The 227,076-nt window shown below is 55.0% G+C and carries 225 protein-coding genes, 4 tRNA genes and 3 pseudogenes (2 of these 232 cut by a window edge); 104 read left to right on the top strand and 128 right to left on the bottom strand.

The genetic code is table 11. From position 1 onward, the window contains the following. From tssI to LT85_RS19210, 5 genes are all read right to left on the bottom strand, one after another. Positions 1-2,910 carry the 5' portion of a type VI secretion system tip protein TssI/VgrG gene (gene tssI, locus LT85_RS19230; RefSeq protein WP_038492094.1) on the bottom strand. It extends 60 nt beyond the left edge of the window, so 2,910 of the gene's 2,970 nt are visible here — the first part of the coding sequence; its start codon is at positions 2,908-2,910; the stop codon falls past the left edge of the window. 926 nt (positions 2,911-3,836) lie between these two features. After that, positions 3,837-4,484, bottom strand: a complete 648-nt coding sequence (locus tag LT85_RS19225) for a hypothetical protein (protein WP_156117584.1) — start codon at positions 4,482-4,484, stop codon at positions 3,837-3,839. A gap of 61 nt (positions 4,485-4,545) precedes the next feature. Then, entirely contained in the window at positions 4,546-4,959 is a 414-nt protein-coding gene (locus tag LT85_RS26720; protein WP_156117583.1) for a hypothetical protein, read from the bottom strand. 2 nt (positions 4,960-4,961) lie between these two features. After that, positions 4,962-6,020: a glycoside hydrolase family 108 protein gene (locus LT85_RS19215; RefSeq protein WP_052135322.1), complete on the bottom strand. Its 1,059-nt coding sequence runs from the start codon at positions 6,018-6,020 to the stop codon at positions 4,962-4,964. Between the two features lie 68 nt (positions 6,021-6,088). Then, a protein-coding gene (locus tag LT85_RS19210; RefSeq protein WP_253273555.1) for an IS3 family transposase occupies positions 6,089-7,230 on the bottom strand; the annotation gives its coding sequence in 2 pieces (ribosomal slippage) (positions 6,089-6,978 and positions 6,978-7,230; 1,143 coding nt in all). Between the two features lie 276 nt (positions 7,231-7,506). On the opposite strand from LT85_RS19210, the gene LT85_RS25595 reads away from it, so the two are divergent. The 3 genes from LT85_RS25595 (at position 7,507) to LT85_RS19185 (ending at position 9,488) form a co-directional block, all read left to right on the top strand. After that, a complete protein-coding gene (locus LT85_RS25595) occupies positions 7,507-7,893 on the top strand; it encodes a hypothetical protein (protein WP_052135321.1) in 387 nt (128 codons plus the stop codon). Positions 7,894-7,941: 48 nt separating this feature from the next. Further along, positions 7,942-9,083, top strand: a protein-coding gene (locus LT85_RS19190; protein WP_253273555.1) for an IS3 family transposase whose coding sequence is annotated in 2 segments (ribosomal slippage) — positions 7,942-8,194 and positions 8,194-9,083 — 1,143 coding nt in all. Because the reading frame shifts where the segments join, the coding sequence is not laid out codon by codon here. Between the two features lie 30 nt (positions 9,084-9,113). Next, complete coding sequence (locus LT85_RS19185) at positions 9,114-9,488, top strand: hypothetical protein (RefSeq protein WP_038492085.1); 375 nt, start codon at positions 9,114-9,116, stop codon at positions 9,486-9,488. 202 nt (positions 9,489-9,690) lie between these two features. Here the strand turns inward: LT85_RS19185 and LT85_RS19180 are convergent. From LT85_RS19180 to LT85_RS19160, 5 genes are all read right to left on the bottom strand, one after another. After that, positions 9,691-9,766, bottom strand: a tRNA-His gene (locus LT85_RS19180). 100 nt (positions 9,767-9,866) lie between these two features. Beyond that, entirely contained in the window at positions 9,867-10,733 is an 867-nt protein-coding gene (gene murI / locus LT85_RS19175) for a glutamate racemase (RefSeq protein WP_038492082.1), read from the bottom strand. Between the two features lie 12 nt (positions 10,734-10,745). Further along, positions 10,746-12,284 (bottom strand): fumarate hydratase, encoded by a 1,539-nt coding sequence (locus LT85_RS19170; protein ID WP_038496836.1) that lies wholly within the window; start codon positions 12,282-12,284, stop codon positions 10,746-10,748. A gap of 78 nt (positions 12,285-12,362) precedes the next feature. Beyond that, positions 12,363-12,971 carry a YqhA family protein gene (locus tag LT85_RS19165; RefSeq protein WP_038492080.1) on the bottom strand — a complete coding sequence of 203 codons (609 nt, stop codon included), beginning with the start codon at positions 12,969-12,971 and terminating at the stop codon, positions 12,363-12,365. 57 nt (positions 12,972-13,028) lie between these two features. After that, positions 13,029-13,928, bottom strand: coding sequence for a DMT family transporter (locus LT85_RS19160; protein ID WP_052135320.1), 900 nt, complete (start codon positions 13,926-13,928; stop codon positions 13,029-13,031). A gap of 158 nt (positions 13,929-14,086) precedes the next feature. Between LT85_RS19160 and acs the strand changes: the two genes are divergently transcribed. Next, positions 14,087-16,069 (top strand): acetate--CoA ligase, encoded by a 1,983-nt coding sequence (gene acs, locus LT85_RS19155; protein WP_038492074.1) that lies wholly within the window; start codon positions 14,087-14,089, stop codon positions 16,067-16,069. 193 nt (positions 16,070-16,262) lie between these two features. Continuing rightward, positions 16,263-16,353: transfer RNA gene (locus LT85_RS19150), tRNA-Ser, on the top strand. Positions 16,354-16,433: 80 nt separating this feature from the next. On the opposite strand, the gene LT85_RS19145 is transcribed toward LT85_RS19150, so the two are convergent. From LT85_RS19145 to LT85_RS19120, 8 genes are all read right to left on the bottom strand, one after another. Then, positions 16,434-17,486 (bottom strand): tyrosine-type recombinase/integrase, encoded by a 1,053-nt coding sequence (locus LT85_RS19145; protein ID WP_081992552.1) that lies wholly within the window; start codon positions 17,484-17,486, stop codon positions 16,434-16,436. Next, a complete protein-coding gene (locus tag LT85_RS26165; protein ID WP_081992819.1) occupies positions 17,470-17,697 on the bottom strand; it encodes a DUF4224 domain-containing protein in 228 nt (75 codons plus the stop codon). The genes LT85_RS19145 and LT85_RS26165 overlap by 17 nt, the downstream gene beginning before the upstream one ends. 2 nt (positions 17,698-17,699) lie before the next feature. Further along, entirely contained in the window at positions 17,700-17,984 is a 285-nt protein-coding gene (locus tag LT85_RS19140; protein WP_038492071.1) for a hypothetical protein, read from the bottom strand. Beyond that, positions 17,977-18,165 carry a hypothetical protein gene (locus LT85_RS26715; RefSeq protein WP_156117582.1) on the bottom strand — a complete coding sequence of 63 codons (189 nt, stop codon included), beginning with the start codon at positions 18,163-18,165 and terminating at the stop codon, positions 17,977-17,979. Before LT85_RS26715 ends, LT85_RS19140 begins: the two co-directional genes overlap by 8 nt. Before the next feature lie 8 nt (positions 18,166-18,173). Then, positions 18,174-18,794 carry a hypothetical protein gene (locus LT85_RS19135; protein ID WP_253273768.1) on the bottom strand — a complete coding sequence of 207 codons (621 nt, stop codon included), beginning with the start codon at positions 18,792-18,794 and terminating at the stop codon, positions 18,174-18,176. A 2-nt stretch (positions 18,795-18,796) separates the two neighbouring features. Then, entirely contained in the window at positions 18,797-20,761 is a 1,965-nt protein-coding gene (locus tag LT85_RS19130; RefSeq protein ID WP_052135319.1) for a replication endonuclease, read from the bottom strand. Continuing rightward, positions 20,758-21,102, bottom strand: coding sequence for a hypothetical protein (locus tag LT85_RS19125; protein ID WP_038492067.1), 345 nt, complete (start codon positions 21,100-21,102; stop codon positions 20,758-20,760). Before LT85_RS19125 ends, LT85_RS19130 begins: the two co-directional genes overlap by 4 nt. Before the next feature lie 98 nt (positions 21,103-21,200). After that, positions 21,201-21,419 (bottom strand): hypothetical protein, encoded by a 219-nt coding sequence (locus LT85_RS19120; protein ID WP_038492064.1) that lies wholly within the window; start codon positions 21,417-21,419, stop codon positions 21,201-21,203. 243 nt (positions 21,420-21,662) lie between these two features. Here LT85_RS19120 and LT85_RS19115 point away from each other — a divergent pair, with 243 nt between their 5' ends. Further along, positions 21,663-21,944 (top strand): hypothetical protein, encoded by a 282-nt coding sequence (locus tag LT85_RS19115; protein WP_038492061.1) that lies wholly within the window; start codon positions 21,663-21,665, stop codon positions 21,942-21,944. A 203-nt stretch (positions 21,945-22,147) separates the two neighbouring features. Here LT85_RS19115 and LT85_RS19110 read toward each other — a convergent pair whose 3' ends face one another. Genes LT85_RS19110 through LT85_RS19095 form a run of 4 tightly spaced genes read right to left on the bottom strand, consistent with a single transcriptional unit; the run spans position 22,148 to position 23,045 of the window. Then, a complete protein-coding gene (locus tag LT85_RS19110) occupies positions 22,148-22,399 on the bottom strand; it encodes an ogr/Delta-like zinc finger family protein (protein ID WP_081992550.1) in 252 nt (83 codons plus the stop codon). Further along, positions 22,390-22,584, bottom strand: coding sequence for a hypothetical protein (locus LT85_RS19105; RefSeq protein ID WP_038492058.1), 195 nt, complete (start codon positions 22,582-22,584; stop codon positions 22,390-22,392). Before LT85_RS19105 ends, LT85_RS19110 begins: the two co-directional genes overlap by 10 nt. A gap of 49 nt (positions 22,585-22,633) precedes the next feature. Next, on the bottom strand, positions 22,634-22,831 hold the full coding sequence (locus LT85_RS19100) for a hypothetical protein (RefSeq protein ID WP_038492056.1): 198 nt from the start codon (positions 22,829-22,831) through the stop codon (positions 22,634-22,636). A gap of 16 nt (positions 22,832-22,847) precedes the next feature. After that, positions 22,848-23,045 (bottom strand): hypothetical protein, encoded by a 198-nt coding sequence (locus LT85_RS19095; RefSeq protein WP_038492053.1) that lies wholly within the window; start codon positions 23,043-23,045, stop codon positions 22,848-22,850. A 73-nt stretch (positions 23,046-23,118) separates the two neighbouring features. Here LT85_RS19095 and LT85_RS25590 point away from each other — a divergent pair, with 73 nt between their 5' ends. From LT85_RS25590 to LT85_RS19085, 3 genes are all read left to right on the top strand, one after another. Further along, positions 23,119-23,604: a helix-turn-helix domain-containing protein gene (locus LT85_RS25590; RefSeq protein WP_172657008.1), complete on the top strand. Its 486-nt coding sequence runs from the start codon at positions 23,119-23,121 to the stop codon at positions 23,602-23,604. A gap of 49 nt (positions 23,605-23,653) precedes the next feature. Then, positions 23,654-24,004, top strand: a complete 351-nt coding sequence (locus LT85_RS26710) for a hypothetical protein (protein ID WP_172657007.1) — start codon at positions 23,654-23,656, stop codon at positions 24,002-24,004. Between the two features lie 105 nt (positions 24,005-24,109). Further along, complete coding sequence (locus LT85_RS19085) at positions 24,110-25,546, top strand: hypothetical protein (protein ID WP_038492050.1); 1,437 nt, start codon at positions 24,110-24,112, stop codon at positions 25,544-25,546. A gap of 130 nt (positions 25,547-25,676) precedes the next feature. Here the strand turns inward: LT85_RS19085 and LT85_RS26980 are convergent, their stop codons facing one another. From LT85_RS26980 to LT85_RS19070, 3 genes are all read right to left on the bottom strand, one after another. Next, positions 25,677-27,452, bottom strand: coding sequence for a hypothetical protein (locus LT85_RS26980; protein ID WP_216595025.1), 1,776 nt, complete (start codon positions 27,450-27,452; stop codon positions 25,677-25,679). 131 nt (positions 27,453-27,583) lie between these two features. After that, a complete protein-coding gene (locus LT85_RS19075; protein WP_038492048.1) occupies positions 27,584-28,480 on the bottom strand; it encodes a hypothetical protein in 897 nt (298 codons plus the stop codon). Positions 28,481-28,560: 80 nt separating this feature from the next. Further along, positions 28,561-29,823, bottom strand: a complete 1,263-nt coding sequence (locus LT85_RS19070) for a contractile injection system protein, VgrG/Pvc8 family (protein WP_038492043.1) — start codon at positions 29,821-29,823, stop codon at positions 28,561-28,563. A gap of 99 nt (positions 29,824-29,922) precedes the next feature. Here LT85_RS19070 and LT85_RS19065 point away from each other — a divergent pair, with 99 nt between their 5' ends. Next, positions 29,923-30,111, top strand: coding sequence for a hypothetical protein (locus LT85_RS19065; RefSeq protein ID WP_038492039.1), 189 nt, complete (start codon positions 29,923-29,925; stop codon positions 30,109-30,111). A 257-nt stretch (positions 30,112-30,368) separates the two neighbouring features. Here the strand turns inward: LT85_RS19065 and LT85_RS19060 are convergent, their stop codons facing one another. From LT85_RS19060 to LT85_RS19000, 12 genes are read right to left on the bottom strand one after another with little or no spacing between them, the layout of a single operon-like run. After that, positions 30,369-30,896 carry a phage tail protein gene (locus LT85_RS19060; RefSeq protein ID WP_038492037.1) on the bottom strand — a complete coding sequence of 176 codons (528 nt, stop codon included), beginning with the start codon at positions 30,894-30,896 and terminating at the stop codon, positions 30,369-30,371. 13 nt (positions 30,897-30,909) lie between these two features. Then, the gene (locus LT85_RS19055) at positions 30,910-33,564 is read right to left on the bottom strand and encodes a phage tail tape measure protein (protein ID WP_038492034.1); all 2,655 of its coding nucleotides are present in this window, start codon (positions 33,562-33,564) and stop codon (positions 30,910-30,912) included. A gap of 3 nt (positions 33,565-33,567) precedes the next feature. Beyond that, positions 33,568-33,684 carry a GpE family phage tail protein gene (locus LT85_RS26160; protein WP_038492031.1) on the bottom strand — a complete coding sequence of 39 codons (117 nt, stop codon included), beginning with the start codon at positions 33,682-33,684 and terminating at the stop codon, positions 33,568-33,570. 8 nt (positions 33,685-33,692) lie between these two features. Further along, complete coding sequence (locus tag LT85_RS19045) at positions 33,693-34,028, bottom strand: phage tail assembly protein (RefSeq protein ID WP_052135317.1); 336 nt, start codon at positions 34,026-34,028, stop codon at positions 33,693-33,695. 57 nt (positions 34,029-34,085) lie between these two features. Next, positions 34,086-34,595: a phage major tail tube protein gene (locus LT85_RS19040; RefSeq protein WP_038492028.1), complete on the bottom strand. Its 510-nt coding sequence runs from the start codon at positions 34,593-34,595 to the stop codon at positions 34,086-34,088. A gap of 27 nt (positions 34,596-34,622) precedes the next feature. Then, entirely contained in the window at positions 34,623-35,795 is a 1,173-nt protein-coding gene (locus LT85_RS19035; RefSeq protein ID WP_038492025.1) for a phage tail sheath protein, read from the bottom strand. 33 nt (positions 35,796-35,828) lie between these two features. Further along, complete coding sequence (locus LT85_RS25585; RefSeq protein WP_052135316.1) at positions 35,829-36,404, bottom strand: tail fiber assembly protein; 576 nt, start codon at positions 36,402-36,404, stop codon at positions 35,829-35,831. Between the two features lie 13 nt (positions 36,405-36,417). Continuing rightward, entirely contained in the window at positions 36,418-37,167 is a 750-nt protein-coding gene (locus tag LT85_RS27215) for a tail fiber protein (protein WP_052135315.1), read from the bottom strand. 10 nt (positions 37,168-37,177) lie between these two features. Continuing rightward, a complete protein-coding gene (locus LT85_RS19015) occupies positions 37,178-37,747 on the bottom strand; it encodes a phage tail protein I (protein WP_038492024.1) in 570 nt (189 codons plus the stop codon). Then, positions 37,744-38,640 carry a baseplate assembly protein gene (locus LT85_RS19010; RefSeq protein WP_038492021.1) on the bottom strand — a complete coding sequence of 299 codons (897 nt, stop codon included), beginning with the start codon at positions 38,638-38,640 and terminating at the stop codon, positions 37,744-37,746. Before LT85_RS19010 ends, LT85_RS19015 begins: the two co-directional genes overlap by 4 nt. Next, the gene (locus LT85_RS19005; protein ID WP_038492019.1) at positions 38,637-38,981 is read right to left on the bottom strand and encodes a GPW/gp25 family protein; all 345 of its coding nucleotides are present in this window, start codon (positions 38,979-38,981) and stop codon (positions 38,637-38,639) included. Before LT85_RS19005 ends, LT85_RS19010 begins: the two co-directional genes overlap by 4 nt. Beyond that, positions 38,978-39,625: a phage baseplate assembly protein V gene (locus tag LT85_RS19000; protein WP_038496801.1), complete on the bottom strand. Its 648-nt coding sequence runs from the start codon at positions 39,623-39,625 to the stop codon at positions 38,978-38,980. The genes LT85_RS19005 and LT85_RS19000 overlap by 4 nt, the downstream gene beginning before the upstream one ends. Positions 39,626-39,966: 341 nt before the next feature. On the opposite strand from LT85_RS19000, the gene LT85_RS18995 reads away from it, so the two are divergent. Both LT85_RS18995 and LT85_RS18990 read left to right on the top strand, forming a co-directional pair. Further along, a complete protein-coding gene (locus LT85_RS18995; protein ID WP_038492017.1) occupies positions 39,967-40,755 on the top strand; it encodes a hypothetical protein in 789 nt (262 codons plus the stop codon). Positions 40,756-40,815: 60 nt separating this feature from the next. After that, on the top strand, positions 40,816-41,304 hold the full coding sequence (locus LT85_RS18990) for a YcxB family protein (protein WP_081992545.1): 489 nt from the start codon (positions 40,816-40,818) through the stop codon (positions 41,302-41,304). A 3-nt stretch (positions 41,305-41,307) separates the two neighbouring features. On the opposite strand, the gene LT85_RS18985 is transcribed toward LT85_RS18990, so the two are convergent. The 12 genes from LT85_RS18985 to LT85_RS18930 all read right to left on the bottom strand — a co-directional run bounded on the left by LT85_RS18985 (position 41,308) and on the right by LT85_RS18930 (position 47,280). Continuing rightward, entirely contained in the window at positions 41,308-41,775 is a 468-nt protein-coding gene (locus LT85_RS18985; RefSeq protein WP_038492011.1) for a phage virion morphogenesis protein, read from the bottom strand. Further along, on the bottom strand, positions 41,772-42,260 hold the full coding sequence (locus LT85_RS18980; RefSeq protein WP_038492008.1) for a phage tail protein: 489 nt from the start codon (positions 42,258-42,260) through the stop codon (positions 41,772-41,774). Before LT85_RS18980 ends, LT85_RS18985 begins: the two co-directional genes overlap by 4 nt. Then, positions 42,238-42,465, bottom strand: coding sequence for an Rz1-like lysis system protein LysC (gene lysC / locus LT85_RS26970; protein ID WP_253273578.1), 228 nt, complete (start codon positions 42,463-42,465; stop codon positions 42,238-42,240). The genes LT85_RS18980 and lysC overlap by 23 nt, the downstream gene beginning before the upstream one ends. Next, positions 42,365-42,775: an Rz-like lysis system protein LysB gene (gene lysB, locus LT85_RS27210; RefSeq protein ID WP_052135313.1), complete on the bottom strand. Its 411-nt coding sequence runs from the start codon at positions 42,773-42,775 to the stop codon at positions 42,365-42,367. Before lysB ends, lysC begins: the two co-directional genes overlap by 101 nt. Then, complete coding sequence (locus tag LT85_RS18965; protein WP_038492002.1) at positions 42,766-43,224, bottom strand: D-Ala-D-Ala carboxypeptidase family metallohydrolase; 459 nt, start codon at positions 43,222-43,224, stop codon at positions 42,766-42,768. The genes lysB and LT85_RS18965 overlap by 10 nt, the downstream gene beginning before the upstream one ends. Next, a complete protein-coding gene (locus tag LT85_RS18960) occupies positions 43,205-43,489 on the bottom strand; it encodes a phage holin family protein (protein ID WP_038491999.1) in 285 nt (94 codons plus the stop codon). The genes LT85_RS18965 and LT85_RS18960 overlap by 20 nt, the downstream gene beginning before the upstream one ends. Further along, entirely contained in the window at positions 43,482-43,838 is a 357-nt protein-coding gene (locus tag LT85_RS18955) for a putative holin (RefSeq protein ID WP_038491996.1), read from the bottom strand. Before LT85_RS18955 ends, LT85_RS18960 begins: the two co-directional genes overlap by 8 nt. Before the next feature lie 16 nt (positions 43,839-43,854). Next, a complete protein-coding gene (locus tag LT85_RS18950) occupies positions 43,855-44,064 on the bottom strand; it encodes a tail protein X (RefSeq protein WP_038491993.1) in 210 nt (69 codons plus the stop codon). Beyond that, on the bottom strand, positions 44,064-44,561 hold the full coding sequence (locus LT85_RS18945; RefSeq protein ID WP_038491989.1) for a head completion/stabilization protein: 498 nt from the start codon (positions 44,559-44,561) through the stop codon (positions 44,064-44,066). The genes LT85_RS18950 and LT85_RS18945 overlap by 1 nt, the downstream gene beginning before the upstream one ends. 99 nt (positions 44,562-44,660) lie before the next feature. Continuing rightward, positions 44,661-45,374 carry a phage terminase small subunit gene (gene gpM, locus LT85_RS18940; RefSeq protein ID WP_038491987.1) on the bottom strand — a complete coding sequence of 238 codons (714 nt, stop codon included), beginning with the start codon at positions 45,372-45,374 and terminating at the stop codon, positions 44,661-44,663. Next, complete coding sequence (locus tag LT85_RS18935; RefSeq protein WP_038491984.1) at positions 45,371-46,381, bottom strand: phage major capsid protein, P2 family; 1,011 nt, start codon at positions 46,379-46,381, stop codon at positions 45,371-45,373. Before LT85_RS18935 ends, gpM begins: the two co-directional genes overlap by 4 nt. A gap of 53 nt (positions 46,382-46,434) precedes the next feature. Then, a complete protein-coding gene (locus LT85_RS18930) occupies positions 46,435-47,280 on the bottom strand; it encodes a GPO family capsid scaffolding protein (protein ID WP_038491981.1) in 846 nt (281 codons plus the stop codon). Positions 47,281-47,421: 141 nt separating this feature from the next. Between LT85_RS18930 and LT85_RS18925 the strand changes: the two genes are divergently transcribed. The 3 genes from LT85_RS18925 to LT85_RS18915 are packed head-to-tail and all read left to right on the top strand — an operon-like array spanning position 47,422 to position 50,506. Next, entirely contained in the window at positions 47,422-49,242 is a 1,821-nt protein-coding gene (locus LT85_RS18925) for a terminase ATPase subunit family protein (RefSeq protein WP_081992544.1), read from the top strand. Further along, positions 49,239-50,300: a phage portal protein gene (locus LT85_RS18920; RefSeq protein WP_038491978.1), complete on the top strand. Its 1,062-nt coding sequence runs from the start codon at positions 49,239-49,241 to the stop codon at positions 50,298-50,300. Before LT85_RS18925 ends, LT85_RS18920 begins: the two co-directional genes overlap by 4 nt. Continuing rightward, positions 50,297-50,506 (top strand): hypothetical protein, encoded by a 210-nt coding sequence (locus tag LT85_RS18915; protein WP_038491974.1) that lies wholly within the window; start codon positions 50,297-50,299, stop codon positions 50,504-50,506. The genes LT85_RS18920 and LT85_RS18915 overlap by 4 nt, the downstream gene beginning before the upstream one ends. Positions 50,507-50,715: 209 nt before the next feature. Here the strand turns inward: LT85_RS18915 and LT85_RS18910 are convergent, their stop codons facing one another. Further along, complete coding sequence (locus LT85_RS18910) at positions 50,716-51,051, bottom strand: hypothetical protein (RefSeq protein WP_156117580.1); 336 nt, start codon at positions 51,049-51,051, stop codon at positions 50,716-50,718. Between the two features lie 111 nt (positions 51,052-51,162). On the opposite strand from LT85_RS18910, the gene LT85_RS18905 reads away from it, so the two are divergent. The 5 genes from LT85_RS18905 (at position 51,163) to LT85_RS18890 (ending at position 55,571) form a co-directional block, all read left to right on the top strand. After that, positions 51,163-53,220 carry a YadA-like family protein gene (locus LT85_RS18905; protein ID WP_081992542.1) on the top strand — a complete coding sequence of 686 codons (2,058 nt, stop codon included), beginning with the start codon at positions 51,163-51,165 and terminating at the stop codon, positions 53,218-53,220. 83 nt (positions 53,221-53,303) lie between these two features. Next, on the top strand, positions 53,304-54,116 hold the full coding sequence (gene bamE, locus LT85_RS18900) for an outer membrane protein assembly factor BamE domain-containing protein (protein ID WP_038491967.1): 813 nt from the start codon (positions 53,304-53,306) through the stop codon (positions 54,114-54,116). A 183-nt stretch (positions 54,117-54,299) separates the two neighbouring features. Further along, positions 54,300-54,578 (top strand): transposase, encoded by a 279-nt coding sequence (locus LT85_RS18895; protein WP_038491964.1) that lies wholly within the window; start codon positions 54,300-54,302, stop codon positions 54,576-54,578. Positions 54,579-54,702: 124 nt separating this feature from the next. Then, on the top strand, positions 54,703-55,185 hold the full coding sequence (locus tag LT85_RS26155) for a lysozyme (protein WP_081992540.1): 483 nt from the start codon (positions 54,703-54,705) through the stop codon (positions 55,183-55,185). A gap of 8 nt (positions 55,186-55,193) precedes the next feature. Then, the gene (locus tag LT85_RS18890) at positions 55,194-55,571 is read left to right on the top strand and encodes a lysozyme inhibitor LprI family protein (protein ID WP_052135311.1); all 378 of its coding nucleotides are present in this window, start codon (positions 55,194-55,196) and stop codon (positions 55,569-55,571) included. Positions 55,572-55,888: 317 nt separating this feature from the next. On the opposite strand, the gene LT85_RS25575 is transcribed toward LT85_RS18890, so the two are convergent. After that, the gene (locus LT85_RS25575) at positions 55,889-56,983 is read right to left on the bottom strand and encodes a toll/interleukin-1 receptor domain-containing protein (RefSeq protein WP_052135310.1); all 1,095 of its coding nucleotides are present in this window, start codon (positions 56,981-56,983) and stop codon (positions 55,889-55,891) included. Between the two features lie 1,309 nt (positions 56,984-58,292). Here LT85_RS25575 and LT85_RS18875 point away from each other — a divergent pair. Both LT85_RS18875 and LT85_RS18870 read left to right on the top strand, forming a co-directional pair. Beyond that, positions 58,293-59,999, top strand: coding sequence for a sensor histidine kinase (locus LT85_RS18875; protein WP_081992538.1), 1,707 nt, complete (start codon positions 58,293-58,295; stop codon positions 59,997-59,999). A gap of 12 nt (positions 60,000-60,011) precedes the next feature. Beyond that, positions 60,012-60,698 (top strand): response regulator, encoded by a 687-nt coding sequence (locus LT85_RS18870; protein ID WP_038491959.1) that lies wholly within the window; start codon positions 60,012-60,014, stop codon positions 60,696-60,698. A 73-nt stretch (positions 60,699-60,771) separates the two neighbouring features. Here LT85_RS18870 and LT85_RS18865 read toward each other — a convergent pair whose 3' ends face one another. The 11 genes from LT85_RS18865 to LT85_RS18815 all read right to left on the bottom strand — a co-directional run bounded on the left by LT85_RS18865 (position 60,772) and on the right by LT85_RS18815 (position 69,670). After that, positions 60,772-61,683, bottom strand: a complete 912-nt coding sequence (locus LT85_RS18865; RefSeq protein ID WP_038491956.1) for a type II secretion system F family protein — start codon at positions 61,681-61,683, stop codon at positions 60,772-60,774. 10 nt (positions 61,684-61,693) lie between these two features. After that, the gene (locus tag LT85_RS18860; protein WP_038491953.1) at positions 61,694-62,686 is read right to left on the bottom strand and encodes a type II secretion system F family protein; all 993 of its coding nucleotides are present in this window, start codon (positions 62,684-62,686) and stop codon (positions 61,694-61,696) included. Positions 62,687-62,699: 13 nt separating this feature from the next. Beyond that, positions 62,700-64,046 (bottom strand): CpaF family protein, encoded by a 1,347-nt coding sequence (locus LT85_RS18855; RefSeq protein WP_038491951.1) that lies wholly within the window; start codon positions 64,044-64,046, stop codon positions 62,700-62,702. Between the two features lie 80 nt (positions 64,047-64,126). Continuing rightward, positions 64,127-65,278, bottom strand: coding sequence for an AAA family ATPase (locus tag LT85_RS18850; RefSeq protein WP_038491946.1), 1,152 nt, complete (start codon positions 65,276-65,278; stop codon positions 64,127-64,129). Positions 65,279-65,295: 17 nt separating this feature from the next. Beyond that, positions 65,296-65,724 carry a TadE/TadG family type IV pilus assembly protein gene (locus LT85_RS18845; protein ID WP_038491943.1) on the bottom strand — a complete coding sequence of 143 codons (429 nt, stop codon included), beginning with the start codon at positions 65,722-65,724 and terminating at the stop codon, positions 65,296-65,298. Continuing rightward, entirely contained in the window at positions 65,721-66,176 is a 456-nt protein-coding gene (locus LT85_RS18840) for a TadE/TadG family type IV pilus assembly protein (protein ID WP_038491940.1), read from the bottom strand. Before LT85_RS18840 ends, LT85_RS18845 begins: the two co-directional genes overlap by 4 nt. Before the next feature lie 8 nt (positions 66,177-66,184). After that, on the bottom strand, positions 66,185-67,372 hold the full coding sequence (locus tag LT85_RS18835) for a pilus assembly protein TadG-related protein (protein ID WP_253273577.1): 1,188 nt from the start codon (positions 67,370-67,372) through the stop codon (positions 66,185-66,187). A gap of 159 nt (positions 67,373-67,531) precedes the next feature. Then, positions 67,532-67,708: a Flp family type IVb pilin gene (locus tag LT85_RS18830; RefSeq protein ID WP_038496783.1), complete on the bottom strand. Its 177-nt coding sequence runs from the start codon at positions 67,706-67,708 to the stop codon at positions 67,532-67,534. Positions 67,709-67,864: 156 nt separating this feature from the next. After that, entirely contained in the window at positions 67,865-68,074 is a 210-nt protein-coding gene (locus tag LT85_RS18825; RefSeq protein WP_038491934.1) for a Flp family type IVb pilin, read from the bottom strand. A 175-nt stretch (positions 68,075-68,249) separates the two neighbouring features. After that, on the bottom strand, positions 68,250-68,522 hold the full coding sequence (locus LT85_RS18820) for a lipoprotein (protein WP_038491931.1): 273 nt from the start codon (positions 68,520-68,522) through the stop codon (positions 68,250-68,252). 11 nt (positions 68,523-68,533) lie between these two features. Beyond that, a complete protein-coding gene (locus LT85_RS18815) occupies positions 68,534-69,670 on the bottom strand; it encodes a type II and III secretion system protein family protein (RefSeq protein ID WP_367379782.1) in 1,137 nt (378 codons plus the stop codon). A 49-nt stretch (positions 69,671-69,719) separates the two neighbouring features. On the opposite strand from LT85_RS18815, the gene LT85_RS27590 reads away from it, so the two are divergent. Continuing rightward, on the top strand, positions 69,720-69,914 hold the full coding sequence (locus tag LT85_RS27590; RefSeq protein ID WP_367379781.1) for a hypothetical protein: 195 nt from the start codon (positions 69,720-69,722) through the stop codon (positions 69,912-69,914). Between the two features lie 172 nt (positions 69,915-70,086). Here LT85_RS27590 and cpaB read toward each other — a convergent pair whose 3' ends face one another. The 6 genes from cpaB to LT85_RS18790 form a co-directional block, all read right to left on the bottom strand. After that, the gene (gene cpaB / locus LT85_RS18810; protein ID WP_038491928.1) at positions 70,087-70,926 is read right to left on the bottom strand and encodes a Flp pilus assembly protein CpaB; all 840 of its coding nucleotides are present in this window, start codon (positions 70,924-70,926) and stop codon (positions 70,087-70,089) included. 30 nt (positions 70,927-70,956) lie between these two features. Beyond that, positions 70,957-71,541, bottom strand: coding sequence for an A24 family peptidase (locus tag LT85_RS18805; protein ID WP_038491925.1), 585 nt, complete (start codon positions 71,539-71,541; stop codon positions 70,957-70,959). A gap of 80 nt (positions 71,542-71,621) precedes the next feature. Next, complete coding sequence (locus LT85_RS26910; RefSeq protein ID WP_172657006.1) at positions 71,622-71,768, bottom strand: hypothetical protein; 147 nt, start codon at positions 71,766-71,768, stop codon at positions 71,622-71,624. A gap of 509 nt (positions 71,769-72,277) precedes the next feature. Further along, the gene (locus tag LT85_RS18800) at positions 72,278-73,207 is read right to left on the bottom strand and encodes an MlaD family protein (protein WP_038491922.1); all 930 of its coding nucleotides are present in this window, start codon (positions 73,205-73,207) and stop codon (positions 72,278-72,280) included. Positions 73,208-73,222: 15 nt separating this feature from the next. Further along, the gene (locus LT85_RS18795; protein WP_081992532.1) at positions 73,223-74,032 is read right to left on the bottom strand and encodes an ABC transporter ATP-binding protein; all 810 of its coding nucleotides are present in this window, start codon (positions 74,030-74,032) and stop codon (positions 73,223-73,225) included. Position 74,033: 1 nt separating this feature from the next. Then, positions 74,034-75,158 (bottom strand): MlaE family ABC transporter permease, encoded by a 1,125-nt coding sequence (locus LT85_RS18790; protein WP_052135309.1) that lies wholly within the window; start codon positions 75,156-75,158, stop codon positions 74,034-74,036. A 602-nt stretch (positions 75,159-75,760) separates the two neighbouring features. Here LT85_RS18790 and LT85_RS18785 point away from each other — a divergent pair. Together LT85_RS18785 and LT85_RS18780 are read left to right on the top strand one after the other, a co-directional pair. Then, positions 75,761-76,192 (top strand): universal stress protein, encoded by a 432-nt coding sequence (locus tag LT85_RS18785; protein WP_038491919.1) that lies wholly within the window; start codon positions 75,761-75,763, stop codon positions 76,190-76,192. Between the two features lie 391 nt (positions 76,193-76,583). Next, positions 76,584-77,840, top strand: coding sequence for an ATP-binding protein (locus tag LT85_RS18780; RefSeq protein WP_367379780.1), 1,257 nt, complete (start codon positions 76,584-76,586; stop codon positions 77,838-77,840). Positions 77,841-77,992: 152 nt separating this feature from the next. Here the strand turns inward: LT85_RS18780 and LT85_RS25570 are convergent, their stop codons facing one another. Beyond that, on the bottom strand, positions 77,993-78,514 hold the full coding sequence (locus LT85_RS25570; RefSeq protein ID WP_052135308.1) for a transposase: 522 nt from the start codon (positions 78,512-78,514) through the stop codon (positions 77,993-77,995). Positions 78,515-79,029: 515 nt separating this feature from the next. Here LT85_RS25570 and LT85_RS18770 point away from each other — a divergent pair. Beyond that, entirely contained in the window at positions 79,030-79,245 is a 216-nt protein-coding gene (locus tag LT85_RS18770) for a hypothetical protein (protein WP_038491914.1), read from the top strand. 283 nt (positions 79,246-79,528) lie between these two features. On the opposite strand, the gene LT85_RS18765 is transcribed toward LT85_RS18770, so the two are convergent. The 8 genes from LT85_RS18765 to LT85_RS18730 all read right to left on the bottom strand — a co-directional run bounded on the left by LT85_RS18765 (position 79,529) and on the right by LT85_RS18730 (position 85,426). Beyond that, on the bottom strand, positions 79,529-80,164 hold the full coding sequence (locus LT85_RS18765; RefSeq protein ID WP_156117578.1) for a hypothetical protein: 636 nt from the start codon (positions 80,162-80,164) through the stop codon (positions 79,529-79,531). 51 nt (positions 80,165-80,215) lie between these two features. Beyond that, on the bottom strand, positions 80,216-80,449 hold the full coding sequence (locus LT85_RS18760; RefSeq protein WP_038491908.1) for a helix-turn-helix domain-containing protein: 234 nt from the start codon (positions 80,447-80,449) through the stop codon (positions 80,216-80,218). 8 nt (positions 80,450-80,457) lie between these two features. Continuing rightward, complete coding sequence (locus LT85_RS18755) at positions 80,458-81,000, bottom strand: DUF2975 domain-containing protein (protein ID WP_038491905.1); 543 nt, start codon at positions 80,998-81,000, stop codon at positions 80,458-80,460. 29 nt (positions 81,001-81,029) lie between these two features. Further along, the gene (locus LT85_RS18750; RefSeq protein WP_038491902.1) at positions 81,030-81,254 is read right to left on the bottom strand and encodes a hypothetical protein; all 225 of its coding nucleotides are present in this window, start codon (positions 81,252-81,254) and stop codon (positions 81,030-81,032) included. Positions 81,255-81,376: 122 nt separating this feature from the next. Beyond that, the gene (locus tag LT85_RS18745; protein ID WP_038491899.1) at positions 81,377-82,258 is read right to left on the bottom strand and encodes a DMT family transporter; all 882 of its coding nucleotides are present in this window, start codon (positions 82,256-82,258) and stop codon (positions 81,377-81,379) included. A 169-nt stretch (positions 82,259-82,427) separates the two neighbouring features. Next, a complete protein-coding gene (locus tag LT85_RS18740) occupies positions 82,428-82,760 on the bottom strand; it encodes an AtuA-related protein (protein ID WP_038491896.1) in 333 nt (110 codons plus the stop codon). 1 nt (position 82,761) lies between these two features. Further along, positions 82,762-84,096 (bottom strand): acyclic terpene utilization AtuA family protein, encoded by a 1,335-nt coding sequence (locus tag LT85_RS18735; protein ID WP_038491894.1) that lies wholly within the window; start codon positions 84,094-84,096, stop codon positions 82,762-82,764. A gap of 31 nt (positions 84,097-84,127) precedes the next feature. Beyond that, positions 84,128-85,426 (bottom strand): CitMHS family transporter, encoded by a 1,299-nt coding sequence (locus LT85_RS18730; RefSeq protein WP_038491891.1) that lies wholly within the window; start codon positions 85,424-85,426, stop codon positions 84,128-84,130. A 162-nt stretch (positions 85,427-85,588) separates the two neighbouring features. Here LT85_RS18730 and LT85_RS18725 point away from each other — a divergent pair, with 162 nt between their 5' ends. Continuing rightward, the gene (locus tag LT85_RS18725; protein ID WP_038491888.1) at positions 85,589-86,512 is read left to right on the top strand and encodes a LysR family transcriptional regulator; all 924 of its coding nucleotides are present in this window, start codon (positions 85,589-85,591) and stop codon (positions 86,510-86,512) included. Between the two features lie 2 nt (positions 86,513-86,514). Here the strand turns inward: LT85_RS18725 and lepB are convergent, their stop codons facing one another. Further along, positions 86,515-87,180, bottom strand: a complete 666-nt coding sequence (lepB, locus tag LT85_RS18720; RefSeq protein ID WP_038491885.1) for a signal peptidase I — start codon at positions 87,178-87,180, stop codon at positions 86,515-86,517. 149 nt (positions 87,181-87,329) lie between these two features. Beyond that, entirely contained in the window at positions 87,330-87,938 is a 609-nt protein-coding gene (locus tag LT85_RS18715; RefSeq protein ID WP_038491882.1) for a cysteine hydrolase family protein, read from the bottom strand. A gap of 175 nt (positions 87,939-88,113) precedes the next feature. Here LT85_RS18715 and LT85_RS18710 point away from each other — a divergent pair, with 175 nt between their 5' ends. From LT85_RS18710 to LT85_RS18690, 5 genes are all read left to right on the top strand, one after another. Next, entirely contained in the window at positions 88,114-89,109 is a 996-nt protein-coding gene (locus tag LT85_RS18710) for a GlxA family transcriptional regulator (protein WP_052135307.1), read from the top strand. Between the two features lie 86 nt (positions 89,110-89,195). Then, on the top strand, positions 89,196-89,714 hold the full coding sequence (locus LT85_RS18705) for a hypothetical protein (protein WP_038491879.1): 519 nt from the start codon (positions 89,196-89,198) through the stop codon (positions 89,712-89,714). 93 nt (positions 89,715-89,807) lie between these two features. Beyond that, a complete protein-coding gene (locus LT85_RS18700; protein ID WP_038491876.1) occupies positions 89,808-90,746 on the top strand; it encodes a DNA/RNA non-specific endonuclease in 939 nt (312 codons plus the stop codon). Then, a complete protein-coding gene (locus tag LT85_RS18695) occupies positions 90,739-90,984 on the top strand; it encodes a hypothetical protein (RefSeq protein ID WP_038491873.1) in 246 nt (81 codons plus the stop codon). The genes LT85_RS18700 and LT85_RS18695 overlap by 8 nt, the downstream gene beginning before the upstream one ends. A 17-nt stretch (positions 90,985-91,001) precedes the next feature. Continuing rightward, positions 91,002-91,589: a hypothetical protein gene (locus LT85_RS18690; RefSeq protein ID WP_038491870.1), complete on the top strand. Its 588-nt coding sequence runs from the start codon at positions 91,002-91,004 to the stop codon at positions 91,587-91,589. Positions 91,590-91,605: 16 nt separating this feature from the next. On the opposite strand, the gene kynA is transcribed toward LT85_RS18690, so the two are convergent. From kynA to kynB, 3 genes are read right to left on the bottom strand one after another with little or no spacing between them, the layout of a single operon-like run. Continuing rightward, complete coding sequence (kynA, locus tag LT85_RS18685; protein ID WP_038491867.1) at positions 91,606-92,448, bottom strand: tryptophan 2,3-dioxygenase; 843 nt, start codon at positions 92,446-92,448, stop codon at positions 91,606-91,608. Between the two features lie 18 nt (positions 92,449-92,466). Beyond that, a complete protein-coding gene (kynU, locus tag LT85_RS18680) occupies positions 92,467-93,729 on the bottom strand; it encodes a kynureninase (RefSeq protein WP_038491864.1) in 1,263 nt (420 codons plus the stop codon). 10 nt (positions 93,730-93,739) lie between these two features. After that, on the bottom strand, positions 93,740-94,372 hold the full coding sequence (gene kynB / locus LT85_RS18675; RefSeq protein WP_052135306.1) for an arylformamidase: 633 nt from the start codon (positions 94,370-94,372) through the stop codon (positions 93,740-93,742). A gap of 135 nt (positions 94,373-94,507) precedes the next feature. Here kynB and LT85_RS18670 point away from each other — a divergent pair, with 135 nt between their 5' ends. Continuing rightward, positions 94,508-94,984 (top strand): Lrp/AsnC family transcriptional regulator, encoded by a 477-nt coding sequence (locus tag LT85_RS18670; RefSeq protein WP_038491858.1) that lies wholly within the window; start codon positions 94,508-94,510, stop codon positions 94,982-94,984. A gap of 63 nt (positions 94,985-95,047) precedes the next feature. Then, the gene (locus LT85_RS18665) at positions 95,048-95,275 is read left to right on the top strand and encodes a hypothetical protein (RefSeq protein WP_038491855.1); all 228 of its coding nucleotides are present in this window, start codon (positions 95,048-95,050) and stop codon (positions 95,273-95,275) included. A gap of 263 nt (positions 95,276-95,538) precedes the next feature. Here LT85_RS18665 and LT85_RS18660 read toward each other — a convergent pair whose 3' ends face one another. The 7 genes from LT85_RS18660 to LT85_RS18630 all read right to left on the bottom strand — a co-directional run bounded on the left by LT85_RS18660 (position 95,539) and on the right by LT85_RS18630 (position 101,440). Further along, entirely contained in the window at positions 95,539-95,955 is a 417-nt protein-coding gene (locus tag LT85_RS18660; protein WP_038491853.1) for a VOC family protein, read from the bottom strand. A gap of 52 nt (positions 95,956-96,007) precedes the next feature. Further along, positions 96,008-96,535 (bottom strand): SRPBCC family protein, encoded by a 528-nt coding sequence (locus LT85_RS18655; protein WP_038491850.1) that lies wholly within the window; start codon positions 96,533-96,535, stop codon positions 96,008-96,010. 51 nt (positions 96,536-96,586) lie between these two features. Then, positions 96,587-97,036 (bottom strand): YciI family protein, encoded by a 450-nt coding sequence (locus LT85_RS18650; protein ID WP_038491847.1) that lies wholly within the window; start codon positions 97,034-97,036, stop codon positions 96,587-96,589. A 514-nt stretch (positions 97,037-97,550) separates the two neighbouring features. Next, on the bottom strand, positions 97,551-97,856 hold the full coding sequence (locus LT85_RS18645; protein WP_038491844.1) for a hypothetical protein: 306 nt from the start codon (positions 97,854-97,856) through the stop codon (positions 97,551-97,553). 27 nt (positions 97,857-97,883) lie between these two features. Next, positions 97,884-99,368: a DegQ family serine endoprotease gene (locus tag LT85_RS18640; RefSeq protein ID WP_038491841.1), complete on the bottom strand. Its 1,485-nt coding sequence runs from the start codon at positions 99,366-99,368 to the stop codon at positions 97,884-97,886. A 96-nt stretch (positions 99,369-99,464) separates the two neighbouring features. After that, a complete protein-coding gene (locus LT85_RS18635; RefSeq protein ID WP_038491838.1) occupies positions 99,465-100,787 on the bottom strand; it encodes a sensor histidine kinase in 1,323 nt (440 codons plus the stop codon). Continuing rightward, on the bottom strand, positions 100,784-101,440 hold the full coding sequence (locus LT85_RS18630; protein WP_038491835.1) for a response regulator: 657 nt from the start codon (positions 101,438-101,440) through the stop codon (positions 100,784-100,786). Before LT85_RS18630 ends, LT85_RS18635 begins: the two co-directional genes overlap by 4 nt. A 667-nt stretch (positions 101,441-102,107) precedes the next feature. Here LT85_RS18630 and LT85_RS18625 point away from each other — a divergent pair. Continuing rightward, complete coding sequence (locus tag LT85_RS18625; RefSeq protein ID WP_253273575.1) at positions 102,108-103,451, top strand: SGNH/GDSL hydrolase family protein; 1,344 nt, start codon at positions 102,108-102,110, stop codon at positions 103,449-103,451. A gap of 45 nt (positions 103,452-103,496) precedes the next feature. Here the strand turns inward: LT85_RS18625 and LT85_RS18620 are convergent, their stop codons facing one another. Continuing rightward, positions 103,497-103,844, bottom strand: coding sequence for a FlxA-like family protein (locus LT85_RS18620; RefSeq protein WP_038491829.1), 348 nt, complete (start codon positions 103,842-103,844; stop codon positions 103,497-103,499). 126 nt (positions 103,845-103,970) lie between these two features. Here LT85_RS18620 and LT85_RS18615 point away from each other — a divergent pair, with 126 nt between their 5' ends. Continuing rightward, the gene (locus LT85_RS18615) at positions 103,971-104,195 is read left to right on the top strand and encodes a VF530 family DNA-binding protein (RefSeq protein WP_038496763.1); all 225 of its coding nucleotides are present in this window, start codon (positions 103,971-103,973) and stop codon (positions 104,193-104,195) included. 153 nt (positions 104,196-104,348) lie between these two features. After that, positions 104,349-104,759 carry an SRPBCC domain-containing protein gene (locus LT85_RS18610; RefSeq protein WP_038491826.1) on the top strand — a complete coding sequence of 137 codons (411 nt, stop codon included), beginning with the start codon at positions 104,349-104,351 and terminating at the stop codon, positions 104,757-104,759. A gap of 16 nt (positions 104,760-104,775) precedes the next feature. Here the strand turns inward: LT85_RS18610 and LT85_RS18605 are convergent, their stop codons facing one another. Further along, positions 104,776-105,843, bottom strand: coding sequence for a zinc-binding dehydrogenase (locus LT85_RS18605; RefSeq protein ID WP_038491823.1), 1,068 nt, complete (start codon positions 105,841-105,843; stop codon positions 104,776-104,778). A gap of 96 nt (positions 105,844-105,939) precedes the next feature. On the opposite strand from LT85_RS18605, the gene LT85_RS18600 reads away from it, so the two are divergent. The 7 genes from LT85_RS18600 to LT85_RS18570 all read left to right on the top strand — a co-directional run bounded on the left by LT85_RS18600 (position 105,940) and on the right by LT85_RS18570 (position 111,159). Further along, positions 105,940-106,878 carry a LysR family transcriptional regulator gene (locus LT85_RS18600; protein ID WP_038491820.1) on the top strand — a complete coding sequence of 313 codons (939 nt, stop codon included), beginning with the start codon at positions 105,940-105,942 and terminating at the stop codon, positions 106,876-106,878. Positions 106,879-107,175: 297 nt separating this feature from the next. After that, positions 107,176-107,331, top strand: coding sequence for a hypothetical protein (locus LT85_RS18595; RefSeq protein ID WP_156117577.1), 156 nt, complete (start codon positions 107,176-107,178; stop codon positions 107,329-107,331). Positions 107,332-107,482: 151 nt separating this feature from the next. Next, a complete protein-coding gene (locus LT85_RS18590) occupies positions 107,483-108,430 on the top strand; it encodes a cupin-like domain-containing protein (protein ID WP_038491813.1) in 948 nt (315 codons plus the stop codon). Positions 108,431-108,484: 54 nt separating this feature from the next. Next, positions 108,485-109,252 carry a helix-turn-helix transcriptional regulator gene (locus LT85_RS25565; RefSeq protein WP_052135305.1) on the top strand — a complete coding sequence of 256 codons (768 nt, stop codon included), beginning with the start codon at positions 108,485-108,487 and terminating at the stop codon, positions 109,250-109,252. 47 nt (positions 109,253-109,299) lie between these two features. Then, the gene (locus LT85_RS18580) at positions 109,300-109,755 is read left to right on the top strand and encodes a DUF962 domain-containing protein (protein WP_038491811.1); all 456 of its coding nucleotides are present in this window, start codon (positions 109,300-109,302) and stop codon (positions 109,753-109,755) included. Positions 109,756-109,778: 23 nt separating this feature from the next. Then, positions 109,779-110,807: a 2-dehydropantoate 2-reductase gene (locus LT85_RS18575; protein ID WP_038491808.1), complete on the top strand. Its 1,029-nt coding sequence runs from the start codon at positions 109,779-109,781 to the stop codon at positions 110,805-110,807. A gap of 106 nt (positions 110,808-110,913) precedes the next feature. Then, positions 110,914-111,159, top strand: a complete 246-nt coding sequence (locus tag LT85_RS18570; protein WP_156117576.1) for a hypothetical protein — start codon at positions 110,914-110,916, stop codon at positions 111,157-111,159. Between the two features lie 430 nt (positions 111,160-111,589). On the opposite strand, the gene LT85_RS18565 is transcribed toward LT85_RS18570, so the two are convergent. Beyond that, entirely contained in the window at positions 111,590-111,796 is a 207-nt protein-coding gene (locus LT85_RS18565; protein ID WP_156117575.1) for a hypothetical protein, read from the bottom strand. Positions 111,797-112,083: 287 nt separating this feature from the next. Between LT85_RS18565 and LT85_RS18560 the strand changes: the two genes are divergently transcribed. Together LT85_RS18560 and LT85_RS18555 are read left to right on the top strand one after the other, a co-directional pair. Next, a complete protein-coding gene (locus tag LT85_RS18560) occupies positions 112,084-112,374 on the top strand; it encodes a PsiF family protein (RefSeq protein WP_038491800.1) in 291 nt (96 codons plus the stop codon). Between the two features lie 158 nt (positions 112,375-112,532). After that, positions 112,533-112,955 carry a surface-adhesin E family protein gene (locus tag LT85_RS18555; protein WP_038491797.1) on the top strand — a complete coding sequence of 141 codons (423 nt, stop codon included), beginning with the start codon at positions 112,533-112,535 and terminating at the stop codon, positions 112,953-112,955. Between the two features lie 171 nt (positions 112,956-113,126). Here the strand turns inward: LT85_RS18555 and LT85_RS18550 are convergent, their stop codons facing one another. Further along, the gene (locus LT85_RS18550; RefSeq protein WP_038491794.1) at positions 113,127-113,756 is read right to left on the bottom strand and encodes a LysE family translocator; all 630 of its coding nucleotides are present in this window, start codon (positions 113,754-113,756) and stop codon (positions 113,127-113,129) included. Positions 113,757-113,886: 130 nt separating this feature from the next. On the opposite strand from LT85_RS18550, the gene LT85_RS18545 reads away from it, so the two are divergent. Further along, on the top strand, positions 113,887-114,351 hold the full coding sequence (locus LT85_RS18545; protein ID WP_038491792.1) for an Lrp/AsnC family transcriptional regulator: 465 nt from the start codon (positions 113,887-113,889) through the stop codon (positions 114,349-114,351). A gap of 96 nt (positions 114,352-114,447) precedes the next feature. On the opposite strand, the gene LT85_RS18540 is transcribed toward LT85_RS18545, so the two are convergent. Continuing rightward, entirely contained in the window at positions 114,448-115,131 is a 684-nt protein-coding gene (locus LT85_RS18540; RefSeq protein WP_038491789.1) for a response regulator transcription factor, read from the bottom strand. Between the two features lie 903 nt (positions 115,132-116,034). Between LT85_RS18540 and LT85_RS18535 the strand changes: the two genes are divergently transcribed. The 6 genes from LT85_RS18535 (at position 116,035) to LT85_RS18510 (ending at position 121,461) form a co-directional block, all read left to right on the top strand. Then, positions 116,035-116,604 carry a TetR/AcrR family transcriptional regulator gene (locus LT85_RS18535; RefSeq protein ID WP_038491786.1) on the top strand — a complete coding sequence of 190 codons (570 nt, stop codon included), beginning with the start codon at positions 116,035-116,037 and terminating at the stop codon, positions 116,602-116,604. 520 nt (positions 116,605-117,124) lie between these two features. After that, positions 117,125-117,790: a DUF3313 domain-containing protein gene (locus LT85_RS18530; RefSeq protein ID WP_038491784.1), complete on the top strand. Its 666-nt coding sequence runs from the start codon at positions 117,125-117,127 to the stop codon at positions 117,788-117,790. Between the two features lie 159 nt (positions 117,791-117,949). Further along, positions 117,950-118,600 carry a paraquat-inducible protein A gene (locus LT85_RS18525; RefSeq protein ID WP_052135304.1) on the top strand — a complete coding sequence of 217 codons (651 nt, stop codon included), beginning with the start codon at positions 117,950-117,952 and terminating at the stop codon, positions 118,598-118,600. Positions 118,601-118,632: 32 nt separating this feature from the next. Beyond that, on the top strand, positions 118,633-119,229 hold the full coding sequence (locus LT85_RS18520) for a paraquat-inducible protein A (RefSeq protein ID WP_052135562.1): 597 nt from the start codon (positions 118,633-118,635) through the stop codon (positions 119,227-119,229). Beyond that, positions 119,213-120,856, top strand: coding sequence for an intermembrane transport protein PqiB (locus LT85_RS18515; RefSeq protein WP_038491779.1), 1,644 nt, complete (start codon positions 119,213-119,215; stop codon positions 120,854-120,856). Before LT85_RS18520 ends, LT85_RS18515 begins: the two co-directional genes overlap by 17 nt. After that, a complete protein-coding gene (locus LT85_RS18510; protein WP_052135303.1) occupies positions 120,853-121,461 on the top strand; it encodes a PqiC family protein in 609 nt (202 codons plus the stop codon). The genes LT85_RS18515 and LT85_RS18510 overlap by 4 nt, the downstream gene beginning before the upstream one ends. Before the next feature lie 62 nt (positions 121,462-121,523). On the opposite strand, the gene LT85_RS18505 is transcribed toward LT85_RS18510, so the two are convergent. Together LT85_RS18505 and LT85_RS27585 are read right to left on the bottom strand one after the other, a co-directional pair. After that, complete coding sequence (locus tag LT85_RS18505) at positions 121,524-122,447, bottom strand: alpha/beta fold hydrolase (RefSeq protein WP_038491776.1); 924 nt, start codon at positions 122,445-122,447, stop codon at positions 121,524-121,526. A 107-nt stretch (positions 122,448-122,554) separates the two neighbouring features. Then, positions 122,555-122,713 carry a SymE family type I addiction module toxin gene (locus LT85_RS27585; protein WP_367379811.1) on the bottom strand — a complete coding sequence of 53 codons (159 nt, stop codon included), beginning with the start codon at positions 122,711-122,713 and terminating at the stop codon, positions 122,555-122,557. A gap of 230 nt (positions 122,714-122,943) precedes the next feature. Between LT85_RS27585 and LT85_RS26140 the strand changes: the two genes are divergently transcribed. Further along, positions 122,944-123,156 carry a helix-turn-helix domain-containing protein gene (locus tag LT85_RS26140; RefSeq protein WP_081992516.1) on the top strand — a complete coding sequence of 71 codons (213 nt, stop codon included), beginning with the start codon at positions 122,944-122,946 and terminating at the stop codon, positions 123,154-123,156. Positions 123,157-123,334: 178 nt separating this feature from the next. Here LT85_RS26140 and LT85_RS18500 read toward each other — a convergent pair whose 3' ends face one another. Together LT85_RS18500 and LT85_RS18495 are read right to left on the bottom strand one after the other, a co-directional pair. Further along, positions 123,335-124,381: an OmpA family protein gene (locus LT85_RS18500; protein ID WP_038491774.1), complete on the bottom strand. Its 1,047-nt coding sequence runs from the start codon at positions 124,379-124,381 to the stop codon at positions 123,335-123,337. Positions 124,382-124,496: 115 nt separating this feature from the next. Next, complete coding sequence (locus LT85_RS18495; protein WP_038491771.1) at positions 124,497-124,856, bottom strand: hypothetical protein; 360 nt, start codon at positions 124,854-124,856, stop codon at positions 124,497-124,499. Positions 124,857-125,510: 654 nt separating this feature from the next. On the opposite strand from LT85_RS18495, the gene LT85_RS26135 reads away from it, so the two are divergent. Further along, positions 125,511-125,831: a hypothetical protein gene (locus LT85_RS26135; RefSeq protein ID WP_081992514.1), complete on the top strand. Its 321-nt coding sequence runs from the start codon at positions 125,511-125,513 to the stop codon at positions 125,829-125,831. 506 nt (positions 125,832-126,337) lie between these two features. Here LT85_RS26135 and LT85_RS18485 read toward each other — a convergent pair. Continuing rightward, positions 126,338-126,520: a hypothetical protein gene (locus LT85_RS18485; RefSeq protein WP_038491765.1), complete on the bottom strand. Its 183-nt coding sequence runs from the start codon at positions 126,518-126,520 to the stop codon at positions 126,338-126,340. 408 nt (positions 126,521-126,928) lie between these two features. Next, positions 126,929-127,969 (bottom strand): AraC family transcriptional regulator, encoded by a 1,041-nt coding sequence (locus LT85_RS18480; RefSeq protein ID WP_038491762.1) that lies wholly within the window; start codon positions 127,967-127,969, stop codon positions 126,929-126,931. A gap of 305 nt (positions 127,970-128,274) precedes the next feature. On the opposite strand from LT85_RS18480, the gene LT85_RS25560 reads away from it, so the two are divergent. The 6 genes from LT85_RS25560 (at position 128,275) to LT85_RS18445 (ending at position 148,905) form a co-directional block, all read left to right on the top strand. Beyond that, positions 128,275-128,727: a transposase gene (locus tag LT85_RS25560; protein WP_052135302.1), complete on the top strand. Its 453-nt coding sequence runs from the start codon at positions 128,275-128,277 to the stop codon at positions 128,725-128,727. 356 nt (positions 128,728-129,083) lie between these two features. Beyond that, entirely contained in the window at positions 129,084-129,743 is a 660-nt protein-coding gene (locus LT85_RS18470) for a hypothetical protein (protein WP_253273573.1), read from the top strand. A 131-nt stretch (positions 129,744-129,874) separates the two neighbouring features. Beyond that, entirely contained in the window at positions 129,875-132,808 is a 2,934-nt protein-coding gene (locus tag LT85_RS18465) for a beta strand repeat-containing protein (protein WP_038491759.1), read from the top strand. Positions 132,809-133,114: 306 nt separating this feature from the next. Then, the gene (locus LT85_RS27370; protein WP_301280471.1) at positions 133,115-140,596 is read left to right on the top strand and encodes an OmpA family protein; all 7,482 of its coding nucleotides are present in this window, start codon (positions 133,115-133,117) and stop codon (positions 140,594-140,596) included. A gap of 170 nt (positions 140,597-140,766) precedes the next feature. Continuing rightward, positions 140,767-148,221, top strand: coding sequence for an Ig-like domain-containing protein (locus tag LT85_RS18450; protein WP_253273766.1), 7,455 nt, complete (start codon positions 140,767-140,769; stop codon positions 148,219-148,221). Between the two features lie 150 nt (positions 148,222-148,371). Then, positions 148,372-148,905 (top strand): hypothetical protein, encoded by a 534-nt coding sequence (locus LT85_RS18445; RefSeq protein ID WP_038491747.1) that lies wholly within the window; start codon positions 148,372-148,374, stop codon positions 148,903-148,905. Positions 148,906-148,953: 48 nt separating this feature from the next. Here the strand turns inward: LT85_RS18445 and LT85_RS18440 are convergent, their stop codons facing one another. Continuing rightward, positions 148,954-149,538 (bottom strand): LysR substrate-binding domain-containing protein, encoded by a 585-nt coding sequence (locus LT85_RS18440; RefSeq protein ID WP_253273572.1) that lies wholly within the window; start codon positions 149,536-149,538, stop codon positions 148,954-148,956. Between the two features lie 1,260 nt (positions 149,539-150,798). Between LT85_RS18440 and LT85_RS18435 the strand changes: the two genes are divergently transcribed. Beyond that, positions 150,799-151,185 carry a hypothetical protein gene (locus LT85_RS18435; RefSeq protein WP_038491744.1) on the top strand — a complete coding sequence of 129 codons (387 nt, stop codon included), beginning with the start codon at positions 150,799-150,801 and terminating at the stop codon, positions 151,183-151,185. A 218-nt stretch (positions 151,186-151,403) separates the two neighbouring features. Here the strand turns inward: LT85_RS18435 and LT85_RS18430 are convergent. From LT85_RS18430 to LT85_RS18420, 3 genes and pseudogenes are all read right to left on the bottom strand, one after another. Further along, positions 151,404-152,341 (bottom strand): annotated as a pseudogene (locus LT85_RS18430) (IS481 family transposase). A 58-nt stretch (positions 152,342-152,399) separates the two neighbouring features. After that, positions 152,400-152,738 (bottom strand): hypothetical protein, encoded by a 339-nt coding sequence (locus tag LT85_RS18425; protein ID WP_038491741.1) that lies wholly within the window; start codon positions 152,736-152,738, stop codon positions 152,400-152,402. 549 nt (positions 152,739-153,287) lie between these two features. Then, the gene (locus LT85_RS18420; protein WP_052135300.1) at positions 153,288-153,668 is read right to left on the bottom strand and encodes a hypothetical protein; all 381 of its coding nucleotides are present in this window, start codon (positions 153,666-153,668) and stop codon (positions 153,288-153,290) included. A gap of 618 nt (positions 153,669-154,286) precedes the next feature. Between LT85_RS18420 and LT85_RS18415 the strand changes: the two genes are divergently transcribed. The 3 genes and pseudogenes from LT85_RS18415 to LT85_RS27690 form a co-directional block, all read left to right on the top strand. Continuing rightward, positions 154,287-154,361: transfer RNA gene (locus LT85_RS18415), tRNA-Arg, on the top strand. A gap of 1,137 nt (positions 154,362-155,498) precedes the next feature. Further along, positions 155,499-155,711: pseudogene (locus LT85_RS27695) on the top strand (ESPR domain-containing protein); the annotation flags it as partial. 495 nt (positions 155,712-156,206) lie between these two features. Beyond that, positions 156,207-158,651 (top strand): annotated as a pseudogene (locus LT85_RS27690) (YadA family autotransporter adhesin); the annotation flags it as partial. 155 nt (positions 158,652-158,806) lie between these two features. Here the strand turns inward: LT85_RS27690 and LT85_RS18400 are convergent. The 8 genes from LT85_RS18400 to LT85_RS18365 form a co-directional block, all read right to left on the bottom strand. After that, positions 158,807-158,882: transfer RNA gene (locus tag LT85_RS18400), tRNA-Thr, on the bottom strand. 74 nt (positions 158,883-158,956) lie between these two features. Next, a complete protein-coding gene (gene xylB / locus LT85_RS18395; protein WP_038491738.1) occupies positions 158,957-160,447 on the bottom strand; it encodes a xylulokinase in 1,491 nt (496 codons plus the stop codon). A gap of 159 nt (positions 160,448-160,606) precedes the next feature. Continuing rightward, complete coding sequence (gene dalD, locus LT85_RS18390) at positions 160,607-162,007, bottom strand: D-arabinitol 4-dehydrogenase (RefSeq protein WP_038491735.1); 1,401 nt, start codon at positions 162,005-162,007, stop codon at positions 160,607-160,609. Positions 162,008-162,029: 22 nt separating this feature from the next. Continuing rightward, complete coding sequence (locus LT85_RS18385) at positions 162,030-163,178, bottom strand: ABC transporter ATP-binding protein (RefSeq protein ID WP_038491732.1); 1,149 nt, start codon at positions 163,176-163,178, stop codon at positions 162,030-162,032. A gap of 92 nt (positions 163,179-163,270) precedes the next feature. After that, complete coding sequence (locus tag LT85_RS18380) at positions 163,271-163,975, bottom strand: HAD family hydrolase (protein ID WP_038491728.1); 705 nt, start codon at positions 163,973-163,975, stop codon at positions 163,271-163,273. A 32-nt stretch (positions 163,976-164,007) separates the two neighbouring features. After that, a complete protein-coding gene (locus LT85_RS18375) occupies positions 164,008-164,823 on the bottom strand; it encodes a carbohydrate ABC transporter permease (protein ID WP_038491725.1) in 816 nt (271 codons plus the stop codon). Next, on the bottom strand, positions 164,820-165,749 hold the full coding sequence (locus LT85_RS18370; RefSeq protein WP_038491723.1) for a carbohydrate ABC transporter permease: 930 nt from the start codon (positions 165,747-165,749) through the stop codon (positions 164,820-164,822). Before LT85_RS18370 ends, LT85_RS18375 begins: the two co-directional genes overlap by 4 nt. 181 nt (positions 165,750-165,930) lie before the next feature. Continuing rightward, complete coding sequence (locus LT85_RS18365) at positions 165,931-167,211, bottom strand: ABC transporter substrate-binding protein (RefSeq protein ID WP_253273765.1); 1,281 nt, start codon at positions 167,209-167,211, stop codon at positions 165,931-165,933. Positions 167,212-167,621: 410 nt separating this feature from the next. On the opposite strand from LT85_RS18365, the gene LT85_RS18355 reads away from it, so the two are divergent. The 3 genes from LT85_RS18355 (at position 167,622) to LT85_RS18345 (ending at position 169,358) form a co-directional block, all read left to right on the top strand. Continuing rightward, positions 167,622-168,587: a sugar-binding transcriptional regulator gene (locus LT85_RS18355; RefSeq protein WP_038491717.1), complete on the top strand. Its 966-nt coding sequence runs from the start codon at positions 167,622-167,624 to the stop codon at positions 168,585-168,587. A 94-nt stretch (positions 168,588-168,681) separates the two neighbouring features. Continuing rightward, complete coding sequence (locus tag LT85_RS18350; RefSeq protein ID WP_038491714.1) at positions 168,682-168,936, top strand: type II toxin-antitoxin system Phd/YefM family antitoxin; 255 nt, start codon at positions 168,682-168,684, stop codon at positions 168,934-168,936. Further along, positions 168,933-169,358, top strand: a complete 426-nt coding sequence (locus tag LT85_RS18345) for a type II toxin-antitoxin system VapC family toxin (protein WP_216595085.1) — start codon at positions 168,933-168,935, stop codon at positions 169,356-169,358. The genes LT85_RS18350 and LT85_RS18345 overlap by 4 nt, the downstream gene beginning before the upstream one ends. Before the next feature lie 50 nt (positions 169,359-169,408). Here LT85_RS18345 and LT85_RS18340 read toward each other — a convergent pair whose 3' ends face one another. From LT85_RS18340 to LT85_RS18330, 3 genes are read right to left on the bottom strand one after another with little or no spacing between them, the layout of a single operon-like run. Further along, positions 169,409-169,705, bottom strand: coding sequence for a DUF6587 family protein (locus tag LT85_RS18340; RefSeq protein ID WP_038491709.1), 297 nt, complete (start codon positions 169,703-169,705; stop codon positions 169,409-169,411). After that, positions 169,702-171,540 (bottom strand): ferrous iron transporter B, encoded by a 1,839-nt coding sequence (gene feoB, locus LT85_RS18335; protein WP_038491706.1) that lies wholly within the window; start codon positions 171,538-171,540, stop codon positions 169,702-169,704. The genes LT85_RS18340 and feoB overlap by 4 nt, the downstream gene beginning before the upstream one ends. A gap of 11 nt (positions 171,541-171,551) precedes the next feature. After that, on the bottom strand, positions 171,552-171,776 hold the full coding sequence (locus LT85_RS18330) for a FeoA family protein (RefSeq protein ID WP_253273571.1): 225 nt from the start codon (positions 171,774-171,776) through the stop codon (positions 171,552-171,554). Positions 171,777-171,911: 135 nt separating this feature from the next. On the opposite strand from LT85_RS18330, the gene LT85_RS18325 reads away from it, so the two are divergent. The 4 genes from LT85_RS18325 to zigA all read left to right on the top strand — a co-directional run bounded on the left by LT85_RS18325 (position 171,912) and on the right by zigA (position 177,556). Then, entirely contained in the window at positions 171,912-172,112 is a 201-nt protein-coding gene (locus LT85_RS18325) for a hypothetical protein (protein WP_038491701.1), read from the top strand. Continuing rightward, complete coding sequence (locus LT85_RS18320; protein WP_038491698.1) at positions 172,112-174,319, top strand: S53 family peptidase; 2,208 nt, start codon at positions 172,112-172,114, stop codon at positions 174,317-174,319. Before LT85_RS18325 ends, LT85_RS18320 begins: the two co-directional genes overlap by 1 nt. A gap of 526 nt (positions 174,320-174,845) precedes the next feature. Further along, positions 174,846-175,973: an ABC transporter substrate-binding protein gene (locus LT85_RS18315; protein ID WP_038491695.1), complete on the top strand. Its 1,128-nt coding sequence runs from the start codon at positions 174,846-174,848 to the stop codon at positions 175,971-175,973. A 353-nt stretch (positions 175,974-176,326) separates the two neighbouring features. Beyond that, positions 176,327-177,556, top strand: coding sequence for a zinc metallochaperone GTPase ZigA (gene zigA, locus LT85_RS18310; protein ID WP_038491693.1), 1,230 nt, complete (start codon positions 176,327-176,329; stop codon positions 177,554-177,556). 16 nt (positions 177,557-177,572) lie between these two features. Here the strand turns inward: zigA and LT85_RS26905 are convergent, their stop codons facing one another. Then, positions 177,573-177,746: a hypothetical protein gene (locus LT85_RS26905; protein ID WP_172656919.1), complete on the bottom strand. Its 174-nt coding sequence runs from the start codon at positions 177,744-177,746 to the stop codon at positions 177,573-177,575. On the opposite strand from LT85_RS26905, the gene LT85_RS18305 reads away from it, so the two are divergent. The 19 genes from LT85_RS18305 (at position 177,723) to LT85_RS18215 (ending at position 200,745) form a co-directional block, all read left to right on the top strand. Next, positions 177,723-178,466 (top strand): metal ABC transporter ATP-binding protein, encoded by a 744-nt coding sequence (locus LT85_RS18305; protein WP_038491690.1) that lies wholly within the window; start codon positions 177,723-177,725, stop codon positions 178,464-178,466. The genes LT85_RS26905 and LT85_RS18305 overlap by 24 nt on opposite strands. Beyond that, positions 178,463-179,356, top strand: coding sequence for a metal ABC transporter permease (locus tag LT85_RS18300; RefSeq protein WP_038491687.1), 894 nt, complete (start codon positions 178,463-178,465; stop codon positions 179,354-179,356). Before LT85_RS18305 ends, LT85_RS18300 begins: the two co-directional genes overlap by 4 nt. 87 nt (positions 179,357-179,443) lie before the next feature. Then, entirely contained in the window at positions 179,444-180,274 is an 831-nt protein-coding gene (locus LT85_RS18295) for a metal ABC transporter substrate-binding protein (protein ID WP_052135558.1), read from the top strand. A gap of 475 nt (positions 180,275-180,749) precedes the next feature. Then, positions 180,750-181,220, top strand: coding sequence for a transposase (locus LT85_RS25545; protein WP_081992509.1), 471 nt, complete (start codon positions 180,750-180,752; stop codon positions 181,218-181,220). A 446-nt stretch (positions 181,221-181,666) separates the two neighbouring features. Then, a complete protein-coding gene (locus LT85_RS18285) occupies positions 181,667-183,325 on the top strand; it encodes a glycosyltransferase (RefSeq protein WP_038491681.1) in 1,659 nt (552 codons plus the stop codon). 39 nt (positions 183,326-183,364) lie between these two features. Beyond that, positions 183,365-184,690, top strand: coding sequence for a glycosyltransferase family 1 protein (locus tag LT85_RS18280; RefSeq protein WP_038496736.1), 1,326 nt, complete (start codon positions 183,365-183,367; stop codon positions 184,688-184,690). Then, the gene (locus LT85_RS18275) at positions 184,687-185,559 is read left to right on the top strand and encodes a class I SAM-dependent methyltransferase (protein ID WP_038491678.1); all 873 of its coding nucleotides are present in this window, start codon (positions 184,687-184,689) and stop codon (positions 185,557-185,559) included. The genes LT85_RS18280 and LT85_RS18275 overlap by 4 nt, the downstream gene beginning before the upstream one ends. Before the next feature lie 19 nt (positions 185,560-185,578). Continuing rightward, a complete protein-coding gene (locus LT85_RS18270; protein ID WP_038491676.1) occupies positions 185,579-186,721 on the top strand; it encodes an acyltransferase family protein in 1,143 nt (380 codons plus the stop codon). Between the two features lie 26 nt (positions 186,722-186,747). Further along, positions 186,748-187,605, top strand: coding sequence for a class I SAM-dependent methyltransferase (locus LT85_RS18265; RefSeq protein ID WP_038491673.1), 858 nt, complete (start codon positions 186,748-186,750; stop codon positions 187,603-187,605). Between the two features lie 54 nt (positions 187,606-187,659). Continuing rightward, positions 187,660-188,601, top strand: coding sequence for a GDP-mannose 4,6-dehydratase (locus LT85_RS18260; RefSeq protein WP_038491670.1), 942 nt, complete (start codon positions 187,660-187,662; stop codon positions 188,599-188,601). Between the two features lie 51 nt (positions 188,602-188,652). Beyond that, entirely contained in the window at positions 188,653-189,624 is a 972-nt protein-coding gene (locus LT85_RS18255) for a GDP-mannose 4,6-dehydratase (RefSeq protein WP_038491667.1), read from the top strand. A 13-nt stretch (positions 189,625-189,637) separates the two neighbouring features. Then, on the top strand, positions 189,638-191,125 hold the full coding sequence (locus LT85_RS18250; RefSeq protein ID WP_052135295.1) for a mannose-1-phosphate guanylyltransferase/mannose-6-phosphate isomerase: 1,488 nt from the start codon (positions 189,638-189,640) through the stop codon (positions 191,123-191,125). Between the two features lie 2 nt (positions 191,126-191,127). Continuing rightward, positions 191,128-191,940, top strand: coding sequence for an ABC transporter permease (locus tag LT85_RS18245; RefSeq protein WP_301280470.1), 813 nt, complete (start codon positions 191,128-191,130; stop codon positions 191,938-191,940). Further along, positions 191,940-193,196 (top strand): ABC transporter ATP-binding protein, encoded by a 1,257-nt coding sequence (locus LT85_RS18240; protein ID WP_038491664.1) that lies wholly within the window; start codon positions 191,940-191,942, stop codon positions 193,194-193,196. The genes LT85_RS18245 and LT85_RS18240 overlap by 1 nt, the downstream gene beginning before the upstream one ends. Next, on the top strand, positions 193,193-194,593 hold the full coding sequence (locus LT85_RS18235; RefSeq protein ID WP_038491661.1) for a glycosyltransferase family 4 protein: 1,401 nt from the start codon (positions 193,193-193,195) through the stop codon (positions 194,591-194,593). The genes LT85_RS18240 and LT85_RS18235 overlap by 4 nt, the downstream gene beginning before the upstream one ends. Then, entirely contained in the window at positions 194,568-195,707 is a 1,140-nt protein-coding gene (locus LT85_RS18230) for a glycosyltransferase family 4 protein (RefSeq protein ID WP_081992507.1), read from the top strand. The genes LT85_RS18235 and LT85_RS18230 overlap by 26 nt, the downstream gene beginning before the upstream one ends. Before the next feature lie 126 nt (positions 195,708-195,833). Then, positions 195,834-196,982, top strand: coding sequence for a glycosyltransferase family 4 protein (locus tag LT85_RS18225; protein ID WP_038496723.1), 1,149 nt, complete (start codon positions 195,834-195,836; stop codon positions 196,980-196,982). Between the two features lie 178 nt (positions 196,983-197,160). After that, positions 197,161-198,882 carry a GGDEF domain-containing protein gene (locus tag LT85_RS18220; protein ID WP_172657004.1) on the top strand — a complete coding sequence of 574 codons (1,722 nt, stop codon included), beginning with the start codon at positions 197,161-197,163 and terminating at the stop codon, positions 198,880-198,882. 111 nt (positions 198,883-198,993) lie between these two features. Continuing rightward, positions 198,994-200,745, top strand: coding sequence for a DUF885 domain-containing protein (locus tag LT85_RS18215; protein ID WP_038491655.1), 1,752 nt, complete (start codon positions 198,994-198,996; stop codon positions 200,743-200,745). 62 nt (positions 200,746-200,807) lie between these two features. Here the strand turns inward: LT85_RS18215 and LT85_RS18210 are convergent, their stop codons facing one another. Beyond that, positions 200,808-201,707 (bottom strand): LysR family transcriptional regulator, encoded by a 900-nt coding sequence (locus tag LT85_RS18210; protein WP_038491652.1) that lies wholly within the window; start codon positions 201,705-201,707, stop codon positions 200,808-200,810. Positions 201,708-201,865: 158 nt separating this feature from the next. Here LT85_RS18210 and LT85_RS18205 point away from each other — a divergent pair, with 158 nt between their 5' ends. Next, entirely contained in the window at positions 201,866-202,873 is a 1,008-nt protein-coding gene (locus LT85_RS18205) for an aldo/keto reductase (RefSeq protein ID WP_038496720.1), read from the top strand. A gap of 31 nt (positions 202,874-202,904) precedes the next feature. On the opposite strand, the gene LT85_RS18200 is transcribed toward LT85_RS18205, so the two are convergent. Both LT85_RS18200 and cadR read right to left on the bottom strand, forming a co-directional pair. Continuing rightward, on the bottom strand, positions 202,905-203,786 hold the full coding sequence (locus LT85_RS18200; protein WP_038496717.1) for a LysR family transcriptional regulator: 882 nt from the start codon (positions 203,784-203,786) through the stop codon (positions 202,905-202,907). Between the two features lie 10 nt (positions 203,787-203,796). Beyond that, positions 203,797-204,264, bottom strand: a complete 468-nt coding sequence (gene cadR / locus LT85_RS18195; RefSeq protein WP_038491649.1) for a Cd(II)/Pb(II)-responsive transcriptional regulator — start codon at positions 204,262-204,264, stop codon at positions 203,797-203,799. Positions 204,265-204,384: 120 nt separating this feature from the next. Here cadR and LT85_RS18190 point away from each other — a divergent pair, with 120 nt between their 5' ends. Then, a complete protein-coding gene (locus tag LT85_RS18190) occupies positions 204,385-206,673 on the top strand; it encodes a heavy metal translocating P-type ATPase (protein WP_038491647.1) in 2,289 nt (762 codons plus the stop codon). A 40-nt stretch (positions 206,674-206,713) separates the two neighbouring features. Here LT85_RS18190 and LT85_RS18185 read toward each other — a convergent pair whose 3' ends face one another. Continuing rightward, positions 206,714-208,327, bottom strand: a complete 1,614-nt coding sequence (locus LT85_RS18185) for a bifunctional protein tyrosine phosphatase family protein/NAD(P)/FAD-dependent oxidoreductase (protein ID WP_172657003.1) — start codon at positions 208,325-208,327, stop codon at positions 206,714-206,716. A 404-nt stretch (positions 208,328-208,731) separates the two neighbouring features. Between LT85_RS18185 and LT85_RS18180 the strand changes: the two genes are divergently transcribed. After that, positions 208,732-209,601, top strand: coding sequence for an MBL fold metallo-hydrolase (locus tag LT85_RS18180; protein ID WP_038491644.1), 870 nt, complete (start codon positions 208,732-208,734; stop codon positions 209,599-209,601). A gap of 5 nt (positions 209,602-209,606) precedes the next feature. Here the strand turns inward: LT85_RS18180 and LT85_RS18175 are convergent, their stop codons facing one another. From LT85_RS18175 to LT85_RS18155, 5 genes are all read right to left on the bottom strand, one after another. After that, positions 209,607-210,209 carry a DUF924 family protein gene (locus LT85_RS18175; RefSeq protein WP_038491641.1) on the bottom strand — a complete coding sequence of 201 codons (603 nt, stop codon included), beginning with the start codon at positions 210,207-210,209 and terminating at the stop codon, positions 209,607-209,609. Between the two features lie 44 nt (positions 210,210-210,253). Beyond that, a complete protein-coding gene (locus LT85_RS18170) occupies positions 210,254-210,484 on the bottom strand; it encodes an RNA-binding S4 domain-containing protein (RefSeq protein WP_038491638.1) in 231 nt (76 codons plus the stop codon). Positions 210,485-210,511: 27 nt separating this feature from the next. Next, positions 210,512-210,811, bottom strand: a complete 300-nt coding sequence (locus LT85_RS18165) for a hypothetical protein (protein WP_038491634.1) — start codon at positions 210,809-210,811, stop codon at positions 210,512-210,514. Between the two features lie 145 nt (positions 210,812-210,956). Then, on the bottom strand, positions 210,957-211,844 hold the full coding sequence (gene ypfJ / locus LT85_RS18160; RefSeq protein ID WP_038491631.1) for a KPN_02809 family neutral zinc metallopeptidase: 888 nt from the start codon (positions 211,842-211,844) through the stop codon (positions 210,957-210,959). 297 nt (positions 211,845-212,141) lie between these two features. Next, positions 212,142-213,260 (bottom strand): SDR family oxidoreductase, encoded by a 1,119-nt coding sequence (locus LT85_RS18155; protein WP_038491628.1) that lies wholly within the window; start codon positions 213,258-213,260, stop codon positions 212,142-212,144. Positions 213,261-213,796: 536 nt separating this feature from the next. Here LT85_RS18155 and LT85_RS18150 point away from each other — a divergent pair. From LT85_RS18150 to LT85_RS18135, 4 genes are all read left to right on the top strand, one after another. Beyond that, positions 213,797-216,292, top strand: a complete 2,496-nt coding sequence (locus LT85_RS18150) for an acyl-CoA dehydrogenase (RefSeq protein WP_038491626.1) — start codon at positions 213,797-213,799, stop codon at positions 216,290-216,292. A 64-nt stretch (positions 216,293-216,356) separates the two neighbouring features. Further along, positions 216,357-216,893, top strand: coding sequence for a spermidine N1-acetyltransferase (gene speG, locus LT85_RS18145; protein ID WP_038491622.1), 537 nt, complete (start codon positions 216,357-216,359; stop codon positions 216,891-216,893). 125 nt (positions 216,894-217,018) lie between these two features. Further along, a complete protein-coding gene (locus LT85_RS18140) occupies positions 217,019-217,588 on the top strand; it encodes a PadR family transcriptional regulator (RefSeq protein WP_038491620.1) in 570 nt (189 codons plus the stop codon). A 34-nt stretch (positions 217,589-217,622) separates the two neighbouring features. Continuing rightward, entirely contained in the window at positions 217,623-217,925 is a 303-nt protein-coding gene (locus tag LT85_RS18135) for a DUF3861 domain-containing protein (RefSeq protein WP_038491617.1), read from the top strand. Between the two features lie 181 nt (positions 217,926-218,106). Here LT85_RS18135 and sbcB read toward each other — a convergent pair whose 3' ends face one another. After that, entirely contained in the window at positions 218,107-219,540 is a 1,434-nt protein-coding gene (gene sbcB / locus LT85_RS18130) for an exodeoxyribonuclease I (protein ID WP_038491614.1), read from the bottom strand. A 355-nt stretch (positions 219,541-219,895) separates the two neighbouring features. On the opposite strand from sbcB, the gene LT85_RS26125 reads away from it, so the two are divergent. Then, complete coding sequence (locus LT85_RS26125) at positions 219,896-220,072, top strand: DUF3563 family protein (RefSeq protein WP_081992808.1); 177 nt, start codon at positions 219,896-219,898, stop codon at positions 220,070-220,072. A 277-nt stretch (positions 220,073-220,349) separates the two neighbouring features. On the opposite strand, the gene LT85_RS18120 is transcribed toward LT85_RS26125, so the two are convergent. Further along, complete coding sequence (locus LT85_RS18120; RefSeq protein WP_038491608.1) at positions 220,350-220,652, bottom strand: antibiotic biosynthesis monooxygenase family protein; 303 nt, start codon at positions 220,650-220,652, stop codon at positions 220,350-220,352. A 149-nt stretch (positions 220,653-220,801) separates the two neighbouring features. Between LT85_RS18120 and LT85_RS18115 the strand changes: the two genes are divergently transcribed. After that, on the top strand, positions 220,802-221,320 hold the full coding sequence (locus LT85_RS18115) for a hypothetical protein (RefSeq protein ID WP_038491605.1): 519 nt from the start codon (positions 220,802-220,804) through the stop codon (positions 221,318-221,320). Between the two features lie 264 nt (positions 221,321-221,584). After that, a complete protein-coding gene (locus tag LT85_RS18110) occupies positions 221,585-222,883 on the top strand; it encodes a solute carrier family 23 protein (RefSeq protein ID WP_038491601.1) in 1,299 nt (432 codons plus the stop codon). 134 nt (positions 222,884-223,017) lie between these two features. Here LT85_RS18110 and LT85_RS18105 read toward each other — a convergent pair whose 3' ends face one another. Then, entirely contained in the window at positions 223,018-224,589 is a 1,572-nt protein-coding gene (locus LT85_RS18105) for a BCCT family transporter (RefSeq protein ID WP_038491597.1), read from the bottom strand. Positions 224,590-224,896: 307 nt separating this feature from the next. Between LT85_RS18105 and betI the strand changes: the two genes are divergently transcribed. The 3 genes in view from betI to betA are tightly spaced (at most 41 nt apart) and all read left to right on the top strand, a layout consistent with a single transcriptional unit that may run on beyond the window. Further along, positions 224,897-225,490 (top strand): transcriptional regulator BetI, encoded by a 594-nt coding sequence (gene betI, locus LT85_RS18100; RefSeq protein WP_038491594.1) that lies wholly within the window; start codon positions 224,897-224,899, stop codon positions 225,488-225,490. Positions 225,491-225,531: 41 nt separating this feature from the next. After that, the gene (betB, locus tag LT85_RS18095; protein WP_038491593.1) at positions 225,532-227,004 is read left to right on the top strand and encodes a betaine-aldehyde dehydrogenase; all 1,473 of its coding nucleotides are present in this window, start codon (positions 225,532-225,534) and stop codon (positions 227,002-227,004) included. Between the two features lie 18 nt (positions 227,005-227,022). Continuing rightward, positions 227,023-227,076 carry the 5' end (the start) of a choline dehydrogenase gene (gene betA / locus LT85_RS18090; RefSeq protein WP_038491590.1) on the top strand. Its footprint extends 1,617 nt past the window's final position, so 54 of the gene's 1,671 nt are visible here — the first part of the coding sequence; it begins with the start codon at positions 227,023-227,025; its stop codon lies off the right edge, out of view.

The raw sequence follows: 227,076 nt of genomic DNA, 5'->3' as shown, positions 1-227,076 counted from the left end.
GCCATTATTAACGTCCGACATCATGTGTCTTCTAACGGGGTCGAAACTCGTTGGCTCCATGGTAACTGGTGTTCCAACCGCCTTCGGCATCATATCCCCGATCAACGACGTAGTTGGACTTGTAATATGATCCATGACAGTAGGCTCTTGCAACCCGGTCAAGACTTCGCCGTCAACACGATAGGCAGTGATCTGGGAAGGATGAACAACGCCACCGTAACGAGTCACTGTTTCTGGATTCAAACCTGCAGCATTAAAGGTGGTTGCTGACGCTCCGCTGGCCTCAGAAAAAGCAGATATCGTCCCACCTCCCAAGGAATGGCCCGTCCCTTCGATATTACCAGCCATACCAGCACGATCGATCTTGGTTCCCAAGTCCACCGCGCGTTTGTAATACGGGGATTCCTCGTTGATACCCTGTGCAAAATTATTCTCCATATCGTCGGACCATGGCGCCAGTTTTTGCGTTCCCTTCATTGCAATCGTTGGCTTCATTGAATCGCCAAACACCGCCGGATCAGGCGTATACATTTGTGCGCCGAAATTGCTGCCTGCAATCTTAAAATCGCTGGGCTTTAGGCCATATGGGGCAAGGGCAGCAGGATCATTGGTAGAGCTTTTCCAGCCAGGCGGCAGAGGTTTCGTCGGGTCATACACAGCTCCCGCCAGTAGTGCCATTTGCTGCGCCTTGCGACTTTCCTGAAGTTTCTTCGCCGCCGCTTGAACCGCCGGATTCTGACTGCGAAGTCCTTCGTCAATAATCGCAGTCTGCGCAGCCCATTGGGCTGCTAACGCTTGTTCTGGGGTCGGTGGCGGTGGCGCAGGATTGATGTTGACCGGCTCACCAAGAATCAAGTTTTCAGCCGTAGCGACAGATGAAACTTTCAGACCTTTAATCGTAATGCCATTTTGATCAATCGTAATGGAGTTGGGCCCCACGACCAGCTTGATTTCAGTCTTGGCCGTAACATGCATATGCTTGTCGTTGACGGTCAAATCATATCCGCCTTCTGCCACGGTAATCGCAACATCCTTTTTGATGTTCTCGGTATGACCGCCGCCAACGTAAGTACTCTTGTCGGCGTGAACCGTGGTGCTCTGGTTATTTTTGACCTTGATGTGCATGTCACGCTGGGCCTGCAATGCCAATTGTTCGGCGCCGTTCGTGTCAACCATCTTGAGTTCGTTAAACCCGCCGCCCTTATGGGTTTTACTCCGTATGCCCATGGTCTCGCCAAGCGCACCGCTGTAGGGATTTTTAGCGTCACCGTTGTACACACGGCCGACAATAATCGGGTTATCCGGATCGCCTTCGATGAAGGAAACAATTACCTCCTGGCCGATCCGCGGAATGGTAGAGCCGCCCCATCCCTGACCGGCCATCGGCTGCGATATCCGCACCGCAATCGTATCATTTCCATCTTTTTTTCCTTGCCGGTCCCAATGGAAATGGATAGGTACACGCCCATCTTTATCAACGTGTATTTCCTCGCCTTTCGGGCCGACAACGATAGCCGTCTGGGTGCCCTGGATAAACGGCTTGGGCGTGACTTTGACCGGCCGATAGGGAATCTCCACTGGCAAGGCGGTGAACGTGTTGCGGTAAGCTAGTTGCCCGTGGTGTTGCGTATAGTCGTTCGCCGCTTCATGCCTGACGCTCAGTAGCGCAAACTCTTTGTTGTTATAGGCTGAGACTTTGTGATTGATCAGTTTAAATTTACCGCCAGCGAACATCGCCCGCGTATAGGCACTACCGGTGAATTCATGTGCGCGGCCTTCCTCTGCCTGCATCGCAAAGGTAGCGTACCGTTCACCCTGGCTGCGACTATCGTACAAGCTCTGATAGTCATAGTGCTCGGTATTGGTAATCTGTTCATGCTGCAACGTCGTAGGCACTTCCACATGCAACAAGGGAGTCGATGGTGTTTGATAATTGAAGTCCCGGAAGGTCATTTTTCCTACCCGGTATTGAAATGCTTCGTCCCACTGCTCAATGCTATCGCGTTTGGCGGATGCCGCCGTGCCATAGTATTCAATCGATTTAAAGCCTTTGATCTCGCTGAAAAAATCGTTGCTGTCTGAAATGACCAGGATATGCTTTCCTTCCTCGTGACGGAACCAATAAGCCAGCCCTTCCTGTTCCATCAACCTGGATACGAAATTAAAATCAGATTCTCTGTATTGAACTATGTATTCAAATTTTTCGTACTTCGATTGCAGGTGAAATTCAACATCGCGAAATCCGTAGCCATCGAATATTTCACTTAGAATTTGCTCCAGAGTCTTGCCAATGAAAATCCTGCTGTCCTTGCTTCGATCCAGAAACCACAGCCAAGGAACTACGTCCGCCGTGTACCGCGTCACGCTGCCGGAATCCCCGACCCGGCCAAAGCGACTGACATAGCCATGAAAGTAGCGCTCTTTCGGCGGCGGCTCAATCCCGGCGCCACTCATGATGGCGCCCAGTCCGGCATCGTCCTTGGTGACCATCAGGCGAAGCAGCACGGGTTTCCCAACAATATCCTTGCCGCTCAAGTCCGTCGAGTACGACATCATGTCAAGCGCAATATGGAACAAACCGTTGACATGTTCATCCGCGATCATGGTATTGACCAGTAACGCATCTTCACCAAATGGCGATTCGAGCCGGACAATACGCTCTCGTTGAGTTAGTTTTCCGCTATTCCCTGTCAGGCTATTGATTGCGTCGGCAATCGCTGACGGGGTTTTACCATCCAGAAGAGACGCTGCGGTTTGCGCCAGCTGGGCTGCTTGCGATGCTTGTCCAAGAGCCTGGGCTGCCGCTGTTCCTGCGCCAAAGGTTCCGGCTAAACCGGCCACCTGTCCAAGCATGCCAGAAGCACCAGATAAACTCGGTCCCGAGCCACCACCGTTCGATGCAAAACTCATTGTTCTATCTCCCGTAAACCCTGTCTGGATTTACCTACGGTCGCCAGGAAGCCCTGGCAGATTCAGAAATATACAAGTGATTGTGGGCGAGGAATGTTTGCCCGTATGCATAGGTCAACGAGTTGCTGCTACTTATATTTTGTCAAACCGTCTACGTTACCTTAATGCATCATCAGGACAATCTTACTTCTTTGCGCGGCGTTTCGCTGCAAACAATTGTGTCGCAGGTATATTTTATTTAGTTGTTGAGTTGCAACATTGTTCTTATTTAGGTATGCGTGGCTAGTCATCCCCCCCCCGCCACGCCTAGCCGTCAAATGGGGCGCTTCCGACTCAAATTTTTGGAATAGACGCACATAGGGAGGAAATCACCCGACGAAGGGTCAAAACACGTTGCAAAAAAGACGCAAAACGACGCACCTGAAGAGGTAAAACGCGGTGTCGTGGGAAATACAAAGGATGAGGATTGGGAGGCATTTTAGGTTCGACCTAGGGGAAAGCATAACCTTTATAAGCTGAGCATTTTTTGTTCTGCAAGCCATTGATTTATATAGCTTTAGGTGGTTATGTTTGAAGTATGACTTTCCATAATCTGAAACATAATAAAATTCTAACTCATTGATTTATATGGATATTAATTATTGAAGAGATTATTTTTATTTTATAACCTAGTTATGCCAAGGTTATGCCGAAGTTATACTTTATCGAATCCTGCAAAGCCTTATGCTGTAAGGCTCTCCGGTGGTTTTCTGAAAAAGGCCGTAAAGGTTATGGTTTTCCCGAGGGGGGGGGCTTTATTTTAGCGCGACACCGTTGACACCGCGATAAATTGGTATTTTCTCGTGCGTTGATTACGACAGGGAGCAAGCGGCATTGCGGCGCATAGGACGTTAGGGGCCGTTCGAAATTTATTTGCAACGTCTTGCTCAGACTAAGGAATTCCCATCGCGATCTTCAGGCACGCGCATCATCTGACCGGCATTTTCAATCACGTCGCCACGTTCATTGTAAGCATACTGATAATCGATTCCTTTGTGATAGCGCAAAAAGTGAGTTGTCATGCCGACTGCTGTTTGAATGTCATGGGAAAACAGATCAGCAGCATCAGGAATATTTTTCACCGAAGATACGGAAAAAGGCTTTACACCTCTAGCATGTGTCGCAGTCATCACATGGCTAACTTCATCATATTCAAAGAAAAGAGAGAGGCAGTTAACTTCCACGAAAGGATCGCCTCGGGCAAAGGAGCAACCCAAAATACCATTACCTCGAAACAGAAACACATGCTTCGTTCTGCCATTAACTTCACTAATTTCGTGGCCCACCACTTCAGCCAAGCTACGAATTTCTAAACGCAATACTTTGGGAAAAGTCGCAATAATTTTATCGTCCGCTGTCCACAGTACGACGCCACCGTCAGGGCGTACAAAATGCGCTCCATCCTTGGTATGCAGAACTTGATCCCCGTTCTTCATGACATAACGGATGGGCCCATTTTCTGGTGACTTGGTGGGGTCGACGACGGTATCTTCTTCCATAGGGCTATTCAATTCTGAGCGTCCGTTCAGGTTCACGTGTATCGCCGGTGACGGCTCGGATTTAACCCATATCCAGTGTTCAAGAGTAAAGGCGGCTCTAATTGCGATTTAATACAGCATCCTTCGGCGCATAAAAATCGCCACCAACAGGATTTTTTATAACATGCCAAATGACATGATTGTTGCGAAGTTCAATTCGAGCTACTCCATCATGAGCGTCAAAAAACGAGGAAAAATTCACCAAAGCTTCGCTCTTCGTCCGTTCAAAATGTCCGTTAATATTTGGGTTGTCTTCGTCGTCGCAATCAATTTTCTGCCCATTTTTTGCAACTGCGCAATATTGCGCAGTCAAGACAAAATTTTTGATGGTTAGTTTAAGAGAAAAAGTTCTGTCAGAAGGCGCATCACTCCAATTCCAATTCCCACTGTATCGACTCAAATTTGATCCACTACTTGCAATAGTGGATGTGCAAAAAATAAATAGTAACCAGCCCAGGAAACGTATTCTCATTTTTATCGTCCGTGATAGTTTAAACAGTCGTCTACACGATTTAACCAACCGTTTAAAAATTTAATATTTTTACCCGGCTTCCCATCCGCTTGGTATGCCAATGACTCGTAATATTTTTTTCTTGTTTTTCCGATTTTTTCAATTAAATTGTCTTGGTCTTCTATGGAATTAACTGCATCTATGGTCTCATCCGTCATGTGGTTGTTGTCCACTATATTTTTTCCAAAGTCTAAATTTAGTAACTCTTGAATTTTTTTAATAGCTTGCCCAGAAGTTATTGACCAGTCGTATATCATTAATGCGGTTTTTTCATTACGAATTTTGCAAAAACCCTTCGGTTCCCAATAGCGATTGAGATAGATTTTGCAAGCTTGATCGTTCGTCAAAGCGATCAGGTTTTCAAGTGTAGGTTCCACTCCCAGATCTTCTTTTGCATAGGCTTGCCATGCATTCCATGCAATACCCTTGTTAGTTGCTCCACCCGAATCCTTAGGATCGTTCACGTATCCACCTTCATGGATAAGTATGATCGATGAGATCTTTAAAAACCGCGCTTTGCAATCCGATTCACCAACATTGAAATTCCCAATGAAACCAATCGGATGAAAGTGAAGTACTGTTGGACTCGGCAAGGATTTCACTGTACTAACCTGCGGCCACCATTGCAATTTTTGGATGCGCTCTAGCTCTTTCGTCCAGACCCCTTCACCATTCTTCATCAGCGGAGTCAACGCGGTCCACCGCGTCATATCGCCGCCCCATTCGCTTTGGTAGCGCCCAATGATCCGGGTTACCCCCTGAGCAATTTCAGGGACCGCCAATGCACTTTTCAATTCGTTAACGTCCAGCTTGCCGTCATGGTTGCGATCCATCGCCTTGTCCAGCGCGAGCATCAGCGCGCTGTTGTTCACCACATCGGCTGATGGCTTGAATTGTTCTTTATCACCAGGTAGCAATCTATCGTTCTGCACTTGCTGGCGCTGAAATGCATCCTTAGGCGTGACCGCCGTCGCGTCGATAATTTCGAAGCCCGGCCAAGCGAACGGGCTTTCCTTGCGCATCTGACCCTGTACCCGAATTAGTCCCGATCAGAAGTAGAGATTTCCGACGTTTTGACCCTGTACCCGAATTAGTCCCGATCAGAAGTAGAGATTTCCGACGTTTTTGTTTGCCCAGAAATGACGCTATCCCTTGCCATCTGGGCATACTCTGCGGGTGTTGCCCATTGTAATGCAGAGTGGGGTCTGCTCTCGTTATACTCCTTGCGCCAGGCTTCAATTTTTTGTTTTGCATCGTCCAACGACATGAACCAGTGCTCGTTCAGGCATTCCTGCCGCAGGCGGCCGTTGAAGCTTTCACACTTGGCATTATCGGTCGGCCGCCCAGGCCGACTGAAATCCAGCTCGACACCACGCTCATAGGCCCAGCGATCCATCACTTTCGAAATGAATTCCGATCCATTATCCGATTTGATCGTCTCAGGTAATCCCCTGGTAGCGGCAATCTGGTTCAGCGTCATGGCAACATTCTCTCCCTTTAGGCTTTGCCCGACCTCAATCGCCAAGCACTCACGCGTATGGTTATCGACGACCGTCAGCATACGGAGTCTTCTGCCGTCAAATAGAGCGTCGGCTACAAAATCCATGCTCCATATTTGATTCATGGCCGTCACCAGACTCTTTGGCTGCCTTAGTCGCGCTGTCCGATTACGGCGGGGGCGTTTGAGGCGTAGCGACAGCCCTTGTTCGCGATATAACCGATAGACGCGTTTGACATTGTCTTGCCAGCCTTCCCGTTTCAACATCACATGCACTCGACGATAGCCATAGTGAATGCGTGTTGCCGTTATTTCCCTAATACGCATTGTCAAGGCAGATGAATCACGCGCCACGGACTGGTACCGATACAACGCCCGAGACGTACGCAACAGTGCACAGACTTTCGTCAGGCTGGCCCGGTAACGGTCGCATAATTCATCGATCAGCGTACGGCGACGGGAAGGCTTCAGAGCTTTTTTGACAGAACATCCTGAAGCATGACTTTGTCCAGACTCAGATCTGCAACCAGCTTCTTGAGCTTCGTGTTCTCTTCTTCCAACTGACGAAGCCGTCGTAGCTCGGAAGGCCCTAGGCCACCATACTTCTTCTTCCAGTTGTAAAACGTCGCCTCAGATATCCCAAGCTTGCGGCATACCTCATCGACCGTCGTTCCCAATTCCGCCTGCTTCAGTGCAAACGCAATCTGCTGTTCTGTAAATTTGCTTCTCTTCACGGCTACTCTCCTGTCTATTGTCAGAAAATTATGCCGGATTCTTTACTTTTAATCGGGACTGTTTATTGGGACAGGGTCAAGTGGCCGCAGTTTGTTGAGGCCGGTCAGCGAAGAAATCTAATGGTTCATTGCGGCGGCCACGTAAGTGACCAATACCTCCAAGTATGTGAGTCGTCCGGATATAAATTTACTGACCGTCCTCGTACAGGACAAAAACTATCGATCGGATATCCTTACTTCAGAGCAACTGCTGGTCTAGTTGCAAGAGTGGCGCTTATGCTCACGCACACTCTTTGGCGAAAAATTTTGCCAGCTGAAGCTGAACAAGCCAACGCTGAATTAAACGATCAGGTGTACAAACTACTTTGCGCACAGAGATGGAAGACAGCCTCAGAAATTGGAATGTTTTCCCTATCGGACGTCATGCTTGTTGGCACAACTGATATGCAGCATAGAATCCGACTTTGCAATACAGCAATTGCGCTTAAAAATCTGGAGCAAGCCGACGATATGAATCGCCTCTTGGGTTCGATTGATTGGAGTGCATCAATTCGAGACTTTCGGTTCGCAGTTGCAATATTGCAGAATAGACATTCTGACGCTATCAAAGTAATGAAAGAAATCGGCAAGAGTGACCCTGTCCCAATAAACAGTCCCGATTAAAAGTAAAGAATCCGGCATAATTTTCTGACAATAGACAGGAGAGTAGCCGTGAAGAGAAGCAAATTTACAGAACAGCAGATTGCGTTTGCACTGAAGCAGGCGGAATTGGGAACGACGGTCGATGAGGTATGCCGCAAGCTTGGGATATCTGAGGCGACGTTTTACAACTGGAAGAAGAAGTATGGTGGCCTAGGGCCTTCCGAGCTACGACGGCTTCGTCAGTTGGAAGAAGAGAACACGAAGCTCAAGAAGCTGGTTGCAGATCTGAGTCTGGACAAAGTCATGCTTCAGGATGTTCTGTCAAAAAAGCTCTGAAGCCTTCCCGTCGCCGTACGCTGATCGATGAATTATGCGACCGTTACCGGGCCAGCCTGACGAAAGTCTGTGCACTGTTGCGTACGTCTCGGGCGTTGTATCGGTACCAGTCCGTGGCGCGTGATTCATCTGCCTTGACAATGCGTATTAGGGAAATAACGGCAACACGCATTCACTATGGCTATCGTCGAGTGCATGTGATGTTGAAACGGGAAGGCTGGCAAGACAATGTCAAACGCGTCTATCGGTTATATCGCGAACAAGGGCTGTCGCTACGCCTCAAACGCCCCCGCCGTAATCGGACAGCGCGACTAAGGCAGCCAAAGAGTCTGGTGACGGCCATGAATCAAATATGGAGCATGGATTTTGTAGCCGACGCTCTATTTGACGGCAGAAGACTCCGTATGCTGACGGTCGTCGATAACCATACGCGTGAGTGCTTGGCGATTGAGGTCGGGCAAAGCCTAAAGGGAGAGAATGTTGCCATGACGCTGAACCAGATTGCCGCTACCAGGGGATTACCTGAGACGATCAAATCGGATAATGGATCGGAATTCATTTCGAAAGTGATGGATCGCTGGGCCTATGAGCGTGGTGTCGAGCTGGATTTCAGTCGGCCTGGGCGGCCGACCGATAATGCCAAGTGTGAAAGCTTCAACGGCCGCCTGCGGCAGGAATGCCTGAACGAGCACTGGTTCATGTCGTTGGACGATGCAAAACAAAAAATTGAAGCCTGGCGCAAGGAGTATAACGAGAGCAGACCCCACTCTGCATTACAATGGGCAACACCCGCAGAGTATGCCCAGATGGCAAGGGATAGCGTCATTTCTGGGCAAACAAAAACGTCGGAAATCTCTACTTCTGATCGGGACTAATTCGGGTACAGGGTCAAGAGAGGAGAGCTTGTGCACGAGGTTGCGTATCATCAATGGCCTCTGTTCGGAGGCTTTCGAGAACGACCAGAGTTTCACGCCGCATACGAAGAAATCTATGGATATCCGTTTTATCTGAAAGCGGAAAAAAGTGCGGAGGAGGCGCGCTCACTATTAAAAACAACAAAGAGCGAAATTGTCCAAGATGAGAATCTTGGACAAGAAGTTATGCAAAGTATCCAAGCTAAGAGAAAAGTTAGACCTAAGTCAGCTACAAACCTCAAAGAGAGTGCGCAACAAGAATTGGCGCAGGCACATGAAGGTAGTCTGCAGAGTCAAGAAGCCGCTGCAACACCTATATTACCGTCTGCCGCTGTAGAAAAAACTAAGGCTAGGCTTAAAGCCTAGCTGTCCAATAATCTGCATCTTAGATGCCATTTCCTGCTGATATAGGAAGTAGAACAGGGTCACACGCCAAGAAATGTACTGAGAATTTTTAAGGTGCAAAGGGGGAAGATTAGGTTTCCGTTGGAAAATTTGTGTTTCCGTTGGAAATTTTACTATGTGAAAAATCAGCGGGGACCTAACTTACTGATTTAAAAGAAGAAACTGGGGTGGCTGACGGGACTCGAACCCGCGACAACAGGAATCACAATCCTGGACTCTACCAACTGAGCTACAGCCACCATTGCATTACTACTGCAACGCCCTAATGCTTATTCAGCATCAAGACAGCTGGCTATTATACAAACTAACCCGCTGCCTGGCAAATCAAATAATGCAGATTTACGATATTCCTTCAGGAAGCGCTATGGCCGCGACTTGTGAGACCGGAGGATGCAGCTGCAGCAGGTTGGCAAATGTCGTTTTCAGCACCGATTGGCTGCCGCTGGCGAAGGCGGTCACACCGCCTGCACGCGCTTGTTGTTGCAACAGGTCTTTTTCACGCAACACCTTGGCTAGCTGGCGGCTGACGGCATCGCCCGTATCGATGATCGCTATCGTGGTGCTGCTCAGCTCGCGCACAATATCTTCGATCAGCGGGCGGACGAAAGGATAGTGGGTGCAACCAAGCACCAGCGTGTCGACGCCTTTTTCCAGCAGCGGCGCGATATAGCGCCGCACCAGTAACGCGGTCTGGGGCGAACGCAATTCACCTTTTTCGATCTGGTCGACCAGGCCGACGCAGGGCTGTAATTCAAAACGCACGCCGGTAGCGGCGCTGATCTCTTCCTGCAAGCCTAGCAGGCGGGTGCTTATCAACGTCGCTTTGGTCGCCAGCACGCCGACAATTTTGCTGCGGGTTTGCGCGGCCGCTGGCTTGAGGCCGGGTTCGATGCCGATTACGGGCAGCGCCGGGTAGGCGGCACGGACCGCCTTGATCGCGGCGGTCGTCGCCGTGTTACAAGCAACCACCAGCGCCTTTGCGCCGGCTTGCAGCAGGAACTCGGTCACGGCCAGGGTGCGCGCCGAAATCGCCGCTTCCGATTTGTCGCCGTAGGGCGCATAGGCGGAATCGGCAAAATATAAAAGATCCTCGGAGGGCAGGTTCTGATGAATATGCCGCAGCACAGACAGGCCGCCGATGCCGGAATCAAAAATGCCGATGGGCGCAGAGTGCGCCATCGGCAAGGAGTTACTACTTGATGTCATGTGATTGACGGATCAGAGGGTGGTTACCGGGATTTTGGAGAGTGCTGCGTGGGCAATCTTTTCCTGCCATTCCTTCGGTCCGGTGTTGTGCACCGAGATGCCGTTGGAATCGACCGCCACCGTTACCGGCATGTCTTTCACATCGAACTCGTAGATCGCTTCCATACCCAGGTCGGCAAAGCCTAGCACTTGCGCCGACTTGATTGCTTTCGACACCAGGTAAGCCGCGCCGCCCACCGCCATCAGGTAAGCCGACTTGTGCTTCTTGATCGATTCGATCGCGGTCGGGCCGCGTTCCGATTTGCCGATCATCGAGATTAGGCCGGTTTGCTCCAGCATCATGTCGGTGAATTTGTCCATGCGGGTAGCGGTAGTCGGGCCGGCTGGTCCCACCACTTCATCACGCACAGGATCGACCGGGCCGACGTAATAGATCACGCGATTGGTGAAATCGACCGGCAGCTTTTCGCCCTTGGCCAGCATCTCCTGGATACGCTTGTGCGCGGCATCGCGACCGGTCAGCATCTTGCCGTTCAAGAGCAAGGTCTGGCCCGGTTTCCAGGATGCGACTTCTTCCTTGGTCAGGGTATTCAAATCAACCCGTTTCGATTTCTCGGTATCCGGCACCCAATGCACTTCCGGCCATTCCGACAACGATGGCGGTTCCATGTAGGCAGGGCCGGAGCCGTCCAGTACAAAGTGGCCGTGACGGGTCGCCGCGCAATTCGGGATCATCGCCACCGGTTTGGAAGCCGCATGGGTTGGATGCATCATGATCTTGACGTCGAGTACAGTGGTCAGGCCGCCTAGGCCCTGTGCGCCGATGCCCAGTGCATTCACCTTCTGGAACAGTTCGATCCGCAGTTCTTCAGTCTTGTTTTGCGGGCCGCGCTTGAGCAAGTCGTACATGTCGATATCTTCCATCAACACTTGCTTGGCCATCAGCATCGCCCGTTCCGCAGTACCGCCGATACCGATACCGAGCATGCCCGGCGGGCACCAGCCGGCGCCCATGGTCGGCACGGTCTTCATGACCCAGTCGACCAGCGAATCGGAAGGATTGAGCATCACGAACTTGGTCTTGTTTTCCGAGCCGCCGCCTTTGGCTGCGATCTGTACATCCACCGTGTTGCCCGGCACCAGTTCCATATGTACGACGGCCGGCGTGTTGTCCTTGGTGTTCTTGCGTTCGAACTGCGGGTCCGCCACGATGGAGGCGCGCAGCATGTTGTCCGGGTTCAGGTAGCCGCGGCGCACGCCTTCATTGACCGCATCGGTGATCGAACCTTTGAAGCCTTCAAAGCGCACGTCCATGCCGATCTTCAGGAAGACGTTGACGATGCCGGTGTCCTGGCAGATCGGCCGCTTGCCTTCGGCGCACATGCGCGAATTGGTCAGGATCTGTGCGATCGCGTCTTTCGCCGCCGGATTCTGTTCTTGCTCGTAGGCGCGGGCCAGATGCTGGATGTAGTCGACGGGATGGTAATAGCTGATGTACTGGAGTGCAGCGGCTACCGACTCGATGAGATCGTCTTGCTTGATCGTGGTCAGGGTGGCTAGGGTGGTCATGGCGGTTCTCTTTAAGATTCTTGGTAAGAAAATGGCAAAGGGGTGGTGCGGGTCATGCGGTTAGTGATCCTGTCCGGCCTGGGTCGCGGTCATGATGCGGTCGCACCAGGCAATCGCCAGCGCCGACAGCAGGAACGTGATGTGGATCCCGGTCTGGGCGACCAGCGTCTTGACGTCGTAGGAGTTGGCGTTGATGAAAGTTTTCAGCAAATGGATCGAGGAGATACCGATGATCGCCATCGCCAGCTTGACCTTCAGCACGGATGCATTCACGTGCGACAGCCACTCAGGCTGGTCCGGATGGTTTTCCAGATTCATGCGCGAGACAAAGGTTTCATAACCACCGACGATCACCATGATCAGCAGGTTGGAAATCATCACCACATCGATCAGGCCCAGCACCACCAGCATGATGGTGGCTTCGGTCAGCTTGGTCGGGCGCACGGCGCCGTCGATGGTGACTGCGTCCAGGATATGCTCCAGCGACGAGGCATTGCCGAACACAGCGCCGATCAGGTCGGTCAGTTCAACCCAGAAATGGAATACGTAGACGCACTGCGCCAGGATCAGGCCCAGATACAGCGGTAACTGCAGCCAGCGACTCATGAAAATCAGGTTCGGCAGGAGACCGATGGTTTTTTTGGCTACAGAAGGTTGAATATTGCTCATTGGTATTATTTGGGAGGTGCAGTGGAATTACGCCGAGATTAATAAGGCGTCGCTATTTTACACTCCCCGGACTGCTTTCATGCCCTGCGGCCAACTGGCCACCGCGATTCCCGTCAATACCAGCCCCAACGCCACAAAGTGCGCCCAGCTCAGGCTCTCATGCAAAAACACCACGCCGATGAAGGCTGCAGCCAGCGGCATCAGGGCGGTAAAGATACCGGCCACGTTGGCCTGCACGTGCTTGGTGCCGGTCAGCCACAGCCAGAACGCGATCACGCTGGCCGCCACCGCATACCAGACGATCAGCGACCACATGCCCACCGTGACCTGGCTGAAATCGTAAGACCAGGCCGCGGCCACGCCAAACGGTAGCATCAGCAGCAAGCCGAACAGATGGCTATAAGCGGTAATCCGCATCGGCGACAGGGTTTGCGTCAGGCGCTTGGACAACACCACGTAGGTGGCTTCGCAGATCACCGCCGCCATCACGAACAGGTTGCCGATCACGGAGGTATCGCCGTCATCGGCCTTGCTCAGGTTAAGCACGGCAATGCCGGCGATCGCCAGCAGGATAGAGGCCAGCGTGCGCGGTTGCAGTCTTTCTTTCAGGATCAGGCGCGACAGGATCGCCACTGCCGCCGGCAAGGTACTGGTAATCACGCCAGCCGCAGTCGCCGTCGTGTGCTGCACGCCATACAGCATGCACAGCGTGAACAGAAAGGTGCCGAAGAATGCCTGGCCGAACAGTGTCAGCCATTCATGCCCCGCCATGCGCGGCGCCCCTTTGAAAAATTGCGGCGCCATGACAATCACCGCAATCACGAAGCGCAGCAGGCCGAACACTACCACCGGCATCACACCGATAATCGCCTTGCCGAAACCGATATTGGCGCCGACCAGCATCATGGCCAGAGCCAGATAGACGTAAGACCGGGTGTGGGATTTTGTGGAATGCATGTGCGCCGCGCGATGATGAATTGAGCCGAATATGCGATGATAGCTGATTGCAGCGCGCTGGTAGCGCTAGCAGCAAAACTGGGACCGGTCGGCATGTAAGGACCGAGTAAGTGAAAACGTATATTTTTACCCGCAACTATTAAAAGCAGGAGACTGGCATGGCCAACATCGAAACCTTTTCGCAGGAAACCCGCGTTTTCCCCACCCCGGCAGAATTTGCCAAGACCGCCGCAATCTCCGGCATGGACGCCTACAGCGCGCTGGTAGCCGAGGCCGAGCAGGACTATGAGGGCTTTTGGGGCCGCCTGGCCCGTGAACACGTGCAATGGCACAAGCCATTCACCAAGGTGCTGGATGAATCAAACGCGCCTTTCTACAAATGGTTCGATGACGGCAAGTTGAACGTCTCCTACAACTGTCTCGATGTGCATTTGCAAAACGGTAATGCCGACAAAGTCGCGGTCATCTTCGAAACCGATGGCGGCGACGTCACCAGAGTCACCTATCGGGAACTGCACAAAAAAGTCTGCCAGTTCGCCAACGGCCTCAAATCGCTGGGCATCAAGAAGGGCGACCGCGTCGTCATCTACATGCCGATGTCAGTCGAAGGCGTCGTCGCCATGCAAGCCTGCGCCCGCATCGGCGCCACCCATTCGGTGGTGTTCGGCGGTTTCTCCGCCAAATCGCTACAAGAGCGCATCATCGATGCCGGCGCAGTCGCCGTGCTTACTGCAGATGAACAGGCGCGTGGCGGCAAACGCCTCCCGTTGAAATCTATCGTCGACGAAGCACTGGCGCTGGGCGGTTGCGACACTATTAAAAACGTAGTGGTCTACAAGCGCACCGGCGGCGACATCAATTTTGTCTCCGGCCGCGATCTCTGGCTGCACGAACTGGTCGCATCGCAAGCCGACACGTGCGAGCCGGAATGGGTTGACGCCGAGCATCCGCTGTTCATCTTGTATACCTCCGGCTCCACCGGCACACCGAAGGGCGTGCAGCACTCGTCCGGCGGCTATTTGCTGTGGGCTGCGCTGACCATGAAGTGGGTATTCGACATCAAGCCCGACGATGTCTACTGGTGCACCGCCGACATCGGCTGGATCACCGGCCACACCTACATCGCCTATGGTCCGACCGCAGTCGGCGCCACGCAAATCATTTTTGAAGGCGTGCCGACTTTCCCAAATGCAGGACGCTTCTGGGATATGGTGCAACGGCACAAGGCCACGATTTTCTACACCGCGCCAACTGCGATCCGCTCCCTGATCAAGGCTGCCGACGCCGACCAGAATATCCATCCATCCAAATACGATCTGTCGTCATTGCGCCTGCTCGGCTCAGTCGGCGAACCCATCAATCCGGAAGCCTGGATGTGGTATCACAAGCATATCGGCGGCGAACGTTGCCCGATCGTCGATACCTTCTGGCAAACCGAAACCGGCGGCCACATGATTTCGCCGCTGCCGGGCGCAACCCCACTGGTGCCGGGTTCATGCACTTTGCCGCTGCCAGGCATCCAGGCTGTGATCGTCGATGAAGCAGGGCACGAACTACCGGACGGCCACGGCGGCATCCTGGTTGTCAAGCGTCCTTGGCCATCCATGATCCGCGCCATCTGGAACAATCCGGAACGCTTCAAGAGCGCCTACTTCCCGCCCGAATTTGGCGGCAAGCTGTATCTCGCCGGCGATGGCGCCATCCGCAACAAAGACACAGGTTATTTCACCATCACCGGCCGCATCGACGATGTGCTGAACGTCTCCGGCCACCGCATGGGCACCATGGAAATCGAATCGGCGCTGGTTGCCAATCCGATAGTGGCCGAAGCCGCAGTTGTCGGCAAGCCGGACGACACCACCGGCGAAGCCATTTGCGCCTTCGTCGTCCTCAAACGCAGCCGCCCCACTGGCGACGAAGCCAAGCAAATCGCCAAGGAGCTGCGCGACTGGGTCGCCAAGGAGATCGGCCCGATCGCCAAACCGCGCGAAATCCGCTTCGGCGACAACCTGCCGAAAACCCGTTCCGGCAAGATCATGCGGCGCTTGTTGCGCGTCCTGGCAAAAGGGGAGGAGATTACCCAGGACATTTCCACCCTGGAAAACCCGGCCATCCTCGATCAGCTCAAGGAAGCGCAATAATTTCTTGCGCGGTAGTTTCTTGATATCAGGAAAAATAGGGAAGTTGGCGGGAGTTGCAGGATAAAGCTGCATTTTATCGATGGATTCAGAGAAATTGACTGCTTGAAACAGAAACTTCGATTTCCTGCCGATTTGTTGCTATAATACGCGGCTTCGTGAAATTCAAATTGCACGAAGCGCTGTTGTACAAGCAGGAGAGATGGATGAGTGGTTGAAGTCGCACGCCTGGAAAGCGTGTATAGGTTCATAGCCTATCGGGGGTTCGAATCCCCCTCTCTCCGCCAAGTGTTTATAAGGCCTCCCGAGCGGGAGGCCTTTTCATTTGTACTATAGATACAGGTTGTACTATTAAATCCTGTATACGTTACCGAAGTGGCGCGACGAATTCAGGCTTTCTACGATAGACACGGTCGGTAAGTCGGCTATCGGCATGAGCCAGCAGCGCCCTAGCGTGTTCAAGGCTTGAGGCGTCACTTGCGCACTTTGCCCGCAAATCGTGTTCCGTAAATTTTTGCTGAACTTTGGTTTCGTCCAGGACGCGTGCACTAAATCCACTCCACATTGAATCCCAACCACCCGCACGTCCGGTTTTTTCGTTGAAGTAACATTTACCCGATCTGTTGCAGAAAATATACGGTGATATTTTTGCCGGGCGTGCGGCGATTGCCATTTCTATGGCTTCTCGTACCTCTTCAGACCAGCCAATAATTAATCGCTTGCCAGTACTGTTTAATGTTTTGTGCGGCGTTACGTGAATACCGTCTTCCTGTAGGTCTGGTAATGTTAGTCGAAGTAGATCTCCGCGGCGCATGCCAGTAAGCAGCTTCAAACGAATGTAGGCCTGGACTGCCAAGACGCTGCCAGTTTTCCGTTTTGACGTAAGGGCAAGACATTCGATCACCTCCCAATCTTCAACATAGCGCGTTCGCGCTTTTTCCCCTTCAAAGCGTACTTCGCCTTTGAATGGATGCCGGTCGATGTATCCCCATTCGACGGCCTTTGTAAACGCATGCGAAAGTAGTTCTATTTCACGACGAGCTGATATTTTGGCGGCACGCCTTTCGATATATTGATAGACGTGGCGTGGCTTTAGATCGAGCAGGGCAGTGTCTGCAAATACAGCGCGCAGCGGCCTGACCGCGACCTTATTGTGCGCTTGCGTCGTTACCCCTTTGCGAGGGACGACTTCTAGCATGTAACGGTCCAGAAGCGCGCCAATGGAGCTGGCGTTTTCGATGACTCCGATGCGTTCCGCCCAAACCTTGTAGGCCTCCGGCAATTTTGAACCCAACTTAAATGTTCGCTTTCCATCCCACGCCGTTTCCTGTCCAGGTGGCACTTGGTAATAATAAGCGCCATGGGTAAAGCGCCAACGAGCGGGCAATCCCCGATTTTCTGGATTACGAGCGCGTGGCATTTAATGCTCCCCAGTTTGGTTCACGAATTTTTTTCTCATTTGTTGTGGTAGTCGACAATCCGAATTCCTTTTCTACGTGTGCTCTAAGGACTGCAAGGCTTCCATCTGGTCGCACCTTGTGTTGAATTCCGAGAGCGTTCATGACTGCACGTTGAGCATGGTTACGTTTTCTATTTGTCAAAGCAGTTAGCTCTGCTGTGCCGAGAAACATGCTCATACGGATAGCGTGGCGATAACTGGTACGCATCCATCGACCCAATCAATCGCGAACCAAGCGGTCGAAGGTGGCCCGACATGCTCAGAAGTCAGGATGGCCGCCACAGGTACGGCGCGGAAGACGCCTGGCCACTGATGGTCGATTTCGACCCAGGCGTGCATTTCGCCGTTACCCACATCCCGGCGCATGCCATTGACGTAGCCAGCCTGGATACCTTCATCGCTGTCGAATGTGACTCTGTCATGTACTGCGACGAGCCTGGCTTGATCTGCCTTAATCATGGAAGGCTCCCAGGATCAATCCGACCAGCAGCACGGCGAAAATCAGTAACGCCAGCGCGAATGACATCACGCGCCGAAAGCGGATATTGACACTTTGGAGGAGCCGCCCCGTAACCTGTTCGATGCCGACGACGGAGGCCAGCAGCAATAGGTTCAAGCATTGATGCATGAGTATTTTCATAGGTCGTCCTAGTTAGGAATAATGTTAAATTTTTGTTGGCTAGAGCAGCGCTTTGCTAGTTCACACAACCAAGTCGCAAGCTCAAATGGTGTTTGCTCTCTTTCGGCCTTGGTAATCTCTCTTTTTGTTTTGCACCGAGAGCCGTCCCGCCGTCGCCCGCTTGTGTCGACGACGAATTGCGCTTCACCGAGAACGAGAGGCAGATCGGGGATTTGAGCCGGCGTACATCCGCAGATATAGAGCAGTGTCGATTTTTCTGCCCTATGGCCGAACCAATGCTGGTGTATTGGTAATGTCCAGCCGCCGAATTTGTCCTGTTTGCCTGGCTCGGGAAGGGGTTTTTCTAGCCATAATCGCGAACCGGTCGGATGTTCTAGTACGCCTCCAAAGGCGCGCACCTGGTCAACTGCCCAAAGTGCCAATTCCTTCTCACCGGCTCTAGGCTTTGCCATATGGCGCAGCCGTCCCCATGCTCGACATGGAGGATGAGCAATAACGGGCGCGCCGCCAGGCCAGCTCAGTGCATCGCGTTCGATGTCCCACACGTCACAGCCGGAAATTGATTTATAGATGCTGTCTGCTCTAGCGAAGAGAACCGCTACGGGGGCCATTTGTATTTCGTTGAGCATCTTCACAAGTCGCTTTCAGTCATAAAAATTCGTGGATAAGGGCAAGCGTGGAGCGCGGCCCAGATCGCAACCAGACGTTTCCTGGCTGTCATGTCGTTGTTGTCGTATGCGGCTGTCTCCAGCTTGCCCATGCGTTCCCGTTCGCCGTTGCTGGCGTCCGCGAAATCCTTGGTTTCCCGCTCCAGATCCTTGGATTTTTTCTCGATAGCGGACCAGTCGGTCGGCTGATAAGCGGGTTGCGGATTCTTTTCGATGAATTTGGCAAGCCGGACGGCAATGGCTGCCGATTCTTCCAGCGTTAAAACCGAAGTGGAAATCCTTTTCTTCGATTTATGCGTACAGTTATTTACACCAGTCCAAGGTACGTCAAAGGCAACAGCACGCGTGGCGCCGACAACGGCCCACTGATAACGGACCGATTCATACACCGCGTTCGGATTCCATGCGTGATAGATCCCGCATGGCTTCTCTGTCTCATAGGTCGCGTATTTGCCTTCTACAATGGTGGTGCGCTTGGCGATCTTGACGATGCCCTTACGTCCGACCAAGGGACCGCCCTGTGCCCGCAGGTAGTCGCGGAAAGAGGCTTGCTTAATGGTCTTGACGATCTCGACGCGCTTGCCGTCCACAATGTTGACCTCGGTGGCCTTGATACTCTGTGCAGCGTCCCACGCCGCTTTAACTGCCTCGGGCGCATGGATCAGCACTTCACTCTTGACCCGCCGCAATTCGCGCCATGGGCCGATAGGTGCGCCGCCGACTTGCTGAAATTGCCGGATGCCCCAGGTCTGCGCCCAATAGCACACGCGCTGGCTCGGCGTGATCAATTCGTCGCCGACCAGATCCTCGGCCACAATGTGATTGCGGCCGTCTTCGATCACATAGTGCTCATTGAGGTTTTCACCATCGACGTTTTTGGACACGTACTTGATGATGTAGCCGGCAGCAGTGCCTTTACCGGCTTCAATGCGTACCAGTTTCACGCGGTTCTTTTCTGCGCCGCGCTCGTTACCATCTTCCAGCAGCGCATAGGCAGTAATGACCGCCTCGTAGCGTTCCTGGTGCTCTGGCGGCACAAACATCAGCATGTGCCAATGCGGGCAACCATCGTGGTGCGGTTCGGCGATGCGAAAGCCATAGGCATGAATACCATCTCGATGCAGCTTGGAGCGTATGCACTTCCACACGTCGCACAGGTATGCCTGGGCATCGCGTGGCGTAGGTTCCCCAAATTCGATGTACTTGGGATTCGCCTGGCCGCTCTTGCTCAATACGGCGTGGTACTTCGACGGTGCTGTAATGGTGGCGAAGACGCCGACGTGGCCCAGATCAAAGGCAATTTCCTCGAAGCCGCGGATGCGCGTCATCAACTCGCCCTTGCGGATTGATTTGTTGGCTGTCCCCAATGCGGCCAGCGCTTCCAGGCTGTAGACCTGGCCCTTCTCGTTCTGCAATTCGATGGAGGCCAGCAACTTGGCATTCTGCGTATTGCGGCGCCGCTGGCGATAAGCCGTTTCGTTGCTGACGTAGGGGCCAGCTCGGTAGTGGGTGAAGCCCAGACGTATCGCCATATGCTCGCAGCGGCGCGCATGCGCCTTGCGGATGCCGCGATGCCACCACGCCTTATCCACGGCGCGACGGATGATCTCGACCTCTTCTTTGCCTGCCGGCGGTGGCACTTGCAGGCGATCACAGACCACGCGTATGGCTGACACTATCGCGTCCAGCGATTGCAGGTCGGCGCAGAGCTGATAGCACTCGCGGGCGGCGCTGTCGGCTGCGCGGTAGATCGCGCCATCGGAGGCATCGAGCGGCAGCAATTGGTCTTCAGTCCAGATCTCGTCAATGACATCGACCTTGTGCTCGTGCTTCTGATAGCCATCGCGGACAAACAGATCGCGCAAAGCGCGGCCCATGCGCCGTGGCAGGCCGGTGATGCCATCGGTGGAGTAAAAGCGGTAACTCATGGCTTTGCGGCGATGCCGTCCGATTCGTGGCCCGGCGCGGGAAACTGGCTAGACACTTCACCACCCTGTGCGCAGCGCAAGACAAGTTCCAGTTCTTTGATGAGGCGGCGCGCCTCGCAATGCATCTTGCCGCGCTCTAAGGCGCTCAACGATTGCAAGGTAGCCTCGCTTTTCTTGGCGTCCAGGTTAGCCATCCACATAATCATCTTGCGTACCCGTGGCGAGATGCGCCGCCAATGCGCAGCGCGGATGCTTTCCTTGTCGCCGGCGAGAACGACATAGGCGTGCTGCAGGTGCGTTTGTGCAATGTCCTGGTGCGCATGTTGAGATAATCCGGCCATGGCTTAGCCTCCAATCACACCAGCGGCGCTCAACAGCGGGCCAGCCATGATCAAGACACAGCCGAGGAAGACAACGCAGAGGTCGAGAAGGAATTTTTTCATGCGTTCACCTCTGCATTGGTGATGCATTCACCCAGTGCAAGGGCGTGCGCGCCGGTTTCAAGGTCCAGCGTCAATTCTTGCGTATTTCCTCCCTCGAAATGGAAGACGATTTTTTGTGTTGAGTAGATCCCGATAGCCGGGTCTGGATGGCGGAGCGTCTTGACCGGCCCGACTTTGATTTGTGTCAGTTGGCAGAAATATAGTCGCTGAGACATGGTTTACCTTTCTTCAGGGTGAGCGAATCCCGCACGCCATGGCGATGGCGTTGTAGGTCGATAACTAGTGAGAATGAAGCGAATTAGAGCGGTGTTACGGCGGCGCCAGGATGGGAGGAATTCTGATCATGATCAGCGCAAACTTTCCACATGACAATTTAACAATGATTTGCGGATATACTTGCGGATGTACCCCGAGATCTGGGGCCAAAACGGAGACTCCGAACCCACCTGAAAGGATTTATGAAGACTGCACTTATTCCCGCCATCGAGATTGGCACCACCGACGAACGTGTGATGCAACGCCTTGAGGCGGAGACCGCAAGCATGAGCGCTGTCAAGAAAGAGCGCATGATTGTTGGCATCTGCAACGAGAAGAACGTGATTTATCGCGTCGTCGGCATCACCGGTTTGACAGAGTTTTTGGACGCTATCGATCAATTGGTTAATCTGGATTTTGTCGACGAACTGGAGGGTCAATCCAACCCAAAGAACGGTTACGACGCCATTTTCCGGAAGCGCTGATACACGGTGCGACGTACTAGTTGCACCAGATAACGGTGTCAATGCGGGGCGATGAAAGTGCTTGTTCATGATGATTTCCTTATTTCAGGGTGAACGAATCCCACACGCCCTGTTTCAGGCGCTGCAGGTAACAACGAGAGGTAAAACGAACTAGCTGGGACTACGGCGGCGACAGGATACGAAGTGTCTTCGTCATAGGCAGCTCACAGCTTCAACGCCAGTTGATTGGCGCAGGCATTGCGCACATGCTGAGAAACATGAATGCGCACATCAGGATTCGGCATCGCCGACATCGACAAGGTACGCAGCACTTCCAGGCTGGCCACAAAGACGTGGCCGCAATCAGGGTTCTGGCACATATAGGTGATCTCTTTCATCATGTCCGACATGGTGCGGCTCTTGGCGGCGCGCACGCGGTGATGGCAATGGGGGCAAGGGATGCTGATTACTCGCATGACGGCTTCCGATCCACCAGATGCATAGCGCGGCCTCTGCCGGTGATGTTGCGGGACTGCTTGCGTATCCGTGATTTCAGCAGCCACTCGGTCACCTGTTCGATATCGCTCAATCCAAGTTTCTGACGAAGCGTCTCCAGAAAATCGACATCTTTGTCTTCGTACGGCGTATGGACTTCTGGCATTTTTCGGCTGCTTTTCGGTTGCTGATAAGTTGCTTGTTGCTGCCTTGGTTTAGGCAACGCGGCGGCTTACACTGTCGTTATCGAATTCGGCCATGATCGCCATTGCTTCCTTCATAACCATCTGCCGGACGATGGTGGAAACAGCCTCGCCCTGGTAGTTGGCGATGGATTCAACGATGGCAAGCTCGTAGTGATCCATGCGCACCATGATGCGGTTATTGCGGATTCTTTTGATGTCGGGATACATGCAACGTCCTTATCGGTTATTGATTGGAGGCAAATTCGCGTTTGTAGTCGGCAAGGCCGCGCAGGATGAGAGAGCGCAGAAAGCGGGCGCGAGATTGCGAGTGACGGGAAGCAAATTGTTCGACTTCCGTCACTTCTGCCGGCGCCAGTCGAATGCCTAGCGGCTGGGACGTGACACCTTTCTCTGTCCGGGTGATTTTGGGCAATATTTGCATGATGTTATGATGTGTAATCGCTATGGGATGGCGTAATTATGTGCACTTAAATGCACAGAGTCAAGGAAATATTGTGTCTTTTAACGCGAATTGTGGTGAGCGACTACGTGAAGAACGAGATCGCCTAGGATTTACCCAGCAGGAAATGGCAGACCAAATGGGTGTGCGCAGAGAAATGTCGAGCAGGTACGAACGTGGTCAGGCAGTACCCGGCGGGGATGCGCTTGCCGCACTCGCACTAGCTGGCGGCGATATTCAGTACGTTTTGACTGGACAGCGTTCGAACAGCGCCATGACACCGGAAGAAATAGAATTGCTGTCCGGTTTTCGCAAACTGGACTTGCGTGGGAAAGTGAATATGCTGGGCATGCTCGATGTTGTCGGCACTACGTCAACGGAAATTAGCAAGCCGACTGCAACGCCTCGAAGTGGTAGTCAGTTTCTTGGGAAGGTCAAAGCAAAACACGTTACCCAGGGCGATCAGCATATTGCCGGCGACCAGAATATTGAAGTTGGCGGCAAGAGCGGCAAGAAGACGAAAAAAAAATTGGGCGAGTAGATTTTGCGGCTGGCGCGAATTTGAAGGCGCGACAATCGGGCAGCTGGTGATGGGCAACGTGCTGTTGGCGTCGCAAGCGTTGGATGCTCTCAAGCCTGCGTTAGAACAAATATCACAGGCGCAGTTATCACACACGTCTCCACGCTTGAGACGGGCCTTTAAGTTGCAAACGATGACGCTTATGGCAGCACTGATGACTGGTAATTGGCCTGTGTTTCAACCGCCAGTAGCAGCCGCAGCAGTGCCAGATAGTTACTGCAGAATCGCCAACCAGTTTTATTCTGTTGGTGCGGTAATCAAAAGACAAAACGGCAGTTATCGAGTATGTTTTTCGAATGGGCCGGGCAAACATTCCTATTGGGGAGAAGAGTCACGACATAGCCGCGATGCTGAAATGTGACCAATTGGGCCGCTGCGACCCAATTGCGACGCGGCTCCACTGAGCGCCCGTAGGGTTGTCAGATACATGGGAATCACCATCCACATCGGATAGGAAAACTGCAACATGGAAAGAATTCCTGACGAACTCCATCTGAGTCAAAGTTATCAATTCATAGTCACGATAGAAAACAATGGAACCCATTTCGCCGGCGAGTTATCGCTTGCTCCGGAGGGGTGTACGCTGATCATTAGGGGGGACATCTCGGAAGATCGCCAGCATACCCTCGATATGGATGGGTTAAGTGAACTCGCTTGCAATAGTTTCTCGGGATCGCTTCTGCTACTAGGTCTTAAGGGTGAAGGGGGCCACATTCATCACATTGCTCGCTACCCGAAATCAGTATCCCATTTCGAAATTCGATACAGAATATCGCATGTCATTTACAGTCGTGCACATATTTCTAGGAATGTTAAATTTCTGGGGATTGAGCTCGACTCTCCATCTATCGCCAAGTGGGTTGGATATACGAACACCCAGGACGAAATAGTTGGCAACCATACTAACAATACGCTCTTTCCATGTTACGGAATTCTTCCCTCAGAATTTCAGAAAACCATAGATGCTCTCGGCGAGTTGCGCGTCATTTATCGTATTTCCACGCACCACTCAGTTGAAGCGTTTAACTTGGGATTGAGATATCCGCCAGCGCTTTCTCTTTCCTTCGAAGAAGAAAAAACCGCAGATCAAATCATTGAAAATGTCAATGAGCTAGAAACCTTGTTTTCATTTTTGCTAGGCAAGGCGCTAGACCTAAACAGGGTTAAGCTCACAACTTTACATGAACGCATACCGGGTCTGTCATTGTATTTTCCACGTGCGATATCAAGAGATAGTAATCGCGACTTCCCGCTATTTCCTTTAGGGAGAAATTTGCGCATCGATCATTTTGGTCTCCCAGAATTTCCACTCGATTCATTTTCAATATATTTCAATTTGGCCGCTGCGGAAAAGATGCACTTTAAAAAATACATCAAGTACCGCGAAATGGAGAATCCGGAAGAGCGATTTTTGGGATTTTTTCGCTTATTGGAAAAACTTTGTTCTCAGGAAGAGTCGTTTTTGTCAGAAAATAAGCTTTTAGCTTTGATTGAACGAGCCACACCATTTCTAGTCAGCCATTTTGGTGATCGAAAGAATGTTGAGCGGCTATTGAACAGATTGGTTGGTCTAAATCGATCAAAGCTGAACACGGAAGGTTGTATAGTTAGGTTTATCAAAAAAATCTCTCCTGATCTTCTCTCGCAATGGATATACGGTCCCTCCAACATCGGCCCCATATGCAAGCTGAGAAATGATTTGACTCATGCCAACGAAGTCGAGCCGGAGGAATGCGAAATTGAAAAAAAAGCGAAGTTTATCGAAACTCTCTTAATAATTTCCTTGCTCACAAAAATTGAAGTTTCCATTGATAGCGCAGCGTTGATTGCGAAAAGAATTAAGAGTCATCATCTAATTGAGACGCCGCCCAAGATTACGTTTTCCACCAGTAATGGCAACTAGTCCTGCTCGATAACGGTGGGAACAGGTTTTGCAATGATAAATAAGATCTCGCAAGCTTGAACCGATGATCTCGATCTGTGATTTCGCCAGCGCATCATTGGAAGGTCTGACCTTTAGCTCTCATTTTTCCTCATTTAATATTGATTGGTGGTGCGACCGGTACGTCAAGGTTCAAATAGTACTTTCGAGGTTCACGGCTCATTCCGTGTCTTGCAGTCAATACCAATCGATTTGGAACATGCACATTCATCGGAAGACCATCCTCGAGATTCACGTAGTCACGTGCCCGTTCAAAACTGATGTCGCCGCATAAAATATTATCGGCAACTGCCGGACACTCTTTCTGCAGCCATAAATAATTCCGGCGGGTCCAAGAATGAATTGTTTTCGTCAATGGGTAACTGACTCTATATATCCCGTTCCTATTTTCAGGCGACGTCAGCCCAAGCATATTGAGACAATAGCCAAGAATAGCAGCCCCCTCGTAGTTGGGAAAGGTCGCAAGATACTCGATTTGGTCGTACAAAAGACGACGGACTTTGCATTGAATGATTTTCCGGACACGTCGATTGTCGAAGCGTTCGAATATAGCACTCCAAACTACCACGTACTGAATTGACCAACTGTCATTTGATGGCGCTTTCATACCGGCTGCGGCGCGGCAAATGTTGTAAAGCAAATCGGCAATGTGATCATAAATGTTCTTGCCAATGTGCTTGTTTTTTCTCTGGCGTATTGGCGTCGGTGGATTGGGTGCTTGCTCGAGGATGTCGATAGCTTTTTTCACAAAATCGACAATTGTTCTAAGCTGTGCACCAACACCACTTTCATATGCAAATGACTTACCATCTAATTGATGCAAATCCCGATAAGCTGACTCCATCGAATTCAGGGCACGATTCAAAACCATCGTAGGTTCTGCTATCGATCCAGTTACAAAGCTTCCTTTCAAAGAAATGAGTGCTGCGCGACAGAAGCCTCCCCATTGTTTGGCATCCCATGTCCATTGTTCGTCATAGTAGATATCTAACGGAGAAGAGCCTGTGCGTCCCACTTGTTCTATCAGTGCATAGTTACTGTAAAGCGCTTGGCTAACTGGTTTTATATACCCAAGAAGCCCGGAGTCATATCCTTCTGTCTCGCCATATAAGAACGAACCCTTTTGGAGAATCGCTTCGCTAGAAATGTTGCGGGAAAATTGCCCCACTGGGACTGAAAATTTTCCAGTCTCAGTTATTGCGCGAAAGAATGCCAGCACGGTGACTGGAGACGTGGCAACAATTTGCCGACAGAATTTGCGATTGGCAATCAGTAGTAAGATATCAAAAGCATAGTCGCATGCCTTAGCCCTTCTTGAAGATGTCGCTGCAGATTCTTTCTCGTTATGCGGGGGAGGGACTATTTCCCTCGAATGTTTAATCAATGCAGCAGCGGATCTCGCCAATTCATTGGCGATCACCTTAAGCTCTTCGTCATTACCCCGCAAAATATATCGATACAGCTCCATCGCGAATCTAGCAGCGTTGCGCCTCCCAAAAATAGGGGGGCGGATAAATGCGTAATACATCCAAGTCAAGAACGTGCCAAGAAACAGAAGTCCAAACGCAGCTTGCCAGGTAGTACGAGTGAGCCAATCAACTGTCTTGGGAACCCACCAGTGAGCGGCCATCCAAACTTCTGTTAGAAGTGTTTGCAAGCCGACGACCCCAATCAAATAGAAAGTGCTGATGTACATCCAACCAGGAGTCACTGCAATTCTGAATTTATAACGCACGTCAGTAATCGTGTAGACCACGGCCAACAACGCCACTGCGGCAATGAATTCTGCGAATCCAAATATCTTCGGCGTGGGGGTTGTCTCTAGCGGAACAAAACATAGCAACCAATAACATTTTTCAGCTATCACTTATCCCTCCCCGGAATTGAAACATTCATAATAGTCGAGTTTAATGCATCAGCGGAATCATCCAACGCTCGTTAATTTACGTTATGTGGAGTGCATATCAAATTGACAGCATTCGGCTTGGCCGACCAACGCTATTTAATATCGGACATTGGACACCTCAGGTCTTGATTACCACCCCGAATGATGTCCACTCCGGTTTTAGGAACAAAAAACTGTCTGCTTTTGAAAATATTTCCCGTGTTTTGATTCACTTGAAATATCTCTAAATAACTCTTATCACCGAAAAAATTCCAAATCACATTCAAGTGCTCGACAACCCAAGTTGATTGCCCGGGAATCTGACATGCCTTGACGGGAATGCCATAGAGTTTAGCTACAGAAATCGTCTTTTTATAACTTTCGCTGTCCAGTAAGATGACGTCTGAAGATTTAGAGCGGATCCCCATTTGACTCATCGTCAAATTGAGTAATGCTGGGTGAATAAGCACTATATACGCTATGGCGACCAGCAGGACAATTAGCACTCCCATTTTTTTTGAGAGGGCATTTTCTGGCTCTGTAATCCTGATACCAAATATGAGACAAACAAAGAATCCAGTAGAAATGAAATAAAAAATTGCTGTGCTGTAGTCAGCATTAAGTCTACCCACAGGATCAACTTTAAGTAAGATTCCTGCAGCCACGGCGAGGACAAATAGAAACAACGAGACAGTGTTGTATCCCGTCAGTAGAGGATAAACAATAGCTTCGCTTTTCTTGTTTTTCCGTCTGTTGAAGAGCCAAGCAAGGCCATTGATGAACCAAAGCGTTGTGAAGCCGCCAAATATAATCCCGATGGTATAAATTGCCGAAAACGAAAATGCGACATAGGTGAACAGAAAAACGTCACTGATACTAAGGCCGGTAATCGAAAACCCCTCAGAAAAACAATATACGAATACGAGAACTACGCCGATTGCCAGTATTAACTTAGCCGAATCAATGACTAACTTTAAAATTGCCTGTATTTCTTCAACAATAGGTTTCATTTTTTCTCCCTGATGATGCGTCCATTATTGAACGAAAAATCATTCTAGCTTGTCGCAGATATATAACTACTGACTCTCCCTTAAGTAGCGTTATTTTCCTTGATGATGTCGCGCCGCGCCACAATGTGTTCCCATTCCCCTTGTGCTGCGCGTCGGGCGGCCTGTTTGCTGGCATAAATGTGATTTAGTGTTTTCGGATTGCCAGTCGCGCCGGCCAACGGCTTCACATGCTTACCCTCACCTGTTAGCGGCGCTATTTCCTGACCGGATTTTTTCGTGACCGCGTTACGCCATTTGGCAATCACGCCGGTAATGCCCGGATCCGGATCTACCGCATCTTCACGCTCGACCTCGGCCTCTTCCGTGCGCGTCTCCAGCTCGATGCGCGTGGTAAAGCCGGCGTCACCGATGCTATGCGTCACCTTGGATGCCAGCCAATCCATGCTATCGATTGCGGCTTTGAATCCCATCACCGTTACCGGCGACTGCGGCATCAATGCCGGAACGCCGAGCGCCAGCGATAGTTCAAAACTGGATGTGCCACGTTGGATGCGGCCCCATTCCGCAAGCGCCGCCGTGCGGGCGTCGGCTTCGTCGGCATAGGTGGTACGCAGCCGCTTGCTGTTGCCTGGCAAGCCCGCAACCACACTGCGGCGCAGGCCGTGCTTTTCGTCATACCAGAACACGCGTACGCCGCTGTAGCTGTCACGCTCGGCGCTATGGAAGCGGTGATTGTCACCCAGCTGGCGCGTGATCTGGATCACCGGCAAATCTTGTCCGGAGGCGGTCTTGCTGCGGCCCGCTGGCACAAAGATCAAGGTGTCGTTTTTGACGGTGGCGGCCGCATCGTATTTTTTGCCAAGACGGCGCAGGAAGGCGGCGTCGCTCTCGCGGGTCTGGTCGATGTGTTTTACAGGGATATTGCGCAGCGCATCGGAGACGCCGGCCATGAGCTGTTGCTTGAATGCGATCAGCTCGATGATGGCGCCAAGGGTGGTGTTGCTGTAGCTGTCCTCGCGTACCTCCCGGAAAGTATCAATCAGACTTGCCGTGCGTGCGCGCAAGGTCAGCACATCCGGCGCGCCGCTATGCTCGATCTCGTCTACGGTAAAGATACCTTTGTCGACCAGGCCGGAATCGGCCCAGCCGATCTGCACATTGATTCTGGCGCCCTTCGGCGGGATGGCGAGTTGGCCGTCTGTATCGGACAAGGTGATGGTCAACTCATCGGCGTTGTCGCTACGGCATTCGGTCAATGAGAGGTTGACCAGGCCCGGTGCAAACTTGGCGGTGATGTCCTGGTCGTCGAGGGTGATTTTAAAGGCGGGTATTGGATAGGTCATTGTGAATTAGGCAATGAAATGCTTTCTGTTTGTTTACAATGGCCTGGCAGACTCTCATTCTGCATTTTTCATTCACCTTACAGAAAGCACTAATCACTAATGGATAGAAACACGGAACTGCTCGAAGCAATATTGGTAGCGCAAGCACTGACCCTGGCACATGAAATTCAAGCCGTCAAAGTGGCGGAAGGCTATGGTCACGATATCGATAAATATCTGTTCATGGCCTACGACATGATGGAGGCTAAGCGGGACAGTATTCTTTCAAGACTTCTTGAAAATCGCTAGATGAACAATCCAGTATCGTTGCATTGTTGAGTACCACGTCCGTCTGTCGCAGGACATGACGGATTTCAGCATGGGTTAATCCGTCCAGTGTTTGCAGCACGCGGATTGCCCATGCGTAGACCTCTCTGTCGTTTAGCGGGTGACGAGTGCCTTGCTTCGAATTGAAAACTTCTACATCAAATTTTTTGTAAGCAATCGCTGGACGTGGTTGCATTTTTGTTCCTCTCTTTTCATAAAAAATCACACTGCGCGGTGCTTTAAAACAAGCTCCGCACGCTGTTGGTGACGTTGTTTAGCGTCGATCTGCCGGTGTTGATGGCGTTGTTCACGCTGTTGCCGATGCCTTCCAGGCTGAGCATGTTTTTGATGCTGCCTAAGTCGCCCAGGGTGTTGAGCAAGCCCAGCACCGATTCGTCGGTACGCTTTAGGGCGATGGTGAATTCGATTCTGCCAGCGTCGCCATCCTGCGCCAGGTGCGTGCGGCCCTCGGTCATGTTGGTGATAATGAAGGAGCCGAGAATGCGGCCCGTCCCCAGAATCAGGATCCACGATTTTCCGGTGTCGGCCATCAGCCGTAACGCGTCGAGCGAATAGACGCTGCCAGTCAGTTCCGGGGCAATCCAACCGGACAAAGTGACCGTGTCGTCACCCTTGCCGGTGAACTGGTGGGCGTCACGGGCGCCGACGCGTGACGTGCTCGCATGCTTCCATTCTGTCTGCCTGTGTAATTCCTGGTAGGCCAGGGTCGGCAGGCTAAAGACGAACATGCCCAGGGCCATCATCATATTGGTGAATTCCTTATTCGTTGTAGTCGGACAGGCTGGAACGGAGCCGCGCCGCTTTCTGCCGGTCGCGCTGTTCCATGGCTTGCGCCACGGCGCGGCCTATGGCACGCTCGTCCATGCTTGGCGTTGTTTGAATCGTGATCTGGATGGTGTCGCCCTGGATCACCATTCCGGCACCCGCTGCACGCGGCGCCATGGGCGGGCGGGTATCGAAGGCCAGCGCCGGCATGGTGGCCGCGCCGATGGCCATGCCGGCGCCGAGCTGGGTCAGGCGCTTGGCCAGTCCGCCGACTTGTCCGAGTGGTTCGCCTTCGCTGCGCTGCAGGCCGACCGTCAAACCTTGCATCGTGAAGTCGCCCAGCTCGGCAAACACGCGGCTTGGACTATGGATGCGCAGCTTTTCTTTGAACCAGCCGACCACGCTGTCGCTGACGTTCGACATGGTTGTCTTGACGGCGCCCATTGCGCCGGTGATGCCGTTGACCAGTCCTTGCATGATGTTCGTGCCAAAGTCGGTGAATTTGGCTGGCATGTCGATGCCGAACCAGCTCATGACGCCGGCAAACGCCTGGTAGAACAGACCAAGCGGCGACCAGTTCAGTAGCAATGCACTGACGCCCAGGATGCCGCCGTCGAATGCTGCTTTGACTTCGGACCAGAGACCGGCAAAGAAGCCTTTGATCGGTTCCCAATAGCGGTAGATCAGATAGGCCGCGACTGCGATGGCAGTGATGGCCAGGCCAATGGGATTGAACAGGAAGGCACGGCCAACAAACAGCAGAACACGGCCCAGCCAGAGGAAAGCTGACCCGATACCGCGCAGGATCGGCGTCAGCACGCCGCCGGAAAGACCCATCTTGGCAAACAATACCGTCAGGATGGCGTAGGGGCCGATCAGGGCGGCCAGGCCCAGCATCAGGGGACCGAGTACCACCAGAATGGCGGCGACGGCGCCCAGGCCCACAATCATCGCTTTGGCGATAGTCGGGTTGCGTTCCATGAAGCTGGTCAGGCGTGTCAGGGCGCCGGTCGCCAGCTCGATGCCCTGGATGTACAGCGGCAGGATCTTCTCACCCATGGTCAGTTTCAAGTTGGCCAGCTTGGCGGCGGCATTGAGTTCTTTGCCGCTGGCTTGTTGTTGGCCCAGGGCGTCGATCTGGTCGATATCGTAGGCGCCGGCGTTCAGTTTCATGTTCTTGTGGATCATGCCGCGCTGCAGCACCATGTTGGCCATCAGATCAGCGGCCTTGCGGTTGGTGTATAGACTGCCGATGGTGTCGAGGATCTGCTTTTCTTCGGTAATGCCGTGCTTGGCCAACTGCGGCAGCAAGACCTGTTCCATCCACTGAAACTGGCTCTTCTTGAACAGATCTGCGCCAAGCAGCGCGCCGGGATTGAGCTGGGAAGTCTGGCCGACCTTGTCGTGTTTGACCTTGGTGTGGTCGCCAATCAGCCCCAGGCGGTCCAGATTCATGGCGGCCCGCTTGCTGGTGCGGCCCTGGTACAGATTGTTGTAGCTCGACATGAGGCCGTTACCGACGCCGAAGCCGCCCAACTCCTGCACCAGCGGCTCCAGCTCGAAGTAAAACGCCTTCTGGTCCAGGCCCTTGGCGGCGATACCGCCGGTTTTAATGAGGTTGAGCCATTCGGTGGGGCCGACGCGGCCGCCTGTCGCAGAGATGACCTTCTGCACCATGTTGGCTTGCTCGTGGAATTTGTCGTAACTGCTGGCGCCACCCCGCGTTTCGATCACTTTCAGCATGTCCATGAACTTGCGGTCGTTCTCTGCGCCGGACTCTTCGCCGTACATGGCCTTGTTGCCGAACTTCATCTTGGCCAGCAAGGGTGCGACCATCTGCGCATGCGGCAGATCGCCAAATACGGACATGGCGTCGCGCACCAGCTCCAGGTTCTCGTTATGGCTGGTGCCGTAGGTTTGCAGGTTGCGGGCGTATTTCTCGGCGTCGGCGCTGACCTTGGGCCCCAGGCCCAGACCGGTGATACGGGCCTGTTCGGTCTGGTAGTGCTTCGCCTCTTTAACGCCGGCCACGATCGGCACGCCCATGACGCCGCCAGCGACTGTGGCGCCAATGCCTGCCGTTGCGACATGGCCGGCGACGGCACGCGCCTTGTCGGCGTGCTGGCGGGCGCCGGCTACGCGTTGTTGATGTGAAGCGATGGAAGACAGACGTTTTTGCTGTTCGGCCAGCTGGAGATTGGTGGCAGCGATATCGGTGCGCAGCCGCCGCTCATGGGTGCCGAGGTTACCGGCACCGATGCCGGCGCCGGATAGCCGGTCACGCAACACCTGTAGTTGTTCGCTTTGCTGCTGGCCGGCGCGTTTCAGATTGCCGGCGGATTTGACGGCGGCGTTGAATTCCCGCGTCATGGCGCGGGTAGGTTGTGCCGTTTGCTGCATCTGGCGGGCAAGTGCATTGACGTGCTGCTGCGCGTCCCGCAATTTGGCTGTGGTGGTGCCGAGGCCGCTATGCAGCTCTCGGAAACGGCCAAGGTCACGCTGCTGCGTATTCAGCTCCTTGAGACGGTCATTGGTCGCCTTCATCGCCTTACCCAGCGCCGTGGATTCGCTGCTGATCTTCTTCAACGGCGCGGTAAGTTTATCCAGGGCGGCAAACACCACTTGTAACCGTAACTGCTTGTCACTCATACATTACTCATCCGCTCCGTTGCGCACCCTGGCGCGTTCGCGCCAGGCCATCAAATCTGTCAACTCCAATTCGTCCATGGCCTGCGGTGGCCAGTGAAACACCACTGCAATGTCGGCCATGGCGTCTTCTACGAATTGAGGTAAGCCGCCTGACGATCTGCTTTCTTCACCAAAAAATAGGCCACCTCGGCGCCCAGCGCCATCAAGTCGGCCAGGTCCAGATTGGCGACGTCCTGTGCGGTGAGCGTCGGCACGGTCACACGCGGCAAGACGCGTTGTAGGGCGGAGACATCGAGGTTGCCGACTTCGGTCAGCGACAGGCCGCGCAGTTCGCCCGCCTTGGGCTTGCGGATCTGGATTTCGGTTATGGTGGTGTCGCCACGCACAATCGGTTCATCCAGTTGTACGGTTTTATAGACGCCGGCGGCGATTGAGGAAATGGCAGCTTGTACTTGTTTGGTCATGGTGTTGTGCTCTTTAAAGTGAAAAATAAAAAGGGGGGTGCTGTTAACGTTGCCGCGTTACAGGCCGATGGCACGGCGGATGCCCGCGTTGCGGTCGACGCCGTCCACGATTTCGACGCCGTTGATGAAGTCGAATTCGAAGATGACTTTGTTGTCGATGGTCAGCTTGTAGTAGCTGCAGGCGGTCGTGTATTTGTGGGTGGTGTCATCACCGACCTTGGCGTTGCCCATGTCGATTTCCTTGTGCCGGCCACGGACGACGATTTCGACGGCCGAGATGGAGCCGTCATCATCATTTTCGTAAGCACCGGCAAAGCGCAGCTGGGTGGCGTTGTGGCTTCTGGCGCCGTATTGGGTCAAGGCGCCGATCAGAATACCGCCGGCGCTCCATTCCAGGTTAATGGCTTCGTTACCAAGATCGACCGACACTGGGCCGCTCATACCGCCGGCGCGGTACTCTTCCATCTTGCGGGAGAGTTTGGGTAGAGTGACTTCCGCCACTTCACCTTTATAGGCGTTGCCGCTGTCGAAGAGAATGAAGTCCTTCAGTTTTTTAGGGAGTCCCATGGATGGTTCCGATGCAGGTCAGATGGATTAGGAATTGACCTGGGCGACGAAGTCGGCCAGGTAACGGTCGGTGATGCGCTGCTGGAACATGAGGTTTTCCAGCGGCGGTACCGGGGTGTAGTCGTAGTCGATGGTCAGCTTGCCGTCTTTTAAATTTTCTTTGCTGTTGAATTGTTCATCGCACCAGGCGCTGCCGCCGATCAGATAACCCTGTTTGACTAAGTCGCGGAATTTGGCATTGATGCTTTCCACCAGATCCTTTACTAACGACGCGTGCAGGGGCTTGTCGGCATAGGACATATGCGCTTCGGCGATGGTGTCGGCCAACACTTGCGCTGTTCTGGTGTAGTTCTCAAAGTAGAAAAATTCCGGCGTTTCGCAAGTGCGCGAACCCCAGAAGCGGAAGCCGCCGCTGTTGATCAGGGTGGTGACTTCCTTGCTGTTCAGGTAGCCGGCATCGGACGCCGGATCCTGCAGATCCCAGAACACATCCGAGGAAATACCGGTCGGGCCGTTGACAACCATGTTCGACAGCGTCTTGTGCCATCCGATCTCCTCATCCAGTTTGGCGCGCAGGCCGAGGGCATAGGCCACCGCCGACATGGACGCTTCGGCATTGGTGGCAGTGTCCCAGTTCACAAAATCGGGCCAGATAAGCATCAGTTCGCGCTGGCCAAAATCCTTGCGGTACAGGACCGCGTCTTCCTTGGTCATGCAGCCGTGTGCGGCCGCATAGACGAAACTGCGCATTTGCTGAGCGACGCTGACCAGAGCGTTTGTGACCGGCTTGGTGTCCAGGCCAGGCGCGCCGAGAATCCGCGGTTTGACTCCGAGGCGGCTTTGCGCAGCCAGCAGCGCTTTGATGCCAGTGTACTTGCCGCTAGCAGTGGTGGTGCCGATCACGTTAGACGTGGTTTCCGCTTCGTCCTTGCCTTCGGCCACGCGCACCACAATCGTGAACGGCTTGGTTTGGGTGCCGATGGCGTCCAGAACCCGGCGCAGGGTTCCCTTCTTGCCGGCCTTTCCCGCTGCAGCGATGACGTTGGTCAAGAGGACCGGCGTGTCTAGCGGGAAAACAGCCGGGTCGGCGTCCTCGGCGGTGGCAATCAAACCGATGACGGCGGTGCTGATGGTGCGGATTGGGCGTGTGCCCTCGTTCTTTTCGATGACGCGCACGCCATGGTGGTAATCGGTAGGCAAATGAGACTCCTGTCGTGTAAGGGGTGAAGAGAATTAGGCGGCGGGCGATACCGGCCAGGCAATCGCTGCCGGAAAGCCGTCTTGCGTGTCGATGCGATTTAAGATCACGCGGTATTGTTTCCAACGCTTGAGCAATGCGGCTTCTGCTTTGGTCGCCTCGTCCAGATCGATGGCGTCTTGCAAGGGGGCCATTTTTGTGGTGGCAAGAACCAGTAATGTGTCGCGCTGCGCCATCGCCTCCAGCATCAGACGGGCGGTTTGCCTGTCCAGGTCGAACTGCCATTGGCCGTTGTTCCAGACGTGATCCTGCGAAGGACGCGGCAATGCTGTCGCTTGTATGCCATCGGGTGTGTCGCCAATATGGGGAATGTCCAACGGACTGCCGTCTACAGTGTGATACAGGGCGACGCCGCGCCAGTCGGGACAGAGCTTCCAGCGACCCTCAGCGAAGACAGCGATTTCCTGCGATCCCGCTTGCGGCGGCTTGCTGTCGGTGGCATGGGCGGGGATCAGGTACACCACCTCGTGATCGAGCGGAGAGATATCCGCCTGGCTGGTGCTCAACAGTTCGCCGGTACTTTGGCTAAAGTTGTAAATCATCTTTGTCATGTCAGCCTCGTTCCTAATATTTGATGCAGGCAAGCAAGGCCAAGTTACGCGGACGCGTCTCCGTCCCGCCTGTTGCTGCCGTGGTGGTGGATTTCCAAAAGTTGGAGCCGCCCAGGGCGATCCCGGCATCGACACTACCTGCCACGCTGCCCGAGGCCGACACAATGCCGCTCGGGCCGTGGTTATGCAGCCGGAAGTCTTCCGCTTGCCCCGATCCGAAAGTACGGCCGACGTCAATCCCGCGCCCGTCATCGAAGCCCCGTATAAACTCGCCGCGCAGATCGGGCAGATGGAATGTTTTATTACCGTCTCCAGCGCCATAGATTGTGCCTATCGCGGCAAACAGATCGGCATAGGTGGTGCGTGAGACGGCCGCGCCGTTGGCCTTCAACCATCCGGCGTGCAATGCCGCACTGGCAAAGTAGGCGACTTCGCCAACGGGAGCGGCATTGGCGGTCTGCATGGCTGTCGCAGTGGATAGCGAAGTAATGTTGCTGCTGGCGGTGCTTAAGCCCGTGCCGGTCGAGGTCGACAGTGCGGCAATGTTGCTTACCGTGGTGCTGAGTGCGGACGATACCGACGTGGAGAGCGTCCCGGTGCTGCTGATGGTCGTACTCAGTCCGGTCGACAAGTGCAATGTCCGGTTTGCCAGCTGGTGCGCCTGCCGGTTGGCGATGCCGCCTGGGCCGCCGACGACATCGTCGGTGGTGGCGATCTCATAGATCGTTTCTTCCCAGATGTCCTGTTCGTTGATGGTTGCCATGTATGTCCTGTTAAACAATGCCGTAGGTATAGGTGCCGTCATACTTGAGAGCGCCGTTGTATTGGTTGGGCGCGGTACTGAAATCCAGCCCGGTCAAATGGCAGCAACTACGCTTGACGCTATGGATGCGTTGCCGGATCAAGGCGGCTTGTTTGATCGTCACCGGCCTGGTCAGGATCACGCTGAAGGTGGCCCATTGGGTTTTACCTCCATAGGTGCGACTGCCGTCGAACCGGGCTTTGCCGTCATAGCGGATGCTGTGCGAGCGCTCGATGACCTGGGCGTTCGGATGGCCCAACGCTGCCAGCGCCCGTTTGATTGCACCTGGCGTACCCTTCTGGCGGCGAATGGCGCGGGAAGTGGCGATGACTTCCCGTTTGAATGCCTCCGGCCAGTCCGCATCCCATTCTTCGACCCCGAGCGCCCAGGCTAACCAGGGCAGCAAATGGGCCGGACACGTGCGCGGGTTCCAGTTCGGGCGCAAGTTCAGCGGCACGGCGGCGAGTCGGGCGGTCGACTGCTCTAGCGCCCGTTCCAATGGGGGGCTGTTCGGCGGCAGGAGGGATTTGACGTGTTTCATTTGCCGGTCCCCGCAAAACGTACGTCTATCGCCTTGCACCAGGTGGCCTGGCTGTCGTCGCAGACCACGTGCTCCAACGGACTATGGAGAATGACTTTGTAGACCCCGGCCACCCGTAGCGCCGCATAGAGACCGTCCAGGGTGATGTCGTAACCCAGTAGCTGGCATTGGGCGATATAGGCAATTACCGCTTTGTACGCGGCTTCCAGCACCAGGCTTTGGTCTGGCCCGCCATAGGTCAGGATATCGGCATCCAGCGCCCATTCCCTGATGATGGCCGGATACACCAGCACTTCTTCGGACTGGGGACGCACGTCATCGGTATTGAGTGCTGCGGCAACCGTCGCCAGCAAGGCCGCATCGGGTGCGCCGTTGCCGCTGCGCGAGAGCACATAGACAATCGTGGTGCCGGGATAAGGGCTGAAGACGGAGGCATCCTTGACCTGGCCGCTGGCCGATAGTGCATGAAAAATATAGGCGTTGTCGGATCCGGCCGTGGAGTAGCCGTCATCCTTGAGTAACAGGCGACGGCGATAGCTATCGTTGTCCTCGTAGACTGCGGCTATCGGCGGTGTTGCGTGCGGATCGGCGGCAGTGACCAGCAATCGCAGTTCGTTGTAATAGGTGATGCCCAGGTGATCCAGATCGGCGTCGACGGCGAAGGCCAGCAATAATGCCTTGCCTTCTTCGTTGATGCGCTGGCGCAGCAGCAATTCCCGATAGGCGGCCACTTCCAACACCTTATAGGCGGGATCGGCTTCGGAGATGTCGGCCAGGGATGGATCGCGCCCGGTCAGGTCGGCAAACATCTCGGCCAGGATGAATTCAAACGACAACGCTTCAACAAACGTAGGCGGTGCCAGTTTGGAGAGGTCAATGGTGGAAGTGCTCATACCGCTCCCGCCTGTTTGACAGGGACCAACATTTGCACGCCCTGGCCGTCAGCTACGCCATCCAGGATCAATGTGGCGTCGCCTTGTTGACCACGCTCCAGCTGGACGCCGGTCAACTGTATGCGCGGCTCCCAGCGCAGAATGGCATACGCCGTGGCGGCATAGAGGCGTAGTACGGTGGCGCCGTTCAAGGGCTGGTCGATCAATTCGGGCACATCGGATCCATAGTCCCGGCGCATGACGCGAGAACCGACAGGCGTCGTAATGATGTCGATCACCGACTGGCCGATATGGGCAATGCGCGTCATGGCGCGGCCGGTGCGGGCGTGCATACCGGTCATTTCGGCCCCTCGGTGTCATCGCCGCCCTTTTTAACGCCACCATGCGGATGCTTGACCAGGCTAATACCGCTGGCAATCACGTCCACGGTCGCTTGCATGATGCCTTGGATCATTGCTGCTGCGCCGCCGGCTTTACCTGCTTTGACGTTCATGCCGGCATTCAAGGCAGCAAAGCCGTTGACGGTGAGATTTTTTTCGACGGTCAGGTTGCCCGTGCAGATCGTGTCTTCGGCGTTGGAGGTCACCTTGCCAGGCGCAAGCGTCACGCTGGTGCCATCCGACAGCGTGGCGGTCAGCGTGTGGCTGCTGCTGTCGTACTGGACAACAGTGCCGTCCATATAGCGGATGGTGTGATGTGCGGGATTGGTGGATGGTGTTTTGAATTTATCGGAATACACGGCTGGCAGTACGGCCGCCTTGTTGAAATCGCCTTCAGGCGACAGCAGGATGACTTGTTCGCCGAGGGATGGCGGGCACCAGATTTGCGTCTCGCCGGCGCGCGCCGTGATCCAGGGGCGCCAAGTGGTGGTGTTTTTGCCGACCTTGACACGCACATGCTGGGCATCGTGATCGATCTCGGCAATGGTGCCGAAACGGATCAGATTCAGGAGTAGGCGCAGCAGTTCGGAGCGGTCAATAGTCATGCGGTGCATGTTGCCGGTTCGCCGGAATCAATGCACCTGGTAGAGGGTTGATATTCGACTTATTGCCTATTGAGTAGCGCACATAAATGCACTCTGAAGGCTCTCGCGGAGTCGCACACGGATCTGAGGAAGGAAAATTTCCCAAATCTGTATCTTATTTGAAAAATATTGCAATACCTGACATAGATTATTGGACAACAGGCTGTCTTCTCAAGGATCATGGCTCAGTATCAATTTTTGAATTTCCACCTGTCATAAACCGTAATTTTAATCAACAGCCACACAGACATTGGTCCCCGACCATTTGAACGTGTTTGATCCAATGAAAAACGGGATTTACTATGCGACGCGTTATTTTATTTTTTATCATCCTGGTTTCTCTGGCTGTCTCCGGTTGTACTACCTTGGCAGATTCACGGTCGGCGAAAGGGACTGGCACAGCTCGCGTTTATGACGCGACTTCGGACGCGATCTGGACCGCGCTACCCAAGATAGTTAAAGACGTCGGCCTAGACTATGTAGGAGATAATAAAAGCGAAGGCTATGCTCTTGCCCAGCGGGGAATAAGTGCATTTAGCTACGGTGAAAACGTTGCAATGTTTATTGAGCCAACTAGCACTAACGATAAGACGAGGGTAGAAGTTGTGTCCAAACGGGCGTTGGCGACAACAGTATTCGCCAAAAACTGGGAGACAGCGATTCTGGATAAATTGGGAACAGTTTTTCCACCACCAGGTTCCGGGATATCTACGGCATCTCACAATGACATTACTCCGTTAGATTCGCCAGGCTTGTCGTCCAAAAAGCAATCTAAATTTGTTCCGCCGGCCTCGTCGTTCGCAAGTATTAACGACGTGTGGGCCATTCCCTTTGTTGGACCTCAGGCACGTTCGCGGTACATGGCCTTTTTATTAGCCCTTCCACCAAAAGCTTTTGCCATCGGTACAAATGGCGCGTGGGGCTGGACTAGCGATGACGCGAAGGCAATGCAGACGGCACTTTCTCTTTGCCTAGCGAGACCAGGCGCTCAGTGTTGGTTGTATGCCGTGGATAGCAACGTGGTATGGCAGTCGGATGAGAATCAACGTATCTCTCTGAAGCAATTGGATGCTGCCAAGACTGGAAATTAATCAATTTAGTTAGCAATCACAATACCAGTATTGCATCAATCAATTTCCCGAACGAACATTATGAAAACTACCTTTCGAATTTCAGAAAAAGAGTATATGCAGGCTATGAATTTGGCTTCAAAGTCCTCCCCGCGACAATGGGGTCTGATTTTCATGATGGTACTAGCGGTGACGGCAGTACTGTCTTCTTTAGGGTCGGGGACGAGGCTTGATATTGCGTTCAATTCCCTATTGATTTTGATTATATTCGGAGTAGTCATTTTTATTTATTTGCCGTACGTTATTCGGAAAGGTTATCGGCAAAACAAAGACATACAGGGAACACATGCCATCGAACTTCTTGACAATGGCATAGAACTTTCTTCACCGACTACCGTTGCAAACGTTCCATGGGATCATATTGTGAAGTGGCGTCAAAAAGGCGACTGGATTTTTTTATATCGCACTTCCAGAGCTTTTCATATGCTGCCAAAGTCCGTCGCAACTAACGGTTTCGACCTACCTCTGTTGATCGATCGGCTAACCCAGAACGTAGGTGACCCCGTCTAGTTCTCAAAATCTGCCAAGATGATGCAATAGTAAATCACGAATCAATGCCTGATCGGTGGCACTGAATCCAAGTAAAGGTCGGGCCGGATAGCGATATGCCGGCCCTTTTTTTGACACCTTGTCTTCCAATCCCTCCTGATGCACGCGGGCGATCCGTACCACCTTCTCAAAAAATCCAACCGACAGCTGGTTTTCATCATTCTCCGTCAGCAGATACTTGGTCTTGCGCAGTTTTTCAAACATCGCCGCCTTCTGCCGCTTTACGCGTCCTTTTTTTCCGCGCAGGTTTTTACGCTGCTTGCGTGCGGTGTAGGGCGCACCGTCTGGCGCCTGTTGGCTTGCAATACGTCGCACCTGGCTGCGGCGCAATTCTTGAGCGATCTTGCGCGTGACTACGCGTCGCTGGCCGGGTTGCAGTTTGGCCAGCAGCACGTCGGCCCACGTTTCAAGAGCGCGTAGGTCATCAGTCATGACGGATCCTGCGGGACATGCCACTCGGCGATGAGAGAGTCACCGGCGTACAGCTTCCAGAATTCGTTTGTATATTCCGGTGTCGGCTGCGGCTCTGCCGGATGCCGGACATCCAGCCGGCCGGCATCACCCCGTTTGACGACGACGCGTTCGGTCAGCGCCAGATTGATCGACAGGTCTATGGTTTCGTGATTATTGAAATCCACATCAAAGCCGATGCCGGTCTTGCGCAGCTCGGCGTTGTCCAGCAAGTCGCGCTGATGGATGGCCACCCATGCCAAGAGCGGCACCATGATGGCGTCCGGATCACCGCTGTAGTCGGTGATGATGATATTGAGCTTGTACCGGTATTCAAACGACAGGGATGCCGTACCGGTGGCCACTGTATTGCCTGCATCGGCAAACACTAGCAGCTTATCGGGATTTTGCTGCAAATCGGGATTCGCCGCGGTTAAGTGTTCTCTAAGACTTTTGGGCTTGTACACGCTCGGTGTCCTCCTGACAATCGACCACGCTATCCACCTTGGCGGCACAAACCGCCCAGGCCGCCTCGGTGCGCTCCAGAGAAAGATTCATCGCGCCATTAGTCCTAGGCGCCGTCGCCGGCAGACTGCACCGGCTGATTGTCGGGCAGGCGTTGATGGTAAGCACCGGTGGCGGCGGGACGCTCCCGCAGCCTGGCAATAGCATCAGGCAAAGGAGTATCGGCCCAGCTACGTATCGTGGCATTGTCATGTTGAAGACTTTCAATCAGATTTTCTCGTTCGGTGAGGGTCGCAGCAATGTGGTCATTGGTGGCTTGCAGTTTGGCGGCAGCGCGCCTGGTTTTGGCTGCCGTATCAGTCAGCGTCTTGATCGTGCTGTCCTGGTCACGGACGGTCTGCTCGGCACGTTTGACGCGTTCCCTGGCCGCGTTCAGGGCGTCACGCTGGATATAGATCACCGCGCCAAGGGCGGTGGCCAATAGCGCCGCGATCAGGCTTTTGACGATCACCGCCATAGGCCGGCCCTTGTACCTTTGCTGTCGATGGTCAGCACCTGGCGCCGGGGTGCTACTCCTTCCGCAGCTATCCCCAGGTGGACCCAGATGGCAGAGCCGGCGCGCTCATAGATCAGCTGATCGAACTGCAGGTAGGACTTTTCCAGCGCCTGGCAGATCTCCATCGGTGTACCAAACGCCGGCGCAGTAAAGTCGTTCGCCAGACCATTCAAGTGTGCGCTGTTGCCGGCGCCGCCAACAACTCGATTCAATGCCGGACAGCGGTAGCCGCTGGAAATCACCATTGGCGCACCGCGTAGTTCCAGACGCACGAGCTCATTAAAGCGTGCCAGGCGCCGCAGGTTGACCACAATGGCCGGCGCTGGCGTGTTGTCGATACCGAGCGTACGCGCTGTATCGCTGCGCGTGAATTCCTCCAATGTGAAATGGTCAGTAAGTGATGTTGTCATTGACGTCCTTGATGATGTTGGCGACGTTGCCCTGGGCGCGCAGCACCAGGACACATAAAGTTAGAGCGATACCGGCCTGGCCGAGCGAAGGGTGACCGTGACCGAGTAGGATCTCCAGGGCGCAGGTGCCGGTGGCCACGATCAGCAGCCATGCGATGAGGGAGATGTGAATCCGGTAGTTGGCTCTGCCGCGCCGGTAGCACAGCAGCCGGATACAAGCACTGGCATAAGACAGCAGCGCCAATACGGTCAGTAATTTAGTCATGGCCGCCTCCCTTGCGCAGCCACGCGGGCAGCTCGATGGTTTTAATTAGCTCGATGCCGTGCAGCGTCAGCGCAATGGCCGCCGCCGACGCGACAAAGGCGGCCACACCGGATTGTTTCAACGGGGTGTTGTTGATGACCTCTGGCGCAGCCAGATAACCAATGGTCAGCGAGATTGCCATATAAGCCAGGCGCTGCAACACTGGCAGGTTTTTGCTGGAAATCGCCACCAGGGTGGCGCCGGCGAATGCGCCGATTAGTGCATTGCCATCAATACCAGGAAAGAGCGTCGTCAACCCAATGCCGGCGGCAGTGGTAGTAATGAGGGTAGTAGTGCTGGGGTCTGCCATAAATAAATGCTCCGTTTCAGTCCCAAAGGCTCACGATTTGGGCGGTTTTAGTGGGGGTTGCGGTAGGTTCTGGCAGGGTGACCAAGAGGCCGTGCGGCAGGATTGGCCCCAGATCGGCCAGGCCGGGATTCAGATCAAGCGCTGCCTCGACCACGTTGGCGGTGGCGCCCAGGTGACGCCAGCACAGCAGATCCAGCGTGTCTTGCTGTTGGGCGCGAACTTGCATCAGATCAGTTCGACCGTGACGTGAGTGCGGCCGAGGATGTCGGCAATCGCCCAATGTGCATTGCGGCGCTGGTCGATAGGCGCCTGGTCCAATGCCTCCATGGTCTTCTTGTCGGAAAGCGACGAGGCGGTGCTGTCGTAATCCCGATAGCGCTCGATCAGATCCGCCTTAGCTGTGCAGTAGACGGCCCGGCGATAATGGGTGATCAGCTCACTTTCACGATTGATACGATCTGCCGGTACGGCGGCCAGCGACAAGAAACCGGCGCCGATCTGCTCCCGCTTCCAGTCGCGCAGTTCGCCATTGACGTGCAAGACGGCGGCGACCAGCGCTTCCGTCAGGCGCGGTGTAGTGACCGTGCCGTCCAGACGTACCGCTTCCCGTGCATGCTGCAAGACGATATCGGGATACCAGCCGTCATTCTCGATGGTGCCGATTTCCGGTAATGGGACATTGCCGCCGCCGGCAGTGGGCGGGGCATTTGCAATAAAGCTCATAGATGGGTTCTCGGTAGTCGGCGGTGGGCGGGCGTCAGAAGGGGCATAACCAGGTTATTTCTTCATCGACCCGCGCCGCCGTGCGCCAGGGGTGCTCGGTTACGGTGCGGCGGCAGCAATGCGCGTGCGCAAACGCTCCATTACCTGTTTTACGCCCACACCAGGGAACAGTTTCAAGGCGCTTTGCAATAGTCCGTGCGCTTGTTCTGCCTGCGGGATCTGCGTCACCGTCAGTTGGTCGCTGCCTGTTAGCTCCATGACGGCGATCATGGCGTAAGCCGTTGCCTTGTAGAGCTTGGCCCGCGCTTGGTCCGGTGCGTCGCAATGGTTAGTCAGTGCGGCGACCTGTGTCAGGACGGCGACCGCCTGTACCGGATCTTCGGCCAGATTGCCGCCGGAATACGCGCTGGCAAATTCATCCATCAGCATGGTGGGAATAGTCCGGCTGTACTGATCCGACAAGGTCAGTTCATGCTCTACCGCATACTGCGCCATGTCCAGCGCACGCGCATAGTCGCCCACGTCGATATGCCACACCAGCAGCGTAGTCAAGACATCATCCTGGCCACCCTTGCCGGCGGCCAGCACGCCGTCGATCCAGTCCTGGTACTCCGGCAGCAATACCGCCTTGCGCTCGATCTTCTTGGACACGGACTGGATCAGCTTCAAATTGCGGCAGTCGTTCGCCAGTTTGTAGAGCATCAACTCGTAGGCCGTGCCGCCCGTAACGCCACCTGGCGAAGCATCGGCGGCGGCGCGTTCAGCCAGGACACGGGCCTTGTGGCGCTGGGCGGGAGAGAGTTCGCGTGTCATGCCGGCACCAGTTCGATGTTTTCGATGACGGCGCCCAGACCGAATTCCTCGACCACATAGGCGTCATTGGACGATTCGTAGTTCTCGATACGGTCACGTTTGGCTTCATCGACCACTCGGCGCCGACGTGCCGACAACTGCCAGTAGATCGACAGATTGTCAAAACGGGTGATCAGGATCGTGTTGTCCGGGAAATACGGGACAGTGACCGCCGGCAAGCCACCGATACGTTTTTGGCTGATGACGATATCTGACGCCAGCGTCTCGGTCGGCGCCTGCTTGGTATTGACCAGGGGGAAATACTTGTCGTGCAGCAGATCGCGGCCCACGATGGCGACCAGGCCGGCGTCTTTCTGATACCAGGGTTCCAGCATGGTGATGGCGTCGTAGACGGCGGCGTCCAGATTGGCGTAGTCACCACCGGTGCCGATGACAACTTTGCCGGGACTCTTTTTGCCTTCGTGCATGACCTGTTGCGGGGCTGCGTCGCGGAAGTGCTGCAGCCAGCCCTTATTCACGTCCTGCAGCATGGGATTCTTGTCGATATCGGTGTCGGCGGCCACGCTGACACCGTGAAAGCCGATCACCATGCGGTCCAGCGCTTGACGTTGCAGGATGTTGTTGGCAATGCGCTGCTGGAAATCGGGAAACTTGGCCCAGGCGTCCAGCATTTGATACTTGATGTGCGTATCGAAATTGGTCTTTTCGCAGCGATAGCGTTGGCTATCCATAGTCGACAGGTCGCGGGTCTTGCGGTCGGCCTTGTCGGTATTGGTGCGGCCGGCAATTGGGCCGGAAATGCCGAGGCCCAGCTTTTCACCCTCCATTTCAGTGACGCCGATGACATTGATTTTACTGAGGAACTCGCTGGATTCCTGGATCTTGTTTTCCAGCTTCTGCTGGACAGACGGCGTAACGCTGTAGGTGTCGGCAACGCTGCCGGTATCGTTCAGTGTCGCCAGGCGTTGCGTGTACTTCTGAAAGGCCAAGCGTGTTTGCTTTTGCATGCGGGGTAACTCCTAACTGTATTGGGAATGGAAACGAAACGGGAAACCGTGGCTTAGAAATCGGTTTCCACGTCGCTGGCGCCGCCGGTGGCGGCTGGGCGCTTTTCTGACTTGGCGTCGGTGACATCGACTTGCTGCTTGAAGGCAGCAAAATCGTCAGTCGATTTCTTGAGGGCGGTTTCCAGCGTGGTGATTTGCTCGAGGGCAGCGGCGAATTGTTCGTCCTGGGTATTGACGTGGGCGGCCAGCGTGGCGACGGCGTCGCTGATGTCAGCGAATTGCGTCTGGTCGGTGTTGCTCTTGGCGGTAAAGCGTTTCAGGATGGATTTGACAGTGTCGGACAATTTGATTCCTTCTGATGGGGTGGTGTCTTCGAATTCCAGTTGTGTTTCGATTGCCGCCGAAAACAAGTTGTCGGGGCTTTGCTTGCGGTTTGCAAAAAGATTGACGCCCGGATGTTGGGCAGAAAAAGACAAGATTTCAGTACCGAGGCTGGCCGGACTGTCGGTGATACCAAGGCCGATCAGATAGGCTTCGCCGGTATCGGAAAACTTTGGATTGATCTCGATGCTGGTGTAGATTTTTTGCCGCGCCTTGTTCATGGCCACCAGTTCGGGCGTGGGCGAGATCTGCGCGAACAACGCCAACTTCTTGGCGCCGCCCAGCTCGACTTCCTCAGCCTTCAGAGCAGTCACATCGCCATAGGCTTTAAATGGACTGTCCGGCAGTGTTCCCCGGATGTGTTCCATCCAAATGCGGGCACCATAGAAGTCCGGGTTAAAGCTGGCCGCCATTTGTTCAATGAAGGCCCGGTCGATGACGCGGCCATCGGTGGTGGATCCTTCCAGGGCGACACGGAAGAACTTCGATTTCTGTGCTGCAGGTTTGGTTGTTGGCATGGTGTCGGTAATTGGGTGGAGAGTTCGAGTACCGCCATGGTCAAGGTTGATGCGCGTGGAAACAATCGGCAGCGGGTTGATAAGGTTGTTACTGACTATCCCGATGAGGAAATGCAAACGTAATCCCCCTACGCTTGCGGCATGCCAGAAACCAGCACATCCAAACGTCCACGCCGCCCCGCCTTGCGCGTACCCAAGCCAGCCACCCTTACAGAAGATCCGGCCGCAGTGCGCAATGTCGCCCGTGGCCTCTACTGGCAGGGCTGGCGCATTTCCTCCATTGCGAAGCACCTGAAGCAGAAGCGCAGCACGATAGCCAGTTGGAAGCAACGCGACCTATGGCATTTGTCCACCGCCATTGACCGCATGGAAGTGACGCTGGAAGCGCGCATGGTCCAACTGGTTAATAAGGAGGTCAAAAGCGGCAGCGATTTCAAGGAAATCGATCTACTCACGCGCTCCCTGGTGCAAATGTCGCGCAAGCGGCGTTATGACGGCGGCGGCAATGAAGCCGATCTGAATCCGAATCTGGACAAGAGAAACGCCGGCCCGAAGAAGAAGCCGACCAAGAACGATTACGGCGACGAGCAGCGCGACAAACTCATAGAGGCGTTCAGCGAATCGCTATTCGATTACCAGAAGGTTTGGTATCGCAATGGCCACGAGCGCACGCGCATGATTCTGAAATCGCGCCAGATCGGCGCGACCTGGTATTTCGCCCGCGAAGCGCTGGTCGACGCGATGCAGACCGGGCGCGATCAAATTTTCTTGTCAGCGAGTAAGGCGCAGGCACACGTCTTTAAACAGTACATCGTGCAGTTTGCCCATGACGCCGCCGGCATTAGCCTGTCTGGCGACCCGATCATCTTGCCGAACGGCGCGCACCTGCGTTTCCTGGGCACGAATTCGCGCACCGCCCAGGGCTACCACGGCAATTTCTACTTTGATGAATTCTTCTGGACCCACAATTTCCAAGAGTTGAACAAAGTGGCGTCCGGTATGGCCTTGCACAGTAAATGGCGTAAAACCTACTTTTCGACGCCATCCTCGACCACGCACCAGGCGTATCCCTTCTGGACCGGAGACCTGTTCAACAAGGGACGGTCCAAGGCTGAACAATTCAAGATCGATGTCAGCCATAAAAAGCTAGTGAACGGCTTTAGGGGTCAGGACGAGATCTGGCGCCAGATTGTGACCATTCTGGACGCCGAGCGCGGCGGCTGCAATCTGTTCGACATTGAGCGCTTGCGCAACTTCGAATACAGCCCCGACCAGTTCGAAAACCTCCTCATGTGTAACTTTATCGATGACACCGCATCGATTTTTACGCTGGGCGAACTGCAGCGCTGCATGGTCGATACCTGGGGGGCGTGGGTAGACGTGAAGCCGTTTGCGGCGCGTCCGTTCGGTTATCGCCCGGTCTGGATCGGCTACGACCCCTCGCTGACTGGCGACAGTGCCGGCTGCGTGGTGCTGGCGCCGCCGCTGGTGGCGGGTGGCAAGTTCCGGGTATTAGAACGGTTCCAGTGGCGCGGCATGGATTTCGCCGCCCAGGCCGAAGCCATCCGGCAAATGACCTTGCGTTACCAGGTCGAATATATCGGCATCGACACCACGGGGATGGGCATCGGCGTCTTTCCGATTGTGCGTCAGTTTTTCCCTGGCACCACGGCCATCAACTATTCGCCCGAGGTCAAGACCCGCATGGTTTTAAAAGCCAAGGACGTGATCAGCAAAGGGCGGCTGGAATTCGACGCCGGTGCCACGGATCTGGCGCAAGCCTTCATGTCCATCCATAAAACCATCACCGCCAGTGGGCGGCAAGTCACCTATGAAGCCGGCCGTACGGATGAGACCGGCCACGCCGACCTGGCCTGGGCCTGCATGCACGCGCTCGATCACGAACCGATTGAGGGCATTTCTGAAAGCACCACATCATTTATGGAGATTTTTACATCGTGAGGAAACAGAAACACAAGCGTCAGTATGCCGCCGCGCCGCCGACAGGCGCACTTGCAGCCCAGGTAGCGCCGGCGCCATCTATGGAAGCGTTCTCGTTTGGCGATCCGACGCCGGTGCTGGACCACGCCGACATCATGGAAAGCCTGGAATGCTGGCGCAATGGTAAGTGGTACGAACCGCCTGTCAGCTGGGCCGGCCTGGCGAAATCGTTTAACGCCAGCGTCCACCACAGCAGCGCGATCCACTTCAAGGCCAACATCCTGACATCGACCTTTGTGCCGAACAAGTATTTGACGCCGGCGACCTTTAAACGCCTGGCACTGGATTTCCTGACGTTCGGCAACGCCTATCCGGAAAAGCGCAGCAGCCGTACCGGCAGGCTGGTGCAGCTAAACCACTCCCTGGCGAAGTACACCCGGCGCGGCGTGGATCTGGACGCCTATTTCTTTGTGCAGGGCTGGAAGCAGGAACATGCCTTTGACAAAGGGACCATCGGCCACGTCATGGATCCGGACGTGAACCAGGAGGTGTACGGCTTGCCGCAATACCTATCTGCCTTGCAGTCGGCCTGGCTCAATGAATCGGCCACGCTGTTCCGCCGCAAGTACTACAAGAACGGCTCCCACGCCGGCTTCATCCTCTACATGACCGACGCCGCGCAGAACGTCAAGGACGTGGACAACCTGCGCACCGCGCTGCGGGAGAGCAAGGGACCGGGCAATTTCCGCAACGTCTTCATGTACGCACCGGGTGGCAAGAAGGACGGCATCCAGATCCTGCCGGTGTCCGAGGTCGCGGCCAAGGATGAGTTTTTCAATATCAAGGGCGTGACCAGGGACGACCTGCTGGCCGCGCACCGCGTGCCGCCGCAGCTGATGGGAATCATGCCCAACAACGCCGGCGGCTTTGGCGCCATCGAACCGGCTGCGCGGGTGTTCGCCCGTAACGAGCTGGTGCCGTTGCAATCGCAATTTTTAATGATCAATGAATGGTGTGGAGAGGAAGTCGTGAAATTTAATGAATACACGTTGGGGAACATGGAAGGGAAAGCAGCATGAGCGACGTAGCCGACCGCGCCGAGTGGCGCATTGCAATGGATCTGACGGTCGCCCAGGCGCATGCGCGCCGCACGCCCCAGCTGGTGGCCGATGGTTACTGCCACTACTGTGATGAGCGAGTCGTCCATGGCGCGCTGTTTTGCAATACGGATTGCCGGGATGACTACCAGAAGGAGCAGGAGGCGTTCAGGCGCGCCGGACGTTAAAGGTATACCTGCCCCGCTGCCATAGTGAGAGGGCAGCGCCTGTATCGCCTCAAGCCGCCTCGTGCGGCTTTTTTTTACGCCCTGCGCCTGGCGCTACCCTCGGTGAAAATGTCCGGTTCCGGCTTTTAAAACGCAGTCCCCCCCACGCCTGGGGGCTTCGTTAAAGGGGCTGCTTTTAACGCATTTCACCAAAACGCCGAACCTTAGCACTACGCGGGGTTCGGCAGGAAATCGGCCGCATTACCGTGACGCAAAATGACGCACTTTTGGACTGAACCCTTGTGCCTGAGCGAAAGCGGGGTGGTGTTTTCGTCCATGTCAGGCGATGGGTGAATCACGATCTGGATTTTGTCGACTTGTACCGCTGTCGGGACAGATGTGCGCGCCGCAACCGGTGGCCGCGTATCGAAAGCCAGCGCGGGAATGGTGACTTTAAAACAACAAATGCTGGCTAAATGTTGGCGAAATTCCGGCGGTCGCAAATAGTAAAGCAACGAATATTGGCGGCTTGTTGACGCATTAGTTAAGCATTGTTTAGTAACCATTTTTTTCCAAAAATCCCTTCTACACTCCAACCTTCAAGTGATCAGGAAGTAACGCTTCTCGGTAAGGGGATCATCCATTGTAAATTAACAAATTATTAAGAAAACTAGGTCATGAATAAGATATTTAGAATTATCTGGAATACGGCCACTGGTAGTTGGTGTGTTGTCGGCGAATTAGCACATGCTCGTGGAAAAACAAAAAGCACGTCCAAAGGGCGTGTCGTCATGGGTATTATTGTCGCGGGTACGGTTTTTTTAGGTGCGAATGAACCTGTGCTTGCCGCCGCAACTGGCGGCTCCGGTGTGTTCACTACAGGTGTAACCCAACAAGATATTGCTAGCAATGTAGCAACGGGCACTGGTTCCAATGCGTCCGGAGGAGGAGCTACCGCGATTGGGCTCAACTCCAATGCACCTGGAATCCAGGCCACTGCCATTGGGATGGGCTCCAATGCGTCAGGACAAAGTGCAACCGCTATTGGAGGATCTACAGCCTCTGGCGCTTACTCATTTGCCATCGGCGTAAACGCCACTGCGTCCGTAAATGGTGGGATTGCTATCGGCGAAAATTCCGCCTCCTCTGACGCTGGAACAATCGCTATTGGACTGAAGGCCATTGCCTCTGGTAATTCAGCAATTGCTTCCGGTGCGGATTCCACCGCCTCTAACCTTTATACAATTGCCACCGGTTTTTTTTCCACCGCTTCTGGTAATTCAGCAATTGCATATGGGGCATTTTCCTCTGCTTCTGGTTATGGATCGATTGCTACCGGTACAAATTCCACCGCCTCTGGCCCTGGAGCAATCGCAACTGGACTTGGTTCCTCTGCCTCTGGTAGTTATGCAAACGCAACTGGATATTATTCCTCTGCCTCTGGTAGTCAAGCGATCGCTAGCGGTACAAATTCAGCTGCCTATGGCGATAATTCGATTGCGCAGGGCGCGTTCGCGCAGGCCAGTCTCAATAGTGTGGCAATCGGCTCTAATGCAGTCGCCAGCATCAATAACTCGGTAGCGCTTGGCGCCAACGCTACGACATCGGCAGCAGTCGCCGTGAGTTCAGTTACCGTTGGAGCGACCACTTTCGGCACGTTCGCTGGTAGTACACCAGTCGGCGTGGTCAGCGTCGGCTCCGCCGGCGCGGAGCGCCAGGTAACGAACGTGGCTGCAGGCCAGATCACGGCAACCAGCACTGACGCAGTGAATGGCAGCCAGTTATATTCGGTGGCCAGCGAACTGAATGCGGCGATCACTAACATCGCTAACATCCCTAAAAATAATCCGAGTGGCCCGACTACGACAGGCAACACTGCTCCAGTGGCTTCGAGCGAAGGTAGTACGTTTGCGGGTAGTGTAGGTGCGGCAGGCAGCAATTCGCTTGCAGTGGGCACCAATGCTGTGGCTACCGGCCAGAATTCGACTGCCACTGGTCAGGGCGCTATGGCGAACGCTGCAGCCACAACGGCGACCGGCGCAGGTGCCTCAGCCACAGCCGCCAACGCTACTGCGGTTGGAGCCGGAACTCAGGCAACGGCGAGCAATTCGGTGGCGTTAGGCGCCAATTCGATGGCCACAGGTCAGAACTCGACTGCCACTGGTCAGGGGGCCGTGGCAAATGCTGCTGGTGCTACGGCGACTGGTGCAGGCGCTTTGGCTACAGCTGCTAATGCAACGGCGGTGGGGGCAGGTGCACAGGTATCGGGAAGCAATTCGGTGGCGCTGGGTGCCAACTCGGTGGCGAATCAGGCAAATTCCGTATCAGTCGGCTCCGCCGGCAATGAACGCGCTATCACGAATGTCGCCGCGGGCGTCAATACAACTGACGCTGTCAATGTCGGACAGTTGAACTCAGGTGTCGCAGGCGCTGTGACACAAGCTAATCAGTACACAAATCAGCAAGTTAATCAACTGCAGAACCAGATCGATCAGAACAACCGAACTGCTGCAGGCGGCATTGCGGCGGCAATGGCTGCGGGAGGTTTGCCGCAACCTACGAGTCCAGGAAAAAGCATGGTGGCTGTCGCCGGCAGTCGCTGGCAAGGACAGACCGGACTTGCCCTAGGGTTGTCTACTGTTTCTGAAAATAACAGATGGGTATACAAGGCGGCGATCACCAGCAGCAGTGTCGGGCAGACCGGCGGCGTTGTCTCTGCGGGCTATCAATGGTAGCTATCTGTTTTAGCTGTGGATTGTTCACTCAGTCGGGCGGCGAGAACATTTTGCCGCAAACAAAAAGTCATTAAAGGAAACAAATGAACAATAAATTGATAGGTATGCTCAGTGGAATGTGCTTGATGTTTGCGAGCGTCAATGCGCTTGCTGCGAATGACGATACGGTAACTTTCCCAGACCGTGACAGCGCCTCGCTGAAGGAAGGCACCTTCGTTAATATCGACAATCTGCGCCAGGTTGCCCCTGGACTAAGCAAAAACCAGCTGTATGCTTTATTGCAGGAGCCGCATTTTAGCGAAGGCGTATTTGGTGTCCGTAAGTGGAATTATATTTTTAACTTCCGCACGGGCAAAGGCGATGAATTTGTCAGCTGCCAATACCAGATACAATTCGATGACCATAAGCTGGTGAAGGCGACGTATTGGAAAGACCCGGCTTGCGCGGATTTCTTGAAGAGGCCGGCTGCGCCTGAAGTGGTTGTCGCACCGGTGGCCATCGCCGCAAATCCGGAAAAATTTGTCCTATCCATGGATACCTTGTTCCCGTTCGCAAAATCTAGCCTGGACAGCATATTGCCGGCCGGCCGGACTGCCCTGGATGATCTGGCTGCCAAAATCAAATCCGGCTATGTCAGCTTAAGCGCGATTGTGGTGACCGGCTATGCTGATCGCATCGGTTCGCCAGAATCGAACCAGACGCTTTCGCTGGCGCGTGCTGCCACCGTACGCGACTATCTGGCGACCCAGGGAATCGATCCGGGTGTATCCAAGATTCAAGGCATGGGCGCCAGCCAGCCAGTGACCCAATGTCCGCCGGGAAAAACCGGAGCAATCATCCATTGCTTGCAACCCGATCGCCGGGTGACCATAGAAGTTTCAGGTGAAAAGCACTAAGTAGGAAAGCAGAACCTGCTTGCATGGTCTCCGAAATCTGAATCTTATCGACGATGCACAGCGTGCCCGGAAGGCTGAGTAGATGCTCTGCGCGCTACGTGCGTCGACGTTCAAGTGGCAATTTGAATCACCACAAGTATCGTAGGCACTCCTCAGCCTATCATTTAGGTCAAAGGAGAAGCAATGAGCAAGAAGCGCTATACAGACGAATTCAGGATTGAGGCTGTTAAGCAGGTGACCGACCGAGGTTATACTGTCGCCGTGGTCGCTGATCGTCTAGGCGTAAGTCACCACAGCCTTTATCAGTGGATCAAACGATTCAGAGTTGTCCCAGCCGAGTACAACGCGATAGACGAGCAACGGGCAGAGATACGCCGTTTGACAGCGGAACTCAAGCGCATCAGCGAGGAACGCGATATCTTTAAAATGGCCGCAACGAACTTAACCAAAGCCGCCGAGTGAAGTACACGTTTGTGCGGGAGCATCAGCAGACCTATCCAATACGGCGCCCCTGCCAGATGCATAGAGATGCACTTCTGCAACTTATGCTACATTTGTTGGTAATTCCACAAGCGCGGAGGTGAGTATGGCAAATGAACACATGAGAACGAGTACTGCCGGGATGGCGGCGCTTCGTACACGGGAAGGTGCGGTGCTTCGTTATTACAACGATAATGCCAATAATTGCACTTATGGCGTAGGGACACTGGCGCATAGCGGAGTGTGTACCCCAGAGGAATTGCAGCGCCCAGTTACGATCCCTCAAGTAAATGCGCAATTGAGTTTGCGCGTTACCGCAGCTGAGGCCACTGTACGGAGGCATGTCAGAGACCACCAGCTTACTCAAGAGCAATTTGATTCCCTTGTTAGTTTCGCCTACAACACTGGCGCAACTGGTGCTGCGGTCACGCTCCGGGCTGCAAATAGAGGTGACGCTCATGCCGTCGTCGGCCATATGAACCAGAACGTCTATGTGCATCCGCGTGACGCCCACGGGCGACGTGGTCGACCAGTGCGCGTACCAGGCTTGGTTACTCGCAGGCGTGACGAAGCGGCACCATTCCGTTGATGCGCCCTATGAAAAGCAACCTATTCCTGGCTCTAATCGCCGCATCGTCCCTGGTCAGTGCTGCCCCTCGGTATGTGCCTGCCGAGGGCGACGTGCTGGTCGAGCTATCTCATCGAAGCAATTTACCTGAGGCTGACCTAAAGCAGAGCCTAGCTAACTGCGATGCGAATCAGACCAACACTAATCTATGCGCATATCGTGACCAAGTTGCCGCCGACTTGACGTTGAAACATGCCGTTGCCGAATGGGAAAAGGCCCGCGATGCAGGCTGTGCAAAGTCGGCAGAGCGGGAGTATGGCGGCGGATCTCTGAAGCCGACCGCTCAGGCCATGTGTGTTACCGCTGAGACGAAGAAAATGATTCAGAGGGTAGAGCGCGCTAAATAGCCCTCTGTACCTTCAACAAACCGCCTACGGGCGGTATTTTTTTATATTCAGATTCACGCGCAAACGAATCCAATATTTCGCGCCGCGTTACACAAAGCCAAAGTTTTGACACGGTCGAGGTTTAAAACGTGGGCGAAATTTGGGCGAAAGTGCAGACCCTTTGAGACTTCCCCAGACCGCGCAGTTTTTGCTACCTCTATTAGCTACGCGGTCTGTGGTGGTCTGGGTTGGTGTGTATTGGTGGAGGCGGCGGGAATCGAACCCGCTTCCCTTTAATATGCGTTCACGTCCAACAAACGGCACGCATTCATCCATGTTTACTTACAAATTACTCTTGCCTCTTGCAGCACGGATATAAGTTTGAGAATTTGATTTGAAGGTAAATTGTCGGAATCAAAAATCACGTGTAGAAATTTTTCCGGGGGGGCCGCGCTATGTTTACGGAAAAAGGAGGACTGGTCAAGCAATGAAAAATCAACGCTTTCAAATTTATAGTGATTCGGATACGACTTCGACATCGAAAGCCCTACTTGATGTAACCGAGAGGACACTTTGAAGTCGGTAGTCTCAAGCTGTATCGGTTCTTGGAAGAAAACGTCGCACCAAAATTTTGCTAGAGTCTTATCCCTGTAGAGAGCCGTGCACAGTCCTTTGATGATCCCAGCGCAATTGGAAAAGTGATACGGATCCATCTTCAACTCGATGGAACCAGGCGAAGGAGGTTGCGTTCCATTTCGCTCGGGATGAAGCAGGAGCGTTATTCCTGCGCACTGTATTTTTTCCTTAGTCGCATAATTAAACTCAATTCCTAGTTGCTCGAAGCACTTTTCGACAGCTTTCAGTGGTTCTTCCACAATGCAAACTGGCTCGCTCTCAGTTACGGCAATTTTTGACGCAAAAGTGAACTGAAAGTAATCGATGAAGGACGGAACTAGCGATGCGATAGTTTCATCATGGAGAGATAATTCGTCGTGATCTTCAGAAGTAAAATCCTCAGCAAAGTCACAGTTAAATTCTCTATTGATGATGGTTACGATATTGTTCATTCCTGCTTCGCTTACGATATTGAATCCCTGTAGGAGATTGATCGGGGGTGACAACTTTCCTACGTCTATGCTTTTGATTCCTATCGGTATTACTTTTACACCTTTTGCGTACGCAAAGCCGGATTCGAAATGAATCCAATTCGAATTGACAGATTGAGGCGACACAAAAACAAGCATTATTTTTGCTTTGTCGAGATTTTCTTCTATTTTGTGAACCCAATTATTTCCAAATGGAATGCTTTCGCCGTCGCTTGATTGAAATATTTCAATAGTTTTTGATGTGGCTTTGAGGACCTTCCGGCGCAGAGCGGAAATATAATTCTTGTCCCGCGAGGAATGGCTAAAGAATATTGTTGGTTTCTGCATGAAGGTACCTTTGGTAATTAGTCAACCTAGTGTAACCATATTCCACTGTGCTACATAGCATTGCACATGCACCAAAAAAATGGGTAGCTTACCGATGCGGAGTTGGCCCGAATTGCTCACATTAGCGGAGGGCCGATGTGCGTGAGGATTCCGAGTACTTTCTACGGCGCTGATTGACGATCTATTTTTGAGCGTCAAAACTGTACTATTCAAAAAATCCACTTCTTTTCAAATCAAGCACTTAGAGAATGTCATCCCGACAAACAATAGTACGCTTGTCATGCTCTAACTCCTTGAATTGAAAAGAAAAATTGACGCTAACGCAATAGCTTCATAGCCTATCCGGGGTTCGAATCCCCGTCTCTCCGCCAAGGATATAAGCCATTGATATTAAATGGATTTTCAAGAAAAGCCGCCTTCATTTATGGGCGGCTTTTTCTTTTAGGGATAACCTAGGAATACTCTGCTTATTGATCCCTCGACCAGCCTTGGTCCAACCAGAGAAGTTCAGTCCATTCGCTGGATAATTTGCATCCCAAATGCCCCACGTTTAGAAAGCAATCCTACTTAGAGGCTGTTGCAAAATTAACCGGGCGTTGTTGCTCCTCCTTGCCGTACTACTCGTACTGTCTTCGTCGGAGCGTCTAGCCATCTTAATTTTGCAATAGCCTCTTACAATCGTGATGAGTAGGGCATCGGAGTGATCGACGTGGCATTGCTAGACGCTATTCGACGCTAGCACATTCGTGACCAGGTCTCGTTGAGAGAGATCACCAGACGATTGCGTATCTCTCGAAACACGGTTCGGCGCTATCTGCGCTCGGAAATCATAGAACCGGCCGACTAGAAGCGACATTCGCCCAGCGCGGTCGACAAATTTGCGTTTCAGCTTTCAGCTTGATTCAAAAACAGAAGCGGTTAAGTCACGCAAGCAGCGGCGAAGCCTAAAACAGATGCATGAAGATCTGCTTGAACCAGGATTTGTGGATTCGTACGAGGGGGACGCAGTATTCGCCAGGCATTGGCGGAGGATTAAAACCGACAGTGGCAATTTAGCTGGCAAACGAACATGCCCAGCTTGCTCTGGGTTAATGACATCCACTAACTGTATTCATTAGAACATTGACATTTTTATATTCAATGTGCACTATATAAAGACGCATCAACAATTTTTGACAATTAATAACAATAGTGGCTTGTATTGTCTGGTGCGTTAAATTTGGCTTGGTGGTTTCCGGATATAAGTGCGTCTCATTGGTATCTCCAATGTTATTGGAACGCGCAGGGAAACGAGGGAGGGCTTCGTTAAATGTCATGGCGCGGAAACATCAAGCCTGCTGACGGGCTGGCTATAAAAAACGAGATTGCATTGAGCTTCGCCACGGACGCGGCTGACGCGTTAATGGTTGCCAGGATGCGGCTGGTATTGGCGATTTCGGTTTTACTGGCGATTTTTATCGACCCCTCGGGCCTGAGCGGTGTTGACCATTTCACCTGGCTCGTCTTTTCCGGGTACGTTCTTCACAGCATTGCTCTTTACATTTTCTCGCAGTTCAGCAAATCGTTCGCGCAGGGAAAACTGATTCACTGGCTGGATGTCTGCTGGTATGCGGCGATCGTACTTTTTACTGGCGGTATCAACAGTTTTTTCTTCTTATTCTTTTTTTTCGCGATTCTTACGTCTTCATTTCGCTGGGGTTTTGAAGAGGGGGCGCGAATTACCATCGTCTCTGCCATATTGCTTGCCGCATGCAGCATGGTGTCGGAGGCAGGACAAGATCTTCCCCGGTTATTGTTGCGCACCACCTTTTTGCTTACGTTCGGCTATATGAGCGCGCGCTGGGGGGAGTCGAAAGTAGAGTTAAAGCGTCGGCTTGCCTTGCTACGCGATGTTAGCCGGCTATCAAATCCGCGCTTCGGGGTTGATCACACCGTTACATCCATCTTGAAAAAGACATTAACTTTTTTTAAGGGCAGCAGCTGTATCTTGGTGGTGCGAGACAAGGATTCCGCTGCTTACTCGTTGCGGACGATCAAGGAGGGCGATGTAAAGCAATCGGTCACTGCCGTGGAAGTCAGGGCAGAAGCGGCGTCACGACTGATGGCGCTTTCGCCTGATCATGCGGTTGCTTACACTCGTCCGTTATGGTCAGCCATGTCTTTACTCGGCGGATCTCTGGCGTACGATAGCGCCAAAGGAAAATGGATCAGGCAAGAAGAACAAACGTGTCAGAACCTGGCCGAGCTTCTGGAGGCGGATTCATTTATCAGCGTTCCTTTGTCATTGCGGAAAGGGGACGGCCGCATTTATGTAGTGTCGCAGGCAAATAGATTCAGCAAAGCGGACGCATTGTTTTTGAGCCATATCACTGAACAAGCGTTTCCTGTTATCGAAAACATCGAATTGCTTGACCACATGGCTTCGGAAGCTGTCTCGCAGGAACGAAAAAAGATTGCGCTGGATATTCATGATACTGCGATCCAGCCATATATTGGCTTGAAAATGGGGCTGAGTGCGGTACGGAACAAAGCGGCGGCCGACAACCCGCTGATCGACGATCTCGATAAATTGACGGCAATGGCGGCGCAGGTTATCGGCGATTTACGTCGCTATGCCGGGACGTTTAAAAACGAAGCCGGGCAGAGTGAACCAATATTCCTGGTAGTCCTACGCCAGCAGGCTGAGCAAGTCAGGGAGTTCTACGGGATCGATATCGCCGTCAGCATGGAGGGCGAGCTGAACTTCAGCGACCGCCTGACTGCGGAAGTATTGCAAGTCGTGCGCGAAGGATTGAGCAATATCTGCAAGCACACTGTCGCGCAACGCGGATTCGTTAAACTGCAATGTACTAATGGCTTGCTCAAGATTCAAATTGAAAACGAAGGAATGGGCGCGCAGCCAATTGAGTTCATACCACGCTCGATTACCGAACGGGCTACCGCGTTGGGCGGAAATACGCAGGTGAGGCAAGGGCCTGGCGGTAGTACGGCCGTGCATATAGAAATACCCGTTTAAAAGGGTGGAACCATGAAGCCGGCGCCAGAAACAATCCGTGTAATGCTTATCGACGATCACCAGACGATGCTGTGGGGATTGAGCAAATTAATCGATGGTGAAAAGCCCAGGATGGAAGTGGTCGGGACAGCGAGAAGCTGCGAAGAGGCGCTTGCGAAAGTCGACCAGCTGATTCCGGACGTTATTTTGCTGGACCTCGACCTTGACGGGAAAAACGCCCTCGACATTCTCCCTGCTCTGGTGTTGAACCAGAAATCACGCGTTCTTATTTTGACCGCCGAGCGCAAGCAAGCGACGCTGGACATGGCGGTTCTGCGTGGCGCCCGTGGCGTGTTGCGCAAAGATGTCGCAGCAGAACAAGTACTGAAGGCGATAGAAAAAACCCATCGGGGCGAGCTGTGGCTTGACCGTGAAACCTTGGGCAGGGTTTTTGGCGAACTCATGAGCCCGGTGGCAGCGCCTAAACCATCTCCTGAAACGGAGAAATACGCTGCCTTGACGGCCAAGGAACAAAAAATCATCCAATCGATTGTCGAGGGAAGTGGAGCGTCGAATAAGGCGCTAGCGCAACGATTATTCATATCCGAACACACCTTGTGCAACCATTTAACATCCATATATCACAAGCTGGATGTGAGCAATCGTCTTGAACTATATGTTTATGCGATCAAGCATCAGCTCGGAAATCCCCAGTCCTGACAGCGATGTAGGCGGCCGAGCTGTTTCTTCGCCGCCAGGCATTTTTGCGTTGTCTCGGGCTATGTCAACGTTCTTAGTGCAGACCATTCAACATGGGCAATATGGTCCGGACGATTTGAATTGCAGCCGGCCCCATGATGACCATGATAATTGACGGGAAAACAAAGACCACCAAAGGAAACAGCATTTTGGTCGGCACCTTCGCAGCCATTTCCTCAGCGCGCATTTGCCGCTTGTGCCGCAGATCATCGGAAAATACCCGAAGCGACTCGCCAATACTGGTTCCAAACCTGTCGGCCTGGGTCAACATGGCGGCAAATGCGCTGATTTCTTCAACGCCGGTGCGCAGCGCGAGATTGCGCAAAGATTTTTCCCTGGTGCCGCCGGCCCTCATTTCCAGATTCGTCAGATGCAGTTCTTCCGCCAGGGCGACACTTTTTATTTTGATTTCTTCAGCGACCTTTGTCAGCCCCGCATCCAATCCCAAGCCTGCTTCCATGCAAACCAGCATCAAGTCAGCTGCATCAGGAAAGCTTTCGAATATTTCTCTCCTGCGGTTTTTGATCTTCCAATACAAAAACATATTGGGCAGGTAGCACCCCAACACCGCGGCCAGGATCAAGTACATCAACAGCGTCAGGTTATCAGTTTGGCCAGTTGCCCTGATTGCCAGAAATGCCATTGCGGCAAAAACCAGGGGCAACAATGTTTTGATGCCAAAATAAATCAGGCGCGCGTCGCTGTGCCGGATACCGGCATTGAGAAACTTGATTTTTAAAGGCGACGTTTCCCAATTGCCGGTTGGCGAAGACAGATGGGCAAAGGGGCCAACCAGATTGACCATGGTTTCCGTCCACTGGGGTCTTTCAGCCGGATTGGACAGGGCTTGCAATCGTTGCTCTGCTTTTGTCGGCGTCAGCCAGAGAAAGAGTCCAGCCAGTCCCAACGTTACAGAGAGGAAAATGAGTACGGTAAGTATGAGCATTTTTCTTCTCCTATACCCGGATTCTGATTATTTTTATCAAGACGAAAATGCCTAAAGCCATCAAGATCAGCATGTATTTTATGATGCCGATACCAATCGGATCGTGCCACAACGGCGCCATGAAATCCGGATTCACGAGGCTCATGACTGCTGCCAGTGCGAATGGCATGAGCCCAAGGATCCAGGCGGATAGCCGCCCCTCCGAGGACAGCACTTTCACTTTGGCAAGCAGTTTCAGGCGGTCGCGGATCAAGCGGCTCAAATTGCCGAGCACTTCAGTCAGGTTGCCGCCTGAATCACGCTGAATCAGCACCGCGACCACGAAATAACGCAAGTCTGTAACCGGTACGCGTTCGCTCAGGTTAGTCAGCGCCTGTTGCAGCGATACGCCGAAATTGACTTCATCGTGGACGATGCGGAATTCTCCGGCGATCGGCTCCGCCATTTCCTCTCCGATCATTTGCAAACCCGAAGAAAATGCGTGCCCGGAACGCAGGGCCCTGGTCACGAGGTCCAGCGCATCGGGCAATTGCTGTTCGATCCTGGCCAGGCGACGACCGCGTTTGCGGAGCACATACAGTAAAGGCAATGTCGCTGCTGAAATGCCGATCACGGCTCCCAGCAGGATGGATTGACGGGCGAACGAAGTCATCAGAATGCATACGATCACTCCTGTTGCCGCGCACGATAACAAGAGTTTCGATACCGTCCAGTCCAAACCTGCCTGGAGGATGAAGCGGTCCAGCCTGCGCGCACGCGGAAGGCTCAGCAATAATCGCTCGAATACCGGTATATCGCTCAGCATCCGCTGCTTCAACAGCTGTGATCGACTGCTCTTGTCATGGGAAGCGGAGAGCGCCTGCAACCGTTTCGAAATTTTCCTGGCTTGCGGTCCCCGATAGGATTTCCACATCATGTAGAACCCTTCCAGGAGCAGCACCACGGCGACAAAGACGAGCACCGATATGATCAGGAAGGCGTTACCGCCGGTTTGTTGTAGCATGATGACGCTCCTTTCATTGGTAGCGTTTGCTGGGGTCGAACATAGTGTCCGGCAAAATCACGCCGAACGAACGCAAGCGCTCCGTGAACTTCGGCCTCACCCCTGTCGCATGAAAATAGCCTTGAACCTCGCCATCGACACCGATCCCGGTTTGCTTGAAGGCGAAAATTTCTTGCATGGTAATAATGTCGCCCTCCATGCCGGTTATCTCTTGGATACTGGTGATTTTCCGCTTACCGTCAATCAGCCTGATGGCTTGCACCACCACCGTAATGGCTGAAGCGATTTGCTGCCGCGAAGCTTTATGCGGCAAGTTGAGATTGGCCATGCCAACCATGTTTTCCAATCTGGACAAGGCGTCGCGCGGGGTATTGGCATGGATCGTGGTGAGCGATCCTTCATGGCCGGTGTTCATCGCTTGCAGCATATCTGCCGCTTCGGCGCCGCGCACTTCGCCAATCACGATCCGGTCGGGACGCATCCGCAGCGCGTTACGCACCAATGCGCGCTGCGCAATCTCGCCTTTACCCTCGATATTCATCGGCCGCGTTTCCATGCGCACCACGTGCGGTTGCTGCATCTGCAGCTCGGCTGCATCTTCGATGGTGACAACCCGCTCCGATACCGGAATATAGCCGGACAGGATGTTCAGCAAGGTGGTCTTGCCGGCGCCGGTGCCGCCCGAGATGATCATGTTGACTTTGGCTTTACTCAGGCCTTCCAGCATGAACGCCATTTCCGGGGTCAGGCTCTTAAGCTCGTTGACCAGATTGTCCATTTTGAGAGGAATATGCGCAAACCGGCGAATCGACATCATGGGGCCGTCCAGCGCTATCGGCGGGATTACTGCGTTCACACGAGAGCCGTCAGGCAACCGGGCGTCCACCATGGGGCTGGATTCATCGATTCGACGTCCTACCAGCGACACGATTTTGTCGATAATGCGCAGCAGATGCTTCTCGTCGGTAAAGGTGACGTTGGTCAATTCCAGCTTGCCCCTGCGCTCCACGTAGATTTGCTCGTAAGAGTTGACCAGGATGTCGGATACGGCCGGATCGGCCATCAACAGTTCAAGCGGGCCGAATCCCAGCATTTCATGCTGGATATCGCGAATCAGCGTGCGCCGTTCCACGTCATTGATCACCGCCTGGTCTTCGTGCAGCAGGCGCTCAACCATCGTGGCGATTTCCTGGCGTAGCGTTTCCGGGGCCAGGGTCTCCAGCGCTTTCAGGTCAAACTTGTCCAGCAGCTGGAGATGCATCCGACCTTTCAATATCTTATATGCATCGCTTGCGACATGGCCCTGCGGTAGGATGGCGGGCTCAGTTCTGACAGCGTTCAATCGTTCTCGAAAAGACATGTTATGTGCTCCGGTTAAACCTGCTGGATCGTGCCTGGATCGCATTGGTAACTCATGACGCTTTGCTGCTCTTGGTCTATTTATGCCCGTCTGAACAGACGTCCTAACAAGCCGCGGCTTTCTTCTTCCCTGGGGCTTAGCGTCAACGCGAACGCCGCCAGGTTCTTGGTTACTGCATTGGAACGGGCCATCGCTATCATCGGATCGCCGTGGTTGATCGATGCATTGACCTCTTTATATGAGTTGGGAACCGTGTGCAGGGTGATCGCTCCTAGCGAGCGCCGCATGTTCTCGATTCCTATTTCTCCGCTCTTTTCAAAACGATTGATAATCAACTCGACCTTGCTGGAGGGATAGCCCAGCGATTTGAAAATCGCCAGCAGCTTGCCGGCATTTCGCAGGTAAGGCAGCCCCGCCTGCAATACCGGGAAGATGCGGTCGGCGCGATCCAATGCCTTGATCGTTAGCGTATCCAGATTCCGTCCTACGTCGAGCAATATGAAGTCATACTGCATTGCAGCCAGATTGAGGATGGGATCAATATGTTCCGGTTTCACTTCCATGGCTTGGGCCGGGTCTTCCGGTGCGGCCAGGATGCTGTAGTTGGGCGCCACCTTGACCGTACTGGCAGCCAGGAACGTGGCGTCCAGCCGGCTGATGTCATGGACGACGTCGGCCAGGGTCGATGCCGGTTCGCCATCGTGCACGAATGACAGCGCCTCGCCGAATTGCAGATTCAGGTCGATCAGCAGGACCGATTTGCTTTGCGCCAGCTGGTAGCCGAGATTGGTCGCCAGGAAAGTGGCGCCACTGCCGCCTTTGCATGGCATGAAAGCGAGGATTCTTCCCTGCGGTTTTCCGCGGCTGCCGGTACACTTGGCTGCAATGCGGCTTACAGCTGCTTCCAGCGCACTGGCGGTTACCGGCGACGGCAACACTTCCCGCACGCCGGCGCGCATCGAGTTGATCAGGAATTCAGGCGTATGGATGGCGCATAGCAGAATGACTGCAATACCCGGGTGATGGGTCGTTATATATTCGACTTGCGCCAGTTCGGAGGGATCGCAGCACATGCCTTCCACTAGCATCAGATCCGGTTGCTCCTGTTCGGCGACGATGCGCATTTTGCTTTTTCCGCCTTCGATGAACGTGGCTGAATGCGTGAACGCGCTCAAGATCTTGCCCATCTCTTTCAGGCTGCTTGCATTGGGTGAAATGACCGCGATTTTCATTTTATTTTCCCTCAGTTTTAAGAGCAAATTGCGGCGCTGTTCGGGTCCTGCCTCATCATTTCCCGAGGCAGATAAGTCGAGAAGACAGGCATCGGAATGCCCGCAAGCTTCACGCTACCGGCGATCGGCGAGATCCATTGGTAGTTCAGGCTGGTAATCGTCACTGTCACGCCAGCGCAGGTGGCTGCGCTACAGCCAGCCGGCGCCCATGCCAAACTGATGGCTGAAATCTGCGGCAACATGGTTTGCATCTTTGTCAGAACTTGCGCCTGCTTGGTGGTGTCGTCGCATACCACTGCGTAGCGTGCGCCGGCGCGCGTGGCCTCGTTTGCCGCCGCCCAGGTAAATAGCATGCGGCTGAAGTCGGTGATTCCTAGCAGGAATGTCAGGAAAATGACTAGCACCAGCGCGAACTCGACGACGGTGGCTCCGGATTGCTTTTTCATATCGAGCTCCGCATGGTCGCGCTGATATTGCTGTAAGTAATCTTGCCGCTCGCATCAGTGAACGCAAGGCCGAATACACTGCTATATAACGGAATGAACTTATAGCCGCTGACCGTCACAGTCACCGTATTAATCAAAGGATTGGCGCCGGCTGTCTGCCAGGTCGGCGTCAACACGTTTGACGTGCTGAGGCCAAGCGCCAGAGGCGTTCCTGTTCCGGCAATATTTCCGTACACCACCAGATTTTGTGCTTCGGTGATGTGAGTTCCCGGCGTCTGCAAAGAGAGATAGCGCACTGCATCGCGTACCGATTTGGTGATCGTGTTGTATTGGTAGATTGCCCGGCCAAATTCGGTCGTAACGAAAGTCAGTAGCAAGAGCAATGGCAGGATCAAGGCAAATTCCACCATCGCCGTGCCTTTTTGACTGACGCCTTTCTGTCTGGTATCCATGGCAGTCCCTATCGCACTAAAACTGGAACAAGCGGACCGGCAGAACCGCCGGCCAATCCATTGGTTGTACATGGACTGGCCTTGTCGCCGGCATTGCCCAGGAACTCTAGTTGCACGTCTACGGTAGGCCCGCTTAACGGTTGCAGCATGAACATGCATGCATAATCAATTACCTTACTAGACGCATCGACGACTGGAGAGGTCACTAGCCTTCTGCTAAAGCCGTACAAATTGTGCTGTCCCCCGGTGCCTGGCGTGGCCAACGTCTTGAAACTGTTCAATTTCAAACCCGTAATGCTATCTCCGCCGCTCAGGCTGCTTCCTGTATCGTCATAGGAAGCAAACGCCGCGCGCTTCGTCGTAAAGTTGGCTGCACTCGGTGCTGAACCTGCTGCAGGCATTCCCGACCACGCATTTTGCGGGACTGCGTTAGTCCAATTGGTAGATGTATATGCGTAACCCGAGAAGTCAGGATGATTAACGCTGGGACCGGGATCAGAATTCTTATAAATGCCAAAGCGCTGGTTCCACGGAGTATCCACCGTGGTTTGTGTTCCAGGCGTTCCTAATGTGTCGCCCAGTTTGGTGCCGCAATATCCCGGTTCGCCAAGTTCCGCTCTGGTTTCACTAGCGCTCGTGGAGCCGTCCAGGTTGTACCAGCCCAGTTCGCCATTGACCTGTGTCCCCTTGCCGATCATGTCGACCCACTCGCCAACCTGAAATCCATAATTCGGCGCAGTGCCGCCGGTCTTAGGTTTGAGCCCGACAGGAATCGGGCAAGTGGTTTGGGAGCTCGCGCGGGTCGCCACCGCCAGCGCCAGGACATTTTGCGTATTCGGATATGCCGCGCCGTTGCCGGAAAAGGCGCCCATGGCTTTCAGCAACCACATGTTGACGCTTGACTGCGTATGCTGGCACTGTGCATACTTGGCGTTCGCCGCAGTGCTGGTTGAGAGATAGCCCGAATCCTTGAAAGTGATATCTGCGCTGACTACCTTGCCTTGACCGCTCCAGGTGGCTGACTGGAAGTTGACATTGTTCAGATTGCCTGCAGTCATGCCAGCGCTGACCGCGCGGGTTAACGCAGTGCTTTCGCCATCGAGTTCTTGCGCTGCCGCCAGGGCACAGCTATCCATCGCCGTTTGCAATTCGGTCTTGACGACGAACAAGTGGCCAAGGTCCAAAGCGATTCCCATGAATCCCATCAGGAATAGCAGGACGAGCGATACGGTGACTATTACTGCCCCGTCCTGGCGATGACACTTGCAATGGCAAAAAGCGCTGTCCACGGTTATGCCCTTATAAGGTATGGCGGTATAAAGAAAGTATTCAAACCGCCATTCTGTAAAAACGGGTCAAGCGCAGGTCCCGCCGGTCAGGCAAGTCGATACGCGCGTGATAAAGCTGGAAAAGCTGGTGCCGGTGGTGAGTGCGTTGAGCGCTATGACCAATGCGATAGATACCACCGCAATGATCAGGGCATATTCAACGACCTGGGCGCCGTCTTCCTCCGCGAGAAATTGAGCGAACATGACATTTCCTTTCTGAAATAAAAATCCGTCTGCTGCGAATACGATCCGATCCGGTTCCGGCAAGTTGACGTGACGGCCTGCTTTAGCATTCAGGCAGGTGGTGCGCGACCGCTGGCAGCCGCGCGACCACAACTTCGGTCAACTTGCCGCTTTCCGTCAGGTGCATGTGGCAGTGGTCAGGCAGTTGGTGACGCGCGTGATAAAAGTCGCGAACCCGCCGCCATTGGCTGTTAGCGCCTTCAATGCCACGACCAGCGCGATTGATACGACAGCGATGATCAGGGCATATTCGACAACCTGGGCGCCGTCCTCATCTTGCGCAAAGGAGCGGAGGGAGTGATTTACTGCGTTGAGAAGCTTGTCCATTTCTTTTACCTTTTGAAGTTAGTGGTGAATCAAAATTTACCGCTCCGATACTGCCTGGATACCAATTACCTCTCCTGCAAAGCAACAACAAATGACTACCTTTTATTTCCGGCTGCTTATCCCGCGGCCTTGATCACCAAGATTGGTGGTGTCTCGTTGTGTCTCGTTTCTGGCGTTATTTGGTTCCGCCAAGGCTGCCGCCGATATTGATCACGTTGACCACGGGTGGCGGCGTCTTATACGTATCCTGATACTGCAGGATGCTCTCCCTGGCCGCCTTGCCGTCCATTCCCGCTACCTGATCAGGATTCTTGCCAGCATCGGGATGGATGATCATCTTGAGTTTGGCTTCGCGCACGGCGTCGCCGAACTTGGTGTCGTAGTTGGGAGTCGTCGTTGAGCAGCCGGCCGTCAGGACGAGCAACAATGTGATTGCGAGCTTGTTCATGAGCGTTCCTTTTATTTGATATCGGGGATTGCTTCTGCAGCAGCAGCGGGGGGCACAGGGTCTGACGCCGGTGCAGCTTTCGGTGCAGGAGCAGGTCCGGAACCTTCCAGGTTGCCATTGATATAGACACCGACGCGGCCCGGCGAAACATGGTTATCCGTTGGCAGCACAGGGACTTCCGCGAGCGGCTTGACCAGATGCGGCGTAATCACAAACAGCAATTCCGTCTGGTCGGTCTGGAACTCGGAACTCCTGAACAGTGCGCCCAAGACCGGCACTTCGCCCAAGCCGGGATAGCGTTTGATGCTTTCAGTGACGTTGTTCTTGATCAGCCCTGCAATGGCGAAGCTTTGTCCGTCATTGAGTTGCACGGTGGTGTCTGCCCGGCGCACTGTCAGTGATGGCAGCACCGCTGTCACGCCGCCGACTGTGGTGAACGGCGAACCGACTTGCGACAGGTCCGACACTTCAGAGACCATCTTCAGGTTGATCCGGGTCCCGTCCAGCACGGTAGGCATGAACTTGACGCCGATCCCGAACTCCTTTTCTTCCAGCGTAATGGTGGGGATGCCTACGTTGTTGGTTTGTGATACCGGAATGAAAATCTTGCCGCCCGACAGGAAGCTGGCTTGTTGCCCGCTGATGGCCATGATGTTTGGCTCTGCCAGTACCCGTACCAGGCCGTCATTCTTCTGCCCGTCGAGATTGACTGCGGTTTTGCCGATTTTCAAGGCTTGCAGCAAACCTCCGCCATTGCTCAGGAAACTCGACAGCAGGGAAAAAGTATTCGTTCCTCCGCCGCTGGACCGCGTCAGGTTGACGCTTGATCCCAGTTGATCTAGCAGTGTCTTGCTCACTTCAGCGATTTTGACTTCCAGCATGACCTGCTGCGGAGTCATGATGCGCAGCATGTTAACCACCTTCTTGCCATCGCCGTAGGCAGTTGCCAGGTTCATCGCTTCATCGAGCTTGACGGCATCGCTGACTTGACCGGTCAATACCAGTGCGTTTTCTGCCCCTCTGACTTTGATCCCGGTTTCCTCAGGCATGAGCTCGTTCAGCTTTGCCTGCAAGCTACCTGGATCGACGGTAACAATGATGTCCTTGATGACACAGCGTCCATCCGAACTCTGCAAGACTACATTCATCGATCCCGCTTTCCGTCCCAGAAAGAACAGTTCGGTAGGGCTGAGGAGCGTGATTTCAACGTCTGCCACGCCATCCGAGCCTGCCGGCGCAGGAGGTGGAGGAGCGTTTCCTGGCGCCGGCGGTGCGCCTTTATCGCTCGACACGGCCGGCTTGCCTGCACGGCTCGACGACTGCCCGCCGATCATCATGCGCGCTGCAGGGGTGCTCAACCTGATGACGCTCGATTTGCCGAGGGTGACATAGGTTAATGGATCAACCGTTACGGATCCGCAGGGCTTCAGGCCCGACGATCCCGCAGGTTGATTGGCGAACGGTTGGCTTGCCGCGAAACTCCCGCCAGACATGGCCAGAGCAGCGCAGAAAATCACATTTCTGTAGTTGTTGTTCACTTGAACTGCTCCCTAGGTTATTTTGGTTAAAAACAGTTGAGCTCGCGGCTGCCGTTCTGGATTACCTCGACGCATGACGAAGCTGGTTTCAGTGCCGGTTTGCTGTGCGGCATTCTTGGTTTGGCGACGGCAACCTTGATCGGGATTGCTTCTTTTTCAACATTTTCTCCAAATAACTGGTTCTTGGTAATGCCTGTGGTTGTTACCGTGTTCTTGTCGATCTGGTTGCGCAACACCAGGGACAAAGTCCCGACGCTGCGGGCCAGATCGAGCTTTTCCGAATCTTCCAAAGTCAGCTCCAGGGTCACGGCGCTGACTACCTTGGGCTTGGTGTCGTCGCGACCAGCCTCCTGGGCCACTGCCAGCACCAGCACATGCTCCAGGACGGTCTTGCTGATCTGCTTGCCTTCTTCGCCTTTGCCTTTGTCTTGCTGCGCATTCACCACGACGTCGACATAATTGCCGGGCAGCGCGAATCCGGCCACGCCAACCACGTCATTGACCCTGACGGTCATTGCTCGCTTGCCCTCGGCGATCACGGCGGACAACCCGCCTTGTGTCCCTAAAGGCGCCAGCTTGCCTTCGAGAATTGCTTCGCCGCGCTGCACGCCGACTTTGACCACACGGTCCTGCAGTTCCTTGATTTCTTTGAAAGCGCCGGTTGGAACAGATCCGCTGGGCCAGTCGATGGTGGATAGCATCTGCGGATTGATCTTGCTGCCCAGTTCGATATCCGTCGACGCCACCACGACTTTATTGGACGCGATGCCGCCTTGCTTCGATATCCATCCAGCCGCGTATACAGCGGCTCCCAGACCGATCATTGCTGCCAGCAGGAGCAATCCGAGTGCTTTGACGTTTTTCATTTTCGATCCTAATCGGGTTCGTTCTACCAGTTACAGATAACCCAGTTGGCGCGCCACCATATAGCCAACGGTGCCTATGCCGATACTGACGCCATACGGCAATTTCCCCACCGAGTTGCTTGCTGCCATACCGGCGTCTGGCCGGGTACCGCCAATTGCCGATAACGTCATTACCTGGACAATGCTCCTGACGTTGTTCAGCATGCGTCCCAGGGTCCGGTGAAACAGCGCAAATCCCAGCGCTGCTATTCCGCCTGCCAAAAATGTGAAAATCACTGCATAAAAAATGTGTGGAACACCGATGAAAGCGCCAACCATTGCCATCAGTTTTACGTCGCCGGCCCCCGTCGCCCTGAGTGCATAGAACGGCAGCATCATGAAAAGGCCGAGCAGCAAACCTTCGATGGCCCATAGAAAACCGGCTTGTGGCGAAACGGGGGCAACCGTGCTGTAAGCCAGGCCGAAGATCGTGCCGCTTGCCGTTAGCCAGTTGGGGATCTTGTAGGTGCGAAAATCGCTTACCGCAGCAACAATCAGCAAGATGAACAAGACTGCTGTGCGTGGCGTTGTGACCAGCATGGAGAGCAGTTCAAGTAGGGCGTGGAATTCTTGCATGATCGATCCCTGTGTTCAGTCCCAAGAAATCCGCTCTGAAAATCGGCACTTTCCAAAAGTGGAGCGAACAGAGCGGTTTCTTACGCGTTTTTCACCAGTGCCAGCAAAACCAACGAGCACACTACGACGATAAGCGCTCCGATGAGCGCAACCTCTATTAGCGACGCACCAGCCTCTTTCCTCAGCAGATACTTGGCGGCATGCGACAGTTTCTCGGCTAATCGCATACTTTTCTCCAGATTGAGTTTTCATGATTTGACTCAGCTTGTTTCAAGTGGCCTACATTGTTCGAACCATTGATTGCATTCTAGGCAGGCATCAAAAATCGTAAATGGGCGATGAGTCCTGATTTGAGTAGGATGGATGTCTTTTTTTATACAGGGACAAGCAGGATAAATTACCCAGGAGGGGCAGGAAGAATTAACCGGAAACTCTTCTCCGTTCCTTGTGCACGGCCGGTGCGAGCATCGTCCGTTAATGCACACTATCCAGAGTGCGCTCGCAGCGTTGTCGTGGCGCCAGAGCGGGGCGGTACCGCTATTGCGATTGTGAACAGTGGTATGTCGATTGCGGTTGCCTTCGGCGTCTCTCTTGGCGCGCTGACCGGGAGCAGGCCGAGCCGGAAAACGCATTGTCAGCGACAGGGTCGCTTTAGGGGGCGGACCGGCACCAAATGGCCTTCATTATTGAACGCAGATGCCAGAGCCCTGTTTTGAGTTCGGGCAAAGATATGAAATCAACGGGCTGCGGTTGGCGCCAAAAATCCATTCTCGCCCGGCCCCGGCGCTGCCGGCGATTTTCCGAACAACAGGCTTTGCGGTTGTTGCTGGATGTCCGACAACACACGGTCCAGCGTACGTGAACTACGGGAAAAATCGCCGACCATGACGTGCAGTTGCGGCAGCGAATCTTTCAGATCCTGGCTGGTCTGATCCAGGTCGTCAGCAGTTTTCCCGATACGATCCAGCGTGCCTACGCGCGCATGTACCTCTTGGGTAAGAGTGTTCAGATTGGCGAGCAGAGGATCCATGCGCGCCAAGGCTTTGTCGGTGTGCGTGCTGATGGCCGGTAGCGCCTTGACCGTCGGCTGCAGTTCGGCGGCGAGATCGGCGATGCGGCCGGAAGCGGTTTTGAGATTGGCAATCGTGAGCGATAGCTGTTCCAGGTTTTCATCATCCAGCAGTTTGTTGACGCGCTTTGCCGCCTGGCCTGTATCGCGCAACAATTCTTGTCCGGAATTGCCCACCTGGTCGAAGAAAGAGGGCCGCATTTCGATGCGGCCAATGCCGTCGGAATTGAGCACGAGCTTTGCCGGTTTGCCGCCGTCGTCGTCCAGCTGCACGAAGGAAAGCCCGGTGATGCCGAGATAACTCAACTGCGCGTAGGTGCCTTGATTGACGGGCGTTCCCTTGTCGACGCCGATCTTGATCAAGATGACATGCGGGTCGCTGGCAGAAAACTGGATGTCTTTGACTTTGCCTACGTCCACGCCTCGCAACCGCACCGGCGCATTGCGATTCAGGCCGGATACCGGCGTCCTGGAGACCAGCAGGTAATCCTGCTGGTCTGCGGTGTCGCCGTTCAGCCTGATCGCCACAAATATGAGTCCGACGCAAAGCAGCACCAGGAACAGTCCGGCGGACAGGGCATGGGCACGGTTTTCCATTCAGCGTTCTCCTTCTTATGCGGCATGCAGGCGGACCGCCATTTTGTCGCGGAAATCCTTGATGTTTTCCTGCTCGCAGCGCTTTCCGTGCCCAAGGAAGAAATTCTGTACAAAGGGATCCTTGTTCTGCACTATTTCCCATAGTGGGCCTACCGTCAGCAACTGCTGGTTCGCCAGTACTGCAACCCGGTCGGAGAGCGCCAGCAGGGTATCCACATCGTGTGTGACCATGACGACAGTCAGATTCAATGCGCGGCGCAACGATTCAATCAGTTGCACGAAGCCATGGCTGCGTTCAGGGTCCAGTCCAGCCGTAGGTTCGTCCAGGAACAACAATTCAGGATTGAGCGCCAACGCACGTGCAAGAGCAACGCGTTTGACCATGCCGCCGGACAGCTCGGCCGGCATCTTGTTGACGCTTATGGTGTCTATCTCGACCAGGTCCAGTTTCATCATCACCAGTTCGCGGATTACATCTTCCGGCAACGCCTTCAGTTCCCGCAGCGGCAAGGCGACGTTGTCGAAGACGCTTAACGCCGAAAACAGCGCGCCTTCCTGGAACAGGACGCCCCAGCGATTGCGGGTCTGGCGCAGGTCGCCGGCAGCGCAACCTTGTAAGGGAACGCCAAACACCTTGATTGTCCCGCGGCTTGGCCCCTCCAGTCCCAGCATAAGACGCAGCAAGGTGGTCTTGCCGCTGCCGGAGCCGCCGATAATGGCCATCACTTCGCCGTAATGCACGCCGAGCGTAAGGTCACGGTGAATCACGATATCGCCGTATTGGGTCCACACGGAGTCGATGTCGATGACGTTGTCTGTGGCCATGTCAAAACCCCACGTTCGAAAAGATTACCGCAAAGATCGCATCGACAATGATGACAATGGTGATGGACGTGACAACCGAGTCGGTGGTGCTGGCCCCCAGGCTTTCGGTGTTCGGCTTGATCTGCAAGCCGTAGTGGCAGGCAATCAACGCCACCAGCATGCCGAATACGGATCCTTTGCACAAGCCGAGCCACAGGTTGGCGAGCGGCACAGCTGCGGGCAAGCCGTGCAGGAATTGCTGATAACCAATGCCCAACTGCAGATAGGCCGACAACATACCGCCGACCAGGGCCGCCGCGTCGCTCCAGATGATCAGCAGGGGTAGCGTGATCGCCAGCGCCAATACCTTTGGCAACACCAGCCTTTGCGTGTGTGAAATGCCCATTGCCGACAAGGCGTCCAGTTCGCGGGTGACGCGCATGACGCCAAGCTGCGCCGTCATGGAAGAGCCTGAGCGGCCGGCGACCAGGATCGCCGCCAGTATTGGCCCCAGCTCCCGGACGATGCCAAGCCCGAGAATATTGATGATGAAAACGTCTGCGCCATAGTTTTTTAATTGGATGGATGACAGATAACTCAGCACGACGCCAACCAGGAATCCCACCAGGGCTGTAATCGCCAGCGCCTGGCTGCCAGTGCGATGTATGTTTGCAGATATTTCGCGCCATGGAATGTCAGCCGGATGGCGTAACAGGTACAGGCAGTCGAGCAGGAGATTGCCGGCCAAAACGGTGATCGCATACAGGTTTTTACTGAGCGACAACAAGCTCTGTCCAAGTTCCAGCAAGGGTTCCAGCCAATCCCGCGACACTACCGGCGGCGCCGGAACCGGCTTCGTGGCAAGGGTATCGAACATGTTCTCGTATTCCGGCTTGAGTATGATCTCCGGCCGCCGCCGGCCCCACATCCGCCACAGGAAAAGAGCGCCGGCGGCATCCAGTTGCTGGACGCTGCGCAGATCCCATTTCGCACTGCCATCTTTAGCGTATTGCGCTAGCTGCGGTCGTAGCGTTGCGACATCCGGCAGGATCGCACGCAGCAGCCAGGTGCCGCTGACTTCAATCGTGCTCGAGCCGTCAGGATCAAGCTTGCGTTCCAAGCGTGGCGCGGTCGTGGCTGTTGCCATGATTATCGCTGCGCTTCAATGAGGTTGATTGCACTTGGCATAGGAATTCAGCGCTTTACGGGCATATCAATTTGAGAAGAGGCGAGGCAACGGGCAATAAGGCGAAAGCACAAGGTTAGCTTGCCGGCGCATCCGGGCGCACGGCCTGTTTTTACCGTTTGGTTCCGAGAAATCAGTACGTCCGTTTATCATTCGGTATTCTCCGCCAATGGTGATCGGGTCGAGCAAATCGAATATAAATGTGATTACTACGGATGATGGTACGCCTCAACGCTGGCAAATAGAAGCGGCCCATGTTGGGCCGACGGCGGATGGACATCGTGTTGTATATCCGTCGCGGCCTTGCGCCAGAGATGGGTAACGAGCAGGAGTCGAAAACCCGCGACAGCACGGAATGCTCTCGACAAAATAGTCGTTGTATTCTGCCGCATAAAATTGCCTGGGAAATAACGTCTGTCTGAAGGTGTGGTTGGAGATTCGGGCAGATTGAGAAGTAGAGCGGCCGAGAATGTAGAGAAAGACGCAAGACCGAAACGGGCGCACAATATCTATATCCAGACGCCTGTCTGGATGCGATGAATCGCCGATGGCTGGAGGAATCCATGTACCGGAAAATTTTGGTTGCCTATAACGGTTCGCCGGAGAGCCGCTCGGCTTTGCAAGAATGTATTCAACTCCGTCCGCCTGCATCGACGGAAATCCATCTGCTGGCGGTGATTCACTTTTCTCCTCATGGCATGGCTGGAGGGTATGCCCCTGAAATCGCTTGCACTACCAGGACGCAATGGATGCGGCAGGAGTTGGAGGAGGGGCAGGCACTGATGGTCGCCGCTGGTCTGAATCCGGTCACCCATCTGGAAATAGGCGAGCCTGTCGACGTTATCAGCACGCTGGCCGACCAGTTGAAGATCGGGCTTGTTATCGTCGGGCATTCTCGCCGCAAGACATTGGCCATGCGCTGGTGGCGGGGCGACACGGACGCCTTGCTGGTCGAAAGGCTCAATTGCAGCATTCTCGTTGCCCTCCATGTCTGATCTGCACATTGGTCGGGACGAGCGTCTACAGATGCCACTCCTTCTTCCAGGTCCTATCGCCGCCGCTTGCCAGTCCTTGCGAGCGGCAGCGCGCTTCCCTTTAGCGGTAAATCCCAGCGTGGTACAGTACTAGCTTATTTTTGCTACATTAAGTTACAAATTTGGAATTTGATGGCTGGTGATTGCGCGGTTTCTGCATATTTTCGTGTGGTTCGCTGCATCATCAGAACACAGATGCCTGTCCAGAGCGCTTGCGAGTGGGCAGGCCATGTCTTACTGACGACTTGGCCGAAGTTAAAAAGGAATGTTGTTAATGAGAAATTTTTTCGGTTCAGTAGCCAACCGTGTATTCGTAATTTTATTGGCGGGAATACTGATCACGATAGTGGCCATGCGCGGATTAGCTGTCTACGAAAACTACAAATCCAAATCGGAAACAGAAGAACTGCAGATCGCCAAACGCATAAAAATGTTTGTCTTCGCCAGCGAAGAACTGGATGAAAATGAGCGCGAGCACGTATTGGCGCTCAGCGACAATGTCGATATTGAATTGAGCCTGGTGAAAGACGCTGAACATGCCGTCAGCACTAATCCGTCGCTGACCGCAGCGATCAAAGAGGAGCTGGATGCTGACCGTAGCGTGCTGGTCGCCGGGCAGACCGGATGTAAAGAAAGAAAGCGGCATGGCTCGCATTTCCTCACTAGCCAGCGCGAATGCCAGGCGGCTTATATTGGCCTGAAAACCGGCGATATTCTTAAAGCGAAATTCTGGGTACTGCGGCCGGGTCTGAAATGGACACCGCATCCTTCGACTCCCGTCAGTTTTTTTCTGCTGCTGATTGCTTGCCTGGCATATCTCGTGGCCCGCATGACTGCGCGGCCGATCCGCCATCTGGCCAATGCCGCCGGCGAATTGGGCCGTGACATCGAGCGGCCGCCGCTGGATGAAGGCGGGCCAACTGAAGTGCGGCGGGCCGCCATCGCCTTCAATGCCATGCAAGCGCGCATCAAACAACAGATCCAGCATCGCACCAACATCCTGGCGGCGATTACGCATGATTTGCAAACGCCATTGACCAGGTTGCGCCTGCGCATGGAAAAAGTCGGCGATGGGGAACTGCGCGACAAACTAGTGCAGGACCTGGGAGTCATGCAGAGCATGGTGCGCGAAGGGCTGGATCTTGCGCGCAGTGCGGATTCAACTGAACCGATGCAAAAGCTCGATATCGATTCTTTGCTCGACAGCGTTTGCGCCGATGCCACCGACGCCGGCCAGGATGCCCGGCTGGAAGGGCGTACCGGCGCCTCGATCATGGCGCAGCCGAATACCTTGCGGCGCTGCCTGACCAACCTGGTCGACAATGCTATCAAGTATGGCCATTACGCGCGGTTGCGGGTCGTGCGTGAAGAGAGTGAAATCGTCATCAGGATTCGCGATGCCGGACCGGGTGTTCCGGCAGAACATATGGAAGCGATATTCGTGCCGTTTTTCCGGCTTGAGACGTCACGTTCGCGCAATACCGGCGGCACCGGGCTGGGGCTCACCATCGCACGCAATATCGCCGAGAATCATCGCGGTCGGCTGCAACTGCGCAATCATCCCGATGGCGGCCTGGAAGCAACGTTGCGATTTCCGGCAAGAAGCTGATCTGTAGCAACCGAAAGACGAAAGACACAGTGCCCGATTTTTCATTTCTGCCGCAAAAGGCCGATGTTATCAATTGGATGTCGTCATTTTCTGCCAGAAAAAATATGCTTGGATCGCCTCACGCTTTCTTTGCTGAAGCTTCGCTCAAAGCGCTATCCGCTCACTAATCGAAGCCAATGCAAGGTTGAATCATCTTCCTCCTGGCCGCGCAATTTTTTACCGACAGCATGCTTTATATGATTTTGATAGATTTCCCGGCTGCTTCTGCGGGAAGTTTTATTCTTCAGCTGCCGGTAGCATTGTTCACCGTAGCGCGCGATGTCGCCGAATAGTGCCGACAGCTCGGGGTCATCCTGTAATTTGACGGCCAGCTTGTGCCAGTTGCCATCTTCGTTCCAGCGCCGGAATCGCATGTAAACGGTATTCCAGTTGCCAAAGTGAAGCGGTATGTCGATCCACTGCCGCTTTTCGCTTGAGATCCACAATACAGCGTTGATGAATAACCTGTTATTGCGGCCTTTGGCGCCGGGATCTCCATCTTTTCCGTGCAGCATAGGCGCTAATTTTTGCCACTGATCGTCTCGAAGTTCTTTCATGATTTTCTTGCTGGTGAGCCAGGTAAATTTTTCGGTAAATATTGTGGTTTTTTCGGTAAATATTGTGGTGCCGTTCATGAAATGAAGTCGATTTACCTAACCCCCTAACGCAAGGATGGGGGAGTAATCGATTGCCTTACCAGATCAGATGGCGGCATCTTCATTTCTGCATTTAATTATATCTCTATGTGTTTATATGTAACTTAATGTATCGAATATATAATGCACCATTTTTGAAATATGTGCTTTCAGATGCACGCCGACGCGATACCGAGGGGATGCCGGTGACGTGCTTAGTCGCGCAATTGGGGGCATGGAGATGCCTCCGGGACTGGCAAAACAACTTCGAGGCCTGCCTCGATTGCGTTAATGCGAAGGAGCAAAAGCAGCTCTCTTTTTGTTTCAGTTCTCCAAATTGCGTGGCGCGCATCAGGTCTCTGTTCCTGCAACATCACGCCGAATGGCAGTTTCAGCATGGTGCTGTTTGAGATCTGGCATCCCGGGTTTTCGGGGCACAGCGATGCAACGGTGAAAGCGTTCGGATTGCGAGATCGCCATGCTAAGATCGCCCCACGATCACAACGGAGAGCACTATGGCTTTTAAAGAAACCAAAGGAAGCAAAACCATTGAAGCGCGAGTAACGCCAGCGCCGGGAGGAATGTTCAAGGGTGTGGTCGAGGTATCGACACAGCGTGGCAACCAGGTTTTCGTGCAGACGATAGGCAAAGGCTGCGGCCGGCCGGTAAAAACGGAGCAGGCGGCGCTTGAACTGGCTGAGCGCGAGGCGCGACGCCTGATCGGTTTGTAGCACTACCTGAAAAGTCGTTGCAGGACCAAGGCCGCCCGGTTTTCCGGACGGTTTTTTTGTGTCCTGGTTTTTCTGCGCGGTTAGTGGACTGTCACAGTGAAATCGAGAGTGCTTGCCACACAAGAGCCGCGCATGGCGGCGTTGCAAATGTTCGCGATAGCCTGCTATCGCTGCGCTGTGCCCGGGGCGGCCATCCGCTTGTCCTGCACGCCGCCTGTGCGTCTTTCACTCCCTATTCCACTGTGACAGTCCACTAGTCCGCGTGTGCCGGTCTTGACGGGCGCTACCATTTACACCCGCGGTCCTTTTTCGACAACACAGCATCCGCCGCCATGAATATCGGTGCCAGCAATTGTGCTGAACTATACGTCGTGAGGCAGTCTGCTCGGACGCCGCGCTGTATGTCTTGCGCCAGGCGGCTGTCCGGGTTGCGGGCTTCGAGAGGGTGGGTTTGCAGTTGCGCCACGGCCCGGTCGTCGCGCATGGACGGGTCCTTCGCCATCTTTCCAGCCATTTTCAGCGCGACATTGAGATCAATGGAGGATGGCTGTTCGTGTATCGCTGCCGGTACGGCTTCGGTTATGGCCCTGGCCGCCTCGCTTGTCACTTTGGGAGAGGATGCCGACTGTGTTGCGACTCTATTCCGGATATCTGTCCCGGTGCTACGAGCATCGCGCTGCGGTGTTTTCGTTTTGGGCTGCTGAGAATGTTCCGCTTGCACCGGGATCGTGTGTGGCGTCGGTGCAGTCAGCAGCAACAGGGTCATGTCAGGCAACGCGAAGTGCGTCGGTTCGACCGGAGCAGGCTCGTGCAACAGAAACAATCGCAGCAAGCCAACATGCAGCATCAGGGACAGCAATATGCCCCATTGCATGGCGCGCGAAGGTTGAACTAAAGGCCAGTGAAGTTCCTTGGACATTTTCCTCTTCTCACGGCGAGAGATGGCTCGGGGGCTTCCTGATAGCGGAAGTTATTCTTCGGCAGCTTGCGACGTCTGGCTGTCCGGCTCGTAGCTCAGCAAGTCGCCCGGCTGGCAATCAAGGTAGCGGCAAATTGCCTCCAGGGTTTCCAGCCGTACGCCTTTCACCTTGCCTTGTTTCAGCAGCGACAGGTTTTGTTCGGTAATGCCGATTGCTGCAGCCAGGTCTTTCGATTTCGCCTTGCGTTTTGCCAGCATGACGTCCAGCGTAATCACGATACTCATCTACATCCTCAAACGAACTGCCGGTTTTCGGCGTCGACTTCGCTGGCGCGTTGCAGGATGCGGGCAATCACGGTGATGGAGGCGGCGATGAACAGGGATACCACTTCGTTGGTGCCGATGCCGACGTTGATTATGCGGTGGCCAACCCCACGCATCATCGTCAGCCATACGCTCGATAGCGGCTGGCAGACAACGCCCAGTACCACCCACCAGGCAATGCTGCGACCGACCCGGCCAAGAAGGATGGCGGCCTCCGGTGAAAAATATTCTCCTGCGGCATAGCGCTTGAACAGCGCGCGCAATTGATACAAACCGTATCCCAGCGCCAGGAACGGGATGACGCTGAGTACGATCGCGCCCAGCAATTGCCACAAAGGCAGGCTGTCCGGCTTGATGTCGAGCGAGGTCGCAGCATTGGTAATATCGCAGAACATGGCAAACACGTCAGGAAATATCCAGCTGCCGATATTGAAAGCCAGCATGGCAACCAGCAGCAGCATGGTAACGCTCGCCATGCGTTGACTGGTCTGCGCAATACGGTCTTGTTTCATGTTCGGTCCTGTCTTTCGGAATGCGTTCTTTAAGTTGGATAATTCAGGTGAATGGAAGCGTAAAACCTGCTGGGATTGCATAGACTCGCCAGCGCCCGCCCGGTCTTGCCCGTATTGAACCCGATTTTTAATGTGCCATGGATGCCAAGCTGCGGCATCAGGTGCAGGCCCAGGTACAGTATGAGCATGGCAATCGCAATGCCCGCGCTGAGCATGGCCAGGCAACGGCGGAGAAGTGTGATAAAACCTTGCATCACGATACTTCCTGATTAAATGGATGATCGTATTTTAATCTAAAATTATCGTAAAACAATAATAAATGATGATTTTTCGATTATTTATTATCGAATGATACCAAATTGCTCAGGTCGGCAGCTCACACGGGATTCTGCTTTCCGGGCCACATGCCCTTGAGCTTGTCGCTGGCGAGAGCGGTTCCCAGCAAGACAACGACGCCGCCGGCCAGCATGGTCGGCGTGACCTTTTCACCGAGAAACAGCGCACCCCAGGCCAGTCCGAAAACCGGTATCAGGAATGTCACCGATGCGGCATAGGCTGCACTCACCCGTTCGATCAGCCGGAAATACAGGATATAGGCGAAGCCGGTACAGATCACGCCGAGCGCTGCCACGTAGATCCAGGTCGAGGCGGCGATAGCGTGCCGGGGCCAGAATGGCAGGGCTGCCGGCAGCAGCGCGATCGTGGCGAAGAACTGGCTACCGAAGGCGACCACCAGCGGCTTTATCCCTGCCAGATGGCGTTTTGAATAGTTCACCGCGAAGCCGTAGCAGACGGTCGCCAGCAACGCAGCGGCGATCGCTAGCGGCGCGCCGGGAATGCCCGCGCCCAAGGTGTCCCATACCAGCAGCACCACGCCGGCCAGGCCCAGCAGCAGGCCGGAGATCTGCTGGCGGCTCATGCCGGCCTGGAACCAGGCTGCGGCGATGAAGGCCGCCCAGATCGGCGTGGTCGCGTTCAGGATGGCGTCGAGGCCGGCGTTGACATACAGGGAGGAGTAGGCAAACAGCCCGAATGGCAACGCGGAGTTGCTGATGCCGACCACGAATAGCGGCCATGCCTTGCTGCGCAATTGAGAGCGGGAGGCAGCGCTGCGCAGCGTTGGCGCCAGCACGATGGCCGCGATGCCGACGCGTAATGTGATCAGCGCGATGGGGCCGAACTCCGGCGCGGCGATGCGCAGGAACAAGAAGGATGCGCCCCAGATTGCGGCGAGGAGAAACAATTCAATCAGGTTCATGGCGGACACCGGTCAGGTTGGTCGCGGCAAGCACCGCGCATCTGAACGATACGGCTTACCTCACCGGAGGAAACTCTGGTTCTTGCGGTCGAATTCCGGAGGAGGAGAGTCTGGATTGCGCATGGCTAACCCAACCTGGGTTCAAAGCGTTATTGCGTCAGACGCTTGACTAAACGATAGAGAATGTTTTGCATAGGTCGTCGGGAATCTCCAGATTCATTATCGCTGAACTCAGACATTTTCCGTGGGCGTCGAGCGCCAGCGAACGCGTCACGCCGCCACCCAGGGCACGCTGCATGACGAAGTTCAGTGCGCCAAGCTTGGGCAACGTATAGCGCACGACGTCGCCGTCGACAATCTCTGAAAAATGCAGCTTCACGCGTTCCGGCGTGAGATAGCGTTCCAGCAAAGCATAATCTTTTTCATGATAAACAATCACCGAAATATTCGAGATGTCGCCTTTATCGCCGGCGCGGGAGTGGGCAAGGGCGCGTAGTTTCATGTCAGTCTTCTCCAAAATGGATTACGGTCTGCACCAGTTGCCTTGGCAGCAAGGCGGACTGTACTGCGATTACCTCGCGCGCCGCTTTGGTGACGCCGCCGCCGGCTGCCGGCCCGCAGGTATACAGTGTTTCGACCTCATTGCCGATGCGAATCGCGTCACCCATGCTGTCGCTGCGTGCGGTCACCCGTATCCGGACCTCATAAGGTTCCGCGCTTTGTGTTGACAAGGCCGCGCCGTGGATGGCATCCAGCCCAAGCAAGTCGTAGCGGATTTCATCGAAGCTGACGCCGGTGAGCCTCAGCCTCTCAGCAACGATATCCAGCGCCAGCTGGCCGCGCGCCAGCGCTCCCGGCCCGGCATAGGAAATCTGCCCTTCGCCAATGTAGCTGTCGACATAGCCGATCGAAACCTTGAGCGTATCTGTCCTGGGGCGCCCGGTCGCACCCTGCACCAGCACGCGGTCCGGTCCGATTTCGGTAACGATGGCGCCTGAAAAATCCGCCACCACGTCGGGTGTGAAATACGCACTGGGATCATGGATTTCATACAGCAGTTGTTCCTTGCAGGTGGCGGCCGTCACCTGGCCTCCGGATCCGGCCACTTTGGTGATGACCACCGAGCCGTCTTCAGCCACCTCGCCAATGGGGAAGCCCAGCCGGGCCAACCCTTGCACATCCTTGTAGCCAGGATCGGAGAAATAGCCGCCGCTGATCTGGCCCGCGCATTCCAGCAGGTGGCCGACCAGCGTTCCTTGCCCCAGCCGTTGCCAGTCATCCATGGCCCAACCGAACTCATGGATCAGCGGCGCCAGGAACAAGGCTGGATCGGCGACACGGCCGGTGACGACTACGTCGGCGCCTTGCGCCAGCGCTTCCACCAGCGGCGCCGCGCCGATATAGGCGTTGGCTGACAGCAGCCGGTGTCCTAGCGCACTGACCGGAGTACCCTGGTCGCTGATGTAATTGCCTGCTTTCAACGTCTCCAGTACATCGTCGCCGGTTATCGCAGCAACCTTGAGGTCGAGCTGCATGGCGCGCGCAATTTCCCGGATCTTGGCGGCGGCGGCGAGCGGATTGGCTGCGCCCATATTGGTGATGATCCGGATCTTTTTTTCACTGCAGATGCGCAACACGGCGCGCATCCGTTCCTCCAGCAAAGGGTCGTAGCCCAGCGCCGGATGCTTTATCCGGGTTTGCTGGGCGATGGCGATAGTGCGCTCGGCCAGGCATTCGAACACCAGGTAGTCGATCTCGCCTTGCTCAGCCAGTTCGACGGCGGGTTCGATGCGGTCGCCGGAATAACCGGCGCCGGCGCCGATACGGATATGTTTCACATGATTCTCCTGAGAAGAAAGATTCCTGTTCTCACAAGGGGAACACGCCGATCACGACACAGGCGACGGTCATGAGGACGGATGCGGCGAACAGGTATTTAAAGGTGTACTTCTGGTGATCGGCGAGATCAATCCCCGCCAGGCCGGCCACCAGGAATGTGGCCGGCGTGAGTGGGCTGACCGGAAAGCCGGTAGTCATCTGTCCAAGCAAGGCCGCTTGCGCTACATGTAGCGGCTGCACGCCCAGCATATGACCGACTTCGGCGATCACCGGCAGCACGCCGAAGTAGAAGGAGTCGGGATCGAACAACATCGACAACGGCATGGACAGCAGCCCCAGCATCACCGGGATATGCGAAGCCATCGACGGCGGCACAAAGCCGACCGCCATCTTGGCCATAGCTGTCAGCATGCCGGATTTGCTCATGATGCCGGTGAACACGCCCGCGGCGAACAAGATGCTGGCCATCAGCAAGGCAGCCTTGGCGTGGGCGTCGATGCGCGCCCGTTGCATATCGACGTTGCGGTAATTGATCATCAGCGCCAGCACTACGCCGATCATGAACATGACCACGGGATCGATTTTTCCGCTGATCATGACGCCAAGTACAAACACGGTCAGGATGATGTTGATCCAGAAATTCTGCGGGCGGCGGATTTTTGTTTCGTCTTCCGATAGCTCACGCATATGCACGAAGCTGCCGGCCGCGCCCTTGGTCAGTCCCAACCGGCGTTCTTCTTTCAGGCCGAGCCACCAGGCAATCGAAAAAACGAACGCCAGGCCGACAATCTGGACCGGGATCAAAGGCATGAAAATTTCGCTGACCGGAATGTGCAGAGCGGCCGAGGCGCGGATCATAGGCCCGGTCCATGGCAGAAAATTGACTCCGGCGGCGAGCGACGCGACACAGGTCAGGATCCGCTTGTCTATCCCCAGCCGCTGATATAACGGCAGCATGGCTGGAATCGTCACCAGGAAAGTCACCGCGCCCGAGCCGTCGAGGTGGATCAGCAACGCCAGTAGCGCAGTGCCCGGCACGATGCGGCTGGGACGGCTGCCGACTACGCGCAGGATGCCGGAGATGATCGGATCCAGCATGCCGGCGTCTGTAACGATGCCGAAAAACAGGATCGCGAATACGAACATGCCAGCCACCGGTGCAATCTTGGTGATGCCGGAAACGATGAACGTGGAAGTTTCGAGGCCGAAGCCGCCGATCAGGGATGCGAGGATGGGAATCGCTATCAGGGCCACCAGCGGCGACATTTTTTTTGTCAGAATCGCCGCCAGCAGTGTGAAGATGGTGATGAAGCCGAGCAGTGCCAGCATATTGTCTGTCTCCTATCCTGTGGATATTTTTATAGGTATTTTTTTGTGATTGCCTTTATGGCTAATGGCATTCTGGCCGCCGGAATTTGTGCTGTAAAATGGTTTTTTCCGATAGATTGATCGGTAAAACAGATTAATGGGCGAGCCAAAGGCAAATTAGCCATGAAGCTGAATATCTCCACCCGCGCGTTGCACGCCTTCCTGGCGCTGCAGGAGTGCAAGCATTTCACCCATGCCGCCGAGCGCTGCTTCATGTCGCAATCGGCCTTCAGCGTCATGATCCAGAAGCTGGAAGAGACAGTCGGCGCCAGGCTGTTCGAACGCGATACCCGCAATGTCACCCTGACGGCAGAAGGCGAGTTGTTCTCCGAGGTGGCGCGCGCGCTGGTCAGCGATATAGAATCGGCGTTTGCCGACATGACCGATTACGTCGCCCGGCGCAAGGGCAGGGTGGCGATCGCCGCTTTGCCTTCGCTGGCGGCGCATGGCTTGCCGGCGGTGATTGCCGAATACAAGCAGGTTTATCCTGGCATCACCGTGCAACTGTTCGATGCCTTGTCGGACCAGTGCCTGGCTTTGCTGCGCCAGGGTAAGGTGGATATCGCGTTGACCGCGCCCGGCTCCGGCCTGATCGAATTCGACACCAAGACCCTGTGCAGCGATCCCTTTTACCTGGTATGCCGAGAGGACCATCCGCTGGCCGGAAAACGCCGCATCCGCGTAGCCGATCTCAGCGGTTGCGAACTGATCCACCTGGCCCGTTCCACCAGCGTGCGCCAGCATGTGGAGCTGCTATTGCGCGGCGTACAGGTAATGAGTTCTGGCCTGGAAGTGGAGCATCTGGCGACGGTTGCCGGTTTGATCGAAGCCGGACTGGGAGTCAGCATCGTACCGGAGCTGACCTTGTTTCAGTTCCGCAAAATGAACCTGGTCAGTATTCCGGTTGACGCGCCCGATGTGGTGAGGCCGATACTGATCGTAAAAAATAAAGAACGCTCTCTGTCGATTGCAGCACAAGGCATGTCGGAGCTGATTGAAAAGCGGCTGCACACGATAGGCAGCCGCATGAAGAAAGAAGTTGCCTGAGCTTATTGCAACGCCATCCCGAAACGTTCGGCGCGCGGCATCCAGTTACCCTTGATATCGGCTGACACCAGGATGCGCTCGGCCCGTCCGATCAGCAATTCGCGCGGCACGAAGCCGAAGTGGCGGTAGTCGCCGCTATTGTCGCGGTTGTCACCCAGCATCAGATAATGATCTTGCGGCACAGTGACCGGGCCAAAATTGCGGTTGGCGTTGACCTCGGGCAGCACCTGGATCCTGTGTTGCTCGGCGCCCGTCTTCTCGCTCAGGCGCAAGGCGACGATGGAACCGTGGCCCATCGGTTCAGGCGCTGTTCCCAGTACGGCATAGCTGGCTGCATGGCCGTTGATGATCATTTTTTCATCACGCATTTCCACGGTGTCGCCGGGCAGCGCGATGACGCGCTTGATCAGCCGGGTTTCATCCAGCGGCGAAAAGAAGGTGACGATATCGCCACGCTTCGGTTCGCCCAGATGGCCCAGGACGATATTGGTCAGCGGGACTTTCAGATTGAAGGCCAGGCGGTTCACGAATACCACGTCGCCTTCCAGCAGGTTGGGGCGCATGGAGCCCGATGGAATCGGATTCCAGTCAGCCACGGCGGTCCGGAAAATCCCGAAAAGCAAAAGAAACATGAGAAATCCCTTGTTGGCCCGGATCCAGGTTTTCATTTCGTGCCGCCTTTCAGTGATGGCTGATGTATCTCTTGGAGAGCCCGTTTGCAGCGCCGGATCTCTTCCGCCGTAAAGTCGTGTCAAGGAGCGCGTTCGCTCCTTGATCCGGACAGTATGCCACCAAATCCCCGAAGCTTTCTTGCTTGTCAGGCCAGAGGCAATTCCAGAATCTGCGCCGTGGTCGCGATGTCGCCGAAGGTGTCGGCAATAGAAGCTAGCGCCGCCCGGTGCAGCATGGCATGCGGCAACACGCCGCCGGCAATGTCGATATCCCGTGTCGCGCAAGCGTCGTCCGCTACGATGACTTCATAGCCGAGAGGAACGGCGTCGCGTGCGGCGCCGGCAACGCACGCGTGGGTCATCAGGCCGCTGATGATCAAGGTCTTGATGCCGGCGGCTTTCAGGCGGCTGTCGATGTCGCTGGTCGGGAACACGCTGACAGACGTTTTTTTCAGCACGTTGTGGTGGCTTGCCGGTTGCAGTTCGGCATGAAACTGGACGCTGGCGTGGTCCTCGGCAAACACCGGCGCGCCAGCGGGACTGACGTGCTGGACATGGAAAACCGGCATGTTTGCCTGATCCGCAAAGGCGACCAGGCGTCTGGCGTTTTGCAGGGCGCGCATGCCGTCCGGGATCGGCATCTTGCCGCTGAAGTATTCGTTTTGAAAGTCGATGACCAGCAAAGCGGTGCTGCCAGCGTTGATCCTGGTCGGTGCGACGGCGCCTGCCATGGTGCGGATTGTTGGATGATTCATCTTTATGCTCCTGATTGATGTGTTAGTCCGATGAACGCTCATCGCTCATCGCTGCTTTGGCTGTTGCCTGCCGCCGTTGGAACTGTGGCGGCAGGCAGCGCGACAGGAAGAAGTATCGGCGGCCGGCCGTCATGGCGAAAGTGGCCTGATAGACATAATGTGATAGGATCGGGCCATGTCAAATCCAGCCCGTATTTCGCCAATTCCTGCCGTTGAGCCTGTACACACCGTCGCGGTGGTCGCTTTCGAAGGCATCAGTCCGTTCCACCTGTCCGTGCCGTGCATGGTGTTCGGAGACGACCTGGCCCGGCTTGGCGCGCCGCGCTACCGCCTGCTGATTTGCGGGATAGAGACTGGCCTGGTTGCCACCATGTCTGGCTTTGATATTAATGTGCAGCATGATTTGTCGGCGCTGGAGCAGGCAGATACCGTGATCGTGCCGGCCTGGGGCGATCCCGACGAACAGCCGCCGGAGATATTGCTGCAAGCCTTGCGCCGCGCACATGCCCGCGGCGCTCGCATTGTCGGTCTTTGCCTGGGCGCTTTCGTACTGGCCGAAGCCGGCTTGCTGGATGGCCGCGTCGCTTCCACCCATTGGGTCTGGGCCGAGGATTTTGTCCGCAAATATCCCAAGGTAAAGTTGGATCAGAAAGTCTTGTATGTCGACGATGGCGATATCCTGACCTCGGCCGGCACCGCCGCCGCGATCGATTGCTGCCTGCATTTATTGCGCCGCGACCATGGCGCCGATGTCGCCAATCGCATTGCCCGCCGCATGGTGGTGGCGCCGCACCGGGACGGCGGCCAGGCGCAATATATCGAACAGCCGCTGCCGCAATCCGGCGGCAGCGACCAGCTTACCGTCACCCTCGACTGGGCGATTGAAAATCTGGCGCAGCCGCTCTGCCTGGATGTACTGGCGGCCCGGGCTGCCATGAGCAGGCGCAATTTCACCCGCCGTTTCAAGATGAAAACTGGCGCCACTGTTTCCCAATGGCTGCTCAACCATCGTTTGGCGTTAGCCCAGCGGTTGCTGGAAACCTCCGACAAGGCAATTGACCGTATCGCCGAGATCGCCGGTTTCGGTTCAACGGTTTCGCTGCGCCAGCATTTTGCTGCTGCCTTCTCGATTTCTCCAGCGGCTTACCGCAAGCAATACCGGCGTGAGTGAGCAGTGGCCGGATGTACTATACAATTCGCATTCCCGTATTTCCTTCAGCCGCTTTCAGGCCTTGAGCTTTCCGATATCACTCCGCAATGACAGATTACTCCGCAGCATCCCCCGAAGAATTCGATGACGCCGCCGACGGCGCCGACCAGAAAATCCAGGAACCGCGCCTGTGGTGCGACGACGGCTGGACCGCGCGCATCATCAAGAACGATGACGACGACGGCTGGGCAGTGGCGATGATCAAGGATGGCGAGCGTGAGCCGGCGCTGATCGGTCCCTGGACCATGGGCCGCGACAAGAAAAATCCCAAGCCGCTGGACCCGACGGCATTCATCACGCTGGTCAAGACCGCCACCGAATTCGTACGCCGCCATGAGCAGCAACTGTATGCGATGTTGCACAAGACGATCACCGTCAATGACGGCGCAGCGACCATCAGTGTCACGCTCGATATTATTCCAGACGACGATTTCCCCTATGCCGTACTGACGGCCCATGATGAAGACCGTGAGCAGTTGGCGCAGGTCAAGGTCGCGGCTACATTCAAGCTGAGCCAGAGTAGCGCCAGCGCCTGGGTGGCTAACGGGTATCGCAAGCCGCATTGAATTTTCGCGTGACGCCAGGAAAAAAATAGGGATAATCCTTGGAGTGGTTTAAGTAAAACCTTATACTGTGTATTTATACAGTTTTGGTGAGCAATGCCGCACAAGTTTCGTCGTTTCCTCGTTCTTGCTTTCTTTCTAAGTTCTTCCGCTTTTGCTACAGACTGTCCCTCGCACTATGCTGGCGGCCAGGCGCCTAGAATTCTCAATGACAAGCTGGCGCGCCAGACACAGGAGTTGTGCTACCAGGCTTTTGCGGTCATGCATTCTGGTATCACGCGCACGCCCTTGTGGTCGGCCGAGCACCTGACGCGCGATAACGTCGACGCTGCGCGCACGTTGTCGCGCGAGAATCCCTTCCATCCCGAACCGGGTTTGTTGATCAACGGCCGCGCTGAACTGAAAGACTACGCGCGTTCCGGGTTTGACCGCGGCCATATGAGCCCCAATGGCGATATGGCGAACCGGACTTCGCAGTATGAAAGCTTCAGCCTGGCCAACATGATTCCGCAGAATTCGCAAAACAACCGCCATATCTGGGCGGAGATTGAGAGCGCGGTGCGACGGCTGGCGGTAAAAGAGGGTGAGCTGTATGTGATTACCGGGCCGGCGTTTCTCGGCCAGGATCTGCAAAAGGTTGGCAATGTGTTGGTGCCGACTTATATCTATAAAGTCGTTTATAGTCCGAAGAGACAGCAGGCAGCGGCTTATTTCATCAAGAACGAAGACACTTCTCATTATCAGTCCTTGTCGTTGACGCAACTGGAAAGTACTTTGCGGATCGATTTGTTGCCGGGGGTATCCAGGCGCGTCAAGGATGTGGCGATGGCTTTGCCTGCAGCGGGTTCGCGCAGCGAACGCGGCGCCTCTGAAAGAACTGCATCGGTAAGGCGGTCGCCTGAAGCCAGGGAAGAGCCGGCTGCGCAGATCAAGAAAATAGAGAAAGACTTGCTGTCGAAATTAACGGAAGATGTCTTGAAGATGCTGGTCAATTTCATCACAAACCTGATTAACAAAGGATGGTCGCATGTCTAAATTTACGCCCTTCGCCGATGAAAGCGCTGCGCTCGTTATCGGCAACCTGAATATTGAAAATCGCCTGGACCGGGTCAGCCTGTTCGGTGATCTTGACTTGACGCTGGATAAGCCAGGATTGGAGAAAGCCAAAGCCTTGCAGGTACTGATCAACAGCGTGGTGGAAGAGCTGGAGTCGAAAACCTTGCCGGACAAAGTGGCGACCGCGCCAGTGGTCAAGGTCAGCAATCCGTTTTAACACAAAGAGGCGACAAGATGGATGAAACGAGCGCTGGCGGCGATCCGGGATTGAGCGAGGTCGGCATGCTCGGTAATGGCGCACCGCAGAGCCAGGTGTTGGAACAGGTTGCCATGCGCAAGCATGGCGTTAAAGGATGGGAGCCTTTTCATTACGAAAAGGTTTCCGAGACTGACTATGAGGTGAGCGGCGGCATCCCGGCGCTGATCGGCGGCGTCAAGAAGTGGCCGGGGCCGCACAGTTCCGTGGTGGTATCGATGGCTGAGCTGGAACAATCAATTGCACCCGTTGAAGCGGTGCACGTGCCGATTCGTACTGCGGCGCTGTTAGCGCCGGCGCCCTCAGCTTCGCCGGGTGCCGTGCCTGTGCAGAGTGCCGATGCCGGCGCTTCGTCAAATTATCTGACGGTCGTTTTGCAATTACCCTCCGATGAGGCAGGCCGCAAACGCCTGTGCAATGCGCTGAGCCTGGATGCGCATTTTTTCGGTGCAGTGGTAACGGCGACATCGCTGGCCGATGAGATCGCCGTCAATCAGTTGCTGGAACTGCGCTGCGATCCGGCCGACGTGAAAGACGCGCGCGAGCGCGCGGCCCGGCGCGGCTGAATTTCGCTAAATTGCTCTAGAGAGAAGTGCGAAGTGAAAACAACTCGGGGAACAGTACGACATCTAGCATCATCTTGAGGTAACCGGCGCCTTCGGTGCCGCCGGTGCCTTTCTTGAAGCCGATGATGCGTTCCACCGTAGTCAGGTGGCGGAAGCGCCAGTAGCGGAACGAGGTTTCCAGATCGACCAGTTTTTCTGCGAGCTCGTAGAGTTCCCAATGCTTGTCTGGCGATTGGTAAACCGTGAGCCAGGCGGTTTCCACAGAAGCATCGGCGGCGGTCGCTTGGCTCCAGTCGGTGCTCAGGCGAGCCGGATTGACGGTTATGCCGGCGCGCGCCATGAGCATCACGGCTTCATCATAGATCGATGGCTGTTGCAGCGCATCTTGCAAACGCGCATAGGATTCCGGCGAATGCTGATGGACTTGCAACAAGGCGGCGTTCTTGTTCCCCAGCAGGAATTCGATTTCACGATACTGGTACGACTGGAAGCCCGATGAATAGCCGAGATAGGGACGGATTGCCGTATATTCCGGCGGCGTCATGGTCGCCAGCACATCCCATGCGTGCACCAGTTGATCCATGATGCGCGCCACCCGCGCCATCATCTTGAACGCCGGCGATAAATCATTGTTGCGCAGTTGCTGGCGTACCGCGTGCAACTCATGCAGCATCAGTTTCATCCACAGTTCGCTGGTCTGGTGCTGGATGATGAACAGCATTTCATTGTGGTTGGGCGAGAGCGGCTTCTGCGCCGACAATACCTGGTCCAGCGCCAGGTAATCGCCATAGCTCATATTGTCTTTGAATTCCATTTCGGCGCCATGCCAGGAATCTGCGGGTTTGTAAGGGCATTCCATTTTTTCTCTCCCAATTGATCAGGTAACGGCTTCTTGCCGGGCATTGGCTTCGTATTCCTTGCCGACCAGGATCTGGCGCAGGGTGTCGACGGCGTCCCATACGTCGGCGAAGCTGGTGTAGAGCGGCGTAAAGCCGAAGCGCATCACTTGCGGTTCGCGGTAGTCGCCAATCACGCCGCGCGCAATCAGCGCGCGCATGATGCCGTAGCCGTGCGGATGAGCAAAGCTGACGTGGCTGCCGCGTTCGGCGTGCGCGCGCGGCGTGACCAGCGTCAGGTCGAGGCCGGCGCAGCGGCTTTCCACCAGGTTGATGAACAGATCGGTCAGCGCCAGCGATTTGCTGCGCAGGGCTTGCATATCTGTTTGGGCGAACACGTCCAGGCCACATTCCACCATCGCCAGAGAAACGATAGGCTGGGTGCCGCACAGCGCGCGCCGGATGCCATCAACCGGTGCGAATTCCGCTTGCATCGTGAACGGTGCGCGATGTCCCCACCAGCCGGAGAGCGGTTGCCGGAACCGCGCATGATGGCGCGGCGCGATCCATGCAAAGGCCGGCGCACCGGGGCCACCGTTGATGTACTTGTAAGTGCAGCCGACGGCGAAATCGGCATTCGTTGCATGCAGGTCGATCGGTACTGCGCCGGCCGAATGGGCCAGGTCCCACAGCACCAGCGCCCCTTGCTCCTGGGCGGCAGCGGTGACTACGCGCATGTCGTGCAGGTGACCGCTGCGGTAGTTGACGTGGGTCAGCATGAGCACTGCGGTTTCTGCATTCACTGCGCTGGCGAGTTCTTGCGGCGAATCGATCAGGTGGATGCGATAGCCGCGGTCCAGCCATTCGGTGAGGCCTTGCGCCATGTAGATGTCGGTCGGGAAATTGTCGCGTTCGGTGACGATGACTTTGCGCGTCGCCGCATCTGGCCTGGCGGCTTGCAACTGTAATGCGCCTGCCAGCAGCTTGAACAGGTTGATCGAGGTAGAGTCGGTGATCACCACTTCGTTGTCCCTGGCGCCGATCAGCGGCGCCAGCAGGTTGCCCAGACGGGCGGGCAGGTCGAACCAGCCGGCTTTGTTCCAGCTGCGGATCAGGTCGACGCCCCATTCTTGCTGGATGACTTGCTGTGCGCGTTGTAAGGAAGCGCGCGGGCGAGCGCCGAGGGAATTACCGTCGAGATAAATCACATCCGGCGGTAAATCGAATTGTGCGCGCAGCGGCGCCAAGGGATCGCTGGCGTCCAATGCCTGGCAATTGGCGCGGCTGTTGATGTTGCTGGTCATAGATGTACTCCTAAAGTTGGCGTAAGACTGCACGCACCGGACTGGCATCCATGCCAGCCAGTCGCAGGGGCAGCGCGATCAGTTCATAGTCGCCGGCGGCAATCGCATCCAGCACGATACCTTCGAGGATCGCCATGCCGTGCTGTTTGACGGCGTGATGCGCGAGCATGTTTTTGGATTCTTGCGGGTCGAGCGAAGGCGTATCGATGCCGATCAGGCGCACGCCGTGTTGCGCCAATAGTGCGATGGTTTCAGGGGCGATTGCTGCAAACGCCGGGTCCCAGTTTTCCTGCGGTGCCTTGGCGTAGGTGCGTAACAACACGCGCGGCGGCAGGTCGGCAAGTGCATGCCGGACATCCTGCGGCGTAACCGGTGAAGCGCCGATGCAATGGATGACGCGGCAAGGGCCGATATAGGCATCCAGCCCAACCTTGTCGATCGCGGCCCCTTGTGGATCGTAATGGCTGGGCGCGTCGCAATGTGCGCCGGTGTGGGTCGACAGCGTGATGCGGCTGACGTGCACCGGACAACCGTCGGCGATTTCCCAAGTGGTTTGTGCGCTAAACGGAGTATCGCCGGGCCAGACCGGGATGCTCGCGGAGAGGACCGGGCTGATATCCCAGAGGGGTTTGGCGGTATTGATAGCTATCTCCCATGTTTGATTCGTGGAAATATTTTAGGCGAGCTGCCTGGAATTTTTATACGAAATTACTATACAATTTCAGGTTAATTTAGAATATATATAGAAATAATTGAAAAATATTGAAAGATAATTTCAATGCAACTGGATGCCATCGATTTAAACATTCTGACGCTGTTGCAGCAGAATGGCCGTATCAGTAACCAGGATCTGGCGGAGCAGGTGTTCCTGTCGCCTTCGTCTTGCCTGCGGCGGGTGCGGATTCTGGAAGAAGAAGGCATCATCAGCCGCTATAGCGCCTTGCTGAGCCCGGAAAAGCTCGGCCTGGAACTCGATGTATTCGTGCAGGTGACCATGCGGCGTGATATCGAGAGCTGGCACGAGAATTTCATGCAGGCGCTGCAAAATTATCCTGAGGTGGTCGGTTCCTACATCATCACCGGCGACGCCAATTATTTGTTGCGGGTGAAGGCACGCAACCTGAAACACTATTCCGCCTTCGTGCTGGAAAAACTTTACAAGATACCGGGTGTACAAGATATCCGCTCGAATATCGTACTACAGGCGATCAAGGAAACCTACGAGCTGCCGCGTGAACTATTGCGCGATGCCTGACAATCCCTCAATGTATCTTGTGAGTGCAGGTTTCCCCCATTTATAGACAGAGTGTATTGAATCATGGCAAAGACGATCGAAGAAGTTTTACAGAGACAGAAAGAAGGCGCGCAATTCGTGCTGTCGGCGCCCTTGCTGGGGCTCGACGTGGAGGATTTCGACACGGTGGCAAAGATATGGGTGACGGATGGCGGCCCGGGCTTCACGGTAGTCGGGGTGCCGCACCGGAAATGTATCGACGGCGAATTTTTCATCGACCGGGTGACGGCCACAAAGTTGCCGGTTCTGTAATTTCCTTCCAGGACTTACGCAAAGTCGTCCTGGCAAGGGTGTAGCAGGGAATTCGGACAGCATGTGTCCGCCTGCGCAACGATACCCGCATGCAGGTGGGTATGCGCCCTGCAAGGGCATCGACGAAGACAGTACGAAGTACGGTTAGAAGATGCAACGCAGTCAGGGCGGTTTTTCGTAAGTCCTGCCTTCTTGAAATGACGCGCCGCCATCCTAAAAGGGCGTGCGGCGCGCATATTTTTCAACGACGCTGCAATTGGCGATCAAGCTTCCTTTTCGCAGTTGATCATCCATGGCGTACCGAACTGATCGGTTACCATGGCGAAGCCGACTGCCCAAAAGGTTTTTGCCAGCGCCATTTTGACTTCGCCGTTTTCTTTCAATGCGTTGTACAAACGCTCTGCTTCCGCCAGCTTGTCGACGGTCAGGGACAGGGTAATGCCCTGGGCTTTTTCAAAAAATCCCGGCGGACAGTCAGAGCCCATCAATACGAGACCAGGCGCTTCCAGCCGCACGTGAGCGAGATGATCTTTGGAAGCAGGTGGACATTGTTCGCCGCCGCTGTCCGGAGTTTCGCCATAGGTGATCTTGAAGGCGATTTTTCCGCCCAAAACTTTCTCGTAGAATTTGAACGCGGCGTCGCAGTTGCCGTTGAAATTGAGGTAAGGATTCAATTGCATGACTTGCTCCTGTAAGGAATGATTGCGAATGGGAAGGAATGTCAGTCGTCGCTTATTTTTCTGCAGCGCTTTTCAAGCTGGCAAGTCCGGTTTCAAAATCCTTGCCGATCATGGTATCCATATTGAAAAACAGCCCCATTACCTTTGCGACATAAGGTGACGGTCCATACATGGCCCAGGTGACGTTGCTGCTGTCGCCCTGGGTATCTATCGTAAATTCTGCCGTGTTGTGGCCTTCCAGCGGCTTGCTGAAATCCAGTTTGATAACGACCTTGGATGGCGTCACGGCATCGCTGATTTCCATGCGTCCGGCACCGGCCTTGCCCGAGCTGTCCCAGGCATACACCGCACCCTTGCCGCTAGCGGCGCCGCTGAACGTTTTCTGCATGCCCGGATCCAGCTTTTCATATGGCGACCAGCTGGCCCAGCTGTGAAAATTCTCGATGAGGGCGAAGATTTTTTCCGGCGGCGCCTTGATCGAGACGGAGCGTTGCACGCGGAAATTGTCAGGCCGGGTCGCTGCCAGTCCGAGGATGGCGGCAAGTGCTACAACGATGATGATGGCGATGGTTTTGAGCATGGATTATCTCGCGGCTATGGTGATAGTCATTGTGGATGAAAAGGCAGATGTTTAGGACTTGGCATCTGGTTGTGCGGCGGAATTCTGCAGGTGCTCGCGCATGCGTTCTTCCGCTTCTCTCAGCTCCGGCGTGAGGGCGTCCCCGAAATCCTCCGCTTCGAATACCTGGCGCAGTTCCAGTTCGACATTGCCGTTGGCGTCTTCGGCCGGCCAGCGTTTGACCCATTCCAATGCTTCTGCCTTCGATTTCACCTGGATCATGGTGAAGCCCGCGATCAATTCCTTGGTCTCGGCAAACGGACCGTCGATAACGGTCGGTTTGCCTCCCGAGAATTTGATGCGCGCGCCCTTGCTGCTCGGATGCAGGCCGTCGCCGTCCTTCATGACGCCGGCTTGCACCATTTCTTCGTTAAATTTCATCATTGCCGCGATCAGCGATTCGCTGGGCATGACGCCTGCTTCGGTTTCCTGGTCGGCCTTGCGTATGATCATGAAGCGCATTTTGAACTCTCCGTTAAGTGTCGGTTTGTGAGCCGGAAGCATGGGTCGTTGTGACCGCTGAAATTCCGTTTCTGCTAATTAGTCGAACCGTGAACGCCAGGATCGACAGGTTGAAAATATTTTTAATTATTTTTAATTATTTTTAATTATATTTGCGGGAGGTCGTTAGATGATTAAAAATTAATTTTTTTTATGAGGAGACAAGAAGCGGGGCGGGCCGGAATGTGCCGCGCCAATCGGGGAGAAATAAATAGGGTAGGCAGGCTGCCTTCAATTTGCAAATTGAGTGATCACTCAAATGTTGGCCGCTTGCAAAAAGATTTATTCGGGCTTGACAGTCGAGGTCGATGCATCGTAGCCGCTATCGTAACAGGCAGTGAAGGTGCAACAATAAGCAGCTATGAAAAATCCATATAGATCAAGCACATAGCTGGTCCGGATTGGAGTTATCAACAGGACTATCCACAGTTTCTGTGGGTAACTTTGTCTGAATGAGAATTCAATCGGAGAACGTTCAATCAATGACGACAGCCATAAAGACGGTAGAAAGACTGAGCAGGGTAAGGCCGAAGATGAAGGCGATGTCGGCATATTGTTCAAGCCGCGCGCTCTGCCGCGAACGCATCGCAGCATAGGACAGCACGCCGCTGGTGAGAAAGACCAGACTGTTTAGCGCCAGCAAATGACTAAGCCAGATCGCCAGCCCGCTGAATCTTGCGAGTTTGATAATCGACAGGGCGGTGATGCAGACCCCGATCATGGTGGCGGAAGAGGGTAGGATGTGCTGCGATAAATTATCGCTCTTTAACTCTTTGATCATCGCTGCCCCGTTTCCGCTATGAACGCGTTAGCTCAGGTTGAGAGGGACAAAGATCTTGTCCTTGTCGCGCTGCACCAGCAGCGCCACATTTTTCCCGGCCTTGCTGACCAGCTGGCGCAACTGCTCGACGCTGCTGACTGGTTTGCCGTTGAGCGACAGTATTACGTCGCCGCGCTGGATGCCTGCCACCGCCGATGGCCCGGTCGCATCTTCCACCACCAGTCCGCCGCGGATGCCAACCTGCTGCTGCTCGTCCGGACTGAGTTCACGCAGGGCCAGGCCTAGTCGTCCCTGTGAATTGGCGCCGTTGTCCTTGCCTGCGATTTTGAGTGGCGTGGCTTCAGTCAGCTTGACCGTCAGTGTCTTGGTCTGGCCGCCGCGCATCACTTCGATGCTGCTGGAAGTGCCTGGCGCAGTATCCGCCACCAGGCTCGGCAAGTCTGCCGACTGATTGATTGGTTTGCCGTCGAAGCGCAGGATTACATCGCCCACTTGCATCCCGCCTTTGTCGGCCGGGCTGCCCTTATCGATTGAGCTGACCAGCGCGCCGGCGGCGTTCTTCAGGCCGAACGATTCGGCCAGGGCCTGGTTGACCTCTTGTACGGCGACGCCAAGATGGCTGCGGGTGACTTTGCCATGCGCGACCAGCTGCTGTTCGACCTTGGTGGCGACGTCGATGGGAATGGCAAACGAGAGGCCCTGGTAACCCCCGGTCTGGCTATAGATCTGCGAATTGATGCCGATGACTTCGCCCTTGATATTGAACAGAGGACCGCCCGAGTTGCCAGGATTGACGGCGACGTCGGTCTGGATGAATGGCACGTAGGTATCGTCCGGCAGGGAGCGCGACTTGGCGCTGACGATACCGGCCGTGGCGGTATTTTCAAAGCCGTAGGGCGAGCCTATCGCCAGCACCGGTTCGCCTACCTTGGTCAATGCCGGATTGCCGATCTGCACGGTCGGCAGATTTTTTGCCTCGATCCGTATCACGGCGATATCGCTTTGTTTGTCGGCGCCCAGCACCTTGGCCTTGAACTCGCGGCGGTCTGTCAATTTGACGGTCACTTCCTGAGCGCCGTCAACCACATGGGCGTTGGTCAGGATCAGGCCGTCTGCGCTGATGATGAAGCCGGAACCTTCGCCGCGCATGATTTGCGGATGACGTGGGATTTGCAGTTGTGGGCCGAAGCGCTTGAAGAATTGCGAAAACGGATCGTTCGGATCGAGGCCGGAGTCGTCATCTTCGTCGGATACAGCACTTTGCTTGGCTTTACCGGTGACGCTGATATTGACCACCGCAGGTCCGGCGCGTTCGACGATGCTGGAAAAATCGGTGGCCACCGCGACGACGGGCGCACCGTTGCTGACTGGTGCTGCCGGAGCCGCTACAGGCACGGCTGCGTTAGCGTTTTCGATGCCAATATTGGCGTTCTTGGAATGCAGGTAGGCACCGCCAGCCACCACCAGAACGGCGACGGCAATGGTGCTGCGGGTAAAGTTCTGACGGTTCATTCTATGCCCCTTTATGAATGGAATAGCACACAGCATAAAGAGTGAAAATTAAAGCAGACTTAAAAAATCCGGAATTTTACGGGCCTGGAATTTTCTTCACGCCGGGAAATGCACGCTGGCGTGCAAGCCATGGCCGGTATTGCGCAGACTGACGCTGGCGCGATGGGCATCGGCGATCTGTTTGACGATAGCCAGGCCGAGACCGCTACCGTGCGCTTGCGACTGGCTACCGGCGGCACGATAGAAGCGGTCGAACACGCGCTGCAAATCGGCATCGGGAATGCCCGCGCCGTGGTCCTCCACGGCGACGGTCACGCCAGTGGCATCCTGCACAATCGACACATCGATGCTGCTGCCGGACGGACTGTAGCGCAGGGCGTTGTCGATCAGATTATTGAACAGGATGCGCAAGGCATCGACGTTGCCGGTCACGCTGGCGGGCATTTCGGCACTGATGCCAAGATCGACTTGCTGCGCATTTGCGGTGACTGCAAAATTGCCGACGACGCTATGCATCAGTGCGCGCATATCGAGTTCGGCATGCGCTTGTTCAAATGCACCGGGCTCTTGCCGCGCCAGCGTCAGCAATTGTTGCAGCAGGTGGGTGGCGCGCTCCAGTCCTTGCTTGAGGTCGCAGAACGCGGTTTGCCGTTCCGCATCATTGCCAGCGCGTTCCGCCAGTTGCACTTGCAGGCGCAAGGCAGTCAGCGGCGTACGCAATTCGTGCGCCGCATCGGCGACGAAGGCGCGCTGGGCGTTGATCGATTGCGCCAGCCGCGCCAGCAAATCGTTCAAGGCTTGCGTCAGCGGCTGGATTTCTTGCGGCAGCTTGGCGTCGGAGATCGCAGACAAGGCGTGCATGTCGCGCGCCTGTACTTCCGCAGCGGCGCGTTTGATCGGCGCCAGGCCACGGCTGACGGCGATCCAGACCAATATGCCTAATAGTGGAAACAGCAGCAGCAACGGCGTGAAGGTCTTGACCGCCATCTGCGCAGCGATGCGGTTGCGCGCGCTTTGCGGTTGTGCAATCTGCACCACTGTATTGCCGATCTGCGCGCTGTATACGCGCCATAGACCCGTGCTCAGGCGGACATTGGTAAACCCCAGTTCTGCCTGCAACGGCAAAAATTCTTGCGAATGCGAGTGATAGATCACGACGCCGGTGTTGTCCCAGATCTGGATCATGATCTGGTCATCGAGCTCGGGCCCGGCATCGCTGCCGTCGATCATTGGTAAAAACGCCTGGCGCGGCAGCGAGGCGACGATTTTCTGCATCTGGTAATCGAACAGGGTGTTGGCTTCGCCGCGCACCTGGAAATACAGGGCAATCCCGGCCAGCAGGATGCCGGCGCTTAAGCCGGCGGCCAGCCAGCGCAGCAGGCTCGTGCGTATGGAAGGCTTGGACGACGTCAAATTCATTTCGCCACCATATAACCGATGCCGCGCACATTCTTGATGAAATTGCTGCCGAGTTTCTTGCGCAGAGCGTGGATGTATACCTCGACTGCGTTACTTTCTATGCTGTCGTCCCAGCCATACATTTTTTCTTCCAGCTGCGCGCGCGACAGCACCACGCCGGGACGGTCCAGGAAGGCCCGCAGCAAGGCAAATTCGCGCGCCGACAAATTGACTTGGCGGCCTTCCAGCGTGACTTCATGGGTGGCAGGATTCAGCGTCAGCTGGCCGAGTTCGATCAGCGGTTCAGCGCGCCCCGACTGGCGCCGCAGCAGGGCGCGGATTCGCGCCGCCAATTCTTCCAGGTCGAAGGGTTTGACCAGGTAATCGTCGGCGCCGGCGTCAAGGCCGGCGACCCGGTCCGAGATGGCGTCGCGCGCAGTCAGGATCAGGACCGGAATCTGATTGGCGCCAGCGCGCAAGGACTTCAGTACTTCCAGGCCGTTCTTTTTCGGCAAACCGAGATCCAGCAGCAGCAGCTGATAGTCCTCTTGCGCCAGCGCGCTGAGCGCGGCGACGCCGTCTTGGACCCAGTCGACCGCAAAGCCATCCTGCCGCAATCCCTTGCGCACGGCTTCGCCCACCATCAGATCGTCTTCCACCAACAGCAAACGCATAGCACCAACTCCCTGGAAAAACCGCGCGGCGCCGATTATTGATAAATCAGCCTGCCGATAATCGTGACAGTGTAGCCGGATTGAATTAAACGACTCTTAAAGCAATACGGGAACAGTCTGAAAACCGTCTGCGCCCCATTCTGAGCATCGATGAAAACACTATACAGATCATGCACTTAGCTAAGATGCAGGATGGTTATCAACAGAACTGTCCACAAAATCTGTGGGTAAGTCTGCAGCGTCAAATTGAACAGTGATGAAATATCGTTATAAATCATGCACTTAACTTAGTAGCCAGGGAGTTATCAACAAGACTGTCCACAAATTCTGTGGGTAACTTCGGAAATGCACCTTGAGCAGCAGGAAAAATCCTATATAAATCAGCAGCATAGCTAAATTGCCAGTGGGTTATCAACAAGACTGTCCACACATTCTGTGGGTAACTCCTGATTAGAGGAAAACATCGGAAAGCGTTTATAGCCACCTTCAATTTGTTTCCGTGTGTCAATATTGCCGCGGGTATCATCGTGATGGTATTTTGCTATCGTTTGTGTGGGTAGCCGCCATCTGCCCAATCGCTTCCCGGTTGCCGGCTGTGGCCGGCGCATGCCGGGAAATCTTCTTGATGCAAAAGCCTTTAGTAGCAACTACAACAAGGAAACCAGCAATGAAAACACTTTTTGTGCTTTGTGCTTTGTGTTCGAATATGGCTGTGGCAGGAACAATATCCCCTGAAGTAAAACCCGATCCCCTTTACACCCATCATTTGTCGTCGTCCGGCCCGCTCTCCAAGGAACAACTGCTGAAACAGAAGCCAAGCCAAAAGCCAGCCGCGCGCAGCATGGTTGCTGGCGCAGTAACGAATGCCGCCAGCAGCAGCACCTACACTTATTTGCGCTGCTGGTACCGCACCAACAGCAATCCGACCAAGCCGACCACAACCTACGTCTGGGGCCTTGACCCGTCCAGTGGCGACTACTACCGCATCAACGGTTACTGGTGGGCCGGCGGTGCGCTGAACTGGGAAAACATGTTCTATAGCGATGTCACTCAAAGCACCTTGCAATCGGTCTGCCAAAGCACGCTGACCGCCAAAGGCATCAGCCAGCCGGTAGCAATGGTTGCCGCCGCCGACAATGCGCTGTCGTTCAACTACACCGTCTGGACTACCGACAGCGTAGTACAAAGCGGCATCAACAAGATCGTCGCATTCGGCGACAGCTTGTCCGATACCCAGAATATCTACAATGCCTCGAATTGGACTTTACCAAATTCAAACAGCTGGTTCCTGGGGCATTTCAGCAACGGCAAGAACTGGGTTGAATACCTGGCCGACAATTTGCAGCTTCCCTTGTATAACTGGGCAGTTGGCGGCGCCGGCGTGACCACCCAGAATCTGGTGATTCCTGGCGTGGTCCAGCAAGTGCAGTCCTATACGACCTATATGCAGAAGGCGCAGAACTACCAGCCGCAAAACACCTTGTTCACCTTGCTGATCGGCGGTAACGACCTGGTCAATTACAACAGCACGGTCGACCAGGTGATCAGCGGAGAAACGCAAGCCCTGCAAAGCCTGATTCAGTCCGGCGCGCGCAATATCCTGTTGCTGAAGTTGCCGGATGTGTCCAAGGCGCCGGTGTTCTCCATCAAGACCACGGGGGCGACGGTGGCGGCGCAGGTGATCGATCTCAACAACCGTCTCACCGCGCTGGTTAGTTCGCTGCAAGCGCAATATGGCAGCAGCCTGAATATCCAGCTATACGATACGTATGCCTTGTTCAATGATTTGCTGACCAATCCGGCCAAATACCAGGTCAGCAACACGACTCAGTCCTGTCTCAGCATCAATACCGATTCGACCTTGAATTACATGAGCACGCAGAGCGCCCGCTCACAGTGTACCAATCCGGATAGTTTCGTTTTCTGGGATACCTTGCATCCGACCACGCATACACACAAGTTGCTGGCCGATGCAGTAACTGCTTTCTACCGGGCTAACCTGCAGCCTTAAATGGTGGTTGCGGCCCGGCAGCTCAGCGCTGGGTCGCGCTTTGATTCAAACGTACAGATCCACATTGCCGCCGGCAGAAGCAGTCGGGTGTTTCTGCCGCTGAGTCGGCTGATCATTGAGTTTGTCCTCAATACTGGCTTGCTGCGTATCGGAAAGTTCCGGCACCGCCGCCATTTGGCTAAGCCGGCTGATTTCCATTTCAATCGAGGTAATTTGCAGCTGCAGGCCCTTGACCCGCATGTCGGCCAGTTCCTCTTCGCCTGGCGCCGGTATTTCTTTTAGTACCGTCATCAGTTGTTTTTGCAGGTTGGCAAGCTGCTTCTGCAACGCGGCAATTTGCGAGGCGGTGTTGGCAGGAGAGGGCGCTGCCGCATGCGCTGAATTGATTTTCATGACGTCCTTTCTGGATAAGTGTCATTCAATTAACGACAAGATTCCCAAAAACTTTAATACTGTGTTTCACTGGCGGCGTCCAGGCGAAGACGTAAAATGTCAGCTTGTAAGTTGATCGAGAAGCACATGACACAAAATACACACCACCATCTGCACGGCGTGACGCTGGAGGCGATGCTGACTGAACTGGTTGAACATTACGGCTGGGACGGTTTGGGACAGCGGATCGATATCCGTTGTTTCAAGAGCGACCCCAGCATCAAGTCCAGCCTGACATTTCTACGCAAGACAGTGTGGGCGCGCGAGAAGGTGGAAGCCTTGTACGTTGGCATGCGGCGTGCGATGAAATGAGTTTGCGTAAAATGAGGTAAAGTTTTACCGCGCCATTTTGAAAATTTGATTTCAAATGCATGATTTGCCATGGTGCTGCTTCTTGGATGTTGCTCAGATGTTGCTTCGATGTTGCTCCGACGCTTTGCTCACAGCACTGAAGAAAGAACCACCATGCGCAATGTGATTTATAAGACAGTGGTCCTGAAGGCGCCCGCCGACGCACTGTTCGATATGTATCTCGATCCGCAGTTGCACCAGGCGATCACCGGCTTGCCCGTGCTGATCGGGGAGCAGGCCGGCGATGAGTTCGAGGCTTTCGATGGCGCGCTGACCGGCGTCATGCTACAGGTAGCCAAGCCCAGGTTGATCGTCCAGACCTGGCGCTCGCCGGCGTTCGCCGACGATGATCCCGACTCGGTCTTGTTTCTGTCGTTTCATCCGCAGGGTGAACAAGGCCGGATCGATCTGATTCACCTGGATGTTCCCGAGCAGGAGTACGAGGATGTCAAGAAAGGCTGGCGCGAAAAATATTTCGAACCGTGGCGCGAATTCCTGGCAAATGAATGGTCCGCCACGCGCTAGCGCATCTGCACGACGATTAGAAAAGCGACACCGTAGCTTGCAGGCCTTTCATTTGCGCCGCGTGGTCGATGGCCGCTTCCAGCGCCGGGAAGGCAAAGGTTTTCAGTTCCACCGCATCCAGCGACAGCAAGCCTGCCTTGACCAGTGACAGCAGCGCCAGGTAATCGGCTGAGGTATACATGAAATGGCCGATCAGTTCCCAATTGTTGAGCAGCATGTCGCCATAGGGTATCGGCAGAGCGACTTGCATGCTGCCCATCAGCACCAGTCGACCGCCGCGACGCAAGCTGTGCAGTAGCGCCAATGTACTATTGGCGTCGCTGGCCTGTCCGACCATGTCGTATGCCAGCGCGATGCCGCCGCCTGCTGCGGTACGGATGGCGGATGCGTCGCCGGCAACATCGCCGCTCAACAGCACTGCGACTACACGTCCCTGACCCAGTTCTACCAGTTTCTGCAATGCTTGTGCGTTGCGGCCCAGTGCAATCACCCTGGCAGCGCCCATTGCCAAGGCCGCCAGCACCGCGGCGGAGCCAAAGTAACCACCGGCGCCATTGATCGCCACTGTTTCACCCACGCTCAGACGGCCGCGGCGCAGGCCGCCGAAAGGGATGATGAATTTCGCCAGTACCGCCAGCCGTTCGGCAGCCACGTGATCGAGTCCGTCCAGCGGCAGTAACGTGGAAACAGGAAACTCGGCTACCTCGCGCAAACTGCCATGTGGGAATTCTTCCAGCATGGGCGTGCTGTCGGCGCTGATGCCGGTCAGGCCGATCAGTACTTGCGGCGGTTCCGCTACAGCCTCGTTAGCGATCCAGTAGGGATTGACGGCTACCCGCTGTCCCGGCTGGAACTGCTGCACGCCGGCGCCGACAGCGATTATCCGGCCGATGCCGTTGGTGCCCGGCGTAAACGGGCTGGGCGGATAAGCGTAGGGCAAATTGCTTTGCAGGTAATTGCGGGTGTAGCTCAGCAGTGGCACCGCCTCCATCTGTACCAGTGCAGCGCCGGCACGCAGTTCGGGCTGGGCGACGTCTTCCAGTTTCAGTGTCAATTGCGGGCGGTTGAACATCCATGCTTTCATCTTGGGCTCCTGTTTCCTGTTGTTCATGACGATGATTGAACTTTAAGGCGCGCCAACGTATATTTGAAATCAATTAATGGCATAGGACCTATCAATGTGATTGATCTTCGTGGGATAGATTTGAATTTGCTGGTATCGCTTGATGCTTTGCTGGAGGAGTGCAATGTCACCAAGGCGGCGGCGCGGCTACACCTGACCCAGCCGGCGGTGTCCACCCAGTTGTCGCGGTTGCGCAAGATTTTCGACGATCCCTTGCTGATACCGGCAGACTGCGGCCGCGGCATGACTCCCAGTGCGCGGGGACTGGCCTTGATTGCACCCTTACACGCTGCACTTAGCGACTTGCAAATCGTGATCAGGCAGCGGCCGGTGTTCGATCCCTGGCAGGACAGCCGCCGTTTTGTAATCGCCGCCAACGATAATGCAACCGCGGTGCTCGGCTTGTGCCTGATGGAGCGGCTGCCGCAGTTGGCCGGTAGCGGTATCAGGGTCGCTTTCGTCAGTGCAGACCAGCGCCTGGTGGCGACGCAACTGGAACGGGCGGAGATCGATCTGCTGCTCGGTTCCGAGCGCATGGTGCCATCTTCGATGAAAGCCAGGAAAATCTACGACGAGCACTTTGTCATGGCGCAGCGTAAAGGGCATCCACGGGGCACTGGCGCATTGGATCTGGATCAATATTGCGCGCTTAAGCATGTGCTGGTATCCACCAGTGGCGGCAGCTTTCACGGGTTCATGGACGAGCATCTCGAATTACTGGGAAGGCAACGCGAAGTCTCGCTATCCGTACAAAATTTCACATTGGTACCTGATCTGTTATGCAATAGCGACTACGTGTCGACTTTGCCGAGCCGCTTTCTGGAACGTTATCGCGATCGGCTGGATGGTTTCACGCTACCGTTCCAGGCGCGCGGATTTTCCCTGTTTGCTGCGTGGCATCCACGTAACCAGAACGATCCTGCCTTGCTATGGCTGCGGGAAGCAATTGCTACTGTGGGGGGAGCGTCGTCTGTCCAAGACCCGGTATCAATGTGAAATAGGCGAGCCTGCAGCGCGTTGATGAAATGATTGTTTAAATAGTAATTTATGACATGTTGTCGAATGTGAAATGGGATCATAAATTCCTGTTTGTAAACCTGTCAAATTTAACAGGTGTGGTAGTGTCCGATTCTTACTAGAATGAGTTGTCTATCGGAGCCTATCCTCTCCTATGTTGATATTTAGCTCGCTGCCGCAAGGTGGCGGGCTTTTTTTTATTATCTGCGCTTATTGATCACTTATCGCTTACCTATTGCCCATGCAACACGCGCGGCGCGCCGGGACAGTTCGATCGTGGCTTCAGCAGGTTTCAGTATGGCAGCGGCGGCAATGCCGACCTCGGTGATGGACCGTGACCAGCTCTGGCAAGCCGCGCAAGCCCAGCTGATCAATCGCTTGAACAGCGGCAACCGGATCCGCATGATCCAGGACGATTTCCGGAATTTCTAAACGTTGAATGCATTTACATCGCAGAAAAACATCGGAGAAAATTTCTCCGATGCATCCTGCTAAACTACGGAATTGCGTGGGCATGACGGTAGGCAGATTATCTAGAAATGCCGCCTTTCTTCCAGTTTTTTTGGTTTTTTATTGATTCTTTATGACTTCGATTCGCGGCCCATCCTTCCAGTTAGTCGACCAGATCGATGCCGATCAGCTTCAGCGCGACGGCGGCTTCGGTGCGCGTACCCGGCCTTTGCTGGTCAAGGGCGCATTGCGCAACTGGCCGGCGCAGCAAGGCTGGTCGTTTGAACAGATGGCGGCGCTGCGCTACAAGGACGGTTCCGAGCCGCAGGTGAAATTCCAGAACGGTTTGGTGGAGCAGGGCCAGACCCGGCACCGTCCGGTGATGCCGGTCGGCCCCTATCTGCAAGGACTGGCGGAGCTGGCCAAACATGCGCTGCCGGACGATGCCGGCTTGCTGCCAGACCGTCGCCGGCATCAACTGGCTCCTGAAGAGGAATTTTTTCTCGACTGGGGACACATGCAATCGTTCCAGCCGGATCGGATGTATCTGGCGCAGTGGAATATTCTCGACGAGTTTCCAGCGCTGCGCCATGACTTCTCGATCAAGGATTTGTGGCCCGGCTTGCGCTGGACCTGGGAATATGTCTTCATGGGGCCGGCCAATACCGTCACCGGCCTGCATTACGACTTTCCGCATAACTGGTTTTGCCAGGTTCGCGGCAGCAAGGAATTCATTCTGTTCCCACCTGAACAAACGCCGCATATGTGCATTTCCCGGAAATTCGACTGGGGCGCCGTCCTGAGCGATATTAATATCTCGCGGCTTGATCAGCAACCGGACAAGCTCCAGGAATTTGAAAAAACGCAAGGTCTGTATGCGCGGGTGGAAGCCGGCGATGCGCTATTTATTCCGAAGCGCACCTGGCACGCGGTAGTTTCGCTGGAGCCATCGATCAGCCTCGGCGTGTTTGGTCTGACTGCTCCCGAAGTCTTGTTTGGCGGCGTGCCGAACGAGATAAAGCATATATTCCATAAAATGCATCTGTACCGATGGGGCAATTGCACCTGCCACAAATTTTAAGACCCGGGCCGAAGTTTCGCCAGCAACCATGGTTTCCTGCGAGGCAAAGTAAGATTGAAGAACACGCAACGCTCATTGCTGTTTCTTTGGCGCGGCTGCTCCCTGGTGATCGGTCCCGGCATCGATTCCAAATTCCATGCGCATTTTGCAACCCAGCTGACCTGGGGCCTGGACGCCCCGTTTCAGGCCCGCCTGGCGCCGGACCTGCCATGGACGACGACGCGCGCCGCCATCTTTGCCTCCAACCAGCCGCACCAGATTCACTGCGAAGCGAGGTTGCTGGCGCACCTGTTCGTCGAGTTGCCGCAGCGTTCGCCGGCTGCGCAGAGCGTGCTGGTCGCCGACTATGACTGCGTCGATGCCTTTGAGCCGGTGCGTGACGGACTCGATCTGGCGCGGCACGGCAGCCTTGATCTGCAGCGCGCCGGGCAGTTGACACAGGACTGGCTGGCGTGTACCTCGTTGTACGACCGCGCACGGCCGGGGTTTGATCACCGGATCAGCCAAGCGCTGGCTTCGATTGCCTTGCGTCCTGGACAGCAGCCACCTAGCGGCGCGGAACTGGCTGCCGGCGTGCATTTATCGGCCAGCCGCTTTACCCATCTGTTTCGCCAGCAGACCGGTTTGTCGTTGTCGCGCTACCTGTTATGGTCGCGCTTGATGGCTGCGGTCGAAGCGGTCGCGCGTGGCGATAATATGACACATGCCGCGCACAGCGCCGGATTTGCCGACCTGGCGCATATGAGCCGCACCTTTCGCAATACCTTCGGGGTAGTGCCCTCGGAGCTGCAAAAGATGGCGATTGCGTTCAAGCGCGAGTAAAAATGATGATCTAAGATGGCTGTATACCTAGATAAACGGAGACCGCCATGAACCAGAATACGCAGCCGCTAACAGGCCGTGCTATCGACACCTTGCTCGCCAAATACTCCGAAAGCCACTTGAATCCGGTCAACGAAGTGATTCACTTCATTTGCGTGCCGGTGATCGTCTTCACCTTGCTGGGTTTGCTGTGGGCGATCCATCCTTTGGTTGCCGTGGCAGCGGCGCTGGCTTCCTTGCTGTACTACTTTTCCTTGTCGGCGCCGTTTGCGGTCGGCATGCTGCTGATGTCGGGGGCGATGCTGGCGTTGCTCTACTTTTTACCTCCTCATCTGGTGTTGCCGGTGTCAATTACGGTGTTTGTGATTGCCTGGATAGGACAATTCATCGGTCACAAAATAGAAGGCAAGAAGCCATCGTTTTTTGATGATCTGCGCTTCTTGCTGATCGGCCCTTTGTTTGTACTGGGCTTCCTGTATCGTCGCCTGCATATCGCTTACTGATGGCTGCAGATCGTGGCGTCACAATGAAAATCGCCGTTTTCGGCGCCGGTTCGATTGGCGTCTACATCGGCGCTTCGCTCTACGCCGCCGGCGCCGATGTGGTCATGATCGGCCGCGCTCGCATGCATCGGCAGATTGCCAGCCAAGGCGTGCTGCTCACCGATCTGGATGGTCGCCGGCAGCAGCTTGAGGCGCATGATTTCCCCTATGACGAAAATCCCTCTGCACTGGCCGCAGCGGACCTGATCCTGGTCACGGTCAAGAGCGCCGACAGCGCGGCAGCGGCGGTTGCGATTGCGCAATACGCCAAGCCCGAGGCGCTGATCGTCAGCCTGCAGAATGGCGTCGGCAATGCCAATACCTTGCGTGGCGCGATGACTGGCTGGCAGGTGTTGGCCGGCATGGTGCCATTCAACGTGGTGCAGATGGCAGGTAGCCGCTTTCATCGCGGCAGCGGCGGAGAGCTGATGATCGAGGCATGCGCCAGGCTAGAACAGTGGCATGCAATTTTCAGCGAAGCGGGTTTGCCGATACAGCAATGCCATGATTTCGCCGCCATCCAATGGGGCAAGTTGCTGCTGAATCTGAACAACGCCGTGAATGCGCTGTCGGATTTGCCGCTGAAGAGCGAATTGTCGCAGCGTGCATATCGGCGCTGCCTGGCTTTATTGATTGAGGAGGCGTTGCAGGTGCTGCGCGCGGCCGGAATCCGTCCCGCCAAAATCGCCAAGGTCGCTCCGCAGTTCCTGCCGATGCTATTGCGCCTGCCTGATTCACTGTTCAAGCGGATCGCGGCGGCGATGCTGAAAATCGATCCTGAAGCACGCTCGTCGATGTGGGAAGATTTGCGGGCAGGGCGTCGTACTGAAGTGGATTATCTGAACGGCGCGATTGTCTGCCTGGCGCAATCGCTGGGCAAGGGTGCCCCCGCCAATCGCCATATCGTCGCGCTGATCCATGCTGCCGAGGGGACCGGCTTGCAGCCCTTGTCGGGGGAGGCGCTATACCTGGATCTGCAATCTCGCGCCTTACAATCTGATACAGAACCGTAAAGAAATTTTTAGGCAGCGGAACGTAAAGAGCGTAGATTGACTCAACGTTAAGTCGTCGTATCAGAGATCGATTTTGTGAGTGAAGTCATTACGAAAGGTCCGGTATATGAAAAAAATGTTGAGCATATTGACGCTATTGCTTGCGGTCACCCCCGTGGTTTATGCGCAAGATCGGCCGCAGCCTGGCATGGGACTGGAAGGGCATCCCGATGCCAGGAACGACCGGCGTCCAGAATCCTTTTACGATGGCAATCATCGGATGAACACCCATAGCGTCATGCGTTGCAAAGATGGCGCCATGCGCAAGGCGCGGGCTGATGCTTGCCGTGGCCATGACGGCAAGCACAAATGACGATAAATCCGGCGTTTGCGCAAATGGATGAAAATATCTGACGCTGATATATAGATATCTAATAACTGTTATCAGGCAAATAAAGCAGACGACAGTGTTGCAATGCCATATAGTTACACCTGTCTCCTCCAACACCTCCTAAGGTTTGGATTCAGCCCGCAACCGCAAGGTGAGCGGGCTTTTTTTTTACCTGTACAAACTGAAATTGGGTTGCGATGCATATCATGGGCGGCTTTCGGCAGCAATTGACCCGGTCTGATGCAGTACTTAAAAAATCATATAAATCATAAGCTTAGAATTTTTACGGCAAGGTTATCAACAGGCTTGCGCACACTTTCTGTGGGTAACTCGGGAGCCGCGCCATGCTGCGGACAATAAAAAGCCCCGCAGGCGGCGGGGCTAGTGATATCAACCAACGAACTCGCTAAATTCAGAAGCGCAGGAAAGAACCGCCCATTTTTTTGTAGGGCGCGCTCCAGACTGCCAATATTTTGTCGAGCAGACCTGGTTGTTGCTTAGCTGGATTCTTACCGTCGAAATGCGCATCAAAACGCGCCTGAGCTTGCATGGTACGAGTGATCGAACGTGCCGACATCGGCAGTGGTGGAGAGATGCTAGCCATAATATTCCCTTTCATGTCGTCTTCTATGTTGCAGTGCAGTATAGGCATTTTGAAATGACTTATCCAATTTCGGTTTCACATACGAGTCATGCAAATTGTGAATATCATTTTAAGAATGACACTTTGAACTGCCTCTAATTCTCTCTAACAGTCTCTTATGGCAAATCCGCATATGCATATAGCCAACATATTGGCAGGCGGTAAATTTCGTGCTGTAATGCAGCGAGCCGCATAGTCGCTGCATTCAGCTGGGCGGCGATTTTGCTGGAGATAACCCAACTGTTGGAAACGGAGAGAAAACCATGAAAAAACTGTCAGGTCTGGCACTGCTCGCTTGCTGCTTTATTTTTAATCCGGCATTTGCCGAAAATGCACAGCAAAGCAAGATGGCAACGTGCAACAAAGATGCCACCGGTAAAGCTGGCGACGACCGCAAGGCTTTCATGAAAGATTGTCTGAGCGCAAAGCCGGCAGCCGCTGCTCCTATGTCGCAGCAAGAAAAAATGAAGGCATGCAATGTTGATGCAACCGGTAAAAAGGGCGACGACCGCAAGGCTTTCATGAAGCAATGCTTGTCAAAACCTAAGGCCTAAGCCAGTTCGCAGCATCAATCCAGTGCTGCAACTCCAAAAAGCCCCGCCATGTGCGGGGCTTTTTGATTTTCACTTTGTTACTAATTTGCCGCCCTGCGGCGGGAATTATGTTTACTATGCGAAGTCGAACCCAGCACGTACCTTATAAGGAAAACTACATGAAGAAATTAGCGCTCACCCTTACCCTCGGCCTCGCTTGTGTAGTCGCTAACGCCGCCGACTGGCAATCCGTCGGCTCGAGCGATACCTCGGAACTGAAGCTGGACCAGGCCTCGATCAAGGAAACCAAAGGTATCCGGGAAGCATGGTCAATGTGGAATTTCAAAGAGCCACGCAAGAATGACGGCGACACCAAGGCATTGCCAACTTTCCAGTCCTACCAGGATTTCACCCAGTACGATTGCAAAGCCAAGACTTTACGCCTGAGTAAAGAGATTCTGTTTGCAGGACTCGATGGTTCCGGCGCTAAGGTCGATCACAGCGACGCCTTGAAAGGCTCGACTTTTGTCAAACCGGCGGATGGATCGGTAGCAGAAGTGATGATGACATTCGTGTGTAAATTCGATCTCGCTGCCAAGTAATCAATGATGAGTGAGCGTGGCGGCAAGCGGGTTTCGATCCGCTCTGCCGTCGCATACTTCTATCAGAAAGAAACATACATAGCGAATCACCCCTGATGGGGCAAAATCTACCAGCTCATCGTTGAGCGCATAATTGCCCCCAGAATGCCGGTCAGATTCCGGGCATTCGTTTCACTCCACTGACAAACGTAAGGCAAATGCCATCAACGCAGCTGAGAATGTCCAGCGCTGCATGATTTGGGCGCGCGGATTGCCGCGTAGCCAGTTTGCGATCCTGGCCGCGCCGAAAGTGAGCGCAAGGTCAAACATCACGCCGATGACGACCAGCACGACGCCGAGCTCCAGCACTTGCGACCATACCGGACCAGCGTCTGCATGCACGAACTGCGGCAACAGCACTGAGCAGAACAGCAGCGCCTTGGGGTTCAGCAGGCAACTCAGCATGCCTTTGAGGACCGCCGAGCGCAAGCTGGCATCGCGCTGTTGCGGCTCTACTGCATCGGTGACGCCGAATCCAGGGGAGCGGAAAATCTGTATTGCCACATACGCCAGATACACGGATCCCGCTATCCGTACCACGCTATACAGCCATGGCGCACCGCGCAGCAGGGCGGCTACGCCACAAGCGGAGAGCGTCACATGCGCAGTACGCGCGATGGCAAGGCCGCCCGCCGTCGCCAGTCCTTGCCTGATTCCTTTACTGGTGCTGGTCTGCAACACCAGCGCCATGTCCGGGCCAGGTAGTGCGTAGACAACCACTAGCGCACCGATAAAGACTGAAAGCAGGTGAAGCGAAACCATGTACAACCTCCGTATTGAAGGCTAGATGATGCCGCATGTTATCTAGTGTTTTAAGGCAAATTTACGTGATTTAATCGGTTGATTTGAAGTAATGCACTAATATATGAAAATATTATGGCGGAATCCAATTATGAAAAATCTAGATAAAACCGATCGTGCAATTCTTGCCGCTGTCCGCCAGGATGGCCGCATTCCGATCGCCAAGCTGGCGGAACGGATCGGTCTGAGTGAAACGCCTTGCGCACGGCGTTTGAAGCAACTGGAAAATGCCGGCTACATTGAGGGGTATCGCGCCGTGCTGTCGCGTAAAGCGTTGGATATCGGCGTCATTGCGTTCGCACAAATCCGCTTCAATATCCATGACCGCGCCTTGTCGGACCGCTTCGAACGTGAAATCCTGGCGATCGAACGTATCGTTTCATGCCACAACATCTCCGGGTCGGCGGATTATCTGCTGCAGATTGCCGTGCGCGATCTTGATGAATACGGCGCCTTCATGCGCGATGTGATGCGCACGCTGCCCGGCGTGACGTCGGTCGAATCCATGCTCTCTTTACGCGAAATCAAAGCTGACGCCGGTTTTCCTCTGCTCTGAGGCACAAAAAATCAATTCGACATCGGATATCGACGATACGGCTCTCGCAAAAATTCCATGCTCCGGAATCGCATCCAGCCCATGAAAGCTCTTGTATCAATCGCCGAACGGACCGCTCAGTTTGTACCCTTGGGCGTAAATCGAAATCAGGCGATAGCTCGATTTTGATCCCAGCTGCAGCTTCCGGCGTATGCGCGCCAGATGTACGTCCAGCGAACGCGTCGGCACGGTGTGCCCCCACACATAGGTAAGAATATAGGTGCGCGAAATCACTTGGTTGAGATTGCTGAACAACAGAAGCGCCAACTCGAATTCCTTGTCGGTCATTTTAATCGGCCTGTCTGCCATGGTCAGGGAGTAGCTTCGGGTATGGAAGGCATAGCTGTCGAATCGCAGCAGGTCGTGCTGCGGCTGGACCGAGTAGGTGCGGCGCATCAGCGCCTGTATCACCGCCGCCAGTTCTCTGGTGCGGACCGGCTTGGCAATATAGTTGTCGGCGCCGGCGTTGAGCGCTCTGACGACGTCGTCTTCGCCTGAACGGTTGCCGATAACAACTACTGGAAAATTTGCGGGAAGATTGTCCCTGATCCATTGCAGCATCGTCAGATTGACCACATCGTCCGTTGCGAGCAGCGCCATGTCGTAGTTACGGCTGTCCAACCGAGTGATGATCTGTCCATGATTTCCATAGGCGTGGCAGCTGTATCCAAAAGAAGTGAGCGCCTTGCAAATCAGATCGGCATGACTGGTGTCGTTATCAAGAATAGCAATTTTATTCATCGTGTCGTGCTGTTGTGCGGTAGCACTTTTTCACATTGCCATTTTTCAAAATATTTACTCAAAGCAAATTCAATATCTGTATTTCCTTTTTCATTTGCCCGGTTAGATCAGAAAAAGGGGCATTTTTGTCGTCGTGTATATTTCTTTTGATAAGGAATGCACTTAGGAAATCATCGTAGAGATCGATTGCCTCGTCTAACATCAAGCGCGTTGTTTTAACAATTGTTATCAAATGAATTAACCCTATGCATAAGAAAATGCACACTTGTTAACATTTGTTTTCAAATTACATTTCTGCAAAGAAATTTTTGTGTGTTTTTATACACAGTCGATCTATCTGGATAATGCCGGCCGCCATGTGCGGATGCTGGTCTCTGCTCAATCAAGGGATTGATGCGTTGCGATCAGGTGTGTTATTTCTTGGTGGAAAAAATTAAGAGCAGCGGATATAAGTCAGGCTTGACCCTTTGATGACAGGCTTTTGAGAAGGAGCGCGTGTTTCACGGGGGAGCTGGCGTCAGGAGCGTCGGCAATAGCTGCAGATGCTGGCGCGCAAAATCTGCTGTTGTTTGTCAGGAGTGTGATCCCTCGTCGAGTATTGCGGCTCTGCTGGCGAATACGCTCGCATCTGCTTCACATGGAGACTGACTGCGGCGCATGCGTAACCAGTACGGCGCCGATTCTTAACAATCTCTGTTATCTCTGTTATCTCTGTTATCTCTGTTATCTCTGTTATCTCTGTTATCTCTGTTATCTCTGTTATCTCTGTTATCTCTGTTATCTCTGTTTACAGCGTCGTACGTGGAGAGAAATCGCAAAAAAACAAACCGGAAAGATTGTTTCTGTCCTCATTCCACGCTATCGTCATGGATTTGGCGGGCGTTCCCGCGATGGAGACAGGCATTGGACAATACCACCCGCTCGGAACGATCCCGCAGCCTCATCATCCAGGCGGCGCTAGCCATTATCGTGCGCGACGGTCCAGGCCGGCTAACGCTTGACGCCATCGCACGCGAAGGCGGTATCAGCAAGGGTGGGGTGATGCATCAATTCGGCAGCAAGGCGGCAGTGTTGAAAGCGTTGCTGGAACATCAGGCCGAATATTTCGAGAAATTTTCCCAGGACTATATGGCCAAGCTGGGGCCTGCAACGCCGGAGGCCCAACTGGCGACGCAGATTGCGGTCGCGCGCGAAGCCATCAATGATCCGCAATCGATCGCCTTCGCCATTCTCGGCGGGATTGGCGAAGATCCTAGCCTTTTATCCATGTTCCGGGAAAACGATGCCAAAAAGATTGAAGCCATCCAGGGGGAGGCGGCGGATCCGGAATTGGCGACGCTGCGTTGGGCAGCAGCCAGGGGATTGCTCTTGACCTCCATATTGGGACTCTGTCCGCTCTCGAAGGAAGAGCGCGAGCGTCTGTTTGATCGTCTGCTCGACGGCCAGCAATGGTCAACTCCCTTGAAGACTTAGAGGTTGTTGCGAACACAGATGGCTAGGAGGGTGTAGCAGGGGTTTCGGACGACACTGTCGTCTGCCTGCAGAAAGGCCCGGGCTTGCAAGCCCGGGTGGGCCTTGCAAGGGCAACAACGCCAGGTGTGTTCGCAACAGCCTCTTAGAAGATCCATTACTTGCTATTACTTGCTCTCGGATCCTTGAGAGAGCGGGGACGTACGCCAATCCAGCCTTGAATGCACTACGTCCAGCAGGGGATGGGGCTTATATCCTCGCGATTGGATATCGGAAAAAACTTCTTATTTAAAAACCGACCAGACGGTTTGCAAATTGATGATTCGGTGCTATATTGGGCGCCAGAGTAAGTGTGAGCGCGGCTGTGGAAGGATTCCGATAGCAATCCAGCATCGTTTCTGAGGCAGCCTCCAGCTTGATTTCAGGCTCGCCTGTATCCGGCGGCATGCTTCTCGGCTACTGGTCATCGACGCTCGTCAGGCGATGACCTTCAATCTCTGGAAAATCTGAAAAGGAATGTGACATGACCCTATCCATGAAGGCGAGCCGGCTGGCGCTGGTCGTTTTATGCGGCGTTGCCCTGGCGGCTTGCAGCAGTATCCAGCCGGTGCCGTATTCCGGCATCTCGTCGTCATCCGTACTGACGGCCAATACGAAGGACGATTCCGGCCGCATTCCCTACAGCTATTCGACCCCCGTCGATTGGAGCAAATACAATCGGATCATCATTGATCCGGTGACGGCCTACCGGGGCCCGGACCAGCAGTTTGGCGATATGGATGAAAAAGACAAGGCCACACTCGTTAGCTATATGCAGACGCAATTCACTGAAAAGCTGAAGACGCGCTTCCTGGTCACCAGCAATGCGTCCGCGAACACCCTACGCGTCAAGCTCACGCTGACAGGTGCAGCCACCAGTACGCCGGTTCTCAGCACGTTTTCACGTTTTGATCTCGGAGGCGGCCCCTACAACGCGGTACAAACGGCTCGCGGCAAGGAGGGGTTATTCACTGGATCAGTGATCTACGCGGTCGAGATTTACGATGCGCCAAATGACCGGCTTCTTAGTGCCTTCATCACGAAGCAATATCCTAGTCCCTGGAATATAGGCGCGACGATGGGATCGTTAGCTGCGTCGAAAGCCGGTATTGAGAAAGGCGCAGACGCACTGGTCGCGCAATTAAAGTGAGCGGCTGGGCCGCTCAAGTCGATCAGTTCCACAACGGCATTGGCCGTTCCGCCTACTGAACAAGATGCGGCCCAGCGAGAATCAACCATTGCCATCATCGACAGGATGGTATTCCAGGCTGGCGTAACGCCAGCCGCAGCCATCTCATAGTTGAATACCATGACGAACCATATTGCAGCGAGCGACGCTTCGGTTTCCGTCGCCGGCTTTCCGCATCTGATCGCTTGCAAATACTGCGATGCCGTTTATCAGCGCGCCGATCTCGCCGAGGGCGGGCGCGCCCTGTGCTCGCGCTGCGGTGGCGTGCTGTACCGCGAAAGCGCCCGTGCATATTACCGTCTGCTGCCGTTGGCAATGACGGCGCTCATCTTGTTTTCGATATCGAATATTTGTCCGGTGGTCGAAATTGATCTCATGGGCATACGCACGCAGACCACGCTTTGGGGTGCGGTGGCGGCGCTCTACGCGGATCATATGGCGCTGGTAGCCGTACTGGTATGTGCGACCACCATCCTGTTTCCGCTCGCAGAGATGCTGATGATACTGTACCTGCTGGCGCTGATGAGGCGTAAGCGCGTGCCGCCCGGATTCGAACGTATCGTGCGTATCATCCAGCTAGGCCGCCCATGGGGCATGATTGAGATCTATCTGCTCGGCGTAGTGGTGACGCTGGCCAAACTCTCCAGCATGGCCGAGATCATGCCAGGTGTTGGATTATGGTCGTTCGGTTTGCTGGTGGTGGTGCTGGCTGCCATGCTGTCGTTTGATCCGCGCGACCTGCGGCAGTATCTGGCAAAGGCGCCGCAGTGAGCGCGCCGTTGCCCGGCAGCGCTTCGTCGGGAATGGTGTCCTGCCACGCTTGCGACTTGCTCAGTCCGCGCGCATTCGATGGCCAGTCATGCCCACGCTGCGATACCGTTCTGCACTATCGCAAGCCTGATAGCCTGGCGCGTACCTGGGCTTTTCTGATCTCGGCGATGATCCTCCATGTCCCCGCTAACTTGCTGCCAATGATGAGCACGCAGTCCGTCTTCGGCACCTCTCGCGATACGATTCTCTCCGGCATAGTCTATTTCTGGATATCCGGTTCCAAGGGGCTGGCCATCCTGGTGCTGATTCCCAGTGTGGTGGTGCCGTTGCTGAAGATGGCAATCCTGATGGTGCTGTTGCTGTTGGTACATTCCCGTTCTACCTGGCGCATCCGGCAACAGACCCGGTTATACCGCTTGGTGGAGGCGATCGGGCGCTGGTCGATGCTCGACATTTTTGTCGTCGCCATGCTGGCTGCACTGGTGCATGCAGGCCAACTGGCCACAATTATTCCCGGCCCCGGAGCCCTGGCCTTCGCCTGCGTGGTGGTACTCACCATGCTGGCCTCCTTCAGTTTCGATCCCCGTTTGTTGTGGGAGTCGCTGGACGCAAATGATGACCCAACTTAATTCTTCCGATCCTCCGGCAGCGCCTTCGCCGCCACAACCGGAACTGCGCCAGCGTGCACGTTGGCTACCTTCGCTTGTCTGGCTGATTCCGGTCGTTGCCGCCACAGTCGGCTTGTCATTGCTGGTCCACGCGCTGACAGGGCAGGGACCGGAGATTAGCGTGGCCTTCCGTGATGCCGAAGGACTGACGCCCGGCAAGACAGTGGTGCGCTACAAGGCGGTCGACATCGGCCTGGTCAAGTCGATTCGCCTGGCGCCGGACCGTTCGCATGTGGTGGCCACTATCGCGCTGACAACCGATTGCGAAAGTTTTTCGGCCCAAGACACACGCTTCTGGGTGGTGCGTCCGCGCTTTGCCATCTCTGGCATCTCGGGCCTGGAGACGTTGCTCTCCGGCGCCTATATCGGCGTCGATGCCGGCAAGTCGGAGGCGCGCACGCACATCTTCACCGGGCTGGAAGCACCCCCGGCTGTGACTACCGATGCCTCCGGCAAGCAATTCGTGCTGCATGCCGCCGACCTTGGTTCGCTCGACATCGGCTCGCCGGTCTACTACCGGCGCGTACAGGTCGGCCAAGTGGTGGCTTACCAGCTTGATCCCAACGGCAGAGATATCACCTTGCGGGTCTTCGTCAACCAGCCATACGACAAGCTGGTGACCACCGATACGCGTTTCTGGCACGCCAGCGGTTTCGATATCAAGCTCGACGCTAGCGGCCTTAAGGTCAACACACAGTCGCTCGCCACTGTATTACTGGGCGGCGTGGCTTTCCAGGCATCGGAGAATGCCAATGCCGCCGTCGCGGCCAGCGAGAACACAGAGTTCATGCTCGCCGGCGACCAGGCCGAGGCGATGAAGGCGCCAGATGAGTTGGCGCCCTCTCTGGCAGTACTCAATTTCGACCAGTCCGTGCGTGGTTTGTCGCCGGGCGCGCCGCTGGATTTTCGCGGCATCGTGGTCGGGCAGGTGCGCTCGATCGGCATCGAATACCAGCGCGATAAGAAAATCTTCCGCATACCTGTTGTGGTGGAGTTATACCCATCCCGGCTGGGTATCAGTCCACGCGATCTGGAGAACAAAGAGCAAGCACGCAACATTGCCGAAACCATGAACAAACGCGGCATGCGGGCACAACTACGTACGGGCAACTTGCTGACCGGCCAGCTCTACGTGGCGTTTGATTTTTTCCCAAAAGCACCGCCGGTCAACGTCAGCATCGATGGCCCGATGCCGGAGTTGGCCACGACTCCTGGCACTCTCGATGAGTTGCAGAACAAACTGGGCGATATTGTCAGCAAGGTCGACAAGGTGCCGTTCGAGCAGATCGGCCAGGACTTGCGTACCTCGATGGCCGGGCTGGAAAAGCTGTTGAACAACGCCGACAAGCTGGTTGACCGGCTCAATGGTGATGTCATGCCGGAAGTCACTGCAGCGCTGCAGGACGCGCACAAGACGCTGCAGGCAGTCAACGGTACGCTCTCGCCAAATGCGCCGGTGCAGCAGGATGCGCGCCGCATGATGCAGGAGCTGACGCGCGCCGCAACTTCACTGCGCACCTTGACCGATTATCTGGAGCGGCATCCCGAAGCTGTGATACGCGGCAAGACAGATACGGAGAAACCATGATTACCTGTGTCAATAGATCTGTGTTGCCTGCGGGATTGCTCCTTGCCGCTGCGTTGCTGAGTGGATGCGCTTCGCCGGAAGTGCGGTATTACACTTTGGCGCGAGAGCCGGCAGCCGGTATTGCCACTGCATCGATCTCCATTCAGGCCAGACAGCCGATGCTGATCGAAGTGGCTCCCGTTCGCGTACCGGAGCGCCTCAATCGTAGCAACCTGCTTTTGAAGAATGCAAACGGCAGCCTCAAGTTGATGGAGCAAGACCGCTGGCTGGCGCCGCTTCCTGATGAATTGCGCGATGCGCTCTCACAGCAGTTACAGGCCAGCCTCGGCGCCGTCGATACCTACCATCAGGACATTGCCGGTTTGGCCCCACTGTACCGGATTACCATCGAAGTGGTGAATCTGGACGCGGAACCTGGCAAGCGCGTCAACGCCATCATCAACTGGACCGTACAGCGAGTAACGGATGGAGAATTGACGGCAGGCCGTACGAAAGCAGGGTTGCCGGTTTCGGATCGGACAGACAGCGTAGTTGCGGCTTACCAGCAGATCGTTGCCAGCACCGCTGCAGACATCGCGACGAAGTTACGCACGCTGCAACCATGACAAAGTAGTCCAGGCATACATGAAACAATCCGGTCGCCAAGGCTTATATAACGCCTGATCCGTCATTGTGAAACGACATCCATTGCATCGTCGTCTGATTGCAAGAACCGTATGATGCGCTCGTTGACGTCGTCGGGCTGCGCCATTGCGGCAATGTGATCAGCGTCTGGCACGATTCCGCCCTTGAGAGTTGGCATACGTTTCTGCGCCAGAGTCAACATCGCCACGGGATCGTAGAGCTTCTCCGCGTCGCCGATCAGCAGCAATGCAGGCGTGCGTATGGAACGCAGTTCACGGCCACTGAGTACTGAGGGCGTAATGATGCTCAACTTGGAAACCGAAGACATCATTGTCGCCATCAGAGCGCTCCACTTGGCATCCCGCGGTGGGCGGATGCCTAAATCGGCAAGACTGGGGATTTTTTTGCTGCCTACAAGGCGGCGGCCCAGTTTCACAATTGGCCGTTTTATCCGCGCGGAGTAGAACAACTTCCAGAATTGCGAAGCGAAGGTGCCGACCGGATTGATAAGCACCACGCGATCGACCCGTTCAGGCGTAAGCGAAGCCTGGTTCAAAGCCAAGAAGCCGCCAAAAGAACATCCCACGATCGATGCGCGCTGTACGTCCAAAGCGTCAAGCAGATCGACCAGCCAATTGGCGTATTCGTGCCGGTTGCGCAGTCGCCGATTCGTCAGGCTTTTCCCTGGCTGGCCGATCACGTCGACAGCATAGATTCTGTAGTGGCGACTCAGCCTCGCGACGTTCAGCCGCCAGATCGTGGCGCTTCCCGCAAAACTGGGCAGCAGCACGAGCGGGGGCGCATCCGCAGGACCGCTGGCGATCACATACGTCGGCCCAAGGCGGGTCGCCAGATTGAGCTCCTGGTAAGGAACCGGCCAGTCCCGGAGCAGGGCGTCGTAGGCCGCGATATACCGTTCTTTGGCCTCATCGCTTTTGAACGAGGGAAAGACGTTGGGAGGAGGCATTGTCATTTCTGATGTGAGATGCGCGAACGGTTCGTGGTTGTCTGGGATCGCTTAACGCCAAAGTGCGTTTCACCTTGACAGATATTTGATCGCCTGGCTGCATTATCTTAGTCGCTGGTGATCATAAGGCAACCCTTCATGATCCTGACGCGCAATGGGGTATTGGGCGCAAAGCCGGCTCGTTTAAGTCTGGGGCCAAGCATTCGTATCCAAAGTATTTCAGAATCATCCTCTTGGTAAAAAGATACAGTGAGACGCTGCTGGATTCTTTGAGTGGATTTGCTGATGTTTTGGAACGCTCTGGAGCCAGTGCGGCGGATTCTGAATGACGAGCGTGGATGTTGTTTATCGATATCTCCTTATCCATAACTTGAAATCGAGACTGGCTTTTGGTGATCCAAGGTAGCTGAAAATCCAAGAGTGATGATTAGTTAATATTGCAACATGTGACGATTAGTCCGTGTTCGATTAGTCTACAAAATGGGGTAACGCTTATATGAAAACTTTATCGATACGCTTCGGTGAACGCATAAGAGAACTGAGGAAAGAGCGCGCTCTTTCTCAGGAAGGTTTTGCTCACATGTGTGGTTTTGACCGCACCTACATCAGCGGCATTGAAAGAGGACTTCGCAATCCTTCTTTATCTGCGATAGAGACTTTGGCTAAAGCATTGAGTATCACGGTAGCGCAACTTTTTAGCGGACTGTGATACCCGGAAAATCGCGCCAGCGTGCTTTTTTGATTTCCAGCTTCCCCAAAAAAACCGCCTTTCGGCGGTTCAGTGCTACATCTGTGAGATTAAGTATTTACATCGCCATCTGATGCAACAGTCGGTTTGACTGAGAGCGATCCAAAATCGTTCTCAGTCAATGAACAACGACAACGACTTAACGCACCTGTTTTTCGACTGTGATCTGTTCCACCTCAACACGACGGTTCGGCTCCAGGCATTTAATCAACGCGACCCGATTTTTTTCATTGCATTCGACTACAGGATTGGCTTTTCCTTTGCCGACGGCAGTCAGGCGGTTGGCAGTAACGCCGTGATTCACCAGATAGGTTTTGACCGAATCTGCGCGGCGTTGCGACAGCTTCAGATTGTATTTGTCGGAGCCTAGCCGATCGGTGTAGCCACTGACGACGACATTGTTAACTTGCGAATTGGCGGCCAGCGAGGTAGCGATTTCGTCGAGTTTCGGTTGCGGCAGGCGCAGCGTCGCGCTATCGAAACCAAACAACTGAGTCGACGACAACGTGATTTTCTCAAAACGCGGTTGCGCTGGTTGTGGTTGCGGAGCTTCTACCCGTGGTTCCGGTGCCGGCGGCGCGGAAACTACAGGAGCGGGCGCTTTGTCGAACGTATAGATCAAGCCAAGACCGAACGTCGTGTTGTTGGCCCGCTTAAAGCCGAAATCGCTATTGTTTCCGAGAAATCCGACTGAACGCCGCACATCGGCTTGCATGCTCCATTGATCGCTAAAGGCATAGCGCAAGCCGGCGCCGATATTCAGGTATGGCGCCGTCTTGGAAGCACTGCCGCCGAGACCATTGTTGTTGACCTTGTCAAATTCGACGCCAGCGCCGCCCAGCAGGAATGGTTGGAATGCGCCACGCGAAAACATGTACAAGGCGTCAGCACCTAATGTGCTGCGTTTATAGGTAATGCCCACATCTTTATCTTTGGCTTGTCCATAGGTTGCGCCCAGCTGCACATCCCAGTCTTGCGAAACGGCGCGGCCAAAGCGCAATGCAGCGCCGGGACCGTTCTTGTCATTGCCACCCAGGAAGCGGGCATCCGCATCCAACAGATTCACGCTTGGCGCGACGTACCAGGAAGGATTGTAGGTTGATGCAGGCACATTTTGCGCCGATGCGTTGAGTGCGGATGCACTGAACAGGATAAGGAGTGCTGCGCTGATTTTATTTCGATTCATCGTTAATTCTCTCTCGTTGGTAAACTATTTATATTGAAAAAAACCGTTGCCAAGCCACTGGCATAACAACAAGGCTCGACATCGCTGCAGAGCCTTTTTCATACCAGTTCCGTGATTAAGCTGCGGGCTTCACAGCATTGCCGGACGCTTTCTTGTGATGCTTTTTCGCACTTTTTTTGTGGGTTGTTGCTTTCACTGGTTTTTCATTGGCGGCGGCCTGTCCGGCAGCAGACGGCGCACTCGTTGGCTGGGTTACAGCCTGGGTTGTTTTGGCATCCACTTTGGCGGCGACAGCTGATGCAGCATTGTTCGTGATATTTGTCGCTGTAGTTTTCGCAGTAGTAGTTGCAGAATTCTTGGCGGCATCGACAGCACCATTTGCCATTGCGTTGACATTGGGTTGAGCAGGAATTTGCGCGTAGGCAGTCCCGATGGAAAATGCTGCAATAGCGACGGCGGAGATAATTTTATTCATGGTGTATGCATCCTTTGGTAGTAGTGGGCATTTCCCACAAGCCTAGATAACGTCAGTAGTTTGAAGCGTGTTGACGCAAATAATGTGAACAATTGCAAAATCACCTCGTTCATAAATGCAATGAATGCAGACCATATATACGGCAGATGCTCTGCTGCTTTTAATACGACAGCATGCGCGGCATAGAGGTTGAAGGTGTAACCGGTATTTCGCAGAAATAGAAAGTCAATTGTTAAAGTTCGTCATATTGCGTCACTGCTGATGCAGTGGGCTTCTCCATCCTCCAAACGCTTGGGGAGAGGGCACGAACATCATTGTTACTTTCGTAAACCAAGAGCTTGGTCCGTCACGCTATTTCAGAGGAACATATTGTGGTTTGCATCCAGATCAGCGTTACATTAATTTTTCAACGATCTCGCGCAAACGATAATTCATCGTCGGTGCGTGGCCATGGCATTGAGGTCGTTACATACCGGCCACAACCAGAAAAGGAAAATGGGTGGGATAACGTTAAAGATTGTGACTTCCAATTGGGGTGGTCAACTACAACGTGATGGATCCCGTTTTGATCAAACTGGATAGGCGATTCATCGCGAAAAATTTGTCGCAATCGATTTCCAGGATCATTTTAAAAACACTGTCTGGAAAGAGATCATGAAAAATACACTTATTGCTTCTGCGATCATCAGCCTCGGAATCGTACTTGCCGGTTCCGCGCATGCCATCGACGTGGGCATCAATATTGGCGTGCCAGCTCCTGTTGTCGTCGCTCCAGCCCCGGTTGTTGTGGTTGGTTGGCATGGAGATCGATACTATGACGGCCATCGTTACTGGGAGCGACGCGAATGGCAAGAACATAATCGCTATCACGGAGACGATAAAAATCATCGTCATAACGAAGATGAAGACAGGGATCACCATGATCATGGCCGAGATCATTGCCCACCTGGCCATGAGAAAAAAGGCGAATGCTAATTCTTTAGGGATTAGAAATAGATGAAGCCATCGGTGAAGTGAGATGCGGCATTGATGCGTAAAAAATACAGTGCGCATCGTACCGCCTCCGCCCACTTCAGCATCAGCTATTTCTAGCAAACACAGCAAGCACTGATACGGAATTCATTGCTATAGAAGAGAAAATGGAGTGGGCAAATTTGGAATAAGTGCGTTGGCTCTCACAGTCACGACGATGCGTGTGCTGCAGGGAATTTTTCGGCGTCACATTGAATTTGCAGCCAGACGCGCTGTGTTCAAACTGACTCGGAGGCGAACGAGGATAGCATCGGCACGATAACCATCTCGGCAATCGCTATTACAGAATAGCGTTGTGGATACGTGCTAATCACAGCGATGGGCGTAGCCATCGGCTTTGATTCAGGGGATGGCGGGTGAATGTGTCTTCACTATTTACCGCCGTCGCTGCGCCACTTGGCTAGCCCGTTTAATATTTTTACCCAACATTTCAATACGCCGTATGTGCGCTAAGGAGAGATTATCTTCAATAGCGCAATGCCTAAAACATAGTAGTTAATGGACATACCGGCTTCATATAATTTTCTTTCGGATTCAAGTAAGGACGCGAGGCGTTTGTCCTTTAATTGACGTTCGTTAAACCTGTCTGCAATAGCAACTCTGTTCATTGCCAGCTTTTCTATTTTGTCCATGACTGTTATCCCCTTTTTCCAAGTACGAACTCCAAAGTACGAGCAGATCATAAAATGTTCTAAACAAAGACAATAGGTGTGATTAGGCTTATTGACATTATTTAACATTAAGTGTTGTCAAATGGGGAGAGGTGTTATCACGTGGAAATATTTTTATTCCAGATTTGTATTGAATATCGAAAGAGATGATTTGAGGGCTGTTGGGACTCTAATTTCCGGCGCGTTAGCACCGAATCCGCAAAGAAGCAGACCGAGAAGAAGTGTTTTTTCCCGGAAAGAATTATTCGATGATTGATTGAACTGGCCGCGAGGAAGATGGTAGTTAAGAGATTAAATCGACTTTGCGGTTAAATCTCGTTCCTCAGCCAGGCTGAGAAACTGGTGGCGTTGTGAAGAAAATGCAGATGATCAATCTGCCGTGCCGATGCCTTGCAGCATCTCTTGTTGATAGCTAAGTGGAGTGCGCCCGGTCCAGCGGCGGAAAGCACGGGTGAATGCGCTCTGGTCGTTGTAGCCCAGCAGTTGCCCTATTTCCGCCAAATGCAGGCGCTGATCCAGCAGGTAGTGTTCTGCCATGCGATGACGAATGTTTTCACGCAGCGAGCGAAAATTTAATCCGTGTTCGTTGAGGCGGCGACGCAATGTGCGTACCGAAAGATGCATTTTTTCGGCTACATGCTCCAGTTCCGGTTCGCCATTGCTGATCAGGCGCGCAATATGCCGACGCACTTCATTTTCGAAATCATCAGTGCGTGGCAGGTCTTCCAACATGGCGTCGACCTGTTGCTCCAGAACAAGTACAAGAATCGGATCTGCTTGCAGTAACGGTCGGGCCAGCAGGTTGATGGGGAAGCGCAGCTTAGTCGCCGGCTGGTCGAATAGCACAGGACACTGGAACCAGTCTACATAAGGTTTTATATCCTGCGGAGCGGGATTCGCGAAGCATACTTCCTTAGCTCCGCAGCGATGGCCTGTGATGCTGCGGGCAATCTGCAGCATGCCGACGATGCCGGATTCATCAATCAACGGTCCAAAACGGCCGTAGTCCGGTTTCCATTCGATGATGATATCTGTCTCTTCTGCCTGGATAATCATCGGATTGCCTTCATACAGAAGGCGCTGATATTCCACCAGGCGCATTAATGCCGCTCCCAGATTCGCGCAGGTCGCCATGACGTAGCCCAGCGCGCCCAAATGGGCGGGCGTTATCGTTTGCCCCAGATGCAGGCCCAATAGCGGGTCGTTCAACCGCTTGGCGGCAAGCTGCAACATGGTTGCCCAGCGCATTAAGGTATAGCGCCGCAGGCCACGGTCTACGATCTCGGGCGGCGCCTCGCCGAGCAGGTCAGCCGCTCTGACGTCATGCTTCTCGAGATACTCGTACAGGAGTCGTACATATCCGCTGGAAATGAAGCCGGGCAGGGGAGAGTTGGATTTGATCTCGTCCATTTTTTATTTATGCGGGCCGTTAAAAGATGCCGGATAGGCGGTAGCAACCTACGTTTATTGGAGTTTTCATGTCCAACGAATGTTCGAAGTCTAGCCTATTGGTAACTCTTCCGATTTATATTTTTCCTTGGTCAGATTTGTTAAATATATGGCCATTTATGAATATATTTTCAATACGTCGCTGCTCTAAAATTCCTAAAAATTTATACCGGCAGATCGTGTCGCCAACTTGCATGCACTTGTTTTTAGTGCGTGCGACCTTTGATTTTTTTCTTTTGTGTGCAAACAAAGCCGCGAAATAAATTATGCCTCTTACCGATGCCGAATGGGAAACATTGGAGCCGTTGCTAACGGGAAAACCTGGTGATCCTGGGAGCCCGGCCAAGAATAACCGTGGGTTCATCGATGCTTTGCTGTGGTTTGTGAGCGGTAATTACGCATGGAGCGATATGCCGCCTGAATTTGGAAAATGGAATTCTAGCTACATGCGTTTCAGAAGATGGCACGAAAGTGGAATTTGGCATCGCTTGTCCGATGATTTAAAAGATGTTCCGACATTGCATCTCGTGATCATGAAAATCGCTAGCAAAGGCGATGAATACGCCGCGAAAACGTTACAAAGATCAGACCGGAAAAATAGCCGAACGATTTTTCGCTCGGCGAGACGGCAATTGAAACAGGATAGCAACATCTCTAATTCTGCTGCGGATAACTCGACTTTGCATTGGCTGAGTTTGGTCGGCGAGATGTGTACATGAAGAGGCAGCTGAAGGGTTGATAAGAAATATTGCAGAGGCGACTGTTATCACAGTTCGAGATTCAACTCTCGCATCGCATCAAGTCGGCCGTTGGGAAAAGAGCCAAGCGCTCGACTTGGAAAACCCATGCTTTTTCAATCCTGTTTAGGCACGACAAAAAATTTCGGTTGCGAAATATTTTGCCGCTCAACGATTGCCTGGTGAGCGTGGGTACTTTGGTTTGAAGATCGCAGAAGGTCTTGCAAGCAAACAATAGATTTTCAAGATAACTCGATTCGAGATCAACTTTCCTCGATAGCAAAATCCGGTCGAATTATGGCGCAGTTAATTCTAATCAACATAAGGCTGGGGTCAGCATGGCACACATTAAATTGGGAAAAATAGTCAACCTCTTGAGCAGGCGGATTCAGGTCATTCGCCTGCCTTTCATGATCAGTTGCGGGCTGATAGCCTTAAGCATCGGGATGCCGCAAGTGGCCTCTGCACAGTCTGTCGCAACGACAGCGAACAGGCCGGCTCCCGAGGTCGCCGCCAAAAAAACAATCGTCGTCGATCTTGCCCAATTCAAGGTGATTAAGAATGCGGACGGCGCCGAACAACTGGTGAGCGCGGCATCGGTCAAGCCAGGCGACATCATCGAGTACAAGGCGACTTACACAAATACGAGCAACAAGCCGGTTACCGGCCTGGTGGCAGACTTGCCGATTCCCGACGGACTTGAATACCAGGCACACAGCGCCAAACCAGGCGCTGTCCTGGCCAAGGCCGCCACCAAGGACGGCATCTATGCCGCCGAGCCGTTGACGCGCAAGGTTGCCGGCAACAAGACGGAACCGGTTCCTTACAACGAATATCGTGCGATGCGCTGGGCGCTGGGTCAATTGCCTGCCGGTGGGGTAACGGCAGTGACTGTTCGCGCCAAGGTTGAGGTGGTTACCCCGCCTGCTCCAAAAACTACCGCTGGCGCGGCACAGGCGCCTCCAGTCACGGTACGGCCTGTCGCTAGTCAGTCCTAGTACAGAACCTCAAGAGTCTGCATTTATTGCATATGCCTGCGTAGATCTACTTACCCGACCAATGCCTTCCACTTCGGAAACGCGCCCGTCGGGTTTTTTATATTCATTTTAATACTCACAGGAGAAATCGAGTGAACCTCCCTTTGCCTACCCAACGCATCGGTATCAAGTCGTGCGTACATTGGGCAGGTGTTGCAGCGTTAGCGTTGGGCTTCTTTCTAGGCACCCCAACCGCTTTTGCCGCTGCCCCACCTGCTAATACCGTCATCGGCAACCAGGCTTCCGCCAGTTACTCCGATCCAAATGGCAATACCCAGCTGGCGACTTCGAACCTGGTGCAAACCACGGTTCAGCAAGTTGGCTCGTTCTTGCTGGATACGGTCAATCAAGTCACCACCACGGTCATCAATACCAAGACCGGCGCCGCAGGCACCACGGTCTATGCACCACATACCTTGACCAACACAGGTAATGGCGCCGACGGTTTCAACATTACTGTGACCATCCCGGCAGGCGCCAACCCATTCACGCAAGTCCAAGTGTTTGCCGACGCTAACGGCGATGGCATTCCGGACAGCACAACGCCGTTGTGTACAGCACTTCCAGGGGGGACCTGTACGGTACCGACCCAGACTGTGGCAGGGAATAACGGTGTCTACCAATTCGTGGTGGCTTATACGATCCCTGGTACGGCAACTACGCCGACTACGCCATACAGTACCGGTACTGTGACTGCGACGCCGGTGACCACCGCGCTGTATACGGCTCCTAACACGCAGGCGGCAGACGTCGACAACGTCAACCTTACGACCACGGCAGCGTTTAACGCCAGCAAGTCGATCAGCGTGCCTGCTGTCGCAGCGCCAGGCGGCGGGGCATGGCCAACGGCTGTGGCCAGCGGTCCGAGTTCGTCTTCGGCTGCTTGCCCGACGACCTATGCCGCAGGCATGACGTCCACGGCAAGTTGCCAGTACACCGTGTACACGTTGAACTTCAGCAACACCGGTGGTGCGGCCGGCGCATTCGCTTTGTCCGACAAGTTGCCAGCCGGTTTCACCTACGTTGCCAATTCCGCGGTGTGGAGCAATGCGCCGGGCACAGCCTTGGGCGATGGTGCTGGCGGCGATCCGGTGGGTATCGATTATCAATCGACAGGCGGCGCAGGAGCCACGATCACGGCGGTTGTCAAATCGCTTGCACCGAACGTGTCGCAGACCATCAGCTTCGTGGTGTTGGTCAACAATACGGCAGCTGTCGGCACCTCGACTACCACCAACACGGCCGCATACAATCCGGTCGATGCAGGAGCTACCGCTACGGCAGCGAGCCCAGGCCCTACAGGCTCTAACACCAATCCGGCGATATATACGGTGACGGCCAGCTACGGCATCGCCGTCGGTACCAATTTGCCGACGGTCGCCACCGCGACTACCGCACTGGACGTCACGCCTGGCGCTGGTGACGGCTCGGCCGACTTGACTACCCGTCCCTCGGTTATCGCAGGCGGCAGTGTCCAATTCCCGCAGATCGTCTTCAACACCGGTAATGCTACGGATACTGTCAACCTGACTGCTGCACTGGGCACTTTCCCTGCTGGCACGACGTTCACTTTCTTTGCAGCGGATGGCAAAACGCCATTGCTCGACACGTCAGGCGACGGCATTGTCGATACAGGCCCGATTGCGGCTGGCGGCAGCGTCGCCATCGTGGTGCAAGCCAATATACCGGCCAGCGCTACAGTTGGTTCGGGACCGTTCACGGCTTTGATAACTGGTAAATCAGTTGGCAACCCTGCCAAGGTCGATGCGACCAAAGATACTGTCACGACAGTTATCGGTTCCCTGGTTGACTTGACAAACACGGCTGCAGGTACGGGGGTCGGCTCGATCGGCAACGGCGATTTGGGACCAGGTCCAAGCCCGCTGCCTACGACGACAAATACTACGGTTGCCGGCACCGGCACGATCTTCACGTTGTTCGTCAAGAACAACGATTCGACCGCCAATAGCTATAATCTGGCCGCCAGCCAGTCAACCTCCTTCCCAGGAACGTTGCCAACGGGCTGGACTGTGAAATTTGTCGCGGCTGGCGCAACCTGCTCCGGCGCGGCAATTACCGCTACCCCGACGATCGCGGCTGGCGCTCAATTGGAAGTAGATGCTTGCGTTACGCCACCGGCATCGCAAGCTGCCGTCACAGCGCAGAAAGTCTATTTCCAGGTGCTATCGACTGCTGTTGCATCTACTGGCGTGCTGGTAAGCGATGCCAAGACCGACGCTGTGACCGTGACTGTTGCTGCGGCTTACAGCGCCACGCTGACGCCTAACAATAGCGGTCAGGTTGCTCCTGGCGGCACTGTGGTCTATGCCCATACCTTGACCAACACGGGTAACCAGAGCTGCGGCGCTTACACACTGGCAGCCGTTTTGCCGGCAGCAGATGTGACAGCAGGCTGGACCGCAGTGGTCTACCTGGACGTCAATGGCACAGGTCAGATAGCCGCTAACGATCCGATCGTCACCTCCGGCCAGAATCAGCCGGCATTGGGTGCGGCCGGAGCAACGCAGAAGCTGCTGGTAAAGGTATTTGCTCCAGGTGGGGCAACTGCCGGCGCTAGCGACCTCGTCACCATTACGTCGACGTTTACCGATCCTGCGCCAAATTGCGGTACGCAAACAGCGACCGATACCACCACGGTGATCACCGGCCAGATCCGCGTTGTCAAGACACAGGCACTTGATGCTGCGTGCGCAGGCACGGCGTCGTCGTTCTCGACAGCACCGCTGACTGCGAAGCCTGGCAATTGCATCATCTATCAAGTGGTAGCGACCAACCAAGGCACTGCGCCGATCAGCAACATGATCGTCAACGATGCCGTACCGGCTTATACCGCCCTGGCTGCTACGCAGCCAGCCACCAAATGCGTTTCGACGGGGACAACACCGGTACTGGCGAACGCCAACTACACAGTGAACGGGACCACAGCAGTGAGTTGTGGCACCGCAACCACGGTGAATCCGGGTGGTTCAGCCACGCTGACGTTCCAGGTGCAGATCAATCAGTGATCGATCAGGCACGTTGTTCCGGCAGGTTTTATCACCTGCCGGATTAGACAGCGAAGCTGCCGGCTACTTGTATTTTGCCGGCGTGCTTCGCCTCTTTCCTCTGCCATTGGAAAAACCAGGCTCCTGCGGATTGCGCAGGTGGCACAGGAAAGAGTCGGCAATCGTTTGGGCGCTTGCTACTTGCGGCCCAGTTCTGAAAGTAAAAGCTAAGTGTCAATAACGTTCAAAAATTTGCATTTAAATCCACGAAGGGTACTTGGCACGCTCGCACTGACGGCGGCTGGGTTGCTCTTCGGGACAAGTGCTGTGCCAGCGCAGGCTACGCCGGCGCCTGGCGGAACCGTGATTCGCAACGTTGCTACCGCTACCTACGTGCCGGCCGGATTTGCGCAAACCGAAACGGCCAGTTCGAACGGCGTGATCGCTAACGTTTTGCCGGTAGAGGCGCTGACGCTCACGCAAGACCAGAACGTTACTCGGCCACCGAATGTTGTGGTGAGTCTGAACCACTTACTCACCAACACCGGCAATGTACCGTCGAGCTACACCTTGAACTTTGTCAACAACGGTCCCGGCTGCGTTGCCGATACACTCGATTTGAGTAGCCTGCGCATCGTTCGCGACATGAATAACAATGGCGTGGTGGATGCGTCGGATTCAGTCATCGCGTTGGGCAGCGTCGGCGCATTGCAGCTTAAGCCGGGTGAAACCGCGTCGCTGATCGTGCAAGGCACCACACCATCGGTGGCCAGCGGCACAGCATGTCTCACCTTGTCCGCTACCACCGTATCGAAAGGGCAAAGCGCGGTTAACCATAATGTGGTGACGGTGGGTAACGTAGCGGTGATGTCGCTGATCAAATCGGCGTCCTATCCGAGCCTTGTGCAGCCGGGATCAACGGTCATCAACTTTGTCGTATCAGGCACCAACATCGGTTCGCAAGATGCGGCGCCTACGTCGACTGCCGTACCGGGTAGCAATACCATCATTGTCAACGGCGCGCCGAAAACCCTGGTGCTGCTGCGTGACCTGGTTCCTGCCGGAACGCAGTACATCGCAGGAAGCCTGCAAAGCACGGCACTGGGGGCGATCAGGCTGTTCCGGCTGCCGGGCGATCCGGCTTTCAGCTACCGCACCACCGATGACGCTTCGGCCATTGAAGTGGCCATCGGCATACCCGCTGTCGTGGCGCGCAATGCATCGATAGCGTTGCAGTTTTCTGCAAAGGTCAACCCCGACCAGACCGGCAACATCCTCAACAATGCGCAATCCTATTACAACGACGGCACGGCCTCCACGCAGTCGCTCTCGAACACCGTCGTTATCCCTGTCACGCCGGCTCGTATCGGCATTGCCAAGGCCGCATCCACGCCGCAAATCAACCTCAATGCCGCTGGCGTTCCCGATGGGACGGCCACCGTCCAGTTTAGCCTTCGCATCAAAAACTACGGCAGCACCTGGCTTTACGACGTGCAGGCGACAGATTTGCTGGAAGGTTCCGGCAGCACGCAATTTGGCAGCTACACGGCTTCTGCGGCGCCTGCGGTGAACCAGTACACTATCGTCCCGGGTTCGCTTGTCATGGCGAATAGCCAGGGCAATGCGGTCACCGGGACCGTGGCGGCGGCCAATCAGGCTTTTACCGGCGCGAGCGCCACAGCATCTGCACAAAACCTTCTTGCTCCCGGCGCCGTGTTGCCGGTTGGCGGCGAGTTCACGGTACAGTTCGCCATGCGCGTCAATCTGAGCGGACGTACCGGAACACTGCTTAACACGTCGCGTGCGCAGGCCGCGCTGGCTCCGGGGGCACCGCCTTCGGTGTTTGATGATTCTGTCAACGGTACCGACCCTGCTCCTGGCAGCGACGGCAATCCGAACAATTACAGTTCGCCCACACCCGTGTCGACCCAATTGCCGGTTCTCACCCTGGTGAAAACAGCTTCCTTGCCGCGTCGCGTGGCGCAGGGCGTCTACGACATCGACTATACCTTCGGCGTGACCAATTCAGGCACGGCGCCGGCGCCCTATGTACGGCTGATCGATAACCTGAACTGTACTTTCGATATGGATTTATCCACGGGATCGGTTGCGTCATGGCAGATAACTGCACCGCCCAAGGCGGCTAATGGTCTCCTGGCGCCGGCTGCCAGTTTCACCGGCAACGCCATCTGCAACCGTGCTGCCATCGCCAGCGCCAGTCCTTACAACCTGCCGACCGAAGCCGTACTGAGCCTGACCGACGGCAGCCGGGCATTGGCGCCAGCCCAAAGCGAACAAGTCACCTTCACGGTGCGCGTGACTGAAAAGCCGAATCTCTCAAGCAGCCGCGTGACAGTCAATAACAAGGGGTGGGCAGCAGCTTACTCCCAGAACACTATCAACCTCAACCCGTCAATGCTGGTGGCTGCGGCTTCGAGCACGGTGCAGTCGCTGCTGATGGACCCGCAAGGGACGATCTACAATGCCGTCACTCGCCAGCCGGTGGCTGGCGCACTGGTTACCTACACCCGTCAGTCCTGTACCAGCGGTTCCGCTACGCCGATCACCTCAGCGGAGATCTATGGCGGCGCGTCCGGTGTCTACACTTTCAATGCCAACGGTAGCGTATCAATGCAAACGGGAGGCGATGGCGCCTATTCGTTCTATCTGCAATCGCCGCCGGTGAACAGCATGTGCACCTACGTCATTTCCGTCACGCCGCCAGCGGGTAGCGGCTATGTGGTGCCGTCGCAGCTGATTCCTGCAACATCAGGCATTTATACCCAATGCGGAATGGTGGTTCCTGGCTCGGCGGTGCCGCAAAACGGCGATCCGACTACTTATTATTTTTCAGTACGGGCCGGTGTTAATCCGGCTACCGGGGCAATCTGCGATGCGGAACACGATGATATTCCAATGGATCCGGGCAATATCCAGGGACTGATCCTGAAGAAAGACGGCAGTAAAAGCCAGGCGGAGCTGGGTGATTTCGTCGACTATGCCTTGACCCTTACCAACAAGACCGGCGTTCCCGTTACCGGTGTCACGTTCAACGACGTGTTGCCGCCTGGCTTTGCTTATGTAGCGGGCAGTGCACGTCTCAACGGTGTAGCCAGTCCGGACCCGGCCGGCGGGGCAGGGCCGCATCTGGTGTTCAGCTATCCGAACCAGGCGCTTGCCGTGGATCAGGTTGTGATGGTGCGCTATCGCTTGCGCATCGGTGTTGGCGCGCCTACTTCGGGTGACGCGATCAATCGCGCCAATGCCAGCTCCGGCCCCTTGAAGTCGAACCAGGCTTCGTGGCGCGTGCATGTGAGCGGCGGCGTGTTCGCCGATGACGCTTATGCTTTCGGCAAGGTCTACATGGATTGCAAGCGTGACGGCATGCAAAGTGGCAGCGATGAGATCGGCGTTCCAGGCGTCCGGTTATACATGGAAGACGGTACCAATGTGGTGACCGATGTCGAAGGAAAATGGAGTCTTTATGGACTCAAGCCGATCACGCATGTGTTGCGTGTCGACGAAACCACCTTGCCGCCTGGGGCAAGACTGGCAGTGCTGGACAATCGCAACGCGAACAATCCAGCCAGCCGGTTCGTGGACCTGAAGAAGGGCGAATTCCACAAGGCAAATTTCATTATTCAAAATTGCGAAGCGCCTGGGGTGATGGACGACGTGATGGCGCGCCGCAAACTGGTGGCGAGCCGGCCGGATGCGGATGGCGAAGCTGCGGTGCGCGTGCGTCTTGATCCAACCGGAAAACCGGTTGCCGTCGGCGACACCCGTTCACTGCCGGCAGCCGGACAGATAGGAACTGGCGGCGCCACAGGCAGCACGGAGAGCGTGAGCCAGCCATTGATCCAGCTGCCTTCGGCGCCGGCCGGTGGCAGCAACTTCATCGGTAGCGTCGGTGGCGTCGGAACACTGAATGGCACGCTGGGCGACGCCCAGCAGGCAGGTGCGTTTGCGCCGCTGAGCGGCGTCGCGGGCGGCACCAGTGGCTTGTTGCCGGGTGGCGTCGGCAGCGGTGTGGGGACGATCGGCAGCAATGGGCCGAACAGCCACGGCACGACGCTGCAACCTGCTGCGCTGCCATTGCTGCCGCAAGCTGCGCCAACGGCCATCGAGCTGGAGACGCTTCTGCCGACGCTTGACAACAAGGCCGGCTTCATCGGTCTGAAAGACCACGATACTGTCGCTACACAAAGTATCAATGTCCGGGTCAAGGGACAGTCGGGCCTGAGTTTGCGCCTGACAGTCAATGGCGAGGCGATCGACGGCCGGCGCGTCGGCAAGAAGGCAGTGCTTGCGTCTAAGAATCTGGCTGCATGGGAATACATCGGCGTTGTGTTGAACCCAGGTGAAAACGCATTGCAGCTGGATCTCATCGACGAATTCGGCAACGCGCGCGGTACTGAGAAAATTACCGTCACTGCACCGGACAAGCTGGGGAAGATACAGATTGATGTACCTACGGATGCGCGCGCCGACCTGCGCACGCCGGTGCTCGTCAAAGTTCGCCTGACCGATGCGAACGGTGTGCCGGTGACTGCGCGCACCCAGCTCACGCTTGAATCTGATCGCGGCCGCTGGCTGGAGCAGGATCTGAACCATGACGAGCCTGGCACGCAAGTGTTCATGGACGGTGGCCAGGCCGAATTCCATCTGCTACCGCCGGGAGAGCCGGGCAGTGTGCGCATTCGCGTCTCGGCTGGCGCGTTCGTCAATGAAGTACGGCTGGCGTTGCTGCCTGCCATGCGTCCGATGATCGGGGTCGGGATTGTCGAGGCTACGCTGGATTTCTCCAATCGCGGACAACTGACATTGGGACAGATGCCGGCCGGTGCGGCTTTCGAAACCGAACTCTCCGGCATGGTCAGCAGCGATACGTCCGACACGCGGGCTGCGGGACGCGCCGCGTTCTATTTCAAGGGCGCGGTCAAGGGCGATTTCCTGCTCACTGCAGCTTATGATTCCGCCAAGACCGGTGACACCCCGTTGTTTCGCGACATCCAGCCCGACCAGTTCTATCCGGTCTACGGCGACTCCTCGGCGCGTGGCTTCGATGCGCAAAGCACGCAAAAACTGTATGTCCGAATTGATAAGAATCATTCTTACCTGTTGTATGGCGACTTCACTACAGCCAGTAGCGGCGAAGTGCGCCAGCTGAGCCAAAGCAACCGTACCCTGACGGGCCTCAAAGACGTCTACGAAACCGATAAGGTGCGCGCTACCTCGTATGCGTCGCGGACGTCGCAGACGCAGCAGATCCAGGAATTCCCGGCGCAAGGTATCTCCGGGCCTTATTATTTGTCGGCTGGCACCGGCGATTTGCTGACCAACAGCGCAATAGTCGAAATCCTGGTGCGTGACCGTAATCAGCCCAATACCGTGCTGCAAATTACACAGGTCACGCAGTTTGTCGATTACACCATTGAACCTTTGACGAAGCGTCTCTTGTTTACCCGGCCGATTTCCGCCGTGGATAGCAACCTGAATCCGCAATCTATCCGGGTTACTTACGAGATCGACAGTGGCGGTCCGAAATTCACTGTGGCTGGCACCGATGTGCAAGTCAAGGTGGGTGACAAGCTGCAAGTCGGTGTGGTCGCCAGTACCGATGAAAATCCGGACAACCGCCGCAAACTCGGCGCGCTGACAGCGATCGCGCGGGTAGGCTCCAATACGACGGTGGCCGGGGAACTGGTGAAGACCGATACCGATCTGAACGGCGAAGGTAAAGCCGGACGGATCGAGTTGCGTCACCAGGATGGTGATTTGGGTGTGGTTGCTCAATATGCCAGAACGACTGCAACTTTCGATAATCCGGGTTCCACTTTCAGCGCTGGCCAGACAGAAGCGGTTGCGCGCGCAGAATACAAGATCGACGACACCACGCATCTGCGCGGCGAAGCGATTTACAGCAAAAACGCGGCCACCCCGGGCGATATCGCAGGCACTGCAGTGAGCATCCAGAAAAAACTCAGCAACACCCTGGTCGGCGAAGCTGGCTTGCGCTATGGCCAGAACTCCAGTCCGACCGCCTCCATGTTCGACTATAACCAGGTGTCGAGCACCAACGGTGCGCTGGGTTCGGCCAATACTGCGAGCCCGGTGACTACCCTGGGGGCGGCAGCTGCGGGAACCGGAACCAACGAGAGCCTCACCACGGTCCGCGGTCGCCTCAGCTCGCAAGTACCTGGACTGCCTCAGGCGCAGGTGTTTGTCGAAGGCGAGCAGGATCTGGCGCACGGCGATCGCCACATGCTGGCCGTCGGCGGAAACTACGCCATCACCGACAAGACTCGTTTGTATGGCCGTTACGAGGTATTGTCCAATCTGGACGGTCCTTATACGGCGTCTAGCACCGACAGCCATAACGTCGCGGTCTTCGGCGTCGAGAGCAATTACATGGAAGGCGGCCGCGTCTACAACGAGTATCGCCTGGCGGACTCCCTGGATGGCCGCGCCGGCCAGGCCGCCGTCGGCGTGCGCAACACCTTCAAGGTATCCGAGCATGTGCGCGCGACGGCGGGCATAGAACGTACTACCTCTAGCGGAGCAAGCAGCCCGGGCATCGTCGGCCTGGGTAACGCAACCGCCATCGTGAGCGGCCTGGAATATCAGGGCGAGCGGGTCAAGGCCAGCGGTGTGCTCGAAGCACGCCAGGGCGACGACGCCAATACCCTCCTGTCAAGCGCCGGCTTCGGCTACAAGATTAACGATGACTGGAGTTTCCTGGCGCGCAGCATCATCAGTAACAGCAAAGGGCAGGGTACCAACAACGGCAACAACAGCTTCATGTCGCGCCAGCAGATCGGCGCAGCCTATCGCCCGGTCAACCAGGACGTATGGAATGCCTTGATGCGCTATGAACACAAGGTCCAACGCACCGATGGCACTGGCGCCACCACCGGTGCGATCACCGATATCTCCTTTGGCACCGGCACGCCGCTGCCAGGGGTCGACACGGCAGACATCATCTCTGCAAGTATCAATATCAATCCTCAACGCGGTACTTATATTACCGGCCGTTATGCGGGGAAGGTGTCGAGCACCGACGACGGCACGCTGAAGAGCACGTATTGGGCGCATTTGCTGCAAGGGCGCTATACCCGTGACCTCAACAAGGACTGGGACGTTGGCTTGCAAGCCGGCCTCATGTTTGGACAGGGCGGGTCTTTGCAAAAAACTGCCGGGATTGAAGTCGGTTACCTTCTGGCCAAGGACTTGTGGCTATCGGTTGGTTATAACGTGGTTGGCCTGAGCGACCGCGATCTGACTGCAGGGGAATACACCAGCAAGGGTGCTTACATCCGACTGCGCTTCAAGTTCGATGAGACCGCGCTGGGCTTTCCGTCAGCCGGTGCAGTATCCAAACCGGCTCCTGTACCAGCCGCTCCCGCACCCGAACCGGTCACTGCCGTGCCGGAGCCTGTTGAAGCTCCGCCGCCGGTCAAGACCACGTTTCAGTCAGAAACCTTGTTCGATTTCGGTAAAGCAGTCATCAAGCCGACTGCCCATGTCGCGCTGGACCAGTTTGCCGAACGCATTCGCAACGCGGACTACGAGGTGGTTGTCACCATAGGCCACACCGATTCGGTAGGCAGTGATAGCTATAACCAGAAACTTTCTGTGGAGCGGGCCGAAGCGGTACGTGCGTATCTCATCACCCAAGGCATCGACGCCTCGCGCATCAAGGCCGAAGGGCGTGGCGCAAACCAGCCGCTTGCCAGCAATGCCACGCCCGAAGGACGGGCGCAGAATCGCAGGGTCGAGATAGAAGTGACCGAAGGCGGCACGAAATGAACCAGGACATCATGCGTAACGCAAAGAAAATACCAGGCAGGGATTCCTTGCAGTTTTTGGCTGGCCTATCTCAAATTCTCTTTAACAAAGAGCATAGGGTAGCAAGCGGGTTCGGCGCTGATGTTACCCATCGGTTTTTTGGGGTTTTAGGCAAAATCATCTTGATCGTCATGCTCATGCTGATCATGACAGACGAGACTCACGCAGCCGCGACGACATGTACCCCTCAAGCGGGCTACAGCAATTGCGTAGCCTTCACCTACTCGGGAGGGACACAAACCTTCACGGTTCCGGCCGGGATCTCTTCAGTGAATGTAACGATGTGGGGTGCCGGCGGTGGCGGCTCGGCTCCGGCTGCGACTTTCTCGGGCGGCGGCGGCGCGGGCGGTTACGCCACTGGAAATGTGGCCGTAACGCCAGGTACGGGCATGGCGATCACCGTTGGCCAAGGTGGTGTGAACGGAGCAATGGCAGCAACCTATGGCAGAGGAGGAGGCGGAGGAGGCGGAGCCAACAATGCCAACAACCAGGCATCAACCGGTTCTTCAGGCGGCGGCATGAGCGCTCTGTGGGGAGGCGTCACCGAATTCGCTGCAGGAACCGCGCAAATGGTCGCTGGCGGTGGCGGCGGCAGCAACTTCTGGAATTCGATAGGGGCGGCTGGCACTTCCTTTGGCGGCGTTGCCGGCGGCGGAGGGGGAGCCAGCGGCGGTAGCAGTACCCTTGAGGGTGGCCAGGGAGGGACGCAGGCTGCCGGTGGCGCACTCGGTACTCCCGATGCAGGCACTGTAGCGTCGTCGTGCGCCGGCGGTACGGCGGGCAGTGCCTTCCAGGGCGGAACAGGATGTTCAGCCCCGGCGGGCTCAGGTACTCCTGCCCAATACGAGGGGGGCGGCGGTGGCGGCGGCGGTTTCTACGGTGGCGGTGGAGGGATGGCGCAGTGTACCAACACGCCAAATCCGCTGGTTGTAGGATGTTCCTGGAACGGTCCTGGCGGCGGCGGTTCTGGCTATCTTTCTGCATCGGTGTCAGGTGGAGTTCTTACTGCGGGTCCGAACGCAAATTACACCGGAGCGGTGAGTCCGCCCAATCCCGCTGCAACCAGCTCATTGTATCAATCCGGGGTTGGTGTAGGCGGAGCGTCTAGCTCGTCGACAGGATCAGCCGCAGGCAATGGTCTGGTTGTCATCCAGTTCAATGAGCTCACCTTGCAGCTGAAAAAAACATGGGCGGCCGGCGGCAATTCAGGCGATGTCGCCAGCATTGGAGCCACTACTGGCGGTAACAATCCCTTCACCCCGAACCCGAACAATACTTTCGCGTTCACGGCGACGGACGCCACCGCTGGCAGCAGTAATGTCGCAAGCATTGCAGTCGGCAATACCATCACCTTCCCGGCAGAAACCATGACCACGGGGAAGCTGACGAACTACAACACAGTCTTGTCCTGTACCGCCAACGGCGGCGCCACGGCTAATGTCTTGAGCGGTACTAACGGCCAGGTAACGAACACCCTGGTGATCGGAGTCGGTGATCTCGGCAAGGCCATCGTCTGTACTTATACCAACACACCGAAGTCGCCGGTGCTGACATTCCAGAAGGCGCTCGGCGGCAGCGGCCGTATTGCTGCGGCCGACCAGTTTGCGTTGTCCGGCACGGGTACCGGTGCGCCGGCTGCGACCAACACGACGGGTGCCGCCGCTGCGGTGACTTCGCCGGCGTACAGTTTTACCGGCACCGCAGGCACGGCCTACTCGCTCAACGAAGCCATGGCAGCAGGTAGCAGTTCGACGCTGGGCCAGTACAGCCAAAGCGTGGCTTGTACCAATGTCGGCGGCACGACCAGCGTGTCGGGTCTGACCAGCTTGCCGATCAACGTGACGCCAGTCATTGGCGATAACATCAGCTGTACGATTACCAACACGCCGAAGCCGGTAGTGCTGACGCTCAAGAAAGCATTAGGTGGAACCGGCCGTATTGCGGGAGCTGACCAGTTTGCGCTGTCCGGTACGGGTACCGGGGCGCCAGCCGCAACCAACACTACCGGTGCGGGTACATCCGTCACCTCGTCGGCATACAGTTTTACTGCGACAGCAGGTACGGCCTACACGCTCAACGAAGCGATGGCGGCGGGCAGCAGTTCGACGCTGGGCCAGTACAGCCAAAGCGCGGCTTGTACCAATGTTGGCGGCACGACGAACGTGTCGGGTCTGACCAACCTGCCGATCAATGTAACGCCAGTGCCAGGCGACAATATCAGCTGCACGATTACCAATACGCCGAAGCCGGTAGTTCTGACGCTCCAGAAGGCGCTGGGTGGCACTGGCCGTATTGCGGCCGCCGACCAGTTTGCGTTGTCCGGCACGGGTACCGGTGCGCCGGCTGCGGCCAACACGACGGGTACCGGCACCGCGGTGACCTCGCCGGCATACAGTTTCACCGGTACGGCAGGCACGGCTTACACGCTCAATGAAGCGATGGCGGCAGGTAGCAGCTCAGTACTGAGCCAATACAGCCAAAGCGTGGCTTGTACCAATGCTAGTGGCACGACCAATGTGTCGGGCCTGACCAGTCTGCCGATCAATGTAACGCCAGTGGCGGGCGACAATATCAGCTGCACGATTACCAACACGCCGAAATCGCCGGTGTTGACGCTCAAGAAAGCGTTGGGTGGCACTGGCCGTATTGTGGCGGCCGACCAGTTTGCGTTATCCGGTACAGGTAGTGGCGCGCCGGCTGCGATCAACACCACCGGTTCGGGCGCATCCATCACTTCGCCGGCGTACAGTTTTACCGCTACGGCAGGCACGGCCTACACGCTTAATGAAGCGATGGCGGCAGGCAGTAGTTCGGTATTGAGTCAGTACAGCCAAAGCGTGGCTTGTACCAATGTTGGCGGCACGACGAACGTGTCAGGCCTGACCAGCCTGCCGATTAATCTGACACCGGTCGCAGGCGACAATATCAGCTGCACGATTACCAATACGCCGAAGCCAGTTGTGCTGACGCTCCAAAAGGCATTGGGTGGCACTGGCCGTATTGCGGCGGCCGACCAGTTTGCGCTGTCTGGCACAGGTGCCGGCGCGCCTGCCGCGATCAATACGACGGGCACAGTCGCTGCAGTGACCTCACCGGCATACAGTTTCACCGGCACGGCAGGCACAGCTTACACGCTCAACGAAGCAATGGCGGCCGGCAGCAGTTCTGTATTGAGTCAGTACAGCCAAAGCGTGAGCTGTACCAATGCTGGCGGCACGACCAGCGTGGCAGGTTTGACCAGCCTGCCGATTAATGTGACGCCAGTCGCAGGCGACAATATCAGCTGTACGATTACCAACACACCGAAGCCGGCGGTGCTGACGCTCCAAAAGACGCTGGGCGGCAGCGGCCGTGTTGCTGCGGCCGACCAGTTCGCATTGTCCGGCACGGGCGCCGGCGCACCGGCTGCAACCAATACGACGGGTACTGCTGCTACAGTGACCTCGCCGGCGTACAGTTTCACCGGTACGGCAGGCACGGCTTACACGCTCAATGAAGCAATGGCGGCAGGTAGCAGTTCGGTACTGAGTCAGTACAGCCAAAGCGTGAGCTGTACCAATGCTGGCGGCACGACCAGCGTGGCAGGTTTGACCAGCCTGCCGATCAATGTAACGCCAAGGGCAGGCGACAACATCAGCTGTACGATTATCAATACGCCGAAACCGGTGGTGCTGACGCTCCAAAAGGCATTGGGTGGCAGCGGCCGTATTGCGGCCGCCGATCAGTTTGCGCTGTCCGGCACGGGAGCCGGCGCGCCGGCTGCAACCAATACGACGGGTACCGCCACCGCGGTGACCTCGCCGGCATACAGTTTCACCGGTACGGCAGGCGCGGCATACACGCTCAACGAAGCAATGGCGACGGGTAGCAGTTCGGTACTGGGTCAATACAGTCAAAGTGTGATTTGTACCAATGCTGGCGGCACGACCAATGTGTCAGGCCTGAGCAGTCTGCCAATCAATGTGACGCCAGTCGCAGGCGACAATATTAGCTGTACGATTACCAATACACCGAAACCGGTGGTGCTGACGCTCCAAAAGGCATTGGGCAGCACTGGGCGTATTGCGGCAGCCGACCAGTTTGCGTTGTCCGGTACAGGTACCGGCGCACCGGCGGCAACCAACACCACCGGTTCGGGCACATCCATCACTTCGCCGGCATACAGTTTTACCGCCACGGCAGGCACGGCCTACACGCTCAACGAAGCGATGGCGGCAGGCAGCAGTTCAGTGTTGAGCCAGTACAGCCAAAGCGTGGCTTGTACCAATGTCGGCGGCGTGACCAACGTGTCAGGCCTGACCAGCCTGCCGATCAATGTGACGCCAGTGGCGGGCGATAACATCAGCTGCACGATTACCAACACCATGAAGCCGGCGACCGTGCAGATCAGCAAGATCAGCCTGGGTGGGGCGAGCAGCTTCGACTTCACCGGCACCAACGGTATTACAGCGCAGACCATCACCACCAGCGTGGCGGGAACCCCGGTCAACGGGCCGGTCCAGGTTTTGACCGCGGCGGGCACGGCGACCAGCTTCGCCGAAACTTACACGCCAAGTAACGTGGTGCCCGACTATGTTATCTCCAGCGTCAGTTGCACCGGCATGGGCGCTGGCGGCACGGTCACACGAGGAGCCGCGCAGAACAAGAACCAGTTCACGCTGGACGCAGCGGCGACGGCGGCGGGTTCCAACATCGTTTGTACGGTCACCAACGCCAAGTCGCCGACCCTGCAAATGCGCAAGAACTGGGTCAATGCGGCCGTCAACGATTTCTTCCGCCTGACGGCGACAGGTGGCGGTGTGGCGAGCTTGGATCACAATGTCGCTTACAGCTACAATCTCGACGCGAGAGCCGCTACTCCGAACGAGACAGATGTCGGTGGAGCGCAAAAGGTGGCGGTGGGCGATACTGTCACCCTGTCGGAGTCGACCGCAGGTGTGGTCAATACCAGCACTTATGTGGCTAGCGCCTGGAGTTGCACCGGCGGCGGTGTCTTGAGCGGCAATACGCTGACTTTGAGCGCGGCGGATGCAGGCGCAGCCGTCATCTGTCAGATCACCAATACTGGAAAGACGCAGCTGACCATCAGCAAGGTGAGCCAAGGTGGCGTGGGCAGCTTCAGTTTCAGCGGGACTAACGGCATCACCGCGCAGACTCTGACCACCGCCACGGCCGGTACGCCGGTTAGCGGCCCGGTCCAGACGCTGACCACGTCGGGCGCGGTGACCGTTATCACCGAAGCGATTCCGAGCGGCTACGTGTTGACTGCAGCCAGCTGTACCGGCATGGGCTCCGGCGGCACCGCGACCGCCGACCTGGCCAACGGAAATCTGACACTGGACGCGGCCGCGACGGGATCTGGCAATAATCTCGCCTGTACTTTCACCAATACCAAGACGGCGACGGTCACGCTGGCAAAGAGCTGGTCGGGCGCGACTGCGGGCGACACGGTAAGCGTCACCGGTACCGGCCTGAGCACACTGACGTCGACCGCGACTGGCGTCAACAAGATCGACACCGGTACGGCCACAACCGTCCTGGTAGGCAGCGTTATCAACCTGGCCGAGGCTTTCACCAGCGGCATTGCCACCAGCTACAGCAGCGCAGTGGCTTGTACCGGCACCAGCGGCCTGTCGGGCAGTACCCTGACGGTGGGCGCAAGCGATACCGTCATCGTCTGCACCTACACCAATACCAAGAAGTCGGCGGACGCTAGCAACTCCGGCCTGCGCGTCGTGACGAACAACCAGCCTGCAAACGGTGTGGCGCAGGATGTGCTGGAAGCATTCATTCGTGACTCCAGCGGCAATCCGGTTGCAGGCGCCGTGGTCACTTTCGCGGCCACCCCCAGCGTGAATTTCGGCGCAGGCGTCGGCGTGGCCAGCACCTGTACGACGGTGGCGGCGGGTACCTGCTCGATCAATGCTACCACCCTTAATCCTGGAACCTACAGCACGACAGGGGTGAGCGTTGGCGGTGTAGCCCTGTCCGGCACGTTCACCGTGGCAGGCAACAATTACCTGCCTAGCCCGCAGCCTTACACCTTCGCCCCTACGGTGCCCAAGGTCCAGATCATCAAAACGACCACCAGCGGTAGCGGCAGCAATACCTTCAACTTCGGTCTAAGCGGTCTCAGTACCGGTACTGACACCATCACCGTGGTGGGCGCTGGCACTGCGAACGGCGCTTCGAATCTGACAGGACTTGCCGGGCAAGCGGCTAGCATCACCGAAACTTCACCAGCCGGCTGGCCCGCAAATCCTGTCAGCGCCAGTTGCGTTGATCTGGCCAGCAGCAACCCGACAGCTACTTTCGGCAGCTTGAACGGCAATCAGTTGAGCATTCCGGCGGCTAACATGGTGGCTGGCGCTAACATCCGCTGTACCTTTACCAATAGCTTCGCGTTCGGTGTCAGCGGCCGCGTTTTCCTGGACAACGGCGCCGGTGCGGGCACGCCCAACGACGGGCTGATCAATGGCGCTGAAACCGGTATCGCCGGAGTAAGCGTGACGCTGACCAATTGCGTCAGCAATGCAGCGATCAGTAGCGCAGTCACCGACGGCAGCGGCAACTACTCTTTGAGCGTACCGTTCTCGACCGCTGTGGGCGCAAGCTTGTGTGTCAACGAGACCAATAGCGGCATCCGTATCTCGACCGGCGCGTCGGTTGGCAGCACGCCGCTGCCTTCCGGGACGGCGACGGCCGCGGCCGGGGGGACTTACACCTACACGCGCAATGGCAAGCCTGACACTATTGCTTTCACATGGAACGGCAGCGGCAACAGCGGGCTGAATTTCGGCCAGGTGGATCCCAGCACTTTTGCCACCAGCGGCGCCAAGACCGGCCAGCCTGGGAGCACAGTGACTTACGCACACACTTTCACCGCCGGTACTGGTGGCAGTGTGAGCTTTCAGATTGCCAGTTCAATTGCGACGCCAACCATTAGCGGTTGGAGCGAAGTGATCTTTGCCGACCCAACCTGCTCCGGCAGCCTGCAGCCCGGTGCCGCCAAACTGTATCCGCCTTCTGTAGCCACGACGGTGACAGCAGGGCAGGCCGTGTGCATCATCGTGCAGGAGTTTGTTCCGGCCTCGGCGCAACAGGGCAACAGCAACGACGCCAAGGTGCAGGCTAACTTTACCTTCGCCAATGCGAACCCGGCGCTGAGTGCCAGCTACACCCTGGATGATGTGACCACGGTGTCGGATAACGCGCTCGATTTGAAGAAAGAGGTCAGGAACGTGACGCAGAGCGGTGCGTTTGGCATCAACAACCAGGCTAAGTCGGGTGAGGTGCTGGAGTACAGCATCACATACACGAACAACGGCACGGGTCCTATCAGTAATCTGCTGATAAACGACGCAACGCCACAGTTCACGACTTTTGTGGCGAGTACTACAGGTGCGACCCCCGCGACACTCACGGTATGCGTGAAGAACACGCCGGCCAATGAACCGCCTGCACCGACAGTGGCATGCAGCACGGCTCAGGCTGCGGGCGGAACCGGCCCATTGAATTGGAAATTTACGGGACCACTCGCACCGGGCGCCAGCGGAACAGTCCTGTTTTCGGTCAAGGTTAACTGATGGGGAATAGATATCAAGGTTCTATCAGCGGTGCGATATTTACACATTCTCTACAAAGAATGTTGTCAGTGGTTTGACTAAAAATCTCTATCGATCCAAGAATGGATCGACAAAATTTCGTTTTAATTTTCCGATTTAAAAGGCGTATTTATGGCGCTCAACAATTTTTTTAGAACCTCTAGAGAAAGCTGGTTTGCGTTGGATAAGCATGGCGGTCTGCTGATCGTGCAGACTTTGCCAAATAGGGTGAGATGGGCGCTGGTATTTCCCATCGGACTGATGATGCTTTTCTTGGTCCGTTATTCGTTTGAATATTTCACGCAGTTTTTTCATTGCGGCGAATTTACAAACCATCTATTCAATATTATTTCTTCCTTTGTTATGTGCTTCGCGTTCGTCAATTTTGGTGCTGCGACCGCTCCGCAACGCAGGGCAGGGACCGCAATTATCCTGGCGCTTTTATTGATTGTAATTTCGCTCGGAGTTTCCGGGTGGAGTTTTGCACACGTCAGAAGCATTGACCGGACATGGCTGATTAGCTTCCTGATTGCTTCGATTGCAGGTGCAGTCGCAGCCGCATTCAATGTGGTTCAGGCGGGACGCTGGAAGTTGGAAGGACACGATCGTACATTAACCAAATTTGCGAAAATACGATTGTGCAATTTGTCGCTGCGACGGCCGTAAGCCATTGCATGGTTGTTGGTTTGTATGCGAAAAAAGAGGGCAGGAATCTCAATCCAGCTTAAGGCTCTGTGAAAGATAGTTGAACACAATCGACAGGCGCCGTAGATGTCGCGATTCGGTATGCGTGAGCAGCCGTAGTTCCGCTTGGCATTCATCGAGTACTTCGGTAAGCTGAGTGAGATCAGGCTGATTTTGCGTCATGAAGATAGGCAGGATCCCAATCCTAAGGCCTTGGCCGACGAGTTCAGCTACGGTCAGGATGCTATTTACTCGATAGGTCGGACTGATCCTTGGGAAATGTTTATTGCGCCAGATCACCAAAGGATGCTCTGGCACGGCGTCATCGGGGGCAATCCAACTGCTCTTGCCTGCAACAAGGGCGTCGAACCTCTTCATTCCTGCATTCTTCGCAGAAAACAGCGCAACCTGAATCGGCCCTACATACTTGCCCACCAGATGCTGGGGCGGCTTCTTCGTGGCGCGGAGGGCAATATCCGCGCCGCGTCGGGTAAGGCTTGTCAGTTCATTTCCGGCATGCAAATCAAAACTCAACAGTGGATGACTTCGATGAAGTAATGTCAGCGCCGGGGCGACGAGTCCATGTAGGATGGTATCGGTCGTGATGATGCGCATCGTGTCCCGACACTTGCTCGGGATTCGTCTGCGCCACCGAACGCGCCGTTTCAAGCTGAACCTCCATCTGCTCCCCATGGCTGGCCAGTTCCTGAGCTAGTTCTGATGGCAAATAGCCGACGCGCGAACGGTCGAAGAGCCGCCGCCCCAAATTCTTCGCGATCCGCAGCAGCGTACGAAACACTGTGGACGCATCCACCGTAAGCCGCTCACTGAAACACCATATCCGCACCTGAACCCCGAGGATGCGCTGGAAAGGGCGAAGCATAGAGGGTGGATTGAATTTGGTTCAGCCGTCCTCAACACAATCGGCGCTTTCTATAACGCAGCCGATGAACATGTGCTCGGAGCCAAAGCAGCAGACATCGCGGGCAAGTTCGAGCAGATCGAAGCGCAATTAATCAATGGCCCTTACTTCGCGAGGAACGCTTCACCATGGCGGATGCGATACTTGGGCCAGTGTTTCGCTATTTTGATGTGTTTGAGGAATTCGGAGAATTTGGATTTTTCAAGCATACCCCGCGCGTACGTGTTTGGCGAACAGCGCTTGTGCACTGAGACTCCATCAGACACGCCGCCAATCCAGCCTATCCGGAGTTGCTGCGCTCATTCTTGCTGGCGCGAGGAAGTGGGCTTTCAGTTCACATCAGGACAGCCGCAATTGGCCAACGGTGGGACCACAATATGGCCGCCGGCGCGACAACCCGCACGAAGACACGTGCAGCACGTCTACGCCAACAAAAAAATCCGCCGCACGCGGAAAAATTCAAATGGGGGAAATTCGAGAAAGACGCAAAATTATCGATGAAAACAATGCTCGATAAATTGTACTAAGAGGCTGTTGCGAACACAGATGGCTAGGCGCGCCGACGAAGACAGTACGAGCAGTACGGCTAGGAGCGGATGGCCGCCCCGACGCAACAACGCCAGGTTAATTTCGCAACAGCCTCTAACTCAAACCTGAACTGACATTCGCTATGGACATCTCTTTTCGAACCCAATCTGAAGCCGTCAGTTGTCTTTCCGAAAGAATGGCGTTCACGTGAAATTCAGTTCGCCTGATCATTTCCCCCGGGTGATACGCTGGTTCCCGATGAACGAAAAGGGGACGCCTTACCGTACCGTCGTGTGACGTCCAGTAAACGAATACTGCCACTTTTGACAGGGTGCTATCCGGATTTTTATGACCTACCATTAATTGCGCAGAAGCGGAACAGATGCGCCTGGCTGCCTCCTACTCCCTATGAAAGGAAATTCACAATGAGTAACGTACCTGCAATTGGAACTTATAAATCTGCGGACAAGAATTTCACATTGAAGATTTCTTCGGCGAATCCGTCGAATGGTGTAATTACTGGCGTTTACAGCTCCAACTACGGCCCTATCGGCGCATTTTCGGTGGAAGGGAATGTCGGCACATATGGCTGGGTCTTCAACAAAGGCCAGGGAAAAGATGGCGTTGCGCCATTTAATCTTTCCTTCGGCGGTGCTCAGCGCCCGGATCAGCGTCCTTACAATATCGTTGATAATTGGAATGGCGCCTATTTGACGGACAATACTATCTTGGTTGAAGGAACCCGTTCTTTCGTCAACAGCGATGGAGTTGTCGAAGTAGGCAGCCTCGGAACTATGCGATTCTCTCTCTGATACAGCCTTACGGAGTTGTTATACAGGCCTCTTGTAAAAAATCAGTTGAGTAACAAGCGTGCGTAATGTTCTCTGGTGTAGAGCGATAGCCGCAAATTTCGTTGCACCAAAATGAGATGGGTACAAGGGACCTGTATTGATCAAGCTTCTATTCGCTGATAGATTCAGCGCATAAAATGTGTGATTCGCAGACATCATTTCAATTTTCTCAGGGCTAGTTAAGCACGATAGCTCTGCTCCTGGATATGCTCTTTTGACGGGTCGAAGTTCGCCGCAACTTCTTCCCATAGAAACCTTGTCTGCAAGGCTGCTGAGGCGTTCGATAAGTGTCTTGCCTTCTAAGGAACTATGTGAGCGGTCCCAGTTGTAGTAGTGCTGCCATTCTGCAAGCAAGCGGTGAAGCTCTGGATCTCTGGGGTCGACAGTTGCGCAGAACTCATCGAGATCAGTTCGTTGTGAGCGTTCAACATTGCCATTCAGTTGGGGGGACGCCGGTTTAATTGGTCTAAATTTGATACCCCATTCCAGAAGCTGCTCCTGAAATTTGATAGCAAAAAATTCGCGCCCGCGATCGGTCTGAATCCGTTGAATGGCAAATGGCATTTGCTCTATGACGGCATCAAAGAAATCCATCGTATTGTTTGCGGTTCTGCGTGAATAGAGCCGTAGAACCTTATAGCGTGTGCGGTCGTCAATCACTGTGTACTGATAGATCCCCAGGTGCGATCTTGCAGACATCCATTTGTACGCGGTCACCTGACGTTGGACGACTGTATCTGATGAACGGCTTTCTGAACGCACGCTTGTGATTCAGATGCGGCTTTTTAAGACGATCCAAGGCCTTGTGAATGGTCGATGTCGACAACGTAAGATCATACAGTCGCCGCAGTTCGTTTTGAATCCGACGATGTCCCAATTTGCGCTTCCGAAGATCCGCGATTTGCTGCTCGTACTCTGGTTGAACTTTCCGACTTGGCGACGTTTTTGGCCTGCTGCTCTCATCTTGAAGATTCGTCAATCCATGTTCTAGATATCGCCGCCACCACTTACCCAGTGTCGGCCTTGAGATACCGCAGCGCAGACAAGCCGTGCCCGCGTTGCCGAGTTCCTCATACAGCTGAATCCATCGTAATCGTTTCCGATTTTCGTCGCCCATCGCCTCATTTTAATTGAAACGATGTCTGCGAATCACACAGCCGAAATCAATTGTATTTCTACGGATGTTTGCTGCAGTTTGTCTTTTGCACAAATGGAGTCATGCTGGTGGCGATAATTTCGTCGATCACAATGAGCGAGGCAGCATAAGCAATGGTTCGCTCATAGTCGGGCATGCTTGGATGTATATTCTGTGCGAGATTCACCAAGATGTTTTTATATTGCTTTACATTAGTCAGGGGATCGCCCGACTTCTTCAATACTAAATAACGTCTCACTTTGTTGACGATTACTTCTACCGCATACTCGACAGGTTCACCATAAAGTGACAGCGTTGCCAGTCCCAAAATTCTCTGGATACTCTCATTGAGTATTGGATCCTCCAGATACATCTCCATTTAGAAATCTCCGAAATACTATAAAGAACAGCATCATTGCTGAAATGATTCCTGGCCGTCCAGTGGAAAAAAATGTCATTTTTCAATTGTTTTCAAATAAAATTCCCAAGAGAAAATAAGCGTCTGTTTTGATACACAAGAAGTCACCTCCGATGCCTGAATTCGATCTTCCATCCGCATCAATCTTCTAACCTTTTTTCTGGACGTGGCCTTGGCTGTGCTTGCAGCCGTATTCTGCCGGCACGGTGGCGCATGTAGTGCTTTCCCTTCACAGCATGCGCCGCTGCGTTTTTTTGACCGCCTGCATTACCTCTTCTATTTCGTAAAACTACTCCGACTCGTTGGTATGATGATGAGAATCAGCTATCGGTCGGGTTCTTTGGAAAAGTGGCGCGGATCGCCCGTGTGCATCAGGATAATTGGAAGACAAAGTATCAAAAAAGGGCCGGCATATCGCTATGCGGCCCGGCCCTTACTTGGTTTTAGCGCTATCGATCAAACATTGATTTCCGATGCATTGTTACGCCATTTAGTAAATACCCACTAAATCTAAGGAGCTGCGTTCATGTTCCCATCCACGGATTGGGACTGCCACAAAAGCCGGTGATAGGCAAATACTCCTCTTACCCCATTGATGAACAGCACCATAACAAAGACAGCCTGAAATAAGCCTGCGCCACCCATTGTCTTTATAAGTAATATTTTTTCGATCAAAAATAGCACCACACCAATCACTGCAAACATTTTCGAATATTTTTTAATCCTCCAAGCAATGAAGGCAAATAGAGCCGCATCTAGGTAGGCTGTTCCATCGATGGTGGCAATTTTCTTTTGAGCCGCCATCGCTATGGTGGAAAAAATAGCGGTCACGATTGCAACAATGATAGCCGCCCAATAACCGTATTTAACTGCCTTCTGTGCAGATTCCATATCTACGAATTACGGCCACAGCCAGCTTGATTTTTTTGGGGTATTCATCACTTAACGTCTTCCCCCGATGATTGAGTGTCTTCTTAGCCGCCAACACCTTCGGCGCGACGATCCTGAGCATATCCGACGATGTTCTGGGCGGCCAGTCCGTTTGCAATTTTGTAGCCAAATTTCCAACTAGGCACCTCAGCATGTAATGCTCGTTGGACTTTGTGCCAGTTGCCCGGCCAGATTTTCCCGTACTATTCGGTAGTCTGCTATTAACGTTTCGACATTTAGTTTCAATGCCAAGGCATTCCTTGCATCGACATCGATTTCAGTTGCGAGCGCTCATTTCTTAGCCCCCTGACTTCGTGCGAAAGGTTTTTGCTATACTCCTGCCTTTAGTGCGAACTTGAGCGCGCTAACGTTTACCGACTGCGAGTATGGATGCCATACGATTCCTCTTGTTTTGTGGTCGAGGGTTGTAGAAGATCTGTAGCGGTCAGAGCGTTAGTTCATATGAGTTTGCACCGAAAGAAATATGGGGGAGTATTGGAGAAAATCCTGTAAGTCATTGAATTTATTGTGTTAATCAAATAAAATCGTAGGCTTATTTCACCCTTTGAATTTCACTGTCTCGCCATAGTTCAATGGATAGAACGAGTGCCTCCTAAGCGCTAGATACAGGTCCGATTCCTGTTGGCGGGACCATCCCCATTTTCCCATTCTCAGCATAAAACTCCATAAACCATGTGTTTAGGGAACTTTGCGCTTTTTTTCAAAAATGCAGAGTTTTACAAAAGCGCTGAAAAAAACTGTCAATTACAGGTAGCGCCATCTCAAGCCGCTTTGTGCGGCTTTTCTTACGCCCTAGGCCTTCACATTACGTGACGAACGTATCGGGTTCCTGGCATTTAAAATGCAGCCCCCCACGCCTGCGCGCTGCGTTAAAGGGTCTGCTTTTAACGCAGCGCGCAAAAGCGTGAACCTCCCATATGGTTTACGTTTGCACGGGAATTTGTCCGCAAGGTATTGACACAAAATGACGCACTATTGATGTGAACCCCTGGTCCAGTCGCAGGGGGTCACATCATATTGGACCGAGTCGTTGCGATCAAATCTCGACAACAGTGTCACCGCTTGAAACAGATCCATGTTGACCTATGTGCACTAGGCTTTGAGGGATCGTACAACAGACTTGTCACCTTTGCGTGGCAGCGACGAATGGATCAGTGCGAGAGGGGCAGTTCAGCAAGCAAAGGAATGACTTTTATTTGAATGTAAAAACAATAAAATTTACATTTATTTTATGTTAAACACTGTTAAATATTATGGCTATTTGAAGAAAACCACCTATATTGTTTTAAATCAATATCTGGTTGGCAATTTTTTGATTGGTTGAAATCAACAAATTCTGTTTCAACGCCAAGAGTAGAAGATTGGAGTGCTGAACATGGCATTACAAGGCTTTATTCGACACGCATATTTTGACCAAGTGTTCTTGAAGGAAATCGCTATTCGCTTGGTGATATCCAGAAATAGTTTTAGACGCTACCTACATTTGGTGTCCCTTTTAGAAGTCGACACATCTCCAGCGTTGATAATTCGCACCTCATCAAGTCCTCATCCTGATTTAAAACAAAAGCTACCAAATCACGAACGTAGTGTCGTAATTTGAGACGGCTCTATGGGTGTTAAGCCTTGAGGAAACATATAACCGAGGGGGAGCTTTGACGATAGCAACTGCTGGATAAATCTCATAAGCAAGGGAGGAGACAAAAAATTAAGTCATGTCAATAACAACTCAAAAGCAAGATTCATGAATGCGGCAATGTTCATCGCAAATTAATGCTTGAAATTCAATGCAAACCAACAACGCTATACATTTTTCCTAACTGGCTTTTGCGTACTTTTCCTTTAAATCGAACTGATTATTTTTATAGGGGTACAAAAATGAACAAAATTTTCAGAGTTATTTGGAATAAAGCCACCGGTCAATGGTGTGTGGTTGGGGAGCTAGCAAAGAGCCAGAGCAAAGGGAGAAGCTGCGTCGAAGTATCATCAAATGCACAATCGTTTGCATCGATAGCACAAAGAGGTGCTATAAGGCAGATCGCTCAGAACATTGCAGCTATTTTCCTCTTGGGGGTTTTTGCCGACACTGCATGGGCAGGGGCGATAGGCAATTGCAACGGAAATGCTGGTGCAATAAATACTTGGGGGATTACAGGTATCTCGAACTGGGCCACGACTACTTGGTCCGGCAACGAAGGAAATTGTGGTACTGGCACGGGAGTGATTTTATCAGAATCACCGAGCGCGAACGGCGGAGTAGCTGGTTCTGATGCTTATATGTGGATTGGCGCCACGGGCAATAATGCCACAGGTGTGATTACGCTTTATGGTCCTTCCGGCATAAATTTTAAAGGTAACACAGCTGTAACCGGGACATTTTCCAGTAGTGGTCTTGCGACGTTTTCTAGCGGTGCCAGTCTCGCAGGAAATAAGCTTACAAATGTCGCCGCCGGTACGGTAGCAACTGACGGAGTGAATTTTAGCCAACTAACCTCACTATCGACTTCAACTTCGACTGGCCTGAGCACGACCAATAGCAACGTCGATTCGCTGTCGACCTCAACATCGACAGGGATCAGCACCAACACCAGCAACATCGGTTCGTTGTCCACTGGCTTGAGCACCACCAATAGCAACGTGACGTCGTTGTCGACGTCGACATCGACCGGCATCAGCACCAACGCCAGCAACATCGGCTCGCTGTCGACTGGCCTGAGCACCACCAACAGCAACGTCACGTCGTTGTCGACGTCGGCCTCGACCGGCATCAGCACCAACGCCAGCAACATTGGTTCGCTGTCGACTGGTCTAAGCACGACCAACAGCAATGTGACTTCGCTATCGACCTCGACCTCGACTGGCATCAGCACCAACGCCAGTAACATCGGTTCGTTGTCGACTGGTTTGAGCACCACCAACAGCAATGTGACTTCGCTGTCGACGTCGACGTCGACAGGGATCAGCACCAACGCCAGCAACATCGGTTCGCTGTCGACTGGCCTGAGCACGACCAACAGCAATGTGACTTCGTTGTCGACCTCGACCTCGACAGGGATCAGCACTAACGCCAGCAATATCGGTTCCTTGTCGACCGGCCTGAGTACGACCAATAGCAATGTGACATCGCTGTCGACTTCTGCCTCGACAGGGATCAGCACCAACGCCAGCAACATCGGTTCGCTGTCGACGGGGCTGAGCACGACTAATAGCAACGTAACGTCGTTGTCGACGTCAACCTCGACCGGGATCAGCACCAACGCCAGCAACATTGGTTCGTTGTCGACCGGCCTGAGTACGACCAACAGCAATGTGACATCGCTGTCGACGTCGACTTCGACCGGCATCAGCACTAACGCCAGCAACATCGGTTCGCTGTCGACCGGCCTGAGCACGACCAACAGCAATGTGACATCGTTGTCGACGTCGACATCGACTGGCATCAGCACCAACGCCAGCAATATCGGTTCGTTGTCGACCGGTCTGAGCACCACCAACAGCAACGTAACCTCGCTGTCGACGTCAACTTCCACAGGGATCAGCACCAACGCCAGCAACATCGGTTCGTTGTCGACGGGAGTTGCTAACTCCGTTCAATATGATAACCCTGGCCACACCAGAGTTACTTTAGGAGGGGTTGGCGCGACAACGCCCGTGACTCTTACCAATGTGGCTGCCGGTGTGAATCCAACCGATGCTGTGAATTTCAGTCAGTTATCGTCTTTGTCTACTTCCGCGTCGACCGGCATCATGTCGCTGTCAACTGGTTTGAGCACGACGAACAGTAACGTGTCATCGCTGTCAACATCGACGTCGACAGGAATTAGTACGGCACAAAGTGGTGTAAATTCACTGTCGACAGGTTTAAGTACGACTAACAATGCGCTGTCATCGCTATCCACATCCACTTCTACAGGTTTGAGTGCCGCCAGCAGCGGCATTACATCGTTGTCGACTGGCTTGAGCACGACAAACAGCAATGTGATGTCGCTGTCGACCGGATTGTCATCATTGTCGACAGGACTGAGTCAAATTACAGGTCTTTCAACCGTCAATGCCGCGCTGACTCCGTTGGCGGATGCTTCAAATAATGCGGCTGCAAATGGAGCTACTCTAGGAGGCACTACGATTGGTGGTGCCAACGCCAACGGTACCGTGCAAACTCGGAGTACGACAGGTACTGCGATCATTGATGTTACGGCGGCCACGTGTAGTCATATCAGTGGCATAGATGCCACCGGTTCGGGCCTATGTGCACAGGCGACAAAGGACGGTGCGACAGCCTTTGGTTCTAACTCCCAAGCAACTGATGTCAATACTACAGCGGTAGGTTTTCGAGCGTTGGCCTCGCAAGCCGGTTCAGTGGCGATAGGTAATAATGCCCAGGCAACCGGTGATCCTACCGTCGCGATTGGTCAAAACTCACTGGCTTCAGGCAACAATGCAGTAGCAGTGGGAGCAACGGCGCAAGCGACAGGTGTAAATTCGGTGGCAATGGGGTCGAACGCTCTAGCGGCAGGAGACAATTCAGTGGCGATCGGCGCCAATTCCGTGGCCAATGAGGCAAACACATTGTCGGTGGGTTCGACAGGTAACGAGCGCCGAATTACCAATGTGGCGCCAGGGATCAATCCGACTGATGCGGTAAATGTATCTCAACTTCAAAATGTCCAAAACCAGATTGGTGATATCAAACGCATTGCCTACTCCGGTGTTGCCATGGGTGCGGCTCTTTCAGGTGTGGTGATGCCGACTATAAATCCTGGAAAAAGGGGACTAGGAGTGGGATTGGGCTCGTATCAGGGCTATAACGCGCTTGCGTTGCAATTCAAACAGGTTAGCAGTAGCGGTAATAGCGCTTGGGGTGCGGGGGTCAGTACTACGGGGCAAAACACTGTCCTCCAAGTCGGATACGGCTTCACCTGGTAGATTTTACCGGCAGCACATCACACTGGTGTGCTGCCGTGGATCAGCGATGGTCGATCTAGTAGTGGATAGCGTATGGATCAATATGAATATGGGCTGACAAAGATTTATCTGGCTACGCCAGAAAGCGTTCGGAGCCATATGAGATATGGAACATCTGGTGCCGGAGAGAGGAGTCGAACCCCCGACCTCTTCATTACGAATGAATTGCTCTACCAACTGAGCTACACCGGCACTGTTTTTGCCAAGAGACCATGCAAAAACACAAAATATATTCTATCAGCAATTAATGCCTTAGTTGATACAACTCAGTGCGCTGGTTGTTCGGCGTCGACGATGCGTTCTGGGCGGCAGCGGTAGATTTCGCGGTAGGCCACCAGGCGCGGCTGCAATGCCTTGTGGCGCAGCGGATTTGGCGTGAATACTTCACGCATTGGTGGCTTGGCGCAGATGACGGCTTCTTTATCCGGCTGGTCGTTCGTCGCTAGCCATGCCAGTCGTGCTGCGCCGAGAGCGCCGCCGGTTTCGCTGCCGATATGGGTAATCATCCGCACATTCAATGCGTCGGCAATTAGTTGCGCCCAGTAGGGGCTGCGTGAGCCGCCGCCAACCAGCGACAGTTCGCTTACCTCGGTGCCGGCCGTGTGCAGGGCTGCGAGGCCGTCGGCCATGCCGAAGGTGACGCCTTCAATCACGGCATAACCGAGCGCGGCGCGGCCGTGGGCGTGCGATATTCCATGGAATACGCCTTGTGCGTAGGGATCGTTGTGGGGTGTGCGTTCGCCGGATAGATAGGGGAGGAAAAGCGGTGCGTTTTCGAGCTCTGCCGCGCTTAGCGCTGCGATTTCCGTTAGCAGGGTGGCTTCATCGACGCTGACCAGCCGACAGAACCAGCGCAGGCAGCTGGCGGCGGAGAGCATGACGCTCATCTGGTGCCAGCGGCCGGGGAGGGCGTGGCAGAAGGCGTGCACTGCCTGGGCAGGATTGGGGCGGAAGCGGTCGTTGACGACGAACAGCACGCCGGAGGTGCCGAGGGAAATGAAGCCGTCACCGGGATTGACCGCTCCGATGCCGACTGCGCTGGCGGCGCCGTCGCCGCCGCCGCCGGCGACGATGACTTGCTGCGACAGGCCCCAGGCATCGGCCACCTCGGGCAACAGCGTACCGGACGATTCGCCGCCTTCCACCAGGCGCGGCATGTGTGCTCGGCGCATGCCGGTGGCAGCCAGCAATTCATCCGACCAGTCGCGTTTGGCTACGTCCAGCCACAGTGTGCCGGCAGCATCGGAGGGTTCGGATACCTTGTTGCCGGTGAGTTTCAGGCGCAGCCAGTCCTTGGGCAGCAGCACAGCCGCCATGGCGGCGAATATGTCCGGTTCGTGACGCGCCAGCCACAGCAGCTTGGGGGCGGTAAAGCCGGGCATGGCGAGGTTGCCTGCGATCTGGTGCAACTGCGGTGCACGCTCGGTCAGCTCGGCACATTCGCTGACGCTGCGCAGGTCGTTCCATAAGATCGCCGGCCGCAACACCTTGTCATGCGCATCCAGTATGACCGCGCCGTGCATCTGGCCAGACAGGCCGATGGCGCGCACATCGCGGAATTCCCGCGGGGCCTTGGCGCGCAGTTTAGCGATGGTGTCGCAGGTGGCTTGCCACCATTGTGCAGGATCCTGCTCCGACCAGCGCGGCTGTGGCCGGGAGACGTCGAGTGCACAGCCGGCGTCGGCGCGCAGATTTCCTCCCTGATCCATCAGGACTACCTTGACTTCCGAGGTGCCCAGGTCGATGCCCAGATACATTTGCATTTCCTCTACGCGCATGGCGGGTTGTTGTGAGAAACACTGGCCGGCCAGGATTTTACGGCGAGAGTTTTCTTGAACAAGCTTTGGATTCGGTACGCAGTTAACCTTGGGTTACGCGTCGGTAACCCAATTCACCGCTCTCATTGTGCGGCCAGATCAGTTTTGCTGCGCGAGCCAATCCTGAACGCGAATGACCGCTTCGCGCAACGGTAACTCCAGCTGTGCGCTGCCAGCTAGTGTGCCCCATAAGGCGGTATCGGCGCAATAGGCGCGCAACGGATCGTCGGCGTGCAGCATGGCGCGGGTAGAGGCGGGATCGAAGACGCCGTCCTGATAGGCGTAGGGCAGTTCATCCCTGGCCCAGCGTTGCAGGAACAGGAAAAACAGTGCCGGTAGAACCAGCGTTGCATGCGGCACGACGCCGCGTGCAATGCATTCTTGCAGGGTTGGCAGGATGAAGCCCGGAATCTTGGAGAAGCCGTCGGCGGCAACACGTTGGTTGCTATCCTGGATATTCGGATTGCCGAAGCGTTCCAGCACGGTGTCGCGATAGTTTTCCAGGTTGAGCGGGCTCGGCGTCAGACAGGGGATGACATCCTGCGTCACGTAATCGAACGCCATTTTGCGGATGTCGGCACGGGCGCAGCCTTGATCGATGTAAGTCAGTCCGACCAGCGTTCCGGCCCAGGCGATGCAGCTGTGGGTGGCGTTCAGTATGCGGATCTTGGCTTCTTCATAAGGCAATACCGACTCGACCATTTCAACGCCTACCTTTTCCAGCGCCGGGCGTCCTGCAGTGAAATCGTCTTCGATGACCCACTGGATAAATGATTCAGCCATGATCGCGCATGGATCCGGCTCGCCGCATGCGTGTGCGACGCGGTCCCTGACTTCATCGGTGGGGCGCGGTGTAATGCGATCGACCATGGAGTTGGGGCTGCTGGTATGTGCGACAACCCATTGCTGCAAGGCGGTCTCGCCACGCAATGCGAGGAACTGCAGCAAGCCGTCGTGAAAACGTTCGCCGTTATGGCGCAGGTTGTCGCAATTGAGCAGGGTAAGCGGTCCGCCATTAGCTGCGGCGCGCGCGCGCAGGATCGCTGTCATGGCGCCGTAGATGGTATTCAACTCGCCTTGCAGGTCGGCGGCAAGATCCGGATTGCCGGTGTCCAGGCGATGACGATGGTCCAGGTAATAACCGCCTTCGGTGACGGTGAAGGAAATCACTTTGGTTGTCGCGCGGGCGCCAACTGCGGTCAGTTCCATCAACGCCGCATCCCACGGCACGATGGTCTTGATCGAACGGATGACTTCGTAGTTGCGGACACCGCCGGGTGTTACGGTTTCCAGCGTATAGGCCCCGCCTTGCCGCTCCAGCGTGTCCAGCATCGGCGTCATGTCGTCGCGGATGTTGGCCAACGCCAGCGACCAGCTGAGGTCGCCGGTTTCCATCAAATGATGAAGATACACCGCCTGGTGCGCGCGATGAAATGAGCCTGCGCCGATGTGTAGCCAGACCTGCTCGGGTCCATTGGTAGCGGAGGATGTGACTTGCATGGTGTGTCCTGAATAAATGTTTTTATGCTGTTTGTGCGACGGCCGGATGTGTGTGTGTCTGGCCCGGCGCCGCGACGGCAGACTTCAGTCGTGGCAAAGCGCGGCCGCTCTGGTCGAACAGATGGCAGCGCTGCGGATCGGCCGAAACGCCGATTTCGCTGCCGCGCTGCATGTCGACGGTGTCGGCCACGCGCAGCACCAGCGGTTCTTCTGATACTGTTGAGTCGGCGTACAAATAAGAGAAATCGCCCAGTGCTTCCAGCACTGTGAATTTCGCCTTGAGCATCGGTGTTTGCGTATCGAGCATCAGGTGTTCGGCGCGCACGCCGATACTCACCTCGGCGCCGATCTGCAGGCTGCTTCCATCCACAGCAACCGATTGCCGGCCGCCGCTGGCCAGTTCCACCAGCACGCCGTTGCCGCCGATGGCCACCACTTTGCCATCGATGAAATTCATCTTTGGCGAACCGATAAAGCCCGCTACAAAGCGGTTCGCCGGATGATGATAAAGCTGCTGCGGCGAACCGACCTGTTCAACCCGGCCGGCCGACAACACAACGATTTTGTCGGCCAGAGTCATGGCTTCGATCTGGTCGTGTGTGACATAGATCATGGTGGTCTTGAGCTGGTCGTGCAGGCGTGAAAACTCCAAGCGCATTTTTACCCGCAACGCAGAATCCAGGTTCGACAACGGTTCGTCGAACAAGAACACGCTGGGCTCGCGGGTGATGGCGCGTCCGATCGCTACCCGTTGGCGCTGGCCTCCGGACAATGCTTTTGGTTTGCGATCCAACAGATGATCGATATGCAAAGTCTTGGCTGCCTTCTGTACGGCGGTATCGATCTCGGCCTTGGTTTTGCCGGCGATCTTCAAACCGAAGGCCATATTGTCGTACAGTGTCATGTGCGGATACAGCGCATAAGACTGGAATACCATTGCAATGCCGCGCTTGGCCGGTGGCACGTCGTTCATGCGCGTCTCGCCGATGAACAGGTCGCCGCTGCTGATATCTTCCAGGCCGGCAATCATGCGCAACAATGTCGATTTACCGCAGCCGCTGGGACCGACGAAGACCACGAATTCTCCGTCGTCGATATCGAGATTGATATCGCGCATGACTTCGTTGTCGTCGTAGCTCTTGATGAGATTTCTGATTTTTACGCCTGCCATGATGGTCTCCTTCTGTTTTTCTCGAATCACCGCGTCGCTTGGCGTCAGGGTGACGGCTGAAACTGTTTCACTGATCCGTTTGTTCCCAGGGCTCAGGCCGCAAGCAGACGGGGCAGCTGCTGCATGTCGTGGAATACCAGTTCGGCGCCCGCCGCCAGCAAGCGCTCGGTGGCCTGGTCGCGGTCGTGCGCCACGCCGGTAAAACCGAACACCCGGATACCTGCAGCGACTGCGGAGCGGACCCCGGTCACGCTATCGTCAATGGCGATGCACTGCTGTGGCGGCGCCTTGAAGCCGGCGGCGGCAGCCAGATAGACATCTGGCGCCGGCTTGGGCGTGCCCATGTCGTGGCCGCTGTGGATATGGCCCTCGAACAATTCCAGCAAACCGCAACGGCGTAAGCCGGCGTCGATGCGCTGCAGGCTGCTGTTGCTGGCGACCGCCTTAGGCAAGGGAATGGTCGCCAGCACCTCGATGACGCCTGGCACCGCAGTGACTTCTTCGCTGCAGGCACGACTGACCACCATGTTGATTAAAGAGTAATCAGGCGCCAGCAAGCCAAGGTCGAACTGGGCGCTGATTTCATCCAGCAACTGGTTGGTCATCATGCCAAGCCGTTCGGAAATCGCACTATGCAAGGCCAGTTCGGTCTGGCCATTGCCTTGTACCACCGAATGCGGCAGGTAGCTGGCCAGCTGGCGATGCAGAACGGTAAGAGCAATGCTTTCGCTGTCGAGCAAGACGCCATCGCAATCGCAGATCAGATGGGTGATGTGTTTATTTTTCGTGTGCTTCATAAGTTGATTCATAGGCTGATTCATAAGCTGCGTCATTTCACAGCGCCGAAAGTCAGGCCGCGCACCAGTTGCTTTTGCGCCAGCCAGCCGAGCACCATGATCGGTGCGATGGCCAACAAGGATGCGGCTGACAATTTGGCCCAGAACAAACCTTCCGGGTTGGAATAAGAGGCGATGAACACGGTCAGCGGTGCGCCGCTGACGCTGGTCAGGTTGATGCTCCAGAATGCTTCATTCCAGGACAGGATGATCAGCAGCAGCCCGGTCGATACCAGCCCGGGCATTGATGTCGGCAGCAACAGGTAGATCATTTCCTGCCATGCGTTGGCGCCGTCGATGCGCGCCGCTTCGAGGATTTCTTTCGGCACGTCGTTGAAGTAGGTGAACGCCATCCACACTGCAATCGGCAGGTTGATCAAGGTATAGATGATGGTCAGGCCAGTCACGGTATCGAGCAGGCCGCTGTTCTTGGCCAGCAGGTAGATGGGGATCAGCACGCCGACCGCCGGCATCATCTTGGTCGACAGCATCCACAGCAGCAGCTTCTGTGTCTTTGCGGTCGGGAAGAATGCCATTGAGTAAGCTGCCGGTACGGCGATCACCAGCGCCAGGATGGTGGAGCCGAGCGATACGATGAGCGAGTTGGTGACAAAGTCCATGTAATTGCTGCGCGCCAGGACTTCATGAAAACTCTCCAGCGTCGGCCAGAAAATCAGCGATGGAACGTAAGCCTGGTGCTCGGTCTTGAAGGCTGTGATCGCCACCCAGAAGATCGGGAAGAACAGAACGATGGCGCAAGCCCAGGCCAACACGCCAAGCCACAGTGGAGTTTTATTTTTGGCGCTCATTTTTCGTTCGCTCCTTTCAGGTTCTTGGCCATCATCCGCACCAGGAAGAACGACACGATATTGGCCAGGATCACGGCGATGATGCCGCCGGCCGAGGCGATGCCGATATCGAATTGCTGCAAGCCGATCGAATACACCAGGTAAGCCAGGTTGGTGGTCGCCGTACCAGGACCGCCGGCGGTAGTGGTGAAAATTTCAGCGAAAATCGATAGCAGGAAAATGGTTTCGATCATCACCACGACGGTGATGGCGCGTTTGAGATGGGGCAGGACGACGTACCAGAAAATCCGGATGGCGCCAGCGCCGTCAAGCTGTGCCGCTTCCTTCTGTTCCAGGTCCAGCGATTGCAGGGCTGTCAGCAAGATCAGGAAAGCGAACGGAATCCATTGCCAGGCCACGATCATGATGACCGACAGCATCGGATATTCCGCCAGCCAGTCGATCGGCTCCAGTCCAACCAGCCGCATGGCCCATGCCAGCAAACCATAGACCGGGTGCAGGATCATGTTTTTCCAGATCAGTGCGGCAACGGTAGGCATCACGAAGAAAGGGCCAATCACCAGCAGGCGCGCTATGCCGCGGCCGAAAAACGGCTGGTCGAACAGCACCGCCAGCAAGGTGCCGGCCACTACGCTGATGACCAGCACCGAACCGATCAGCACCAGCGTATTGAGAATCGACGGCCAGAAGGCCGGATCGCTAAAGAGGAAGGCATAATTGTCGATTCCGACAAAGCCGGTTTCGTCCGGAGTCAGCAAGTTATAGCGAGTGACTGAAAAGTATAGCGTCATCGCCAGCGGCACGATCATCCACAATAAAAGCAGTGCGACCGATGGCGTCTGCAACAGGCGGACCAGTTTGAATTTGCTGGCGTTGGGCTGCGCCGATGTGGCCACAGGTGCGCCCTGGGCGGTTTGAGTAAGCATGGCGATAAGACCTCATTACGTATTTTGCGCTGCCGATTGCTGAAGAGCAGATTCCGGCCTGGCATCGGCAAGGAAGGGCAAGCGGACCGTAACGTCCGCTTGCGCGCTTGCTCTGTTTTTTTGCTCTGGTTTTTGCTTTGTTTCTTGCTCTATTTGTTACCTTGTTGCCTGGTCCGGCGGATTATTTGATGTAGCGGCCTTGACGCATCATCCGGTCCGCTTGCGACTGCGAGGTTTGCAGCGCAACGTCAACCGTGGTCTTGCCGGCTAACGCGCCGGCGATCGCCTGGCCAACTACGGTTCCCAGCGATTGAAATTCCGGGATTGTTGCAAACTGGATGCCTGTATAAGGCACTTTTTGCAAGGTCGCATCCTTGGTGTCAGCAGTCTGGATCGCGCTCAGGACGAAGTTGGAATAGGGCGCAGCTTTTTTGTACTCGGGCGAAGCGTAAGTCGACATGCGCGTGCCGGGAGGCACCAGGCCCCAGCCCTTTTCCTTGGCGACCAGCTGGATATATTCCTTCGAAGTCGCCCATGCGGCGAATTTCTTGGCAGCTTCTTGCGACTTCGACGATTTCGGAATCGCCAGCGACCAGATCCACAACCAGTGCGCGCCCTTTGGCGTGACGGCGACCGGCGACGGCGCAAATGCCACCTTGCCGACCACTTTCGATTCCTTGCTGCTATAGATCATGCCGGCGGCGACGGTGGCGTCAATCCACATGCCGCATTTACCACTGGAGAACAGCACCAGGTTTTCGTTGAAGCCGTTGGATGTCGCGCCTTGCGGACCATATTTGCGCAGCAGGTCGACATAGGTAGTGACGGCGTTTTTCCATTCCGGAGAATTGAGTTGCGGCTGCCATTTTTCATCGAACCAGCGACCGCCGAACGTATTGGCGAAGGTGCCGATCACAGCCATGTTTTCGCCCCAGCCGGCGCGGCCGCGGAGGCAGATGCCAGCGACGCCGTTTTGCTTGTCGTTCAGTTTTTCAGCGAAACCTGCGATGTCGGTGAAGGTCGGATGCTCAGGCATCTTCAGGCCTTTTGCATCAAACAGGTCCTTGCGGTAATAGGTCATCGAGCTTTCGGCATAGAACGGCAGCGCGTACAGTTTGCCGCCTTCCGTCAGGCCGTCGTGCACAGTCTTGATCAGGTCGCCTTCGTCGTAGCTGGCGGGCAAGCCCTCCATCGGCGCCAGCCAGCCTTTCTTGGCCCAGATCGGCGCTTCATACGCGCCGATGGTCATCAGGTCGAACTGGCCGCTGCCTGTGGCGATGTCAGTAGTGACGCGCTGGCGCAGCACGCTTTCTTCCAGCACGACCCAGCGCAGTTTGATATCGGGATTGGCTGTTTCGAAATTGCTGGAGAGTTTTTGCAATTCGATCATGTCCGGATTGTTGATCGTTGCGATATTGACGGTAACCGGTGCGGCCGATGCGCTCATGCAAAGCATGGCCATGGAAAGTGCGCTGAGCGGGGCCAGGATTGCTGAAAACGCGTTGTTGCCGATGCTGCGAGATATCATGTTTGTCTCCATCGTTGTTGGAATATGCAATGTGCCATGCCGACTTGCGCGGCTTCGCTATATCACTTTCTTCGGAAAACCGATGATTGCCCTGGCTTTTCGGAGAGTTGTTGTAACACAGTCTTTTCGTAAAATATCGAGCAAAAGACTTTTCGTTGAGCAAATAATCATCCATGATCCAGGTCATGTCAAGATTTTTTTGCCGAATAAATCCATCTTGAATGGTTCTGTCGCAGTGCACTATCTGGGACAATTCATGGTCGAATGCCATACACGGGCGTCGGCTGCCGATGGGGTGCGATAGCACATTGGCAGCGCCTTACGCCGATAAAAAAGGAAACCAGATGGCATCAAGAAATGAAAAACTAGACCTCGCAGCCCGTGCGGCATGGATGTATTACGTGGTCGGCAATACCCAGAACGAGATCGCCGACCATCTGGGAATCTCGCGGCAAATGGCGCAGCGGCTGGTGGCTTATGCGCGCGAATCGGGGCTGGTCAAGGTGCGGGTCGAGCATCCGGTGTCGGAATGTCTGGCCTTGGCTGCTGCGCTGCAGCAGAAGTACGGATTGGAACAATGCCATGTGGTTCCTAGCGTCGGCTCCGAAGACAGCCTGATCGATGACGCCGGGGTGCAACAGATGCTGGCGGTGGTGGGGGCAGAGGTTGTCGAGCGATATTTGCAGCAAGAGAATCCGCTGGTGGTGAATGTCGGGTCGGGGCGGACCTTGAAAGCGGTGCTGGCGGCGGTGCCCGAAATGGATCGCCCGCAGCACCGGATTGTTTCCATGGTCGGGGCGATCGCCGCGGACGGCTCATCGAACCGTTATGACGTCGCATTGACGGTTGCGGACAAGACGCAGGGGCGTTTCTTTTTGCTGCCGGCGCCGCTGGTGGCCGACAGCGCCGAGGATATGCGGCAGTGGTGTAACCACCGTGTGTACCGGATCGTCGCCGACCTGGCGCAACAGGCCGATGTGACTTTCATCGGGGTTGGCACAATTGCGCTCGGTTGCCCTATGCACGAGGACGGTTTTCTGACGGCAGCGGAGGTGCTGCAGTTGCAGGCGCATGGGGCGGTAGGGGAGATGATCGGGCATGCGATTACCGGCGACGGGCGGCTGATTGCTTCGCCAATCGAGGATCGGATCACCAGTTTGCCGCTGACTTCGCCGCCGACACGACCGGTGATTGGGATGGCGGGCGGGGTCAAGAAGGCCGAGGCGATTCGGGCGGTGCTGCGGGGAGGCTGGTGGTCGGGGTTGATTACTGACGAGTATTGCGCCCGCTATGCGTTGCAAGAAGAATGAGTCAACCTTGATTAATGTAGATATGTTTCTACATTCATTGCATCGCCTCTCAATTTGTAGTAACGTATCTACAAATGAATGATGAGGTGGCGCCATGACAATTACCACTCTTTCAAGTCGCGAATTTAACCAGCATTCCAGCGACGCCAAGAAAGCCGCCAACAATGGCCCCGTGTTCATCACCGACCGCGGCCGGCCGGCACATGTTCTGCTCAGTTTTGAAGACTACCAAAGGATTACCGGCGCCAGCCAGAAGATTGCCGATCTGCTGGCAATGCCTGGCATTGAAGATATCGAACTGGATATTCCACAGTCACGCGATCTTGCTCAGCCGGCGGATTTTTCCTGATGTTCATTCTCGATACCAATGTTGTTTCCGAATTACGCAAGATTCGTCTTGGCAAAGCTGACCAGAACGTTGCAAAGTGGGCCGACAGCGTAGCCAGCGGCGACTTGTATCTTTCCGTGATTACAATTCAGGAATTGGAGATTGGCGTGCTGCTTGCCGAACGGAGAGATCCCTTGCACGGCGCAATGTTCCGGACCTGGTTCGACAGCCACGTTTTACCTGCATTTGCCGGGCGCATTCTGGCTTTCGATACAGCCGTTGCATTGCGCAGCGCGAAACTGCATGCACCAGACCCTCGTTCTGTGCGAGACGGCTTGATAGCGGCCACGGCGCTGGTTCACGGCATGACCGTGGTTACGCGTAATGTGGCGGATTTTGTGCCAACAGGAGTCGGGATTTTCAACCCTTGGAACGCTTCCTGAAAACGGCGACGCCTGGTTGAGGACTATCTGGTTTCCTTAAATTTTCTTTCTTATTCGCGCGACCGTGCTTGAAACTGCAGTGGCTGTTCGTCGCTTGGCGATGTCGTTCCACAGCCGCTTGAGCATGTGCCGCAGCCACTGCCACAGCCTCCATCAGCGCTCGCTGGTTGTAGCTGTTCACCGATCTTGCGTAGCAGTGCCGGTCGTGACTGCTTGCTCAGCGAGTTTGCCAGCGCCGCTTGCCAGCGTTGGCTGGTCGCGGGCATCAAGCGCCGGCATGCGTAGATCAGGCTGGCGATTACCGCCAGGCCGATGATGATGTCTTGGGCTATCAGGAATGGCGTCATGTCAGCAGCCTGGTAATTTGATAGGTGAGGAAAGCCGCCAGATAGGCCAGGCCGAACAGGTAGGCGGTGGCCAAGGCGACTATTTTCCAGGAGTTGGTTTCACGCCGCATCACGGCCAGCGTCGACATGCATTGCGGGGCGAATACGTACCAGGCCAGCAGCGCCAGCGCGGTCGCCAGCGACCATTGATGGGCGATCATCGGGCCCAGTTGCGATGCAATCGCGTCTTCGCTGCCAGACATGGCGTACACCGTACCCAGCGCCGAGACGGCAACTTCACGCGCGGCCATGCCGGGCACCAGCGCAATACAGATCTGCCAGTTAAAGCCGATAGGCGCAAACAGGTATTCCAGCAGATGGCCGATTCTGCCCGCCAGGCTGTAGTCGATAGCCGGCAAGGTGGCGCCCGGCGGCGGGCCGGGGAAGGTCGACAGGAACCACAGCAATACCGTGAGCGCTAGGATGATGGTGGTGACGCGACGTAGAAATATCAACGCCCGTTCCCACAGGCCGATAGCGATATTGCGTGCGCCAGGAAGGCGGTACGATGGCAGTTCCATCAGCAAGGCATGCTCGCTCTTGTCCTTGCGGACGCGCTTGATAATCCAAGATACTGCCAGCGCGCTGACAATGCCGGCCACATACAACACGAACAGCACGATACCCTGCATGTTGAACAGGCCCCAAACGCTGGTGTTAGGAATGAAGGCGGCAATCAGCAGCGTATACACCGGCAAGCGCGCCGAGCAAGTCATCAGCGGCGCCACCAGGATAGTAGTCAGGCGGTCGCGCGGGTCCTGGATGCTGCGGGTCGCCATGATGCCCGGGATCGCGCAGGCAAAGCTGGACAGCAACGGTATGAACGAACGGCCGGTGAGGCCGGCCTTGAACATCATGCGGTCCAGCAGGAAGGCGGCGCGCGGCAGGTAGCCGGACTCTTCCAGCACCAGGATAAAGAAAAACAGGATCAGGATCTGCGGCAAGAACACCAGCACTGTGCCCAGGCCGCCGAAGATACCGTCGCTCACCAGGCTGCGCAACAGGCTTTCCGGCATCGCTGCGGTAACCCAGGCACCGATGGCGGTCACGCCGGTCTGGATCGCCGCCATCACCGGCTGCGCCCAGGAGAACACTGCCTGGAAAATAAAGAACATGATCGCCGCCAGCAGCGCCAGGCCGATCACTGGATGCAGCACCCAGCGGTCGATCGCATCGTCGATCATCGAAGTGTTGCGCGGCATGGTGACTGCGGCAGCGAGCATGCCGCGCACCTGTGCGTGCAAATCGTCGTCGACGGTGCCGGTCGCCGGCGCCGGTGCGCCAGCCTGGTCCAGATGTTGGATCAGTTCACGGGCGCCGCCGCTACGCACGGCAATGGTTTCAATCACAGGAATCCCGAGACGGCGCTCCAGCTCCGCGCGATCGATGCCGATGCCGCGCTTGCGGGCCGCATCCATCATGTTCAGCGCCAGCACCATAGGGCGTCCCAACCGTTTGACTTCGAGCACGAAGCGAAGGTGCAGGCGCAAATTGGTGGCATCGGCCACGCACACCACCAGGTCCGGCAGCGCTTCGCCGGGCATCTGGCCGAGGCAGACTTTGCGGGTGATCATTTCATCCGGGCTGGTCGCTTCCAGGCTATAGGCGCCGGGCAGGTCAAGCAGCTGGAATACGCGGCCGGATGGCGCGGTGAAGCGGCCTTCCTTGCGTTCTACCGTGACTCCGGCGTAATTGGCGACCTTCTGGCGGCTGCCGGTCAGCTGGTTGAAGAGGGCGGTTTTGCCGCAATTGGGATTGCCGACAAGGGCGATGCGCAGAGAGGAAGTGCTGGACATGGAGCTTGAATTCAGGAGGCCGGATTGACATGTACCCGGTGCGCTTCGGCGCGACGCAGGGCGAAACGAGTGAAGCCGATTTGTATCATCAATGGATCAGCGCCGACCGGACCACGCGCCACCACGCTAACCGGTTCGCCATTGACAAAGCCCAGTTCGCGCAAGCGCTGGGCAATGGGGTCGGCAACCAGGACATCTTCCACATGTTCGATGACAGCGGGTGTAAACGGGTTCAAGTCACAAAGTCTCATACGAAAACCATTACTAATAATGATTCTCATTATAGCCATTCATCGGCGTCTGCATGCGCTTCAATGACAAATTCGTGCAGTCGCAACCCGCATAAATGCGTTTACAGGAGGGGGCGCAAGATGTTTTTAGTCAAAGAAAGACATAACACAGTGGGTAAAGAATTCGGGAGCCTTCAAAAGCATGGTTTAAATTTATTTCTTAATAGCAAAAAATACATGTTGTCAGGTATGATCCAAAACTTTGCTGGCCACTCAGTAGATGGTGCTGTGCAAGCTGAGGAGCTTATCCCTAACGTACGACCTTATCGAGAATTGGCGTGATGAAATTACACAATAGCTTGACCTGTATCACGCTGGCCGTCCTGTTGAATGCTTGTGGTGGTGGAGGTGGCTCTGGCACGGACAACACACCGCAGGCCGCCGCATTGAGTTCCGACCAGCAGATTTTCGAGCATGAGGAGCTGCATGGGGGGACTTACGCACTGGGGGTCGTCTTGCCTTATGGTGGCGGTAACCTGGTCAGCGGCGTTAATTACTTCTATTCGTCGTCGACGGGAGGTTTTAGCACATCACCGTCGACCGCAGGTAGCCATATTGAGGCGTCGCTGTACAATTCGCTGGATTCAGCTTTGGTCTTGCCAGCGATTGCGCCGACACGCTATTTGCTGAACGGTAAAATTTTAGTCCGTTCTTCGACTGCTCAACGTGCTGTGAGCTATGTCGGCAGTGGAGTCCGGACCGATGCGCTCGCGGATGACGGTACTACCGTGGTTCAGTCTTCGTTGTTTTCCAATTTTAGTGAAACGCAACTGTCCGGGGCCATGGACAACGCGCCAGAAGAGTTGCAGGCTTCATACCAAATCGATGATTGGGTTAGCGCCAATAATTTTTCAGCCAATGCGCAATGGCAGAGCGGCGCTGCCTATACAAAGAGGCAGGGGGCACTGATAGGTGATACTTATTTTGCGCTGGACTGCACGAATCACTTGCCCGCTCAGGTGACGACGTCATCTGCAACGACGCCTTGTATGCTCCAGGCGAAACTCGATAGTTTCTTTCCAGTCACGCTGGAGAACGCTAATTTTCACCCATATGAAACGGATTTCTCTGCTGACGGCACGATCAGTATGGTCAATGGCGTCCGCATGTGGGTAGCCAATGCGCCACTGCCGAATGCGCAAAACACGACTACAACCTATCGCATCTATTACGAACTGAATGGCAATGTTTATATGGGCGCGCTGGAAAAAGACGGCACGTCGTACAAGTATCCGCAAAGGGACGGCTCGGTGGTTGCTTATTACATTGGCTTGAACCAGGCGGCAGTCAGTAGCGTGCAGCAGGGCTTGATCACGGGCGCAAGCGTACCCGGCTCGCAGAGCGGTAGTGTGGCAGAGGTGGGGACTGTCGATTTGTTTGGTATTGGAGCCCATGGCATCAACGGTGCGTTAGCCCCGATCGACTTGCAAGCGCACTACGGAAGTCCTGTCAGCCTGAATGGTGCAGGTCAAACTGTGGCGCTGATCGAAGCGCCGTCCACCGGCAACGTTGAAGACGATTTAGGGATTTACAGCCAATATTTCAATCTCCCGCAATGCACTACTGCCAATGCTTGCTACCAGCATATTGACTTGTCGAATGGCGCACCGGTGCCAACGGCCAGCGATTGGGGCGCTGAAGTGGAGCTTGATACACAACTGGTGCATGCAATCGCGCCTGGCGCCAAGATCGTTGTGGTGACGGCTAAGAGTCCGAGCCAGGCCGACCTGTTTGCCGCCATCAACTATGCTGCCGCATTGCCTGGTGTGACGGCGGTGTCGATGAGTTTCGCTGGGTTTCCTATGCCAAGCGATGCACAAAGCGAGGATGCGTTGCTGTCCGGTTTCCAGAGTAATAAGGGTGTGGCTTTCTTCGCCAGCACTGGTGACGCCGGGTTTGTTTCCTGGACAGGAGCCGCTTATCCGGCCGCGTCGCCTTATGTCACTGCGGTGGGCGGTACGCGTATTAATTCGGTTGTATGGAACGGCGCTCCGCAAAATGAAGTGGCCTGGCAGTTTTCGGGTGGCGGGGATAGTTACTATATGTCCATGCCGGCCTGGCAGTCATCGTACCTTGGTAGCAGTCTGACGGCGCTCAACAGCGGTATGCGCGCGGTGCCGGATGTTTCCGCAGTAGCTGACAGCCAGCACAGCGCCGTGAGCATCTATTACAAGCAACGGTGGGTGATGAGTGGCGGCACCAGCGCAAGTACACCGATCTGGGCCGGCATTAGCGCGCTTTTCGGGCAATACCTGGGGAACAAAGGAAGCTCCCTGGCTGCCTTGATCAAGGCCACGCCGGGTGGTTTCAACGGCTTGCTGTATCAGGCGAAATTGATGCAAGGGACCAATCCTGCTTTCTACGATATTGTGTCGGGTAGTAATAATCTCGGTTCAATGCAGTGCGCCATATGCACCGCTGTGCCGGGCTACGATAATGTGACTGGTCTAGGCGTCCCCAACAGTAGCAAGCTCTTTGCTAATTTCTAAAACTACGTTCAACGTCAATTTCTGCTGCGCTGTATAAGCGCATCTCCAGGCAACTGCAATAAATCGCAGAGCAATCGGCAATGCTGGTTGTTCTGCGATTTTCTTTATGGCTTTTGTTTCGACGACGGTCTCGGCCAATTGAAATCCCTCATGTTTCGTATGTCAGTTAGCGTTATTCCTATATAAATATAGCGCTGGTTATTTTGCTCCTTAAAGGAGCATTTGTGCGTCACTTGCTTGACAGCATTACCCCCTTTGCGTTTTACTTAGCGCAATTTTCTGCGTCGCAACAAACTATCCCTTTGTTTTTGCTGTACCTGCCTCCGTTTTTTGCTGAGTCTGGACTCGGTGCGCAGGTAAGCTCGTGCTCGTTGCAGCCTGGTCTCACGCACATTTCGTATTGCCATGTAAGTCCCCCGCACCGCATAAGTACGGGCGTATTTTTGCGTGGCGATCCGGTAGCGCTAACATCGGCCGTACCTTGCAATGTCTATCAACTCAGTCCATAAGAAGGATCGGATTCTCCATGCGCCTTAATAAATTACTCGCCCTTACATCCCTGTTGCTGGCAGCCACATGCCACGCTGAGACCGGCGTGACCGCCACCACTATTACGCTGGGGCAGTCAGCCGCATTTTCCGGCCCGGCGAAAGAACTTGGCAAGGGTATGCACGATGGCGCCCAGGCTTATTTCGATCAGGTCAATGCAAGCGGCGGGGTGTTCGGCCGGAAGATCATTCTGAAGACACTGGACGACGGCTACGAGCCCGACCGCGCCGCCGCGAACACCAAACAGTTCATCGATCAGGACGAGGTGCTGGCCTTGTTCGGCTATGTCGGCACGCCGACATCGAATGCGTCGATTCCTGCAGTGAGCAAAGCCAAGGTACCGTTCTTTGCGGCCTTCACCGGCGCGCAATCGCTGCGCGAACCATTCAACCGTAACATCTTCAATATCCGCGCCAGCTACTTTGCCGAGACCGAAAAAATCGTGCAACAGATCAGCACCTTGTCGCTGAAGCGGATTGCAGTTTTTTATCAAAATGACGCCTACGGCAAGGCTGGACTGGAAGGAGTGACGCGGGCCTTGAAGAAGCGGGGGATTGAAGTGGCCGGACTCGGCACGGTAGAGCGCAACAGCGTTAACGTCAGCGACGCCGTCGCCAAGATCCGCCAAAGCAAGCCGCAGACGGTAATCATGGTGTCTGCCTACAACTCCAGCGCCGCCTTCATCAAAGCCATGATCGCCGCCGGCAGTCCTCCATCGTTCTGGAACATTTCATTCGTCGGCAGCCAGCAGTTGGTGACAGCGCTGGGCAAGGACGCCAGCGGGGTGCAGATTGCCCAGGTGATGCCGGCGCCGTGGGACGAGACGCATGCCATCGTCAAGGAGTATCGCAAATACTATCTGCAGGACGGTAAGAAGCAATGGGATTATGTCAGCATGGAAGGCTTTATCGCCGCCAAGGTGTTTGTCGAAGGCCTGCGCCGCGCCGGCAGCAATTTGTCGCGCGAAAGTTTGATCAAGGCGCTGGAAACCGTCAATCATTACGATGCGGGCGGTTATTTCATTACCTTCACTCCAAGTAACCACAACGGTTCAGAGTTCGTCGATCTGACCATGGTGGCGAAGTCGGGCAGATTCCTGCACTGATTTACCAGCGTTCCGCTGTCCTCTTAGTTGTTCTCTCTGCTATTGCGCTACCAGCCTGAGTCCCTGATCTCAGGCTGGTAACGGAAATACATGTCATTAAAGCTGCGCTGATCCGGTCCTGGTTGCTAGCGCAGCGCAGTCTTTGCCTCCTCCTGTTTGTAGCGAAGCCAAATTCCATCATTTAATGCGGTCCGTGCAAATGCAACTAAGTTGCATTACAATCTCAATATGCAACTTGGTTGCATTATTTCCATGCGCGTCGGTAACGCTGGAATGCCGTTACGCCAATCACTTGTTAGCGAAGCGTTTGCCAGTCGTGCAGCCAAACCACTTGTCCAATTCCAGAGATCACCATGAATCAGTTAAAAAAACTCCCTGTCACCGTGCTGTCAGGCTTCCTTGGCGCCGGAAAAACCACCTTGCTGAATCACATATTGCGCAATCGCGAGGGCAAACGCGTGGCCGTGATTGTCAACGATATGAGCGAAGTCAACATCGACGCCGAGCTGATTCGAGACGGCGCCGCGGCAGCCGATGCAGCGTTGTCGCGCACTGAAGAGAAACTGGTGGAAATGTCGAACGGCTGCATCTGCTGCACATTGCGTGACGACTTGCTGCAAGAGGTGCGGCAACTGGCGGCGGCGGGGCGCTTCGATTATCTGCTGATCGAATCTACCGGGGTCTCCGAGCCGATGCCGATTGCCGCTACTTTCGATTTTGAAGACGAGGCAGGCAACAGCCTGAACCATGTGGCGTGCATCGACACGATGGTCACGGTAGTGGATGCCGCCAATCTGCTGGCGGATTTTTCCAGCGAAGAATTCCTGGCCGATCGTGGCGAGACCGCAGGCGAAGGCGATCAGCGGCGGCTGGTGCATTTGCTGACCGAGCAGATCGAGTTTGCCAACGTGATCGTGCTCAATAAGACGGACCTTGTCGATAGCGTGCTGTTACAAAAGGTCATGGGCGTGATCAAGGCGCTTAATCCTGCTGCGAAGGTGATTCATGCGCAGCATTCCAGGGTTCCGCTGGATAGCATCCTGGATACCGGCCTGTTCGATCTGGAACAGGCTTCCGCGATGCCTGGCTGGGCTCAGGAGCTGGAGGGCAGGGGCAGTTCGGAAAGTGAAGAATATGGCATCAGCAGTTTTGTCTATCGGACGCCGGAGCCTTTTCATCCGAAACGCCTGCACGATTTCCTGTCGGCGCCGGTTCCTGGCGTGATCCGCAGCAAAGGGTATTTCTGGCTGGCCAGCCGTCCAGAGTGGGTCGCTAGCATGTCTGGCGCGGGGAGGTTGATGGCGAGCGAGCCGGTAGGCTTCTGGTGGGCTACGGTGCCGGCGGAGCGTTGGCCGCAAGACGCCTACACACGATCGCAGATCAAGGTTGGCTGGAGTGAACCATATGGCGATCGCCATCAGGAAATCGTTTTTATCGGACAGGATATGGATCAGGCGGCGATCCGCCGCAGGCTGCAAGCATGTTTGCTGGATGCTGCGGAAACCAGCCTCGGCATGGCAGTCTGGCGGGAATTTGACGATCCGTTTCCGGGTTGGCAAAGAAGCGCCGGCGAGGGGCACTGATCATGGCAGATACCAATCAATCGCGTGCGTCGGCGTTGAGGCTACCCGCGCCGCCAATGCGCCCCAGCATATTGGCCCGCGCGGCCTGGCTGCGGCTGTTGCTGGTGCTGCCGGCATGTCTTGTATTGTGGTTGGGTGTTGCCTGGGCGCTGGCGGGAGCGCTAGGATGAGGCCTGCCGTCGTGGTTCATGATATCAGCCTGGCTTACCACCGGCGACCGGCATTGCGGCATATAACAGGGGCTTTTGCGCGTGCCTCTCTGACGGCTGTCGTGGGGCCGAACGGCGCCGGAAAAAGCACTTTATTGAAGGCTCTGCTGGGCCTTGTACCTATCGATAGCGGTCATGTTGAGATGCACGTTGCACGCAAGCTGATTGCTTATTTGCCGCAGCAGGCGGAAATCGATCGCAATTTTCCGATCGCCGTGCTGGATTGCGTGTGTCTCGGATACTGGCCGCGCTTGGGGAGTTTCGGCAGCGTTACTTCGGCAATGATAGAAGGCGCCAGGGAGGCGCTTCGCGCGGTTGGTTTGCACGGCTTCGAACGACGATCCATCGCTACCTTGTCGGCAGGACAGATGCAGCGTGTGCTGTTTGCGCGGATCGTGGTTCAGGATGCTGATTTGATCTTGCTGGATGAGCCCTTCAACGCAGTGGACGCGAGAACCACGGAAGATTTGCTAATGCTTATCCGTGAATGGCATGCCCAGCAGCGCACCGTGATTGCCGTGTTGCATGATCATGAACAAGTGCGCCGGCATTTTCCGCAGGCAGTCATGCTGGCGCGGCAATTGGTGGCCTGGGGCGATACCGGACAAGTGCTGGGCGAGGTCAATCTGCAGCGGGCCAGGCACATGCCGGACGAGGCGGATACGAACATTGAACATGGAGCGGTTGAGGTTGCAGCATGAGTGTGTTTTCCTGGCTGCACACAGTGCAACAGCTTGCATGGGCGCCGTTTGCCGAATTTGCATTCATGCGGCGAGCTCTGATCGGCACCTTGGCGCTGGCGTTCAGCAGTGCGCCGCTGGGTGTGTTACTGACTTTGCGGCACATGAGCCTGTTCGGGGATGCGCTCAGCCACGCAGTGCTGCCCGGGGTGGCGATCGGCTTTATCTTGTTCGGCCTGTCGCTGCCGGCGCTTAGTATCGGCGGCTTTCTGGCAGGCGTGATCGTGGTTTGCATCGCTGCACGGATCAGCCGCCATACCGGCCTGAAAGAAGACGCCAGCCTGGCTTCCGTCTACCTGATCGCGCTGGCGCTTGGTGTGATGCTGATATCGATGAATGGCTCGAAGCTGGACTTATTGCATATCTTGTTTGGCAACGTGCTCGGGGTCGACCGTGACGGCCTGCTTTTGGTGGCAGGTGTCAGTACCTTCAGTCTGCTGGCAGGCGCGCTGGCGTATCGCGGCTTGCTACTGGAAAGTTTCGATCCTTCCTATCTGGCCGCAAGCGGCAGACGCGGCGCTATGTACCAGCATATGTTCCTGATGCTGGTAGTGATGAATCTGGTGGCCTCATTCCAGACCCTCGGCACCCTGATGGCTGTGGGGCTGATGATGTTGCCCGCAGTCTCTGCGCGATTGTGGCATGACACTTTGCCGGCGCAATTGTTGAATAGCGCAATCCAGGCGGCACTGGCAGCCTATGCCGGCTTGCTGGTTTCCTATTACACGGCAGCTCCCTCCGGCCCGGCCATCATCATTTGCGCAGCGGCCTGTTATCTGGTTTCTCTGCTGATCGCGCCACACGGCTGTCTGCCACGGGTATGGCGGCGTCCGGCCGAGCTTGCGGAGTAGTCGGCTTTTCCTTACCTATCGAGAGTTATCGTGAAAAATTTAAGTAAATTAATAGTGATCGCATTGCTGTCGATCGGCAGCAATGCCATGGCGGCAGAAAAAATTCCAGTGGTCGCCAGTTTTAGCATTCTCGGCGACATCGTCAATACTGTCGGTGGCGACCGGGTAGCGGTGTCGACGCTGGTCGGGCCGGACCAGGATGCGCATGTGTTCGAGCCGACGCCAGCCGATGTCGAAGCAATCGCCAAGGCCAGGCTGGTGGTGATCAACGGCCTGGGGTTTGAGGGCTGGATGGCGCGTTTGACAGACGCTGCCGATTATAGGGGCAGCATTGTAGTCGCGAGTGACGGCGTGCTGGCCCGGCAACGACCGGGGAAAGGCGCGCGACCGGATCCGCACGCCTGGCAGGATCCTGTCAATGTAATGATCTACACTCGCAATATCGTTGCGGCGCTGAGCAAACTCGATCCGGCAAGCAGCGCAGCATACAAGGCAAACGGGGAACGCTACCTGCGTGCCTTGGCTGACCTGGATCGATGGGCGCAGGCGCAATTTTCCGCTATTCCAGCCTTGCGGCGCACGGTTATCACCTCGCACGATGCCTTTGAATATTTCGGCGCGCATTATGGCGTCGTTTTTCTCGCGGCACAGGGGGTTTCTACCGATAGTGAACCCAGCGCGCATGATATCGCCTTGCTGATCCGGCAAATAAAGCAGCAACATGTCAAAGCAGTGTTTTTCGAGAACATGAGCAATCCGCGGCTACTGCAACAACTCAGTCGCGACGCCGGGGTTGCGCCAGGCGGCAAACTGTATGCGGACGCTTTATCTGCGCCAGGCGGTCCGGCGCCGACTTACCTGCACATGATGCGTTACAACATTGCCCAGATCCTGGTTGCTTTGTCCTCCTTTCGCTGATTTCTCCGTAAGCTGCTGGTAATGAACTTACGTAGTTGCAATGTGACAATGTTACTATTTCGAGCCTGTTGCTGATGTGCTCCAGAGCCCCTATTGTTAACTATGATTTTTGGGATTGTGAAATTATCTCCCGGCATTTTTTTGCGAAACCGATGAATAGTAAATATTTTCAAAAAGAAATAGTTAAATACATTTGGTTTCATTTCGGAAATATTAAATGCGTATCTAACCTCATTAGATAGATAAATATCGTTAATTTATGTGAACTATAGTTAAAAATTCGATTTTTCAGTGGTTTCATACGGCTCTTGCTTTTACTCTGTGCTTGCGTGGTATCGCCGGACTTAACAAATCGGTGAACGCACAGCGACAGGGTTAATCGATTGGATGTGGTCCGGCGATTTCCAAAAGAAAAAGATTTTCTATAAAGAAAATCAAGCGCCTGATTCAAGTTCAACAATCAAAGAGTAGATAGATGCACAAAATTAATAGCGTTCTTCGTGATGACCAATGGGAGAAACTGGAGCCTTTGCTGGTAGGGCGGCCGGGAGATTCCGGCATGTGCGGTCGTGACAATCGGCTGTTTATGGAGGCGGTCCTGTGGGTTGCGCTGAAAGCGGGTACATGGAGTAACCTGGCGCCGGAGTTTGGCCGCTGGAGAACCAGCTACATGCGTTTCCGGCGTTGGACCAAGGCAGATGTCTGGCGGCGCGTGGCGGAAAACCTGGTCGACGAGCACGAACTGCAAGTGATATTGCAAGCCATTATTATTCTGGGCGATGAGCACACACGACTGAATACGGAAAGATCGATCCGGCGCGACAACGTCAAAATTTACGGCCGCGCCCTCGCATCGGCCGCCGGAGCCAATACCAAGCCGCCACGGGCCGACGAACTCTCATCATCATGGGTCTGGCTGGTTAGCAACGACGTCCAGACCAGTTGATCGCATAAAGCGGCCATCGCGGCAATCGCCCGCGCCAAGTGGTATGCCCCTTTGGCGCTAACACTAGCCAGTATGCGTTGATGTAATGAGCGCGCGCACTGCGTCGCGCCATATCCCTTTGCACTTAGCTCTTCCGGATATTTTGCCTATGATGCCGGCAAAAGAATCCATGCGAAAAGATTTCTGCATAATAGGGGGCTCTCTCTAAAGCCCAGCCTCATTCCACTACCATCGCGCGGTATCAGGTATTATCGCCAGTGGACAGTGTTTGACAGGAAACTTTCTTGGCGATGCGCCTCATGGCTGCTCCCACACTTCTCCCACGCATAAAAAAGAATGGCCTCGACTACGGGGCTGAGACAAGTCTGAAACAGCAAGATACTGGCGCGGATTATCGTGGCGGTAATGATGTAGACGATTAACATTCGATTAAAAGTACGATTTTGATGAATTTCATTCTGTATTCGGATATTGGCGAAAGTGCAATCAACAAAAGCCTTGGTTTACCAGAGTACAGCTACTACTTTGTCTTGAAAGCTTTTCGCACTGTATTGACAGAGCTTGGCACGGTGACCGTGGTGCAGCACCCTGAAACCGAAGTCGATCCGCTGTTCGACGCGCACCGGCAACGCGGGGAAGAATGTGTTTTCCTTTCCTTTTCTCCGCCAAATAAAACCTTGATCGACCTCCGGTGCCCGACAGTATCGGTGTTCGCTTGGGAATACAGCAATATTCCTGATGAACTCTGGGATGAAGACGTCCGTAATGATTGGCGCATAGTATTCGGCCGTCATGGCAAAGCGATCACCTTGTCCAGCTATACGGCTCGCATTGTCAGAGAGGCGATGGGTGCGACATTTCCTGTACTGGCGGCGCCGGCGCCATTGTGGGAGCAGTTTGCCGACCCGCGCGCGCGATTTGGAGCCAGGTTGCCGCCAAGTCAAAGTCAGCTGCAACTACGCGGTATCGTGATCGATAGTCATCTGCTGGGTTTGTCCGCCGACGGTCTGATTGCACACATGACTTTCTCGCAAACGACGGATGAGCCGGAAGCGCAAACCATGCCGCCGCCAGCCCAGCCGGAAGCGCAAACTGCACCGCCGCCTCCCCAGCCCGAACCTGAGCCTGAACAAATGCCAGCACCGCCTGAACCCGCAGCACCGGCTAAAACTCTGCGTTACCGGCTCGCGGTAACTAAACGTCATTTACTGACGTGGTACCGGGAGGCTGTGCGGGATCTGTTGCCTTTGTGGCTGGCCCGGGCGGTGGCCGTTAGCGGACGCAGCGGCAATACCCTCGCACGCGCGATGCTGGGCTACGAAAGTAACGCAATACCACCGTTGCCGGTAGCACTGGAAGACAGTCCCAAGGCGATTGAACCGATCGAGGAAGTAACTCCGACGCCTATTCCGCCAGTGCAGGAACTGGAACGGGAACCTGAGGCGACTGTAGATCTGAGCGGTGTTGTGTATACCTCTATCCTCAGTCCCAAGGATGGCCGCAAGAACTGGTTCGACATGGTGACCGCGTTTTGCTGGACATTTCGCGAGGTTGAGGACGCAACGCTGGTGCTGAAAATGAGTGAGCGCGATCTGTCGCGGTATCACAATACCTTGCTCACCTTGTTGTCGCAGTTGGCGCCATTCAAATGCAGGGTCGTGACTTTGCACGCTTATCTGGATGAAGCGGCCTATGAAGAATTGATCGGTGCTACCAGCTATTACGTGAATACTTCCTTGTGCGAAGGCTTGTGCCTGCCGCTGATGGAGTTCATGTGCTGCGGGAAGCCCGTGATCGCGCCACGGCACACGGCGATGGAAGATTATATTGACGCTGACGCAGCTTTCATTATCAAGTCTAGTCTTGAACATAATGTCTGGCCGCATGATCCGCGCGACCTGTTCCGCACCTTGCGTTATCGCCTGGACTGGGAGTCGATTTGTACTGCGTATTCGGATAGTTACCGCACAGTGAAGCAGCAGCCGGAAAAATACCTCGATATGAGTATGCAGGCCATGGCGCGGCTGGAATCCTATAGTTCCCGCACGGTCGTGAAGGAGCAGTTGCGCAGTTTCTTCCAGCAACCAGTGGAGGAATATGCATGATGTCGCTTTCCTATGGCCTTCCCTAAAGCCCGGTGCCAGATGATTATTATTATTTACTCCGATACCAACGCCGGTTCGATTGTTTCCAATCTGGGCTTGCCCGAATACAGCTACTACTTTGTGCTGAAGGAATTTCGCCCGGTGCTTGAGCAGTTGGGCATCGTGGTTACCGTCAGTGATCCTGAACGTGAAGTGGACGACATCTACCGAAGCGCCAAAGCACATGGGGAGTCCTGCGTTTTCCTGTCGTTTTCGCCGCCGCATAAAACCGCGGTGGGTCTTGTTTGTCCGACTGTTCCTGTATTTGCATGGGAATTCAGCACACTGCCTAATGAAGTCTGGCTTGGCGAGCCGCGCCATGACTGGCGCTATGTGTTCGATAAAGTAGGCAGCGCGATTACACATTCCGCATACACTGCAAATTCGGTACGGCAGGCAATGACGCCAGAGTTTCTGGTAGCGGCGATACCTGCGCCGGTCTGGGATCGTTTTGCCGCATTGCGCGAGAAATTATCGATTGCAAATTATCCTGATGGCGTTGATCTGCTGGTTGCCGGCACGGTCATCGATAGCCGCACGGTCGATCTTTCACCGTATAGCGTCCCGTTGCGCCGTTATCCCAAGCCGGACCTGGTCCGGCCGCCGGCGCTTGCGAAGCGCGAGCCGGTCAAGGTCCATATCGACGGCGTGGTGTATACCTCGGTCTTCAACCCCTATGACGGACGCAAGAACTGGTACGACATGATCAGCGCATTTTGCTGGGCGTTCCGCGACGTCGAAGAGGCCACACTGGTATTAAAGCTGACGCACAATGACGTCAAGATCGGTATCGATAATTTGCTGGAGAATGTGTACAAGCTGACACCGTTCAAATGCAGGGTTCTGTTGATCCACGGTTATCTGAGCGACGCGGATTATGAAAAGCTGGTGTCGGCAACAACCTATATCCTGAATACCTCGCATGGGGAAGGCCAGTGCCTGCCTTTGATGGAATTCATGTCCTGTGGAAAGCCAGCCATTGCGCCACGCAACACGGCAATGGCCGACTATATTGACAGCGACAACGCCTTTGTACTGGACTCCAACACAGAACCGAGCCACTGGCCGCATGATCCGCGCCAGGCATACCGTACCCTGCGTTACCGCATAGACTGGGGTACATTGCTTGCCGCCTACAAGGAAAGTTATCGCGTCGCCAAGCAGGATCCGGCAAGGTATTGGCAAATGGCCGACCACGCAGTTCAGCGGTTGCAGCAGCATTGTTCGCATGCGGTGGTCAAGGAACGTCTCGAATCTTTCCTTGCCAGCCGGATCGCTATGCACAAGCGCGATATCGACCTCACATCGGAAAAGGTCACCCTATGATCAAGTTCCTTTCCGGTTGGTGGCGTCCCTCGAAAGCAAAAATAACTGAACAGGAAAAGTTGCCTGCGCCGGTATCGGCGGATGGCGTGGTTGATTCACGTGTCTGCGGTTTTATCGATACTGTGCAAAGCGGTTGGTTTCAAACCGACACCAGCGAGTTATTGAAGGGTTTTCCAATTGGTCCGGAAGATATTGTCCTCGATGTCGGTTGCGGCGAGGGTGGGGCTACCTTGTTCGCCGCGCGTTGTGGCGCGCATGTGATTTTTTCAGATACCGACGCGGAGCAAGTCGAACGATTGTCTGCCAATGTGGCGAATGTTCCGGCGCGTAGCTTCCAGGCGCTGGTTGGCGACACCGACCCGCTACCGCTAGCCGATGGCAGCGTCAGCCGCATCGTCGCCATGGAAATGCTGGAGCATGTCGACGATCCAACAAAGGTACTGGCCGAACTTGTTCGCGTTGGCCAGCCCGGCGCACTTTATTTGCTGACCGTTCCGGATCCGGTCGGAGAAGGTTTGCAGAAACAACTGGCACCGCCGTCGCATTTTCAAAAGCCCAACCATATTCATGTTTTCGAGCGTGATGCGTTCGCAGCATTGGTGACTGATGCCGGTTTGCAGATCGAACGGCATCACGCGTCCGGTTTTTTTTGGTCAGTCTGGATGTGCCTGTATTGGGCAGGCGAATCCACCGGCGATGGCGCTACGCGCGATAACATCAAACCGCCTTATTCACCTTTGCTCAATGAATGGGCAAAGACTTGGTATCAATTGATTTCGTTGCCGGAGGGAGCCAGGATCAAGCAAGTATTGGATAGCGTCATGCCCAAGAGCCAGGCGATTATCGCCCGCAAGCCAGAGCATAGATAAACGTCGGAGCTGATGACCTATGAATCATCGCATTAAAGATATCGAGCTATTGCGCGGAATCGCGGTGCTATTCGTTTTGTTCGAGCATACGCGCTTCAATTTATTCGGGCAGCCAAGCGACGGTCTTGCGTTCATCTACACGCATTTCGGATTCTGGAATGGCGTTGATTTGTTCTTTGCGATTTCGGGATTCGTGATTGCCAGAGATTTGATTCCGCGGCTTGATCGCAGCGGGGATCGGGAAACATTTTTTTCAGTTGCAGTCAAATTCTGGGTAAGGCGCGCCTGGCGCTTGTGGCCTACCGCGTGGCTTTGGCTGGTACTGTTGCTGCTGGCAACAGTCGCGTTCAAGAAATCTGGAATATTCAGCTCGCTTCAGGTGAATCTGGAAGGAAGCCTGGCAGGATTTTTGAACTACATGAATTTCCGCGTGATGTTGAAGTTCGGCCATGATGAACTTGGTCCGACTACGCCATATTGGAGCCTTTCCCTGGAAGAGCAGTTTTATCTGCTGCTACCGTTTGCCGTCTTTATTTGTCGTCGCTGGCTGTCCAGTGTATTGATTATCTTGGTTGTGCTGCAATTTTTTGCGAATCGTCACCATTCCTTATTTCTGATGCTGGTGCGATCTGATGCGCTGTTGTTAGGTGTGTTGCTGGCAATCTGGAGCAAGCATGACAGTTATCGCAGGTTGGAGCCGGTGTTCTTGAAAAATCTAAACTGGGCGCGTTTTACGCTGTTGCTGATTCTTCTGGCAGGTCTCGCAAAAATCGGATCGCCGCAATATCAGGATTTTCGCTATTGGGTCGGCATCGTGGCGTTGATTTCCATTGTGCTGGTATGGATTGCGTCTTATGACATGGATTATCTGATGCCGGACAATCCATTGAAGCGCATATTGCTTTGGGTTGGCAGCCGCTCCTATGCGCTGTATCTGACGCACATGCCGGCTTATCTGATGAGTCGGCAGATCTGGTTTTGGATTGCTCCCACAGATACCATTTTCGATCATACCTACAACGTAAGGCTCGCTCTCACTGCAGCAGTGCTGGTAGTCATATTCAGCGAACTTAACTACCGCTTTGTCGAGACGCCCTTACGTGCACAAGGCAAAAGAATTGCCGAAAAAATGGGGCAGTCCAGGTTTCAGCTTCAAACATAGATCATCACGATGGAAGAAAAATTAGCATGCGCGACATGATCAGAAAATTTTTCGGTATCGCCAGGAATGATGCCCTGGCCCCGATTGTCCCGATTGCGCCGGTTATTGAAATAGTACCGGCGGCTCCGGTTGCGCCCGCCGATTCCTTTCATGTCGGATTGCGCGACGCCTTGGCGAGCGGCTGGTATTTGCAGGAAAGCGATGAACTCTATCGCGGCTTCGTTATTAATGCGGAGGACATCGTGCTTGATATTGGCTGCGGTGACGGTGGCAATTCATTGTTTTGCGGACACCGCGGCGCTCACGTAATTGTGGCTGATATCGATGCAGACAAAGTTGAGTTCACCAGGCAACGGCTGACAGAAACTCCTGCGCGGATCGTGCAATGCGTCGTGAGCGATGCTAATCCATTGCCGCTGGAAAGCGGCACAGCATCAAAAGTGGTATGCATGGAAGTACTTGAACACGTTGACGATCCTGTTCAATTCCTGAGTGAACTGGTCAGGGTTGGCCAGCAAGGTTCGCATTACTTGCTGTCAGTGCCGGATCCGGTACAAGAGAATCTGCAGAAACAGGTAGCGCCAGCTTCTCATTTTGAAAAGCCGAACCATATCAGGATTATTCAGCGCGACGAATTTGAGAAGATGGTGACCGATGCAGGCCTGGTGATTGAACGTCACGAATATTATGGCTTCTACTGGTCGGTCTGGTGGCTGCTTTTTTGGGTTTGCAAGGTTGATCTGAGCAATCCTCGACACCCTCTGCTGGAGAGTTGGGCAAAAACCTGGGAAATCCTGATGGATAGTCCGAACGGCGAACACGTCAGGAGCGCCTTGAACGATTTCATGCCCAAGAGCCAGATCATTGTCGCACGCAAGCCATGATGGAAGTTGCGATATGGTTTTAAATTTACAACGGCAGAGAAGGAGCGGCTGCATATGAAACGACTATTTATTACCGGCCAGTCAGGGTTTGTCGGTCTTACTTTTGAGCGCCTGCGCGAACATAGCGTTGCCGCGCACGGCTGGCAACTGATATCCGCCGCCGGTTCTTATGATCTGCTGGATCCGGCTTCGCTGGATCTCGTATTGCAGCAGGCACGTCCGGATGCTGTCATTCATCTCGCCGGACAGACTTTTATCCCGGAAGCATTCCGCGATCCCGCACATACACTGGATGTCAATCTGAAGGGAACCCTGAATCTGTTGCAGGCGCTGCAAGGCAACGGGTTCAGCGGCACTTTTCTCTACGTCAGTTCCGGCGATGTTTACGGCAAGGTGAATCCCGAGCTGCTGCCGATCAGCGAGCAACAACCCGCACGTCCGCAAAATCCTTATGCGGTCAGCAAATCTGCTGCGGAACTCCTGTGCTATCAATGGAGTTGCAATCTGCCGTGGCGCATCATGATCGCGCGTCCGTTCAACCACATTGGTGCCGGGCAGCGGGAAGATTTCGTGATATCCAGCGTCGCGCGGCAGTTGGCGCGTATACGGCTGGGCTTACAGGAACCACGCATCCAGGTCGGCGATGTTGATGTCACCCGCGATTTTCTTGATGTCGAAGATGTCATTTCGGCCTATCTGTCCTTGCTGGAAAAAGGGCAGAACGGTGAAATCTACAACGTTTGTTCTGGCAAGGAATATCTGATCCGAGACATGATCGCCAGTATGTTGTATCTGACCGAGATCGATGCTGCGATCGAACAGGATCCGTCACGACTGCGACCTTCCGATCTGCGTCGCGTGAAGGGCGACAATAGAAAACTTACGCTGGCAACAGGATGGCAGCCTGCCATTCCCATGCAACAGACTTTACTGAGTGTCCTGCAAGACTGGGATGCGCGGGCCGGCGCCGAGCGCACGATTCAGCCTACGCTTTAGCGGCAGGCGCGACACATTGGTTATCAAAATAAAATAACGGAGATGTATCAGATGACGAAAACAGCATTGATTACCGGAGTAACCGGGCAAGATGGCGCATATCTTGCCAAGCTATTGCTGGACAAGGACTACAAAGTCTACGGCATGCTGGCGAGACGCAGCAGCGATACTTTGTGGCGCTTGCGCGAGTTGGGTATCCTGGAACAGTTGCAGTTCATTGAAGGAGATCTTGCCGACGCAACTTCTGCAATACGCGCGGTGTGCCAATCGCATCCTGACGAGATCTACAATCTGGGCGCACAGAGTTTTGTCGGTACGTCCTGGAACCAGCCGGTAGTCACCGGCATGGTGGATGGCCTGGGTGTTACGCACATGCTGGAAGCCATTCGCCAGTTCGCTCCTGCTGCACGCTTCTATCAAGCCTCTACCAGTGAAATGTTTGGTCTGATCCAGGCTGAACACCAAGACGAGAACACACCATTCTATCCACGCAGTCCGTATGGCGTTGCCAAGCTCTACGGTCATTGGATCACCGTCAATTATCGTGAAAGTTTCGGTTTGCATGCCTCAAGCGGGATCTTGTTCAATCACGAGTCGCCATTGCGCGGCATCGAATTCGTCACGCGCAAGGTGACTGATGCTGCGGCGCGGATCAAGCTTGGCAAACAGCGGGAGCTTCGGCTAGGAAATGTCGACGCCAGGCGCGACTGGGGATTCGCCGGAGATTACGTGGAAGCAATGTGGCTGATGCTGCAGCAAGAGCAGGCTGAAGATTACGTGATCGCAACCGGCGTCACCACCAGCGTGCGCGAAATGTGCCGGATTGCTTTTTCTTATCTCGATTTGAACTATGAAGATCATCTGGTTATTGACCCGAAGCTGTTCCGCCCGGCCGAAGTGGATGTCCTACTCGGTAATCCCGCCAAAGCACATGGCAAATTGGGTTGGAAGCCAAAAACCGCTCTCGAGCAATTGATGCAACAAATGGTCGACGCTGATATGCGTCGTGTGGCAAAAGAATAAGGGGGAGACGAATATGCGTACGCCAGAACCCGGTATTCCATTGACAACAACAGCGGTAATCGTTCCGGTAGTGCTTTCAGGCGGCGCCGGGACGCGCTTGTGGCCAGTCTCGCGAGAAGGGCATCCTAAGCCCTTCATCAAACTTCCTGATGGGAAAAGCCTGCTGCAGAAAACCTATCAGCGGGTGGCGCAACTGGGCATCCGTGGCGACATTCTGAGCGTGACGAATCGCGACTATTATTTCCAGAGCAAAGACGAATTCATTTCAGCCGATCTGGGAGCTCATCATCGGCCGCATTTCATGCTTGAGCCATCGGGACGAAATACAGCGCCTGCGATCGCAGCGGCGGCAGTGTCCCTGCGCGCTCTGCACGGCGACAATACCATCATGGTGGTGATGCCTGCGGATCATTTGATCAAGGATGTCGAATGTTTTGCCGAAGCTGTGCGGCATGCGGTGGAAGTCGCCAAGCAAGGTTATCTGGTGACATTCGGGATACGGCCGCTGACACCGGAAACCGGCTTCGGCTATATCGAATGCGGCGCGGAAATTGACGACGACGGTGCTGCTCAGGTAAAGCGTTTCATTGAAAAGCCGGACGCCGAACGTGCTGCCGGCTTTGTTGAAAGCGGAAAGCACCTGTGGAATGCCGGCATATTTTGTTTCTCGGTATCGACCTTTTTAAGCGAGCTGGAAAAGTACGCTCCGGAAATTCTGACGAAAGCCACGTCTTGCATTGAAGTCAGCCCGGCCAGCACAGCGGCAGGCGTCTTGCTGCAGGAACTGGACAGCGAGAGTTTCATGGCGATGGATGATATTTCGATCGACTATGCGGTGTTGGAACACTCCGATCGGGTCGCAGTGATATCGGCCGGCTTTGACTGGAATGATATCGGTTCCTGGGGAGCGTTGCGCCAGTTGGTCGAGCCTGACGAACAAGAAAATCGCGTACTGGGCGAAGCGGTTCTGATCGACAGCAATAATAATTACATCTACTCTGAACAGCGCCTGGTGGCGACCGTCGGCGTCAATAACCTGATCGTGGTGGACACGCCTGACGCACTTCTGATCGCACATCCGGACCATGTGCAGAATGTGAAGAAGATTGTGCATCAGCTCAAGAGTACTCAGCACGACACTTACAAATTGCACCGTACCGTGTTCCGGCCGTGGGGTAGTTACACATTGTTGGAACAAGGACCCAATTTCAAGATCAAGCGCATCGTGGTAAAGCAGGGCGCGTCGCTGTCGTTGCAGATGCATCATCATCGCAGCGAGCACTGGGTCGTGGTGCATGGCATGGCCAAGGTGGTGAATGGCGACAAGGAAATCTATGTTAACACCAACGAATCGACCTACATCCCGGCCGGTACCCGGCACCGTCTGGAAAATCCCGGCTTGCTGGAACTGGTCATGATTGAAGTGCAGAGCGGTGCTTATCTTGGCGAAGACGATATCGTACGTTTTGACGACAAGTACGGCAGGTGCAAGCAGTGTTGAAGATGATGCAGAAAACAAGGACGCACACACTGTTGCGTTCGATATGGCATTACCGTGGCTTTATTATCGGTAGCGTCAAGCGCGAATTTCAGTCGCGCTATCGCAATTCGATGTTGGGCGCTGCCTGGATGGTGTTGAATCCGCTCGCCATGATCGTGGTCTATACGGTGATCTTTTCGCAGTTGATGCATGCACGCTTGCCAAACGCCAGCAGCCAGTTCGCTTACGGGATTTATCTGTGCGCTGGCTTGCTGACATGGGGATTTTTCACAGAGACTGTGTCGCGCATGCAAAACATGTTTCTGGAAAACGGCAACATGCTCAAGAAGCTGAATTTTCCGCGTATTTGCCTGCCCATTATCACCGTCATGAATGCAGGTTTGAATTTTTGCATCATCTTTACCTTGTTCCTCGGCTTCTTGCTGGTGTCCGGTAATTTTCCCGGCTGGGTTTTCTTCGGCATGTTGCCGCTGCTATTGATACAAGTGTTGTTTTCCGCTGGTCTGGGGATTGTGCTTGGAGTGTTAAACGTCTTTTTTCGCGATATCGGCCAACTGTTTGGCATCGTGCTGCAATTCTGGTTCTGGTTTACACCAATTGTCTATACGGTTTCCACCTTGCCTGCCGCCGTACAAACCTTGCTCAAATTTAATCCAATGACTGCTTTGGTCGTTGCCTATCAGGGAATTTTTGTCAGTGGCATATGGCCGCACTGGAACGATTTGTGGGTGGTTACGCTGTTGAGCGTGCTCTTGTGTGCTTTCGGGATGCTGCTGTTCCGCCGGCACGCAGGTGAAATGGTGGATGAACTCTGATGGGTAAGGTTACCGTGAAAGGCCTGGGCAAGGCCTATAAATCATATAACGGCCGCTGGGCGCGCCTGGCGGAATGGTTAATCCCGTTTGCCAAACCGCGCCATCAGTTGCACTGGGTCTTGCAGGGCATCGATTTTGAGCTGGAGGCCGGTGAGGCGGTGGGAATCGTCGGCATCAACGGCGCTGGCAAAAGCACGTTGTTGAAACTGATTGCAGGAACCACCCAATGCACCGTTGGCACCATCGATATTCGGGGAAGGGTGGCGGCACTGCTGGAACTCGGGATGGGTTTTCATCCCGATTTTACCGGCCGGCAAAATGCCATCATGGCCGGTCAGCTGCAGGGTTTGCGCGGTGACGAAATTGCATCTTTGATGCCGGCGATCGAAGCGTTTGCGGAAATCGGCGAATACATCGACCAGCCGGTGCGTACTTATTCGAGTGGCATGCAGATGCGGCTGGCTTTCAGCGTCGCCACGGCCAGCCGGCCGGACGTGTTGATTGTTGACGAAGCGCTGTCTGTCGGCGACGCTTATTTCCAGCATAAAAGCTTTGAACGGATCAGGGAATTCCGACGTTCTGGCACCACCTTGCTGATTGTTTCGCATGATCGTTATGCCATCCAGACTATCTGTGATCGCGCCATCCTGCTGAATCGCGGCCGCCTGGAAATGCAGGGCGACCCGGTCGAAGTAATGGATTTTTATAATGCCATGCTGGCAGAGCGCGAGCAGCAAACCGTCAGGCAAGAGCGTTTGGAAGACGGCAGGTTAAGAACGATTTCCGGTACAGGTGAAGCCAGTATTGTGTCCGTGAACTTGCTGGATGACGAGGGTAAGAAGCTTGATGTGATCGAAGTCGGCGCCTACGCCACGCTGGAAATACGGGTTGCGATCAATGTCGCCATACCGCGGCTGGTGATGGGGTACATGATCAAGGACAAACTGGGGCAGTCGATCTTTGGCATCAATACACATCGGCTCGAGATGCCGCAGACGGACTTGGTGGCCGACGAAGAGTTGGTGTATCGCTGTCGCTTTCCGGTGAACCTGGGCAAGGGCAGCTATTCGGTAGCCATTTCCTTGTCGCGGCTGGACTCGCATCTGGATACCAACTATGAGTGGCGCGACTATAGCGTCATTTTCCATGTAATCAATACGCAGCATCCCGACTTTGTCGGTTGTGCATTCCTGGACGCCGAGATGGCGGTCGAACGTTCATATGGATATGCGCGCAAGATTGAGGTTACAGCATGACTAGGCTACTGATCGAATGCACGTATGTGTTTCATCACCCGGAAATGAATTCCGGCATACAACGCGTGGTCCGCAATATTATCAATCATCTGCCGTCAGTTCAGGATGAAGCGGTTTGCATTCCCGTCATATTCAAACAAGGAAAGCTGCTTGAAGTCAAACAGTTGGCGCCAGATTATGGTGACGATTGGCGTAGCCGCTTGCAAGAAAAGTTGGAAAAGGCGACGCAAAAACTGGTGCAGATACGCAATCGTTACTGGTTGCTTCATTCCCGCCTGTTGTACCATTGGCCGTGGAACGCATTTCACAATGCCAAGCGTGTGACATATGTCCTATGCCGACTACTCAGTTTGTCGTTCATGTTGCCCTTGTATTTGGCAGAATGGCTGCTGAAAAAAATTGAAGTGCGTCCGCGCGCATTTGAAATGGAATGCCGTTCCGATGACATTCTGGTGCTGCTGGATTCGTCGTGGCATGCAGATTTTTTTCCGGTAGCGGAAAAACTGCAGCAACAGGGCGTGTCTATCGTATCGGTTATTTACGATTTGATTCCTTTAACCCATCCGCAATTTTGCGATGGTCCGCTGGTCCAGGTTTTCGATCGTTGGTTTGAATGGATTGCCAACACGGCAAACGGTTTCGTTGCGATATCCGGCACCATACGCGATGAAGTGCGGACCGAGGTGCAACGGCGCTTAGGTACTGAGCAGGCCGGGAACCGGTGGTTTGATTTTTTTCATCTGGGTTCCGAACTCGATCAGGTTGGTCCTTGTAAAACAGTGCGCCCCGTGTTGAAGAAATTGTTCATATCCGGCCGTTCTGTCTATCTGATGGTCAGCACCATAGAGCCTCGCAAGAACCACGCTTACTTGCTCGATGCCTTTGATCGCTTGTGGGAAGAGGGCGGCGATGTCGTCTTGTGCTTCATTGGGCGCATAGGATGGAAAAATGAGCGCCTGATCGAGCGAGTGAAAACGCATCCGGAGCTGAAACGACGGCTTTACATGTTTAATGATCTGAGCGACGTCGAATTGGAATATGCCTATAGCCACTCCAAGGCATTGGTTTTCCCGTCATTCGTGGAGGGCTTTGGTTTACCGGTGGTGGAAGCGATGCAGCGTGGTTTGCCGGCGATGGGCAGCGATATACCTGTTTTCCATGAGATTGGCGGCGATTTTATGAGTTATTTTGATTTGGACCAACCGGACTCGCTGGCGCGGCAAGTCAGGCAGTTTGAAAGCAGCGGCGTTTTTCCTGCGCCGCGGACAATAAAAGACTGGTCCTGGCTGAATTGGGAGAATTCTGCGCGTCAACTGGTGCAGCGGGTTCTGCAACAAACCAACGTTCGTCAGTACGTGCAAAGTGGCTGTGATGAAACTGACGATTGCACTAAATAGCAAAATCCTGCTGGCTCCGCGCACCGGTATCGGCAACTATGTCGCCGAGCTTGCGCAAGCCTTGCAGCAAGATAGCGAACTGGACATGCAGTATTTTTACGGCGCCCGCTGGCGGCCGGCATTGGCAACTGCATCGATGCCGGAATACGCGCGTTGGTCTGGCGTTGCCAAGCGCCTGCCGGCGGCCTACATGATGCGCCGGGCGCTTGAGCAATTATGTTTCAATCGCGGAGTACGCAGGATTGCTCCTGATGTGTATCACGAGCCGACTTTGTGGCCGCTGAATTTTTCCGGGCCGACAGTGATGACAGTGCATGATCTTACACATATTCATTATCCGCAAACGCAGCCCAAAGATCGTCTGAAGGAAATTGAACGGCGTTTGCCATCGGCAGTGGCGCGCGCCAGCCGGATACTGGTCGACTCCGAGTTTATTGGCACAGAAGTAAAGAGGCAATTCAACCTGCCGGCGGAAAAGGTGGTGCTGGCGCCGCTTGCCTGTTCAGCGATCTTTCGGCCACGGAACGAACCGGAGCTGGCGCTTCGTTTAAAAAAATTGGGCCTGACTTATCGCGGCTTTGTTCTTTCGGTTGGCACGCTGGAGCCACGCAAGAATCTGGCGTTGACGCTCAAGGCCCATGCGCGGTTGCCGCAGTCGTTGCGCGCGCGTTTCCCGTTGCTGGTGGTCGGCATGGCAGGCTGGCAAGCCGAGGCATGGAGCGGTGCGCTGGCGCAAGCGGTGAGCGCCGGTTACGTACGTCTTGCGGGTTATCTGGATCAGGCAGATCTGGCTTGTGTCACGGCCGCCGCCAGGATCATGGTGTTTCCGTCTCTGTACGAGGGCTTTGGCCTGCCGTTGCTGGAATCCATGGCCAGCGGTACGCCGGTCATTGCATCTGATTGCGCAAGTCTGTCGGAAGTGGGGGGGACAGCTGGTACTTATGTTGGTCCGCAAGACGAGGTTGCTCTGACCGAGCAAATGCGGCGGCTGATGGAGGATGACGGATACTGGACGGAGCGGCGTAGCGCCGGTTTGGCGCGCTCACAGGATTTTTCCTGGGAAAAATGTGCTGCGATCACTGCTGGGGTGTATCGGCAAGTCGCGCATAGTTAAATAATATTGTTTGATCTTAAGTAGTCTTAGGTAGACTGGTGTGGAGACAGGCAGTCGGCGCCAATAGAAAAGAGCTCTTACATCCTGTTGCGACGGAAGATGGGGCAGAACATGAAAGAGAATGCAATGCGAGTTCTTCATTTTTACAAGACTTACCAGTCGGAGTCATATGGCGGCGTCGAGCAGACCATTTACCAGCTGTGCAAGTGTTCGCCGGCCAGCGGTATTGAAAGCGAAGTGCTGACGCTGAGCGAATCTCCTGAGCCGGCCGAATTGATGTATCACGGGCACAAGGTGCATCGGGTCAAGCTGGATTTGCATATTGCCTCTACCGGTTTTTCATTTTCCGCCATCAAGCGTTTTGCCCAGCTGGCTGACGATTTCGATTTGGTGCACTACCATTTTCCGTGGCCATTCATGGATCTGGTGCATTTTGTTACGCGCATAAACAAGCCAAGTGTAGTGACCTATCATTCCGATATCGTGCGTTATAAAGCCCTGTTGCAGTTATACCGGCCTTTGATGCATCGCTTTCTCAGCAGCGTCGATGCAATCGTCGCCACTTCGCCTAACTATTTGCAAACCAGCTCGGTTCTAGCCGGTTACAAGGATAAAACGCAGGTCATTCCCATCGGACTCGATAAAAGCAACTATCCAACCCCGTCAGAGCCATTGATGGCGGAATGGCAAGCACGCATCGGCGACCGGTTTTTCTTGTTTGTCGGCGCTATCCGTTATTACAAAGGCTTGCATATCCTGCTGGATGCAGCACGCGGAACCAATTACCCGATCGTGATCGTCGGCGCCGGCCCGATCGAACAGGAACTCAAACAGCGTGCCGCCGAAGAAGGATTGAGCAATGTGATTTTCCTGGGCATTGTCAGCGATGAAGACAAGGTCGCCTTGCTGCGGCAATGCTACGCGCTGGTCTTTCCTTCGCACTTGCGCTCGGAAGCCTTTGGCATTTCCCTGCTGGAGGGCGCAATGTATGGCAAACCGATGATTTCAAGCGAAATCGGTACCGGCACCAGCTATATCAACAACCATGGCGAAACCGGCATCGTGGTTCCTCCTAGCGATCCAGATGCCTTCAGGGCTGCGATGCAGCAGTTATGGGACGATCCCGGTCAGGCGCAGGCAATGGGGCTTCGTGCTCAGGCGCGTTATCATAAATTATTCACGGCACGAGTGATGGGTGAGAGCTACGCAACGCTCTATCGCGACGTGCTGGCAATGCGCGGAGTGACCGAACCGCAAGCAAGCCTGAGAGCTTGAACTTGGCGCTGAAGTGATATGTGATAGGATTGTTTAATAGATAAGCTATTAAATAATTTATTTAAATAGTGTTTAACTATTAAAAACTATAGATAACATTCGCGCCAGATGCCAGTCTGGGCGCATGTCATTTCGTATGTCACTAAATCGCTTATTCGGGGTGATTTCTACGCTCCTGATGCTGCTTTTTCTGACTCTCACCGGCAAGATTCTCGACAGCGAATGGACTGTGTATCAGCACAGTACGGAAAGCATACCTGCGATCAGGAATGTGCATCTGGCATTGCTGACGGAAGAAAAGCTGGTCATTGAGCGCGGGATCAGCAACTCTCTGCTTCGGCAAGATATCCAGGATGGCGCGGCGGCGCTTGCCAGGCTGGCGCCGGCACGGGCCGCCAGCGCTCAGGCTTTCGCGACATTGCGGCAGTCCTTGCAGGCGCAAGCAAGTCCTTGGCTGGCCCCGGTAGCGGCGAACGTACAATTGACGGAGGATACACTCGCTGCCATGCGCAAAGAGGTGGATTCTCTGGCGGCGTTGCCAAAAGTGCAGCGCGATCCGGAAGCGGTAACAACCGCTGTCGATATGGCGATGACTGCCGTGGATGCTTTTACGCCGACCGTCACCGCTCTTTCCAGCATCGCCATCCAGGCCGATCCACAATCACATGGCGGCATAGACAGCGCACAGCTGGCTTCCAGCCTGCGCAATATCGCCGGTCAGATGATGTCGACCCTCACTGCCGCCATTGTCGCGCAGCGCCCCCTGACCATACAGGAGAGATACACGTTCGCCAAACTCTCTGGTCAGGCTGAGCAGCTATGTTCCGTGATTGAGCTGCAGCTGCGCGGCTACAGCCACAAGCCGGACTTCAAGGCGACACTGGAGAGTATTCACGATCACTCCATGGGTGAAGGAGTGGATTTTCTGAATACCTTGTATGTCATCGGACGCACCTCGGGAGACTACGGTTTGACGTCGGAACAGGTAGTAGCCCGCTACGTGCCGAAGATGACGGCCATTCCGCATTTGCGCGATATGATCGTTGCGGAAATGCTGCGGCAAGCTGAATACCGCAACCAGTGGGCACGTTATATTCTGTTGGCCACGGTAGGCTTGGCGATCCTGGCGCTGGGTATTTTTGTATTGCTGCTGCGCGTGATACGGCAACGGGTCTTGCGGCCGATTCTGGAAGCTACCAATTTATTTGTCGCGCTGGCTGGCGAGCGGCAGATTGCCGCAATCCCGGTCCCGCACTATGACGATGAAATCAGCGACATGATGCGTGCGATCAATATACTGAAAACGTATAGCCAGCAAAAGAAATGCCTGGAAAAAGAGCGCGAACAGATGATCGTGCAATTGCGGGCCGCTTCCGATACGGATTTCCTGACCGGCCTGCTGAACCGGCGTGCCCTTTTCTCGCAAGGAGAGCAGCAATTCGGCATCGCTCGCCGCTATCGGCGGCAACTGGCGTTGATTTTGATGGATGTTGATCATTTCAAGACGGTTAATGACAAGTACGGACATCGGGCCGGCGATCAGGTGCTGTGCATGGTAGCTGAACTGAGCAGGCGGTTCCGGCGCAAAGTCGATCTGCTAGCCCGTTACGGCGGGGAAGAGTTTTTGCTACTGCTGCCTGAGATCGATCTGGGCCAAGGCAATGCCGTTGCGGAGAAATTGCGCACAGAGATCGAGGCTTGCCATTTTAAGCTGGATGGCGGTGCTGTCATCAAAGTCACCGCCAGTTTCGGCGTCGTGGCTTTTGATGGGGACGATACGCTTGAAAGCCTGATCGCACGCGCCGACCTGGCTTTGTACAAGGCGAAGAACGGTGGCCGCAACATGATCATGACGTCGCCCCGTGATACAGGTTTGGCAGCGTCTGACAGTACCTTGTAAGTTGGTAAACACTGGCGCAAAGCGGCGTCAGGCAAGGTAGGAGGCTATTTCCATTTGGAAATTAATCCGCTTTAATTTGCTAGAATAGCGGGCTAATTTCCGGAGATATGCATGCACAGAATTGCCTTTATCTTTGCGTTGTTGCTGACCTCGTCCAGCTATGCAGCGACGCCTCAGCAGCAACTCAACACACTATTCGACAGCGACTGGCAATGGAGTATGCGTCGCTCTCCAGAGAGCGCCACGGCAGTGGGCGACAATCGCTATAACGACAGACTGTCGGACGCTTCGCTGGCAGCCAGTCTGGCCGCCAACGCGCATCAGGCGCAGATGCTGGCGCAAGCCGGTCGTATCGACCGCAGCAAATTGAGCAGCCAGGATTTGTTGTCCTACGATTTGTTCGTCTATGAAAAGAAAAAGAATATCAAGGCCGCTGGATTTTATCCCTACAACCCTTCGCCTCTTACGCAGTTGAGCGGCGTCCAGTTCGATTTTCCGCAACTGGTGGCGCAGATGCCGTTTAACGATGCGAAGGATTATCGCAATTACCTGGGGCGCTTGCGCGCATTGCCAAAGTACGTCGACGGCGTCATCGCGCAGTTACAGCAGGGCGTCAAATCGGGCTGGATGGCGCCCAAGGTCACCATGAGCGTGGTGCCCGGTCAATTGCAGGAATTCGTCGCCAAACTGGACAGCAGCCCTCTGGTGGCGCCTTTCAATGACATGCCGGCATCGATTCCTGCGGCCGAGCGTGCACAGCTGGCGCGCCAGGGCTGGCAATTGTTGCAACAGGCCGTTGCGCCGGCTTTCCGCAAACTGGAAAACTATGTCAGCAATACTTATCTGCCGGCTTGCCGAGACAGCATTGCCGCTTCCAGCCTGCCTGGTGGCGCTCCGTACTATGCGTACAAGGTCCAGGAAAACACCACGACCGACATGACGCCGCAAGAGATTCACGACATCGGTTTGCAGGAAGTGGCACGGATTCAAGGGGAAATGAAGCAGGTGATGCAGCAAACCGGATTTACCGGCACGTTTGCTGAATTCATCACGTTTTTGAATACAGACCCTCGTTTCTATTACACCAAACCGGAAGATCTGCTGGCCGGCTACAAGGCAATCATCAAGAAATCCTCTGCTCAGCTGCCACGCTTCTTTGCCCAGATTCCACGCGCGCCGGTTGACGTCAAACCGGTGCCCGCGGTGGGGGCGGAAAATCAGGCTGGAGCTTATTACGAGCCTGGCACGCCGGACGGTTCGCGTCCGGGTTATTTCGTCGCCAATCTGTCTAAACTGGATACGCGTCCGAAATGGGAGATGGAAACGCTGACGCTGCACGAATCTGTACCGGGACATCATTTGCAGACTGCGCGCGCACAAGAAATCAAGGGTTTGCCTGAATTCCGCCGTTTCGGCTGGTACGTCGCTTTCGGCGAAGGCTGGGCGCTGTATGCGGAAAGCCTGGGTAGCGAAATGGGTTTCTATACCGATCCTTATTCCAAGTTCGGTCACCTCAATGACGAACTGTTTCGGGCGGCGCGGCTGGTGGTGGATACCGGCATGCATGCGTTGGGCTGGACGCGGCAGCAGGCGATCGATTACATGAACGTGAATACAGCCAATCCGCCACATGACAATCAAGTTGAGATCGACCGTTATATTGTCGATCCTGGCCAGGCCCTGGGGTACAAGATCGGCCAGCTGAAGATCAAGGCGCTGCGTGAAAAGGCGCAAACTGCGTTGGGCGACAAGTTCGATTTACGGCGCTTCAACAATGCAGTGATTGACAATGGCGCTTTGCCGCTGGAGATGCTGGAAACACAGATCGATGGCTGGATTGCGCAACAGGCCGCAGCGAGATAATTTCACTTTCCGGTTGGTTTGGGATGCATCCAGGTCAACCGGCTACTTCAGTCTGGCAGGACCTAGCTGTAACGCGCCGCCAGCAGCTTGGCGATCCAATCGACAAATACCCGCACGCGCGCCGACAGATGTTTGTTGTGTGCGTACACCACAGACACCGGCAACGGCGGCGGTTTGAAATCCGGCAGTACTTCTTCCATCTCGCCGCTCTCCAGCAATTCCTCTAATCCAAACCGTGGTGCCTGTATCAAGCCTAAGCCGGCGCGGCAGCTCGCCAGGTAGGCATCGGAGCTGGCAACTGAAATCACTCCCTGCAACTTCAGGAAATGCAATTCGCCATCCGCCATATATTCCCAACCCAGGTCGCGTCCGGTGCGGCTGGAAAAAAAATTTACAACCATGTGATGCTGTAAATCGCTCAGTGCTTGTGGGCGGCCATAGCGCTCCAGGTACGACCTGGAGCCACAGTTGATCTGTTCCATGCTGCCGATGCGGCGCGCAATCAGGCTGGAGTCGCTCAAAGGGCCGACGCGCACTACACAGTCGACCGCTTCTCCGATCAGGTCGATAAAGCGGTCGGTAGCGGTCAGCTTGAGCCGCAACTGCGGGTAGAGTGCGAAAAATTCCGGCAGCGCCGGGATCACCACCAGATGTGCCAGCCGCTCAGGCAAGTCAACCCGGACCACGCCGCGTGGCTGCAACTGGTCGTGCTGGAACAAAGCGTCGACATCTTCGAACTCGGTCAGCAATTGCGTGCAGCGGTCGAGGTAGGTGATGCCTTCGTCGGTCAAGGTCACTTTGCGCGTAGTCCGATGCAGCAGACGTACCCCCAGATGCTTCTCCAGCGCTTGCACCGCATTGGTGACCGTTGCCGCCGGCAGGTTCAACTGCTCCGCTGCACGGCTGAAGCTACCCAGTTCAGCGACTCTCGAGAAGACTTCCATGGTCTGGATGCGATCCATTGTGCTTTCCTTTGGAGGAATTATTGGTGATTTTCGAATAAAGAAATCATTTTAAGCCCATTTATTCATTGATTTCTGTGCGCAATACTCTTCCCATGGCGCTCCGATCCGGTGTTGCCTTTCGACTGCACATGAACAATTCAACCAAGGATGTCACTATGAAAACCCAACAATTAGGCGCTACCGGTCCGCAATCTTCCATCATCGGTCTCGGCTGTATGGGCATGTCTGATTTGTACGGCCCTGCCGATGAAAACGAAAGCATTGCTACGCTGCACGCGGCTATCGATGCCGGCATCACTCTGCTGGATACGGGCGATTTCTACGGCATGGGCCATAACGAAATGCTGATCCGGGAAGCGCTGCGCAGTCGCAAACGCGACCAGGTTTTACTGAGCGTCAAATTTGGCGCGATGCGCGATCCTGCTGGCAACTGGATGGGAATGGATTGCCGGCCTGAAGCAATCAAAAGCTTTCTGGCTTATACCTTGCGCCGGCTGGGTACTGATCACATCGATATTTACCGTCCGGCGCGGCTCGATCCGAATGTGCCGATCGAAGAAACAGTGGGCGCCATCGCAGATCTGGTCAAGGCCGGTTACGTGCGTCATATTGGCTTGTCTGAAGTCGGCGCGCAAACCATCCGCCGGGCGCAGGCAGTGCATCCGATTGCGGATCTGCAGATTGAATATTCATTGGTTTCGCGCGGCGTCGAGGCGGTGATCTTGCCGGTATGCCGTGAACTGGGTATTGGCATTACGGCGTATGGTGTGTTGTCGCGTGGCTTGATCAGTGGTCACTGGGACAAGGAAAAGAAATTGGCCCCGGGGGATTTCCGCAGCTTCAACCCACGCTTCAGCGGCGATAATCTTGCGCACAACCTGTCCTTGTTGGAGGCTTTGCGGGTGGTTGCCGACAGCAAGCAAGCGACCTTGGCGCAGATCGCCATCGCCTGGGTCATGTCGCGCGGAAGCGATATCGTACCGCTGGTTGGTGCGCGTCGTCGCGACCGCCTGGCGGAGTCGTTGGGAGCAACGGCGATTCAGTTGAGCGCCGCCGACCTGGCGCAGATCGAAGTGGCGATACCGGCAGACGCCGCAGCCGGTGACCGTTATGCGGCGGCGGCGATGGCGCATCTGGATAGCGAACAGTCGCACGCTCGCTGATGGAGTCTCAGAGCAAATCACAGAGCAACTCTCAGAGTTTCAACTGCAGGAAGTCGAGGAAACAGGTAATGCGCCGCGCTAGTTGCGTGTTCCGGTAATACACCGCATGAATTTGCTGGCGGTAGCCGTTGTTGTGCGTCGCGAGGATATCGGTCAGCGTTCCACGCGCGATATCCTCGCGCACCATGAAAGCTGAGAGGCAGGCAATGCCAAGGCCATGCAAGGCCAGCTGGCGTATGGTTTCTCCGCCCGACGCCAGCAATGTCGGGCTGATCGTCAGGTTTTCCTCCTGCTGTTGCCTTAGCGGCCAGACATTCAACGACTCCGGTTGCGTGAAGCCGAGCAGCTGGTGTTGTTTCAGCGCGTCGGTATTGTCTGGCGTGCCATGCGCGCGCAGATAATCTGGGCTTGCAACAATGTGCAGCTGGCTCGCTCCCAGCCTGCGCGCGTGCAGCATCGAATCTTGCAAAGCGCCGTGGCGTATGGCGATATCGGTACGGTGTTCCAACAGATCGATATTCTGGTCGTTGCTGGTCAGTTCCAGCGTGATGTCAGGGTAGTTCTTACGAAATTCCGCAATGTGCGGCACTATGCAATGCAACATGAAGGGTGGTGAGGCATCCACCCGCAATCGTCCTGACGGCCTTTGATGGCGCACCTGGATAGCTTCTTCTGCTTCTTCCATCGCAGTGATGATGGCGCGCGCCTTTTCCAGGAAAAGCTTACCTTCCTCGGTCAGCTCCATGCGGCGCGTGGTGCGCGTCAGCAGCGACGTGGCCAGCTTTTTCTCCAGGCGCGACAGGGCGCGGCTCAGGCCGGAAGTGGTCTGGCCCAACTGTTCCGCAGCGGCGCTGAGAGTGCCGCAATCAACTACGGCAATGAAAATCCGCAAATCATCCGAATGAATATTCATCGTGCGCAGTTTAGTGGACGCCGCCGCCATGGCTGCCAAGATTGGCCGGCGCGTCGTCTTCCATGCTTGCCAGCCCTTGCAGGATGCCGCAATCCTTGGCTGCCTGGGTTCTTTGACATTGCTTGCGCAGTTGTTTAAGTTGCGTTTGCAACGCTTTCAATTCGGTAATCCGGGCGGCGACGTGATCGATATGATGATCCAGCAAGGTGTTGACCTCGGCGCAATTGTCTTCTGGCAGGTCGCGGAACTGCAACAATCTGCGCACCTCATCAAGCGTCATGTCCAACGAACGGCAATGACGGATGAACTGCAAGCGTTCGATATGTGCTTGCCCATACAAGCGGTAATTGCTTTGCGAGCGCGCCGCCAGCGGCAGCAAGCCTTCGCGTTCGTAATAGCGGATAGTTTCAACTGGGCAACCTGCATGCGCCGCTAGTTCTCCGATCTTGAGTGCCGTAGTGCTGATGCCATTGCTCATGTTGTTGCTCCTTCGATAGCCATTTCTGCAATTAATCCTTGACCTTATAGTAGCTACAGGGTTTTAAATATGCAAGGAGTATGCATACGCATCAACGAAACCCGTGTCCAGGAGAGCACCATGGCCAGTTGCCAACATGAACATAGCGACCACCACAACCATCACGATCACCAGCACAAACACGATCATTCGCACGAACATGCGCAAGCGGATGCGGGTACGGTCGTCGCTTATCGTCCGGCGCTGGCTGCAGGTGCAGCAGAAGCAGTGTTCCTGATCCAGAAAATGGATTGTCCCACCGAAGAAAAGCTGATACGCGACAGGTTCAAGAGTATGGCCGGCATTGAAGCCATGCAATTCAACTTGATCCAGCGTGAACTGACGGTGCAGCATCGTTTGCCATCGGTGGATTCTATCGTGGCGACCCTGAAGGCGCTGGACATGGAGCCTGCGCTGAAGTCGGATACGTTGACCGGCGCAACCGGCTTGAGCGAAGACCTGGGGGACGGCGCCTTCAGAATATCGCGGAAAAAATGGCTGCTGATGGCGCTCTCCGGGATTACCGCGGTCGGCGCCGAAGTGGTGGTCTGGAGCGGCGGCCAGGATAGTTCATGGCTGGTGATCGGCCTAGCGTTGATTGCCATTCTGAGCGGTGGTCTGGATACCCTAAAGAAGGGCTGGATAGCGTTGAGGAATCTCTCTCTCAACATGAATTTCCTGATGTCGATCGCAGTGATCGGCGCCGCGGTCATTGGCCAGTGGCCGGAAGCGGCCGTCGTGATTTTCCTGTTTGCGCTGGCGGAAATGATTGAAGCGCTGTCGCTCGACCGGGCCCGTAATGCCATCAAAGGTTTGATGGCAATGGCGCCGGATATGGCGACCGTCCAGGGTGCGGATGGCGAGTGGCGCGAAGTAGCCACTGGCGAAGTCACGCTGGCCGCTTTGATCCGTGTCAAACCGGGTGCGCGCGTACCCTTGGACGGACTGGTGAAGGAGGGACAGACCACCATCAACCAGGCTGCGATCACTGGTGAAGGCATGCCGGTCGCCAAACAGGCAGGTGATCAGGTCTTTGCGGGCACCATCAACGAACGCGGCTCTTTCGTTTATGAGGTCACGGCGCTGCAAGCCAATTCAACCCTCGCGCGCATCATCAAGAGCGTGCAACAGGCGCAGGGTGAGCGTGCGCCGACGCAGCGCTTCGTCGATCAGTTCGCGCGCTATTACATCCCGGTTGTGGTCCTGGCAGCGATACTGGTCGCGGCATTGCCGCCGTTGCTGATGGGCGCAGCATTTTATCCATGGCTGTACAAGGCGCTGGTGCTGCTGGTGATCGCCTGTCCGTGCGCGCTTGTAATTTCGACGCCGGTAACGGTGGTGAGCGGCTTGGCTGCGGCAGCCAAGCATGGCATCCTGATCAAGGGCGGCGTGTATCTGGAAATGGGTCGCAAGCTCAAGGCGCTGGCGCTGGACAAGACCGGCACGCTGACTCAGGGCAAGCCACGTGTCACGGATGTGCAACTGGTGCAGAGCGTGGCTGATATCAGCGACGGCCTGCAGTTGCAACTTCAGGCGGCAAGTCTGGCTAGCCGCTCCGATCATCCGGTATCAGGAGCGGTGGTGGCCCACTGGCAAGCGTCCGGCAACAGCGGCAGCTTGCTCGATGTCAGCGGCTTCGAAGCGCTGACGGGCCGCGGCGTGCAAGGCATGATCGCGGGACAGCAGTTCTATCTGGGCAATCATCGGCTGGTGCATGAGATGAATATTTGCAGCCCGGAACTGGAAGCGCGTTTGTCCGCACTGGAGAGCGAAGGCAAGACCACGGTAGTGCTGTGCTCGGCGTCGCGGCCTTTGCTGATTCTGGCGGTGGCTGATACGGTGCGCGAGACAGCGCTGGAAGCTGTGGCCAAGCTGCGGTCGATCGGGGTGGAAGCGGTGATGCTGACCGGCGACAATGCGCACACCGCACAAACTATAGCGACCCAGGTCGGTATCAGCGATGCCCGTGGCGACCAGTTGCCTCAGGATAAACTTGAAGCCATTAATGATTTGCGCGCGCGTTATGGCCATGTCGGCATGGTGGGCGACGGCATCAACGATGCGCCGGCGCTGGCGCAAGCCAGTATCGGCTTTGCCATGGGTGCGGCCGGTAGCGACACGGCGTTGGAAACTGCCGACGTAGCGCTGATGGACGATGATCTGCGCAAGATTCCGGACTTTATCCGATTGAGCAAAAAGACGTATGCGGTGCTGATGCAAAACATCACGCTGGCGCTGGGCATCAAGGCGATCTTCCTGGTGTTGGCCTTGAGTGGAGAGGCTACGTTGTGGATGGCGGTGTTTGCCGATATGGGCGCCAGTTTACTGGTCGTGTTCAATGGCTTGCGGTTGCTGCGGGCGCTACGTTGATTAGGCTGCGGCGCATACGTCTGCCGGAGAAAGGGGGAGGCTAGGAGTTTTTCCCGGATGTCGAGGATTTGGTCAGCCACTCCCGGCCTTTCAGCATCAGCGTCCAATAGACCCACGGCAGCACCTTGGTTTTCAGAAGCCAGTTGCTGCGGCGAGCGACGGTAGGGTCGAGGGGAAAGGTCGGCAGCAATTTGCCGCCATAGCCGAATTCGGCCAGTATGACTTTACCCTTTTCCACGGTGAGCGGACATGCGCCATAGCCGTCGTAGTTTGCGCTCAGAGCTTGCCCCGCGCATGCGGCGAGCAGGTTGGTGGCCACGACTACAGCTTGTTTGCGGATTGCGGCAACCGTTTTTGCATTGGCTGTCGAGCTGACATCACCGAGTGCAAAAACATTGCGATACCGCACGTGGCGCAGCGTGGCAGGATCGACCTCGCACCAGCCGTCGAGGTTGGCCAGCGCGCTGTTGCGCAATGCATCGGGCGCTACTTGCGGCGGCACTACATGCAGCAAATCGAAGGTTTTTTCCTGGCGCACGATATTGCCGGAGGCATCCTTGACATCGAACCAGGCGAGTTTCCTGTCGCCGTCGACTTTGACAAGGTTCGATTCAAATACCAGCTGCGCCTTGTACTTTTGAATATAACGCATCAGCGGCGGCACAAAAGCGGCGACGCCGAACAGGACTGTCCCGGCGCTATGAAATTCAACCTTGATCTTGTTCAGCATGCCTGAGCGTAACCAGTGATCACAAGACAAATACATGGCTTTCTGCGGTGCACCGGCGCATTTGACCGGCATCGCCGGTTGCGAAAAAATCGCGGTGCCTTGTTTTAATTGCGACACCAGTAACCAGGTATAAGGCGCCAGATCGTAACGATAGTTGGACGTGACGCCGTTCTGCCCCAGCGTTTGCTCCAACCCCTCAATCTTTTCCCAGGCCAGGCGCAGGCCGGGGCAGACAATCAGTTGTTGATAGGCGATCAGGTTGCCATTGTCGAGTCGAATGCGGTTATGATCTGGCAGGAATTCGGTCACGGCCTGTTGTAGCCATTGTGTGCGTTCCGGGATCACCGAAGCCATGGGCCGCACGGTTTTTTTATAATCGTAGGCACCGCCGCCAACCAGTGTCCATGCCGGCTGGTAATAATGCTGGCTGGCTGGATCGATCATGGCGATCTGGATATTCGGAGCGCGTCGTAGCAAGCTGGCGGCAACCGCGATGCCGGCCGCACCGGCGCCTACGATCACGACTTCAAATTGTTGCAATTTGTCGCTCGGTTCCTCAGTCTGGATTACAGGTACTGAGTCCTCGGTCAGATTCGCCAGGCGGAAAATGTTGGTCGAACGAACGCCGGTGCGGCAAAATGCCAGGATCGGCGGCGGCATGGTGATAAGCAGCCGGCGCAGGGCGGCGCCATGTTCTTTGCTGAGATGGGTAGCGTCGGCGGGCAGGTAGCTGAATTCCAGGCCGAATTTTTCACATGCCGCAGCCAGCTCGTTGCTGGAGGCATGACGGCCGCGGTCTTCGCTGTCCGGGCGATTGCAGATTATTGACTTGTAGCCGGCGGCGGCGATATCGCTCAAGTTTTCCGTGCCGATTTGACCGGTAGTAGAAAATAACTCGCTATGCTTGATGATATGAAGATCCATAGGTGTTGCTTCCATCGTGTCAGGTGAGTGGCACTGTTTATCTGCTTGCTGTCCGGCTATATTCAGCTGCCGGGTTTGCTGTCGATATGGGCCAGGTATCGACACGACGATGTCACCACGGAGCACAAATGGTTAAGATGGTAGGGCAGATACGTTGACCGCATTTGTTGCGGAGCGCTCGAGTGCGCTGACGGGGTCGTGAAGGGCTTCGGTCTACCGGTACGTTTAACAATTTGCGGTCATTCCCGGCGACTCGCACTATATCGAATGCACCAGTGAAATAATCTGTCCCATTGTAATATCGCGACTTGTTTGATTGTTAATAATATAAAGACTGCTTACTTATTTGTCAATGTTTGGTATGTTTATATAGTTGTTTATTGTTAAGTTTGAGGATGTAATTGATGGCTAGTCCACAGATAGAAGTGATTTTTGACCAGAGCACCTCCACATTTACCTATGTCGTGTACGAAGCGGCTGGTTCTGAATGTGCGATTATTGATTCGGTGCTTGACTATGATCCGGTGGCCGGCCGTACTTCCACTGCAGCTGCCGATCGTGTAGTTGAATTCGTCCGCGCCAATAACCTGAAAGTGCAATGGCTGCTGGAAACCCATGCGCATGCCGACCACATTTCCGCAGCCCCCTATTTGCGAAGACAGTTGGGTGGCGTCATTGCAATTGGCGACCAAATCCGTGTGGTGCAGGGGGTATTCAAAAAGGTCTTCAACCTGCAGTCTGAATTCTTGCTCGATGGCGCACAGTTCGACCATTTGTTTGTAGCAGACGAAATTTTTTACATTGGTAATTTGCAGGCGCAAGCGCTGCATGTTCCCGGCCATACGCCAGCCGACATGGCTTATCTGGTGGGGCAGGAAGTGGCGTTTGTCGGTGATACCTTGTTCATGCCGGATCTAGGCTCGGCGCGCTGCGATTTTCCTGGCGGCAGCGCCAGCAGTCTGTATCGTTCGGTAGCAAAGTTGCTGGACCTGCCACCCGCCACTCGGCTGTTCGTCTGTCACGATTATCCGCCGGCGGGTCGCGCACCGCAGTGTGAAGCTACCGTGACCGAGCAGCGTGCAAAAAATATCCACGTCGGCAACGGCATTAGCGAAGAAGAGTTCATCGCCATGCGCACCCGTCGCGATGCAACCTTGGGTTTGCCGACCTTGATGCTGCCATCAATTCAATTGAATATCTGTGCCGGGGTCCTGCCGGCGCCTGAGGAAAACGGCGTGCGCTATCTGAAGATTCCCTTGGATGTCACGCTATAGAATGTTCAGAAAGAGGAGCCAGGTTGTTGCAGAAATATCAGCTCCTGCGGCGTCGATTGCCGTTGCAGGATTTGGTTGCGATGCGGGAACCGGCCGAAGCGGGCGATGATGTCGCGATGCCGAATCGCGAACGACAGATAGCCGAAAAAGCGTTCTTTCTCGCGGGCCGGCACTTGCTCGACCAGCGCGCTGGCGAGCGCCACCGCCTGGTCTTGGTCGGCCAGCAATTCTGAATGCGTCAGCGGCAAATGCAGGAAGCTACGTTCGATCGGACGCAAGGCATGATAAAAATCCGTTTGCAGCCCGATACGGCAAAAGCTGCGCGCCAGCGTATCGAAGGCGAATGAACGCGGCGTGCCGCGGTAGATATTACGCGGAAACTGGTCGGTCAGGATCACCAGCGCCAATGCCCCTTCCGGAGTTTTGTCCCAGTCGGTTAGTTGCATATTTTTGGCCGCCAATAGCGTGCTTTCAAACTGCTGTTTGATGAGCTGGTCGCTGGCAGGATTCTTGCCCCACCATAGGGTGGACTGCTGGTTGGCGGCGGCGAGATCATCCGTAGCCTCCCCAAACCAGAATTTCCTGATCGTCAGAATATCTGTCGTCATCTCATCTCTCCGGATGCACCGCTGGGTACCTTGCGCGTATTAAATCATTTACTCTCGCGCCGCGGCAGCACATAGATCAGCAGATCGCCGATAGTGACTTTTTGCCCTGCGACGATTTTGCAGGTCTTGCGCAATTCCACCTTGCCATCGACCGATACGACACCGCTCGCGACCAGCGCCTTGCCGGCGCCGCCGCTGTCACACACGCCGGTCAGTTTAAGCAGTTGATTGAGTTCGACGTAGTCGCTGTTGAGGCGTAATTCTAGTTGTTGCATGATATTCCGATGGTGATAAATGAAAGGTTAAACGCCGGCGCTTTTCTGTAGCGTCAGCTGTGCCTGGTCAAGCCAGGCGCGTAAATGATCGAGCAAATCCTGCTGGCTGTATGAACAGCTTTCTTCCGTGAACAGATTGGCGGCCTCCAGCCTGCCGAGGAAATTTTCCGCAACTTCCGCAAACCGTGGCGGCAGTGCTGACAGCAGAGCGGTCTGCGCACGCCAGATGCGACACAGGGAGGTAATCGCGGACGGGCTGTTGGTTGAGTTGTTCTGCACCGTATTGATAGCGTCGTGCAGTAGTTGAATGGTTGCTTGATGTGACATGCGATTGCACTGAGGTTAATAAGCTGAGATGAGCAGGTTCTTGCCAATGGATTGAGCCGTGTGGTGTCAGTACCTTATCCCCGGCCTGCTAGAACGCGCCGATCAAATCGCAAGCCAGGCGCACCGGCTTGCCACATGCGATAAATTAAAGTGCCTTTACTTCAAAGGTATTGCAGGATTTGACTTCACCGGTGCTGACGCCTTGCTTGAACCACCTTACTCGTTGTGCTGACGTGCCGTGCGTGAAGGAGTCCGGCACCACATATCCTTGCTCTTGCTTTTGCAGGGCGTCGTCGCCAATGGCGGTAGCTGCGTTCAAAGCGCCTTCGACATCGCCTTGCTCAAGGATGCCGCGCGCCTGGTTGGCATGAAAGGCCCAGACGCCCGCCAGGCAGTCGGCTTGCAATTCCATCCGGACCGACATGGCGTTGACCTGTGCCTTGGACATTTGTCGTTCGGCATTGTTAACCTTGTCCATGATGCCCATCAGGTTTTGCACGTGATGTCCGACTTCATGGGCGATCACGTAAGCCTGGGCAAATTCACCCGAAACGTGGAAGCGCTGCTGCATCAGTTTGTAAAAACTGAGATCGATGTAGACTTTGCGGTCGCCCGGGCAATAAAACGGTCCGGAAGCAGTCTGACCGGTACCGCATGCGGTCGGAGTGGCGCCGGAAAACAAGACCAGCTTCGGCGGCGGATACGTTTTGCCATTGGCGCTGAAAATCTGGGTCCAGACATCTTCCGTGTCGGCCAGTACCGTTTTTACGAATTTGGTTTGCCGGTCTTCAGGCTGATTGCTGTGGTTGGGGGCGGGTGCTTGCTGCGATTGCGGCTGGCTGACCGGTCCGCCGCTCAGCAAGCTCAAGACGGTGGTCGGGCTGATGCCGAAGAAGTACGAGGCCACCAGCGCAATGGCGATCGTGCCAAGACCGATCGAGCGTCCGCCAAATCCACCGCCGCCACCGCCATCGCTATCATTTCCGCGGCGGTCTTCGACGTTGTCACTTTCCCGATTGCCTTCCCATTTCATGGTCGTTACCCCTACTGATTTTGTTGTCCGTAATAGAAGGCAATTCTAACGGAAACCACCATCAGTTAGGGGCAAGCGATGAATGCAGAAGTAATACTTAGAGGCTATTGCAAACACACCTGGCGTTGTTGCCCTTGCAGGGTCCCACCTGGCTAGCAAGCCTGGGCCGTTCCGCAGGCAGACGACAGTGTCGTCTGAAACCCCTGCTACACCCTCCTAGCCGTACTGTTCGTACTGTCTTCGTCGGAGCGCCTAGCCATCTGTGTTTGCAACAGCCTCTTAGTGTTGCGGAAAAGACTATTTGAAGTCCCACTTCATCTGTTCCGCAATCGGAATATGTTTTGCCGACTCGACGCAGAGCGGTAAGTAATCGGTAAACAGTGGAGCTGGGCGAATACCTTCTGCCAACAGGTTTGTATTGTCAAATACATAATTCAGGCCGGCAAATGCACCATACAGCTTGAGCGCGCGTAGCAGCAAGCGGTCATTGCATTCCGGAACGCATTCACGCATGCGTGGCAGCAGCGTGGCGATGGCGTCCGGCGTGATCTGCTTATAGGTGGCGCCAATCGGTTCGATGCCGCGCGCTGCCGCCAAAGCCAGATCGATCTCGCGGAACGAGACGCAGGAACCGACGCCGGCCGAGATATGGAAAACGTTGTGCGACAGGGTATCTTTTTGCGCCAGATCTATGATCGCTTGCGCGCACCAGTCGACCGGCACGACGTCGACTTTTTCATCGAGAGCCGTGGTCAGCGCGCCCAGCAGTTGCCATACCATGAAGACCCAGAAAATGCTTTGGGATGGGGCGCAGCCGAGCAGGGTGTGGCCGACGATAATCGACGGCCTGACATAAACTACGGGCAAATCGGGGTAAATGTCGCGCAGTTTCTTTTCGCCCATTGCCTTGGAGCGTGTATAGGCCACCAGATGCTGGTCACCCAGCGGCAAGTCGATGTTTTCCTTGACGACGGCATTGATGCCGGCGCCTTCGCCGCACGCCATGGCCGTACCGATGTACATGAAGCGTTTCAGGGCTGGCCGTCGATGCATCAGTTTGCCGAGCGCCAACGTACCGTCGACATTGATCTTTTCCAGCGAAGGATGATTCGCAAAAGTGGCAAGCGCCGCAGAATGGATTACAACCGACACCCGGTCCAGGCGTGGATCGCTGGCGACGTTGTCAAGTTCAGACAAGTCCGAGCAGAGAATCTGGTCGACACTGATTTGCGCGATGTCAGTTGCGCTTGCGCCCAACAGTTGCAGATTTTTGATGACTCGGGCGTGCGCCATCGCAGCGTTTTCAGCACGTGCCAGCAGTAACAGATTTTTACCTAGCCCGCGATGAATTGCCTCCACTGCGTTTGCGCCACCGAGAAAGCCGGTCGCGCCGGTCATCAAAATTAAATTATTCATGAAAGGCTAAATGCTCTTGTAACTTGTCTGATGCGGGTTGATGGCTGGCCTGCTTGCGGAGCTGGCTACGGGTATTCGCTACGATATGGATATGGGCCGAGTGGCCTGACTCGGTTTTATGGTTCTTCTGGGTTTTCCCATATTTGCGCGCAACTATAGAAACGGCTTAACGCACGATTCTATAGTATGGTTGACAAAGGGATACAGAGATTTACAAAGGGTTGCATATTATTGATTTTGCATCCCCATAATTGTTACCCAAATCGCCGCATAGGATAAGCTAACTTGTTGTTGTTTAACATTTAAATTTGCTTTTTGTGAACTTTTTGTATCCAAAAAGTGACCAAAGGGGGAAGAATCATCTTATTTCCTAACGCAGTTCATTGTATTTAGGGTAATTTTTTCTCAGCCCTTTACCACTCAGTTTTGTCCTGTCCCCATAATCGTGTTCAAGTCAGTTGCGGTTATGTAAAAGATTTACAGCGCGCAGAACTACCAAACGAACTGTCAACCTTATCTGTCAAATTGGAGCCAGCATGTTCTATTGGATCGCAGCGTTGCTTATTGGCGCCTTGCTCTTGATGCAGTTGCGCCTCGGCGCCTGGGTTTGGCTGGGCGCCATGCTGCTCTGGATAGCAGGCGGCTTCTGGCTGGCCGGCATCGGCGCATTGGCAGCGATATTGCTATTACTGCTGCTGGCGATGCCGACCTTGATCGTCGCTATAAAGCCATTGCGCCACAGCTTGCTGAGCAAGCCGGCATTGAATGTTTTCCAGCGCATCTTGCCGCGTATGTCGCAGACCGAGCGCGATGCGATCGAGGCCGGTACTGTCTGGTGGGATGCCGAACTGTTTTCCGGCAAGCCGGCATGGAATAAATTACTGCAACTTCCAGCGCCCAAGCTGAGCGCTGAAGAGCAGGATTTTTTCGATAATGAAGTCGAGCAGCTATGCCAGTTGGCCACGGATTGGGAGAGCACTGAAATCTGGCAGGACCTGTCGCCGCAGGCCTGGCAATTCGTCAAGGAAAAAGGTTTCCTCGGCATGATCATCCCCAAGCAGTATGGCGGCAAGGAATTTTCCGCCTACATGCATTCGCAGGTGATCATGAAACTGTCTTCGCATTGTTCCGCCGCAGCGATTTCAGTAATGGTGCCTAATTCGCTAGGCCCGGCTGAATTGCTGCTGCAATACGGTACAGAAGCACAAAAGGATTATTTCTTGCCGCGCCTCGCCGCAGGCGAGGAAATCCCGTGTTTTGCGCTCACTAGTCCCTACGCCGGCTCCGATGCGGCGGCGATTCCGGACGTGGGTGTAGTTTGCGTAGGAAATTACGATGGCCAGGAAATGCTGGGCTTCAAGATAACCTGGGATAAGCGCTACATTACGCTAGGCCCTGTCGCGACCGTGCTGGGACTGGCGTTCCGGGTGCAGGATCCCGATCTTCTATTGGCGGCCAATGGGAGCACCGAGGTTGATCTCGGTATTACATGCGCTCTGATTCCAACCAACCATCCGGGCGTGGTCACAGGCCGTCGTCATTGGCCGTTGAATGCGGTATTCCAGAACGGTCCGACTTCCGGCAAGGATGTATTCATCCCGCTGGATTGGGTGATCGGCGGCCGCGAGCAGATCGGCAAGGGCTGGCGCATGCTGATGGAGTGCCTGGCCGCAGGCCGTGCAATTTCCTTGCCGTCGTCCACGGTCGGCTTTTCCAAACTGGCGGTGCGCGGCACTAGCGCCTATGCAGCCATGCGGCATCAGTTCAGGATCCCGATCGGCAAGTTCGAGGGCATCCATGAAATGCTGGCGCGCATGGGTGGCAACCTGTATCTGATGGACGCGGTGCGCAGGTTGTCGGCGCTGGCGGTGGATAATGGCGAAAAGCCGTCGGTGATTTCAGCGATCTCGAAATACCATGTCACAGAGCGGGGTCGCATTCTGGTCAACGCCGGCATGGATGTGTTGGGCGGCAAGGGTATTTGCATGGGGCCGAATAATTTCCTGGCGCGCAGCTACCAGCAGATGCCGATCGCGATCACGGTCGAAGGCGCGAACATCCTGACACGCTGCCTGATCATTTTTGGCCAAGGTGCGATCCGCTGTCATCCCTATGTGCTGAAGGAAATGGCGGCGGCAGGCGAAGCAGATCAGCAGAAGGCGCTGGTTGATTTCGACAATGCATTCTTTGACCATATCAGCTTTGTCTTCGCCAATTTTTCACGAGCCCTGGTTGCAGGACTGTCAGTTGGCAGTTTTCCTGCGGCGCCGCGTGTGGCGCCGTCCGAGCTGCGTCATTTCTATCGCGCAGTCAACCGAATGTCGGCGGCGTTCGCGCTGCTGAGCGATACATCGATGTTCGTGTTTGGCGGTTCGCTGAAATTCCGCGAACGGATTTCCGGCCGGTTGGGCGATATCCTGTCGCAGCTGTACCTGATTTCCAGCGTGCTCAAGCGCTATGAGGATGATGGCCGGCAGCAGGAAGATTTACCCTATGTGCATTGGGCGATACAGGATGCCTTGCATCAGGCGCAAGAAGCCTGTCTTGGTGTACTCGATAATTTTCCGAACCGGATCCTGGCAGTCTTAATGCGCGTAATTGTTTTCCCTTTCGGGCGGCCCTACGATAAACCATCCGATGCACTCGACACGGCAGTGGCGAAAGCCATGCAGATGGATGGCGTCAGCCGCGACCGTCTGGTTGGCGATACATATCTGCCAAACGCCGAGGAATCGCCGTTAGCTTTTGGCGAACTGGCTTTCCGGTTGATTCCGCTGGTCAACGCGATTGCAGCACGACTCAAGCCCGCGATCATGGCCGGGACTTTGACGGCGATGCCGCAAAGCCTGATCGAGATGAGCGATTGGATCACTGCCGCTGCGGCCACCGGCGCAATCACGGCCGAAGAGCAGCAAGTGCTGGAAGATTTTGCGCGCTACGGGGATATCAGCGTTCAGGTGGACGATTTCCCGCAAGACTTTAACCGGCTCGAATCGTTGCAGGCGCGAATGCAAGCCTTGCAGCAAGCATAACCGGCAAGGCGCCTGACAATTTCACCAAGAACAACAATATTAGCAACAAATAAAAGGAAGTTTTATGACGACTCTCGTGCAGCCGGGCCTTAAATTGCGCCCGCTAGAACGCAACGACCTGCATTTTGTACATCAGCTCGACAACAACAGCACCATCATGCGCTACTGGTTCGAAGAGCCCTACGAAGCGTATGTTGAGTTAGTGCAACTTTATGACCAGCACGTCCACGACCAGACTGAACGCCGCTTTATTCTTGAAAGCGATAACGGCGAGATGGTGGGGCTGGTCGAACTGGTCGAGATCACCCATATCCACCGCCGCGCGGAATTCCAGATCATCGTCGCGCCAAGCGCCCAGGGCCGAGGCTATGCAGAGCGCGCTACCCGGCTGGCGATCGAATATGCATTCTGCGTTCTCAATCTGTATAAGCTGTATTTGTATGTCGACAATGAAAACCACAAGGCGATTCACATCTACAAGAAATGCGGATTTGAGCTGGAAAGCGAATTGAAGAGCGAGTTTTTCATCAATGGCGTTTATCGCGATGCCATCCGGATGTGCATGTTCCAGCCGGAATATCTGGCAAAACGTACTAGTTGATGTTGTCTTTATGAAAAAATTGCTAGCAAGGCCGCATCTCATTAAATAAAAACATAACTCAATCTTGACTTAGTAGTTTCTAAGATATATCTTTATATCTCATTCAATGAGATAAGGAAGTTTACATGTTTGGTCATAGAAGAGGTTGCGACCGCAGCCAGATGCATCAAGGTCACGAAAGGCAACATCGCGGTGGCGGTATGTTTGAACGTGGCGGGCGCCGTGAAGGCGGCCGCGGCGGGCGCATGTTCGAGCAAGGCAGCTTGCGGTTGGTGATTCTTAACCTGTTGCAGGAAAAGCCACGCCACGGCTACGAAGTCATCAAGGCGATCGAAGAACTGGTCGGTGGCGATTACAGCCCGAGCCCGGGTGTGATCTATCCGACCTTGACGCTACTGGAAGAGATGGGTTACACGGCAATCGAAGCGGAAGCGGGCGGCAAAAAACTGTACCGCATCACGCCAGAAGGCGCGGCGTTTTTGGCTGCCAATAGCGAGGCCCTGAATCTGGCGTTGCAGAAGCTGGAAGCGGCGCAACGGGCATCCGGTAGTTCCGCGCCGGAACTGAAGCGGGCCATCATGAACTTCAGGATGGCAGTGCATACGCGGCTGGAAAAAGGCGAACTCAGCCAGGAGCAGATCCACGCCATCGTTGATGCGATTGATGCCGCTGCTGTAAAGATAGAGAGAGTTTGAAGTTAGCAAAGCCGTTTGGAAACAAGGAGAAACTATGCGTGAACATCGTTACCGCATTACCCTGGAGCACTTGGCTACGCCGAAGCAGGGCGAGCCGACCCATGCCGCAATAAATTTTGAAGCCGGCAACCACGATGACCTGTTCGCGATCATCGACAAGGTGCGCAGCAAAGGCCAGTTTGACGCCGATACCGCCGCCTCGCTGCCGCTGGGTTTGAAGCTGTTCACCGAAGTCATGCTGAAAAACCGCAGCAACCCGCTGTTTGCAGAAATCAATCAGCCGATGCGCGATTTTATCGGGAAGCTGAAAGCGCAGCCGATGGCAGCAGAAGCATAGAATGAAACGTAGGAATCGCCCGCGCGGGACGCCGCCCGGGGGATGGATGTGTAAGTGAAATTAGAGGCAAGAGTAAGCGGGGCCAGGCATGTTTTCGTGGAATGAATCGAAAATATACCTGGCCCCGCTTTGTTTTTTCTGGGCCGGTCCGGCCTGCAGCCGGTTGCGATATGACTCGCTATTACTCGCGCGCCGGCGCAATCATCTCGGCATAGTCATAAAGCGCGCCGAGGATTTCTTCGCCGCGTTCATCCGCCGTTTCCGACAAATTGTCGATTTCTTCAAACAACATCTCGACCGTACGGGCCTTGCCTTCGCCATCGAACAGGCGGGCGGCGCGGTGTTCCTCCCAACGCTCCTGATCGTCGCCGGACAGGGTGTCGGGGAAGTTGCGGGCGCGGTAGCGGAAGGTAAGTTCTTCCAGGCGCTGGTCGTCAAAACTGAGCTGCGCGGCCGCCAGTTTTTGCGGCGTCATGGCGCGTAAATCATTGAGCTTGCGACGGTCATTGTTGCCGACAAAACCGCCGTACAAGTCTTCATCGACATCGGTTACGCTCTCATCCGCACGCTGGAACACTTGACGCCACAAGTTGCCGAGATCAGGTGCTTGCGCCGCGATTTCAGCATGTTTCAAGGCTTGCGGGATATCGATGCCCCAACGCGCCGCCATGTCGCTTGACAGGGTTTGCAGCTTGTTGATGACCATCGGCGATTTGTTCAAGTGCACTGACTTCAAAGGCAACCGGGTCACGCCTTCCGGCAAGTCGGCCGATTTGCTGAACAGGCGGGTGCGTACGGTATCGGCGTCGAGCGAGAATATTTCGCTCGGATCGTAGGCCAGGTCCCAGGCCAATATTTCATTCTTGTTGGTTGGATGCACCCCAAGTGGCCACATGACAGCCAGGCAACCGTTCTCGGCAGGAAACATCCCTGAAATATGCAGAAAAGGGCGTGGCGTCGGCAAGCCGATTTCAGCGCCGGCCCGGTCTTTCTTATGTAGGGCAAGGCAGAAATCGAACAGTTTCGGCTGGTGCTGCCGGATCAGGCGCGCCAGGGCGATCGTCGCCCGCACGTCGGACAGCGCATCATGCGCCGCTTCGTGGCTGATGCCGTTAGCTTTGGTTAACAGCTCCAAACGGAAACTTGGCCGCCCCTCATCGTTTTTCGGCCATTCGATGCCGTCCGGTCGCAAGGCGTAGGCGGTGCGCACCACATCAAGAATATCCCAGCGGCCGCACTGGTTCTGCCATTCGCGCGCATAGGGATCGATCAGGTTGCGCCAGAACAGGAAGCGCGTGACTTCGTCGTCGAAGCGGATCGTGTTGTAGCCGACGCCGATGGTGCCGGGTTCTGAAAACGCTTTTTCGATCTGGGCGGCGAACTGGTATTCAGGAATGCCTCGCTCCAGGCAATGTTGAGGCGTGATGCCGGTAATCAGGCAAGACTGCGGATCTGGCAAGAAATCATTTGCAGGTTGGCAATACAGCATGATCGGTTCGCCGATCTCGTTCAATTCGGCGTCGGTGCGGATCGCGGCAAACTGGGCCGGGCGGTCTCGTCGCGGCTGGACGCCGAAGGTTTCGTAGTCGTGCCAGAGGAAGGTGTGCGTAGACATCGGAGCTAAGGCTTGTATGAGAGGAAGGTGCAGCAGTTTACAGGCATCTTTCCATGCCTGTATAGCAGTTTTACAACACATTAGGCCAAGTCATAAAAATCGCTGGAATCAGGCACCTAGCCCCTTAAATTCACAAAACTGATAACTGCTATTGGCAATCGAAATTGGATAATTCATGGGGAAACGCTATTCTGATTGTGCGACGCAACAATTGGCTTGCGGTGAACGCAAAACGAAAGAGGAATTTATCATGTCTACAATGACAATCAGCAACAGTTCTAGCATTGCTCGTCCAGCAGCAGCACGTCCAGCTCCAGTAGCACGTCCGGCAGCGCCAGTAGTACAACGCGCCGGCATGCTGAGCAACATCGGTGCATTTTTCAAGCGTCTCGGTACTGCCTACGAACGTTCGGAAGCCGCACGTAAAGAAGCTTACCTGGCCGAAGCAGTCGACCTGTACGATCTGGAATATCGCATGCAACGCCTGGATCGTGAAAGCGCCCAGACTGCAGCATGGATCAAAGGCTTCTAAATTTGTACCTGTAGCAAAGCAGCAATGCGTGGCCGGGTTTGTCGGCTACCGGTAGTAAGCTGCAGTTGTTTGCAGTTGTTTGCAGTTGTTTGCAGTTAGCAGGTATTTAAGCCTATGTTGCAAAGTTTTATCAGCAGGTCTGTAGTTCGTCTGTTGTACTCGTTCGTAGTACACATATCGCTGCGTAGCAGTCGGGCATCCCACCGGCATTGGCCGTCGATCGGGTTGCCCTGCTGCTTACACGGTGCACTTCATCTTGCATTTCCCCAACCTGCAATTAGTGTGATTCTGCCAAGAGCGTGAAATGCTCGACGGTCGGCGCCACCGCAAAAAACGGTCCTACCAGCGCGCGCCAGTCGGCAAACGCAGGCGATTCGCGAAAATCTACCGTATGGTTTTCCAGCGTTTGCCAGAGAATTATCAGGACATAGCGTTCTGGAGATTCGATCCCCTTGTGCACTTTAAAGCTGACGAAGCCCTTGGCTTTGCTGATGACTTGCTCGATTCCGCGTTGAATCGCGGCGTCAAATTCCTGCTGCTTGCCTGGCTGGATGCGGATATCGGCTAATTCGAGGATCATGGTATTTCCATCATGGTTGTTGGTGGGCGGAAAAGTGATTGTCGCATTTTTAACCGCTCGGGGTCGTCCGTACCCTAGGGGCAATCAATCTTTGTGGATTCGATCTTGATTGACTATGCTGAAGCATAAATAGTCCATAGGAGACCATCATGCTGGGCCGACAAAGACTTTATTTCATGATGCCGGATGTTCCCAGCGCACGCAGCACGCTGGATGAATTGCTGCTGGCGCGGATAGGAATTCGGCATATTCACTTCTGGGGCGCCGACGGCAAATTGCCAGCGGATATGCCCGAAGCCAATATTTTCCATAAGACCGATCTCGCAAACGGCGCTGAAGTCGGTTTGCTGGCTGGAGGCGTAATCGGCTTGTTGCTGGGCATGTGGCTGGTTTATTTTCCGCCTGAGTGGGTGCATCTGAATTGGCTTGCCTTGGTTGCGTTGACGCTGGCCGGCGCAGTATTGGGTAGCTGGATGTCCGGGATGGCGGCGGCGGCGCTGCCGAATTCCCGCCTGAAAGCCTTCCATGCCGGGATCGAGGAGGGCAAGATACTGCTGTTGGTAGATGTGCCGTTCAAGCGCGTGCCGGAGATTGAAGCGTTGATTGAAAAACTTCATCCGGAAGCGGCTTTTGCCGGGGTTGAAAAGCACATTCCTGTGTTTCCTTAATGTCGCCGAATTGGCGAGTGAACTGACAAAAGAAAGCACCGGGCGTCTGGCCGGTGCTTTTTTTATACGAGTTCCATAAATTTCTTCCTGCTTTCTCTGCGATTCCCCCTATCTCGATTGTTATTTTGTTGCCGCCTTCGTACACTAGCTTCCGGTTAAAAGCAAAATCAATCATACGGTTCTACGATGTCTTGCCGGTCTGGCTTGTAGTCCAGCCGTAGCCGCCGCAGACATAGAGTAAATCGGAATACAGGGAGGAAATTCATGGCAGGTTCTTATTTTCCCACGTGGCGTTTGCGCGCAAGCACGGCGGACGGGCAGGGCCAGGTAATCGCCGCTGACGAGCGTTTGCCATGGCCGCAGACGTTCGCTATGGGCGTGCAGCACGTGGTGGCCATGTTCGGTTCGACCGTACTAGCGCCGCTACTGATGGGTTTCGATCCCAATCTGGCGATTTTCATGTCGGGCATCGGCACTTTGCTGTTCTTTGTGCTGGTGGGTGGGCGCGTGCCGAGCTATCTCGGGTCCAGCTTTTCTTTTATCGGCCTGGTGATCGCAGTCAGCGCCTATGGCGGCCACGGCCTGAATCCTAACCTTGGCGTAGCGCTGGGCGGCATTATTGCCTGCGGCGTGGTATATGCGCTGATCGGCTTCCTGGTAATGGCGATCGGTACTCGCTGGATCGAAACTCTGATGCCGCCGGTGGTCACCGGTGCGGTGGTGGCGGTGATCGGCCTGAATCTGGCGCCGATCGCAGTCAAGGGCGTCAGCGGCAATAACTTCGACGCCTGGATGGCGCTGGGCACGGTATTGTGCGTCGGTGGCGTGGCAGTGTTTGCGCGCGGCATGTTGCAGCGCTTGCTGATCCTCGTCGGACTGATGCTCGCATATGTGATTTATGCGGTGCTGACCAACGGTGCTGGGCTTGGCAAGCCGATTGATTTTGCGATTGTGGCGAATGCAGCCTGGTTCGGCATCCCGCATTTTTCCGCGCCGGTGTTCAAGGCTGACGCGATGGCTTTGCTGGCGCCGATTGCGATTATCCTGGTGGCGGAAAATCTTGGCCATATCAAAGCGGTGGCCGCCATGACCGGCCAGAATCTCGATAAATATATGGGCCGTGCTTTCGTCGGCGACGGCTTGGCAACCATCGTATCGGGCAGCGTTGGCGGTACCGGCGTTACAACCTATGCCGAAAACATCGGGGTGATGGCCGTTACGAAAATATATTCGACGCTGGTGTTTGTGGTTGCTGCCTGCCTGGCGATCGTCCTTGGTTTTTCACCGAAATTCGGCGCTGTGATCCAAACCATTCCTGGTGCGGTGCTGGGTGGCGTTTCGATTGTGGTGTTTGGGTTGATCGCCGTGTCGGGTGCGCGGATATGGGTTGAAAACAAGGTCGACTTTTCCGATAACCGCAACTTGATCGTCGCTGCGGTGACTTTGGTGCTGGGCGCTGGCGACTTCACTTTGAAGCTCGGCCAGTTTTCGCTGGGTGGTATCGGCACCGCTACTTTCGGGGCAATCATTCTTCATGCCCTGTTGAGCAGAAAGAAGGCATAAACCTGTGCCTGATTGGCAAATACCTCGGTCGCATGAGCGACCGAGGTATTGAGTCTGATTCGCTAATAGATGCAGTGGACAGCTAGCGCTTCTTAAACCGCCACCTGCCGGGCATTGCCAATCCATTCGACCAATCAGGTTGCCCGGACAATCTTTATCGGCGCTGCCGCCGAGGGGCTGGATTCCTTCCGCAAACTCTTCAGCAGGCATGCCATGTACAACACCAACACTAGGGAAAACGGCAACGACGCTAGCACGATGGTGGTTTGAATCGCGCTGATGTTATCTGCAAACATCAGGCCGACAGTTACCGCCATGATCAGCCCCGACCAGAATATCCGCAACCAGTGCGGCGCATCGCTTTCGTTCTCACTGCCTTGCATCGATAAATTGGCCAGCATAACGGCGCCGGAATCTGCCGGTGTCAGGAACAACACGAAACCGACGAAAATCGCTACGCCGGACATTGCCGTGCCCAGCGGATAGTGCGCCAGCAATTTGTACATGGTCATGGCCGGTTGCTCCAGCGCGGTGCGGCTCAATTCAGTCGCCCCATGATTGATCAGCAAGTCCAGCGCGCTGTTGCCGAACACCGACAGCCATACCAGCGTGAACGCCAGCGGCAACAGCAACACCCCGGTCACCACTTCACGGATGGTGCGGCCGCGTGAGATGCGGGCAATGAACAATCCGACGAATGGCGCCCATGAAATCCACCAGGCCCAGTAGAACAAGGTCCATTTTCCAAGCCAGTCGCTGGGCCGGTCGTAGGCATACAGGTCAAATGTCTTGCCGACGAAATTGCTGACGTAATCGCCAAAGTTCTGGATCATGGCGTTCAGCAAATGCAGGGTGGGTCCCATCGTTAATACGAATATCAGTAGGCTGGCGAACAGCAGCACATTCAAGTTCGAGAGTCGGCGGATACCGACTTCCACGCCGGATATGGCCGCTAGCGTGGCTACGATCGTCATCACGATGATCACCGCCAGCAGGGAGCTGTGACTGTTTTGCAGTCCGAACAGATGTTCCAGGCCGGCGCTGATTTGCAATGAACCGATACCGAGATTGCTGACCAGGCCCAGCACGGTAACCACGATGCCGAAGCAATCGACAGTATGGCCGGCAACGCCATGCACGCGCTCGCCCAGCAAAGGATACAGCGCAGTGCGCAAAGCCAGGGGCTGTTTGTGGCGGTAAGCAAAGTAGCCGAGCGCCACTGCGATTAAAGCGTAAATGGCCCAGCCGTGCAGACCCCAGTGGAGAAAGGTTAGCGTCATCGCCTGGCTTGCCGCTGCCGGGGTCGACGCAGCGCCTTGCGGCGGATACAGGTAATGCGTCAATGGTTCGGATGCGCCGAAATAAAGCAGGGAAATTCCGATGCCTGAAGAAAATAGCATGCCGGCCCAGGCGCCGTAGCTGAACGCGGGTTGTTCGTCATCCGCTCCCAGTTTGATTTTGCCGTACGGAGATATCGCTAGCCAGATGATGAAGCCAAGATAGGCCGCGACCACCAGCATGTAGTACCAGCCGAAACTGCTGGCCAGCGTGACCTGTGCTTGCGACAGCCAGGCGGTCGATGCCTGAGGAAAGGCGATGATGACGATGCTGAAGGCAATGATCAGTAGCGCCGATGAAAAGAAAACCGGGCGGTTGAGCTTGATTTTTTCCGCCACGCTAGAGGCGTTGGTAGTGGCCGCGCTCATTTGATTTGCTCACGGCGTCGTGGATTGGTTGCTTGCCTGAGTGATTGCGTAGTTGGCTGCTGTCTCGTTGCGCCCGCGCTTGGTTTTTGTTGCATTTAAATAAACCTCATTCCGATTCTGCTGCCGGTATTGAATTGCATATTGTTTTCGTAAAAGAAACTTTGTGCTGTCGCTGACATCACAATGAGAGCCTAAACTTAAATTGATTGAACGTCCAATCAATTTAAATTATACTGATTTCACGCAGCGGATGAGGCGACCGCTTTCCGCGAACGCAAAGGAGAGTGAGTTGAGAAAAAGAAACGAAATGCTGCCGCTGCGCCGCGCGCAACTGATCCAGGCGACGCTGGAAGTGATCGACCGGGTTGGCCTGGCCGATGCGACGATTGCCTTGATCGCCAAACAGGCGGGCCTGTCGACCGGCATCATCAGCCATTACTTTGGTGACAAAAGCGGCTTGCTGGAAGGCACCATGCGTCAGATCTTGCGCGATTTGCGGGAAGACACCTTGCGCCGTCGCAGCGAACTCAGCGAAGACACTGCCGCTGCGCATCTGCGCGCCATTGTTGATGCCAATTTCAACGACAGCCAGGTGAGCGGTCCGGTCATGAAAACCTGGCTGGCTTTCTGGTCGTCCAGCATGCACCAGGAATCCTTGCGCAGATTGCAGCACGTGAACGATCAGCGCTTGCGTTCGAACCTGTGCTGCCAATTCATGCGCGAATTGCCGCTGGAGCAGGCACGCCATGCCGCCCGCGGCCTGGCTGCGATGATTGACGGCCTGTGGTTGCGCGGCTCGCTATCGGGAAAAGCTTTCGACGCCGACGCGGCGCGCCGGCTGGCTTACGAATACCTGGATCTACAACTGGCAAAGAAACATGGCGCTGCTATAGCAGCCTGATCTTTAGCCTATCTGACAGCAACCCTTTGAGGAGAATCTGCATGCCTGTTTTCAAGCAACAACAACTGTACATCGGCGGCCGCCGGGTCGACGCCAGCGGTAGCGACACCTTCCAAACCATCAATCCAGCCAATGGCGAAGTGTTGGCTGAAGTCCAGCGCGCCACCAAGGCTGACGTCGACCGCGCCGTCGCCAGCGCCCAGCAAGGGCAGCGCATCTGGGCCGCACAAACCGCCATGCAGCGCTCGCGCGTATTGCGCAAAGCGGTGGCCATTCTGCGTGAGCGCAATGACGAACTGGCTGAACTGGAAACGCTGGATACAGGCAAGGCGTTGTCGGAAACCAGCGCCGTGGATATCGTCACCGGCGCCGACGTGCTGGAGTATTACGCCGGCCTGGTGCCGTCGATAGAAGGCACACAGATTCCTTTGCGTGAAAGCGCGTTTGTCTACACCCGCCGTGAGCCGCTGGGCGTAGTAGCCGGCATCGGTGCCTGGAATTATCCGATCCAGATCGCCCTGTGGAAGTCGGCGCCGGCGCTGGCGGCAGGCAACGCGATGATTTTCAAGCCGAGCGAAGTGACGCCGCTGAGTGCGCTGCGGCTGGCTGAAATCTATACAGAAGCGGGTTTGCCTGATGGCGTATTCAACGTATTGACCGGCAGCGGCCGCGAAGTCGGCACCTGGCTGACGGAACATGCAGGCATCGAAAAAATCTCCTTTACCGGCGGCACCGCAACCGGCAAGAAAGTCATGGCTAGTGCTTCCAGCTCGACCTTGAAGGAAGTGACGATGGAACTGGGCGGCAAGTCGCCACTGATCGTATTTGCCGATGCCGATCTGGACCGCGCGGCCGACGTCGCTGTCATGGCCAATTTCTACAGTTCGGGCCAGGTGTGCACCAACGGCACCCGCGTGTTTGTGCATAGCTCCATCAAGCCGGTGTTTGAAGCCAAGGTGCTGGAACGGGTGGCGCGTATTCGTCTTGGCAATCCGCTTGAGACGAACACCAATTTCGGCCCGCTGGTCAGCTTCCCCCACATGGATAGCGTGCTGTCTTACATCGAGTCCGGCCTGGCGGAAGGTGCGCGCCTGCTGATCGGCGGCAAGCGCGAAATCAGCGGCGCCTATGCCAAGGGTGCGTATGTGCAACCGACGGTATTCACCGACTGCCGCGACGACATGAAGATCGTGCGCGAAGAAATTTTCGGCCCTGTGATGAGCATACTTTCGTTTGAGGAAGAGGATGAGGTGATCCGCCGCGCCAATGACACTGAATATGGCCTGGCGGCCGGCCTGATGACAGAGAACCTGAGTCGTGCGCATCGTGTCATCCATAAGCTGGAGGCCGGTATTTGCTGGATCAACACCTGGGGCGAATCAGCGGCGGAAATGCCGGTTGGCGGTTACAAGCAATCCGGCGTCGGCCGCGAGAACGGCCTGACGACATTGGAACACTACACGCGCATCAAGTCGATCCAGGTCGAATTGGGTGCTTATACATCGGTGTTTTAATTGGCGTCAGGGAACAACATGGAACAAGCAAAAGAATACGACTACATCATCATCGGCGCGGGCTCTGCGGGC

It is taken from the genome of Collimonas arenae, assembly GCF_000786695.1.
GTDB lineage: Bacteria > Pseudomonadota > Gammaproteobacteria > Burkholderiales > Burkholderiaceae_D > Collimonas > Collimonas arenae_A.
Note: the sequence above shows the minus strand (reverse complement) of the source record. Positions and strands in the feature narration are given on the sequence as shown.

Excerpts from the sequence above, each read along its gene's own strand:
- LT85_RS18320 (WP_038491698.1), top strand. The coding sequence starts at position 172,112 with ATGAAATTACACAATAGCTTGACCTGTATCACGCTGGCCGTCCTGTTG.
- lysC (WP_253273578.1), bottom strand. The coding sequence starts at position 42,465 with ATGCTATTGCCAGGCTGCGGGAGCGTCCCGCCGCCACCGGTGCTTACC.
- LT85_RS18480 (WP_038491762.1), bottom strand. The coding sequence starts at position 127,969 with ATGGACGAGATCAAATCCAACTCTCCCCTGCCCGGCTTCATTTCCAGC.
- sbcB (WP_038491614.1), bottom strand. The coding sequence starts at position 219,540 with ATGTCTACGCACACCTTCCTCTGGCACGACTACGAAACCTTCGGCGTC.
- LT85_RS18260 (WP_038491670.1), top strand. The coding sequence starts at position 187,660 with ATGAAACGACTATTTATTACCGGCCAGTCAGGGTTTGTCGGTCTTACT.
- LT85_RS18750 (WP_038491902.1), bottom strand. The coding sequence starts at position 81,254 with ATGCAAGGTTTTATCACACTTCTCCGCCGTTGCCTGGCCATGCTCAGC.
- LT85_RS18245 (WP_301280470.1), top strand. The coding sequence starts at position 191,128 with ATGATGCAGAAAACAAGGACGCACACACTGTTGCGTTCGATATGGCAT.
- LT85_RS19065 (WP_038492039.1), top strand. The coding sequence starts at position 29,923 with ATGGATAGAAACACGGAACTGCTCGAAGCAATATTGGTAGCGCAAGCA.
- LT85_RS18830 (WP_038496783.1), bottom strand. The coding sequence starts at position 67,708 with ATGTTCGCTCAATTTCTCGCGGAGGAAGACGGCGCCCAGGTCGTTGAA.
- LT85_RS19015 (WP_038492024.1), bottom strand. The coding sequence starts at position 37,747 with ATGAAACACGTCAAATCCCTCCTGCCGCCGAACAGCCCCCCATTGGAA.
- LT85_RS18325 (WP_038491701.1), top strand. The coding sequence starts at position 171,912 with ATGTTTTTAGTCAAAGAAAGACATAACACAGTGGGTAAAGAATTCGGG.
- LT85_RS26125 (WP_081992808.1), top strand. The coding sequence starts at position 219,896 with ATGCTGAGCAACATCGGTGCATTTTTCAAGCGTCTCGGTACTGCCTAC.
- LT85_RS18710 (WP_052135307.1), top strand. The coding sequence starts at position 88,114 with ATGTCAAATCCAGCCCGTATTTCGCCAATTCCTGCCGTTGAGCCTGTA.
- LT85_RS18190 (WP_038491647.1), top strand. The coding sequence starts at position 204,385 with ATGGCCAGTTGCCAACATGAACATAGCGACCACCACAACCATCACGAT.
- LT85_RS18135 (WP_038491617.1), top strand. The coding sequence starts at position 217,623 with ATGCGTGAACATCGTTACCGCATTACCCTGGAGCACTTGGCTACGCCG.
- LT85_RS19145 (WP_081992552.1), bottom strand. The coding sequence starts at position 17,486 with ATGCCACGCGCTCGTAATCCAGAAAATCGGGGATTGCCCGCTCGTTGG.
- LT85_RS18645 (WP_038491844.1), bottom strand. The coding sequence starts at position 97,856 with ATGATCAAAGAGTTAAAGAGCGATAATTTATCGCAGCACATCCTACCC.
- cpaB (WP_038491928.1), bottom strand. The coding sequence starts at position 70,926 with ATGAAAAACGTCAAAGCACTCGGATTGCTCCTGCTGGCAGCAATGATC.
- LT85_RS18240 (WP_038491664.1), top strand. The coding sequence starts at position 191,940 with ATGGGTAAGGTTACCGTGAAAGGCCTGGGCAAGGCCTATAAATCATAT.
- LT85_RS19100 (WP_038492056.1), bottom strand. The coding sequence starts at position 22,831 with ATGTATCCCGACATCAAAAGAATCCGCAATAACCGCATCATGGTGCGC.
- LT85_RS18840 (WP_038491940.1), bottom strand. The coding sequence starts at position 66,176 with ATGGATACCAGACAGAAAGGCGTCAGTCAAAAAGGCACGGCGATGGTG.
- LT85_RS18495 (WP_038491771.1), bottom strand. The coding sequence starts at position 124,856 with ATGAATAAAATTATCTCCGCCGTCGCTATTGCAGCATTTTCCATCGGG.
- LT85_RS19010 (WP_038492021.1), bottom strand. The coding sequence starts at position 38,640 with ATGAGCACTTCCACCATTGACCTCTCCAAACTGGCACCGCCTACGTTT.
- LT85_RS18635 (WP_038491838.1), bottom strand. The coding sequence starts at position 100,787 with ATGAATTTGACGTCGTCCAAGCCTTCCATACGCACGAGCCTGCTGCGC.
- LT85_RS18280 (WP_038496736.1), top strand. The coding sequence starts at position 183,365 with ATGATTATTATTATTTACTCCGATACCAACGCCGGTTCGATTGTTTCC.
- LT85_RS19085 (WP_038492050.1), top strand. The coding sequence starts at position 24,110 with ATGGAAAGAATTCCTGACGAACTCCATCTGAGTCAAAGTTATCAATTC.
- LT85_RS18650 (WP_038491847.1), bottom strand. The coding sequence starts at position 97,036 with ATGCGCTTCATGATCATACGCAAGGCCGACCAGGAAACCGAAGCAGGC.
- LT85_RS18795 (WP_081992532.1), bottom strand. The coding sequence starts at position 74,032 with ATGGCCACAGACAACGTCATCGACATCGACTCCGTGTGGACCCAATAC.
- LT85_RS18155 (WP_038491628.1), bottom strand. The coding sequence starts at position 213,260 with ATGAATAATTTAATTTTGATGACCGGCGCGACCGGCTTTCTCGGTGGC.
- LT85_RS18470 (WP_253273573.1), top strand. The coding sequence starts at position 129,084 with ATGGCACACATTAAATTGGGAAAAATAGTCAACCTCTTGAGCAGGCGG.
- LT85_RS18725 (WP_038491888.1), top strand. The coding sequence starts at position 85,589 with ATGAAGCTGAATATCTCCACCCGCGCGTTGCACGCCTTCCTGGCGCTG.
- cadR (WP_038491649.1), bottom strand. The coding sequence starts at position 204,264 with ATGAGCAATGGCATCAGCACTACGGCACTCAAGATCGGAGAACTAGCG.
- LT85_RS19135 (WP_253273768.1), bottom strand. The coding sequence starts at position 18,794 with ATGCTCAACGAAATACAAATGGCCCCCGTAGCGGTTCTCTTCGCTAGA.
- zigA (WP_038491693.1), top strand. The coding sequence starts at position 176,327 with ATGAATCAGTTAAAAAAACTCCCTGTCACCGTGCTGTCAGGCTTCCTT.
- LT85_RS18985 (WP_038492011.1), bottom strand. The coding sequence starts at position 41,775 with ATGACTGATGACCTACGCGCTCTTGAAACGTGGGCCGACGTGCTGCTG.
- LT85_RS26715 (WP_156117582.1), bottom strand. The coding sequence starts at position 18,165 with ATGAAAATACTCATGCATCAATGCTTGAACCTATTGCTGCTGGCCTCC.
- LT85_RS18110 (WP_038491601.1), top strand. The coding sequence starts at position 221,585 with ATGGCAGGTTCTTATTTTCCCACGTGGCGTTTGCGCGCAAGCACGGCG.
- LT85_RS18255 (WP_038491667.1), top strand. The coding sequence starts at position 188,653 with ATGACGAAAACAGCATTGATTACCGGAGTAACCGGGCAAGATGGCGCA.
- LT85_RS19215 (WP_052135322.1), bottom strand. The coding sequence starts at position 6,020 with ATGCGCAAGGAAAGCCCGTTCGCTTGGCCGGGCTTCGAAATTATCGAC.
- LT85_RS19165 (WP_038492080.1), bottom strand. The coding sequence starts at position 12,971 with ATGAGCAATATTCAACCTTCTGTAGCCAAAAAAACCATCGGTCTCCTG.
- LT85_RS25545 (WP_081992509.1), top strand. The coding sequence starts at position 180,750 with ATGCACAAAATTAATAGCGTTCTTCGTGATGACCAATGGGAGAAACTG.
- LT85_RS18165 (WP_038491634.1), bottom strand. The coding sequence starts at position 210,811 with ATGTCACATCAAGCAACCATTCAACTACTGCACGACGCTATCAATACG.
- LT85_RS18230 (WP_081992507.1), top strand. The coding sequence starts at position 194,568 with ATGAAACTGACGATTGCACTAAATAGCAAAATCCTGCTGGCTCCGCGC.
- LT85_RS19070 (WP_038492043.1), bottom strand. The coding sequence starts at position 29,823 with ATGACCTATCCAATACCCGCCTTTAAAATCACCCTCGACGACCAGGAC.
- LT85_RS19005 (WP_038492019.1), bottom strand. The coding sequence starts at position 38,981 with ATGACCGGTATGCACGCCCGCACCGGCCGCGCCATGACGCGCATTGCC.
- LT85_RS18200 (WP_038496717.1), bottom strand. The coding sequence starts at position 203,786 with ATGAATATTCATTCGGATGATTTGCGGATTTTCATTGCCGTAGTTGAT.
- LT85_RS18315 (WP_038491695.1), top strand. The coding sequence starts at position 174,846 with ATGCGCCTTAATAAATTACTCGCCCTTACATCCCTGTTGCTGGCAGCC.
- LT85_RS18780 (WP_367379780.1), top strand. The coding sequence starts at position 76,584 with ATGCGCGGATTAGCTGTCTACGAAAACTACAAATCCAAATCGGAAACA.
- LT85_RS18275 (WP_038491678.1), top strand. The coding sequence starts at position 184,687 with ATGATCAAGTTCCTTTCCGGTTGGTGGCGTCCCTCGAAAGCAAAAATA.
- LT85_RS18805 (WP_038491925.1), bottom strand. The coding sequence starts at position 71,541 with ATGCAAGAATTCCACGCCCTACTTGAACTGCTCTCCATGCTGGTCACA.
- LT85_RS19095 (WP_038492053.1), bottom strand. The coding sequence starts at position 23,045 with ATGCAAATATTGCCCAAAATCACCCGGACAGAGAAAGGTGTCACGTCC.
- LT85_RS18545 (WP_038491792.1), top strand. The coding sequence starts at position 113,887 with ATGAAAAATCTAGATAAAACCGATCGTGCAATTCTTGCCGCTGTCCGC.
- LT85_RS19105 (WP_038492058.1), bottom strand. The coding sequence starts at position 22,584 with ATGCCAGAAGTCCATACGCCGTACGAAGACAAAGATGTCGATTTTCTG.
- LT85_RS18990 (WP_081992545.1), top strand. The coding sequence starts at position 40,816 with ATGAAAACTACCTTTCGAATTTCAGAAAAAGAGTATATGCAGGCTATG.
- LT85_RS19130 (WP_052135319.1), bottom strand. The coding sequence starts at position 20,761 with ATGAGTTACCGCTTTTACTCCACCGATGGCATCACCGGCCTGCCACGG.
- LT85_RS19120 (WP_038492064.1), bottom strand. The coding sequence starts at position 21,419 with ATGTCTCAGCGACTATATTTCTGCCAACTGACACAAATCAAAGTCGGG.
- LT85_RS18700 (WP_038491876.1), top strand. The coding sequence starts at position 89,808 with ATGCCGCACAAGTTTCGTCGTTTCCTCGTTCTTGCTTTCTTTCTAAGT.
- LT85_RS18730 (WP_038491891.1), bottom strand. The coding sequence starts at position 85,426 with ATGCTGGCACTGCTCGGCTTCATCACCATCTTCACACTGCTGGCGGCG.
- lysB (WP_052135313.1), bottom strand. The coding sequence starts at position 42,775 with ATGGCGGTGATCGTCAAAAGCCTGATCGCGGCGCTATTGGCCACCGCC.
- LT85_RS18960 (WP_038491999.1), bottom strand. The coding sequence starts at position 43,489 with ATGACTAAATTACTGACCGTATTGGCGCTGCTGTCTTATGCCAGTGCT.
- LT85_RS18215 (WP_038491655.1), top strand. The coding sequence starts at position 198,994 with ATGCACAGAATTGCCTTTATCTTTGCGTTGTTGCTGACCTCGTCCAGC.
- LT85_RS18445 (WP_038491747.1), top strand. The coding sequence starts at position 148,372 with ATGGCGCTCAACAATTTTTTTAGAACCTCTAGAGAAAGCTGGTTTGCG.
- LT85_RS18355 (WP_038491717.1), top strand. The coding sequence starts at position 167,622 with ATGGCATCAAGAAATGAAAAACTAGACCTCGCAGCCCGTGCGGCATGG.
- LT85_RS18870 (WP_038491959.1), top strand. The coding sequence starts at position 60,012 with ATGAAGCCGGCGCCAGAAACAATCCGTGTAATGCTTATCGACGATCAC.
- LT85_RS18365 (WP_253273765.1), bottom strand. The coding sequence starts at position 167,211 with ATGGCCATGCTTTGCATGAGCGCATCGGCCGCACCGGTTACCGTCAAT.
- LT85_RS18540 (WP_038491789.1), bottom strand. The coding sequence starts at position 115,131 with ATGAATAAAATTGCTATTCTTGATAACGACACCAGTCATGCCGATCTG.
- gpM (WP_038491987.1), bottom strand. The coding sequence starts at position 45,374 with ATGACACGCGAACTCTCTCCCGCCCAGCGCCACAAGGCCCGTGTCCTG.
- LT85_RS18305 (WP_038491690.1), top strand. The coding sequence starts at position 177,723 with ATGAGGCCTGCCGTCGTGGTTCATGATATCAGCCTGGCTTACCACCGG.
- LT85_RS26905 (WP_172656919.1), bottom strand. The coding sequence starts at position 177,746 with ATGAACCACGACGGCAGGCCTCATCCTAGCGCTCCCGCCAGCGCCCAG.
- LT85_RS18945 (WP_038491989.1), bottom strand. The coding sequence starts at position 44,561 with ATGAGCTTTATTGCAAATGCCCCGCCCACTGCCGGCGGCGGCAATGTC.
- LT85_RS18235 (WP_038491661.1), top strand. The coding sequence starts at position 193,193 with ATGACTAGGCTACTGATCGAATGCACGTATGTGTTTCATCACCCGGAA.
- LT85_RS18895 (WP_038491964.1), top strand. The coding sequence starts at position 54,300 with ATGAGCAAGAAGCGCTATACAGACGAATTCAGGATTGAGGCTGTTAAG.
- LT85_RS19060 (WP_038492037.1), bottom strand. The coding sequence starts at position 30,896 with ATGATGATGGCCCTGGGCATGTTCGTCTTTAGCCTGCCGACCCTGGCC.
- LT85_RS18605 (WP_038491823.1), bottom strand. The coding sequence starts at position 105,843 with ATGAAAGCATGGATGTTCAACCGCCCGCAATTGACACTGAAACTGGAA.
- LT85_RS18515 (WP_038491779.1), top strand. The coding sequence starts at position 119,213 with ATGATGACCCAACTTAATTCTTCCGATCCTCCGGCAGCGCCTTCGCCG.
- LT85_RS18420 (WP_052135300.1), bottom strand. The coding sequence starts at position 153,668 with ATGGAATCTGCACAGAAGGCAGTTAAATACGGTTATTGGGCGGCTATC.
- LT85_RS18555 (WP_038491797.1), top strand. The coding sequence starts at position 112,533 with ATGAAGAAATTAGCGCTCACCCTTACCCTCGGCCTCGCTTGTGTAGTC.
- speG (WP_038491622.1), top strand. The coding sequence starts at position 216,357 with ATGACGACTCTCGTGCAGCCGGGCCTTAAATTGCGCCCGCTAGAACGC.
- LT85_RS19110 (WP_081992550.1), bottom strand. The coding sequence starts at position 22,399 with ATGCGAGTAATCAGCATCCCTTGCCCCCATTGCCATCACCGCGTGCGC.
- LT85_RS19075 (WP_038492048.1), bottom strand. The coding sequence starts at position 28,480 with ATGAAACCTATTGTTGAAGAAATACAGGCAATTTTAAAGTTAGTCATT.
- LT85_RS18790 (WP_052135309.1), bottom strand. The coding sequence starts at position 75,158 with ATGGCAACAGCCACGACCGCGCCACGCTTGGAACGCAAGCTTGATCCT.
- feoB (WP_038491706.1), bottom strand. The coding sequence starts at position 171,540 with ATGTCCAGCACTTCCTCTCTGCGCATCGCCCTTGTCGGCAATCCCAAT.
- LT85_RS18955 (WP_038491996.1), bottom strand. The coding sequence starts at position 43,838 with ATGGCAGACCCCAGCACTACTACCCTCATTACTACCACTGCCGCCGGC.
- acs (WP_038492074.1), top strand. The coding sequence starts at position 14,087 with ATGGCCAACATCGAAACCTTTTCGCAGGAAACCCGCGTTTTCCCCACC.
- LT85_RS18740 (WP_038491896.1), bottom strand. The coding sequence starts at position 82,760 with ATGAAACTACGCGCCCTTGCCCACTCCCGCGCCGGCGATAAAGGCGAC.
- LT85_RS18565 (WP_156117575.1), bottom strand. The coding sequence starts at position 111,796 with ATGAAAGGGAATATTATGGCTAGCATCTCTCCACCACTGCCGATGTCG.
- LT85_RS18855 (WP_038491951.1), bottom strand. The coding sequence starts at position 64,046 with ATGTCTTTTCGAGAACGATTGAACGCTGTCAGAACTGAGCCCGCCATC.
- LT85_RS18115 (WP_038491605.1), top strand. The coding sequence starts at position 220,802 with ATGCTGGGCCGACAAAGACTTTATTTCATGATGCCGGATGTTCCCAGC.
- LT85_RS18850 (WP_038491946.1), bottom strand. The coding sequence starts at position 65,278 with ATGAAAATCGCGGTCATTTCACCCAATGCAAGCAGCCTGAAAGAGATG.
- LT85_RS18875 (WP_081992538.1), top strand. The coding sequence starts at position 58,293 with ATGTCATGGCGCGGAAACATCAAGCCTGCTGACGGGCTGGCTATAAAA.
- LT85_RS18815 (WP_367379782.1), bottom strand. The coding sequence starts at position 69,670 with ATGAATGTAGTCTTGCAGAGTTCGGATGGACGCTGTGTCATCAAGGAC.
- ypfJ (WP_038491631.1), bottom strand. The coding sequence starts at position 211,844 with ATGAAATGGGAAGGCAATCGGGAAAGTGACAACGTCGAAGACCGCCGC.
- LT85_RS18575 (WP_038491808.1), top strand. The coding sequence starts at position 109,779 with ATGAAAATCGCCGTTTTCGGCGCCGGTTCGATTGGCGTCTACATCGGC.
- LT85_RS18820 (WP_038491931.1), bottom strand. The coding sequence starts at position 68,522 with ATGAACAAGCTCGCAATCACATTGTTGCTCGTCCTGACGGCCGGCTGC.
- LT85_RS19040 (WP_038492028.1), bottom strand. The coding sequence starts at position 34,595 with ATGGGACTCCCTAAAAAACTGAAGGACTTCATTCTCTTCGACAGCGGC.
- LT85_RS18755 (WP_038491905.1), bottom strand. The coding sequence starts at position 81,000 with ATGAAACAAGACCGTATTGCGCAGACCAGTCAACGCATGGCGAGCGTT.
- LT85_RS19140 (WP_038492071.1), bottom strand. The coding sequence starts at position 17,984 with ATGATTAAGGCAGATCAAGCCAGGCTCGTCGCAGTACATGACAGAGTC.
- LT85_RS27215 (WP_052135315.1), bottom strand. The coding sequence starts at position 37,167 with ATGGCAACCATCAACGAACAGGACATCTGGGAAGAAACGATCTATGAG.
- LT85_RS18760 (WP_038491908.1), bottom strand. The coding sequence starts at position 80,449 with ATGAGTATCGTGATTACGCTGGACGTCATGCTGGCAAAACGCAAGGCG.
- xylB (WP_038491738.1), bottom strand. The coding sequence starts at position 160,447 with ATGTATCTGGGCATCGACCTGGGCACCTCGGAAGTCAAGGTAGTCCTG.
- LT85_RS18930 (WP_038491981.1), bottom strand. The coding sequence starts at position 47,280 with ATGCCAACAACCAAACCTGCAGCACAGAAATCGAAGTTCTTCCGTGTC.
- LT85_RS26910 (WP_172657006.1), bottom strand. The coding sequence starts at position 71,768 with ATGCGATTAGCCGAGAAACTGTCGCATGCCGCCAAGTATCTGCTGAGG.
- betB (WP_038491593.1), top strand. The coding sequence starts at position 225,532 with ATGCCTGTTTTCAAGCAACAACAACTGTACATCGGCGGCCGCCGGGTC.
- LT85_RS18175 (WP_038491641.1), bottom strand. The coding sequence starts at position 210,209 with ATGACGACAGATATTCTGACGATCAGGAAATTCTGGTTTGGGGAGGCT.
- LT85_RS18705 (WP_038491879.1), top strand. The coding sequence starts at position 89,196 with ATGACAGATTACTCCGCAGCATCCCCCGAAGAATTCGATGACGCCGCC.
- LT85_RS26165 (WP_081992819.1), bottom strand. The coding sequence starts at position 17,697 with ATGTTTCTCGGCACAGCAGAGCTAACTGCTTTGACAAATAGAAAACGT.
- LT85_RS18425 (WP_038491741.1), bottom strand. The coding sequence starts at position 152,738 with ATGGAGATGTATCTGGAGGATCCAATACTCAATGAGAGTATCCAGAGA.
- LT85_RS18860 (WP_038491953.1), bottom strand. The coding sequence starts at position 62,686 with ATGCTACAACAAACCGGCGGTAACGCCTTCCTGATCATATCGGTGCTC.
- LT85_RS18105 (WP_038491597.1), bottom strand. The coding sequence starts at position 224,589 with ATGAGCGCGGCCACTACCAACGCCTCTAGCGTGGCGGAAAAAATCAAG.
- LT85_RS18640 (WP_038491841.1), bottom strand. The coding sequence starts at position 99,368 with ATGAACCGTCAGAACTTTACCCGCAGCACCATTGCCGTCGCCGTTCTG.
- LT85_RS18385 (WP_038491732.1), bottom strand. The coding sequence starts at position 163,178 with ATGGCAGGCGTAAAAATCAGAAATCTCATCAAGAGCTACGACGACAAC.
- LT85_RS18785 (WP_038491919.1), top strand. The coding sequence starts at position 75,761 with ATGTACCGGAAAATTTTGGTTGCCTATAACGGTTCGCCGGAGAGCCGC.
- LT85_RS18950 (WP_038491993.1), bottom strand. The coding sequence starts at position 44,064 with ATGCAAGTTCGCGCCCAACAGCAAGACACGCTGGATCTGCTGTGCTGG.
- LT85_RS18450 (WP_253273766.1), top strand. The coding sequence starts at position 140,767 with ATGCTCATGCTGATCATGACAGACGAGACTCACGCAGCCGCGACGACA.
- LT85_RS18350 (WP_038491714.1), top strand. The coding sequence starts at position 168,682 with ATGACAATTACCACTCTTTCAAGTCGCGAATTTAACCAGCATTCCAGC.
- LT85_RS18905 (WP_081992542.1), top strand. The coding sequence starts at position 51,163 with ATGAATAAGATATTTAGAATTATCTGGAATACGGCCACTGGTAGTTGG.
- LT85_RS18690 (WP_038491870.1), top strand. The coding sequence starts at position 91,002 with ATGGATGAAACGAGCGCTGGCGGCGATCCGGGATTGAGCGAGGTCGGC.
- dalD (WP_038491735.1), bottom strand. The coding sequence starts at position 162,007 with ATGCAAGTCACATCCTCCGCTACCAATGGACCCGAGCAGGTCTGGCTA.
- LT85_RS18655 (WP_038491850.1), bottom strand. The coding sequence starts at position 96,535 with ATGCTCAAAACCATCGCCATCATCATCGTTGTAGCACTTGCCGCCATC.
- LT85_RS26710 (WP_172657007.1), top strand. The coding sequence starts at position 23,654 with ATGGGCAACGTGCTGTTGGCGTCGCAAGCGTTGGATGCTCTCAAGCCT.
- bamE (WP_038491967.1), top strand. The coding sequence starts at position 53,304 with ATGAACAATAAATTGATAGGTATGCTCAGTGGAATGTGCTTGATGTTT.
- LT85_RS18180 (WP_038491644.1), top strand. The coding sequence starts at position 208,732 with ATGGCTAGTCCACAGATAGAAGTGATTTTTGACCAGAGCACCTCCACA.
- LT85_RS18660 (WP_038491853.1), bottom strand. The coding sequence starts at position 95,955 with ATGCAATTGAATCCTTACCTCAATTTCAACGGCAACTGCGACGCCGCG.
- LT85_RS19055 (WP_038492034.1), bottom strand. The coding sequence starts at position 33,564 with ATGAGTGACAAGCAGTTACGGTTACAAGTGGTGTTTGCCGCCCTGGAT.
- LT85_RS18695 (WP_038491873.1), top strand. The coding sequence starts at position 90,739 with ATGTCTAAATTTACGCCCTTCGCCGATGAAAGCGCTGCGCTCGTTATC.
- LT85_RS18380 (WP_038491728.1), bottom strand. The coding sequence starts at position 163,975 with ATGAAGCACACGAAAAATAAACACATCACCCATCTGATCTGCGATTGC.
- LT85_RS18765 (WP_156117578.1), bottom strand. The coding sequence starts at position 80,164 with ATGTCCAAGGAACTTCACTGGCCTTTAGTTCAACCTTCGCGCGCCATG.
- LT85_RS18890 (WP_052135311.1), top strand. The coding sequence starts at position 55,194 with ATGAAAAGCAACCTATTCCTGGCTCTAATCGCCGCATCGTCCCTGGTC.
- LT85_RS18915 (WP_038491974.1), top strand. The coding sequence starts at position 50,297 with ATGAGCGACGTAGCCGACCGCGCCGAGTGGCGCATTGCAATGGATCTG.
- LT85_RS18295 (WP_052135558.1), top strand. The coding sequence starts at position 179,444 with ATGGCGGCAGAAAAAATTCCAGTGGTCGCCAGTTTTAGCATTCTCGGC.
- LT85_RS18550 (WP_038491794.1), bottom strand. The coding sequence starts at position 113,756 with ATGGTTTCGCTTCACCTGCTTTCAGTCTTTATCGGTGCGCTAGTGGTT.
- lepB (WP_038491885.1), bottom strand. The coding sequence starts at position 87,180 with ATGAAAACCTGGATCCGGGCCAACAAGGGATTTCTCATGTTTCTTTTG.
- LT85_RS18375 (WP_038491725.1), bottom strand. The coding sequence starts at position 164,823 with ATGAGCGCCAAAAATAAAACTCCACTGTGGCTTGGCGTGTTGGCCTGG.
- LT85_RS18500 (WP_038491774.1), bottom strand. The coding sequence starts at position 124,381 with ATGAATCGAAATAAAATCAGCGCAGCACTCCTTATCCTGTTCAGTGCA.
- LT85_RS18770 (WP_038491914.1), top strand. The coding sequence starts at position 79,030 with ATGGCTTTTAAAGAAACCAAAGGAAGCAAAACCATTGAAGCGCGAGTA.
- LT85_RS18580 (WP_038491811.1), top strand. The coding sequence starts at position 109,300 with ATGAACCAGAATACGCAGCCGCTAACAGGCCGTGCTATCGACACCTTG.
- LT85_RS18625 (WP_253273575.1), top strand. The coding sequence starts at position 102,108 with ATGAAAACACTTTTTGTGCTTTGTGCTTTGTGTTCGAATATGGCTGTG.
- LT85_RS18265 (WP_038491673.1), top strand. The coding sequence starts at position 186,748 with ATGCGCGACATGATCAGAAAATTTTTCGGTATCGCCAGGAATGATGCC.
- kynA (WP_038491867.1), bottom strand. The coding sequence starts at position 92,448 with ATGGAATGCCCTTACAAACCCGCAGATTCCTGGCATGGCGCCGAAATG.
- LT85_RS18370 (WP_038491723.1), bottom strand. The coding sequence starts at position 165,749 with ATGCTTACTCAAACCGCCCAGGGCGCACCTGTGGCCACATCGGCGCAG.
- LT85_RS25570 (WP_052135308.1), bottom strand. The coding sequence starts at position 78,514 with ATGAACGGCACCACAATATTTACCGAAAAAACCACAATATTTACCGAA.
- LT85_RS18570 (WP_156117576.1), top strand. The coding sequence starts at position 110,914 with ATGAAAAAAATGTTGAGCATATTGACGCTATTGCTTGCGGTCACCCCC.
- LT85_RS26160 (WP_038492031.1), bottom strand. The coding sequence starts at position 33,684 with ATGGCCGACATTGCAGTGGTGTTTCACTGGCCACCGCAGGCCATGGAC.
- murI (WP_038492082.1), bottom strand. The coding sequence starts at position 10,733 with ATGACATCAAGTAGTAACTCCTTGCCGATGGCGCACTCTGCGCCCATC.
- LT85_RS26135 (WP_081992514.1), top strand. The coding sequence starts at position 125,511 with ATGAAAAATACACTTATTGCTTCTGCGATCATCAGCCTCGGAATCGTA.
- LT85_RS18435 (WP_038491744.1), top strand. The coding sequence starts at position 150,799 with ATGAGTAACGTACCTGCAATTGGAACTTATAAATCTGCGGACAAGAAT.
- LT85_RS18560 (WP_038491800.1), top strand. The coding sequence starts at position 112,084 with ATGAAAAAACTGTCAGGTCTGGCACTGCTCGCTTGCTGCTTTATTTTT.
- LT85_RS19160 (WP_052135320.1), bottom strand. The coding sequence starts at position 13,928 with ATGCATTCCACAAAATCCCACACCCGGTCTTACGTCTATCTGGCTCTG.
- LT85_RS18185 (WP_172657003.1), bottom strand. The coding sequence starts at position 208,327 with ATGGATCTTCATATCATCAAGCATAGCGAGTTATTTTCTACTACCGGT.
- LT85_RS18925 (WP_081992544.1), top strand. The coding sequence starts at position 47,422 with ATGCCAGAAACCAGCACATCCAAACGTCCACGCCGCCCCGCCTTGCGC.
- LT85_RS18665 (WP_038491855.1), top strand. The coding sequence starts at position 95,048 with ATGGCAAAGACGATCGAAGAAGTTTTACAGAGACAGAAAGAAGGCGCG.
- LT85_RS18485 (WP_038491765.1), bottom strand. The coding sequence starts at position 126,520 with ATGGACAAAATAGAAAAGCTGGCAATGAACAGAGTTGCTATTGCAGAC.
- kynU (WP_038491864.1), bottom strand. The coding sequence starts at position 93,729 with ATGACCAGCAACATCAACAGCCGCGCCAATTGCCAGGCATTGGACGCC.
- LT85_RS25575 (WP_052135310.1), bottom strand. The coding sequence starts at position 56,983 with ATGCAGAAACCAACAATATTCTTTAGCCATTCCTCGCGGGACAAGAAT.
- LT85_RS18300 (WP_038491687.1), top strand. The coding sequence starts at position 178,463 with ATGAGTGTGTTTTCCTGGCTGCACACAGTGCAACAGCTTGCATGGGCG.
- LT85_RS18120 (WP_038491608.1), bottom strand. The coding sequence starts at position 220,652 with ATGATCCTCGAATTAGCCGATATCCGCATCCAGCCAGGCAAGCAGCAG.
- betI (WP_038491594.1), top strand. The coding sequence starts at position 224,897 with ATGCTGCCGCTGCGCCGCGCGCAACTGATCCAGGCGACGCTGGAAGTG.
- LT85_RS18825 (WP_038491934.1), bottom strand. The coding sequence starts at position 68,074 with ATGGACAAGCTTCTCAACGCAGTAAATCACTCCCTCCGCTCCTTTGCG.
- LT85_RS18270 (WP_038491676.1), top strand. The coding sequence starts at position 185,579 with ATGAATCATCGCATTAAAGATATCGAGCTATTGCGCGGAATCGCGGTG.
- LT85_RS18935 (WP_038491984.1), bottom strand. The coding sequence starts at position 46,381 with ATGCAAAAGCAAACACGCTTGGCCTTTCAGAAGTACACGCAACGCCTG.
- LT85_RS18965 (WP_038492002.1), bottom strand. The coding sequence starts at position 43,224 with ATGACAACATCACTTACTGACCATTTCACATTGGAGGAATTCACGCGC.
- LT85_RS18615 (WP_038496763.1), top strand. The coding sequence starts at position 103,971 with ATGACACAAAATACACACCACCATCTGCACGGCGTGACGCTGGAGGCG.
- LT85_RS18170 (WP_038491638.1), bottom strand. The coding sequence starts at position 210,484 with ATGCAACAACTAGAATTACGCCTCAACAGCGACTACGTCGAACTCAAT.
- LT85_RS18340 (WP_038491709.1), bottom strand. The coding sequence starts at position 169,705 with ATGACGCCATTCCTGATAGCCCAAGACATCATCATCGGCCTGGCGGTA.
- LT85_RS18220 (WP_172657004.1), top strand. The coding sequence starts at position 197,161 with ATGCTGCTTTTTCTGACTCTCACCGGCAAGATTCTCGACAGCGAATGG.
- LT85_RS18225 (WP_038496723.1), top strand. The coding sequence starts at position 195,834 with ATGCGAGTTCTTCATTTTTACAAGACTTACCAGTCGGAGTCATATGGC.
- LT85_RS18440 (WP_253273572.1), bottom strand. The coding sequence starts at position 149,538 with ATGCGCATCATCACGACCGATACCATCCTACATGGACTCGTCGCCCCG.
- LT85_RS19115 (WP_038492061.1), top strand. The coding sequence starts at position 21,663 with ATGAAGACTGCACTTATTCCCGCCATCGAGATTGGCACCACCGACGAA.
- LT85_RS19125 (WP_038492067.1), bottom strand. The coding sequence starts at position 21,102 with ATGGCCGGATTATCTCAACATGCGCACCAGGACATTGCACAAACGCAC.
- LT85_RS18670 (WP_038491858.1), top strand. The coding sequence starts at position 94,508 with ATGCAACTGGATGCCATCGATTTAAACATTCTGACGCTGTTGCAGCAG.
- LT85_RS26140 (WP_081992516.1), top strand. The coding sequence starts at position 122,944 with ATGAAAACTTTATCGATACGCTTCGGTGAACGCATAAGAGAACTGAGG.
- LT85_RS18715 (WP_038491882.1), bottom strand. The coding sequence starts at position 87,938 with ATGAATCATCCAACAATCCGCACCATGGCAGGCGCCGTCGCACCGACC.
- LT85_RS18140 (WP_038491620.1), top strand. The coding sequence starts at position 217,019 with ATGTTTGGTCATAGAAGAGGTTGCGACCGCAGCCAGATGCATCAAGGT.
- LT85_RS26720 (WP_156117583.1), bottom strand. The coding sequence starts at position 4,959 with ATGAGAATACGTTTCCTGGGCTGGTTACTATTTATTTTTTGCACATCC.
- LT85_RS18250 (WP_052135295.1), top strand. The coding sequence starts at position 189,638 with ATGCGTACGCCAGAACCCGGTATTCCATTGACAACAACAGCGGTAATC.
- LT85_RS25585 (WP_052135316.1), bottom strand. The coding sequence starts at position 36,404 with ATGACAAAGATGATTTACAACTTTAGCCAAAGTACCGGCGAACTGTTG.
- LT85_RS18800 (WP_038491922.1), bottom strand. The coding sequence starts at position 73,207 with ATGGAAAACCGTGCCCATGCCCTGTCCGCCGGACTGTTCCTGGTGCTG.
- LT85_RS19000 (WP_038496801.1), bottom strand. The coding sequence starts at position 39,625 with ATGACTATTGACCGCTCCGAACTGCTGCGCCTACTCCTGAATCTGATC.
- LT85_RS18150 (WP_038491626.1), top strand. The coding sequence starts at position 213,797 with ATGTTCTATTGGATCGCAGCGTTGCTTATTGGCGCCTTGCTCTTGATG.
- LT85_RS18520 (WP_052135562.1), top strand. The coding sequence starts at position 118,633 with ATGGTGTCCTGCCACGCTTGCGACTTGCTCAGTCCGCGCGCATTCGAT.
- LT85_RS18510 (WP_052135303.1), top strand. The coding sequence starts at position 120,853 with ATGATTACCTGTGTCAATAGATCTGTGTTGCCTGCGGGATTGCTCCTT.
- LT85_RS18610 (WP_038491826.1), top strand. The coding sequence starts at position 104,349 with ATGCGCAATGTGATTTATAAGACAGTGGTCCTGAAGGCGCCCGCCGAC.
- LT85_RS18995 (WP_038492017.1), top strand. The coding sequence starts at position 39,967 with ATGCGACGCGTTATTTTATTTTTTATCATCCTGGTTTCTCTGGCTGTC.
- LT85_RS25560 (WP_052135302.1), top strand. The coding sequence starts at position 128,275 with ATGCCTCTTACCGATGCCGAATGGGAAACATTGGAGCCGTTGCTAACG.
- LT85_RS18630 (WP_038491835.1), bottom strand. The coding sequence starts at position 101,440 with ATGCGTTTGCTGTTGGTGGAAGACGATCTGATGGTGGGCGAAGCCGTG.
- LT85_RS19045 (WP_052135317.1), bottom strand. The coding sequence starts at position 34,028 with ATGACCAAACAAGTACAAGCTGCCATTTCCTCAATCGCCGCCGGCGTC.
- LT85_RS18620 (WP_038491829.1), bottom strand. The coding sequence starts at position 103,844 with ATGAAAATCAATTCAGCGCATGCGGCAGCGCCCTCTCCTGCCAACACC.
- LT85_RS18590 (WP_038491813.1), top strand. The coding sequence starts at position 107,483 with ATGACTTCGATTCGCGGCCCATCCTTCCAGTTAGTCGACCAGATCGAT.
- LT85_RS25595 (WP_052135321.1), top strand. The coding sequence starts at position 7,507 with ATGCTCACGCACACTCTTTGGCGAAAAATTTTGCCAGCTGAAGCTGAA.
- LT85_RS26155 (WP_081992540.1), top strand. The coding sequence starts at position 54,703 with ATGGCAAATGAACACATGAGAACGAGTACTGCCGGGATGGCGGCGCTT.
- LT85_RS18745 (WP_038491899.1), bottom strand. The coding sequence starts at position 82,258 with ATGAACCTGATTGAATTGTTTCTCCTCGCCGCAATCTGGGGCGCATCC.
- LT85_RS18210 (WP_038491652.1), bottom strand. The coding sequence starts at position 201,707 with ATGGATCGCATCCAGACCATGGAAGTCTTCTCGAGAGTCGCTGAACTG.
- LT85_RS18285 (WP_038491681.1), top strand. The coding sequence starts at position 181,667 with ATGAATTTCATTCTGTATTCGGATATTGGCGAAAGTGCAATCAACAAA.
- LT85_RS18525 (WP_052135304.1), top strand. The coding sequence starts at position 117,950 with ATGACGAACCATATTGCAGCGAGCGACGCTTCGGTTTCCGTCGCCGGC.
- LT85_RS18845 (WP_038491943.1), bottom strand. The coding sequence starts at position 65,724 with ATGAAAAAGCAATCCGGAGCCACCGTCGTCGAGTTCGCGCTGGTGCTA.
- LT85_RS18505 (WP_038491776.1), bottom strand. The coding sequence starts at position 122,447 with ATGCCTCCTCCCAACGTCTTTCCCTCGTTCAAAAGCGATGAGGCCAAA.
- LT85_RS18205 (WP_038496720.1), top strand. The coding sequence starts at position 201,866 with ATGAAAACCCAACAATTAGGCGCTACCGGTCCGCAATCTTCCATCATC.
- LT85_RS18910 (WP_156117580.1), bottom strand. The coding sequence starts at position 51,051 with ATGGTTACTAAACAATGCTTAACTAATGCGTCAACAAGCCGCCAATAT.
- LT85_RS18865 (WP_038491956.1), bottom strand. The coding sequence starts at position 61,683 with ATGCTCATACTTACCGTACTCATTTTCCTCTCTGTAACGTTGGGACTG.
- LT85_RS18835 (WP_253273577.1), bottom strand. The coding sequence starts at position 67,372 with ATGGGAATCGCTTTGGACCTTGGCCACTTGTTCGTCGTCAAGACCGAA.
- LT85_RS18530 (WP_038491784.1), top strand. The coding sequence starts at position 117,125 with ATGACCCTATCCATGAAGGCGAGCCGGCTGGCGCTGGTCGTTTTATGC.